This is a genomic window from Pseudoalteromonas sp. PPB1 (assembly GCF_015356275.1).
GTDB lineage: Bacteria > Pseudomonadota > Gammaproteobacteria > Enterobacterales > Alteromonadaceae > Pseudoalteromonas > Pseudoalteromonas rubra_D.
Map to the genome: position 1 here is coordinate 57,672 of NZ_JACEQV010000001.1, position 230,686 is coordinate 288,357.

The following is a 230,686-nucleotide window of genomic DNA, read 5'->3' on the forward strand; positions in this document are numbered from 1 at the left end:
TGAATACAGATTGCGGCCCATGGAGCCAACGTAGAGATTGCCGTCCTGGTCCAGTTGCGCCGGAGCAATAATGGGTCCTTTGGAGGTAAACAGCCAGTCCTGAACTTTTCTCAGGGAGTCACTGCTCTGCTTAGGTCTGTGGCGGAGTTTGTAGAACTGATGATTCACCGAACCAAAATATATATGGTCATCATCCGCAACACTTTCTACCAGCGGTCGCGCGGTTACCTTGGCAGGAATATCATCGCGCCCACTATTATTGGTTTGCGGCTCATACACCCATAACTTTTCAAACTCATCGTTAAAAGCACTGTAACCTGCGAGCCCAGTGTCTTCACCAACATAGAGGTAACCGTTGTCACTCATAACTATCTGACCTTCAAGCAGGTCAGGCTGGCCGCTGCTGCCTGTGGAATCCACCATCAGCCTGCTTTGCACTAACTTACCGTCTTTGAATACCCCGTTGGTCGCAATAACGTGCAAGCCGCCATGTAAGAACCCTTCCTCGACTTTTTTATCGATCTTAGCTGTAATATGAGTGTTGTTGATAACCTGATAGTTGCTGGCAGCAAAGACCTCTCCGGTTGCACGATTACGAACCTTTATCAGGCTCTCGGCACCACCTAAAAACAACCCTGTAATAGCCAGATTACATTGCGTTGCGGAGCACGCAGAGATGGTCGCTGATTGCAGTATCGGTGCCATATGAGCAATGGTGATCTGTTGGCCCGCAGTACACCCATCCATGTTGTTACATGCGATCAATTCGTACGTAAACTGACCTTGATTTAAGTACACTACCGAATACTGATTTGACGTTATCTCAGCGGATAGCTTATTTGGTGCATGGTTTTTGTCACTCGGTAACCCGGGCCACATGTTCATCTTATAATACTCTGTGACACCATCTGCATTGTCAGGCCAGCTGAGAGTGTAGCGGCCATCAACTTGTCGCGTGTGATCATTAAAACGCGGCGGTACAGGATCTGGCGTGCGATGAACAATTGTACGCGTCTCTGTTTGTGGGTCGCCGTAGACCTTATTCGGATTATTGGGATAAAAGTTAACCGGTGTTACTTTAAATGTCAGTTCTTTATCATGTAATGCGGGGGTTGTAAAAAAGGTATAGCTTTTCTCAATGCCAGTGGCACTTAAGGTTATCTCCTCCTCTGGGGTGTCCTTGTCACCAAGGTAAACTCTTACTATCAACAGCTTGGTAGCCTCAAAGCCCTTCATAGTGAGCTGTTCGCCCCCTTCAACTCTGTCCGAACTGAGTGTCAGTCCTGCGGGTTTTGTTGGCATTTCATATTCAACAGCAATATTACCCAGCTTATTGATTACAGACTCACCGGTATTGTCTGTCAGTGTCAGTTGAATTTCTTGCTCGCCAACGGCGTTTGCTGGCCAGGAAAGTATGACTTCCTGCGCCTCACCTTGATCGGTCGCCTGTGGCAGTGTCATTGGCAATGCAGGGCTCACAGTCACAGCTTGGGCAACCTGGTTGCTGGTAAGCCTGAGATCAGTTAATTGACTTGAATCGGGAGAGAAAGCGGCAACTTTAATTTTAGCCGTGACAATATCACCAACGCGGATGGGGCTAGTGTCTCCAGCGGGCACTTGAGATATAGCAAAGGAGAAGCGCTCTTTAAAGATGAGTAAATGGTTAGCTGGCGTGCTCAACCCAACGTCATGGATATCTTTTGCAAGCACAGACACATACCATTCGTTTGAGTTGGTCAGGCCAGCAACACTCTGGTAAGAAAAGTCAACTGTACACTCACCTGTACCCGGAGCATTAGAAAAGTCACAGTGTTTTATTTGTTTTGCGCAAGCGCTGACCGATGGCTCATTACTCCCTTTTGAGTTTAAGCAGATCTTCACCTGCTTTAAACCACTGGCATCACTGGCAGATGCAATTACCCTGATAGTTTTATCTTTAGCCACTATGTCCGGTAAATCATTCAAGCTGACACTGGGCGCATAATTGAAGCTCACTTTAGCTTGCTTGGATACCGAAGCGTTCTGCTTATCACTCACACTAACAGTAATAGGAAACTCATTGCTGCCCTGGCCTGGCGTAGCAGAGATTGGTACGTTGGTACAGGTAATCTCGCTCTCTGAAGTAGTACAGTGACTGCTGTCTTTATATCCAATTCCGTTAATTTTAAACGTGTCTAAATCCATTTGATTGTAAGACTTATTATCTTCATCAGTGATAGAAAATGACACGAGGGCATCATCACCGGGCAACAAGACATGATTGTTTGCTATGGTGATATCAGAAATAACCGGAGGAGTGTTGGGTTCTAATATGGAAAAAGTGACGTCTTTTGCTGCTGTATTTCCGTATTTATCTGTCGCTATTGCAGTCCAGGTATGGCTCCCCACAGGCAGTGAGTTAGCGCGATAGCTAAAACGGCAACTTAAGGACGATGTGCCATTGTTATCGCAATCATTTAAAAGATTCTTCCCTTTTTTTATCTCGACCTTAGTTAAATCACTGCCCTTATCATTGGCGGTAAAACTGATAGAAACCGCCCTATTTCGATAAATATCTTCGTGGGCTATGTTTTTAAAAGTAGGCGTTGTTTTTTTGACGTAAGTGACCTTCATGTAGCATTTATGCTCTCTTTCAGTCTTATCGTCGCCTTCTTGAACCGATTCTGAAAATGACTTAGCCGTTAAGTTAAGAGTAAAAGTGCCAAATGCAGGCAAGCTTTTTAATGTAAGATAAGGTAAAACATCCCCATAATCATTAATTTCGGTCTCTCCATCTCCCCAGTAATTACGTGACAAAGCCGTGCTGCCACTTTTTACTTCAACAATGCCCTCAAATTCAGCTGCATGACCATCATAACTTTGAAACTCCCTGAAGATCATATTAGTAAGGTCAATCCTGTAGGGCTCACGGTTACCCGACTCAAATGACAAATTAGTGACATCGGTACATGTACCCGCTAAAGCGGACGCAGACATGCCACTCAGCAATGCGAACGCTAACCAGGTGCAGGCTTTAGTCATCATCGTTTTTCCCATGTTATAGCGCTCCTCTCCATAGCACGGTCATCGGCTTTGATTCACTCAACGCGCTGAGTGACAACACACCAACACTGCGAGACTGTTGTTGCACAGACCCAGAAGTCGGGATGGCTACACCCAGCACCTGATCCTGGTCTTTAACCAGGAACAGCTCAGAAAGGCCCTGAATGTTCTTCTTATTGAGAAATAAAGTCGGGGTGTTAATAACGGGCTGCTCGATATGCTCAGTCAGCGTAAAGCTCTGTGGCTGAGGGGCTAACCCCTGTTGGTCAAAAATTTTCACTTTACCGCTTTGGTAAAATGCATAGACGCCCGCTGCTTTTTGCTCTCCTGACAGTGAATCCATAAATTTGGCTGAGTAGTCACCATCATTATTAACAATGACCGGACTGGTCAGCAAAGCATCATCTTCATAAGCTGAACACTTTAGGAGCTGTTTATCTGATAAACGAACCTGACAGATCCGCCCCTGGTTGTTCGAATTGGTTTCATTAAAATACAAGTAATGCTCGGTGATGGTCGGTGCACTATTTACCACCCCATCCAATGTTAAAGACCACTCCTGATGCCATGAAACGGGGCTATCCAGCTCTTTGTGTGCTCTAAAGAAATATAGTTTCCCATCATGCGTAGAGAAAAAAAGATGGTGCTCGTTCTGAAAGATTGTACGCTCAATAATATCCAGATTTAGATCAAACAAAGGCTGTTTGTATTCACTTTGGATTCTCTTGCTTAAAAACGGGTTCTCTCTGAGCGTCGCGATATTAATCGATGTAGATTCACTTGCTCCGTTAAACCCATAGGCCGTCAAAGTAACGCTAGAGTTACTATGCACGTAAAACGTGCGTGTGCCTTTGGTGAAAGACGACGCTTGAAATGCGTTGCTGACGCCATTTTGGCTATAATGAATCACCGCATTTGTTGCACCAGAAAGTTGCCAGCCAACCCTAATCGTACTGCCAGCCATGACTGCACTATCACCCTCGGTGTACAAAGCTTTAATTGCTAACCCACCTTCCACCTTGGTGTTATCTGGACTATCTGATGAGCAACCATAGCGATGGCAGGCCACGACTCTAAAACTGCCGGTACCATGATATCGGTAATAACTGGCTGTTGTGCTTGGCACCACAACCTGCCAGGTTTGACCATCGAATTTGAGTATCTGATAGTACTTTGCTTGTCGTGAAGGGGTCCAGGCAAGATTGGTATACTCTCCATCTACTTGGCTGGAAAGTTTGACCACCGTGTCAGGGCGTAGCTTTATTGGCCTAAAGATCCTGACATTTCCCACCATAACTGGCTTATACGCTTGCTCAAACCCTTCGCTGGCATTTGAACAAAGCGGATAGAATATACACATACTGATCAATGCGCACAGAGGAGACAATTTCTTCCCTCCCTGAAAGAAAAACTTCACGATAGATATCCCTTAACGATAAAATTCAAGGCCCGGTTAATGCTAAAATCAGCAACTGTATTGACCTCAACCTATACATAAAATGTGTCAGGTTTAGAGACAGAGGCCAACATAATGCCCATCTGCCGATGTACAACCTACTAACAATATTCAATAGGCCAGAAAATGGTGGCATATTGTATTGTTCACCCCGTATTCAGGTCAATCAAAAAGGAACATCTGTCTTTGCGCTAGCAATTAATTTATCACAAAGTCTTAAAGCTCATATTAATAACGATTATGTCTCTTACCTATCCGCTGGCAAGATTCGCGAAATCCTTACTATCAATGAATCATTTCATAACCTGAAAAAAAGTTGCACATTATTATTTTTTTCATTGCAATCTGAGTTACAAATTACCCATTGCAGGAAATAGCAATAGGCGTCCGGGCTGGTGTCTTTTAGATCATACGTAAAATAGCATCAACCCCACCCGGCTTTACCTTTAAAACAATAATCAAAGGAACTAACAATATGGAATTTTTTTCCCGCTACATCACTGGTGATGACCTCAGGAAGTTGAGAAAAAATAAAGGTGTGACAACACAAGCAATGGCGACTCAGCTTGGCGTGTGTCGTAAAACATATGAAAATTGGGAGCGCGATGTGGGTCAACCAAAACTCAACCAATTTTTTGCCATGGTCACTTTCTGCTCTGTCGACGTCTCAGATTTTCTGACTAAGATACGTCAGCACGGCCAGGCCTGATATTCTGCCCTCAGAGCACTCTGCGCGAGTAGCTCTGAGGATTTTTAATTGTACTCATCCCCTCATTAAGCCTGCGCCAGCGGCTCTGGTAACTCATTCAACCAGCGCACTTCCCTGATCCAACTTGTCATGGTAGGAAAGCCCTTATCCGGACAGGTCATATCCCAGGCCGTCAGCAGCGGATCGCCAAATATTCCACCCTTTTCGAAGTTTTCTTTCAGTGCCTGATTCATTCCCTGATAACTGTTTTCCGGAAACACCAGATCTATGGGCAGCCCAAGGTGCCAAATCGCGGCAACGGACCAGGCAGTTGCGGCCATTTCTTCGCCTTCCATCGCTTGTTTTTCGCGCCCATTTTTAAGCCCGTTTTTATAAACGTCTTCATGCAGCTGAGGCCTAAAAATCGGCTCACATACCGCAATGTGCCCTGCTTCATGCAATATGTCTCCAGGACAAACCAGCTTATCTATGTCTATGTGGAGCACGCCATGCACAATTTGCAGGCCCGGCAGAAACATCTTACCTTCCACGGGGCAAAGCGCATGGGGCAAGTTAATATCGCTCAGAAAGTTACAAATGATTTGAGTATCTTGATCCATGATCGGCTCCTTGCACTGAGTCCGGAATGATCCAGTTCAGTCTTTTATCGATATTTGCGAGTCTAGCGTTTTTCACACTGCTTAGATATTACATAAGCTTACTGCATGAGTGCCCATTACGCCGCCATTGAGGGTCACATTTTTAGATAAAAATCACGACACAGATCAATAAACGTTGCGCTGTATGCGCCATCCTGCGTTCTCACACACAAGGCTTCCTGAACCAGACCAGTCTGTGCTCGTTGCCATTCCAGCATCAGCCTGCTAACGGGCTTGCCAGGCGTCATCGTGACATCACAGCGACGAGCAAGGTACAAGCCATGCTGCTGTGCCAGTGCGATAAACGCAAGTCCTTCCTTAGCCGGTAAAATGACCGCAAGCCGACCTTGTGCGTGACTGTGCAGCTTAAACGCCTCAATCAAGTGCAAAAAACTCAGACTGTCAGTATGGCGGGCGGTATTTCGGGCAACATTCGGCCCTTTTAAGCTGTGATTAAAATACGGTGGATTGCTGATCACCAAATCATAGGGCTGATCTGCAGTAAATGTCTGAATGGGAGTCTGGTGCACCCGAATACCCTGCCAGGGGCTGGCATGGACGTTGTCTCGGGCATCCAGACAGGCCTGCGCATCAATCTCAACCGCATCGATCATCAGTGATGGAGCGCGCTGCTTGCACATCAGGCTCAGTAACCCGGTACCAGCACCGATGTCCAGCATGCGTTGTGTGCCCGTCACGCAAACCCAGGCGCCGAATAACACCCCATCGGTCGATACCTTCATTGCACTACGCGATTGTGCCACCGTAAATTGCTTAAATGCAAAGCCTGCCATTTTGCTCCTTTGAGAAACCCAGATTGCCAAGTATAATTCCGCTATTGTCCTTTATTTGTGATGCACTATGCAATTTACTGAATTCGATCTCGACGGCACGCTACTGACTGCCATAAAAAAAATGGGCTTTGAGCAGGCCACCAGCATTCAACAGCTGGCCATTCCGGAGGCTCTGATGGGCCGTGATATACTGGCGTCTGCGCCAACGGGCACAGGTAAAACAGCAGCCTTCCTGATCCCGGCAATTCAGTATTTGATGGATTTTCCGCGTCGCGATCCCGGCTTTGCCCGTGTACTTATCATGACGCCCACCCGTGAGCTAGCCTATCAGGTGTTTGAGCAATGCGAAGCACTGGCAGCAGGCACGCACCTGAAAATCGGTGTGGTAACCGGTGGTATTAACTATGGTAGTCACAAAGAAATCTTCGAAAAGAACAACGACATTCTGATAGCCACACCGGGCCGTCTGATGGAATATCTTGAGACCGAAAACTTCCATGCCGACAATGTTGAGCTGCTGATCCTCGATGAAGCCGACCGCATGCTAGACCTGGGCTTTAAAAAAGAAATGCTTAAGATCTGCAACGAAGCAAAGAACCGCCGTCAGTGTTTCCTGTTTTCTGCCACGCTGGAAGGTGACAGCGTCGAGCTGTTTGCCGAGCGTATCTTAAAAGATCCGGCACTACTTGAGGCCGAGTCATCACGTAAAGAAAAGGGCAAAATCCACCAGTGGATCCACCTGGCAGATGACTATCAGCACAAGCTGGCCATTCTCGCTAACCTGCTACAAAGCGAAGAAGTGACCAAGGCCATCGTGTTTGTGAAGACCCGTGAGCGTTTGGAAAAATTGGTTGGCGAGCTGTATACCCAGGACATTAAGACCACCTGGTTGCGCGGAGAAATGCCCCAGGACAAGCGCATGGCCGCCATGGCCAGCTTCCACAGTGGTCGCACCCGCATCCTGATCGCCACCGATGTGGCGGCGCGTGGTATCGACGTCGCGGATATCAGCCATGTGATTAACTTTGATATGCCGCGTACTGCCGACATTTATGTACACCGTATTGGCCGTACCGGTCGTGCCGGTAAAAAAGGCACCGCCATTTCACTGGTTGAAGCCCATGATGCCGAGATCCTGGGTAAAGTTGAGCGCTACACGGAGCAAAAGTTGAAACGCCGTGTGGTTGAGGGGCTGGAGCCGAAACACAAAGAAGCCAAGTTACCGAAAAAGAAAAAAGATCCAGTCAAAATCAAAGCGAAGAAAAAAGCCGCTAAGGCCAAAACAAAAAAGAAAAAGTAACCCATAAGCGAAAGGGCGTCTGAGACGTCCTTTTTCTTTTTGCTCAGGCCTCACCCTTTATATTCAGGCCCCTTTTCTCACATGGAGCAAGCAGTTACACTTGCGTATAAACATGCTCTATCGCAGGAAGCCCAATGCTCACACCCGACCAAGTTACCGCCCTGGAAGTCTATCTGGCCCATTTGCGTCTTAATATCGATCCCGCATTAGCACAGAAATACCCGACCTTTGCAGGCAAACCCTACCCACTGGGACGGTGCAAAGAAGTCCGTAATGCCATTCATGATGCTCTCAAAGTGGCTCTGGCCAAACCGCAGGTCGACGTGGCACTACAACCGCTTAAAGCGCTGCTGGACAGTGGCCTGACGCTCGAACCGGTATGGGGATCTCTGCGGGATGAATACTTTCAGAATGCGCTGGTGGTTGGGCCCTGGTACATAGATGCAGCCAATGACACCGTCAATCCCAATAAACCGCGGGCGGAGATCCGCTTACTCGCAGAATCTGGGTTTGGTGCCATCACCAGCTTTGAGCAGTTCGTTAAAATCGCTCGAAGCTACTGGGAGGTCGATATATATCGCAATGATATTTTTCCGGCGCTGGCCCCTTTTATCCCTTTAGTATGTGTGAACAAAGCCGGTGTTAGCTGGTTTGCCGCCGCCAACGACGATATGATACTTGTTGCTCAGGGCAGTGCCTTTGAGCTGGTAGAGCAAGTGCTGCCCTCTTTGCCCTCCCCTCCTGACGAATTAACTGAGAAATGGCACCGTGCCGCACTTCGCGTTGATATGCCCAGTCCGTTATTGAAAACACAGGCACGGGATGCAACAGCCATGTGCCGACATTATCGCAACGAAGGTAAACATCAGGATATCGGCTTTCGCGATGAAGTGGTGCTTGCTTATCTCAGCCTGCCGGTGAACGTGTAAGCGGCGAAGCTCCTCTGGACAATAAAACGGTCGCAATCAGAGCGACCAACACCACTGGCATACTCCACACATTTAACGCCTGCCAACCCGCGGTGGCTTCCAAAAACCCGGCGCTGAGTGATGATGCCACCACCATGCTGAAGACCAAAAACTCGTTGCAGGCTTGTGTTTTGGCGCGCTCCTGCGGCGCATAAGTCTGACTCACCAGTTGTGTGGCGCTGATAAACATAAAGTTCCAGCCCACGCCAAGCGCAAATAAAGCCAACAAAAAGTGCCAGTGCGTCAACCCCAGCAGGTTAATCCCGGCGCAGATCAGATACAGCACACAGCCCGCAAGGATCATGACTCGCGCACCAAAGCGCTCAATGAGCTTGCCGGTAAAGAAAGATGGCAGAAACATCCCCAGTACATGCCATTCAATGACCAGTGCGGAGTCTGCCAGGTCAAATCCATGGCGATGCATGGCCAATGGCGTCGCAGTCATCAAAAAGTTCATGACGGAATAACTGATCATGGCCACCAGCACCGCCAGCTGAAACTGCTTCTGTGCCATAATTTCTTTCAATGTCCGGGCCGTGCCTGGGAGGAGTGTGTGTCGACCTCAGTAAAGCGCACGCCCTGCAACAATAGCAAAGCCAGAATGTACAACCCACTGAGTGCCACAAAGGAATTGGCATAATTCAATGCCGGATACACCTCGTTCACCCAGACGGCCAGGTTCGGCCCTAAAACCGCTGCGACAACACCACTGGCCATGATGATCGAAATGGCGTGGCGGGCTTATCACTGGCTTCTATGGCCGCAAATCGATACAAGGTGGCAAAGCCGATCCCTATCCCTATTAAAGTGGTCGCCACACAAAAAAGTGCAAAGTCGCTTTCTCTGAGCGCCCAGACCCCCAGCAAAGTACCACTAATACCAATCAGATTGCCTAATGAGAACCCCAGTTTGCGTCCGGTTTTCGCCATAATCAGCGACGCCGGAATGGTCGCCATTAATAGCCCAGCCATCTGCATTGCCACCGGCAAAGTGGTCAGCGCCGCCGACGGGCTCAACAACTGACCCACCAATGCGGAAATGGTCACAAGCAGGATGTTCCCTGTTGTGATCAGGCCCTGACAACAGGCCAGCAGCAAGACATTTTTATTCAATGAGACATACTCCAAAGATGAGAGACACGGTGTTTATACACCAAAGCAGAGGGGATCACTCCCACTCAGGCGAGTTTGTTCTGGGTTCAGCAGGCTTACTCAAACGACATTGATTCGCCTGCTCATAACAGCGTTGGATACACTGCGTTTGCAGTGGATCTGCGCTGATATAATCTTCCTGGCAATGTTGTAAGCAGGCGCGTTCATTGTGCTCACACTCTACCTGCACACCGCCAACACGCGTATTGAGCTGGCCCTGACACCCTGCCACCATCCCTATTGCAGCAAGCATACCTAAGCCTCTGATTATCCTTATCCTGCTCATCGTCTCAGACTCCGAACTAGTTTTGCTCTGCGCGCAAAAATACCGGCTCACTGGCTTTTTGCGTTGCTTCTTCGCTGTAGTAATAACCTGCAACATCAAACGCCTTCAGTGCCTCCGGTGATTCCACCTGATTGTCAAGAATATACCGAGCCATCATGCCACGGGCTTTTTTGGCATAGAAACTAATGACCTTGAACTGACCATTTTTACAGTCTTTGAACACAGGCGAAATAATCTCTGCTTTGAGTGCCTTTTTATCTACCGCTTTGAAATATTCATTGGACGCCAGATTAATCAGTACCTCACTATCGGAGGCTTCCAGCGCTTCGTTGAGCTTGTCGGCAATGATCCTGCCCCAAAATTCATAGAGGTTTTTACCGCGCGGATTATCCAGCTTAGTGCCCATTTCCAGACGATACGCCTGCATCAGGTCCAATGGCTTCAGTACCCCATAAAGGCCAGACAGAATACGCAAATGTTGCTGCGCATAATCCAATGTGGCGTCGTCCATACTCGATGCATCCAGACCAGTGTACACATCACCATTAAAGGCCAGCACAGCCTGTTTAGCATTATCAGAGGTGAAAGGTTGTGACCACTCGGCGAAGCGCGCGGCATTGAGGCCCGCCAGCTTGTCACTGATCTTCATTAAGGTGCCAATCTGTTGCGGCGACAAGTCACGACACACGCTGATCAATTCTTCACTGTGCGTGAGCAACTCGGGCTGGGTAAAACGCGCGGTGTGCGCCGGGGTATCATAATCGAGATTTTTTGCCGGGGAAACGAGAGTGATCATGGCCTGCCTATTGACTTAACTATTGATAAATGTCAATTTCAACACTATCCCCCGGTGAGCGCAAGCGCAATATTTTTCGGGGGCTCGACACTGCTTGCCCAGTTGCTGGCAGACCAGCCTGTTTGCAGTTCGTCACGCAGACCCCCGACTGACGAAGTGCGCCCCCGCATCACGCATTCGGACTTTCTCGTGGCACGACCTCGCAGATAAGGACATATGACCTATTCACACAGGTCACGGTAATGCAACATAGGGACAGTAGACTTTTTGACACGCTGCAATGAATTGGAATGAGGACAGCATGACTTCAGCATTAGATAGGCTAAAACAGCATTCATCTATCGTCGCCGACACCGGAGATATCGAGGCAATCCGTAAACACCAACCGGAAGATGCCACCACTAACCCGTCTCTGCTATTAAAAGCAGCCGAGATGCCTGCTTATCAGGATTACCTGAAAGCAGCCTGGGACTACGCTAAGAGCCAGCATGACGATGCGGCACAACAACTGGAACTGGCTTGTGATTACTTTGCCGTTCTGCTTGGTAAAGAGATTGCTAACATTGTACCGGGTTATATCTCAACCGAAGTCGATGCACGCTTATCGTTCGATACCGAAGCGACCATTGCTAAAGCGCAGCAGTTACTGGCGCTGTATGAGCAACTGGGTGTCAGCAAAGACAAAATTTTAATCAAAATCGCGTCTACCTGGGAAGGCATTAAAGCCGCAGAAGCTCTGGAAAAGCAAGGCGTTAAATGTAACCTGACTTTGCTATTCAGCCAGGCTCAGGCACGCGCATGTGCTGACGCAAATGTATTCCTGATCTCACCCTTTGTAGGTCGGATCCTTGACTGGCACGTGGCCAATGGTCTGGAAAAGCCGACTGATCCACTGCAAGACCCGGGTGTGCAGTCAGTACGCAGCATTTACGAATTCTACAAACGCCACGGTTATAACACCGTTGTGATGGGTGCCAGCTTCCGTAACACAGGCGAAATCGTAGCCCTGACAGGTTGTGACAAGCTGACTATCAGCCCTGCTTTGCTAGAGGAACTGGGTGAATTGCCAGCCACTGAAGCGTACCTGCTAGACAACAACTACGAAGTTGTGGCTAAACCTGCTCCGCTGAGCGAAAGCGAATTCCGCTGGTTACACAACCAGGATGCCATGGCCACCGAAAAGCTGGCTGAAGGTATTCGTGCATTTGCAGCTGCCCAGGAAACGCTGGAAACTCGCTTTAAGGCGCTGTAAGCAGACACTGCACTAAGCATATTGATTAAAAAACGCCACCTGATGTGGCGTTTTTTTGTGCCCTGAAATTGATGACCCAATTCATCCACCTCCCCGCTCGCAGCACTCTGTTCTTCTGGCCTCGGCAAAACTTGAAGCAAATTTGAGCTTCATCAAACTGTCACCTGCTTTTAACCTAACGGACACATTTTTATTTTACTTTTCTCCTGTCTGTGGTATACCAGCATTACTTGAAGTGTGTTTTTCATTCAAATTGAGTAATGCGTAAACACAAATCTTTGAGGTTAGTACATCAATAGGAGAAATTCATGGATAGCCTAGACGATTTTATTTCAACACTAGAAAGTCCTGCACCAAAGAAAAGAACCTCATCTAAAGGCAAAAAAAGAAAGTGGCGCGAAATTGAAGCGCTGAAGGACAAACAACGCCTGCGTAAGGAATTGGAAGAACTGGACATATTCGCAGACAGCATCGATCTGGACGAGCTTGACTTTATTTAACTGAAAAGGCGCATTGAGCGCCTTTTTTGTTTTTTAAATCTAAACTCAGACTTGCCAGTTGATGGGCGTTTTGTCCATGCTTTGCAATAGCGTGTTGGTTTGCGAAAAGTGCTGACAACCGAAAAAGCCGCGGTGTGCTGAAAGCGGAGAAGGGTGTGGTGCGTGCAATACGTGATGACGTTGTGTGTCGATCGCTTTGCCCTTCTTTTGTGCATGTGCACCCCAGAGCAGGAAGATCATGCCCTCAGTGCGCTGATTGAGCTGCTCGATCACGGCATCGGTAAAGCGTTCCCAACCGAGGTGTTTGTGGGAGTGTGCTTGTCCCTGCTCGACTGTTAACACAGTATTGAGTAGCAGTACGCCTTGCTCAGCCCAGGGTAGCAGATAGCCATGATTGGGGACCTGGAAACCCGCGATGTCCTGTTCCAATTCTTTATACATGTTGGCCAATGACGGGGGCACCTTAACACCTGGCAGTACAGAGAAACACAGTCCGTGTGCCTGGTTTGGTCCATGGTAGGGATCCTGTCCCAGGATCACAACCTTGACCTGATCGAACGGCGTGGCCTTGAATGCCTCAAACACCAAATCCTCAGGAGGATAGACGGTAACGTCCTGCGCCCGACGCTCGGCGACATAGTTCAGGGTGTCCTGAAAATACGTTTGTTGTTTTTCGTGCCCGAGCACGTCATTCCAGGTTGTCATATTTATTTCCCGGCTAGTTTAAGTTGCTGATAGTAAGTTCGCGAAGCATCCAGTTTATCACATAACTGAGTTAACCCTTCAAGCACACGGGTCGTATAACGGTGTAGCAGATCCGCATTCACCTCAATGTATTGTTCATGTTTGGCTGCCGGGATTTCTGGCCACTTATGCCAGTCTATGGTGGGCTGGACTTGTTTAGATTTTTCCTGCGGGATCACTATTACCTGCGGGTGTTTCAGGAGCACATTTTCGATACTGATCTGCGGATAGGATGTCGTTGCATCGGCAAACACATTACTGGCCCCACACACCTCAAGCGTCTGATGGATCCAGGTGGTGCCATTGACCGTCATCATCGGAGCTGGCCATAGCTGATAAAACACGGACAAAGGCGCTGCAGAACGATACTCCTTGTGCAGTTCAGCCATACCTTGCTCAAACTGCCGGGCTACTTGCTCAGCCTTCTCTTCCAGCCCGGTTAACTGGCCCAGCCAGCGCAGAGAATGCGGGATCTGTTGCAAGGCTTTGGTTTCGCTGTACACCACGTTCACACCTAGCTGCTCAAGCTTATCCAGCTCTGTTTGTTGATTGCCACCCTGCCAGGCAATCACGAGATCGGGCGACAAGGCCAGTAACTTTTCCAGCGCAATACCATGATAACCCCCAATACGGGGAATTTGGTTGGCCTCAGCCGGGAAGTCCGCATACTCTACGGTCCCAACAATCCGCTCGCCAGCCCCTATAGCATATAAGTTCTCGACAATATGCGGTGCCAGAGCCACGATCCGTTTAGCCGGCTGTTCAGAGGCCTGAGCTACACAGACCTGACTTGCAGTCAGACAAACCAGCATACCCAGCCAGATATTCAGGACTGCTTTCATCAGAAATCGAACCCTTTTTGCGCTTTGATCCCCGCTTCAAACGCGTGTTTCACGTTACGTACTTCACTGACCGTATCGGCCAACTCTGTCAGACGACGATGTGCCCCACGACCCGTAATGATCACCGACTGCATCGCTGGGCGATTTTCCAACGCCGTAATCACTTCATCCAGATCAAGATAGTCGTAGCTGACCATATAAGTGAGTTCATCCAGCAAGACCAGATCGATACTGTCATCCTGCAGCCACAGCTTTGCCTGTTGCCAGGTAGCCTGCGCCGCCTGGGTATCTGTCTCGCGGTTTTGTGTCTCCCAGGTGAAGCCCGTTTTCATCACAGCAAACGGCACACCCGCACGTTCCAGCAAATTACGCTCACCACATTCCCACATGCCTTTAATAAACTGTACCACGGCAGCATTCATGCCATGGCCCACACACCGTGCAATCGTGCCAAAGCCTGAGGTAGACTTACCTTTGCCATTGCCAGTGATCACCTGCAAGATGCCTTTTTCTTCCTGTGCCTGCTCGATTTTGGCATCGACCTGCTCTTTCACTTTTTGCTGTCTTGCCTTATGTTTATCCTGATTATGTTCGCTCATGCTGTCCTCTGTTCACTAATTGCCAGAATTTTATCTATGTCTAAATGGGTTTCGCACATATCTGCCAGCCGTTCCAATTGCTGCTCACGGTGTTCTGCCAGGTTAAATCCACTACCACTGTAGCAGCCATCACTGGCCCAGCTCAGCACACTGGTCAGTCCCTCGGGACTATCAAACAGTCCGTGCAGATAGGTGCCGGCCAGCTGGTTATCCTCACTGATAAAACCATCAACTTGCCACCCTGATGGGTGCGCGTCAAACTGTAAAAAAGGTCGCGCTAAGGCTACCCCCTGGGTGATCCCACAATGGATCTCATAACCGCTCAAATGGGTCTGCTGACCGTTCAACAAACAGCTTGCCTGCACCTGAGTCAGGGTTTTATTTGTTGTCAGTTGGGTCTCAAAATCTGCCATCGCCAGGCCTGGAATACTACCCTGTGTTGACTCAACCTGCTGAGGGTCACAAATGGTATTCCCCAGCATCTGATATCCTCCACAGATCCCCAGTACTTTACCGCCGTAACGTAGATGGCGTCGCAACTCACTGTCCCACCCTTCTGCGCGCAAAAAAGCCAGGTCGTTAAGCACATTCTTACTGCCCGGGATGATCACTAAGTCAGCTGCACCTATGGTTTCGGTGTGGCGCACATAACGCAGATCAACTTTGGGATCTAACCGCAAAGTATCAAAATCGGTGTGATTGCTAATATGTGGCAGCAGCAATACGGCCACTTTAATTTCGGGGTTATTCATGCGATTTGCTATCGTCACGGCATCTTCCGCATCCAATGCCAGGTCGTGCAAGTAAGGCAATACACCCAGCACAGGTTTACCGGTATGCTGCTCCAGCCAGTCCAGCCCGCTCTGTAGCAGCTCGATATCGCCCCGAAACCGGTTGATCACGAAGCCTTTCACTAAAGATTGCTCGTAGTCGCTGAGCAGCGCCAGGGTCCCAACCAGGTGAGCAAACACACCGCCTTTGTCGATGTCGGCAATGATGATCACCGGGCAATCAACCTCACAGGCAAACCCCATGTTAGCAATGTCGTTCTCTCGCAGATTAATTTCCGCCGGGCTGCCGGCCCCTTCGACCACGCAAAGGCCATACTGTTCACTGAGCCTGTGATGTGAGGTCAGTACCGCCTGCATCGCGACTTTTTTGTAGTCATGATACCCTGCGGCTTCCATATTACTGAGCGCACGGCCATGCACAATGACCTGGGCACCCGTATCTGAATTCGGTTTGAGTAAAATCGGGTTTAGATCTGTGCTCAAGGGTACTTTTGCAGCCATGGCCTGTAATGCCTGAGCCCGGCCTATTTCTCCGCCATCTGGGGTAACTGCACTATTGAGCGCCATATTCTGCGGTTTGAACGGTACGACCTCAATACCACGGCGCTGCAATGCCCGACACAAGCCCGCCACTAACGTGCTTTTTCCGGCATCTGACGTTGTTCCCTGCACCATTAACGTGTTCATACTCAATTGTCTCCTTTTAGCGTCAGTGGCAAACCCGCCATCACAAAATCGACTCTGTCTGCCAAAGCGGCGATGTCCTGGTGCAACCAGCCGGATTCGTCAACAAAGCGGCGACTGAGTTCACCAAGCGGCACTATGCCGTGGCCCACCTCATTACTGATCAGGATCACCCGAGCACGAGTGGCACGCAGAGCACTCAGCAGCGCCGCGCGCTGGTGTTGAAATGCTGAGTCAGAGTAGTCACATAATGCCGTGGTTAACCACAAGGTGAGACAATCAATCACCACACAATCATCGGACGCAAGGCTGGCTAACACTTGATCCAGCGCCCAGGCCTCTTCTATAAGCTGCCAGTATGCCGGGCGCGATGCCTGATGATGGGCGATCCGCGAAACCATCTCCTCATCCTCGGGTCGTGCAGTCGCGAGATAAATTAACCGGGCCACTTTACCGTCGCTGAACCAGCGCTCGGCTCTTTGCTCACCTAACCGACTCTTTCCAGAGCGCGCACCACCCAGAATAAATTCGACCCGACCCGTCATATCCAGACCACCAGACAAAATAAATACACCGTGACTTCCGCCAGTTGCTGTGCCGCGCCCAGACAGTCTCCCGTATAACCGCCGAGCTGGCGTTTAAACCAGTAAGCGCAGCCTGTACGGCATAACCACAGTGCGACAAACAGCGCAACGCTCTGCCATAGAGTAAACAGTCCGGCAAACCAGCTCACTATTAATAAAACTAAGCCACAGCTATAAAGTAACTGCTTACTTTTTGTAGAAAGAAACTGGGCAACAGGCTTAACTTTACTTTGCGCATCTGCCTGAACATAGTCCAGTTTACCAATGATACTGGTGGCCATAACCCGGCTCAGACCATGGCCAAGCAGGATAGCTGCACATACATAAGCAAGTTGCTCACTTAAGGAGAGTAAAGCCTGAAACTTGGTAAGCAGTAGCAGAACCAATGCCGCCGCACCATAGGTGCCCAGTCGGCTGTCTTTCATAATGGTCAGCTTATCGGCCACACTCCAGCCACCGCCAAAGCCATCCCAGACATCCGCGAAGCCATCCTCATGAAATGCACCCGTTATGATCAGCCCGGCACTCAGCGTTATTATTACCGCAATGCCAGCTGGCAACATAAAGGCTAGCACACCATAGAGAAAGGCTAACAGGGCACCCAAGAGCACACCAACCCAGGCAAAGTAGCCGCTGGCCTGGTTGATATCCTGATCGCTGACCTCGCCCGACACTTTAAAGGGAATACGGGTCAGAAAGATCACCGCCAGCTTGAATTGCCTTAGCTCACTCATGGGTGTCTACCACCTGAGTGACAGCCGCCGACTCAAAGCTGGCCATCTGATAGTAAAATGCCAGCGCACTTTGGCACAGGGGCAATGCCATTGCCGCACCGGATCCCTCACCCAGGCGCATGTTCAGATCCAACAATGGCTCGGCATTTAGCTCATTCAGCATGCGCCGGTGTCCCTGCTCACCTGAGCAATGGGCAAACACCATATAATCCTGACTGGCAGGTTCAATGCGACACGCCAGCATAGCCGCGGCTGTTGCAATAAAGCCGTCAACCAGAATGACCTTTTGTACACGGGCAATTTCCAGCATAGCACCAACCATTTGACAGATCTCAAACCCGCCCAGGCGACGCAACACCTCTCGTGGATCATGAAGGGCGTCACCATGTAACAGCAGAGCCTGATCAATCAGTTGTTGTTTTTTCTCCACCACTTCTGCACTAACGCCGGTGCCACGCCCAACCGTTTCAGCGCCAGTCAACCCACTCAGAGCCGAGAAAATGGCCGCAGCGGCCGTGGTGTTGCCGATCCCCATTTCGCCCAACGCAAACACGTTTGACCCCGAGTCCAGTGCCGCCTGTACAGCTTCCTGACCGTACAATAGGCCTTGATCAAGCTGTGCTTTGCTCAGAGCGGGCTCAATATGTAATGGCCGGGTAATGTGGCCAAGGCGCTGTGATACAACACCCAAAATCGGAGCTGGCGGTATCAAAATACCACAGTCAATCACACTCAGTTGCCAGCCAAGCTGAGTACACAAGACATTAATGGCTGCGCCACCCGTGGCAAAATTGGCTACCATCTGACCGGTCACCTCGCTGGGTGCAATGGAAACACCTTCGGCAGCAATGCCATGATCGCCGGCAAATATCAGCATCTGCGGCCGCACAATGGCGGGTTTTTCGGCTTCAAGTTGGGCGCGACTCATGCCCTGACTCAAAATGCTCACTAGCTGATGTGCCAATGTCTCAAGCTTACCCAGCGCGCCCTGAGGTTTGGTCTTCATATCTATGGTGTGCTGAATATAAGCGTCATGCTGGCGATTGAGTGGTGGGATCATAAAGTCTCCTGTTAGGTCAGATGCTGGCAGCGCGCTTTTTGGCGATTAGCAGCGATAAGAAAAACACACTGCCGATGGCGGAGGTGATCACCCCAATCGGAAGCTCCTGATTGTCTATCAGGGTACGGGCCAGCACATCAACCCACAGCATCATGAGCCCACCTGATAAAGCGGTTGCCAACATACCCAGTGTACGAACCTGCGAAATAAAAAAGCGCACAATATGGGGGATCATCAAGCCAACAAACCCAACTCCACCGCAGGCAGCGACAATCACGGCGGTCAGCATAGATGCCAGGAGCAACATGCCCAGTCTTAGCCTGTGTACATTCACACCTAAGGTTACTGCGCTCTCATCACCAACTAACAACGCATTCAGGCTTCGGCGCATCAGTAACATCACTGTACAGCCTATCGACACGACCAGAGCGGGTAACCACAGCCATTGCCAGTCTGCACGGCTGAAACTGCCCAGACTCCAGAATATAATGGCACTTATGGCCTGCGGGTCGCTCCAATAGAGCAGTAAGCTGGTAAAGGCAGAAAATAAAAAGGTCAGCGCGACACCTGACAACAACATGTTCTCGACCAGTGCTGTGCCTTTGTGAAACGCAATGAGCAACAACAGGCTCATAGCCACTGCGCTGCCAGCAAACGCCGCACCGGATAAGGCCAGTGCGCTTTGTACACCAAATAATACAACCAACAACACCACACCAAATGACGCCCCGGAGGAAATGCCAAATAAATACGGATCGGCGAGCGGGTTGCGGGTCACGGTTTGCAAAATAAGCCCGGCAATGGCCAGCCCGGCCCCCGCAAAAAAAGCCAGCAAGGTACGTGGTAATCGCAGTTCAACCACAATCTTTTGATTCAGCACACTGTTGTCATAACTGCTTAAAGCCTGCCAGACCTCACTCCAGCTAAGTGACACTGCCCCGACAGACAGTGCAGTGAGCATGCTGGCCAAACAGGCACAGAGCAACCCGGGTATAAGCAAGGCCTTCATTATTGATACCCGTAGTGATAACGAATGTGTGGCACACCCGACGCATTGCGATCCGGCCCGGGGACTGTCTCAACGTCAGCACAGACGCCAAAAACATCACTCAGTAAGCCCGGCGTTATCACCTCTAACGGGGTTCCCTGAGCAAGCAAGTGACCTTGCTCCAGTACCAGCAACTCATCGCTGAGTGCCGCTGCAAGATTGAGATCATGAAATGAAGCAATAACGGTCACCCCCATGGCCTTAGCCAGCTCCATGATCTGGATCTGATACTTCACATCCAGATGACTGGTGGGCTCATCCATGATCAGCAGTTCAGGCTGCTGTACCATGGCTCTGGCGATCATCGCCCGTTGCTTTTCACCGCCCGACAGAGCATCAAATTGCTGTTGTGCTTTGTGGCTCAGGCCGACCCGCTCAAGGGCTTCCAGGATCAGTTGCTTATCCCTTGTATTAACAGCTGAAAACAGCGTTTTATGCGGCGTCACGCCCATGGCAACTACCTCGAACAGCGCCAGGTTGAACTGGCTGGGGATCTCCTGCAATACCACCGCCACCTGGCGCGCATAGGCACGGCGAGGATAATCGGATAAAGATTTGCCGGCATAGCGTATCTCCCCCTCGCTAGGATGCCAGTAGCGATACAGGCAACGTAATAAACTGGACTTCCCTGCCCCATTCGGCCCAATCAGACCAATAAACTGGCCACGTTGAATGGCAAAATTAAGTGCTGTCAGAATAGGTTTGTCACCCAATGTCAGATTCAGGTTATGCACGGAGATTTGTGGTGAAGTCATACCGCCTCAAATGCAGGCAGCAGCGCAGAGCCAGCCATTCGCGTTGTCACGACTGACGTTCTGAACTGACTTAAGTGCGCCCGCTTAAGTGTAGGTATTGGCCTTGGTATCTGGCTTCAGACTCTCAGTCTATTACAGTTGCGGGGACAGCTGAGGATTTACACCTCATTCCCAATGACTGCCAATACAATACGATGCTAAATTTAGGCCTTATTATGAAGTCCAGACGTCTAAAACACAACTTTCGGCCAGGCTTGACCGGTCTCATCAAAGAAGACCGATACTTTAACCATTTTGGCGTATCCGATCTCTGCACGAGACAAGTGACTATCAAACTCAGCAGGTAAACCCAGCCAGATGGCCAGTAATTGCTTAATAACGCCCGCATGAGTGACAATCGCCACAGGCTCACATGAGGGGCTTGCGGTGAACTGCTGCCACCAATCATATAAACGTAGATGGAATGCCGACATGGACTCCCCATTTGGCGGGGTGTGCTGCCAGGGACTTTGCCAAAAGTCGCCGATGCCAGGTGCTCGTGCTGACTGCCAGAGCGTGTCGTAGCGTTCACCATCCCAGTCACCAAAATGCATTTCACTGAGTCGAGGTTCTATCTGCAGTGGCAAACCGGTGGTTTCACAAAACGTACGAGCGACCGCCTGGCATCGCTGCAATGGAGAGGCAATCACCTGTGCAATCCCATCACACACCTCGAGTTGGGCATGCACTTGTTCATTGCCCGACGCGCTTGCAGACATATCAGTACTTCCGAGCAAACGGCCGGTTTCCCGGGGTTCGCCGTGGCGAATAAAATACAGGGTTCGTTGCATTAAGCTAGGGCACTGTTATTCGGGGTCCGAAACGTAAAAACGCAAGCCAGGGCTTGCGTTTTCGATGATGTCAGTGGATTAGAGAATTTGGTTTTCCTTCCACATTTGCTCTTTTGCGAGACGCTTCTTACGTTTGTCGCACGGGTCATCACAATCACAGATCTTGTCGATACCCATAGAGCCCAGACCGCCACAACTGCTGGCCATTGATTTCTTTTGTACTATGACCCCGACTGCCATCGCAACGGCGATCAATAACAACAACCCAAAGGTAAGTAAAAATAGTGACATTTCAGGCCTCTTTTGCATATCCATCCGCTATCGCGGACTGGTGACGGTTAATTGTGCTCATTATATAACTAAACGCACCTAAGTTAAAACGTTCGCGATGCAGATCTCATTATAAATAAGGTATGAACGCACTGCTGGGGTAAACCTCCAGGCCTTCATCACTTTTGCTGATCAAATAGACTGGCAGGTTATGTAACTCCGCGTATGCTCTCGCCCGTTCAGTCCCCATCACAGTTAGGGCCGTAGCAAGACCATCGGCTGTCATCGCAGATGGGTGCAATACTGTTACAGATACCAGGTCGTGTTTAACAGGCTTACCCGTGCCCGGGTCAATCAGATGGGTGAAGGTCTCGCCATCCATTTCATAGAAAATACGATAGTCGCCTGAAGTTGCAACACTGTTCTTACCTGGCTCAATCACTTTATGGATTTGTCGTTGCCCAACCGGTGCATCCGGCTTTTCAATGGCAATACGCCAGGGCTCATCCTCAGGTTTAGTGCCCGACAATCTCAGCTCACCACCAATTTCAACCATATAGTTACTGATCCCGTGCGACTCGATCAGTTCTGCCACTTTATCTATGCCATAACCTTTTGCCGTGGCAGAGAAAGACAATTCCAGATGATCCAACGTTTTGGCCAAACCTGCTTCTGTCAGAGTCAGTTTATCGAGGCCAATTTGCTCACGCATTTGCGCCAGCTGCTGCTCAGAAGGTCGCTTGGTCGGACGCTTGTCTGGGCCAAACCCCCACAAATCAATTAAAGGTCCCATGGTGACATCCAGTGTCTGAGTTGACAAACCCAGTCGGATTGACTCAGCGATCACCTTCCTGAAATCATCACTGATCGGCATGACCTGGTTGGCAGCCAGACGATTAAACTGGTTGATCTCTGAATCCGGAATATAGGTCGACATAGATTGATTCACCGCTTTAAGCGCGGCCTCAACCTCAGTATGTAACTGCTCTTTAGTCAGTGTGCTTTGCTGTGGAAAAGCCTTGATGTTATAGGTTGTGCCCATCGTACTGCCCTGTAGCACAATAGGCTCAGCTGATTTGCTTGCCTGGCCACACGCCACAAGCAGCATACTTAATAAGAAAATGAAACAGAACTGGCTCTGTCTTAGCATCAGTGTCATCCCTTGTGTTTCATACCAATTTCACTTAATACCTGTTCAATTTGACGGAGCAAATATGACGCTAACTATGTTAAAAATTTCTCATTTAGAACCTTTACCTAAGGTATAAGTTCGCAAATTTTTTCCTTGTTATCGAACATATTTTCTCGCCTCAAAATAGAGCACTTAATTAAGCAAATTGGTATCGTTTGCCAGTAACCCCCGCTCTGTACGGAGCATTACCCATAAAAAAAGCCCCTCAGCATGACTGCTAAGGGGCTTCTATTTTATCTTAAAAACCACTTTAAGATCATAAGTATTTCAGCTTAACCACCGAAGTCATCAAGCAGGATGTTTTCATCTTCAACACCCAGGTCTTTCAGCATGTTGATAACCGCCGCGTTCATCATCGGAGGTCCACACATGTAGAATTCACAGTCTTCTGGTGCTTCATGATCTTTCAGATAGTTTTCATAAAGTACGTTGTGGATGAAGCCTGTGTAGCCTTCCCAGTTGTCCTCTGGCTGAGGATCGGAAAGTGCAACATGCCACTGGAAGTTATCGTTTTCAGCCTGCAGGCCGTCAAAGTCTTCCACGTAGAACATTTCACGCTTAGAACGTGCACCGTACCAGAATGACATCTTACGATCAGAGTTAAGACGCTTAAGCTGGTCGAAAATGTGTGAACGCATAGGCGCCATACCAGCACCACCACCAACGAAGACCATTTCTGCATCTGTGTCTTTAGCGAAGAACTCACCGAACGGACCAGAAATTGTGACTTTGTCGCCTTCTTTCAGAGACCAGATGTACGATGACATCTTACCACAAGGCAGGCTCAGGTTATTAGGCGGCGGCGTCGCAATACGTACGTTCAGCATGATGATGCCGTACTCTTCTGGGTAGTTCGCCATTGAGTATGCACGGATTGTTTCGTCGTCAACTTTAGACTCCAGGTTAAAGAAGCCAAAGCGCTCCCAGTCCGGACGATATTCATCAGGAATATCAAAGTCTGCGTACTTAACATGGTGTGCAGGCGCTTCAATCTGGATGTAACCACCCGCGCGGAAAGGTACAACCTCACCGTCAGGGATACCCAGTTTAAGCTCCTTGATGAAGGTTGCTTTGTTATCGTTAGAGATAACCGTACATTCCCACTTCTTCACACCGAAGATTGAGTCTTCAACTTCAATCTCCATATCTGTTTTCACTGCAACCTGACACGCCAGACGACAGCCTTCACGGGCTTCACCTTTGGTGATGTGATCAAGTTCAGTTGGCAAAATGTCACCACCACCAGAGTGTACGTGGACGCGACACTGGCCGCATGAACCACCACCACCACAGGCAGATGAAATGAAGATGCCAGCATCAGCCAGTGAGCTTAGTAGCTTACCGCCTGGTGCAGATTTAATTGCTTTTTCAGGATCGCCATTAATGCCGATCATGATGTCACCGCTAGGTACCAGCTTAGATTTCGCTGCAATGATGATAAGTACCAACACCACAACGATAGCGATGAACATACTTACACCTAATACAATAGTTTCCATCGTATAGTTTCCTCGCTACCTTAAAGTGAAATACCAGAGAATGACAGGAAGCCGAAGCCCATCAGACCTACAGTGATAAAGGTAATACCCAGACCACGCAGACCATCAGGAATATCAGCGTACTTCATTTTCTCGCGAAGACCTGCTAGCAATACGATAGCAAGTGCCCAGCCCACACCAGAACCTAAGCCAAAGATCACTGACTCACCGAAGTTCAGGTTACGCTCAACCATGAAGGATACCGCACCAAAGATTGCACAGTTAACTGTGATCAGTGGCAGGAAGATACCCAGAGCGTTGTAAAGTGCCGGGAAGAACTTGTCCAGAGTCATCTCAAGGATCTGTACAAGTGCCGCGATTACACCGATAAATGTCAGGAACTTCAGGAAGCTTAAATCAGCTTCAGGGAAACCTAACCACTCAAGTGCGCCCGGTGCCAAAATAGCGTGATAAACCACGTTGTTGACTGGTACAGCAACGCCCAGTACGAAGATTACCGCAACACCCAGACCGAATGAGGTAGTGACTTTCTTAGATACAGCCAGGAAAGTACACATCCCCAGGAAGAAAGATAGCGCTAAGTTTTCAACGAAAACCGCTTTTACAAATAAACTCAGATAATGTTCCATCTCTCTCCCCTTATGCCTTAGCTTCTACTTGGTCTTTCTTCCAAGTACGCAGTACCCAGATGAAGATACCTACTAAGAAGAACGAGCTAAATGGCATAACCAACAGACCCATAGGCTGGTACCAACCGCCGTTAGAGATTAGCGGCAGAATTTCAACACCGAACAGTGCACCGGCACCGAACAGTTCACGTACGAAGCCAATTGCGATCAGTACAACTGAGTAGCCCAAACCGTTACCGATACCATCCAGGAATGACATCAGAGGTGGCGACTTCATTGCGTATGCTTCGGCACGACCCATTACGATACAGTTGGTAATGATCAGACCAACGAATACCGTCAGTTCTTTCGCCGTGGCATAAACAAATGCCTGTAGCACCTGGTCTACAACGATAACCAGAGACGCGATGATGGTCATCTGAACAATGATCCGTACACTTGACGGAATGTGGTTACGGATCATAGAGATGAACAAGCTTGAGAACGCAGTTACCACAGTCAATGCAATTGACATGATCAATGCGTTTTTCAGGCTTGAAGTTACTGCCAGCGCAGAACAGATACCCAGTACTTGCAGTGCAATTGGGTTATTTGCAAAGACAGGTCCAAACAGGACTTGCTTCATTTCTTTTGAGTTAGCCATTAGTTCAATGCCCCTTCACGTACTTTCGCAAGGAATGGACCAAACGCATCGTCGCCTGTCCAGAACGTAAATGTATTTTCAACACCGTTAGACGTTAACGTTGCACCAGACAGACCATCTACTTTATGCACATCACTACCCGCAGTGCCTTTTACTACGTCGATTGGTAGCTTTTTGCCCTGCCAAGTTGCAGTCCATCTTGGGTTTTGGATTTCGCCACCCAGACCCGCAGTTTCAGTGTGCTGGTAGAATTTGATTGCCTGAATGGTTTCACCGTCCAGGTCCAATGCTACGAAGCCGTACATGATACCCCAAAGACCGTAACCCTGAATTGGCAGGATCACAGACTCAAATTTACCATTGCTGTTCTTAGCAAGGTAAACCGGAGACTCAGTCGTCATACGCTGAACGCCCGCAACGTCTTTTGCTTTTGGCAAAGCAACACTGCGCGCCGCATCGAACTTAGTCATAGTGAAATCGAATGAGTTAGGATCTGTGTCTACAAACTCACCGGTCTTCATATCTACAACGCGTGCGTCAATCACTTGATTGTAGGTTTCTGACACGTTCTCAACGTTCTCAACGCCAGCAGCCGCCAAAATGTTGCGCTGCACGTCTTCGATTTTGTTTGCCTGTTGTAGTGGGCGAAGCTGTACTGCCGCAAAAGATACGACAACCGCACACACTAAACATAAGCCAACAACAACGCCTAGCGTTTTGCCGATAGATTCATTGTTACTAGACACGTGCTAATCTCCTCTTCACATTAGACTGCACAACCATGTGGTCGAAAAGTGGTGCGAACAGGTTTGCGAATAGAATTGCTAACATCATACCTTCTGGGTATGCCGGGTTAACAACACGGATAAGTACAACCATTACACCAATCAATGCACCATATGCCCACTTACCTTTGTCTGTGAAAGACGCAGATACCGGGTCGGTTGCCATGAAGAACATACCGAATGCAAAACCACCCAGTACTAAGTGCCAGTGCCAAGGCATAGCGAATACAGTGTTAGTTTCTGAACCGATCATGTTCAGCAGCATAGACATCACTACCATACCCAGGAAAGTACCCAGGACGATGCGCCACGATGCGATACGAACGTAAATCAGGAACAAACCACCAATCATGATAGCCAGTGTAGAGGTTTCACCTACTGAACCTTGAATAAAGCCGTAGAATGCGTTCCACCACAGTACCATGTTGTCATAATCAAGCGCGCCTGTTGCAGCCTGACCCAGGTAAGTTGCACCTGAGAAAGAGTCTACCGCTGTCCACACAGTGTCACCTGAGATGTCACCTGGGTATGCGAAGAACAGGAATGCACGACCAGCCAGTGCCGGGTTCAGGAAGTTACGGCCTGTACCACCGAAGACTTCTTTTGCTACCACAACACCGAAGGTGATACCCAGCGCAACTTGCCAAAGCGGAATCGTTGCAGGCAAGATCAGGGCAAACAGTACTGATGTTACGAAGAAACCTTCATTTACTTCGTGCTTACGCACTGAAGCAAATAACACTTCCCAGAAACCACCAACAATAAACACTGTCGCGTAAATCGGCAGGAAGAAACAGGCCCCGTAGAACATCTTTGCGCCCCAGCCAGAATCGGCTGTTAGCTCACCGCCAAACAGCTGGAATAATGCTGCCTGCCAAGTGTTTGCGATTTCAAAACCATTGCCAATCGCAATCGCAGCCTGATGGCCAATGTTGAACATACCGAAGAACATAGCTGGGAATGTCGCCATCCAAACTAAGATCATGATACGTTTCAGGTCGATATTATCACGTACGTGAGTGCCGCCTTTGTTGACATAACCTGGCGTGTAGAAAACAGTTGCTACTGCTTCGTACAGGGCATACCACTTCTCGTGTTTACCGCCAGGTTCAAAGTGAGGTTCAATGTCTTCTAAAAATTTCTTTAAGGCCATTTTAACCTTCCTTCTCGATTGTAGTCAGGCAATCACGCAAGATTAATCCATAGTCGTATTTGCCTGGACAAACGAAAGTACACAACGCCAGATCTTCTTCATCCAGCTCTAGCGCACCCAGTGAAATCGCGCTGTCCAAATCACCAGAGATCAGGTCACGCAACAACAGAGTTGGCAGGATATCAAGCGGCATTACACGCTCATAGTTACCAATTGGCACCATCGCACGCTTTGAGCCACCGGTAGAGGTGGTCATCTTGAACAGACGACTTGGCGCAAAGTGAGAGATGAAAGTACGCGTTACAGAGAACTTAGTACTACCTGGTGCGATCCAGCCAAACAGCTCTTTCTCGCGACCTTCAGACAGCACAGAAACCTGTACATGATAACGACCCAGGTAAGCATGAGGACCAGCGGCTGTTTTACCAGCTAACACAGAGCCAGAAATGACCCGGTTTTCACCATCTTCAGTTTCACCTGCAACTAAATCGGTTAACGACGCACCAACTTGAGTTTTAACAAGACGTGGGTTCTTCACGCTCGGACCGGCTAAAGCAACAACACGGTCTGAGTAGATTTCACCACTTAGGAATAGCTTACCGAAAGCAATTACGTCCTGGTAACCCAGGTGCCATACTTGCTTGTTTGGACCGACAGCATCGAGATTGTGGATGTGTGTACCAACCAGACCAGCAGGGTGAACACCCGCAAACTCATGTACTTCTACCTGAGAAAGCGAAGAGCTCGGCACCTTACTGCCTGATTGCTTACAAACAAACACTTTACCGTCAGTCAGTCGCGAAACCACAGCCAGACCAGCTTCAAACGCTTCCACGTTTTCAGCGATCACAACGGCAGGATCCGCAGCTAGAGGGTTAGTGTCGATTGCGGTAACAAAGATCGAGCTTGGCGACGCGCTAGGTACGGCTACACGACTGAAAGGACGTGCACGCAACGCTGGCCATTGACCCGATTCGATCAGCACTTCTTTCACTTTTTCACGATCCAGGTTGCCGAGTTCAGCAGCCGGGAACTTTTCAAAAGTGATTTGCTCATCGCCCTGTACTTCAATCACAACGGACTGAAGAACACGCTTGGCTCCACGGTTGATTTCTTTTACTACACCAGAGGCTGGCGCAGTAAACTTGACGCCAGGATTCTTTTTGTCTTCAAAAAGAACTTGGCCTTTCTTGACTTGGTCATCCACACGAACTCGCATGGTTGGACGCATACCAATAAACTCTTCACCCAACACAGCTACTCGTTTGACAGCAGAACCATCATGAATAACTTGCTGTGGTGCGCCCTCTATGGGTAAGTCCAGACCTTTTTTTATGTTGATCATACGCACTTGCATTACATTAACGGAAAGAAATTGATAAATCTTTACTTACCACGGCACTATTCTCTGAGTTGTATTGGAGTCAAAGAGCTGGCACAACATACACAAAGTCGGGCCAACCTGTCCGCAACGGGAAACGAGCACCGTGGTATATAGTCCTTACATATTTCCGCAATTTTAACATTAATCGTACTGACTATGCGAGTGGAAATATGAAAATAATACGACTTAACAATGGATTTAGTTCATCAGGTGTCACTGCAAGAATCTAAATATAGACCAAAGTGGTATTGATGAGAAATTGACAGTACTGCTGGGGGGAATATTCTTAATGAAGGGTACGCAATGAAACGGGCGAAATCAGCGATTTCGCCCGTCTGACGGCTAGATTAGGTGGTTAATCTCAACCGCCGTATTCACGTCTGCATCATAGTCAACTGACTCGATGCCAAAACCAAATAGCTTCAGGAATTCATTGTGATAACCGACGTAATCAGTCAGCTCATCGATACTGTCTGTGTCGACTTTATCCCAGATCACTTTAATGCGCGCCTGAACTCCGTCTTCCAGTTCTTTGTAGTTCTGGAACAGGTGACCACCGTCATCAAAGCGTGGGGTATCTCCGTATAGGTTTTCACTGAATAACCCCTGGATCTGTTCAATTGTCCCTTCATAGGTACCGTCTTCTTTGGTCACTTTGAACAAAGTAGAGATATACAGGGGCATAATTGGGATAGCAGAGCTTGCCTGAGTCACGACCGCATTCAATGAAGCAACATAGGCTTCACCGTTTAAGTGCGCAGTTGACGCTTTAATTGCATCTGTCGCGCGATCCAGGTCTTCTTTGGCTTTGCCTATGGTCGCATGACCATAGATTGGCCAGGTCAGCTCTTTACCGATATAAGTATATGCCGTCGTTTTGAATCCTTCAGCAAGCACATCCGCTTCTTTCAGTGCCTCCAGCCACAACTCCCAATCTTCACCGCCCATCACTTTCACGGTATTGGCGATTTCTTCTTCATTGGCCGCTTCAACGGTCACTTCATCAATGATCCGCTTAGACGTATTCAGATTCTTGGTTGTGATGGTTTGACCAATTGGCTTTAGCACCGATGAAAAGGTCTCGCCCGATTTAGGATCAGTACGACGCGGTGATGCCAGACTGTAGATGATCAAATCAACTTTGCCCATTTCAGCCTTGATGGTCTCAATCGCTTTGGCTTTAAGCTCATCCGAGAATGCATCACCATTGATGTTTTTTGACCACAGGCCAGCCTCATCGGCAGCCTGCTGAAATGCAGCGGTATTATACCAACCCGCTGACGCCGGCTTTTTCTCTGTACCTTCTTTTTCGAAGAAGATACCCAGTGTTTTTGCACCAGCGCCAAAAGCAGCGGTGATACGAGAAGCCAGGCCATAACCGGTGGAAGCACCGATCACCAGGACATTTTTAGGACCATTATTTATTGGGCCCTGAGCCTTAACATAAGCAATTTGTTCTTTTACGTGCTCAGCACAGCCCACCGGGTGAGCATTGGTACAGATAAAACCACGGATCTTAGGTTTGATGACCATGTCTATTCCTACATATTCTGTATTATGAAAACTGCGTTAGTTTAAATGCAGATCCTGCAAACACAGGTCTGATCACTCACTATCAAATTTCGAGCCGCCCAGACAACTCGGTGAATCAGGGACTTCGCCATGCTGTTCGGCATATTCTTCCGGGGTATAAGTGTGAATGGCTAGCGCATGAATATGATGTGCCAACTCCTCCTTTAATACCTCATTAATCAAGCGATGGCGTTGTAGTAAACGCTGTCCCGCGAATTTTTCGCTGACAGCAATCACTTTGAAATGTGACTCGCTACCCCGGCTGTGCATATGACTTTCGTTAATAACATTGAGATGTTTGCACGCGATGGCGTCTGCAAGCTTACTGTAGATTTGTTGTTGCATTGACATAACTCACTCCCGATGCGGAGAAAATTTAGCGCATACTATACGCACTTATGCACCATTAACCAACTGTTCTGAATGTCAGGTTGATCCGTCCCTGAGTGACGCGCGCTTGTTTCGGCAGTGCATGCTGATAGTCATGCTGACTGCGCCCCGTCATCAGTAACCCACTTCCCGTCGGCAAAGGCAGAGTCAGGGTTTCCTGAGTCTGTTTATGGCGAATTTTGAAATTGCGCGTCGCCCCCAGCGACATAGAGAAAATCGTCGGATTCAGTCCAAGCTCGGCTTCATCGTCACTGTGCCAGCCCATGCTGTCCTGCCCATCCCGATACCAGTTAACAAGCAGTGCATTAAAGTCGTGACCAAACTGGCGACTCAGGCGTGCGCGCATGGCGCTGAGTACATCCGGCCATGGGGCATTCTCAAGCACAGTGCCCGAATAACCATATGACACAGACTTATCAGCAATAAAACACTGTAATCTGGGGATCGGTGTAGTTCGACCAAACAAGGTAATGGTGGGCTGTTGCCAATCCAAGGAGGATGCCAAGTGGGTATAAAGCGCAAGGCTTTTTTCAAAGCTCAGACAAGCTGGCAGATATTCAAAACCCGGCGGCAATTGTGGTGTTTGCCCGGGCAAACATTCTTTGTTCAGTCTCGACATGCTATATTACGTGTTCTGTTAGTTCTGCTGCGCTTTGCTAGTGTGCAAGGTGATAGCACCAACCTTGAGTGAGATTCACCCCATCATGATCACCGACGCTGTATTGGCTGGCACGGCTCTGACCCTGCATCGTTTTCCCCTTGAGCAAAAAAACCGTAGTCTGCAAGCCTGGGATGCGGCCGACGAATATCTACTGGATCATATTACCACAGCCTATCCGGATGCACGCGATATCCTAATCTTGAATGATGCCTTTGGCGCATTAAGCTGTACGCTGGCTGCACGGCTAAAAGATCACGCGCAGTGGCATATTACCCAAGTAAGTGATTCATTTGTGGCGCAACAAGCAACCCGCCACAATCTGGCAGAAAACCAGCTGGATTGGGTACTGGATGAAACCAAGCTCACTCAACAAGACAGTCTGGCAACCTTACCGACACAGTGCGATCTGATCCTCATAAAAGTGCCCAAAAATGCCGGGTTGCTGCAACATCAATTATCCCAACTCAGCCACCTGGCTGCAGGTATCCCTATTGTAGCAGCGGGCAAAGCCAAAGAGATCCATACCTCGACACTCAAGAGTTTCAGCCACTTTATGCAACCGCCGACCACCAGCCTGGCAGTTAAAAAGTCCCGATTGATCTTTTGTACCACCACAGGTAAACCCGTTGCAGATAAATTTCCGGTCAGCTGGGCGCTGGAAAACACCCCTTTCACAATACATAACCATGCCAATGTATTCTCTCGTGACTCTCTGGATATCGGCGCCCGATTCTTTATGAACTATCTGCCGGCAGGTAAAAAGCCATTGCGGGTGATAGATCTAGGCTGCGGAAACGGTGTAATTGGCTTGCAAACACTGGCGCGGATGCCAAATGCACAGGTAACATTTGTCGATGAATCAGCGATGGCCGTTGCCAGTGCTCGCGAAAACGTCACTCACAACCTCTCTGACAGAGTCGATGACTGCCAGTTTATTCAAAATGATTGTCTCAGCGACTTTTCTCCCAACACCGCTGATCTGGTATTATGCAACCCGCCGTTTCATCAGGCACAGGCCATTACCGATCACATTGCCTGGCAAATGTTCTTACAAGCTAAGCACACCCTGAGAAATGGCGGGGAGTTGCGGATCATTGGTAATCGCCACCTTGATTATCTTGATAAGTTGCAGCGCCTGTTCGGGAATTGTAAGGTGATAGGCAATAATAAAAAGTTTACCGTATTAAGTTCTATTAAAAGGAGCTAATCATGCGCTTAGCATTTTCTGCATCTCTCTTTGGTGCAGCCCTCAGTTTACTCGCAGGGTGCAGCAGTGCACCTAAAACAGTGATCCTCAACCCCAGCTATCAGGGTGGTAATATCAGTCAGTTGTCGCAAACCCTGGCGATTAAGGTGATCGATAACCGGACAACCAAGTTCACCATTAAAGTACTGGAACAGGAACCAGCAGTTTATCTGCCAAATGCAGATCTACCAGTCACCTTAAACAAATTACTGACACAGGCGCTTGAGGCCAACGGGGTGACACTGTCACCACAGAGCGATACACAGCTGACCCTGCGTATTCGCACCTTTATTGCCAAAGTCGATGAGACGCTCAGTCGCCACGAAAGTACAGCACATGCCGAATTTGTTGTAGAGATAAGTAAAGGACAACGCACATTTTCCAAACCCTTCACTGGTGAAGCAACATTCAGTAAGCCTCTAAAACATGACCAATCTCAGGTAGAGGGGCAGTTAAACCGCCTTGCTGAGCAGGTAGTCACTCGCATGCTGTCGGACAAAGAATTGATCAACTTTTTGCAACAATAAAAGGTTAAGTTATGCTTCGTATCCTGTTCCTGTTGACATTGCTACTGACCAGTAGTTTCTCATTTGCAAACAATAAAGAAGGACGCTTTGTCCAAAAAGATAACCTGTTTCCCAAAGTTCAGCTTAACACCTCGATGGGCAAAGTGATCGTAGAACTGGATCGCTCACGTGCGCCTATTACGGTCAATAACTTTCTCACTTATGTGATCAATGGTGACTATAAAGGGTCAGTCTTTCACCGGGTAGAGCGGGACGAGGCTAATGAGCGTGATTTCGTGATCCAGGGTGGTGGCTATGATAAAGACTATGATGGCATGTTCGAGCGCCCGGCAATCTTTAACGAAAGCGGCAACGGCCTGAAAAACAATATGTACACCATTGCCATGGCTTATCAGGACAATAAACCGCACTCAGGTACCCGTCAGTTCTTTTTCAATATGGATGACAATGACCACCTCAACCCTGGGCGTGGCTGGGGCTTTGCGGTATTTGGTAGTGTCGCGGATGGCTTCGATACACTGGACAAAATCATGCAAGTCGAAACAGACTACAACAAAAAACTGGGTTATACCTTTATACCCAAAAAACCTGTGATCATCCACAGCATTGAAATGCTGCCGGAAGAGACCTTCGAGTAATCGCTTGTCAGCATCGCCCCGCCTCATAACGGGGCGATGCTGCATTGGAAAACACTATGATCATTTCATCCAGCCTGCGTGATTATGTAAGTTACTATCGCGACAGACGTCTGCTCACTGTCTTTGCTTTTGGGGTCAGTCAGGGCTTCCCCTGGGTTTTAATTGGCTCAGTGATGTCCGCCTGGCTCAAAGACGAAGGGCTTAGCCGCAGTATGATAGGGTTATTTGGCATTGTATTCAGTGCCTACACCATTAACTTCTTATGGTCCCCACTACTGGATCGGGTTCGTCTGCCATTACTGACCCAATGGCTGGGGCAGAGACGCAGCTGGATCGCTGCCGGACAACTGATTGTTGCACTGTCAGCACTGGCTTTAAGTCAGGTTGACCTCAAAACCGATCTTTATCAAGCCGCATTATTGTGTTTCATTATTGCTCTGAGCGCGGCTACCCATGATATTGCAATAGACGCCTACCGGATTGACATCCTGCCACCAGAAGAAAGTGAAAAGTCCACCGCGGCCGCTGCAATGGCAACATCAGGATGGTGGAGTGGCTATGCCCTGCTTGGAGCCATCCCGTTTTTTGCGGCAGATTTACCGGGTGTCAGCTGGCCTGAGATATATACATTGCTCGCAGCCATCATGCTGGCACTATTTGTGGTCACGCTCAGTGCCCATGAACCTCAGTCTCACCGGGAGCACACACAGCAACAACTACAAGCGCAATATCAGTCACGACTTGGCGGGCTGGAACACAATCGACTGCAGCGCATTCTGGCCTGGTTGGCTGTCACCCTGGTTGAGCCGTTTCGCAGCTTCTTTAGCCGCAATGGAGTCAAAACGGCCCTGGCCCTGTTGGCCTTTATTTTTCTGTTTAAAATTGGTGAGGCCTTTTTGGCACGCATGTCTATCGTGTTCTACAAAGAGATTGGCTTTAGCAACAGCCAGATAGCTCAGTATTCAAAACTGGGAACCGGCCTTATCACAATTATCTTTGCGTTTCTGGGCAGCATCTTCAATCACAAATACGGCATCGTAAAAGGCCTGTTTATCAGTGGTGTTGCCATGGCAGCATCTAATTTGATGTTTTCCTGGATAGCCGTTGCAGGCCCCAAGGAGCACCTGTATGCCCTCGCTATTGTCATAGATGGATTTACCCAGGCCTGGTCGCTGGTCGCTATGGTGGCCTTCATTTCGATGTTATGTGATCGTGCTTTTAGTGCAACCCATTATGCATTGCTCGCCTCACTCGGTAGCCTAGGTCGTACGGTGCTCTCCAGCTACAGTGGAGTCGTAATTGATGACTGGTTAGGGGGTAACTGGGCGGTATTTTTCGCGCTGACAGCATTGATGGTAGTGCCTTCATTGATATTCTTATACGTAATCCGTCATAAGCTTTATCAAATTGAGCAGAATTATCACAATCAGGGAAAATAATGGTAAGAAAAAAGCGTGGTATATCTGGTCCATGCTAAAAGATAGAGGTGCTGTTCCTTGCACCTTCACTTATACCGGCAATGCCAGCGGGTTACATCTGCTCTTCTTTGATCAGAGCCAGACCTTCATATGGGTCGACTTCCAGCGCTTCACAGTAACGCAGAAATTCAATCACATCTAAACGACGTTCCTGATTCTCAATTTTGCCAATGAAAGAATGTGGTGTACCTAACACCTGGGCCAGACTGCGCATTGTATGACCTTTCTCGTGACGCTTTGATTTAAGCCACTTAGTCAACTTACTGTTTTCCTCAGAAGAAACCGTTTTCCCCATCATAATAAAACATCTCCTACTCGATGATTAATTAATGCTGCCGTACGAAATTTGCCCGTCTCGACCGACAGCTTGTTTTATAACAGGACACATAATCTGGGCATAAAACACCCAATTTGCCTGCCCTGTTCCTATGTACCAAATTAGGTATAGACGATCTTTTCTCTAACACCTAATTAAATTTGCAACTTTCTTACCTAAAATAGAGAGGTAAGATTACTGTGACACTTTAACAAAAATTTTATATCTTGTACCAGTATACGAAATAATTTATTTTTTCTTTAAAAAATAGTGGTTTAGCGCTAATCTGTCATAAAGTAACAAATTTTGGGAGAATTTTTGATGATCCGGCTCATATTTTTGCTACCCATTTTGCTCTGTTTGGGTTGGTATTACTTTTTACGTGTAAATGGCGTGCCACTCAAACAAGGCAAACGCGGATTCATCTATATTCTCGCTTTTTCCACTCTGGTACTGGGATTTTTTGTTCTGATGATCCACCTTACCAACCCAGGATAGCCAGCGCCGTGCTGGCTTAAACACCAGCATTTTGCTCTCACACGGGCACTTTATCAAACTGTGCAGAAAAAAGATGGTCGCTTTTGGTCTAATTTTAGATACAAAAAGGCCATGCTTGTGCATGGCCTTTGAGAATAGAAGTGATACATCAGGATGACTTTATACGCTGAAGCTCGCACCACAACCGCACGTAGTGGTTGCGTTAGGATTACTGACAAAAAAGCGTGCTCCTTCCAGACCCTCAGTGTAATCAACCTCACCATCAACCAGATACTGAATGCTCATTGGATCAACGACCATGGACACCCCGTTTTTCTCAATTTCCAGGTCACCCGGATTGGTTTTTTCGTCAAAGGTAAATCCGTACTGAAACCCAGAACACCCACCGCCGGTCACATACACTCGCAGCTTAAGGTTAGGGTTTTCTTCTTCTGAGATAAGTTCTTTCACACGACTTGCTGCCGCGTCGGAAAATTTAATTGGTATCTGATCAGACATGTGTATTCGACCCCTGTACATTTAATAGCGGAATTATCTAATACCTGACTATTTTAATCAAGTATAGACTGGCACTCATCCGGCAACGAGATCCATCTTCTCTATCCTGCGTTAACTAGTCGTTTGATTTACTTAATTACAAGGACTTAGATTATTTGATACACTTATCCACCAAGTGTACTATGCTACTTCTGCTGTCTTCCCGGAAATCAAGCACCACAGCGCTGACTTTAGCGAGTGTTCGGGCATTATGAAAAACCTCAGGATTGAGCTAGTACAGGCAGCTAGGCAGGACAACTGCACTCGCAACAAATCAGATTCTCAACAGGCCAATATTGTATGTCGTTCGATAATGTACGCCGTCGCTTAGCGAAACCCAAAACTTCCATCCAGCTTTGCTTACTGGGAATTGGTGCCGGCTTAATTGCAGCAATATTGATCATCTTGTTTCGTCTCACCATCATGCTGGTGCAAAGCACTTTTTTAGACAGTCCCGATGACTTCACCACCTTGCCGGAACATCAGCGCGTGTTGCTGCCGGTTGGTGCCGCGTTACTGATCGCCCTGTTTGCCAGCCTGACCGGGTTTAAACACTATCGCCTCGGCATCCCGTTTGTGATCTATCGTATCAAACAGCATTATGGACAAATGCCCATCTGGAACTCCGTCAATCAATTTTTCGGGGGTGCTGTGGCACTCATCAGTGGCTTTTCAGTCGGACGCGAAGGTCCGTCCGTACACATGGGTGCGACGGGTGCCAGTATTCTGGCCGAGCGCCTGCACTTGCCAATGAACGCTGCCCGGACATTGGCCGGATGCGGTGTTGCAGCGGGCATTGCAGCTTCGTTTAATACCCCTCTGGCCGCCGTCATCTTTGTTATGGAAGTGGTACTGCGGGAATACAAAATTCACATCTTCGTGCCAATTATGCTCGCAGCAGTGACCGGTGCGCTGGCAACGCAATACGTGTTTGGTCACGATCTGGAGTTATCACTCATCAGCGTCTCGGCATTGTCATTCTGGCATTATCCATTTTTGATTCTGTGTGGTTTTGTGCTGGGTGCCATTGCTTTTGCATTTAATCAGAACCTGATGATGATCATTAAAACCTTTAAGCCCATTAGCATGTTTCCTCGCCTGATGCTGGCCGGGTTGTTGGCCGGACTGATAGGCTACCTGGTGCCGGAAGCCATGGGCTCGGGAATGAGCGCCATCAAAATAGCTGTTGAAACACCCGGCGAGTTACAACTACTGACCACCATTTTGATAGCCAAGCTACTGGCAACCATCTTTGCCATTGGCCTGGGGATCCCCGGCGGGATCATTGGCCCGGTCATCGGACTGGGAGTCTTAATTGGTACCTTGATGGCGTATTTTGCTCAGTATATTTCTCCTGACGTCAGTGTCGCTGGGACCTACGGCGTTCTGGGCATGGCCGGGTTGCTGGCAGCAACACTGCATGCTCCCCTGGCGGCCCTCACCGCAGTCATGGAGCTGACCTCCAGCCCTCAGATTGTCGTGCCCGCCATGATTGTAATTTCCTGCGCTTATGTCACTGCATTACAAGTCTTTGGGAATCGTTCAATTTTCTTGCAACAACTGGATTTCCAGGAGCTCCCCTATCAGGTTTCCCCAGCCAAAGAAGCACTGCAAAAGGTCGGGATTATGGAGGAAATGGACGAGGGCTTTAAACTCCTCTATTCGGATGACAAAGACCAAATAAAAGAAACCTTGTCGGCCATCGACAGTCAGACGCCACTAATAGTGTACGACGAGGAGCATGGTTATCGACTGGCAGAATATGATCTCAGCCTGATTTCAGAGCAGAGCATGACCATCACTTATATCGAACTGCAAGGGCTGAGCACACAAGCTACGCTGGCTGACGCATTTGATATCCTCAAAGACAAGCGCTCTGGCGCCGTCTATGTGTATAATCAAAAAAATAACGAACAAATTATGGGCCTGCTCCGGTGGGATCAGATCCGCCATATTCTTACTATGAGAAACAGCTTGCTGTAATTGTGATTTTAGACAACCCAGAGGTTTTATGACGACGATACTTGTGTACAAAGCGCTACACATCTTTTTTATGGTTGCCTGGTTTGCCGGGATATTCTATCTGCCAAGGCTGTTTGTTTATCATGCGATGACTGACGAAAAGCCCTGCTCCGCGATGCTTAAAATCATGGAGCGACGCCTGCTCTATTTTGTCACACCTTTTGCGATACTCACCGCAGTATTTGGCGTATTACTCATCACCAGTTATGGTCGAGAGTGGTTTCGTGCCAACCTGTGGCTGCACTACAAATTAATACCGGTCATCATGCTCTATTTGTATCACGCTTATTGCTTCAAGCTGCTGGCAGATTTTAAACATGACCGCAATCAACGCAGTGACCGATTCTATCGCATCTTTAACGAGTTTCCGGTGATATTACTGCTGATCATCATCCTGCTCGCCATCTTGAAACCAGTTTTCTGATATCAGTCTGTGACGGCGACTTAGCCGTCATTTTCCACGCCTAAAAAACAGAATTGTGCTATTATGTCGCTCCAGTTACTCAACGCAGCGTGCCTGATGCGCCCTGTTTTGCGAGCTCGGTTAGGAGTGCTCCCCGCCTCCTGTTGTCAATCTGTGATTAGGAATCGCCGCATGTTAAGTTTCCAAGGTGAAAACATCCTCTCCGTCAACGAACTCGACAGAGAAGCCATTGAGCTGATTTTCAATGTTGCTAAGAAAATGGAACCCTACGCTAAAAAGTACAAACGCACCAATGTGCTCGAAGGTGCTGTCTTAGCCAATCTGTTTTTTGAACCCAGTACCCGAACGCGTGTCAGTTTCGGAACCGCTTTTAATCTGCTGGGTGGTACGGTCCGTGAGACCACAGGTATGCAAAGTTCCGCTTTAGCAAAAGGGGAATCCCTGTATGACACCGCCCGCGTGATCTCCGCTTATGCTGATGCCGTCGCAATGCGCCATCCGGATGCTGGCTCAGTTGCGGAATTTGCCACAGGCTCAGACGTCCCGGTGATCAACGGCGGAGATGGACCAAATGAACACCCAACCCAGGCATTGCTGGATCTGTTAACCATAGAGCGTGAACTGGGCCGCTTCGAACGCGGCATTGACGGGATGCACATCGCCCTGGTTGGTGACCTGAAATATGGCCGTACCGTTCACTCACTGTCTAAATTGCTATGCCACTATAAAAATGTACGCTTTTCTATGGTCGCCCCGGACGGCTTGCAAATGCCGGACTATATTCTGGATGCCGTCAGCAACGCAGGTCACCACATTGAACTGGTCTCAAAAATGGAAGGCAACCTGGCAGCAGACATCGTCTATCAAACCCGCATTCAGGAAGAACGCTTCCCGTCACAGGAAGAAGCCAATAAATATCGCGGTGGTTTTCGTATCAGCCAGGCCATTTACGATGCACACTGTAAGCCAGAGTCCGTATTGATGCACCCGCTGCCCCGTGATAGCCGTGGCGATGCCAATGAACTGGATAACGACTTAAATAATAATGACAACCTGGCCATCTTCCGTCAGGTTCAAAACGGCGTGTTGATCCGTATGGCGTTGTTTGCACTAACACTGGGCGTTGCCGACAAGGTTGAGCAATACGAAGTAGACGTGCCCTGGTTCAGTCGCAAACGCGAAGCCTAATCTACTAAATTCGTTTCATGACCTGAGGTATCGAGTTTCATTACCGATACCTTATGTACATAACAAAGGACACATTATGACAATCAGTCAAGACCTCTTCTCTCGTGCCCAGGAATCTATCCCGGGTGGCGTCAACTCACCGGTCCGCGCGTTTAACGGCGTCGGTGGCACGCCGCTGTTCATTAACAAAGCAGAAGGCCCACACACATTTGATGCCGATGGTAAACGCTATATCGATTATGTTGGCTCCTGGGGTCCGATGATCCTCGGCCATAACCATCCTCAAATTAAGCAGGCTGTGCTGGATGCGGTAGAAAATGGTCTGAGCTATGGTGCGCCGACTGAGAGCGAAATTCTGATGGCTGAAAAAGTCAAAGCACTGGTTCCTTCTATCGACAAAGTGCGTATGGTCAGCTCAGGGACCGAAGCCACCATGAGTGCGATCCGCCTGGCACGTGGCTACACAGGCAGAGATAAAATCCTGAAGTTTGAAGGCTGCTACCATGGTCATGCCGATTCATTGCTGGTTAAAGCAGGCTCTGGTGCGCTGACTATGGGTGTACCAAACTCACCGGGCATTCCGGCAGACTTTGCGAAACACACACTCACCGTGTCATTTAATAATCTGGACGAAGTGAAAGCCATTTTTGCCCAATACCCGGACCAGATTGCCTGTATTATCGTCGAGCCAGTAGCTGGCAACATGAACTGTATCCCACCAGTTGAAGGTTTCCTGGAGGGTCTGCGCGAGATCTGTGATACACATCAGTCCGTGCTTATTTTCGATGAAGTCATGACAGGCTTCCGAGTGGCATTGGGTGGCGCTCAGGCCTATTACAATATCGAGCCGGACCTGACCTGCCTGGGTAAGGTTATTGGTGGCGGTATGCCTGTGGGTGCCTTTGGTGGTAAACGTGCCATTATGGACTACATTGCACCGGTAGGCCCGGTTTATCAGGCAGGCACCCTGTCTGGTAACCCTATCGCTATGGCGGCTGGCCTCAAGGCACTTGAGCTATTGTCAGAGCCTGGTCTGCACGATGCACTTGAAAGTAAGAGTAAGCAACTGTGTGATGGATTCCAGCGTGCTGCAGATGACGCTGGCATTGCACTGACTACCAACTATGCCGGTGGCATGTTCGGTTTCTTCTTCACCGATGCCGAGCGTGTTGATACCTATCAGCAAGCAACAGAGTGCGACCTGGAACGCTTCAAACGCTTTTTCCACCTGATGCTGGAAGAAGGCGTGTATCTGGCACCATCCGCATTCGAAGCCGGATTTGTCAGCACCATGCACAGTGATGCAGACATTGCTGAAACAATCAAAGCGGCTGAGCGCGCATTTGCTAAGCTGGTAGCTTAAACAAACTCGCTCAGTTCAGTGATATGAAAAAGCCCTGCGGGGCTTTTTTTGTTTTTGGCAGTAAAAACTTTCAGGGCTTTGAACTATTCTTTGTTTATACCCGGTCTCTTACTAATGACTTATAAACAAAGATAAAATTATGACAGGACTCAGATCAGCCGCTAGCCCCGCGATTGCCTTTATGGCACAGCTAAAATATAAAACCAAAATCAGCCTGGTATTTGGTATTCTTTTAGTACCCCTCAGCCTGAGCTTATTTTTTCTTAACTCAACCCTGACTCAGTCAATTCAGGTGAGTCAGCAACAGCGTGCAGGCTTACAATTTTATCCGCCCATTTTAGAAAACCTGTTAAACCAACAAGCCCAGCGCAATACTCAGGTTTTGGCACGCAGTCCATTTGCTAAAGGCGTTAAGCCAGGTGACGAGCTGGAGCATTTGTCCATCGCTTCGAAGCTCGCGATAGACAATGATTTAAGCCGCTCTTATCTCAACCGCTCTTTAGTGGAATCACTGCCTAATGTGATCACTCAGGTGAATGGCATCGCTGAGCAGGCAAATAAGATCATCAGCAGCGGCCGTTTCACCCCCGATACCTTCATCGCGTTGTCAAATCTGAATAAAGTACTTCCGCTGGTAAAAATGCAACTGAACAACAAGCTGGAAGTTGCAACGGCCAACAACAAACAAGTTACCAAGCGACTTCAGGATAAAATTACAGCGTTAAACCGCGCACTGGATAACTATCACCGCACCATCAACGATAAACTGCTTGAGCCCGACGACATCGAACTGACCAGTGGGGCCTTCAGCAGCGTGCATCGCGATGTACTTACCCAGCTGACTGGCCTGATTAATGCAGCCACACCCACTCTGAAAACCTTGCTCGATGAAAAGCTCACCAATGAACGGCGGATCCGAAATCTGGTCGCTCTGGCATCCATACTCAGCTTGCTGCTCGCTTTGTATCTGATGTTGGGTTTCTATTTTGCAGTTGTCGACACCATTGCGGAATTTTCAACCTCAGCACAACAGGCATCAGGTGGTGATTTAACAGCACGCGCCCAACCGCGTGGCAAAGATGAGCTCAGCGACATCTTGCGCCAGTATAACGCTGTGCTGGATGCCTTTGTCCATTTATTGGGCAATGTCAGAACCACTTCAACCGATTTATATGGCGCCACAGATAAACTGCGCCAGATAAGCCAGGACACCCGAGAGGATGTGGCACAGCAGCAAGCTAAAATCCAGACCGTGCATCAGGCACTCAGTGAAATGGCCAATGCCGCCGATGCTGTTGAAACCTCCGCACACCATGCCACAGAACTGGCTGCCACCGCAGCGCAACAAGTCAAACAAGGGAGTGAAAATACCACCCGACTGGCAGAGCATATGACAGTGTTACAACGTGAGTTCGAAGAGAGCCGCATTGCACTGGATAAGCTTGCGCAAGACAGCCAGGACATCAGTAAAGTCAGTCTGGGGATCAGTGAAATTGCCGAACAAACCAATTTGCTGGCGCTCAATGCGGCTATTGAGGCTGCCCGGGCCGGTGAACAGGGCCGGGGTTTCGCGGTTGTTGCGGATGAAGTGCGTACGCTTGCGCAAAGAACGCAGCAACAGACCGAAGAGATCCACTCTATTATCCACTCACTACAACAAGCTTCTAACGACACCCAGAAGAAAATGCTCAGTAGTGTTGAAAAGATGGAGCAAGGCGTCAGCGCAGCCACTGAGACTAACCAGGTGCTCAGCGCCGCTGAGCAAAGTATGGCTGACATCGACCAACAAGGTCATGTGATCAGCGATCAAGTAAAACGTCAGGCAGTTGCCACGCAACAGGCGCTGGTGGAGTCGAGCGAAATAAGTCACCTGGCCGATCACACCCTAAGCTCAGCAGAGGCCACTCGGGGCGATGCTCAACAACTCAGCGATATGGCAGCAACCTTAAAGCAACTCATCGCTAAATTCAGAACTTAACTGACTGCGCGCCGGCCTGTGGCTCAGCCACATCCCGGCCGGGGGTTAAACTCCTCAATGCGAATAGGCAGCTGAATCGTTGGCCCACAATGCGGCGCAGCCTGCTCACCCGTTTGTTCGTTCACAAATGCCCAGCGGACGCCCGCGGGTCGCTGATCTGCAATCGCCTGTGGATTCAAAGGTTTTAAATAACGGATATAGAGCTCCAGCGCGCCGCGCCCGCCTGTCAATTTTGCAGGCTTATTGTCGTCCCGGCCAATCCAGGTGACCGTCACTGTATTATGATCAAACCCGGCAAACCAGCTGTCTCTCAATTCATTACTTGTGCCCGTTTTTCCCGCCAACTGAATAGAGGGAAAATGCTGAGTTAGTCGCTTAGCGGTGCCGCTCTTGGTGACTCGCTTCAGCCCATAACGCGTCATGTACATGGCTTCCGGAGAAAACCGAGATTGCTTAGCAACACGATGCTGATACAAACGCTTACCTGTGGTATTGGTAATAGCCGAAATGCTCGTCAGTGGCGCATATTGGCCATTGGCAGCCAATGTGGTGTACATCTGAGCCACATCAAAACTCGATAACTCCACAGCCCCTAACAACATAGAGGGATACAAAGGAATATCACTGTCGACACCTAGCTGTCCTATGGTTTGAGCAACAGAGTCGACACCAACATCCAGACCCAGGTTAACCGCTGGAATATTGATGCTCTCACTGAACGCACGATACAAAGGTACCGATCCCCGGAATCGATGGTCAAAGTTTTCCGGTTGCCAGGTTTTCCCCGCCGCATTGGTCACCTGTAATGGGGCATCCTCCAGCAAAGTGCCCAGGTTATAGCCTGGCTGCTCAAGTGCTGACAAGTATATCGCAGGCTTTACCAGAGAGCCCACATTACGACGTGTGTCCAGCACCCGATTAAACCCGGAATAACGAAGCTGACGCCCCGCCACCAGAGCCGATACGCCGCTTTTTTCGGTGTTCACAGAAATCATCCCCACTTCCAACTGAGCGGTCGAAAAGCGTCGTTCCAGGTAAGGCAAACCTTCACTGACCGCCTCTTCCATGGCGGATTGCTTCTGCAAGTCAAAATACGTAAATATCCTAATCCCCGCATTCACGACATTTTCATCTGGCAACAATTGCTGAAGTTCACGATTCACCAACTCCAGATAACCCGGGTAAGTTTGCATCAGACTTTCTTTCAGAGGCTGAATGGCAACAGGCCGCTCTAACGCCTGACGGTACTCATTGGTGGTGATAAGACCATTTTCCGCCATCAACCTGAGCACCAGGTCGCGTCGCTCCATGGTTCGCTCCGGATATCGACGCGGGTTGTAATAAGACGGGCCTTTCACCATAGCAACCAGCATGGCTATCTGATCAAACTCCAGCTCATCAACGGGTTTAGCAAAGTAGAACTCCGCTGCCAGACCCATGCCATGGACGCCCTGGTTGTAAGCCTGGCCGAGGTAGACTTCGTTGAGATAAGCCTCAAGAATTTCATCTTTGCTGTAACGGAAATCAAGAATGAGGGCGATAAAAGCTTCATTGATCTTGCGCAGCAAAGAGCGTTCCCGGGTTAAATAAAAGTTCTTTGCCAGCTGCTGGGTCAGTGTGCTCCCCCCCTGCACTGTGCGTCCCGCACGAATATTGTGGTACAAAGCACGCATAATGGACCACACAGACACCCCGTGATGCTCATAAAAAGCCCGATCTTCAACCACCAGCAAGGTGTTTTTAAGAATATCCGGTATTTTGTCCAGTGGCACAAATTCCCGATCCTGACGACTTTCATTGCCTATCCGGGCAATTTGTACCGGCTCAAGCCTGGCACTCTCAACTCGCCGCCCCTGATCATTCACAATGCTGGCCAGCTTTTTGCCTGCAAAATTGAGAGTAAAGATACGCGCCTGCTCAACCCCGTCATAAAACTCAAAGGAGCGGCGATACACGGTAATCGTACGACCCTGCACTACAAACTGGCCCGTATGTTTAATGCGGTTTACCCGAGAGTAATTGAGCCGCTCAAGTTCCCAGATCACTTCCTGCTCAGCCAGATATTGATCCGGATAAAACGACATAGCGCGGGCATACACCTGCACAGGTAACTGCCACTTGTTCCCTTCAAACTGTCGGCTGACTTTGGCATCGAGATAAACCACATACCCTGCAACCGCAAATACCATGGCCAGACTTAGCTTCCAGCACAACGACCACAGCGTGCTCAGTGTCCGGTTACGCAATGCCCGTAAGCGTTGCTTAAATGAGGAAGTGGAGTTAGCGGTCTTTTTCTTGCCTGATTTGGCCGGTGATTTACGGGTGGACTTGCGAGGTTTGCCTGCTGCTTTTTTGTTGTCTGCCATTGACCGTGGAATGCTTACTGAGAGTGAATAGATGCTAGATTATCTCAGATTAACTGCCGCTTAAACCAAAAAGCGCGATAAGCCGCGCTTTTTGGTGAATTCTTGCTTACTTATTGCGAATGGTCACAAATTCAGGATACGCATCTATGCCGCAATCGTGCTGGTCCATACCACTGAGTTCTTCTTCTTCACCTACCCGGATCCCCATCAAGGTTTTGATGATCCCCCAGACGATGTAAGACGCAATAAACACAAAACCCAGTATGGTCACCAGCCCGATGGCCTGAGTCATAAAGCTGGCATCACTGTTCGAGAAAGGCACCATCATAATGCCCAACGCCCCACACACACCATGCACGGAAATAGCACCAACCGGATCATCAATACGCAGTTTATCCAGTGCGACTATGCTGAATACCACCAAAGAACCACCCAGCATCCCCAGAATACAAGCCAGCATTGGCGTGGGTGACGCAGGCTCTGCGGTAATGGTCACCAGACCAGCCAGTGCACCGTTCAGGATCATGGTCAGGTCCGCTTTTTTCCACATCAGCTTACACACCACCAGTGCTGCAATCGCACCCGCTGCTGCCGCGGCATTGGTATTTACCATGATCTGACTGACAGCGATGGCATTGCTTTTGTCTGCAAGAAATAGCTGAGATCCACCGTTAAATCCAAACCATCCCATCCATAAAATAAAGGTTCCCAGTGTCGCCAGAGGCAGGTTTGAACCAGGGATAGGATAGATTTCACCGTTTCTTCCATACTTGCCCTTACGTGCACCGAGTAACAAAACGCCAGCCAGGGCGGCAGCGGCACCTGCACCATGCACTATCGCAGAGCCTGCAAAGTCGACGAAGCCCAACTCAGACAAGAATCCAGCGCCCCAGGTCCAATAGCCTTCAATAGGATAAATCAACCCAGTCAGGACCACAGTAAACAACAAGAATGCCCAGAGCTTCATGCGCTCTGCAACCGCTCCGGAGACAATAGACATAGCGGTTGCCACAAACACAACCTGAAAAAAGAAATCTGATTCCAGTGCATGGTCAGCATCGTCGGCAGCACTGCCAATAAGCGCACCAAAGTTAGGCACTACCCCACCTTCAACGTTATCCACGTACATGATGTTATATCCAACCAATAGAAACATCGTACAGGCGATGGCATACAGGGCGACATTTTTAGTGAGAATTTCGGTGGTGTTCTTTGAGCGTACCAGCCCCGCTTCAAGCATCGCGAAGCCAGCGGCCATCCACATCACCAGAATACCAGACACCAGAAAGTAAAAGGTGTTCAGAGAGAATTGTAATTCAATTACCGTATTTTCCATTAGTTCACCCCTTAAATCGCTTCTTCGTCGAGTTCACCGGTACGGATCCGGACAATTTGCTCAAGGTCATAGACAAATATTTTGCCGTCGCCAATTTTGCCAGTACTGGCAATCTCAGTAATCGCCTCCACGACACGCTGGGTATTTTCACTGCGGGTCGCTATTTCAAGCTTTATTTTGGGAATAAAGTCGACCTGATATTCAGCTCCACGATATAGCTCGGTATGACCCCTCTGACGACCAAAACCCTTCACATCGACCACAGTCATGCCCTCGATACCCAGCTCAGCCAGGGCTTCGCGGACTTCATCCAGCTTAAACGGTTTAATTATTGCGCTTATCATTTTCATTATTTGCCCCCCCAGGGCAGATGATCCTGTCGGGGGAGGTAATCCAACCTTTGTGCCAATAATAAAAGTAATTATTTTACAATGTGTTAGGTTGATTCAGAGATATAGAATGAATACCAAACGCACCGTGCTGGTGCGCCTGTTTATTGTCTGACTTGAAATGGTGCAATATCGGGTGGGGTAATCTGAAGATTAGCTTTCACTGACCATTACGCAATTGCGCTGAGCTTCTTTAGCACGATACAAAGCGCTGTCTGCCGCACGCATGACGTCACTGAGGGTCGCTTTATCGCACCGGGCAATGCCCACACTAAGTGTGCAGTGTAATGCCTGCTCCTGGATCATAAATTGGGTGTTAGCAAAGCGTTCTTTGAAGTCCTGGCAACTATTTTTAGCCACAGTCAGGTCATTACCGGGCATTAACACGGCAAATTCCTCCCCTCCGACACGTGCCACCAGACAATGATTGAAAGAGCTATTGAGCAGCTCAGCAACCTGAGACAGGACTTTGTCCCCTCCAAGGTGACCGTACTGATCATTGATTGCCTTAAAGTGGTCCAGATCCAGTAACGCCAGTGTGAACTGATCCGGCTTATTCTTGAGCACTTTATCCATATGCTGGCAAAAATATCGACGATTATAAAGACCAGTCAGAAAATCTCTGTGTGCGTACTCTTTAATGTCTGCAATCAGGTTCAACTGATCCATGGTTTGCATCACCCGACAATGAAATTCTTCATTCATAAAGGGTTTCGTCAAAAAGTCATTGGCGCCATATTTGATGAACTTAGCAGACAAACCGTGACTGCCAGCACCTGACAGGCCAATAATAGCCAAATCATCACGCCCGCGGCTGTTGCGCACAGCTTTAACCAGTTCAAAGCCATCCATGGTGGGCATCGCATAATCTGTCAGCAATAATTTAATGTCCGACTTGGCATTGAGCATATTCAAAGCTTGCTCACCATCTTGCGCCTCAAACACCGTAAACAGCTGCTTTTCCAGCATCTGTCTCATCACAGCCCGGCTGATCATTGAATCATCAGCGATCAGTGCCTGACACCCTTCGTTGCGCAATAAACGTGATACGAGTTTAATGGCATAGAGATAAGAATCCCGATTGTCCTTAATCACATAATCAACGACGCCCATCTCAAGCATTTGCTGACGGCTATATTCATCAATTTTAGACGTCAATACCACAGTGGGTACGTTGCGGCTTAGCGTAAGCTGCACGACCTCTCCATCGGGGGCGTCTGGTAAGGTCAGATCGACCAAAGCCAGAGTGTAATGTTGGCTCTCGAGTAATGCCTGGGTCTCTTTCAGAGACCAGGCATAATCAATTTCCACATCCAGGTGTTGTGATGCAAGGTGGCGAAGGATTTGTTGCACTACCTTACTGTCTTCGACGACTAATACTCTTTGCATTACGATGCTCTACTAAAACTACGAGAAAAGGGAAGAGATACAAGAATTTAACAGCGCTAAATACTTTCATACTACAGACATAAGGATTAAATATACGCGATTTCTGTGACAAAAAAAACTCACCGGCCAATAAAATTGTAAACAAACCGCAACAAAAGCCCGCCTAAACTTGGCTTCACCGGGCCATTTAAAACACAAAAAACAAACCAAAAACACCATAAAAATTAACATGCTTTGCGCATAGCCTATTTTTTGGCTATTAGTCTCAAGTTTTTTGAATTCTGTCCTGGATGCGTCTTAAATAAGCAGATCGATTTCACCCAAAAAATAAAAACATGTTGTTGAAGCCATTACTGTTCGCTCTTTCTGCGACTTTTATTACCACACTCCCTCACACGGCATCGGCACAAGCCGATACTCAGGGTCAATTAACCCAGCAAATTGATGCTCAGGTCATCACCGAACACAAAGGAACCTTTAACGGGGAGCGGATCGCCTACACAGCCACCACAGGTACTCAGCCAGTATGGGATAAAGCAGGCCACCCGATAGCGACACTCCACTATACCTACTATAAAAAGAACAAAGTCAAAGATCCCGCCACCCGTCCACTGCTGATCTCATTTAACGGTGGTCCGGGCTCAGCGTCTGTATGGATGCACATTGCGTACACAGGGCCTCGGGTGCTGAAGATTGACGACGAAGGTTACCCAATGCAGCCCTATGGCTTAAAAGATAATCCGGATTCTGTACTGGATGTCGCTGATATTCTGTTCGTCAATCCAGTCAACACAGGTTACTCTCGCGTTCTGCCAGAGCAAGATGGCTCAATGGCTGACAAGCAAACTCTGCAATCGCGCTTTTTCGGTGTCAATGCTGATATCAAATATCTGGCTGGGTGGCTCAATACCTTTATCAATCGACATGGCCGTGCACTGTCACCGAAATTTTTGATTGGTGAGAGCTACGGCACAACTCGCGTTTCTGGCCTGGCCCATGAGCTGCAAAACAAGCAGTGGTTATTCTTAAACGGCGTGGTGCTGGTTTCTCCAACGGATATTGGCATTAAGCGTCAGGGACCGGTAAAAAGTGCCAACCGTCTTCCCTATTTCGCAGCAACCGCCTGGTATCACAAGGCGCTCCCCGATGCTTTGCAAAATCAAGATTTATTGAGTGTACTTGAGCAGGTGGAAGCCTACACCTTAGACCATTATCTGCCTGCATTGGCCAAAGGCGCTATGTTAAGTGAGCAAGAGCGCCTGGCAGTAGCAAAGCAAGTCGCACACTTCAGCGGACTATCGGAACAGTTTGTACTACAAAATAACCTCGACATACCCAACCACGCTTTCTGGAAAGAGCTGTTACGCGAGCGTGGTTATACCGTCGGCCGTCTTGACTCCCGCTATCTGGGCATTGATAAACGAGACGCCGGTGAAGGTCCCGACTATTGGCCTGAACTGGATGCCTGGCTGCATGCCTTTACGCCGGCAATTAATCATTACTTCCGCCACGAGCTGAACTATAAAACGGATATCAAATACAATATGTTTGGCGATGTAAGGCCCTGGGATCGCAGCAAAAACGAGGTGGGTGAGCAACTGCGTTTGTCAATGGCCAAAAACCCTTACCTGAACGTGATGGTGCAATCAGGTTACTATGACGGTGCCACCAACTACTTTGACGGTAAGTATAACCTCTGGCACCTCGACCCCAGTGGTAAAATGCAGGACCGGTTGCGTTTTAAAGGCTACCGCTCTGGCCACATGATGTATCTGCGCCGCCCGGACCTCACCCTGGCCAATCAGGATCTGCGAGCATTCATTACTGACGCATTAAAGTACAATCAACCTGCTAAATACTGATCTCACACAAGTCTCTCACGGCGCTGCAATGCAGTGCGTTTCTTGTCTCGTAATGACCATTGTGATTACTTCACACACTATGCTTAAAAGTTAGGTATACTCAAAACAACAATTGACGATGTCCATCTTTTTTATTCCGCTTACCCAGCAATAAGTTAACGACAATTCACAGGGGCGCGGAGTATATAATGGACCCGAAGTAACAATTTTGAGGAAACCTCATGAGCGAACATTTTCGCGTCGTGTTTTCCGGCTTTAAGCCCGACACTGACAGCCAGGCAGCCACAGAGCAACTCGCTGCCAAGTTAAAAGTACCGACGCAGAAAGTCGTCGACTTCACTGCCGGTAAACCTTTATTTGGCCCAGGTGATAAGCAAAAGTGCCTAAAGCAGGCCAAATTACTCGCCGTATACGGGATCCAGAGTAAACTGCAATCACAGGCCTCAGCCCCCGCAGAAAACATTCAAAATGCAGCTAATGAACGTGTATTTGATGCTCTGGATTACATCACCAGCAGTCTCATCCGTATCGAAGAAAAGCTCGATGAACTGGAGCAACGCATCGATGGCAAGCAAGTTCAGGATGAACAGCATGAAGAGGATGAGTGGGAAGATGAAGCTTTATTTAGTGAACTGGAACTCGACAATGAGCCCCCCAAACGCTCTAAGAAGCTGCTGTATATTCTCCTGTCATTATTAGTGTTGTTACTGATTGTGTTGGGGCTCAGTCTGGCTTTCCCTGAATTGGTACCTATGTAATGAAAGCAGCCTCACTTGAAAATGAAAAAATTGCATCATCAAGGAAAGATATCAGGAAAAGCATTAGGAAATTGCGTAACAGCCTAACTGAACAACAACAAATAGAGGCAAGTAAAAAACTAACTATTAATTTTTTTCAACATACAAAACCCACTAAAAACGCCCGCATCGGGGTCTACCTCGAGAACGATGGCGAACTAAGAACTAACGTTTTAATTCAATCACTTTGGTCCAAAGGCGTGGACCTTTATTTGCCTGTAATACACCCCTTCAGCGGCGTTACTTTGCTCTTTCAGAAGTATGAAAAAAACTCACCCATGAAGCAGAATCGCTATGCTATCTTAGAGCCAGAATTGAATTGTAGCCAAATTTGTCCACTGGCGCAGCTAGACTACTTGCTGCTCCCTTTGGTGGCATTTGACGATTCAGGGAACCGCCTTGGTATGGGCGGTGGCTATTATGATCGTACGCTGGCGCGTTATTACCGTGAGAACTGGCAACAGCCTAAATTGATTGGTCTGGCTCATGAATGTCAGAAAGTTTCAGCACTACCAACCGAAGCCTGGGATGTGCCTTTACCAACCATAATCACGCCACAGCACTGCTATCAGTGGCAAAACGGGTAATAACGCGTTGTCACTGTAAACAAGCCTTGAGCACCTGATCATAATTTCAGTCATTGATGGCATATGACATATTTTTTTTGTGCTTTGAGCGTATAATTGCGAACCAATAATCAACTAAAACAGTGATCGCGTTATGACTCAAGATGAAATGAAAAAAGCAGCTGCCTGGGCGGCATTACAATATGTAGAAGCCGGTACAGTCGTTGGTGTAGGTACAGGTTCCACCGTCAATCACTTTATAGACGCACTAGGAAGTGTCAAAGACACCATAAAAGGAGCAGTTTCAAGTTCAGAGGCTTCTACGGAAAAGCTCAAAGCACTGGGCATCGACGTGTTCGAACTCAACGACGTCTCTGAACTGGATATATATGTGGATGGCGCAGATGAAATTAATGCTCACAATCAGATGATCAAAGGCGGTGGCGCAGCTCTGACACGCGAAAAGATTGTCGCTGCTGTTGCCCGCAAGTTTATCTGTATCGTCGACAACACCAAACATGTAGACGTATTGGGACAATTCCCGTTACCCGTTGAAGTGATCCCAATGGCACGCAGCTATGTTGCCCGCGAATTACTTAAGCTCGGTGGCGATCCCGTCTATCGTCAGGGTGTGGTAACGGATAACGGCAATGTGATTTTGGATGTGCATGGGCTGTCCATTACACAAGCAACTGAACTGGAAGAGAAAATTAATCAAATCGTCGGTGTTGTTACCAATGGCCTGTTTGCTCAGCGCGGTGCCGACATCGTCATCACTGGTACCTCAGAGGGGCCACAAATTAAGTAACAGGAATGAGTCATGAGTAAGGTATCCTTGTCTAAGGACAAAATTCGCATTTTATTGTTGGAAGGCGTACATCAGAGCGCAGTTGAAACGCTCAAACGCAACGGTTATAGCAATATCGAGTACGTGAAGACATCGCTGCCTGAAAATGAACTGATTGAGCGGATCAAAAATGTCCACTTTGTGGGGATCCGCTCGCGCACTCACCTTAATGAAAGGGTGTTAGAAGCGGCTGAAAAGCTCGTCGCGATTGGCTGTTTCTGTATTGGTACTAATCAAGTCGATCTCAGTGCAGCTAAAAAGCGCGGCATTGCCGTCTTTAATGCCCCGTTTTCTAATACTCGCTCAGTGGCGGAACTGGTTTTGGGTGAAATCCTGCTATTGTTGCGTGGCATTCCAAAACGCAACGCCATGGCACATCGAGGTGAATGGTTTAAATCGGCCATCGGCTCTTTTGAAGCCCGCGGTAAAACGCTGGGGATCATCGGATATGGTCACATAGGCACTCAGCTGGGGATCATGGCTGAAAACATCGGCATGAAAGTCGAGTTTTACGACATTGAAGACAAACTGACCCTGGGTAATGCACAACAGGTCCAGAGCTTAACCCAGCTGCTTCAACGTGCCGATGTAGTTAGCCTGCATGTCCCAGAAACGCCACAAACTAAAAACCTAATCGGTATGGCCGAGCTGGAAGTGATGAAGCAAGGCGCGATTCTGATCAATGCATCTCGCGGTACAGTGGTAGACATCGATGCACTGGCCGAGGCACTTAGCGCCGGAAAACTGTCTGGTGCTGCTATCGACGTATTCCCGGTCGAGCCCAAGTCTAATGAGGAAGAGTTTGTCTCCCCACTGCGTCAATTCGACAATGTGATCTTAACGCCACATGTCGGTGGTTCTACGCAGGAAGCACAGGAAAACATTGGCATTGAAGTCGCGGGTAAACTCACTAAGTACTCAGACAATGGCTCCACCGTCACCGCAGTCAACTTCCCGGAAGTGTCACTGCCTGAGCTATCAAACCGCAGTCGTCTGCTCCATGTGCACGAGAACCGCCCAGGCGTCCTGACACAAATTAACCAGGCGTTTGCACAACATGGCATCAACATTGCCGCGCAGTATCTGCAAACGGATGACAGCATTGGCTACGTGGTCATCGATGTTGACAGCGACCACTCTGAAGTTGCATTAAAAGAGCTAAGCGCAGTAGAAGGTACTATCCGCGCCCGGATCCTGCACTAATAAACCGCATATGCCGCAGACACAAAAAAGCCTGTCACAAGACAGGCTTTTTTAGTTTCAATTGCGGTGCAATTTATTGCACTGCAATGTGGCAATTATGCCATGAAATCAACACCTTCTTTGATGTCTTTTTCAAGAGTCGCAAGCATGTCGTCTTTTGCTTGTTGCTCAAACGCGCTCAGCTCGCCGTAAGGTAGCAGCTCTTCTACGCCGTTTTTGCCAAGACGAACTGGTTGTGCGAAGAAAGTTGCATCACCAGTGTTGCCTTCAACGTAAGCGTACTCAACCACGTTTTCACCTTGCAGACCTTTAACCAGTGAGAAGCAGAAACGCGCTGCCGCTGCGCCCATAGACAGAGTTGCAGAACCGCCACCCGCCTTCGCTTCAACCACTTCAGTACCCGCATTCTGGATACGTTTAGTCAATGCAGCTACTTCTTCGTCAGAGAACTCAACGCCCTCAACCTGAGAAAGCAGAGGCAGGATAGTTGTACCTGAGTGACCACCGATCACAGGTACTTTAACGTCGTTTACGTTCAGACCTTTCAGCTCAGCGATGAAAGTCTCTGCACGGATCACGTCCAGTGTTGTTACACCGAAAACGCGAGCTGGATCGTAAGTACCCGCTTTTTTGAATACTTCAGCAACGATTGGCACAGTGCCATTCACAGGGTTAGTGATCACACCAACCAGAGCTTTAGGACAGTTTTTAACGATGCCTTCAGACAGAGTCTTGATGATGCCCGCGTTTACATTGAACAGATCAGCACGATCCATACCTGGCTTACGTGGCATACCTGCAGGGATCAATACGATGTCTGCATCAACCAGCGCTGCATCCAGGTCGTCTTTACCAAAACCAGCGACTGTTACCGCTGTTGGGATGTGAGACAGATCAACCGCTACGCCAGGTACTACTGGCGCTACGTCATATAGCGCAAGCTCAGAACCAGCAGGCAAACCGTTTTTAAGCAAAAGAGACAATGCTTGACCGATACCGCCAGCGGCACCTAATACAGCAACTTTCATTGGAATTCTCCATAATTTGAAGGTGGAATTAAATGTGCTGTAAAGATAATGAAAAGCGCCGCCAAAAACAAATTTATACGCGCAATTTTCGTCTTTTTTTCGACTATAGTTGTAAAGTTCGCGACAAATTCTGCTACTAATGGTTTACGCATGCGCTGCGTTTCTAATATCGATAATCTACACCGCTTGAAGAATCTTCTTGTCCTGAAATTTGGGTAACAGACTGGTTTTGTGTAAAATCCTAACAGTCGAGTCACAAAGAAGTATTAAGTATGCAGCCGCAGGAAAAACAAGAAGCCCTCGTTAAAGCCTTTAAGGCCCTGTTAAAAGAAGAAAATTTTGGTTCTCAAGGTGAAATTGTTGATGCCCTCAAAGAGCAGGGATTTGACAATATCAGCCAAAGTAAAGTCTCTCGTATGCTAAGTAAGTTCGGTGCCGTCCGGACCCGCAATGCCAAACAGGAAATGGTGTATTGTTTGCCCGCCGAGATGGGCGTACCAACGGCAAAAAGCCCGTTACGCCAGCTGGTCATTGACATAGTGCACAACGAGATGATGATCATCATACGCACCAGCCCGGGCGCCGCCCAGCTGATTGCACGCTTATTGGATTCTTTGGGATCTGCCGACGGTGTATTAGGGACCATCGCTGGCGATGACACCATTTTTATCGCACCCGCCAAAGTGTCTGAAATCGACGCGACGCTGGAGCGTGTCAAAACACTGTTTGACAACGTCTAATAACGATTATGATTGCGCCATTTGTTGCAAGAACTGTAACGATGGCGCAAAAAATGCGGCCCCCATATCGCCTTGTGAATAATCCAGTAACGGATCATAATCCCCATCACCAGACAATCCAAAGCGACTATGTAATAGCTGCTCAAACGCGTTGCCTTTTGCAGCGCAGCTGAGCCATAGGCTGCCTTGCTCATAAACATCCCCATAGGGCATACTCTGATTCAATAACAATGGCCTGCCTTCACTGTCTTTTATTTCATTCAATCGAGCATGATTGTATGGTGGCGCATCATCAATCAACTCGTTGTCCAGCCGGGTGCGCCCCATCAGTTGCTCCTGATCTGACAAAGGTAACGCCTGCCAGCGGGCCAAATCGAACTGAGTCCGCAAAATATGGATATAACTGCCCTGATCATCCAGGCCTCCAGAGTTATTCACTAAGGCTACCTGACGTTTAAACCGCCCGTGAGGTATATCGGCACCATAAACAAACCCATTAAAATCTCGACCATCGAGAAAACGAAAAGCGCGTACCTGCGCAACCAGTTCAACACACCCGGACAACATGTGAAGCACACTCTGGGCAAACAGGTGATTCACGTCTTCCCGATCTGAGCGGATCACATAAAGCAAATCAAAAGGCTGACTGTTACACAAATGCTCACTGCTTTTAATCAGGGGAAAACTTTTCAACTGAGGGGGAATGAACTCGGGATAAATATGGGGCCAATATTGCGCCCCAACAGCCACAAAGCTGCTGAGCATGGCCTCTGAAAAGCGGTCGCTAAGTTCGTCCTGTAGTCTGCCAGACTGACTGAGTGCCGAGCGCACCGCCTCATCCTGACCATCCAGTACATTAAAAAATAAGTGCAAACCATGCAGATTTGCCTCGGCACATACCCCTGATTGTGCTTGCGCCATCACCCCATCCTATCATTATATCAACACGCGAAAATCTGACATAATATCAATCCGCATAATTAAGTAGCTCGTCTTGAGACGGAAAAATCTCGGTGATAACCAGGCAAAAATTTCTCATTTAGCTGCTCTAAATGAGAAATTTTTTACACAGTCAGCGGCTGATTTAACCCCTCACAGTGGTTGTGCATAAGTGCTGATTTCTATATGCGCCAACAATACTGCACCTGAGCGGTACGGTTGTGCCAGTTTGTTATTAGACACTTCCTGCCGCCGCCCAGCTCATCGCACTAATCCAAAACGCTTTAAACTAATGTAACGAATTGTTATGCATTAAGAAAAGAAGTTTATCGCATGGGGCTTAATTTTCAAACTTACCGGCCGACTTAGATCCAGTGGTTTATCTGATGGCATAGCAACCTCCAACATTTGGCCTTCCAGCTCGATGGCATATAAATACTCAGTGCCAACAAAGCGGTGTTGTGCCACATCAACTTGTCCCTGCTCGGTATTAAACAGCTCAATGTGACTGGGCCTAAGGTAAATCTGCCCTTCCCGTGCCGGGCTCTCAATATCAATCAGAGACTCTACCGAACCAAACGCGGTTTCAACCTGCGCACCATTGTGACGCTGTGCCGAAACGTACGCACCCTGTCCCAAAAACTCAGCAACCTGGCGACTGCTCGGATGCTGAAAGAGTTCTTTGGGTGTGCCTAACTGGGCGATCTGCCCCTGGTGCATGATAGCGAGCCGATCGGCAAAGGCAAACGCTTCATCTTTTGAATGACTGACGAAGATAGCGGATACCTGCTGATCCTTAATAATATCGCGAATATCTTTGATCAGCTGAAAGCGCACCTGTGCATCAATATTCGAAAAGGGTTCGTCCAACAATAACAAGTTCGGGTGATATGCCAGCGCTCTGGCAATGGCCACACGCTGCTGCTGACCACCAGATAATTCATGAGGAAAGCGCTCAGCATAGCCTTCAAGGTGGACCAGCTCTAACATGTGCGCCACGCGATTTTGTCGTTCTGTCTTGCTCAGCTTATTCAAACCAAAAGCAATATTCTGTGCCACCGTCAGGTGAGGAAATAACGCATAGTCCTGAAACATCATGCCTATATTACGGTGCTGAGGAGCGACAAAGTGCCGCTCACTGCTGACACTTTTACCATTGATTCGGATTTCACCCTGTTGAGGGTGCAACAGGCCTGCAATCGCTTTCAGGGTGGTGGTTTTGCCGCAGCCACTGGCGCCAAGCAAACATACTATTTCATTCTCATCCACAGTTAAATCAAGCTGCTGGATTACAGGATGGCCGTCATAGTGATAGTTTAACGATTGAATTTCTAAACTTGGCATTAGTTATGTTGCTCCATTGAGCGGTTGACCCAATATAACGGGATAAGCCCGACCAGGACGATAAACAGCGCTGAAATCGAAGCCAGCTCCAACTGCTCATCACTGACATACTGATAAACATGGGTAGCCAGGGTCTCAAAATTAAAGGGACGCAATAACAGCGCCGCAGGCAGTTCTTTCATACATTCGATAAAGACCAGTAAGCCAGCCGTCAGCAAGCCTCGCTTGAGCAGGGGCATATGAACCTGAGTCAGGGTCTGAAAGCGCCCCTTTCCGAGTGACAAACTGGCCATGTCGATACTTGGGCTGATCCGTACAAAGCTGGATTCAACCGCGCCATGTGCAATGGCATAGAAGCGCACCACATAAGCAAAAATCATCGCGAACAAGGTACCACTCAGTAACAGTCCTGGCTCAAAACCACTGCCATCCAGCCAATCATTGAGTTTGGTATCCATCAGTGTCAACGGTAGCAAGACCGCAATGGCCAATACAGTACCTGGCAGGGCATAACCTGTACTGGCAAAACGTCCTGGCAGGTTGGTGAACTTACCCGGCTCAATGCGCTGATAGTACACCACCAGTAAACTGATAAACATGGCAATTACACTTACATACAAACTGATCTGTAAGCTTTGCAGCGCATAGGTAAAGAACTCAGCATTCCAAGCCTGTTCGAAATAATGAAAAGCATAATTGAGTAGTATTCCGACCGGAACAAAAAACGCGATGCCAAGGATAAGCATGCAAAACCCCCAGGCCAGCCATCCTTGGTAACCCGTCAGGTCATATAAGTGATTGTCGTTAACACCAGACTGACGCTCATGCACCACCTGAGTTTTACGGCTCATGCGTTCAAGTAACAAGGCAACAAATAAAAACAGCAGCATAATACCCGAAATTTTGGCCGCCGCTGTCAGGGAATAATACCCCAGCCAGGTGTCATACACTGCCGTCGTCAGGGTACTGACCGCAAAATAATGGACTGTGGCAAAGTCTGCCATAGTTTCCATACTGATCAGCGCAAGTGCTGCGACAATCGCACCACGAGACAAGGGCAGGCTGACCTTAAAGAAACTTTGCGCCGGACTCATGCCCATCAGCTGGCTTGCCTGAACCAGTTTAAAAGACTGTTCTCGCAATGCAGTTTTAAAAATCAAATAGAGATAGGGATAGAGCACCAGTGCTATCATTACAATCGCACCGGGCAAAGTTCGCAGGTCGATAAACCAGTAATCATCCGGTCCCTGCCAGCCAAATTGCTGCCGTAGCCAAATTTGAACCGGGCCCGCATAATCCAACAGGTCGGTATAAACGTATGCGATAATATAAGCAGGCAGTGCAAGAGGTAACATCAACGCCCATTCAAACACCCGCTTACCGGGAAAACGACAATAGGCTGTTAACCACCCCAAAGGCAGGGCTATTAAGGCGCTGAGCACCACAACGCCGGCGATCAGCACCAGGGTGTTACGGGTGTAGTCCCATAACACACTCTGCCATAGATGGCTGAATACTTCCGATTCGCCTTGCAGCGCCTCGAAAATCAAAAATGCCAGCGGGATTGACAGTGCAATGCCTATCAACCACGCCATGCTCTGCCACGAGGACAGACTTTGTTTTAATTGCATTTACAGGTCAAATTTTACCTCATCGATGAGCTTAAGCGCCATCGGACGGTATTTACTGATCTCGGACAAAGGTAGGCTGTCTTCCTTAAAAGTGCCCCAGGATGCCACTAATTTCGACAATTCGACGCCCGGTTTAACCGGATATTCCATATTCATCGAGGCGTACATGTTCTGTGCTTTATTGTCGGTCATAAACTCGATCAGTTTCAAGGCATTTTCTTTGTTTTTCGAGTACTTGGTCATCACGACACCCGAAACATTCAGATGTGAACCCCGATCACTCTGGTTTGGAAAGTTAATGTAGACGGCATCTGCCCAGGCTCTTTGCTTATTGTCTTCAAGCATTTTGCCGAAGTAATAGCTGTTGCCCAGCGCCAGATCACACAAACCTTCTTTTACGGCTTTTACCTGAGCGCGATCATTACCTTGTGGCTTACGTGCCAGGTTTGCTTTAACCCCTTGCAGCCAGGTTTTGGTTTCAGCCTCGCCATGGTGTGCAATCATAGAAGCGACCAGACCCAAGTTGTATGGGTGTTTGCCCGAACGTGTACAAATCTTACCTTTGTATTTAGGGTTAGCCAGCTCTTCGTAGCTCAGGCTCGTCAACTTGCCCGCTCTGTCTTTAGAAGAATAGACATTACGTACGCGTTTGGTCAGCGCGACCCAGTGACCATCCGGATCGCGAAAGCTGGCCGGGATATTTTTATCAATTTTGTCACTTTCAATGGCATTGGTCAGTCCCATTTCCTCTAACTGGATCATGGCGCTAAAGTTTGATGTCAGAACCAGATCGGCGCGACCGTGTTTGCCTTCGCGTTTAACCCGCTCAATCAAACCTTTTTTCGCGAATACAACATTGGTCTTAATGCCGGTCTGTTTAGTAAAGTCATCCAGGATCGGCTGGATCAAGAAAGGCTGACGATAGGAATAGATGTTCACTTCATCCGCAGCGACAGCAGATAAACTGGTTACAGCAGCAAGCAGTGTTGCGATTGCACTTTTCATATAAGCTCCAAATAATAACAATAACTATTCTCAGGCTATGGTAACCCGGATCCCGACAAAATACAGCCGATAGTTCAACATATTGCAATTTTATTAAATAGCGACATCCGGACATTTAGTTGTGAGAGATCTCTCACTAAGCATGTCGCAATCTATGAAGATACCGCTGACTTTATCAGCAAAATATAAAAAGGTCTTTGTTAGATAACAAGTTTTTTTACAGCCAATGCCTTTACCCGAAATTCAAAGCGTTTTTTCGTGCTGTCATCTCACCCAGACTCCCATATACTTTAGTCATCTCAAGGGGAGAGCACAAAGCAACATGGAAACGGATTGAGTTGCTTATCAGGGAGTTTGTGCGGTAGGAGTGTCAGGAACTAGGATTAGGCTTCGGACAACAGGAAATGCCGATTAAGTAAGGACGTTGATGCACAGGTGGATGGTGCATTGGAATACAGGGAGATAGGAACAAGTCAGGATGACGACACAAAGGATGGTTAGCATGGACTAATTCAGCAACTGGGACTGCTGATTGCTTAAAGGACAGTACAGGATGTACATCTCGCAGAATGACAACGCAAGGCGAGACATGGACGAGCATGTAAGGAGTTGATCTCATCAACATAGCAGGATGCTATTTAGAAGATTCCGTCAAGCGCGGCCCGCAAGGGTCGCGCTCTTCTTATTTTGACTGACTGTCACTTCGCGTGCTTTATTGACTCAAGAAAGCTTACTTTTTTTCCCTTTCAGATAGGCATCTCGAAAATCCACAAAATGCTGAGTCAGGTACTCTGCGGCCTGCGCCTCGCCATTTTCAGCCAACACCACACAAGCGACTTCTGCGGTGCCGAGTTGATGAGCGTGCGGAGCCACTCTCAGTTTGTAATCCGATAAGCTTTCAGGCGTTACCGACAACACCGGAAATTGATCCAGATAAGGGCTTTTACGAAACATCTTTTTCGCTTCACGCCAGGTACCATCCAGGAAAATAAAGAGCGGTTTTTTACCACTTTGCCGAGTTACACTCTGCACTACGCGTTCCGGTTCCACATTTTCGGCAGGAAAGACCACGACTGGCTGATAAGCCGGATCCTCTAGTAAAGTCAGCAAGCCTGGCTCAGGATCAGTGCGGTCCCAGCGAAATGCATGATTATCCGGTACAATATCCGCGATAAGTCGGCCTGTATTAGACGGCTTAAAGCTCTCATTATGGTACATAAGCAGGCACACTGCGCTATCACACTCGGCGACCTGAACACCCGCACAAATACACAGAGATTCAGCCAGTAAACACCGTTCACAACGAGGTAGTTTTGACCCCCGAGCCTTGAATTCCCGCCGTGCGGATGCGATTTGTTGGGCTCGTAATGCCAGTACCGAGTTTTCCACGCCCACGCAGCTCCCGTTTTGCATAAAAATGCCAATATTAGCAAAAAGCACGTCTCAATAGAACTGCTCGTAGCCTTAGTCTATTTTTTAGTAACAGACTTAACTATAATTGCGCGCTTCAATAATCTCGAAATGGAATCGAAATAATATGAAAAAACTAATTTTGCCCGCGCTTTTGTGCTTACCTTTATTCGCAAATGCGACAGCTTACACACAAGTTGCAACAATTAAAGATATGACCGTTAGTCACAACACAGTGCGTGTTAAGTTATCTGTAATGAACGAACTTTCTGAATGCTCATCTTCTCCCACCAGCGCCAAATGGTATCACTTAGATCTAGCTAAGGAAGGCAGCCAGCATATTTACTCCTCTTTACTGGCAGCTAAATTCGCGAAGCAAAAACTGTTCATGGAACTGAGCGGTTGCTTCACTCAGAATGCAAGCAGCAAGTACCCGAGAGTTACGCAGGTTTATATGTGCGATACCATGTGGTGTCAATAAAGAGAAACAACATGATCATTTCCTCTTCAGCACGTTTGAAATACCGCCTCATGACTCAGGATGATGGTGATCTACTCATCGACCTGGACAGTGACCCGGCGGTAATGCGCTACTTAACCAATGGTAAACCAACTTCCCGTGAACAAATTGAGCAATTCTATCTGCCACGTTTGGCCAAGTTTACTAATCCAGAGCAGGGTTGGGGCCTATGGCATTGTAGCTTGATAGACGATGAAACTTTTCTGGGCTGGGTATTGATCCGGCCCATGTATTTCTTTAACGGTGAAATGGACGAGCGAGATCTCGAAATAGGCTGGCGCTTCAAACAAATTGCCTGGGGGAAAGGCTATGCAACCGAAGCTGCCAGACACATCGCCAAGCACCTTGCTGAACAAGATAAAATGGATTATCTGAGCGCTGAGGCACTCAAAGGGAACCTGGGTTCAATTAACATCATGAAAAAACTATCCATGACCTTCTTGCGAGAAGGCATTCATGAAGGTCCTGAAGGACCTATGGATGTGGTGTATTATCGAAAATCGGTATAACGATAAAGCGGGTAAATATACCCGCCTTATATCCGATTAAACCATCAGGAAAATCACCAGGAACAAACCTAACAGTAAGCGATAGATCACAAATGGCAGCATCCCCATCCGTTCTATCACTTTCAAGAAGAAGTGAATACACGTATAAGCTGCGATAAAGGACAACGCAGCTCCAGTAATTATGGCGCTCCAGTCGATCAACTCATCTCCCGTGGCCAATTTCAATGTGTAATACCCACCCGCTGCAGCAATGATTGGAATAGACATTAAAAAAGAGAAGCGGGCCGCACTTTGCTTATTCAGCCCCAACATCATGCCTGCCGTCATGGTGATCCCTGAACGCGACGTGCCCGGTAACAAAGCTGCTACGACCTGGGCAAAGCCAATGATCAAGGCGCTGCGCCAGTTCAGTTGATAAATGGTTTTGGTCTGTTTTGCAGTGGCATCAGCATACCAAAGTAACAAGCCAAAAATGACCGTCGTTGCCGCGATAACCCAGGCGCTTCGGGAAAAGTCTTCGACCAGATCTTTGGCCAAAACCCAATAACAAGACCCGGGATCGTTGCCACGATAATCCACCAACCAAGGCGACTATCATCCGTCGAACCTTGCTTGCCGAAAGATTTAAACCAGGCGCCCAGTATGTCGGCAACTTCTTTGCGAAAATAAATGAGCACAGCAGCCAATGAGCCAACGTGCACGGCGACATCAAATGCCAACCCCTGATCTTGCCAGCCGAATATCTGAGACGGCAATATCAAATGTGCTGAGCTGGAAATCGGCAGAAATTCGGTTAATCCCTGGATCAATGCCAGGACAATAATTTCGATGATACTCATGGTAAAGAAAACTCCACTTTCCATAGTTTTTGCGCTTGGTTGTCATAAGCTTGCCAGATCTCGACCATGCGACAGCCCAGCGCGGGATGAATAAAATCTGGGGCTATTTCAGCGAGAGGCCGGAGCACAAAGGCGTTCTTAGTGACCTCATCACGTGGTAGCTGAGCAGGAGAATCACAAATCACATCGTCGTAGAACAGGATATCCAGATCCAGAGTTCTGGGGCTGAATTTCTTGTCCTGAGGCGTTCTGCCGTTATCGCGCTCTATTTGTTTTAACAAAATGCATAAGTCTGGCAGCGACATGTCGGTATGCGTCGCAAACACAGAGTTATAGAAGTTCTTACCGTTAAACCCCACAGGCTCACTTTCATACACATCCGAATGGACATAATCCGGAAAATGCTTAATGAGCGTTGTCAGACCCTGACGGAAATGACGGTCGCGATCAACATTGGACCCTATACTGATAAACACATGCGCCATACTATCGGTTCCGCGTGATTTCCAGACCAACAGTTTGTGCCTGAGGAACAGCTGCCGGCTTGCTGACCCGAATAGTGATAGCCTCAATAGCAAACTCTTGTAGGATAATGGCTGCCAATTGCTCGACCAGCGTCTCAAGAAGTTCAACCCGACTCGCCTCAGTATGAGCAATCACCCGCTCACTGACTTTGGCATAATCTACGGCCAACGTAATGTCATCCTGTCGCGCAGCCGCAGAGATATCAGTCTTCATCGCTATATCAAAGAAAAGGCTTTGTTTACTTTCTTTTTCAAAGTCGTAAACTCCTATTATGGTCTCGACGTGTAATTGCGAGATATAGACCGTGTCCATGTAAACTCCTGACATGACTGATTCGGATCGGCTTTTTCACGTACTCAGCCGCCTTAAAATAAAGCGACGATGATAGCCCAAATAACGGCAAGAAAAAATAAGGAAGCTTGTGATAGTCAGTTTAATATGTATTTGTGCTTATTTATTTGGTTCAATCTCTTCCGCGATTTTGATTTCCAGGCTGTTTTCATTGCCCGATCCCCGCTTTTCTGGTTCAAATAACCCTGGCGCAACCAATGTGCTACGGCTTGGCGGTAAACTTCCTGCCGCTCTGGTCCTGGTATTTGATATTCTCAAAGGGACTATCCCAGTGTGGGGAGCCTATTTTCTGGGCATTGAACCCATCTGGCTGGGCATTGTCGCAGTGTGTGCCTGTCTGGGCCATATTTACCCGGTATTTTTCCATTTTAACGGTGGTAAAGCGGTTGCGACAGCGTTTGGGGCACTACTGCCAATCGGACTATCACTTGGGGGGATGCTGATCGGTACCTGGCTGCTCGTGTTGGCACTAACACGTTACTCGTCACTCGCAGCGATTGTAACCGTATTAGCCGCGCCGGCATACACCTGGCTCATAAAACCTATGTACACATTGCCCGTGTGCTTTTTGACTTTACTGATAATATTTCGCCACAGAGCCAACATTCGTCGGCTCCTGAGTGGGACCGAGCCTAAGCTCGGTAAGAAAAACGTCGACTAACGTCAGACCATTACAGTGGCGGTAAGCTATCCAGTGGCCAACGTGGCTGAGTTTTCATACTTAACTCAGCAGTTTGCCCCGCTTTAAGACGCTGCATGCCTGCATAAGCGATCATCGCACCATTATCAGTACAAAACTCAGTACGAGGGTAATACACTTTGCCTTTCATCCCCTGCATCATACGTTCAAGCTTAGTGCGCAGCTCAGTATTCGCACTTACACCGCCAGCAATGATTAAGCGATTAATGCCAGTTTCTTTCAGGGCGCGTTTACACTTAATCGCCAATGTATCAACTACGGCCGTCTGAAATGCATGGGCAATATCAGCTTTGGTTTGCTCGTCATCCCCTGCCGACTTAATGGTATTCGCCGCTGCGGTTTTCAGACCACTAAAGCTAAAGTCCAGGCCAGGGCGGTCTGTCATAGGCCTTGGGAACACAAACCGGCCAGCCACGCCCTGTGTTGCTAACTTAGCCAGCATGGGACCACCCGGATAGTCTAACCCTAAGAGTTTCGCCGTTTTATCAAAGGCCTCACCAGCGGCATCATCCACCGACTCACCGAGTACTTCGTATTCACCGATGCCTGCCACTTTCACCATCATAGTGTGGCCACCAGATACCAGTAAAGCAACAAATGGAAACTCTGGCATGTCATCTTCCAGCATAGGCGCTAGCAAATGCCCTTCCATGTGATGCACAGCAACGGCGGGAATATTCCAACCAAACGCCAGTGAGCGGCCAATGGAAGTGCCCACAAGCAAAGCCCCCACCAAGCCAGGTCCTGCTGTGTAAGCAATGCCATCGAGCGACTCAGGGCCACAGCCGGCCTGTTTAAAAGCGGCTTCAATTAAAGGAATGGTTTTGCGAACGTGATCTCTCGATGCCAGTTCCGGTACTACGCCACCATAATCCGCGTGAACTTTTACCTGACTGTACAACTGATGCGCCAAAAGTCCCTGCTCATCATCATAGATGGCAATCCCCGTCTCATCGCAAGAAGATTCGATACCTAGAATTCGCAATGTTGATTCTCCACTACTAAAAATTTGGACAAATGATTCAAGCGTCGATTGCCAAACCAATGTTTGTCTGGCCGTCGCTCAATGCCAATGCCTTAAGCGTTTTAACCGACTGATTATCAATCCTCGGCATTTGTGCAACACAATCGATGAGTTCACCAAGCACGTCGATTTCGTATTGCATCAATGGATGCTCTCTCACATGTTGATTATTCGGCTCAATGTCTTCTGCCATCAGTAAGAATTCAATGTATCTGGCCACGGTTGCTTGAGATATTTTAGCCACATTGACAAACTCACTTTCATCTTTACTCATTACACCCTGAATAAAGCCGAGTAACGCCGTAGCCACGTCGATTGCGGCATAGGTGCCGAACATGTCGAAGTCTTTTAGCTCCGGAACATTAGGCTCAATTTTTTCAATTTGTTTTTCTAAGCTGATTTTACTTTTCGGCAGCAACACTTTTTCCCAGCAAACATTCAGTGCACTGCGCAGGGTCGTCTCATCCCCAAACCCGGTCGCTTCACTGAACAAACCATAATTTGGCAGCATACGTTCTAATATCGCAGCCGCAAGCACCGCTTTTTGTAAATAATTTAGCTCTCTGATGCGCTGAAAGTTATTTGCCTTCGTCATAGCTTTTTCCACAGTGCCAGCAATATTGAAACCCCGAACCATTGTGTTCAGAACAGCTGCTGCACTGCCAATCTTCCGATAAATTAGTTTGCTGATAGTTTACCAAGATTTCTTCTGCCTCGGGTACTTTTATCGCACAGACAAATATTTTTATTGTATTTTGCGCAAAGGGCATTTCTCCCAGAGCAGCTGCCAGTGCCTCTCCTTCGACGTGGGTTTTAAGTCGGGCCTGTGCCAGCAACCCCAGTACAATGTGGGCTTCCAATGGGTTATCCGTGCGATATACGCACGTCCAGTCAAACATTGTATTACTCATCACTGGACTCCAAAATTTTGCTATGATAATCACTATTGTAGCGTGCTTAGACGGAGTACAAAAATGACGCTCACCACACCAGGATTGTTGTTCCCTGCAATCTCTTTGTTATTACTTGCCTACACCAATCGATTCTTAGTTTTGGCGCAACTGATCAGAGAATTAAACGCCAGAGAAGGTGACCAACTCAGACCATTGGTTGTCGCCCAAATCGACAACCTCAAAAAGCGTATCAAGCTTATCCGCCTGATGCAGGTATGGGGCGTCATCGCCTTTTTACTCTGTACTATGTCCATGTTTGCCCTGTTCATTGAAGTAGCACTTTTAGGGGTCATTTTGTTTGGCGCTAGCCTCTGCTGCCTGGCACTTTCTTTGCTACTTTCACTCTATGAGATACACATTTCTTGTGATGCCATAGAGATTGAACTCAACAATATTGAAAAAAAGCCAATACAAGATTAAGCAACTCACTTTTTTGCTGGCTATACTAACAGGGAACAGGCACTAAGCAGAGGTTCTATGTGAGCAGCTTTCTCTTTACAAATGAGCCGCTTAAGGATGAGGAGCAAATTACAGTGGATAATGCCCACTGGGATATCCTGGTGGTTGATGATGAAGAGGATATCCATCAGGTAACCAAATTGGTGTTATCTGATTTTAGGTTTGAACAAAAACCCTTGCGTTTTCACCATGCCTACTCTGCAAAGCAGGCAATGGATATCCTAAATTCCGAAGAGTCCATATCTGTTGGGCTGATCGACGTTGTTATGGAAAGCAACCACGCAGGGCTCGATCTCATTAAGTTCATTCGCAACGACATGGCCAATCATGACATTCGCCTGATTTTGCGCACCGGTCAGCCCGGAGAAGCGCCAGAAGAATCAGTTATTCGTGATTATGATATCAATGATTACAAAAATAAAACCGAGCTCACCGCAGTAAAGTTAAAGACCTTGCTCTACTCTGCACTGCGTTCCCACCGCGATATTCAGACTATAGAGCGCCACAAGCGGGGACTTGAGCGAATTATTGATGCCTCTTCGAGCTTTCTAAAATGTAATAATGTTCAGGACTTTGCCTCGACTATTCTGTCCCATGTTGCCGATGTGATGGGTCTCACTGATTCCGATATTTATTGTGCAGCTGCGGTGAATAAACAAAATGGCGCAGGAGCTGAATTTCAGCTACTGGCCGCGTCTGGCGCAGGGATCGAGCCGGAACAAACCGCATTGCCGGATAAAGTAAAAAGTCGCTTTATAGAAACACACAATCGTAAAACGTCCAGTAAGTCCGACCACGAGTATGTCGGTTATTTTACCAGCCAGGCAGGCCTCGAGACCATGTTATACGTAAGTAAAAAAGGCCTGTTACAACCTACAGATTGTCAGTTGCTGGCCTTCTTTGCTAACAACATTGCGCTAGCATACGACAATCTGAACCTCAGAGAAACGGTAAAAGAATCACAAAAAGAGTTGTCCTATATACTCGGAGAAGCTGTAGAGAAACGCTCTAAAGAAACAGGGTCACATGTTAAGCGCGTGGCACATTACAGTTTATTACTGGCTAAATTAGTCGGATTGAACGATTATAGAGCCGAAATTATTAAACTAGCGTCACCGTTGCACGACATTGGCAAAATTAGCATCCCAGATGTCATTCTCAATAAACCAGGAAAACTGAATGACGATGAATGGGCAATAATGAAGACTCATGCCCAGCAGGGTTATGAAATACTAAAAAACTCAACAAATGATATTTTGCAATGCGGCGCAATTATCGCACACCAACACCATGAAAAGTGGGACGGTAGTGGGTACCCGCAAGGGCTCAGAGGTGAACAAATAGACATTGCCGGAAGAATTACAGCACTCGCTGATGTGTTCGATGCATTGGGCAGTGTTCGCTGTTACAAGCCGGTTTGGACACTTGAAAAAATTCTAACAGAGATAAAATCCCAGCGAGGCCAACAATTTGATCCCAAACTGGTTGATCTGTTTGTAGAAAATCTGGAACAATTCATCGCAATACGCGATCAGTACCCAGACTAAATTTTGTAAGCGAAATGTAAAAAATTCACTTGGATGTTTCTCTAAACTGTATTAGTATTAGGGAATCAACGTTGTCATTGCATTTTTGTTGAAATAAAAGGAATTTCACATGAGATTTGAACAACTCGAGCAATTCGTTGCTTTAGGCAATTTACGCCACTTTAGGCAAGCCGCAGAACAAACCAATATCAGTACTTCCGCACTCACCAGAAGCATTCAGACACTGGAAGATGAAATTGGCTGTGAACTTGTCAAACGATCTACCCGCTCCGTCAAACTGACCGAACAGGGCGAACTTTTTCTGAATTATTGTAAGTCGACCTTATCGGAATTAGACATAACCAGAAACACTATCAAACAAAGCTTGTTTGGTCGTGACCAACAACGTGTTGTTGTTGGTTACACCGCACAGGCCAGTAGCATAGTGCCAACGTCATGTGGACAGTTTTTGGCGGATTTCCCTAACGTCAAAGTTGAGATGCAACTTTTGAATGAACACGATCTACTTCGCAAGCTACAGCTTGGTGAAATTGACATCAGTGTTTACCTAGAGTCTGCAACCAGCTTAGTGAGTGATATCCATCTGCCTGACCAACTTGTTTTGTTTGTTGCTAAACAACATCCACTCGCGACACAAGACAGTATTCGTCGCAGTGAGCTTGCTCAGTACCCAATGTACGGCTGTTTCTCTCAGTCTAAACAGGTGCAGAACATGCTAAATGAGGCGGTTGAAGGGCTTAACAAATCAACCAATGTCAAAATTGGTAATATCAGCCAGGTGATTGACGGACTGAAGAATAGCCAGAGCTTTGCCATTGCAAGCATTGAACATTCTAAGGTCATCGCGCAAGACCCGGAACTGATCTTACTGAAGACTAACAAGGACGCTAGTCATGAGCAAATTGTCGTGCAGACCAGTCACCAACTTGGCAGTGGTTCACACGTCAGTAACTTGTTGTCATTAATTGAACAAACAGCACAGAAAAACGCCGTTGCTACAGCGGTGAATAGTTAACGATTAGCTAACTAGGTTTCTTATACTGTTTGGTTAAATGGGAGTTTAGAGCGAGTTTTAGGTATTCTATTCGGGTGTTTAGTATAAACCCGCGGTAATGGAGTCAAAAAATTCGCTCACCCTCACTCGCTTCCTTTCAAAAATAACCCCTCACGAGCCTCTGGGCTATTGACTGGGGATCCCCTCAAATACCAACAACCACTCCGACAAACATCGCCAGACCAACGTAATTATTGCTCAAAAATGCCTGAAAACACTTTTCTCTGCTTCTGTCATTGATCTGCCATTGCAGCCTAACCAGCCACCCCCCGGCAACCACAAAGCCACACCAGAACCACACAGACAAAGTGACCTGGGTTGCAACCCAAGCCATACAGCCCAAAAATGCCAGATTAAGGGCAGCAATAACGTGTCTGTCCCAACGACCGAACAAGATGGCGGTTGATTTAATACCGACGACAAGGTCATCGTCCTTATCCACCATGGCATATTTAGTGTCGTAAGCAACCGTCCAGAGCAAGTTAGCAATAAATAACACCCAGGCAATAGCAGGAACCGTTTCCTGAACAGCCATAAACGCCATGGGTATTCCCCAGCTAAACGCGGCGCCAAGAACAACCTGAGGTAGATTGGTATAGCGCTTCATGAAAGGGTAAACACTGGCCAGCACGAGCGCGCCAAATGACAATAAGATGGTTTGCCAGTTCAGCATCAATACCAGCGCAAAAGAGGCACCGATCAATAATAAAAACAAAGAAAGCGCTTCACCTTCACTGACTGCGCCTCTGGCAAGTGGCCGTTGAGCCGTTCTTTTGACTGCACCATCGACCTTACGATCTGCAAAGTCATTAATCACACAACCTGCACTACGCATCATAAACGTGCCGAGAGCAAAAATGAGTAACAAATGCCACTGAGGAACACCACCAGACGCTATCCACAAACTCCAAAGCGTTGGCCACATCAGTAGTAAAGTACCAATGGGCTTTTCAACACGCATTAGCTGCTTGTATTCGTTTACGTGGTCTGCTCGCAGCCGCGATAGCTTCATACCTTAACTCCATTCAGGAAGATTTCGCACACCAGTACCTTGCAAGTTTGACGCGTAAAAACGCTCCGTCTTGCAAAGCAAGGATCACTGTATAGTCTCTCTTTGGTCGGGAAAAATGAGGGGAGCAGCTTTTGCTCCAGTGTCGCAACCTCAATATCGCCTCTTTGCCACGCCTGTTGGTCAAACAAGCGTTCACCTAACGGGGTAGTGCCAATGTTATCTAACCCCAGTGCATTGGCACTATCAGGTATCCAGCTCTGGCCGTAAACCACAGGAATATCATCACAATATAGCACCACTTCGCGACACAAGGCGCTGTCGCAGTTCAGAATCGCTTGTACTTCCCCATCAAGCTGGCGCACCTGCTCACTGAGTACCTCAACGTGCAGTATTCGACACTGTGAGCGCAGTAAGGCTGTCAGAGAGCCAGTTTCGCATAACAATGCGCGCAGGGCGTCCGGGATGTCCTTATGCCGGGTAAGCGGTTCCCAGCTTGATTGCAATAAATTTGGCAGATTAAACAAGTCAGTAATTCAATTCAGGAAATAACCGCGCCATAATAGCAAAGCTTACTCCGGCAAAAAAGTTTACCTTTCCCTTACTCACTGCTGTTCATAATCTGATTTTACGTATAAACTAATCCTATTGTTGGTATTTAGTTAAGTATTTTCAGGCTATTATGAATCGGATCTGTATCGCGTTGATGGCGTTTTTGCTTGTTTGTGTGAGTACAAACTCACGCGCTGAATCAACCGTTGGCTACTTTGGATTTGAGCCTGACATCATTACCAACTATATCGGGCAGTCCAATAAAAAACTCGGCTACGTCCGGGTGACGGTAGATTTAATGCTTGATGATGTCAGCAACATCGCCGTTGTTGAGCACCACACTCCCCTACTAAGAGATGCCATAGTGCAAATCCTGAGTAAAGAACCAGAAGAAACTATCAAATCATTGACAGGGCGTGAAGAAATACGCCAACGTTGTGCAGAAAAGCTGAAAACACTCCTCAAAGAAGAAACCGGACAAGAAATCATCCGCGAAGTGCTGTTCACCAAGTATTTGTACCACTAAAGTCGCGAGGTTATTCGCCTCGCGTTAAACCTGGCCAGAATCGCGAACACGCAACAGCGTTGCGACCCCCATACCAGCCAATAAGCCAAACAAGTGTGCCCAGTTCGCCATATTGACAAATAATACGTCCATAAAGCCCAACACCATCCAAATTAACATAAAGCCAACGACAGGGGTTCCTATCAAAGGAGGAGACTGTGGATGTTTAACAGAATGGATCCAGCAAAAGCCCAACAAGGCATAAACCACACCACTGAGACCGCCAAAGTTTGCATCGGCTAACAAATACTGCATCCAGTTGCTCAGCAATGCACCAGCCACAAAGACAGTCCAGAGCACCCAATTACCCAGGCGACGCTCAATCATATTACCCAGATAAATCCACCAGGACAGATTAAAAACCAAATGTAGCAGGCCAAAATGCAAAAAAGCTGGGGTGATCCAGCGCCAGGGGCTATGAGGGTCAAACTGCAAAGTGTCAAACACCGGCTCAACGCCATACACAAAGAAGCTCATGAATATCCCCAAAGAGAGGATAAAAACGGCTTTGAGCATCCAGCTTAGCTGGGTAAAACGCTGCCACAAGTTCAGTTTGGTGCCCTGATATACAAGCGGAGATTCTTTTGGTGCAAGTTGCCAGGACGCAGCCAGGTATTTATCCTGATAGGGATCTGCGACAAATTCCTGCCAGATCTCACTGGCCTGAGACCAGTGTTGCTCAGCAACCCACACAGAAGCCTGCTGCCCATCTTCACTGGTCACCCGGCACTCGATATGATGCGTTTTCAGATAGTCCGCAACTCCCTGAACCGCGCGTGGGTTATTGTGGGAGCCTAACAGTTTCATTTTGCTACACTATCCGGAAGTTCTTGCGCCCACTGTGTGAAACCGCCATCCATGCTGTATACCTCTTCAAACCCTTGTTCAACCAAGTAATTTGCAGCACCTTGAGAGCTGATCCCGTGATAGCAAACCACGATAATTGGGTGCTCGAACTCTTTTTCCTGTAAAAAATGTCCCAGGTTATCATTCGACAAATGTTCCGCCCCCGGAATGTGTCCTTGTGCAAACGAGTTAGCATCACGGATATCAGCAATAACCAGCTCAGATTGCGCCAACATTTCTTTGGTTTGGGCGACTGAAATATGTTTAAAACTCATAGTACTCTCTAATTAATAAGCAGACACAAAAAACACCTCGTTAGCGGTCACGGACCCGAGGTGTTTTAAAACAGGCTCATGTAGACCTTAGTCCCAGTTTAAGATCACTTTACCCGATTGACCAGAGATCATCGTATCAAAGCCTTGCTGGAACTCATCAACGTGAAACTGATGAGTGATGATCGGGTCTAAATTCAGACCGGACTGGATCAGACTCGCCATTTTATACCAAGTTTCAAACATCTCGCGACCATAAATACCTTTGATCACCAACCCTTTGAAAATCACCTGGTTCCAGTCAACAGCCATATCGCTCGGTGGAATACCCAGCATGGCAATTTTACCACCATGGTTCATGTTGTTCAGCATGCTATTGAACGCCACAGGCACACCCGACATTTCCAGGCCGATATCAAACCCTTCTGTCATGCCTAACTCTGCCATCACGTCTTCAAGTTGCTCTTCGGCCACATTTACAGCCCGGGTTGCACCCATTTTACGAGCCAGCTCCAGACGATATTCATTTACGTCCGTGATCACAACATGGCGTGCACCCACATGTTTTGCAACAGCGGCGGCCATAATTCCGATTGGACCTGCACCGGTGATCAGCACATCTTCACCCACCAGGTCAAAAGACAAGGCAGTGTGTACAGCATTACCGAATGGGTCAAAGATAGATGCCAGTTCATCGGAGATGTTATCAGGGATCTTAAACGCATTGTATGCAGGGATAACCAGATATTCTGCAAACGACCCCTCACGATTGACGCCCACACCTATGGTGTTACGGCACAAATGTACACGACCGGCACGACAGTTTCGACAATGACCACAAGTAATGTGACCTTCACCTGATACACGGTCGCCAATCTCAAAGCCACGTACTTCCTGGCCCATGTCTACGACTTCACCTACGTATTCATGTCCAACAACCATAGGGGTTGGAATGGTGTTTTGCGCCCATTCATCCCATTTATAAATGTGTACATCAGTACCGCAAATGGCGGTTTTACGGATTTTGATCAGCAGATCGTTATGCCCAACTTCCGGTTTGGGCGCATCCGTCATCCAAATCCCTTCTTCTGCTTTTAACTTGGATAGTGCTTTCATGTGTTTTCACTCATTAGAAACACGCAAGCCATCAGCTTGCGTTAAAAATCGCTCACAGCACAGGCTGTGGGGCAGTGATTAAATCACGCCCAGTTCTTTACCAATGCGAATGAAGGCGTCAATCGCCTTGTCCAGCTGCTCTGTGGTGTGCGCCGCAGAGATCTGAGTACGGATACGTGCCTGACCTTTAGGCACAACCGGGTATGAGAAGCCAATCACGTAAATGCCTTCGGCTAATAAGCGATCCGCCATATCAGAGGCCACTTTCGCATCGCCCAGCATGACAGGAATAATCGCATGATCTTTACCAGCACAGGTAAAGCCTGCCGCTTCCATTTTACTGCGGAAGTGTGCAGCATTTTCCCATAGCTTGTTACGCAGTGCCTCACCTTCTTTCATCATGTCCAGCACTTTGATTGACGCAGTCACAATAGACGGGGCCAGTGAGTTTGAGAACAAATAAGGGCGCGAGCGCTGACGCAGCCACTCAACAATTTCTTTTTTACCTGAGGTATAACCGCCTGATGCACCACCCAGCGCTTTACCTAAAGTACCCGTAATGATGTCAACGCGATCCATCACGCCACAGTACTCTGGCGTACCACGGCCATTTTCGCCCACAAAACCAACTGCGTGCGAATCATCAACCATAACCAACGCATCGTATTTGTCTGCCAGATCGCACAGCTCAGACAGGTTACAAATCACCCCGTCCATTGAGAACACACCATCGGTCGCAATCAATTTAGTTTTCACGCCTGCTTCATCAGCGGCAATCAGCTGCTTCTCAAGATCTGCCATGTCATTATTGGCATAACGGAAACGTTTCGCTTTACACAGGCGCACACCATCAATGATAGAGGCATGATTCAGTGAATCCGAAATAATGGCATCTTCAGGGCCTAAAATGGTTTCGAACAGACCTGCATTGGCATCAAAACAAGAAGAGTACAAGATGGTATCTTCAGTTTGCAGGAACTCACTGACTTTAGCTTCCAGTGTTTTATGGATATCCTGAGTACCACAGATAAAGCGTACAGACGCAACACCAAACCCATGCTCATCTAGACCACCCTGAGCAGCCGCTATCAAATCCGGGTGATTAGCCAGGCCAAGATAGTTATTGGCACAGAAGTTAATAACACTTTCGCCAGTTGATACTGCAATTTCTGCTTGCTGCTGAGAAGTGATCACACGTTCTTTCTTGTATAAACCCTCAGCTTTTACTTCTTCAATCTGTTGCTGAAGCTGGCTGAAAAATGCCGCTGCTCTCATCGGGAGTCTCCATTAGTTGCACGGGGTGTGTGCCCCTGGCACACACTAAAATGCCGATATCCTTTATGCTCAATATCGGCTGTGTCATAAAATTCGTTGCTTATATTTTAAAAGGTTCGCACCTTAAATGCACGGATTGTGATTATCTTGTTCGCAGACGCTTTGTAAACGCTTATGAGATAAACGGAGGCAGATCAAGTGCCTGATATAATGATCCACACACATAGTCTGCTGAATCACGCACTTGTTCACTGAAAGTCTGCCCCGACTCAACCAGTATTTTAGTACTAACTCCCGCAGCCAATGCCGCCTGAATATCCGACCCCTTATCACCCACCATAATACTTTGTTTCGGGTCAATGTTATGCTCCGCAATGGCTTCTAAAAGCATACCGGGGTTCGGTTTACGGCACGCACACTCACGCTGATAAGGCGGCTGCGCTTTATGCGGGTGGTGGGGGCAAAAATAGACGCCATCAATGGTGATACCATGAGCCTTGAACTGCTGACACATCCACTCTGTCAGTCGCGCAAACTGAGCTTCGTCATAGTACCCCCGGCCAATACCGGACTGGTTTGTCACCACGATCAGTTTATAGCCCAACACCTGGAACTGATGGCAGGCCTCAAACACGCCATCGATAAACTCAAAGTCTTCAATTTTATGCACATAGGCATGATCCTGATTGATCACCCCATCTCTGTCCAGAAATACGGCTTTATGTGTCATATTTGTTCCTGCTTTACTACCTGGTCAAACATCTGTGCTACCCGCTCAATCGAAATTTGACTCATCAAATCACTGCCCTTCACGCGTGTTCCCCACTTAAGTTGCTGAGCACTTTTACCCTTTTGCGCCATCAGGTTGTCATGATAGACGTCTACCACATATTCCTGATACAAATACGGACCCGTGCGCTTGGGGTTAGAATGCGCATACAAACCTATAACCGGGGTGCCAACGGTCACCGCCATATGGGCTGGCCCAGTATCCGGTGCCAGAACCAGCTGTGCCTGCGCTAGCACACACAGCAAGGTTTTTAATTTGGTTTTACCAACCAGGTTAGTAATATCACACTGCGCATGCGCAATGATGGCTTCACTCAGATTGCGCTCCAATTCGGTTGGGCCTCCTGTCAGGACCACACTAAAGCCTTGTCCCGCAGCATGTTCAGCCAGCGCAGCATAGCGCTCAGGTAGCCAGTTTCGCTCCGCCTTGCTGGCAGCGGGAGAAATCACAAAGATACGTGTCAGTCCGGCAAGTAAAACTTCCGCTTCACGTTTATCTTCATCGCTAACGGGCATGTCCCAACTCGGCGTGTCACACTCAGCGCCTATCGCTCGGGCAAAGTTCTGGAACCCTTCCAGCACATGCGGCTCCTGCTGTGGACCAATGCGTTGATTAATAACCAGCGAGTGAAGTTCCTTAGAACGCCCTTTGTCAAACCCAACTTTGACTTTAGCCGGGATACAACGTGCTGCAAGGTTAGCGCGAAACGCCACTTGCATATGCAAAAGCACATCAAACTTGTGCCCTTTAAAGTGTGCTTTAAGCTGCTTAAATGCCGCTTTACCTTGTTTCTTGTCAAAGATAACAAACTCAACCCCAGGCAAGCCGGCTAACAGCATGGCTTCAACCTTGCCTATAACCCAGGTGATTTTCGCCTGTGGGTGCGCACGCTGGATCGCTTGTACGGCCGCTACGGCATGACACACGTCACCGATGGCCGAAAGCCGGAGAATACAAATGGAAGAAATTGCCTGAGACACACATTTCGCCTGTAACTGAAAATAAGCACCCGATCTTAAATAAAACCCACTATTTTGCAACCTATGAGATTCTCCCAGACAACAAAAGCCGTTACACTGAGCGTTTATCAATTCAGTCCTGCTATTAATCGGCCATGCTAAAAATAGAACAACATCACAATCACTACTTGTTGCGAACTAACCATACCCCAGATACTTTATCTCTGGACTGGTTCGACATGGCATTCTGGCAGCAGAAAAATGCCGTTGTGACCTCGAAACAAGGTCGCGCAGCAGCCTGGTTCGTACGCTATACCGACCAGGATGTTGCCGTTCTAAAGCACTACTGGCGTGGCGGGTTAATTGGTAAGTTACTCAAAGATCAATACGTGTTTACAGGTCTTAAGCACACCCGGGTATACCTTGAGCTGCACCTGCTAAACCAACTCGCCGACTTGGACTTACCAGTCCCCACTCCTTTAGGCGCCAAAGTAACCGTATCAGCGGGGATTTATCGCGCTGATATCCTGACGCATGCCATCTCTGGCGCACAAAGCCTGTGTGAACGACTGCAGTCGGCGCCACTCAGTGCACAAGGCTGGCAGCAGGTTGCCTCCACGCTGGCACGCTTTCATCACGCTGGCGCCTATCATGATGATTTGAACTGCAACAATATTCTGTTCGATGATTGCGGAGAAGTGTACCTCATTGATTTCGATAAAGGCGCGCTCAAAACGCCTGCAAAAGAATGGCAAATGGCGAATATTGACCGACTCGCGCGTTCACTTAAAAAAGAAGCCAGCCGCTCTGCGCAGTTCTTTTGTTCGCCACAAGACTGGCAGAGTTTTATCGATGTCTATCAAAGTGAAATGAAAAAAAAGCCGGTGTGAAACCGGCTTCTTAATCGTCAGACGTCGCTATTATGTCTCTCTTGCTTTCGCAATGATATTAGAGGTTGAGCAACCATCCAGAAACGCTAACACTTCTACCTGGCCACCCATAGCAAGGACATGATCTGCTCCTGCTATCTCTGATACCTGGTAATCACCACCTTTGACCAGTATATGTGGACTGATCTGTTCTATCAGTTTAGCCGGTGTGTCACCCTCACTCTCTTTACCAAATGGGATCACCCAGTCAACAGAAGCCAGTGCAGACAAGACCATGGCCCGCTCGTTCAGTGGATTAATTGGACGCTCAGGACCTTTCAAACGAGAAATGGAGTCATCGTTATTCAACCCGACTACTAACCGGTCTCCTCTGGCTTTGGCTTGTGCCAGATAGCGAACATGACCTGCATGCAGAATGTCAAAGCAGCCATTGGTGAACACAATGGTTTCACCATTTTGTTTGGCAAACTCAATGTGTTTTAGTACTTCTTCATACGGGGTTTGGTAGTGTTCACCAGTCTGACGCAAATATTGCCCCAGTTTCCGGCTCAGCTCTTCTGGTGTCACGGTAGCCGCGCCCAGTTTAGCCACCGCAATTCCCGCAGCCAGGTTTGCCAGCTCCACCGCTTCACTTGGCGATAACCCTGCGCCCAACATAGTGGTTAATGTCGCAATAACGGTATCACCCGCACCGGTAACATCACTGACTTCCCGGACCTGCGCAGCGAAGTCATGTTTCTCGTCTTGGGTGATCAGTGACATGCCCTGCTCAGAGCGAGTCAGCAGCATAGCACCAATGCCAGCCTGCTTTATCAATGCACGGGCACTCATCGTCAATGCTTCTTCACAGCTGGAATCACCGCCGGCCAGGCGGAATTCATTGAGGTTTGGCGTAATATAATCGGCGCCCCGATAACGGGTCAAATCAGACGACTTCGGGTCAATCAGGACCGTTTTGCCCGCGCTCTTTGCCACACTAATCATCTCTTCGATGCAACTTAAAGCGCCTTTGTTATAGTCTGAAAACAGAACAAAATCATAGTCATTGACGACTTGTTCCAATCGGGTTAACAACAATTTGCTGTGAGACTGCACAAAGGGCTCTTCCAGGTCTAGTCGCACGACTTGCTGGTGACGACTGATAACGCGCATTTTTGCAATCGTCGGCAACTCAGCAACGCTGACAAGTTGTGAAGCGATTTGTTCTTTTGCCAGAATAGACTCTAGCTGACGGCCATTGTCATCTTCGCCAATCAGACCCAGTAACCCGACCTGACCATCCAGATGCGCTATGTTCTTCGCTACGTTTGCCGCACCACCCGCTTTATCTTCAAGGCTGCTTACCTTGACGACGGGAACAGGCGCTTCTGGTGAAATACGACCTGTATCACCATGCCAGTAGCGATCCAGCATGACATCACCAACCACCAGGACCTTCGCCTGATTCAAGTTTCTCAGCGCGCTCAGGTTCATGCCGACTGCTCCGCAATGACCATGTCTACCGCCTCACATAACCAGTGCCCGATAAACATATGGGCTTCCTGGATCCGTGCGGTCTCATCAAAGTCGATGATAATTGGCAACTTAGCGATGTCTTTCACTGTACCACCCGTACGCCCAGTCAACGCCACGGTGAATGCACCAATCTCATTAGCAGCCTGTAATGCCAGGTTAATATTCTCACTGGTTCCTGACGTGGTCAGGCCAATCACCAAGTCTTGTGGTTTACATAACGCTTGCACCTGACGTTCGAAAACCGAATTGAAATGGTAGTCATTGCTGTGTGCCGTTAAAATCGATGTATCAGTCGTCAAAGCAATCGACGCCAGTGGACCACGTTCGAGCTTGTAGCGAACCACAAACTCAGCTGCCAAATGCTGAGCATCGGCCGCACTGCCACCATTACCAAACCAAATCACCTTGCCACCCGCATCCAGGGTCGCTTTGCAGGCAGCCAGTAATTCCACAGACTGGGTATGATAATCAGCCATTTTTGCGAACAACGCCATATGTCGCTCTAAGCTGGCCTGATAGCTTTGTTTGATGTGATCATTGATTGACATAGTGATCCTTAATAAATAATGCGACTCTGTAATCGATACAAAGTCAAAACTAACCCGTGTTAAATTAATTGGTGACGCTGTGCGCCAGACTACCAGTATACATTGACAGACAACCAAGTGTAGCTTTCGCCAAAGACATCTTTGCCATAGGTCAGCGATGTCTCTACTTGCTTGTCATAAATACGTCGGGTATTAGCTAGCTGAAGCTGTCGGGCTTGCTCATAGTTTCGAGTATTCACTACATCGAACGTCACAAAGTGATTGCTATTTTTAACCGTGGATAGCTCCAAACGCCACATTGAGTCCAGATTTTCTCGATAAGTTAGCTCGACAAGGTGACCCTGGCTGGGAACGCCATCTTGAAATATACGCTGATTCGCAACAGCATGCCCCACTACAAACCCATCTCTCGTGTTGCCATTCTTCGGAAAAATGTAGTTCTTGTACCATAAGCTGTGCATATTGGAGTATTCATACCTGAATGTCAGGCTGCGAGTAAGTGCAGGCAGGTAGAATCCAAAATTGGACGCAATATTACCAAACTGATAGTTCTTGTGCTCTTTTGTATCTTCTCCACCGTATTCAAGGTACCATTCAATCGGCATCAACCAATTCGTTTTGAACACCGATGTAATACTTGCCCACTGATCTCCAAGCTCTTCGTCGGAACTACCAACCAGGCCTACGTTATCGTTACCGGCCGGGTCAAAATAGGCTTTTACCACGTCTTTGATTCCAACCTCTCGTGGGCCTCCACCAAACTGCATGATTCGGTTAATACCAATTTTCCAATTATCCAACGGCTCGAAGCTAATATGCGTACCCGCCAGCTTAGGAGTACCGTCATGCAGTGTGTCTTGATAAAGAATACCTTCTTCTACATGTTCCAACTCAGAATAGAAAAGCTCAAAGTCAAAGTTCCACCAGTTTTCCAATGGCAGATTCAAACCCACTGATGCAGATAGTGGCGCTTGTGCATTATTTGAATAGACCTGAGCACCATGTTTGAACGGCGAAAACCAATGCTCTTTATAGCCCAAAGTAAGTTGTAAGTTATCTCCACCCAAGGCGTAGAACGTATTATAAGGCACCACTTTGCCCGCATCGACGCGATATTCAGCACCAAGCTGAACCAGGCTTGTGTCACTACCACGCCATATCCCATCAAATGACAATTCAGCATATTCGCTACTAGAATTTCCACGGTCATTCGCAAGCTGCTGCACGTCGCCGGAGTCAACCCGTAACTTAATTCCGCGACGTGTGATTGCGTCTCTTTCCAGGTAGGGTGCCAATCGTGTTTTGATGCTTTGATGTAATGCTGGATCAACACGCTCAAGTTCAGATAAAGTCTTATTAACTTCAGTGATACGATAGGGCTTAGACATTGGCGTCGTACCGATCAAAGCAAACATCTGATCAATCTGGTATTCCAGGATGTTGTCTTTACCCAAAGGTAAAAAAGCGGTTGGCATAGCGACGGCCTGCGCTGCGCCCAGCAGACACAAAGTAGAAAACGTGATATTACGAAAGGACAACTTAAAACCTTTAAAATTGGAAATTTTGCCAGATCCTAGCAAATTCCCGTCCGCTGAGCACCTCAACAACTGTGATAATTTGTATGCGTGTTATCGCTTTTTCAGGCTGACAAGTTAAAATAGGCGTTTTTTATACTGTTGGCTGTCATGATTAGACATTTATATTCCCTGGTGCTACTGATTTTATGTCCATTCATCGTGCTGTATCTGTACCTTATCAGAGGAAAAAAGAACCCGCTGTATAAAGCGCATTTTTGCGAACGATTTGGCTTTACTCCCTCAATCCGCACAAAGCATGCCGTGGTCATTCACTGCGCTTCCGTCGGGGAAGTACTGGCCGCAGCGCCCCTTATAAAAGCGCTGTTAGAAGAACACCCTGAAGCACCTTTTGTACTTACCTGTAACACCCCCACAGGTCGCGAACAGCTTAATCAGCTGTTTGACAACAGTGCACATGACATCACGATTTGCTACTTACCTGTCGATTTTGCCTTTGCAGCCCGGCGCTTCGTCAGACGAATTAAGCCCAGAATCTTATTAGTACTGGAAACTGAGCTGTGGCCGAACCTATTTTATTACGCCAACAAGGCACATTGCCCGGTCGCCGTCATCAATGCCCGCCTGTCTGAAAAATCTTTGATGGGATATCAAAAAGTGGCGTCTCTGAGCCGTTTTTTGATGGCTCAAATCAGTATGCTGGCGAGCCATAATCAGGAAGATGCCGAGCGTTTTATTAAGCTGGGACTGACGCCAGACAAAGTCACAGTAACGGGCTCAATTAAATTTGATATCGCCCTGGATAACGCTCAGCAGGACAAGATTGAGGCCATAAAAACACAGCTCGGCGCACGACCAGTGTGGGTTGCAGGCTCTACCCACCCCGCGGAGCATGAACAGGTTTTAACAGCCCACCAGCAACTATTGACCCACCAGAGCGATGCTCTGTTGATCATAGCGCCCAGACACCCTGAGCAGTTCGATAAAGTTGCCACTTTAATTGAAACACGAGCACTCAGCTACAGTCGTCGCAGCCAGAATTACACGCCGTCATCACAAGTCTTGCTGGCAGACACACTGGGCGAACTAAAGTTGTTATACGGGTGTGGGCAAGTTGCCTACATTGGCGGCAGTCTGATTGAGCGAGGCGGCCATAACCCACTTGAAGCGGCGGCCTGTTCGGTCGGTGTACTGACTGGACCACACACCTATAACTTTGCCCATATTTATCCTGAACTGTTTGCGCTGAAAGGTGCCATTGAAGTAGCGGATCAGCAAGCGCTGGCCGATACTTTGCTGGTTTACTTGCGCTCACAGCAAAGTGCAATGGAATTGGGCAAACATGCAAAAGCGTGTCTGACACGCAATCAGGGCGCCATTGCACGCAGTATTACTATGATCAACTCTCTTTTGGGAAAATAAATGCACCATATTGCCGTCAAAGCGATGCAAAACTGGGTCAGCTCAGTCATTGTAAAATACAACTTCTGCCCGTTTGCCCGCAAAGAAGTGGAACAAAACGCAATCCACTACCGAGTTTGCGCGTCACAAAAACCCGAAGATGCCGTGATGGATATGCTAGATGAATGTCAGGCACTGACTGAGAACCCGGCGCGGGAAACCAGCTTGCTCATTTTTACTGAGGGTTTTACCGATTTTGATGCATTTTTAGATTTGGTAGACCTGGCAAACGCACTGTTAGTTGCCCAAGGCTATGAAGGCACCTTCCAGCTCGCCAACTTCCACCCGGATTATGTTTTTGCAGAGTCAGAGCAAGATGATCCGGCCAACTACACAAACCGAGCCCCTTATCCGGCTTTACATGTGATCCGCGAAGCCAGTATGGCTGAGGCACTGGAAAGCTATGATGATCCAGAGTCTATTCCGGATAACAACATCAGGCTTGCACGCCGAAAAGGTGCGGCTTTCTGGCAACAACTGTTACGTCAATGCCATCAAACAGATTAACAGTCAGGGCGGAGAATTCCGCCCTGAATGCTATTTTTTAACCCACTTTCCATCGACTTTTACGAAGTGGCCCGGCGCCGTTTTCGCAAATGTTTTCTTGGCAGCCATGGCTTCAACCTGACTCAGGCTGATGCCATTTTTCTTAGCAAGTTGCTGGTACTTCGCCTTGCGTTTACTGTTTACTTCTTTCACCAGCTTTTTCACTTCACTACTACCCTTGATCACGCCCAAATAACCCGCTGCGGTCTCCCCCACTAAGCCCTGTGACTTAGCATCGTCCAGAGTAATGGCAAATACCGAAAAGCTCATACAAGCGGCGGCAATCGTGGTCAGTAACTTAGATGCGTTCATGATCTGGCTCCTTAGAATAATTCACTGTCATCGCTGAACAGATCGTCCAGCTCTTTGTCGACTTTAACACGGATCTCGTGGTCAACTTTGACGTTTAAGTTGATGGTGATAGGCTCTTTGGTCTCTACCTGCACTTTATGCGTACAAGCCGACACCAAAAAAGCAAACACCAAAGTTAGCATCCATTTCATGCTGAGTTGCTCCTATTGGTTTAACGCTTTTTCCACTGCCTGAGTAATTTCATCACTCAGACGCAACGCCCTGAACAGGGTATAAATATTCTCACTGTGCGTATAATTAAAATTCACAGGTTGTTGTTTCTGTTTGTTTTCGCCAGCAATTTTTACAGCCAACTCCAATTGGCCATCTTGTGACATATTCACATCGGCACTTAATGTTTCAATACTTAACTCGTCCAACATATCGAATACAGGCTGCAACTCCGGACGCTGAGACTTTAACGCATTAAATGAAGCATTGTCCTCTACTTTCAACATACTATCTACTATGTTACTCAGGTACCCATCGCGGATCTCTGCCTGCCCATTGTGAATAAACACAGGTAGTCTGCCTGAAACCTGGCCATAAAGCTCAACTCCGGCCTCACGGCCAGCTTCAGAGATCAGCATCAAATCCAGATCGCTGGCCGTCACTAAAACTTCCTGATCCTGCTTGTCGAGTAAAACCTGCTCAGCCGCGAGCTGGCCACTGAAAATATTGGCGCTAAATTGACGCAACACAAGCAAGTTGTTGTCTGAAGTTATCTGACCTCGCACGTCTGTCAACACTGGCCCTGACCGTACCTCAGTAATACTCAGTGGTGCGGGCTCTATCATAAGCTCCCCCGCATGCCACTTGCCCTTCAGTGGCAATTCAAGTCCAGATACGTAGTGATGATCATACAAAAACGAGGCATCACCGACACCTATTTCGAAGTCAAAAACCTGACGCGACAATTCACCTGAAATACTGGCACTGATCAGGCCCTCTTCTATTTTAAGTTTAGGCACAACCTGGCTGGCCACAGACTGAATCGCCCCCAGGCCATGCTCACCCAGTGTCAGAGTAAACGGCATTAACCCGGCTTCAAGACGATGTGTCAGTTGTAGTTCTAGACTGTCGTGCGTCAGCTTGTGAGTAAGCGCCAACTGCTCTACACCTTTGATGTCGCCTTCGCTGTTTAGTTCTACATCTCTAAGCACCAGCTGAGGATGTGCCACCAGCTCAATGGTCGAGTTACCCTTGAGTTTACCAACAGGTCCCTCAGGTCGAAGCATACCGCTAAAGCCAAGCTGTTGATGTAACTCTTTGCCCCGTACATTCTCGCGCTTGAACGAGCCAACCCGAATATCCGCGTTTACGTTAGCCGCCAGCGAGGCATCAATATCACCATGGCCAGACACGCTCAGATTGCGTCCCTGAACCCCATCAATCTGATATCGCTCTGCCTCAGCGTCAAGCTGCCATTGCAATTGTTCAAACGGTGTCTGTTGCGTTTTAATATGACGCTCGCTCATCGCGAATAGGGCTTGGGCCGACACAGAGGTAGTTAACTTGTCTAGCATCATTACTTCCGTCACGACAGACTGAGCCTGTGGTTTTGCTGTGATGTTGAGCATCAGTTGTTCGTTCACTTTGCCCTGCAATGAGAAATCACTGCGCATGCTCAATGCCTGCCAGTTGATGGGGAGCTCCTCAGGTGCCTGCGCAAGCTCAAAAGTCACGATGCCCTGACTTTCCAGTTGTGTCCCTGCGAGCAGAAAGTCGACTTGCGCATCCAGCAACTGAAATGCCTCACTGTGATGCGACACCATCAGTTTGCCCTGCATCTGCTGCTCAGGCAGCTGATAGACAAACTCACTCAAGGTGACTGTGCTAACGTGCGCAACATCCTGTACACTCAAAGCAGGTAGTGTAAGAGTCTGTGCGTTGATTATCACTGGCTCTGATATACGCGCTTGCCAACGTCCGGACCAAATGCTGTTTTTCCAGTCTTGTGGCAGCTCAGCCAGCAACGCCTGGCACTCAGCGACGGCCAAATCAACAGGCAGCTGACGCAAATCCAGCGTTGCGCGCTCGTCTGTAAAGTCCCATTGCCCGGTAGCCACCCCATTGACCTGAATCTCGGGCTGGCATTGAGGTAGGGCATAGTTCAATGTGCTCTGTAACTGGAGATCAGCGTTGATAACTTGACCGTTGAACTCGGCTTCAATTTTGCCAGTCAGTGCCGACACGCTCACAGGGAGTTTCGCCTCACGCAAAAACCTCTGTACAGCGGGACTGGATAACCTCAGTGCCGCATGTAGCTTTGTATCACTCAGGGCAAGGTCGGCTTGCATATCCCCGTCAATGGTAAAGGCGAAATCACCTGTTTGCTTCACGCTTAAATTCAGTGACTCAGGTAATAATGGACTGGATACGGTGAGCTTCTCAACCTCAACTGTGGGCATACCTTCAGGTAAATCAAGCTGTAACGGGGTAGGAGAATAAGTCACCTGGGTGTTGTCATCAGTCTGGGTTTGCTGATGAATCACCCTCATGTTCCCCACCAGAAAATGGTCGCCATCAAAGGTGGCGTTACTGAGTTCAACAGATACGGCTTCACTGCGCCAGCACATGCGCTCTACTGCAAGCCTGTCCCAACTGTCTACTGACCAGTCCAGACACTCAAGCAACCCCTGCTCCTCGGTCAGTATCTGTTTACCAATCGTGAGCGTCAGTGGCACGCGAAAATAATAAACAGTGATCCCAATTGTAAACAGGGCAAATAACAGAATAAGAAAAAAGCGCCGCATCGGTACCTGGTATTCAGTGAAAACTGGCTTAAGTGTAAGGGATCTTGCTAACGATGTAATGTTTGCCCAGGTAAGAAGATGTTAAGTTCGCAAAAATCTCTTACAAATAGGTCATTACTTCGTCCTCTAACGGCTTTACAGCTTACCTTTGCGCTTGAGCTCTTCGAGTCGTTCACGCTCTGCAAGGATCATTTTAATCATATTAACGCGAATATCAGCTTCGAGTTGCTTATACTCTGAAAGCTGCTGCTCCAGCAGTGCAATTTCATCCACTTTAGTACTGTCACGATATTGTTTTAAGCCAATATGCTCAACAATCGCCCCATCCGATGAGGCTTCTGCTTCTGCATGTTCCTGCACCTGAAGGTGGCGCTGCTGCACAGATTGCATTAGCTTGTTGAGCTGAACCTGTAGCTTACGGATAAATGCCTGGATCTGCGCCATGGCTTTCTCCAGCTCCTCATAATCCTCTTTAAATACCGGATTGTCTTCTTTGTACTGACCCGCCTCGTCATCCAGCTCTTGTGACAGCAAGGGGGGAACGGTATCAACCTCGTCGCGGTTTTGTGTATCCACATTTACCTTAACATCAGCCACTTTGCCGCTGTTATTACGCACTTGCGCATGCGATATTGGCTTGCCTGGCGAAGCGCTACCTGGATGTGCTTGTATGTCCATACTCACTCCTTGATTGTCATTATTGGTCTGCAGGCACCGTTCTGCGCCCGGAAGTACCTCTAATTCAACCATTGTATCGGTATTTACATAGAAAACTTGAGGAGAGAAAGTATACGGGATGAATAATACCAAACCATGAACATGGTGATGTAACAGACAACAAAAAAGCCACCGAAGTGACCTTTTTCAAAAGTTATAATGTTCTCAATTAACTCACGTTCTTACGTGCGTTACGGAACATGCGCATCCAAGGGCTGTCCTCTTCCACTCTTGTCATGGGTATCGCTGCCAAGAGTTCGCTTTCTTCAAGCAATAAAAAAGGCCATCGAAGTGACCCTTTTCAAAAGTTAAAATGCTCTCAATTAGCTCACGTTCTTACGTGCGTTACGGAACATGCGCATCCAAGGGCTGTCCTCTTTCCACTCATCCGGGTGCCAAGAGTTCGCTACTGCACGGAATACACGCTCTGGGTGTGGCATCATGACTGTTGCACGACCATCAGTTGATGTAATACCAGTGATCCCTTCTGGTGAGCCATTCGGGTTGTTCGGGTATTGCGTAGTCGGCTTACCAAAGTTATCCACGTACTGAACGGCTACAGTGCCAGACTCAAGTGCTGCTTTCACTGCTGCGTCGTTGGCAAACTCAGCATGGCCTTCACCGTGTGAGACTGCGATTGGCATACGAGAACCAGCCATGCCCTGGAAGAATACCGACGGGCTTTCTTGAACTTCTACAAGGCTGAAACGTGCTTCAAAACGCTCTGACTTGTTGGTTACAAAACGTGGCCAGTGCTCAGTACCTGGGATAAGCTCTTTCAGAGTTGATAACATCTGACAACCGTTACACACACCTAAACTGAACGTGTCTTGACGTTCAAAGAAGGTTTGGAACTGATCGCGTGCCATGTCATTGAATAGAATTGACTTAGCCCAGCCTTCACCCGCACCCAGTACGTCACCGTAAGAGAAACCACCACATGCTACAAGGCCTTTAAACTCTTCTAGTGTTAAGCGACCTTCAAGGATGTCACTCATGTGTACGTCTACTGCTGCAAAACCTGCACGGTTAAATGCGGCGGCCATTTCAACGTGTGAGTTAACGCCTTGCTCACGCAAGATAGCCATCTTAGGCTTAGCACCTGTTGCAATGTAAGGTGCAGCAACGTCTTCATTTAAATCAAAGCTTAGTTTCACGTTAAGACCTGGGTCTTTTTCGTCAAACTTGGCATCAAATTCTTGCTTAGCACACTCTGGGTTGTCACGAAGTGCCTGCATCTTATATGTGGTTTCAGCCCAAATAGTACGTAGTTCAGTACGTGTATTTGCCAGTACTGCTTCACCGCCACGGTTGAAGATTACTTTGTCTTCCGTGTTTAGTGCACCGATAGTGTGGCTGATTGTTGCAAGGCCATTGTCAGCAAGAATTGCTTCAACCGCAGCCAGGTCATCGTTACGAACCTGAATAACGGCACCCAGCTCTTCGTTGTAAAGTACTTCGATGTCAGAACCAACTAAGCTATCAAGGTTTACCGTGACACCGGTGCGACCTGCGAATGCCATTTCAGCAACGGTTGTGAATAGACCACCGTCTGAACGGTCGTGGTAAGCCAGTAGCTTCTCATCCGCTACAAGAGCTTGCATCGCGTTGTAGAAACCTTTTAATAGCTCAGGGCTATCTACGTCAGGCGTCTTATCACCAAGCTGCTTGTAAACCTGTGCAAGGCTTGATGCACCCAGTCGGTTTTGACCTGCACCTAAATCAACTAAGATCAGGCTTGATTCGCCTTTATCAGTGCGAAGCTGAGGCGTTACCGTTTTACGAATGTCTTCAACACGGCCAAACGCAGTGATGATCAGAGAAAGTGGTGCTGTTACCGCTTTGTCCTCACCCTCGTCTTGCCAGGTGGTTTTCATCGACATTGAGTCTTTACCAACCGGAATAGTTAGACCCAGCGCCGGACATAGCTCTTCACCTACTGCTTTAACCGCTTCGTAAAGACCTGCGTCTTCACCTGGGTGACCTGCAGCTGCCATCCAGTTTGCAGATAGCTTGATATTTTCAAGACCACCAATGTTTGCGCCAGCAATGTTAGTGAGCGCTTCTGCTACTGCCAAACGTGCAGAAGCACCGTAGTTTAGAAGTGCCGCAGGTGTGCGTTCACCCATTGACATTGCTTCACCGTGGTAAGTGTCAAACGCAGCTGCTGTCACAGCACAGTTTGCTACCGGTACCTGCCAGGGGCCAACCATTTGGTCACGTGCTACCAGACCTGTCACCGTACGGTCACCAATCGTGATAAGGAATGTTTTCTCAGCGATAGTAGGTAGACGAAGTAAACGCTTAGCCGCTTCTTCTACATCGATGCTGTCAGTGTTAAGGGCTTCACCTTCGACTTTCTTCGACTCTACGTCACGGTGCATCTTAGGAGCTTTGCCAAGTAGTACTTCAAGCGGCAGGTCTACTGGATTATTGTCGAAATGACTATCCGCAACAGTTAAGTGACGCTCTTCCGTTGCCTCACCGATAACTGCGTATTGTGCACGTTCACGCTGACAGATTGCTTCAAAGCGGTCAAAGTCTTCAGCAGCTACGGCCAGTACATAACGTTCTTGAGATTCGTTACACCAGATCTCGTGTGGTGCCATGCCTGGCTCATCGTTCGGGATGTTACGTAGCTGGAATTTACCACCACGACCACCGTCATCTACCAGCTCAGGGAATGCATTAGAAAGACCACCTGCGCCCACATCGTGGATAAACGCGATAGGGTTTTCGTCACCCAGCTGCCAACATTTGTCGATCACTTCCTGACAACGACGTTCCATTTCTGGGTTTTCACGCTGTACAGACGCAAAATCCAGTTCTTCATTTGACTGGCCAGATGCCATTGATGATGCAGCACCACCACCCAGACCGATGTTCATCGCCGGACCACCCAGTGCAACTAGCTTAGCACCGACAGGGATTTCACCTTTTTGTACGTGCTCAGTACGGATGTTACCCAGACCCCCTGCCAGCATGATTGGCTTGTGGTAACCACGTACTTCTTCACCATTGTGGCTGTTCACTTTTTCTTCGTAAGTACGGAAGTAACCAAGCAGATTAGGACGACCAAATTCGTTATTGAACGCCGCGCCACCCAGAGGACCATCGATCATGATATCGAGTGCATTAACAATGCGACCGGGTTTGCCGAAGTTGCTTTCCCACGGCTGCTCGAAGCCAGGGATTCGCAAGTTAGATACCGTAAAACCGACCAGGCCCGCTTTTGGCTTAGAACCACGGCCTGTCGCACCTTCGTCGCGAATTTCACCACCAGAGCCCGTTGATGCACCAGAGAAAGGGGCAATCGCGGTTGGGTGGTTGTGGGTTTCAACCTTCATCAGGATTTCAATGTTTTCCTGATTGTAGCTGTACTCACCGTCTTTATTTGGGAAGAAACGACCCGCTTTTGATCCTTTCATTACCGCAGCGTTATCTTTATACGCAGACAGTACATTTTCAGGGTGCGTTTCGTATGTATTTTTGATCATTTTGAACAGCGACTTAGGCTGCTGTTCACCGTCGATTGTCCAATCGGCGTTGAAAATTTTATGACGACAGTGCTCAGAGTTCGCCTGTGCGAACATGAACAGCTCGATGTCGTTCGGGTTACGCCCTAGTTTTTGGAAATTCTCTACCAGGTAATCAATTTCGTCATCCGCCAGAGCAAAGCCTTGTTCAACGTTTGCAGTAGCAAGTGCTTCACGGCCACCGCCAAGAATGTCAACTGAAGACATTGGGCGAGGCTCTTCAACGCGGAATAACTGACCGGCATCTTCCAGTGAACTGTGTACTGACTCTGTCATGCGATCATGTAAAAGTTTGGCTACCTCATCGATCTGCTCTGCACTCAGTGCGCCCTCGACATAGTAAGCAATACCACGCTCAACGCGGTGTACTTTATCCAAGCCACAATTATTGGCGATGTCAGTGGCTTTCGATGCCCAAGGCGAAATCGTACCAATTCGCGGTGTGACTAAAATCAGGGTTCCTTCAGGCGCATGTTCGGCAATGGTCGGGCCGTACTTTAAAAGCTTGCTCAGCTTGTCCAGTTCAGACTCAGAAAGTTCCGCTGTCAGATCAGCAAAATGCATGAACTCAGCATACACACCAGTCACTGGTAATTGCGCATCGTTACAGCTTTTAAGGATTTTTTGAACTTTGAAATCAGAAAGTGCAGGTGCACCACGTAGGATCAACATAGGTATTTTCATCCGGGGTTAAGGATTGAACGATATTTTGGGCCGCTATTATAGTCGATTTGCCCTCCTTATTTAACTCAAATTTAGCAATTATCGAAAAAAAGCCCCTTCACAAAAGCGCCGTTAATTGCGAGCATGGAGCGGTCTGTCACTCTCATTTGACCAAGGAGCCAAAAGTCACTTATGCGTTTGCTTTCCTCTGTGCTGGTACTGTGCTGTTTATTGCTAATGAGCAGCTGTGAAAAAATGCCCGCCACTCAATTACAACAGATCAAAGCGCAGGAAGTGATCCGCATTGGCACCCTGGTGGGACCCGCGACCTTTTATCAGGGCATTGGTGGTGAACAGGGGTTTGAGTACGAACTGGCTGAGCAGTTTGCCAATGAGCTCGGCGTTGAGTTGCAAATGGTGCCTTTTTTCAGCCTGAAAAAACTGTTCGAACGCCTGCAAAGTGGCGATCTGGATATGGCTGCGGCGGGACTTAGCTACCACCCTCAGCGTGCTGTCCATTTTCGTTTTGGCCCCAGCTATCGGGAGATAAGCCAAAAATTGGTCTTTAAACAAGGCAATACCCGACCACGCAACTTTGCCCAGTTAACTGGGCCTGTCACCGTTTTAGCGGACAGCCATCATGTGATCTCTTTGCAGGCGGCACAAAAGCAGTACCCTGAGCTTAGCTGGCATGAAGTCGATGACCGGGATCAGGAAGAGCTATTGCAGGGGATCATCGACGGTGACATACAATACACAGTTGTCGACTCGCACTCGCTAGCCCTGTTCCGACGTTACCACCCCAATGTCAGCATTGCATTTTCCGTCACTCAGGCCGATCCGGTTTCCTGGGTGCTGCGCAACGAAAAAGACGACTCTTTATACGCACTGCTGCCGCCATTTTTTGCCAAGATGCAACAATCTCAGCAACTGGCCGCACTCGAAGAGAAGTACTTTGGTCATGTCAGGCGCTTTAATTACGTCAACACTCTGGCTTTTGTCGAAGCGAGTAAAACCACGCTGCCTAAATATCAGGACTGGTTTATGCAATACGCTGAGCAGCACCAGCTGGACTGGCGCTTACTCGCCGCACTGAGCTATCAGGAATCGATGTGGAATCCCAGAGCCAAATCGCCCACCGGTGTACGCGGGATCATGATGCTCACACAGCGCACAGCCAAACAAGTTGGCGTAACGCACAGACTCAAACCAGAACAAAATATTCGCGGTGGCGCCCGCTACTTACGAAAACTCATTAATCGCATCCCCAAACAGATCGGTGCACCAGACAGAACCTGGTTTGCGCTTGCAGCGTATAACGTTGGGTGGGGTCACGTGAATGATGCACGCAAACTCACGATGCGTCAGGGGGGCAATCCAACTAGCTGGGCAGAGGTGAAAAAACGACTACCACTGCTGACTAAAAAGCGCTACTATCGAGAGACAAAATATGGATATGCGCGCGGCGATGTGGCAGTAACCTATGTAGATAATATTCGCCGGTACTACGACGCCCTGATCTGGTTGGACGAAAATGGGGCCCTTCAAGTCAATACAGACTCAGAGCAACCAACCCAATGATCGACAAGGCGCTATGGTAAGTATCCGGTACGCTATTCAGAGTATGTCATCAAGTTGACACACGAATACGCTATAGCTGTCGCGCGTAGTTGTTCTCTCACTAAAAATGGAGGTTACGATGCTAAGAAGACGTCGAACTCATCAGTTTAAACGTAACACGCGCAACACGAATCCAAATCGTCGCCGTATTATGTTACGCAACATCAACCGTAAGATATTATTACGCCGCCGCATCTATGCACTGATCCAGATAGCGGCAGACGAAAGAGCGGCTCAATCCTGAGCTGCTTGGTCGTTTGACCCCGCTTGCCTGGCTTTTTTCTGCGCCTTGATCTCTTTGCGCCGACGCCGAAAAAATGCTGATAACTTCTCGCCACATTGCTCGGCTAATACCCCGCCGGTCACCTCAACTTGGTGATTCAGTTTCGGCTCCTGCAGCAAATTCATGATTGACCCCGCAGCCCCCGTTTTCGCATCCGAGGCACCAAACACCACCCGTTTAATTCGGCTATGTACCAGCAAGCCAGCACACATAGGACATGGCTCCAGCGTGACATATAAAGTGCAATCTACCAGACGATAATTTTCGATGCGCTGACCTGCATCCCGGATCGCCAGCATTTCCGCATGGGCCGACGGATCGTGACAACAAATAGAGCGGTTCCAGCCCGCGCCAACCAGCTCACCGTCTTTTACCACAACGGCACCAACCGGGATCTCATCTTCCTGCTCGGCCTTGTCGGCATACTCCAATGCACGCTGCATCCAATAAAGATCTTGCTGTTGTTCGTCCACCTAAATGCTCCTGGGTACAAAATGGGGGATATTCTAGCGTATTGTCGCGAACTGCGCACTGTGACAGTTATATTGCTAAAATTAGCAAATTGCCATGGCTCAATGACATCAATTTAAGCTATAATTCGCCGCTTTTTTTATTTGACGAGCTCAACACACACGGGTAAAACATGAAATTTCCGGGCCGCAGAAGACATAAACATTATTTTCCAGTCGAAGATAAAGACCCTATAATTAACCAGTTACATGTCGTTGATCGACTTAAACGCAACTACATTTGTGGGATAGACCAAATTGTAGTAGACATCGAAGCTAAGGTCGATCAGGCCTTCCTGGATGAGTTTGGGTTGCAACGCGGTATGTCTCAAGTGATAGACAATGATGTCACCAATGCGCTTTACGATCGCCTGAAACGTGATGACATGATTGACTATGAATTTGCTGGCGGCACCATTGGCAACACCATGCACAACTATTCAGTGCTGGCTGATAGCCGCTCGGTGTTACTGGGCGTCATGAGCGAAAACATCCAAATAGGCAGTTATGCCTATAAGTTTTTGTGCAATACCTCCAGCCGGGTCGATCTCGATTATCTGCAACCCGTTCCGGGTCCCATCGGCCGCTGCTTTACACTGATTGACGACAGTGGCGAGCGGACCTTCGCCATCAGTGCCGGCATGATGAACCACCTTAAACCTGAGTCTATTGACAAGTCATTGATTGAACACGCCTCAGCATTAGTGATCAGTGCTTATCTGATGCGTACTTCAGGTGAAGAAACTATGACTCAGGCCACCATGCAGGCAGTGAAATATGCCAACGATGCCGGTGTGCCAGTGGTATTAACACTGGGCACTAAGTTCCTGATTGAGCAAGATCCGACCTGGTGGGCAGAGTTCGTTGAAAAACACGTCGACATTCTGGCCATGAATGAGGAAGAAGGCGAAGCCATCACTGGTTTTGACGACCCGTTGCTGGCCGCTGACAAAGCGCTGGACTGGGTTGATTTAGTGATCTGTACAGCCGGACCTAAGGGCCTGTTTATGGCCGGTTACGTGGATGATGAGAAGAAACGCGAAACCGAGTACCCGCTGCTGCCAGGCGCTATCCCTGAATTCAACCAGTATGAATTCTCCCGGGCAATGCGCCGCAGTGCGTGTAAACAGCCAATCAAGGCGTACAGCCATACCGCCCCTTACATGGGTGGCCCGGATACCATTAAAAATACCAATGGTGCCGGAGATTGTGCATTGGCGGCAGTCTTACACGACCTGTCGGCGAACGTCTATCACAAGCTCAACGTGCCAAATTCAGCCAAACATGAGCAGCACGCCATTACCTATTCTTCACTGGCACAGATCAGCAAATATGCTAACCGCGCCAGCTATGAGGTATTAGTACAGCACTCACCACGCCTGTCGCGTGGCTTGCCAGAGCGCGAAGACTCGCTCGAACAAACTTACTGGGACCAGTAAGCAAAAACGGGAGCCATGGCTCCCGTTTTTTGTGTCTCACTGTCACCTAAAATAATGCGGTGCCCAGCTTTTCAGCCAGTAACTCAAGCGCCGCAATACCCGCAACGGAATTACCGACTTTATCGAGCCCCGGTGACCATACCGCCACCGTAAAGCGACCCGGTGCGACGGCAATGATGGTGCCCGACACCCCGGATTTGCCCGGCATCCCCACCCGATAAGCAAAGTCTCCGGCAGCATCATACAAACCACTGGTAAACAGCAAAGAATTAAGCTGCTGGGTTTGACGTGTACTTAGCACCTGCTGACCACTTTGCTGACATACTCCGCCCGTTGACAGATAAGAAAATGCCCGTGCTAGTTCGCAGACATTGAGCTCAATGGCACAAAAATTAAAATACGACCACAGCACCTCTTCCACCTGATTGTCAAAGTTACCAAATGATTTCATCAGGTAGGCCATGGCGGCATTGCGATAACGATGATCATACTCGGATTGCGCTACCAACTTATTAATAGCCACTTTTGGATTCGCTGTATGACTACGGTAACTTTCCAGCATAGTGTGGATAGGCGCACTCAGGCGGCTGAACAAGGCATCACAGGTAACAATGGCTCCGGCATTAATAAAGGGATTACGGGGAGTGCCATTTTCAAACTCAAGCTGAGTGAGGGAGTTAAATGCGGTGCCCGACGGCTCTTTACCCACCCGCTGCCACAACTCATCCCCATAACGCTGTAACGCCAGCGTCAAGGTCATGACCTTAGAGACAGATTGAATGGTAAAACGGCTATCACAGTGGCCGGCACTGAAGGTCTGTCCGTCGGCAGTGTGCAGTGCAATGGCAAATTGCCCCAGTGGCTGCTCAGCCAGCGCAGGAATATAATCAGCGACCTTTCCCTGGTGGGACAAGGGCTGAACCTGCTGTGCAACGTGTTGCAAAATAGCCTGATAATCGGGCGAGGCTGTTGTCATAAAAACGGTCATCATCTCAAAAAGCACAATAGCGCGAGTGTAACAGATCTGTGGCCACAAAAAAGCCGCACAGAACAGTGTCTGTGCGGCTTTTTCTTGATACCAGTTGGCCCGGCTTACTTGGTAAACAGCTCTTTGATATTGGCCAAATCTGATTTACCAGCGATCAGCTCATCCGGCGTTAAACCTGATAATTCGTGCGGGAACACCAGCCATTCGTCCGACTCGTGAATAAAGTAATCCGGCGTCATAGGAACTTTTTTATTGGTCGGCTTGTAATATGGACAGGCGACACGAATGTCTTTTGGCAGGTTCAGACGCATCAGCTCTTCGAGTTTTTCACGTAGTGCATAAATACTGCGGCCCGAGTCAAACACATCATCCACAATCAGCAACGAGTCACCCGCATTAGCGTTTTCAACAATATAGTGTAAGCCGTGTACCTTGATCTCTTTCGACTGCTTGCCAATGCCATAGTAAGACGAGGTGCGCACGGCGATATGATCGGTTTCTATGCCTTTGTAATCATAATATTCCTGAACTGCAATCCCGATAGGCGCGCCACCGCGCCAAATGCCGATAATAAAGTCAGGACGAAATCCATCTTCATAAACCTGAGCGGCCAGTCGAAATGAATCTTCAAGTAATTGTTGCGCCGTGATATAGCACTTGTCAGACATACAAACCCCGTGTCATTGAGCAAAGAACACCGCGCAAACCTGTGTTTTTAAAGTGCCGCTACAGACACCACAGCAATCAGCACGGCTGAGAATAACGTATAACCGAGTATTTTAGCTGAGTCGAAAAAAAATTGCTTGCGCTAGCGCAGTTTTTTTACAGGATGATGAATCTGAGAAAGGCTTGTTTTCCCCACTTACCGGGTTTATAACTCTATTCAAATATACTGAAGGAAACACTCATGAGCCAACTAACCCAGTTCAGACTGCTGGCCGACTATAACCAATGGATGAATCAAAAAATTTATCAGGCAGCTACGCGCCTGAGCGAAGAGGCATTAAAACAAGAGCGAGGCGCTTTTTTCGGCTCAATATTTGGCACATTAAACCACCTTGTGGTGGCAGACATTATCTGGCTAAAACGGTTTGCTTCAAACCAGGCGGGCTCCAGCGCTCTGCAATCCATATTGGAACAGCCCAATCCCACCAGCCTGGCCCAGTGCCTTTTTCAAGACCTCTCGCACCTGACTACACATCGTCAATGGCTCGACAAACAAATTTTGTGTTTTATTGATGAGCTGCAGGAGTCCGATTTGGGTACCATCCTGACTTACCGCAATACTAAAGGTATCGGCTTCAGCAAACCTCTAAGTAGCCTGCTGATGCACTTTTTTAACCACCAGACTCATCACAGAGGACAAGTTACAACTCTGTTTTCTCAACTGGACGAAGACATAGGTGATACAGACCTATTACTGCTCTTTGACGATGTCAACATCTAGGTATACCAGACCTTGTCCTGACAACTTCAAACCACTTTACCCTGTTTGATTCGCTATTTTGGGTGTCCATCTGCCAAATCGGTGCTATCCAGACTGAACGGCAAGACCACGACTTCTTTATGACATTGCCGTCAAGTTATTACATTTAGATACATGAATAAAACTAATGTAATTTTGGAATTAATACATTGTGTTTAAATTCCACAAAATGTACCCTAATCAGGTTCTCTGTGACACTACAAAATCAATAAGGAAAATGAATGAAACATACCCTACTGGTAGCGGCAATTACGGTGGCCCCATTTGCCGCAAACGCTGCTAAAACAATTTCTTCCGGCTCCTATGGCCACACTCAAGAACAAGGCAAAATCGCTGCAATTTCTGCACTTGAGCGACAAGCAAATGGTAACCCACTGTCCAACGTGCGCACCAGTTGCCGCTCAACTAATTATCCACTCCCCTGGTATTGTACTGCTACCGCACAAGTTGCAACGCTCTCTTTTGGCAGTGACAGCTATGAAATGTGTGGCCGCTCACACAGTAAAAGCGATACGGACGCCCGGTTCGAAGCCGCAATTGGTCGAAAATTTTGTGACAGCAACAAGCAATCAACTTATCGCTCAAATTTTGCAGTCAATGAAAGTAGCTTTGCCGGCAGTGCGTGTGATTACACGTCACCGAAAGGACGATTGTTCAACAGTATCTGGTTACTGGACAACGCTGATAAATCAGGTGACAACTCAATTTTAGGCTGGGCCTATCACGAATCACAAAAAGACGTTCACAACACCCATTCAATTTGTGACGAGAGTGTCTTTGCCAGATTTAAGTGGAAGAAAAAGTTCTACAGCTGGGAATGGGTAAAACGTTCAGAAATGAGCATCAGCCGCCCAGCCCTGTACGATCAGGATGTGATTGGACGAGCTGCAACACTTGTACACGAAGCCAGGCATATGGACAAATCACATGGTAGCGCCGGCGGTGCGTGCAGCGGCTCAAGCTGTGACCCCAACTGGAGCTATAACGGCTCAAATACTTATGAAGCTTTATGGTTATGGTGGTTTGCGGTCAATGCTAACGATGCAACCCCGGCAATGCGGGCCAGTGCTGAGCAACAGGCAAACTACACAATCAATCGCCGCTTCGTTACACCGCCATCGTATCATGCAGACAAAGATGCTGAAATCATCAATAAATCAACGGCATCTGGTTTAAGTCGCCCTATAGAACCATCAAACACAGTAACCTTCACCGCAGCAGGCGGGGTAGAATCAACGGTGCGCTCACAAGCAACATCTGGCTTTGTGAATAAATATGGTAAACAACCAACTAAAGTTGAATGCCGTCACAATCCACATAACATGGGACCTCCTCCGTGGATCTGTGTCGCGACAGGCCCTAAATAACGCTCGTTTTAACATTCAGCCCCTGCAAAGGGGCTTTAAAAGGTATCGTATGAAGTACTCCTATTTTCTGTTTGTGGTCACAGCATTAGGCCTGCCATTTTGCGCAACCGCTAGCAGTAAAACCGCCGCTGAAGATTTACTTAAACCTTTAACGTGCGAAGTAACAGAGGCGAATATTACTTGCTCGGTGGCGCTGTTCAAATTAAATGCCATGGCGTTAAAGCATGTCCCGCTGACTGCATCAAGATCTATCGAACTGTCCAACACATTGCAGTTGAGTGCAATTGAACACCTGGTATCGGGCAATATTCGCCAAGTCCCGGGATCCGTCGTTAGCTTTGAAACTCTCGATATAACGGGTGAAGGCCATGCCATGCAACATGCACTGGCATTTAAAGAAATGCGCTTTTCACATAAACCACCGAGCAACACCCAGTTCTATGCCAGACACTATAATAGTCCGCTGCCGACTTCCCCTGAAAACCTGCGACAACTTGCAGCACTGGACATGAGCATTGAAGAATTAAACTGGCAAATTAACACACCGAAAAGCAATGTCCATGTGACAGCAACGGGCGCTAAGCAAAATGCGAAACAGGTCAGCAAACCCGGCAGCTATCAAAATGTGACTATTAAGCCGAATTCCAGCTGGCATATAACGCCCGGAGCTTTTCACCTGATGTCACTCAACGCAGGTGAAAACTCTAAAATTGTAATAGAAAGCAACCCTGAAAACACAAACAACACCGTACTTTACGTTCATGGCGACCTGGAGACTCTGCCAGTTATCGATAATCGCACGCATGGCGCACTGGCAGTCATATATCTGGGTTCAACTGACATCAAGCTCTCTCACACCTTTGACGGCGTGTGGTTTTCACCAGATGCCAACCTCACTTTGACAACCTTGCCTGATAATAAGCTACAGGTCGGTCAGTTCAGAGCCAAAAGCATCCAGGTAGAAGCAGGGGTACATATTCAACATTACCCGTTCGATCTGTTCAGCCTGATCCCTGCCGAGCTTGTTGCTGAAGCAGAAGACTTGAATCCTCAGTCTCAACTCAGTGCAATAAATTACAGCAGCGTTCAACTAGAGCAAATGATTGAGGCCCACTTCAACAACTTATTTGGTATGGGAGAAGACGCAAATCAACAGTATGCTAAATCTCTGGAGACCCTGCGCAAAAACGCCCATCTCGTTGTGCCTGAACTGTTCAAAATCTATGATGATACTGCACTTACAGTTGAAGGTCAGATGCGGCGCTGGTCTGCGGTGCATATATTGAGTGAACTGAACAGCCCACTGGCTAATGACAAACTATATGAGATTGCGATCTCCAAACCAGACTACACATTTGCACCAAAAATCTCTTCTGATCACAGTCATGGTCCTTCCTACGAATCTCGTGAATTGAGTATTCGCGCCGCGGCTATGGATGGTATTGCAAACCTGGCTGCACTGGGCTACACGCAAAGTGACGAAACATTAGCAAATTACATACTCGGGCCGGAAGATAAAGAGCCTATGACGCTAAGATATGCCATCAAAGGCTATTTGAAAGGCAATGACACCGAGGTGCGACGTGAGCAATTGCTACGGCACCTGGGCTCGGAGTATAGGGCTTTTATACAAGGAGAATAACCCCCTTTCAAGATTGTCAGGACTGCCCTAAGCAGTCCTGAGCTTATCAGTCACAGCCTTTTTGAATACTGGATGTCCAAACCTTCACTATAAAGTCGTTATAGTCGCGGTCGTTTTGATCTTCCCAGTACTGCTTATCTCCATAAACACGATAATTGGTGGTCAGCTGGTTAGAATTGCCATTAATGGATAACACATAGTCATAACTGGCCCCTTCAATGACATCATAACTGCCTGCGCCACCGTATTCGTCCAGCAATTTCACATAGCTACCATTCACCCGGATACCCCAGTCATTATTGTAGCCTGCGCTTTCGCTGACAAACTGATAATGAATACGGGTGTAGTTATCCGGCGTACAAGCCGGGTCGTTGTCTTCTATGGTGCCCGACACAGACGCGGAACCACTGGTGTATGTTGCCCCCTCAACCACTAAGGTCAGCGCCTCGCTGTCTTCATGGTTGGCATCATCCAGGGTGGCAATATTAATGGTCGCACTGGTTTCGCCCGCAGCAATCGTGACGCTGGCAGATGGCGAGGTGTAATCGCCGGCAGAGGTAGTGTCATCCAGCACACTGACGTCGAGCGTCACATCCTGATAATAGGCATTACTTAAAGCTACTTGATATTCGAGCTGCCCCCCTTCCGATACCGTATCCGTGATTGCTTCGACCGTGAAGGTCGGTTCAGGATCAGTTTCACAACTGGGTGTGGTGTAACAAGCCACAGCCTGATCGGTATTGACTGCCAAATCATTGAGCCGCACGGGCACCGTAGCCAGTAAACAGGTGTTACCCGACTGAGGGTTGAGTTTGTATAGCTTGGAGCGATTCACATGCCCATAGTCGTTGATCAAGGTACGGCTGACAACCACTTCACCGGCCTGATTTAACGCAGCCCCTGTGGCTGCGGTCAGGCTATGGTTCGCCAGTTTAGTGGCCTCGAAGGTGGTTTTATCTATCTGATAAACACTGCGACTGGTGATCAAATACCAGTTGCCATTTTGGATCACTAAGTCGCCACGAAACTTGCCTTTGAGCGAGCCCAGTGCACCCAGCTCTGTCGCTTCACCCGTGTTTTTATTTATTTCATAGAGCTTTTTAAAATCGGTGCCCAGCAGCGCATCGCGCTCGGGATCATACACCATACTCAGCACCTGAGAGGTTCTGCCCACCAGCGTGTGCGTATCGGTAGCAAAATCATAGTATGCCAGGCGCAAATATTTAAAGCGCTTGCCCTCTATTGGAAGGTGCGTTAACTGCTCTGCACTGAGGTTAAGGTGACTCACGTCAACCTGATATTCAAACGGTCTGGGCGCTGACACATAATACATACGTTTGCTGGCCGGGTCATAAGCCAATGCTGATGCACTAAATTCCGCCAGCGTTTGTGCATAGGCACTGTTATCTTGTTCGTTCAGACCAAATAAAATCCCCACATCGCCACGACCCGCATTAATGCCATATAGCTGGCCACTACAAGTGTTCGCGTAAGAAACAGAAGACGCCACCAGGGCAATCAAAGAAAGTGATGTTTTTAGCATGGTAATAAACTCGTTCGGTTCATCCAAATTCAGGCTAATACAACACAAAGTAATGACACATCTACCTCCGCTGTATGATGCGATTTCCTATTCCATTAGGAGTGAGTGCTTCCATTATTATCTTTGCAATCTGAGGCCATGATGCGCGTCAAAACACAAAAAATCAACAAAAAAATAAGAACAATGGATTAATTTAGTACCATAAAAACACCATAATCAGATTTTCTGAACAATCTCAGTACAATACAAGCCGCTTGATTTTTAGTCAGCGCGTACCTATTAAGAAGATTAATTAAGCAAAAGGAATAACGCTGATGAACAACGACGACCTGACCCTGATACAGATAATACTAAAAGCAGGGCTGATTCTCACAATGAGTGTGCTCAGCCTCTGGTGTCTGATCAGGATAGTGAAATGGGCCAAAGGGATGCCCAAAGCCGCTTATCTGGTGATGGCAATCTTTCCATTGCTGTCTTTGTTTCCTATTCCACCGCCCGTATTTAAAAATGTGGCAAAGGCGAAACAAGAGCAGCGTAAGCGTAAAGAAGTGCCCGGTGACCCGCCAGAATAACCATCTTTAAGATAGCCCCCTCTTACAACACCAGCAGGCCTATTCAATTCCCCATGCTATGCATTCAGCCCCTGCATCCATAACTGGCTCAGCAGGGCAAGAGATACGCCTGACGGCGCAGTCGATTCCTCACGGTGTCCGGAAAACAGCTGCTGCGCTAATTGCCGACCAGCAACCTGGGCCATTGTCACTTTTTCAATCCGCAGCTGATAAAACCTGCCGAGTACCACGCTGAGATCGTGCTGCTGTGACATCAGGCAGCTCAACAACCAGGCATCTTCCAGTGCCTGACACGCCCCTTGCCCTGAAGTCGGTAATGCAGCGTGCGCCGCATCACCTATTACAACGACATTGCCTTTATGCCAGTATGGAAGTGGATCTAAATCATGCACAAAAATAGCCCTGACAGATCCCGGCTCAGCATGCCTCAAAACAGATTGAACCGCTTCAGTCCATCCGCCAAATCGCTGCTTTAACTCGCACAGCCAGTCGCGCTGACTACAACTTTTATCGAGCGGTGTGCGCCACGCCCCTGCCCAATAACACGTTTGAGGCTTTACGGGCACAATGCCGAAACGTTCACCAGGATAACGGAAGTCGCCAATACTGTTTGGTAAGATGCCAGGCTCAAGCTGACTGATCCCTATCACATTGATAAATCCCTGGTAGCACGGTGAAACTGGCGAAGTAAATAGCGCCTCACGCGCCACCGAATGCATTCTCCCATCAGCACCAACGACTAAATCATATGTCTGCCTGAGCTTATCTATATCCTGCTCAGTCACTGTGGTTGCAAATGCAATAGATACCCCCTGCGCGCTTAGTGCGTCACCCAATACGTGGATCAAATCACGGCGCAATATGGTCACGGTCGCGTGACCACTGAGCCGATTTAGCTCATCAATATCCAGCGCATTTTGCCGGTTGCCACTGCGGTCATACTGACACACAAACTCGGGTGTTCCACCGGCTCGAATGATGTCCGATGCTAACCCCATTTGCTCTAACACAAACATCGCGTTAGGCCACAACGTGACGCCAGCTCCCATCACCCTGTGCGCGGCTGCACGCTCGTACACCTGCACCTCATGCCCTTGTTTGCTTGCCAGCAGAGCCAGTGCCATACCAGCAACGCCAGCCCCTATAATCGCAATTCGCTTTTTCTGCATTATTCACTCCATTCAATATCTTGAGTGCAGTGTGACAAAGCAGCTAAATGGGATAAATATGATAAAATGGCTTTATAAATCCCATTTTATGAGATAGTAAATGATCGAAAGGACTGATATTCAGTGGCTATTGAGCTTTGCCGCAGTCTATGAAAAGTTAAGCTTTAAGCAGGCTGCACAACATCGCCAGCTGCCCACATCCAATATCAGCCGCCATGTGGCCCAGCTGGAGCAACACTTAAACACCCGGCTGCTGGAGCGAACAACACGAAAAATGCGCCCGACAGCGGCAGGCAAACAACTTTATCTGACACTTAAGCCGCTCATTCAAACAATGGATGATGCACTGACAGAGGTGTCTCAGCACCATGACGCGTTGTCTGGCCACCTCAATCTGGTCATGCCAGATTTGCCTGTACTGGCAACGCTTATTGCCAATTTCTGCCACCAACACCCTGATATACAACTCAGTTGTGATACACAATTAAACCCCACTGAAGGCATGCTGGAGGGATTAGATTTGGTGGTGCGCTTTGGCCGGGGCACACTGGAAGACTCGGGCTGGGTAGCGCAAGCCCTTCTGCATCTGCCCAGCTGTGTTGTGGGTGCACCTGAGCTGCTGCACCGTCATGCACATGTGCATTCGCTGGATACACTCAGTAAAGTGCCCTGTATTACCAGCCTGACCGCGCTACAGGGCACCCCGTGGCGATTCAAACACAATAGAACCTTGCATGTGCAATCCAGTTATAAAGTGAATAGTGGCCACATGGCCAAAGCTGCCGCAATCCAGGGACTGGGCTTTGCCATTTTACCGCGACATATGTGCCAGACAGAGCTGGAGGCAGGCACTTTAGTGGAGCTCACGTTAGACCATGAGCCGGAAGATCTGGTGTTATATGCATTTTACTCAGGTCGTAAATACCCGCAGAAAAAAGTCACTGCGCTCCTATCACACCTTAAAACAGGGTTAAGTGAGCTAATGGATACACCGGCAAAGTAAACATATTCAAATCAACAACGGTCAGACGGGGCTCAAATACACATCTTTCAAGGAGCATGCACGAGGGACTGAACCTGATAGCCCTGATCCGCGAAGAAAAGGCCAGTGCCACCCATAACTACCGCGCGTTGCCTGGATATGCCCAGAAAGCTCCTTATCTCTCAAGCCCCCACTCAGTTGTATACTTTGTTTTTCATCAACATATAAGCTTCAACAAACGCTGGCTTACCTTCCCATACGCGGCTCTCAAAGCAAATGTATGATTTTCTCGCAGTGACGTTAGCCGTTTTACATTGAGTTTACCTGGGTTGATTTAATCTGTGACTCAACAGCGAACAACCACCCAATTCAAGGAAACACCATGCGTACAAAGACTATCAAGCCAAAACAAGGCGCACTGACAACATTGATCTCCGCGGCCCTATTCAGCCTGGCATCACATACGGTGACAGCGTCTGACGTAACAGTTACCAAAAACATGGCGCCAATCGCAGCGCACACGGCCTCACACACGCTCGATACACACATAGAGCACTTACTCGCAGAGCACCACTTACCGGGTTTAGTGCTGATGGTGAAACACCAAAATAAACTGGTACATTACAATGCGTACGGCAAAGTAAACGTCAAGAAATCCAAACCAATGACAAAAGATGCGCTGTTCCGTATTTTTTCAATGAGTAAACCCATCACTTCAGTGGCTTTATTACAGTTAGTAGACAGAGGTCAGATCACTTTAACGGATGATATTCGCAAATTTTTACCTGAGCTGGATGTGCTCGAAGTTGATGGACAACCACATACGGTCACCATCCATCACTTGCTCTCGCATACCGCCGGATTTGGTTATGGCGGTGGGCTAAAAAGCTGGGTTGATATTCGCTACTTATTGGCTAACCCACTGAGCCGCGGCAATACCCTGGACGAGATGATTGATGACCTGTCTGGCATAGACCTTAAGTTTACGCCGGGGGAACGCTTTGAGTATTCGATTGCCAGCGATATTCAAGGTGCCATTATCGAAAAAGTGTCAGGCCTGCCTTTAGATACCTATCTGACACGTTATCTTTTTGAGCCACTCAACATGCAAGACACCCATTTCTCGGTACCAAAGGGCAGCGAGCACCGGCTGGTTGATATGTATGAGTATGACGCGACGACCTTTGAAGAAGCCTACGTATTCAACAAAGACAAAATTCTCTTTAGTGAAAAAGGCGCAGATAGCGACTATTTAAACAAACCGGTGTTACTTTCGGGTGGTGGCGGGCTTATCTCAACTGCACAAGATTACAGTAACTTCGTTTCTATGCTTTCGAATCAGGGGAAATTTAATGGCCAGACCCTGTTATCAGAGCACTTGGTTGACACTATGCTCAGTTCGAAAACGCAGGGGCTGGACACGCACTTTATGCCACGGGTATACAAAGGCGTGGGTTTTGGTTACGGTGTGGGAGTTAAAGAAGCTACCGACGATCTTCGTCAGGAAGGCACCTTCTTTTGGGGTGGTATGGGCGGTACAATATTCTGGAGCGACCCAAAATCTCAGCTTGAAGTGGTCGCGATGATGCAGGTAGAAGATGGCTGGGTGGCACTCGAAAAGTGGTTAATCCCCCACATTTATACCCTTATTGACGCACCTCATTTGCGTGCTCAAAACGCTAATACCGAGTTATAAAGTGAATTAAACATGGCGCATATTCTGGTAGTTGAAGATGATATGGATATTGCACAAGGCATTGCTGAGTTCTTGGAACCCAAAGGACATGAACTCGACTTTGCCTACACAGGTAAACAAGCCCTCGTTTTACTAGAGCAAAACCGTTATCAACTCGTTTTGTTAGATATCAACTTACCATTTGTGAATGGTTACGATGTCTGCCGTCAGTTGTCAGACAACGCACTGGGCCAGCATTTAGCCAAAATTCCGGTGATCATGATGTCTTCTCGTAGCCACGAGCAAGACATCCTGCAAGGCTTTGCCAGTGGTGCCTGGGATTACTTAAAAAAGCCCTTCTCTTTTGCCGAGCTGACTGCCCGGATCGACGTTGGATTAATGAAATCAATGCCACCAACCACGCCAACCGATGTCATTACCTTTGACAACGTGACACTCGACCCGGAGACATTGCTGCTCACCTATCAGAACACAAGTCTGCAGCTACATAATATCGGTTATGAGATATTAAAATTGCTTATTTCTCAGGCTCCAGGCGTGGTAAAGACACAAACGCTCCATGCCCATTTATGGCCAGATGAAACGCCAGACAGCGACCCGCTCAGAGCACACATATACAAACTGAGAAAACAACTCAAAGCTCACTTCGATGAAGATTTTATCGAGACGATCAAAGGAGTCGGATACAAATTTACCCTGGCCAGGAATCATGTTGTTTAATTCATCAAGTCAACCCACCTTACTCTCACGTGTCAGGCAACACAGCTTATGGCTCGCATTAACGCTGTTCTTGCTCTTTTCAGGTATGACCCTGTTTATTGTCTTTGCTTTGGAAGATGCCGTTTTTAAAGATCAACTTAAGCAGACCTATCACGTGATCCAGCAAGGTGGATCATTACCCGCTAACATGACCTTAGTCACACAGACCGATACCTTCACTCTGTCTGACAGTGAGCAGCTTAAATACTTTGAGTTTGACGCGCACTTTGGAGAATTTAACCAGGGTGATCAGCATTTTCATTTTATGAAAACCGATCTTGGCGTCCTGCTCCTCAATAGCTCAGAGTTGGGGATCATATCCCGCGCCATCGATGATATTTTGGTAATTTTATTGTTGATGTTGCTGCCCACATTACTTCTGACCTACTGGTTTTCTAATAAGCTCTCTGCAAAAGCACTGCAGCCATTTAGCAAAATCCACCATGCCATTGCTTCTGAGCACTTGCACATCAATGAGTTCAAAGCCGCACTGTGCGACATTGAAGAACAAGATATTCAAGTCATTGCAAAAAAATTAGTGACTGCACTGGAACAAAAAACACACCTGTTGCAGCAGCAAATTGCCTTTAATCAAGGTATGGCCCATGAGATAAGAACGCCCTTGCAAGTGATGTCGCACTCGATGGAGCTGATCAGTGCCTCAACACCCGAAATAGCCTCACTAAAGTCATATCATCGTCTCGACAAGGCCATTGCGAGAATGCACCGGATCAGCAGTGCATTGCTGTGGCTTACATCAGATGCAGAAGAGCAACATACCACACAGGTCCGCCATATACTCGACACCGTTCTATCGGAGTCTCAGGCACTGATAGCCCTGCATCAAATTGATGTGCGAATTAATGAGCCAGATCCGCTCAATGCACTCAAATTGCCAGTCCCTGAGACCGTTTTAGAACTGGTTATATTGAATCTATTAACCAATGTGATCCATCATTGCCAAACATCAGAGGCCGATAAATACTGGCAGATTAGCATCAGCCCATCCCAGATCCGTTTCTGCAATCCCACGGTGCAAACGCCGGATGAAACATCGACTCATGAAAACTTTGGTCTGGGACTGCAGTTAGTAACCGCGTTGATGGATAAATTTAATGTGGGCTTTGAAGCCCAACACAACAACCAGGTATTTAGCGTTTCACTGAGTATTAAGAAACCTGGCCCCTGAACGTTTGGCGCGAAGGCTCTATATCCAGATATTTTAAAAACCGGCAGAGCCGCCCTTCGCATGCATCGGCAATCCTCTCCTTGCAGTGCGCACTGAGCCCTTGCGGTAATGCGATACCCTTGTCTCCCATTGTGTAGGCATCAAACACGCCATTTTCTCCTTGATAGACAATGGAGAAATTCAAGGCAATTGCACTCCCACCCAGATACCTCTCACCCCAGCTAGGTACAGATATAACCATGTCACCATTCATGTTGTAGTTGCCTGACATCTGTATCACCTTTTGCCGCAGTGACTCCCCATTTTCTCCGGCATAAGATGACGGCATATAATAATTGACCACATAGAAATCGTAACCTGCAGCAATCAGTGAATTGTGACTATCAATGAATGATGCTCGGTAAATGGGCTCATCTGCGGCTGAGATATGGTATTCAAGCGCAGGAAAACAGCCCTTTAGCTCGATATCATGATCCCAAAAGTAGCTACACCCAGCCAAAACAGTGCCCGCCATGGTCAGACATACCAATTTTAGTGGTGCCTTTAACCTCTGCATAATCGCCTCACTGTGTCCTGTTCACAGCAATATTTTTGAACATACAGCTATTTTAATCAAACACTTATACCAATTTGCTTAATTAAGTGTTCTATTTTGAGGCGAGAAAATATAGTCGATAACTAGGCAAAAATTTTGCTATTTAGTTGTTCTAAATGAGAAATTTTTAACGCTGTTAGCGTCATATTTGCTCCTTCAAATAGACCAGGTATTAAGTGAAATTGGTATTAAATAGAGTCTTTCGAACAAAAAAGAATAAGAGACAACGACTTTGAAATACCTGGGTATGTGAAGATGGATCCTAAATCGGGTAATGAGGTCAATGTCAGCGAGTGTGAGTAAAGAGGAAACAAGCAGGCATAATAAGCATTATGCCTGCTAATAGATTAAGATTCGTCTGATAACTGCTCGTTGTCTTGCGAGTCTGTGGCATCCTGGCCATTGAATTCAATTTCAAACCCATCGACCCGTTGCAAGCCTCTGGGCAACTTATTACCGCGACGACCTCGTTCACCATAGTAGTGCTCCAGATCGCCAGGTTTAAGCGTAAGTTTTCGCTTACCAGCATGTAAGGTCACGGCACAGCCATCAGGTATTGCTGCAAGCACTTTTACAAACTCCTCACGGGCCTGCACTTTGGCACTCGGGATAGAGATGATCTTATTGCCTTTACCTTTGGCCAACTTGGGCAGGTCGCGCAATGGGAAGATCAACATCCGGCCTTCGTTAGAGATCGCCATACAACGATCGGTAGCCACATCGCCTACGGTGATGGGTGCCATCAGCTCTGCCCCTTTCGGGATGCTGACCAGGGCCTTACCGTTTTTGTTTTTACTGACCAGGTCGTTAAACTCAGCAATAAAACCATAACCCCCATCAGTCGCCATCAGGTAGAGCGACTGCTCTTCTCCCATCACTACATGTTCAAAATTAGTCCCCGCAGCCAGATTAAAGCGACCTGTCATCGGCTCCCCCTGGCTACGAGCGGATGGTAGGCTATGCGCATCGGTAGCAAATGCCCGGCCGGAGCTGTCGAGGAACACCGCAGGCTGATTACTACGACCTTTCGCAGACGCTTTATAGCTGTCCCCGGCGCGATAATTAAGCCCTTCAGCATCAATGTCGTGACCTTTAGCAACCCGGGCCCAGCCTTTTTCAGACAGCACCACAGTGACTGATTCCGACGGGATCAGATCTTTCTCACTTAGAGCTTTAGCTTCAAGGCGCTCAACAACTGGTGAACGACGCTCATCGCCGTACAACTCGGCGGCTTCACGAATTTCTTTTTTCAGCAACGTCGACATTCTGCGCTCTGAGCCCAGTGTCTGCTCCAACTTGTCACGCTCAGCACTCAGTTCATCCTGCTCGCCGCGGATCTTCATTTCTTCAAGCTTCGCCAGGTGACGCAGCTTTAAGTCTAAAATGGCTTCAGCCTGTTTGTCCGACAGCCCAAAGCGGTTCATTAACTCTTCTTTTGGCTTGTCTTCGGTACGAATGATCTCAATCACTTCGTCGATATTCAAAAAGGCAATCATTAAACCTTCAAGAATATGCAAGCGTGCCAGCACCTTATCGAGGCGATGCTGCAAGCGACGACGCACCGTATCACGACGGAACACCAGCCACTCGGCCAGGATAGTGCGCAAATCTTTGACCTGAGGACGACCATCCAGGCCAATCATGTTGAGGTTAACCCGGTAGTTCTTTTCCAGATCTGTGGTGGCAAACAGGTGCGCCATCAGCGGCTCAACTTTGACGCGATTTGAACGCGGTACCACCACAATACGGGTGGGGTTTTCATGGTCTGATTCATCGCGCAAATCGGCGACCATGGGCAGCTTTTTGGCAGTCATCTGTGCTGCAATCTGCTCCAGCACTTTGCCACCAGACACCTGATGCGGCAGCGCAGTGATCACCACTTCGCCCTGATCTTCTTCATACACCGCACGCATTTTGATGGAACCACGTCCAGTGGTGTAAATCTTCTGGATCTCCGCTTTCGGTGTGATGATTTCAGCTTCGGTCGGATAATCTGGCGCCTGGACCATCTCCAGTACTTCTTCCAGAGTGGTTTTTGGCTTATCCAGCAAAGTACAGCAGGCTTCGGCCAGCTCGCGCACATTGTGTGGTGGAATGTCTGTGGCCATGCCCACGGCAATCCCGGTAACACCGTTGAGCAGAATGTGCGGCAACCGTGCCGGCAACACCATAGGCTCGTTCATGGTGCCGTCAAAGTTCGGGATCCAGTCAACTGTGCCCTGTCCAAGCTCTTTCAATAACACTTCTGAGAACTTCGACAAACGCGCTTCAGTGTAACGCATTGCCGCAAACGATTTAGGGTCGTCAGCAGCACCCCAGTTACCCTGACCATCGATCAGTGGATAACGGTAAGAGAACGGCTGCGCCATTAACACCATGGCTTCGTAACAGGCACTGTCACCGTGTGGGTGGTATTTACCCAACACGTCACCCACAGTACGGGCAGATTTTTTATACTTAGCCGCGGCCGACAGGCCCAGCTCACTCATGGCATACACAATACGCCTTTGTACTGGCTTAAGACCGTCGCCAATATGCGGCAAGGCCCGGTCCATGATCACATACATGGAGTAATTGAGATAGGCGTCTTCTGTGAAGCGGCCCATCGCCAGTTGTTCAATCCCCTGCAAGGACAGGGTTTGCGGATCTGTCATGATACACCTTATTGTTTGTTGTACCGCACACGAGTTATCGCGTTGGCGTAATCATCCGAATTCAATTCTTAGCAGCAAGCTTAGACTTCTGCTTTATCACCATGTTGTTCCAGCCAGCTCTTTCTGTCGCCGGCACGCTTCTTCGCCAGTAGCATGTCCATCACTTCGAGCGTCTCTTCGGGCTCATCCAGGGTCAGTTGCACCAGACGGCGGGTATTTGGATCCATGGTGGTTTCGCGCAGCTGCATCGGGTTCATTTCACCCAATCCTTTAAAGCGCTGAACATTGACTTTACCGCGCTTTTTCTCTGCTTCAATGCGATCTAATATGCCGCGCTTTTCATCTTCGTCCAGCGCATAGAACACCTCTTTACCAACATCGATACGGAACAGCGGTGGCATGGCCACATACACATGACCACGACGTACCAGTTCTGGAAAGTGCTTAACAAACAAGGCACACAACAAGGTGGCAATATGGAGTCCGTCGGAGTCAGCATCGGCCAGAATACACACTTTGCCGTAGCGCAGCGCTGACAGGTCTTCGGAATCCGGGTCTATGCCCAAAGCCACAGAGATGTCGTGAACTTCCTGTGAAGCCAAAATCTGCCCGGAATCGACTTCCCAGGTATTCAGGATTTTACCCCGCAACGGCATGATGGCCTGAAACTCACGATCGCGCGCTTGTTTGGCTGAACCGCCCGCCGAGTCCCCTTCCACCAGAAACAGCTCAGAGCGCTCGGTTTCTGAGCCAGAACAGTCGGTCAGTTTACCGGGTAATGCCGGGCCACTGGTGACCTTTTTACGCACCACTTTTTTAGCTGCTCGCATACGTTTCTGCGCATTGCTGATACACAACTCAGCCAGGGCTTCGGCGGTGTCTGTGTGCTCATTTAGCCACAGACTGAAGGCATCTTTTACAATGCCCGAAACAAACGTAGCGCAAGAGCGTGATGATAGTTTTTCTTTGGTTTGACCGGCAAATTGCGGATCCTGCATTTTCACCGATAATACATAGCTGCACTTGTCCCACACATCGTCTGGAGTCAATTTCACGCCGCGTGGTAACAGGTTACGGAATTCACAAAACTCACGCATGGCTTCCAGCAGGCCCTGACGCAGGCCGTTGACGTGTGTTCCACCTTGCGCAGTTGGGATCAGGTTCACATAGCTTTCGGTAATAGACTCGCCGCCCTCAGGCAACCAGTGTAATGCCCAGTCAACCCCTTCGGTTGAACCGCTGAAACTGCCCACAAACGGGCTTTGCGGCAAGGTCTCATACCCTTTCGCACTGTCTTTTAAGTAATCTTCCAGACCCGACTCGTAGCACCACTCCTGCGTTTCTTTGGTTTGTTTATTGATAAAACGAATACGCAGGCCAGGACATAATACCGCTTTGGCTTTCAGCAGATAATTGAGCTTGCTGAGTGAGAAGTTAGCAGAATCAAAATAGCTGGCGTCAGGCCAAAACTGGACTGAAGTGCCGGTATTGCGTTTCCCAACTGTGCCTGTGACTTCTAAATCTTCGACTTTGTCGCCGTGCTCAAAGGCCATCTGATACACCTGAGCATCGCGCTTAACCGTGATCTCAACCCGGGTCGATAAGGCATTCACTACCGAGATACCTACCCCGTGCAGACCCCCGGAAAATTGATAGTTTTTATTGGAGAATTTACCACCAGCGTGCAGTTTGGTCAGGATCAGCTCGACCCCCGGGATCCCTTCTTCAGGGTGGATATCCACGGGCATGCCGCGGCCATCGTCGATCACCTGCAGCGAGTTATCTTCATGCAAGATCACATCGATCTTACTGGCATGACCGGCCAGGGCTTCATCGACACTGTTGTCTATCACTTCCTGACCCAGGTGGTTCGGTCGTGTGGTGTCGGTATACATGCCAGGTCGGCGTTTCACCGGCTCCAGGCCATTCAACACCTCAATGGCTTCGGCATTATAATTCTGCTGACTCATAATTGGATCTGATTTTCTTCGCTTGTGTTGGTGATGTTAAGAAACCTGACTAGGGTCTCAAAGTAACGCTCAAAACCCATAAAACTATGGTCCCCGCCAAATTCAATGTGGCCGGGGCTGGCGCTGAAGTAGTTCACCGCCTCTTGATAGGGTAACACTTCATCGCCGCTTTGTTGTAGCAATAAAATATTTTCTGGTGAGTGCAGAGACTCAACGTAGAGCTGACGCAAAGTTTCAACATGCTGGTGCGTCAGCGTGTAATGCTGTTGTTGGTAAGGATTATACTGAGGACCGAGATAATCATGCAACAATTCAAATGGTCTTACCGCCGGGTTCACAACCACAGCGCGCAAACCGTGCTGCTGCGCCAGATAGGTGGCGTAATACCCGCCCAGGGAGCTACCGATCAGCGCGGTGTCTGCATCTATTAATTGCTCAAGCTGCACAATAGCAACCGCCGGATCGTAGTGCAAACGCGGCGTCAGATAGCAACAGGGAAACGCTTGCTGCGCAAGCCACTGCCTTAACTGTTGCGCTTTGAAGGACTGCTCTGAGCTATTAAAGCCATGAATATAAATTAGTTTGTGAGCCATTTGACCTCAGTATGCAACCCCTGTGCTGTCCAGTGAACTAGGCGGTAAGCAGGGCCTGTGTTGTGCTGCTGCCAGTCACTTGTATGCTTAGCGAACTGGATAGAAGTCGCCGGCGTGGCGTAGACAGGTAAAGAACGAAACGACTGGCTATACGCATTATGTACATGACCATGAATAAGCGCCTCAACACGTTGGCTGTTGACCAACGTATTCAGCAGTTGAGGCCCATTTTCCAGCATATGCTTGTCAAGATAACCGTCAATCGGCAGTGGGTGATGATGACAAAAGGTCAAAACAGCGTGATCACCGTCACTTAATTGTCGCTGCAACTCCGTCAGGTGTTCAGCCTCACACCAACCTGCAGGCGTTGGCCCCTTGCTATTGAGCAACATAATATCACCCAGTTCACATTGTAAAAGCTTGGCAGCACTGATCTGCCCTTCACTGATCTGTGTCAGCAAAGTCAGATCATCGTGATTCCCCGGTACCCAAAACAACGGACATTCAAGCGCCGATTGCGCCACCAGCTCAGCGAATAATGCATACGAGGCCGCACTGTGGTCCTGAGTTAAGTCACCGCCAAATACCACTCCATCCAGTTGCTCCTGCGCCAAAGCATTGAGCACCCTGATGAAGTGTTTCGCCGTATTGACTTCAAAATAGCATCCATCGCGGCTGCTAAACAGGTGGCTGTCTGTGATATGTGCCAGACGTAACTCTGCCCCGTAAAACTGATGACGTTGTTCAAACCAAGCCATTATTGACATCCCAGTTGAGTGGTATCCGGCCACTTTCGAGACACGCCATCAGCCAGTCCGCTAAAAACGCATTGAGCTGGTATTTTTCATCTTTATGATGCATATCCGGATTAGGGTAGCGATAAGATGGCTTAATGCGCTGGTGAAAATCGTGATGGATCACCTCTGCCACTTTGGCATCGTGGTAAAGGCGCACAGACAACACAAAATCATCCAGATGGGCGCTGATCTGTTGTTTCTGAACCACCGCAATATCCGTGGTATAGCGAGCAATACCATCAATGCGGATCTGATAACTTGCGGCCCCAAGGTGCAACTCCCGACTATTTCCGACGGTTTCTTCAGGCAGCAGTTTCAGTGCCCGCAAATAATTGCGCTCACACAGGGTAATGTATTTCGGTAAAGACTGGATGTATTCTTTTTGCATAACCGCTGATCAAACGACCTCACTTTATACCGGCTGAGATTGCCACTGCGCCAACATCTTGGGTTTGTGTAACGCCAACCATTGTAGACTAATCACAGTGGCAGCGTTATCAATTTCCTCACTTTCCAGTCTCGCCATAGCATCGCTAAAGGGTATCACATGCACTTTGATGTCTTCCCCTTCTTCTGGTAAACCATAAATGCCCCCCGCCTGGCTCAAATCAGCCTTAGCTAGGTACAAATACAAACGCTCCGTCGTGCCGCCCGGACTGGACAGGTAAGATGTCATGTAATGCAGCTCATCTAACTCAAGTCCAGCTTCTTCCATCGCTTCTTTGCGCACCACCCCTTTATAATCCAGACTGCCCTCAGCCATACCTGCAATGCATTCGAGTAACCATGGAGAGTCTTTAGTTGCCAGTGCTCCAATGCGGATCTGCTCGATAAGTAATACCTGATCCGTCACAGGGTCATAAGGCAACACCGCCACGGCATGACCGCGCTCTAGTATCTCACGGTGGATAGTCTGGGACTGACCACCGGCAAATAACGCATGTTTAAAGCTATACAGGTCAATTTTAAAGAATTCGTCATAACACCGCTTAGGCGCTTCTAATGCGACGTCCTGATGATTAAATTGTGCAATTGGTTTCATGTTTCATCTCATTTTTTTCTTGATCGGGGTTTAATTTTTAACCCTGAACCCCCATCATAGGTATTCTCGAATTTTATCTTATTTTACTGCTCGTTACCTGCCAGAAGTCTCAGGTGGCACAGTATTATATTCTGTTACACTTGTTCTGACCGATTTACTATTTTCCTTATATGGGAATTGACTAAAACAAGGTAACATGCCGACAACGAAAAATTGTCTAAGGACTGAGCAAACAATGAAAAAAAGCATTCTATCTCTGTTTATCGGTGTTGCCTGCGCCCTGTCCAGCACAGCTTCACAGGCAGAAGATCTGTTGCAAGTGTACGAAATTGCCACCGCTAACGATCCAACGGTATTAAAAGCTAAGGCCCAAGCCGACGCACAAAAATATGCCCAAGATTCCGCGTTAGGCGATCTGTTGCCTTCATTGGGTTTTTCAATGAGCTACACCGATAACGATGGTGAGTCTACATTACCCGGTCAAAACGATGCATCAGGCTACACCGTAGTGGATACTTGGAGTGATTCAATCACGCGTAGTATCACTCTGAACCAGACTATTTTTAGTATGGCCACTTGGCAGAATCTGACCATTGCCGAGAAACAGGCGATGCAGGCGCTGACCAGCTACGAGCAGCAGCAACAAGACCTGATTGTGCGTGTTGCGCAAGGCTACTTTGATGTACTGAGTGCACTGGACAACCTGGAATTTGTACAGGCTGAAAAACGCGCCATCGAGCGTCAGCTAGAGCAAACCAAGCAACGCTATGAAGTAGGTCTGACCGCCATCACAGACGTACACGAAGCTCAGGCTCAGTTCGACCAATCTGTGGCCAACGAAATTGTTGCTCAAAACACCGTTGAAACGGCTCGCGAAACCCTGCGTACCATCACAGGTAAGTACCATGCCAAACTGGATAAGCTAAATACTGACAGCTTCTCTACCGTGAAGCCAAACAGACAGTCCAACGACTTCATTACCTTAGCTAAAGAACAAAACCTGTCATTACAGGTCGCTAAATCGGCGCTGGATATTGCACAGGATCAAATCGACCTGGCGCAAGCAGGTCACTATCCAACGCTGAGTTTACAAGCGTCGTATTCTGACTCTTTGGGTAACACGGAAGGCGCTGAACTGTCACCTCGTACAGATGGCACCAGCATCGGCCTGAGTTTCAATGTGCCCATCTATTCGGGTGGCAAAACAGTCGCAGCAACCGACCAGGCACGCGCCTTGTACGTAGCAGCCAGTGAAGATCTGGAAGCCTCTATGCGTAACGTTACACGCTCGGTGATCACCTCATATAACCAGGTGATGTCTGACGTAGCAACCTATCGCGCACTGGAGCAAGCGGTTGTCTCAGCAGAAAGTGCATTACAGGCGACAGAAGCGGGCTTTGAAGTAGGTACTCGTACTATTGTTGACGTACTGGTAAGCACCCGTAACCTATATAGCGCTAAGCGTAATCTAGCTAACTTGCGTTATCAGTATGTGTTATCAACACTGAAGCTGAAACAAGCGGCTGGTACACTGAATCGCAGCGATTTAGAGGCCATCAACAAAGGCTTAGTCGCAGGCTAACCCAAATTTCGCTCGAGCAAAAAACCGGTGCAAGCCGGTTTTTTTCTGTCTGCGATTTACCCTGCCAGATAGGTCGCATCAGGTCCGCGCTCATCATCACTCTCTTGAGCTGTTCAGCCGATATCGCTAAACTAACCGTTTGAAGTTTGAAAGAGAGTGCACCTTTGGTTAACAACCCCACCTTTAAGCTGGCATTTTTAGCCCCAAAATTCTGGCCAACCTGGCTGAGTGTGTTTTTTCTGTATGCTCTATCCTGGCTACCGCAAGGTATTCAGTTGTGGCTGGGAAAAATGCTCGGTCGCCTGGTGCACCGCCTGTTAAAAAAGCGTCGCCGTATTGCGGATGTCAATTTACGCTTATGTTTTCCTACTATGGATGCGCAACAGCGTGCTGATATGGTACTGAAAAATATGGAAAACACGGGTATCGCTACCTTCGAAACCTCAATGGCCTGGTGGTGGCCCCAATGGCGACTAAATCGGGTCGTCGGCTCAATAAAGGGAATAGAACACGTTGAGCAAGCACAAGCCAATGGCAAAGGTGTTCTGTTGCTAGTCCCACATATGCTACACCTGGAAATGCTGGGCAGAGTGCTGGGTATTGCACAGCCGGGGATCGGTTTTTACCGCCCACACAACAATCCACTGATGGAGTACTTTATGACCAAAGGTCGCTTGCGCTCCAATGAGTACCTGATTGGCAAGCGCGATGTCAAAGGTTTATTACAGGCGCTGAAAAACAAAAAAATGTGCTACTACCTGCCTGATCAAGACTATGGTCGCAATCGCTGCGAATTTGCGCCTTTCTTTGCCGTGCCCGACGCTGCCTCTACAACAGGAACACTGCTCTTTGCAGGAAGCAAAAATTGTGAGACATTAAGCTTACATGGCGTTCGTGATGAGCAGGGTAAATACCACATAGAAATCCAACCTGCGCTAATTGACTTCCCAAGTGACGACCCGCTTACCGACGTCACCCGGGTCAATCAGCGTATGGAGCAGGCCATTAATGAGGCCCCGGAACAATACATGTGGCTACACCGACGCTTTAAAACACGTCCGGATGAAAATGCGCCATCGTATTATGAGTAACCGTTAGCATAAAGTGTGTCGTGACAGTATGGCTAAAAAACGTTCAAAACGCTTATCAAATCTGTGGTTCTGGACCAAACACCTATCGTTAGGCGTGTTGTTGGTGTGGGCCGCCTTTTACTTTTTGTATGGCAATGTCCCGTCAATGGAATTTCGTGACACTACCAATGCCGCCGCACGCGGATTTACCCAGTTTTACGAAGGGTTTAAACGCAATTTTAATGAGCGCAATACAGAGCGTGAAAAATACGTACTGGACTTGGGCAAACCGACTTACCCATTGGATGATGCAATTGCGCAGCGTGGCCTGGTAGTCAAACCAGCACCACAGCGTTGGACCGGAGAGATCCAACCGCGTCGCTTTGATAGTGGCGATACCCTGCGTGGCGTGCTGACCAACTATGCCAAACAAGAAGACATCGAGCTGTTCTGGTACCTGGACAAAGATTATGTGGTGAAACACAATTTCCGTGTCGATACCAACTTTGTTTCGACCCTGTATCAGGTCGGCACCGCCATTAACGATGATTTTGAGTTTGAAGTATTCACTTTCTTTTGTCACCGCCAGCGCGCCGCCATCATCACCCAAAAGCCCTCTCGCTTTGTGCGTGAAAACTGCCGTCGGTTAACCAAATAAGCTTTCTGGCCGGAGAAAAGTCTCTTCTCCGGCTACGATTAACCCAACAGGCGCTGCCAGGCGACCTTCACAGCATCGACCCACTCAGCCACCTCATGCATGGCCACACCGCGACCGCCTGCGTTAAGGCTATGCAGGTGATAACGATCGCGGAACTCACAATATGCCTCAGTCAGGGCCGACTGGGTGGCATTGTCAATCACTCCGGCATGATGGGCCATTTCAAAAATCCGAATATTATCGGGGAATCGTGCCAGCTCCGGATGGGCATGCGCATAGTTGAGCACCAGGTACTGCGCAATAAACTCGATGTCCGTCATCCCGCCAACCCCCTGCTTTAAATCAAACTCCACCTCAGTGCTCTTGTCCAGATGCCCGCGCATCTTTTCGCGCATCTCAACAATGTCTTTGCTCAGTGTGCTGTTATCGCGATGCTGACACAGTATCTCGTGGCGGATCTCATTAAACCGCGTGACCAGTTCGGGCTCGCCCAGCACCATACGCGAGCGCACCAGTGCCTGATGCTCCCAGGTCCAGGCTTGCTCTTGCTGATATTGATAAAAACTCTCGATGTTAATCGCCAGCAGGCCCGAGTTCCCTTCCGGTCTCAAGCGGGTGTCCAGTTCATACAAAATGCCGGAATTAGTACGGGTATTGAACAGGTGCATTAAGCGCTGCGCCAGTTTCAAATAAAACTGACGTGATGAAATCGATTTGTCCCCGGTGGTGACACTGTTACCATCGCGATTATGCACAAACACCAGATCGAGATCTGAGTTGTATCCCAGCTCCAGCCCACCCGCTTTACCATAGGCCACCACGGCAAAACCTTTGTGCTCTGCATCAGCCCCTTCGGGTACCCCATAACGGCTCACCATTTGTTGCCAGGCGATATCCACCGCTTTGGCGATAATGGCTTCGGACAGTGCAGTCAGGTGATCGCTGACTTTCATGATATCCAGCACCCCAGTGGCATCTGCAGCGGCAATCCGTAATGCCTGAGTTTGCTTAAACTGACGCAGCGCTTCCATTTGTAATTCGAGATCTTCACTGTCGATACGTAAAAAGTACTGCTGAACTTCACTATAATAGGCGCTCAGCGGCAGCGGCCGGTACAATACCGCCGGATCGATCAACTCATCGAGCAAGATTGGATAGCGTGCTACCTGCTCAGCTATCCAGACACTGTGCGCACATAGCTTAATCAATTGCTGTAATGCCCCACGATTTTCAAACAGTAATTCCAGGTAAGCCGTGCGCGAGGCGATTTTCAGGATCACCTGTAACACCCTGTCGAGTATTCCAGCCACCGGGGCTCGGGTTATTTCGCTGAGCAAAGCCGGCATCAGTTTATCCAGCACATCTCTGCCGCGCGTGCCCATTTGCGTTTTACTCAATCCGAGGTGAAATTGCTCCAGGGACTGCTGCCAGGCTGCACTGACAGCCTCTGGTAACGGCGATTCCAGATAGCTGATATCGCGTTGCTCCCAGGCAGAGACATATTCCGGTGCCAGCGCCTCGCCAAGCTCAGGCTCTTCCCCTATAACCTGAGTAAACTCGGCCCGTACCGCAACCTGGGCCTGCTCGAGCATAGCCAATACGTCGCTATACTGAGTGCACTCCATCAGTACCGCCAAACGCTGCTGACCTAGCTCATCATCCGGCAGAGTCTGTGTCTGACAGTCATCAAACGCCTGTAAATATTGTTCTGTACGGCGCAGTAACAGATATTGCTGAGACAGCACTTCACCGACTTCCGGTGGGATCAAGGACAAGTGCTGAAGCTGCTCTAATGCTGACAATAGTGATGGGGTTTGCAATTGGGGTTCGCGACCGCCACGGATCATTTGCAGTGCCTGAACAATAAACTCCACTTCGCGGATCCCGCCCGCGCCGAGCTTAATGTTATTCGTCAGCCCTTTACGCCGAACCTCCTGAGCAATCATGTGCTTCATTTTGCGCAAGGACTCAATCACCGAGAAGTCAATATAACGACGAAACACAAAAGGGCGGATCAGGGTTTTAAACTCATCCCAGTACGGGTTTTCTTCACCAAGCAGACGCGCCTTGAGCATCGCATAGCGCTCCCACTCCCTACCCTGATCCTGATAGTAATCTTCCATGGCAGCAAAGCTCATAACCAAAGGGCCACTGTCGCCAAAAGGCCGCAGGCGCATATCAACACGAAACACTTGCCCATCGGCGGTACATTGATCGAGCGCAGCAATGAGTTTTTGCGCCACTTTTGTATAAAACACCTGTGCCTCAATACTGCGGCGTCCACCTTCAGTCGATTTGGCAAGCGGATAGGTAAAAATCAGGTCAATATCCGAAGAAAAATTCAGTTCACCACCACCCAACTTACCCATCCCCAACACCAGCATAGGCACAGGCGTTTGATGTTCATCGCACACCTGACCATTGCTTTTGGCAACACCGGCTTGTGCCCAACGGTTTGCCCAATCGATCAGCGTTTCACTGAGCCGTGACTGGTAGGCAATACTGTCAGCGATTGAATTCCCCTCCACCAGGTCAAGCCACATCAGCTTAAGCCAGTAGCGCTGACGGTATTCACGCAGTTGCCTGAAGCAGCTGGCTTCATCCAGTTCCGCGAGCGGTTCCGTGAGTGGTGCCGGGCAGGCTCTTTGTTGCATTTGTTCGTGATCCAGCAACCACTCAATCCAGTCTGGATGACGCTGCAATATACGATACGCAAAATCACTCAATCCAAGTAGCCTGAGCACGGCTGGGTTGCTTGTGTGTTGGGCAAACAGTGCCTGACAGCGTTCCTCTGCCAGCTCCCCAAGAGCCTGGGGCAAGCCACCGAAATCCATAGAAAAATCTCCAGTGCAATTGCAAAAAGCGGTGTTATAGTAAACTTAATTGCCATCACCATACACTTAGCATGAGTTATTTGTCTTTAGCCAATATCAACTTTTTCGCCATCTTAGTCAGTTTTATTGTTATTTGCCTGTTCACCATTGCGCTGCGTTTGTACGTGCAGTTCAGCGCCAGACAAATGCTGGAAGATGAACTGGCCAAGCGAGACAACTTTGCATTGGGGATCAGCTATGCCACACACCTGGCCGTACTGGTGTTCTGCTGTGCTTACGTTTTCAATGACACCGGCATGATGGTGTTGCAGGCCGAATCATTGCGCAGCGGCATTATTCTGCTGCTGATCCTGGTGTTTATTTATTTTGGCCAGCACATTCATCGCAAGTGGATCCTCCATCGCTTCAACGAGGAACAGGCAATCCTAAAACAGAACGTCTGTGCTGCGGTAGTCGACTCCGGCATGCTGGTCGGCAACACCATTTTGGTGCTCGGACTGTATCATTGGATCCACCCTCAGGGCTTTGGTAACTTACTGGTGGTCACCCTCAGCTTTTTGGTGGTGCAGTTAATGTGCGCGTTGGACAGTAAAATCCGTGAATGGCGCTTTGCCCGCTACAATCAGGGCGCATCCTTACAGCAAAATTTCAATCTGGCTAACACCTCGATTGGGATCCGCTATGCGGGTAAGAGCATTGGCCTGGCATTGGCCATTTATGCGGGTCTGCACAGTGCCCCTTATCATGGTGCCAAAGTGGTAGAAAACCTCTTTGTAATTGTCATGCACTGTGGCGTAATGTGGCTGTTACTATACGGTATCAGCCATTTGTTATTGCAGCTGGCGTTGCCCAGAGTGGACATTGGGCTGGAAGTCGACCATCAGGATAATATCGGTATTGCCTGTCTGGAGTTTGCTGTTTTCTGCGCAATAGGCTATTTACTTATTAACATGTTCTCAATGTAACCAGGCTTGTTAGTGCGTTTAAACCTAGAAAACTTCTTGCTGGTCGACAGCAACTGGGAATTCAGCAGAGAGTTTGCTGCACACCTCAAGGCGCAACATCCTGATGCGCCCAGTGAGCTGCTGATTGCCGGTGACAATACCAAGCAAATGCTGAAAATGATGTTTCAGGAGCAAGTCAAAGACTATTGCTACTGTGACTTTGCGAATGAAATCAGCGTTTCGGAACTGGCGTCCTATCTGCATGAGCATCACAAAGTGAAAGGGGTGTTAATTTATGCACTCGACTATCATCTGGCCGACGAGACTCAGCGTTTTATCTTTAACTCGCTTCACCGTCAGCGTATTACGGTTGAACAAAGCGACCGGGGATACGTCTATCATCCACTTCGTGATCCCTTTAACAACAACCACCTGACCTGCCACTCAACCGTCTCTGCGACGACCCAGGATTCCGTGCTCGACTTCAGCCAACATCATACGGACAAAGCCGAATAGGTGCTGGACTCACTGTACATAACCCCTTACCATTACGGCTATTTAACAGCGGAATAGTCCACCATGCGCATACCTCATATTTACCAGCCTTCCGACCTTGTTATTGGCGAAGCAATTGACCTTGGCGATGATGCCGCCGGGCACGTTGCCCGTGTACTGCGTATGGGTGAAGGTGACAAACTCAGCTTGTTCAATGGCCAGGGCGGCGAGTATCTGGCAACCATCAGCGAAGTCAGTAAAAAGAAAGTTCGGGTAATGCCTGAGCAATTCATTGATAAGCACGTTGAGTCACCACTGTCCATTCATCTCGGTCAGGGCATTTCTCGCGGCGACAAAATGGACTTTACCATTCAGAAATCAGTGGAGTTGGGGATCACTGAGATCACCCCCTTATTCACTACCCGCTGCGGTGTTAAACTCAGTGGCGAACGGTTGGCAAAGAAACATCAGCAATGGCAGAAAATCGCCATCGCAGCCGCGGAACAGTCTGGACGAAATACCATAACCACCATTCATCCGCCGATTTCAATTGATGACTGGCTGGCACAGGCGAGTGACGCTTTAAAGCTGACACTGCACCCCAGAGCCGAACACTCCATTAAAACCCTGCCTGCCCCTGAGCATGGTATCCGTTTCCTAGTTGGTCCTGAAGGCGGCTTTACCGACGAAGAAATGGCTGCCACAGCCCAGCAAGGCTTCATCGATATTCGCCTCGGCCCGCGCGTATTGCGCACAGAAACCGCAGCGCTGACCGTACTCAGCGCATTACAGCTTGAGTTCGGCGACCTGGCCCTTTAAAAAGTCAGTTTCGCCCTTATATCCTAATCAGACACTTAGCAGTTGAATTGATTAACTTTACATAAGGTAACCCCAATGGCAGCGAAACTCGGGATCATCTCAGATCCAATCAGTGGCTTTAATATCAAAAAAGATACTGGCTTCGCCATGATGCTGGCAGCACAGGCACGTGGTTATGAGCTTTACTACATGGAAATGCAGGATCTGTATTTGTATCAGGGTGAAGCCCGGGCAACCGCCGCTAAGGCTACCGTGTTTGACGATGAACAGCACTGGTATGAACTGGCAGACAAAGATGATATCGCACTGAGCGATCTGGACGTAATTTTAATGCGCAAAGATCCCCCGTTTGATACCGAATACATTTACGCGACCTACATGCTGGAGCGCGCTGAACAAGCCGGTACATTGGTGATCAACAAACCGCAAAGTCTGCGCGATGCCAATGAAAAGCTATTTACCGCCTGGTTCAGCGAGCATACACCAGATACCTTAGTGACACGCTCTGCATCTCAGATCCGTGAGTTTTTGACCAAACACGGAGATATCATTCTTAAGCCGCTGGATGGCATGGGTGGCGCCTCGATTTTCCGGGTACGTCATGATGACCCGAACATAGGCGTGATCTGTGAAACCCTCACCGAACATGGCAGTCGCTTTGCGATGGCGCAAAATTACGTGCCAGCCATTAAAGACGGCGACAAACGCGTTCTGGTGGTCGACGGAGAAGTCATGCCCTACTGCCTTGCCCGCATCCCACAAGGGGGCGAAACGCGTGGTAACCTCGCCGCAGGCGGTCGTGGCGAAGCACGTCCTATCAGCGATAGCGACCGAAAAATTGCAGAAGCGGTTGCCCCTGTCCTGAAAGAAAAAGGGCTGATTTTTGTCGGTCTGGACATCATTGGTGACAAGCTCACCGAGATTAATGTCACAGCGCCAACCTGTGTTAAAGAAATTGAGGCGGCGTATGATATTTCGATTATGGATAAGTTTTTTGATGCCATTGCAGCAAAACTCGACCATACTAAAGGGTAATTAAAAGGGGGTCTCGCTATGCAATCACTCGCAAATCATTTTTTGGTCGCTATGCCAAATTTGCAAGATCCCTTCTTTAAGCACACAGTCACCTATATTTGTGAGCACAACGAAGAAGGCGCAATGGGCCTGGTCGTCAATCACCCCATTAACGTGACTGTGGGTGAACTGCTTGATCAGATAGAAATTGATAACGATAAATCCAGTAACGCGGCAAGCCAGTCTGTGTTTGCCGGTGGACCAGTACATACTGACCGCGGCTTTGTATTACATACACCCAAACCCGGTTACGCGTCTAGCCGGGAACTCAGTTCAGACATGATGATCACCACTTCCAAAGATGTGCTGGCCTCACTGACCTCACATAACTGTCCGGATGCCTTTATCATTACTCTGGGCTATTCAGGGTGGGAACAGGGACAGCTGGAAAAAGAGATCCTGGAAAACTCCTGGCTGATCATTGAAGCCGATCCGGCCATTATTTTTAATACGCCCCCAGAAAAACGCTGGGAAAAAGCAGTCGAAATGCTCGGTATCGATGCCGGGCAACTGAGCACCGAGGCGGGACACGCCTAAAACAGACCACCCCAGTTAATAGCCTGTCGCCCTTACATTTGTTGGCGACAAGCTGTATGCACTTGAGAATACACCATGAGTAATAACGATAAAACAGCACCCGGACAGCGTACGGTCATAGGCTTTGATTTTGGTACCCGAAGCATCGGCCTGGCAGTCGGTCAGGAAATAACAGGCACCGCCAGCAGTCTGGGGGCAGTCAAAGCCCGTGACGGAATTCCCGACTGGCAGGATATCGCCCCGTATATCGAACAGTGGAAACCCGATCTGCTGGTTGTTGGTTTGCCATTAAATATGGATGGCACTAATCAGGATCTGACCTTTCGCGCTAAAAAGTTTGCCAACCGGCTGCACAACCAGTTTCGCTTACCTGTCGAGACTCAGGATGAGCGCCTGACCACGGCAGATGCCAAAGCCCGGCTGTTTGAACAAGGGGGTTATCGCTCGCTGGCAAAAGACAAGATTGATGGCATGTCAGCCATAATCATTCTGGAGAGTTTTTTTGAGGCGCAATGGGGTTAAGTACCCGATAGCGTTGCAGATCAGGGATAAATCCGGCCTGCTGATAGGCCTGACGGATCCGACCTTGTGACCTGAGTTGCTTTAAGCCACTTTGCAGTGCCTTAAATGCACGCTCTCCGTCAGGGTGAAGCCGCGACACCACAAAGTGGCGGCTACCATCAAACTGCACCACTAAATTGGGATGGGCCACCAAAAGAATATCATCCAGCCTGAACTCATTATTCAGGCTTGGCATTAACGGCATCAACATAAAATCCACCCACTGGCGATTAACCATTTGTGCTTGTGACGCCCAGACAGGCTCATTCATCAAATGCTTAAGGCCCAGGTTGTTCAAGGTTTGCCAGTCTGTTCGCCAGCGACTGGTAGACACGGCACTCAACTCACGTAATTCGTTTAACTGAGTGATCCGTGCCACTGCCAAATTCTCGGGGGCATAAAAAATCCCGGCAAAATACTCCCCCCGGCGGATCACTGCATCGCTGATAAACAGTTTATCCACTTTTGCCTTCGCATCATCCAACCAATAACTATCAAAACTGAGCAGCAACTTACCCTGCTCCAGCAAATTAGAATGGCGAAAGCTCACATTGCCCGGCCGATAGATGAATGACTTTTTAAATCCGCCCAGTGCCAGCGCCTGTTGCACCAACACCATATCAACAACGTCTCTGCGCACATAATTGCCCGAAAACTGGGAAACTTCGAGCGGGGCGCGGCCATTCAAAAAGCGCAGATAATCGGCATACACGTCATCGCGGATATACATATCCACCACATTGTGAGCGGCAGATTGCTCAGCAACACGTTCACTCGCCGTTGCCGGAAATAAAGCGGCTAAGCAACACAGGGCCAATATGGCCCCGTGCCTGGCCCAATCAGCGCTTTTTATCGTCCAGGCCGTCAACGGTCACCCCTTGCAAGAAGCCCGCTCCTTTTTGCTCATTGTTTTGCAGTTTAATCATCAGGCGCAGGTCATTCGGTGAATCAGCATGATGCAGGGCATCCGCGTAGTTGATCCTTTGCTGCTTATACAAATCGAACAGCGCCTGGTCAAAGGTTTGCATCCCCATTTCCTTCGACTTAGACATAGTTTCTTTAATTGAGCCAATGTCACCTTTCTTAATCAGCTCAGCCACCATAGGTGAATTGAGCAACACCTCAATGGCCGCTACACGCCCTTCCCCTTTTGCTGATGGAACCAGTTGTTGCGCGACAATGGCCCTGAGGTTAAGCGCCAAGTCGTACTTTAGCTTATCGTGCTTCTCTTTTGGTACCAGGTGCATAATACGGTCGATGGCCTGGTTGGCATTATTGGCGTGTAACGTTGCAACACACAGGTGGCCGGTTTCAGCAAAACTCAACGCATATTCCATGGTCTCACGAGAGCGTATCTCACCAATCAGAATCACATCCGGCGCCTGACGCAGCGAGCTTTTCAGTGCCGACTCAAAGCTCTCCGTATCCAGCCCGACTTCACGCTGAGTAATAATGCTCTTGCGGTGCTGATGCACAAATTCAATGGGATCTTCGATAGTCAGTATATGACCGCGTTGATTACGATTGCGATAGCCCAGTAAGGCTGCCAGAGACGTCGACTTACCGGTGCCGGTACCGCCGACAAATAGCACCAGGCCACGCTTAGACATGATCACATCAGTCAGCACCGAAGGCAGGCCTAAGTCAGTCACCTCAGGAATATCCGTGACAATGCGCCGGATCACCATACCGGCGCAATCGCGTTGCCAAAAAGCAGAAACCCGGAAACGACCTATTTCATTGGCCACCGCAAAATTGCACTCTTTCTCACCATGAAACTGCTGTTTTTGTTTCTCGCTCATGGCTGATTCGACCATGGCCAATGCCGCCTCAGCATCCAATTGGTCATCATCCAGTGCACGCAGCTCACCATCGATTTTGGCGCTCACGGGCAGACCGGCGGATACAAACAGATCCGATGCCCCTTTGTCTTTCATCGTTTGCAGATAATGTACAAGCTCCATCATAGCCTCCCGGGATTAATAGGTGGTGCCAAACTGGCTCTTATCATGGGCTTTCGCCTGGGCATCCTGATTGGTGATCAGGCCGCGGTTAACCAGGTTAGTCAGACACTGGTCCATGGTCTGCATACCGTGCATCGCACCGGTTTGTATAGACGAGTACATTTGCGCAATTTTATCTTCGCGAATGAGGTTACGAATAGCCGGGATCCCCATCATGATCTCATGTGCAGCGACCCGACCACCGCCCACTTTTTTCACCAGCGTTTGTGAAATAACGGCTTGCAGGGACTCAGATAACATAGAACGCACCATGTCTTTTTCCTCACCCGGGAAAACGTCAATGATACGGTCAATGGTTTTAGGCGCCGAGGTGGTGTGCAAAGTACCAAACACCAGGTGACCTGTTTCAGCCGCAGTCATGGCCAATCGGATGGTTTCCAAATCACGCAATTCACCGACCAGAATGACATCCGGGTCTTCACGCAACGCACTGCGCAACGCGGCGTTAAAACTGTGTGTGTCACGATGCACTTCACGCTGATTGATCAGGCTTAATTTGTTATCGTGAACAAATTCAATGGGGTCTTCAATAGTCAGAATGTGATGATGCTTGTTACTGTTGATGTAATCCACCATGGCAGCCAGCGTCGTCGATTTACCCGACCCGGTTGGGCCCGTAACCAGTACCAAACCACGCGGGCAATCCGAAATCTTCCGGAAAATCTCCGGTGCGCCCAGGTCTTCCAGAGTCAGCACTGAGCTGGGAATGGTCCTGAACACCGCCGCCGGACCACGGCTGGCGTTAAAAGCATTAACACGAAAACGAGCCAGGTTAGGCACTTCAAATGAGAAATCTACCTCAAGATTTTGCTCATAGTCCTTACGCTGGTTATCATTCATAATATCGTAAACGAGGCTGTTAACGTCCTTCGCTTCCAGTGCAGGAATGTTTACCCGACGCACATCGCCATCAACCCGGATCATCGGTGAAACTCCCGATGAAAGGTGTAAATCCGATGCTTTGTGTTGCACACTAAAGGCCAATAATTCAGTAATATCCATTTCAGACTCCACAACGAGCAAATAATAATATGGTTACAATAGCAGAACGGCTGAACAACGCCTATGATCGCATAGCAAAAGCACAGCAAAAGTGTGCCACAGACCACGAGGTCGCATTACTGGCCGTATCGAAAACCAAACCTGTCGAACTCATTGAACAAGCCTATGCGGCAGGTCAGCGCTTATTTGGTGAATCCTATGTCCAGGAAGCCGTCGATAAAGTTCGCCACTTTCAACAGCAAAAAGACATTGAATGGCATTTCATCGGCCCCATCCAATCTAATAAGTCGCGCCAGATCGCCGAACATTTCTCCTGGGTGCAAAGTGTCGACCGCCTGAAAATTGCACGTCGTTTGAATGAACAAAGACCTACTAACCTGATGCCGATCAAAGTGTTAATTCAGGTGAATATCAGTAACGACGAACAAAAATCCGGATGCGCGCTGGATGAACTGGACGAATTGGCCGCATACATTGATGGCGCGCGTCAGCTTGAACTGCGTGGGTTGATGACAATTACAGCGCAAACTGAGGACGTACAACAGCAATTGCAATATTTTAGCCAAATGAAGGCTTGCTTTGATAAACTAAAGGCTCAATATCAACAGCTGGATACCTTGTCGATGGGTATGAGTGGCGATCTGGAAATGGCCATTCAAGGTGGCGCGACCATGGTGCGTATCGGCACGGATATTTTTGGTAAACGACAATAAGGTGACACACTCCTAATGGCTAATAAAACGATCGCATTTATCGGCACTGGTAATATGAGCTATGCCATCATTGGTGGCATGATCAAAAACGGATTTGCCCCACACAGTATCATTGCAACCAACCGCAACGCTGACAAGCTGGCTAAGGCTCACGCCGATTTCGGGGTGCGTACCGAACAGGATAATCTCAAAGCGGTTGAGCAAGCCGATGTCGTGGTACTGTCTGTGAAGCCGCAAATGATGGCCGAACTATGCCAGACGTTTGTGGATGGTGGACTGGATCTCAGCAACAAACTATTTGTTTCTGTCGCTGCAGGGATAACCGTTAAGCGCCTGCGCGAAATGCTGGCAGAAGATGTCAAACTGGTGCGTTGTATGCCCAATACTCCGTCCTTACTGGGACGTGGTGTTTCGGGTCTGTTTGCCGCGGATATCAACGATGAGGAAAAAGCCTATATCGAACAGGTCTTTTCATCAACGGGCATTGCCATCTGGCTGGAGCAAGAATCACAAATCAACGATGTCATTGCCGTTACGGGCTCCTCACCCGCCTATTTCTTCCTGTTTATGGAAGCCATTGAAGAAAAAGCCATTGCACTGGGCTTTTCACCAGAGCAGGCACGCGCACTAGTGCAGCAAACCGCACTGGGTGCCGCAGAAATGGCCCTGTCTCAGCAAGACATCAGCATTGCGCAATTACGTGCTAACGTCACCTCAAAAGGCGGCACGACCCACGAAGCTGTTGAACATTTGAAAGCAAACCAGTTACCGCAAACCGTGGCCGATGCCATGGACGCCTGCATTGCGCGGGCCGAGGAAATGGAACAACAAATCTAGAGGACATACAATGAACGCCATGCATTTTTTGGTAGGGATTATTTTTGACCTGTTTTTGATGGTCGTACTGTTGCGTTTTTGGCTGCAATTGGTCAAAGCAGATTTTTATAACCCGCTGAGCCAGGCCGTAATTAAAGCAACATCGTTTGCCGTGAACCCGCTCCGTAAGCTTATTCCCGGACTGGGCGGTTTAGATCTGGCGTCTTTGGTTGTAGCGCTGTTGGTTGGTTTTGCCAAGGTGTCCGTATTGATGCTTATGCTGGGCGGATACTGGGACCCAATGGGTGCTGCTATTGATGGTGCGTTAACCGTGGCCAAAGAAGCCTTTTCATTAGTATTCTGGGTGTTAGTTATCCGCGCTATTCTCAGCTGGGTGGCTCAGGGCTACAACCCAATCGCTGCGGTCTTTGATCAGCTCACTGAACCTATGCTACGTCCAATTCGTAAAATAATTCCGCCACTGGGTGGTCTGGATTTATCGATCCTGGTCGTTCTGATTGGTATGCAGTTCTTACAAATTTTAATGATGGATCTGCTACGTTAAGCACTCGGAGTCGTCACAATGAAAACCTTATTTACACTGATTTCAATACTGGCCGTGCTACTATTAGCACAACCAGCGCATGCCACCAATGAACAAGGTGGGCAATATAAACAACTGGGTGACTGGCAGGTCCATTACATCGCCTTTCCGTCGACCTTTATTCAGCCTAACATTGCCAGTGCTTATGGTTTAACCCGTAGCAACAGCAAGGCCATTATCAACATTTCAGTGCTGGCTGATGATGCCAACAACACCGCACAACGCGCCACCTTAACAGGCCAGGCGCGCAACCTGATAGGCAATAAAACCACTTTGACTTTTAAAGAAGTGGTGGAAGGTGACGCCGTTTATTACCTGGCGCAGATGGATGTTGACCACGAAGACACCTATCGCTTTGAAGTCACAATCCGTCAGGGGAATACCCGACACGTGCTTAAATTTCAGCAAAAGTTTTATGTAGATTAATATGACCAGACAAATTGTTCTTGCCACCGGCAATCAGGGTAAAGTAGCCGAGCTTGGCAGCATGCTTAAAGACCTGAATATCGAAATCCTGCCACAAAGCCAGTTCAACGTGAGCGAAGTGGCAGAAACGGGCACTACTTTTGTAGAAAATGCCATCATCAAAGCGCGTCACGCCGCTAAAGTCACAGGATTACCCGCCATTGCGGATGACTCGGGTCTGGAAGTCGATGCCCTGCAAGGGGCACCGGGTGTGTATTCTGCCCGTTATGCCGGTGCGGATGCCAGCGATCAGGATAACATCGAAAAATTGCTTGCGGCGATGAGCGGCGAAACACTGCGCACAGCACGCTTCTGGTGCGTACTCGTCTATATGCGCCATGCCGATGATCCTACCCCGGTCATTTGCCAGGCCAGCTGGGAAGGTCGCATCACTGAAGATCAGCAAGGTTTACAAGGCTTTGGCTACGACCCCGTATTCTGGGTTGAAGCAGCTCAATGCACTTCAGCACAATTGGGCAAAGCGCAGAAAAATGCCCTTAGCCATCGCGGCCAGGCATTGCAGCAGCTGCTGGCACACTTTGAAGGCCAGCTGTGAATCTCCCTCCGTTAAGTTTATACATTCACGTCCCCTGGTGCGTGCAAAAATGCCCATATTGCGACTTTAACAGTCATGGCCAGAAAGGCGAGATCCCTGAACAGGAATATATTCAGCATCTGCTCGCAGATTTACGTGCCGACCTGCACCTTGTACAGGGGCGCAAACTGCATAGCATTTTTATTGGCGGGGGCACGCCCAGCCTGCTCAGTGGCGAAGCATACACCCACCTGTTGGGCGAAATCGAAGCACTGATTGGCTTTAGTGATGACATAGAGATCACACTTGAAGCGAATCCTGGGACGGTAGAAACCGACCGCTTTAAACACTATGTTGCAGCCGGTATCAACCGTATCTCAATCGGTGTACAAAGCCTGCAGGCGGATAAGCTCAAAGCACTGGGGCGCATTCATGGCGAGCAGGAAGCTCGCCACGCCGCCTTAGAAGCGCACGACGCGGGTCTTAATAGCTTTAATATGGACTTGATGCACGGCTTACCAAACCAATCCGTTGCTGACGCCTTGAGCGACCTGCAGCAAGTCATTGACCTCAATCCCCCGCATTTATCTTGGTATCAACTCACAATTGAGCCAAACACACAGTTTGCGTCTAAGCCACCTAAGCTGCCACAGGACGAAATTTTGTGGGATATTCAGGAGCAAGGGCAAGCTTTGTTGGCCAAACATGGCTATCAGCAATACGAGATCTCAGGCTATGCTAAAGCTGGTTATCAGTGTAAGCATAACCTGAATTACTGGCAATTCGGCGACTATCTGGGGATTGGCTGTGGTGCACATGGCAAAATCACTCAACCCAATAGTAACCAGATACTGCGTACCGTAAAAGTTAAGCACCCCCGTGGCTACATGGATCTTAGCAAGTCGTATTTATACGACAGCTGGCAGGTAGAGCCAGCCGATCGGCCATTTGAGTTTTTTATGAATTGTTTCCGCTTACATGCGCCTTGTGCTAAACAGGATTTTTGCGATTATACCGGCTTAACACTCAGCGATATTGAGCCCGCGATTAACCGGGCACTTGAACAAGGGTTGTTGATTGACCAGGGAGATTCATGGTTGGTAACAATTAAGGGCCACAGATATTTGAATGACCTGCTAGAATTGTTCGTCTGATACCTGTTCATAGGATAAGATTGAACAGGTGAATTCGCCCAATAGATGAAAGACATCTTTCGCGATACAGTTTTGTTGGTAACATTGCACCAACACCCGAATCCAATGGAATAAAATAAAAAAGGTAACCCATGCGTAAAATGACACTCCTTGCCGCAGCCGTGGCAGCAGCGCTTCTATCTGGTTGTCAGCAAACAGCAGAGCAACCAACCAACTCCGCTAAAGCGGAAACAACACAACAAGTAGTCCAGAGTGAAGTCGAGAAGGCCAATGCCTTTTTCGATGAAGTCTTCATGCGCGGCGTAATGCGCAGCCCGGTTTATCAAACTTACCTGGGCATCAAACAAGACTATGACAAATGGGACGATGACTCAGAAGCGCGTCGGCTCGAAGATCTGGAGCTAACGAAGAAAGACCTGGTTGCCCTGCAAGCCATTGATCGCAGCAAACTGGATGGCCAAACTCAGGTCAGCTACGACCTGTTCAAGCAAAACCTTGAAAATGAAATCGCCGACTTCCAATGGCGCTTCCACAACTACCCAGTTAACCAGATGTATGGTACGCACTCAATGCTACCGGCATTTTTGATCAACCAACATCAGATCACAGACGTAAAAGACGCCAAAGCGTATATTTCACGCCTGAACGGCATTCCTGCTGTCTTTGAGCAGTTGATCGTAAACCTTGAAGTTCGCGCTGACAAAGGGATCATCGCGCCTAAGTTTGTTTTCCCACATGTCATTGATTCAAGCAAAAACATCATTAAGGGTGCCCCGTTTGTTGACGGTGAAGATTCAACCTTACTGGCTGACTTTAAACGCAAAGTAGAAAAGCTGGAAATTGCAGACAACGAAAAGCAAGCGCTGATCGCTGAAGCAACTGACGCATTAAAAGCAGCCGTGAAGCCAGCTTACAGCAAACTGATCAGTTACCTGCAACAACTTGAAAAGCGCGCTGACACCCGTGACGGTGCCTGGAAGTTCCCTGATGGTGAGAAATACTTCAACAACGCACTGGCACGTACTACGACCACAGACTTAACTGCCGCAGAGATCCACAAAATCGGCTTGTCTGAGGTTGCACGTATCCATGATGAAATGCGTGAAATCAAAGAAAAAGTTGGCTTCAAGGGCGATCTGAAAGCCTTTATGGAATTCATGCGCACCGACAAGCAGTTCTACCTGCCAAATAGTGAAGAAGGGAAAGCCAAATACCTGGCCGATGCCACGGCGATGATCGACAACATGAAAGATCGCCTGGACGAGCTGTTCATCGTGAAGCCTAAGGCCGACATGATCGTTAAGCGCGTTGAAGCCTTCCGTGAAAAATCAGCGGGTAAAGCTTTCTATCAACAGCCTTCTCCGGACGGTTCACGCCCGGGTATCTACTACGCAAACTTGTATGACATGGAAGCCATGCCAACCTATCAGATGGAAGCGCTGGCTTACCACGAAGGTGTACCTGGTCACCACATGCAAATCGCCATTGCGATGGAACTGGAAAACATGCCTAAGTTCCGTAAGTTCGGTCGCTACACCGCTTACACTGAAGGCTGGGGACTATACTCTGAGCTGGTACCAAAAGAAATGGGCCTGTATGAAGACCCGTATTCTGACTTCGGTCGACTGGCCATGGAACTGTGGCGTGCCTGCCGCCTGGTGGTAGACACAGGTATCCACGCAATGAAGTGGACTCGCCAGGAAGGGATTGATTACTACGTGAACAACACGCCAAACGCGAAATCAGACGCAGTTAAAATGGTAGAACGTCACATCGTGATCCCATCTCAGGCAACAGCCTATAAGATTGGTATGCTGAAAATTGTTGAACTTCGTGAAGCGGCCAGAAAAGAACTGGGCGATAAGTTCGATATCCGTCAGTTCCACGACGTAGTACTGAAAAACGGCCCGGTACCACTGAATGTACTGGAGCAGTTCGTCAACGAGTGGGTTGCCAGCAAAAAAGCGTAACCTGCCCCGATGACCCGTTACTCTGGCGACACCAGCTTAAATTGTGTGTTCGCCAGAATGATGTGTAAACAAGCCCCGCCATGTGCGGGGCTTTGTATTTTAATCTCCCCGCCCAGCTTTTGCGTCACCAGGTTATAAATAATACTGAGACCCAGCCCGGTCCCGCCCGAATGTCGTTTCGACGTCACAAAGGGCTCAAAGATCACAGGCAGCAGTTCTTTGTCTATGCCCTGCCCGTCGTCTTTAAAATAAAAATGCACATAGTCATTCACTATGTGCGCCGACACAATGATGGTCAACGGTCTGTCTGGGTGTTTGCCGTGCAAAATACTGTTATTCAGACTGTAACTGATAATCTGATTGAACACATTGGGGTAACTACTGAGGATCAGGTTATCCGGTATTTCGACCTCAATTTTGTATTCATCCTCCGATAAATCACTGCGATAGCAATCAAACACGCCTTCTACCAGGGTTTTCAGATCAAACTCCATTTCCGTATCATAATGCTGCTGCGCCGATACTTTTTTGAAGTCATCAATCAGAGATGCCGTGCGGTGTAAGTTATTTTCGAGCAAAAACAACGCCGATTCGGCCTCTCCGATGAGGTTGGTCAGGGTCTGTTTTTTCAGCTGCCCACTGTCCAGATCACGGCGCATGCTCTCCACCTGTTCTTTGAGATGCGACTGGCTGGTAATGGCAATACCCAGCGGTGTATTCAGCTCATGGGCAAAGCCACTCACCATGTTACTCAGACTGGCCATTTTAGCCTCTTCGATCAGCCGCTGCTGAGCCGCGCTGAGTCGTGCCATCAGTGTCTCAATAAAGTCCAGCAGCTCGTCCAGGTGGTGACCAATCTGGGCAATTTCGTCTTCGCTATTCAGATTAACCCGCAAAGAAAAGTCTTCATGCTTAGCCACTCTGACCAGTACCCGACCGATCGCCATCACCTGCTCGGACACCCGGCTATTGAGATAGTACAGCAGTAACAAGCTAAAACCACTGCTTAACACGATCGATAATAAGCTGATCAGGATCAGCTGTTGCTGCTCTTCCTGATAAGCGCTGAAGAGTTGCTTGGCCACTATGGTAAAGTGGCCGCGAATAGCCAACTTCAACTCGCCCAGCTCACCACGCACTCCCTGGTTGTGGTCCAGCCCCTGCTTTTGCAACACATTGGTATAAACGATGAAGCCGTTCTGATATTGCTCAAGCGTCATTAAATAGGCATCAGCACGCGCCGGAAATTGCGCCCGGATGCGGTTCTTGGCTTGCTGGATCAAATCACCATGCTGATTCAGGTAGCTTCTGTCCAGCCTCAGCAAAAAATCTTTTTCCCGCCGCCTCAGCTCCAGCAGCAGAATTTCTAATTGCGGATCTTGTGCTTCTTTGGCCAGTGCCTGCAGGGCATGCGCTTTACTGCGGAACTCACCATAAACGCCATCGTCTTTGTCGTAACCCAATAATGCCTGCATGGAGGCCAACTGTTCATACAACTCAGCAAAGCGGTTAACCTGCTCATCCAGTTTAAACATCAGCTCAAGATGCTGATGATCGGTGACCAGTAACGCAACTAACTCGTTAAAGCTATCGCGGTATGCATAGCGATAATCATCAATGGACAGCAGTGAGGCTTTTTGTCTTTCAATCACAAACCGCTCTTCCTGATCCAACAAGCGCTGGATCTGGGTTTGTAATTTGAACAGATGATCATTGAGCTGCTTGCTGTGGTCCAGCTCCCGATAAAGAAACCAACTCACCGTCGCAATGATCACCGCCGCACCAACTGCGGCCACTTTAAATAACAAAAGTGACTGTTTTAGCTGCACAAATAAGTTCCCGACTTGCCCCGTTCTTCCTAAGCTTAGACAACATCGGCGGGTTCGGCGAGCCCAGCCAGCGACTTTGCCTCATTCCCCTTTTTGGTTTCATATGTACCCACTTAATATACACCTCAAACTTATTGTCCACAGCCCGGTTTTCCATTTATTGCAATGCCGTCTAGACTTTAAGACTGTGGCTTATGCAAATCTGATGTTGTCTGGGCTGTCGTTACCATAAGTGAAGGTATGAGCAACTTGAGTAAACCCGAAAGTCCACCATCCCCAGGTCGACGTACCTTTATACGCCAAAGCACCGCACTACTACCGCTAGTCAGTGCGTGGCCACAAACAGTAATAGCACAACCTCAAACCTGTACTGGCGCTCGCTACAAACTGATATTTGCTTCGCCCTATAACAGCGAACTCTGGCTCTCATCACCTCATATGCATCAGCAACTCAAACACAACATTGAAGACTTTTCTAACGGTAAGATTTGTGTCGAAATCCGCGATAAAGGCAGCCAGGGGGTCGGTCATGACCTGGCGGTACAAGTTTCGCGAGGCGTGATCCAGGGGGCGCTGCTGAGTGTGTCTAATCTCTCTCCCATAGTGCCTAAACTGGATATCTTGAACATTCCATTTTGGGCCGCTGAATCTCAGGCTTACCTGAATCTGATCACTTCCGATTTGTGGCAGCAGCAGGTGACCGAGCAGATCCGCGCCCAGGGCGATGTCGCGATCCTGCTGTATCATTTACCAGGCGCCAGAACACTGACCTCCACCCGTCAGTATGGCAAGCTGCTGAAAACACCCAGTGATATCATTGATGTGGTTTTTCGCGTGCCCGTCAGCCAGGTGCTGAGACAATTTTATCAGCTGTGTGGTACCACTCCCGTCCAAGTCGCCTGGCACAAAGCGGCGATGCTGGCCGCCAACAAACGCTTTGATGCCCTCGACCCATCTGTGACAGGCTTATATGACGGACCCAATGGCCTGAATCAACATATCGGGGCCGTCTCTTTAATCAATTCAGTTCAGGATGGCTGGGTGTCAGTGATCAATCAAAGGTGGCTTAAATCCTTACCGCGCAAGCTGCGTATTGCCGTCTGGGAAGGGGCAGAAAAAACCTTTGTGCAGCATTTATCTATGGCCCGTCAGGCTGCACTGTACTGCCAGCGCGGCCTGCTCAGAAATGGTGCCACGATTTATTATCCAAGCGCCGATGAGATGGCCAGCTGGCAAGAGATTGGCGGTTATCAGCGCAGAGAATGGCACGCGACTAAGGTGGCATTGTTAGGGAAACTCAGCGCCTTTGATGCTTTTGTGGCAGCCACTCAGGTCAACAATGGGCTGACTTTCCCAACTTAATGCAGTTAATTATGCTGTTGCATGTGCGCGTTGAACTGTCGCAACGCCGGCTTTTTCATCAGGCTATAGCACACAGGCAATACCAATAACGCTAACACCAACGCACTCAACATGCCACCCACCATAGGCGCGGCAATCCGGCTCATAATTTCAGACCCCGTGCCCGTACCATATAAGATGGGCAGTAAGCCGATAATGATCGTCGATACTGTCATCATCACAGGTCGAACCCGCAGCGCAGCCCCTTGCAGCAAAGCGTCGATATACTGCGACTCACTGACAGGCGCCTGGCGTGATTGCGCCTCACTTTGTAAGTCTTTAAAAGCTTGTTCCAGATATACCAGCATGATCACCCCTATTTCAACCGCGACACCGGCCAGTGCAATAAAGCCGACACCAACGGCAACGGAGAAGTTAAAGCCTTGCAAGTACATTAACCACAAGCCCCCGATGGTAGCCATGGGCAAAGTCAGCAGGATCAACGCTACCTCTCCAAATCGACGGAAATTGAGGTACAAGAGCAACATGATGATCGCTAATGTCAGCGGCAGTACATAGCTGAGCTTTTCCTGTGCGCGGATCATATACTCATACTGGCCAGCCCAGTTCAGTGAGTACCCGGCTGGTAAATCCAGTTCCTCGGCGACCACACTGCGTGCCTGTTCAACATAACTGCCCAAGTCAACCCCATCGATATCAACAAAGGTCCAGCCATTGATCCTGGCATTTTCACTTTTGATCCCCGGCGCACCGCTTTCTACGTACACATCCGCGACATCACCAAGGGCGATCCGCTGCCCTATGGGCGTCACGATAGGCAAACGAGCCAGCTGTTCAGGCGAGCTGCGGTAATCCTGTGGATAGCGCAGATTAACCGGATATCGCTCTTGTCCTTCCACAGTTTGTGTGACATTCATGCCGCCAATTGCGGTGGCCACAACCTGCTGTACGTCAGCAATATTAAGTCCAAAGCGGCTAGCCTGCTCGCGACGAATATCCACTTTGATATAGCGCCCACCAGCAACGCGCTCTGAATACACCGAAGCGGTGCCAGGCACTGTTTTAAGAATGCTTTCAAGACGCTGGCCCAGTGATTCAATCACAGCCAGATCCGGACCTGCAATCTTGACCCCCACCGGCGTTTTGATCCCCGTTGCCAGCATGTCGATACGGGTTTTGATTGGCATCACCCAGGCATTGCTGACACCAGGCAGTTTTACCAGGCGGTCCAGCTCTGCTTTAAGCTTGTCGGTCGTCATCCCCGCTCGCCATTCGCTACGTGGCTTAAGCTGAATAAAGGTCTCAATCATAGTCAATGGCGCCGGATCGGTGGCCGACTCAGCACGCCCGACTTTACCAAATACATTCTCCACTTCCGGCACCGTGGCAATAAGCTTATCTGTTTGCTGTAACAGCTCACGCGCTTTGCCGATAGAAATACCCGGATACGTGGTTGGCATATACATGAGGTCGCCCTCATCCAGCGGCGGAATAAACTCGCTGCCAATTTTATTCAGCGGGTAGAACCCTGCCACGGTCAGCGCCACTGCCGCTAACAAAGTGGTTTTAGGAAAACGCATAACCTGACGAAGCAACGGCATATACGCGGCAATCAGCAAGCGGTTAAGCGGGTTTTTGCGCTCAGGTGTGACTTTCCCCCGGATGAAATAACCCATCAGCACCGGCACCAGAGTAATGGCCAGTCCGGCCGCAGCTGCCATGGCATAGGTTTTGGTATACGCCAAAGGTGCAAACATGCGCCCCTCCTGCGCCTCAAGAATAAACACCGGCAAGAACGATACGGTGATGATAAGCAAGCTGAAGAACAAGGCAGGCCCGACTTCAGTCGCCGCTTTTGCCACTATTTGCCAGCGATTGTCATCGGTTAACGGGGTCTTTTCCATATGCTTGTGGAGGTTTTCTATCATCACAATGGCGCCATCCGTCATCGCACCAATGGCAATGGCAATCCCGCCAAGCGACATGATGTTGGCGTTGATCCCCTGAAAGTACATCACGATAAAGGCCACCAATATCCCCAGCGGTAAGGTGATCACGGCCACCAGCGAAGAGCGTAAATGGAACAGGAAGGCCACACAAATCACAGCTACGACCAGCAACTCTTCAAGCAATTTCTGCCATAAATTATCCACTGCCCGCTCAATCAGCTGACTGCGATCATACACAGTAACGACCTCAACCCCCTCAGGTAAGGACGCTTGCAACTCAGCGAGCCGGGTCTTCACGCCAGCAATGGTTTGCTGAGCATTTTCGCCAAAGCGCATCACCACGACGCCACCGACTACTTCGCCTTCGCCATTGAGTTCGGCAATGCCCCGGCGCATTTGCGGACCGAGCGTGATCTGTGCCACATCTCCCATGGTCAGTGCGGTCCCTTGTTCATTGAGGCCAAGAGGGATCTGAGCAATATCAGTCACGGAGCGAATGTATCCGGTAGCCGTGACCATATATTCGGCTTCCGCCATTTCAATCACAGACGCCCCGGTTTCCTGGTTGCCCCGCTGCAGTGCCTGCTGAATATGGCTCAAAGGCAACCCATAGGCACGCAGTTTATCCGGGTCAACTTGTACCTGATATTGCTTTACCATGCCGCCCACCGACGCGACTTCGGATACCCCAGGCACCGTTTGTAACTCGTATTTCAAAAACCAGTCCTGGAGGCTGCGCAGCTGACTGATGTCATGCTGACCCGAGCGGTCGGTCAGGGCATAAATATACACCCAGCCTACGCCGGTCGCGTCCGGCCCAAGTTGTGGCTTGGCAGTTGATGGCAATAAGTTGGCTGCCTGACTAAGGTATTCCAATACCCGACTGCGCGCCCAGTAGAGATCGGTGTCGTCATCGAAAATCACATACACATAAGAATCACCATAAAAGGAGTAACCCCGCACTGTGGTTGCGCCGGGCACCGACAACATGGCGGTGGTGAGCGGAAAAGTCACCTGATCCTGAACCACCTGTGGCGATTGACCCGGATAACTGGTTTTTACGATCACCTGCACATCCGACAGATCCGGAATGGCATCAACCGGCGTTTGCTTAACGGCAAATAAACCGCCTGCCACCAGCATCAAAGTACTCAGCAGGACCAGCACACGATTGTGCAAAGACCAGGTTATGACTGCTGCTATCATGATTGTCCTCCTGGCTTAATGGTGTGCATGATCAGACATAGCCGGGGCTTGCTCACCGTGCTGCATCTCGGTTACAACAAAGTCATCCCCCACCTCAAAGGTAAAGGTTATCTGATCACCAACGTTAAACGCATTCAAGTCGATATCCTCGGCTATGACGAAGTCCATCGTGGCGGCTGCTCGACCCCATTTTTCAATGGCACCGCGATGGATAGTGGCGATGCGAGACGCGATGTCTATTGCCTTGATGTGGCCCCCCACGGTTGCCGTTGGTAAGGTCGGTTCAGCCATTATATGAATGGTAGTGATTTCATACCCAGCATCCGTTTTGGTCACCTCAAAATGCAGCGACTGTCCGGTTTTAAGCGCACTGCTATCGAGCTTATCAGCCAGCTGAAAGTCCATGGTCATTTCTGGCCATTCCCACTCGGGCACGGCATCATGGGTAATATTGATCACGTTTGACTGCGCCTCATAGTGATTCACCGTACCGGCCATCCAGACCTGAGTTGGTTTTGCATCAGCACTCATACGCTTGAAATCAGAGCTTTTGCTGGACTCTGAATCAATCAGAAACTGAGCCGATGTAACGACCCGATCATCCTGTTGCAACCCCTCCAGGATCTCAATCTGTTCGAGACCGACCCGACCCAGGGTCACTGCGACGGACTTAAAGCGTCCCTCGCCCAGCGCAACAACCACCCTGTCCTGCTTACCGGTGCGGATCACCGCCTCACTCGGCACCAACATGGTGTCTGCTTTGCTGCCCGCCTGGATCTGCACCTGAGCAAACATATTGGGTTTCAGCTCCCGTGCAGCATTGTCGAACTTGAGCCGCACCCGCAGCGTTCGGGTCGTTTCATTCAACGTCGGATAAACATAGTCTACGCTGCCCTGCCAACGCTTACCGGGTAAATAATCCAGTGTCATCACAACCGGCTGGCCAGCCTTAACCAGCGCAGTATCCCGCTCGAACACTTCGGCTTCCACCCAAACCTGATCCAGCTGAGCAATGCTCATCAGGGTATTGCCCGGGTTAACGTAAAAACCTTCACGGATCTTCAGATCGGCGACTACACCGCTCTGGCGGGCATAAAAAGTAATGGTCTGGCGTACCTGACGCCGCGCTTCTAAACTGCGAATAAAGTCAGCCGACAATTGCAATGCCATTAAACGCTCCCGTGCTGCTTTGATCAGCGCGGCATTGTTGCGGTTCAGGGCGATCAGAAACTCTTCCTGAGCATTTACCAGCTGCGGTGAATAGAGCGAGTACAGAGGCTGCCCCTGCTCCACCGGCTCTCCGGCGGCTTTGATGTATAAGGTTTCTACCCAACCATCAACGCGCGGATGAATGTGCACCAGCTTATCTTCATCATATTGTATGTAACCGACTGTCGAGATCATCCTATGCAGCGGACCTGTCTCCACGAGAGCCGTTCTCACCCCCAGGTTATTCACCACTTCAGGTGAGATAGTGACCGCCCCGGCCTCTTGCGTCTCACTCTCTGCATAGACAGGCACCAAATCCATGCCCATCGGCGATTTACCGGGCTTATCACGGCGGTAATTACTATCCATTGGTGCGACCCAGTAGAGTGGCTGCTTACTGTTATCTTCGCCTTGCGGCGTGCCAGACGGAGCTGTGCTCATCGTCATCACAACATAGCTCAGTGCGCCCCCAGATAGTCCAGCCAGCAAGAGTTTAAGTGTGTTATTCATGTGCAGCTCCTGGCTGGTAAGTCGTGAGGTAATAGTTCAATCGAGCAACGGCTTTCAGCGCATCTACGTCAATTTGTTTTGCGGCCACTCTGGCATTCAACTGAGCGATCCGAGCGCGCACCACTTCGGCAAAATCGCCACTGTCATTGGTGTAGGCCGTCAGAGCGGCTTCGGCTTGCTCGTAGGTTTGCTGTAACAGTTGCTCCCGGTACAAAACCTGACGCTCAGACAGGCGCCTCAGCTGGCTCGCTTCTTTTTCAACCTGACCTGACAAGTCTCTGAGCAGCAACAGCTTGTCCGTTTTGATCGCTTCCTGATCAGCCTGTGAGGCACTCAGCCATTGGTCCTGACGATTAGCAGTAAACAAAGGCACATCAACGCTCACTCCCACTGAGAAAAAGTCCGCCCGACTGCTGCCATCAGGCATATCACTGCGATGACCATAACTGGCGTTCACGCCCCACTGCGGTTTATATTGCTGACGGGCAATCGCGACGCCTTTTGCAGCGACCTCAATACGCACGTCCTGCGCCAGCACCACAGGGTGACTGGTTAGCCGGTTTAGCAACCGCTGCATATCTGGCTTGCCTTGTTCAAACAACGTTGGAACCGCAACCTGAAGTGATGGAAGCCCCTCTGCTAAGCGGGTATCAGACCAGGCCGTTTGTATCTGGCCGCTTTGTAGCCAGGACATTAGCTGAGCACGTGCGGCGTCGCGTTTTTGATATTCGACATTGAGACGGTCATCCAACTGCACCAGCTCCAGCTGAGCGCGGATCACATCCTGCTGACGGGTACGCCCCACGGCATTGGCATAGCTGGCCTTACTCACATCAACCAGTTGCTCAAAAAGTACTTTGTCCTGCTCAATCAAAGCGATGATGCGTTCTGCCAGGTACGTATCGAGCCATAATTGACTCACCTGAGCGCGGATCTGCGCAGTACGGTCGGCTCGCAGCAAGGCATATTTGCTACTGGCAATCATCAGCTGCTGACGTTTCAATGCCAGCTCGTCACCCCGACCAAACTGCTGACTCACGCCCACTTTGAGCTGCGTCATTGCTTCACGGTCATGCTGCCAGCCATCTACAGGCAGATTCATCATAGATAAAGCCACTTTGGGGTCCGGCAAGGTACCGGCAGCAACGCTTTGCGCTTGTGTTGCGCGTTGCTGGTAATGCTGCTTTTGTAATATCGGATCCTGTTTCGTTGCCAGCTCAATTGCTTTTTGCAATGACAGTCGTTCTGACGCCTGTACGGCAGTGACACTCAATGTCAGTGCACTCAACAGTGCCAAACTGGCTACCTGGATAATAAGAGGTTGCATCAAAACTGCTCCTTATAGGTATTCACCTGCGCATAGATCTGGTGACTGCCGTCTTTCATCAAAAGCAGAACCTGATAGGGCATGAAGCGGCCGCCCACCTCCATACCCGGCGATCCCAGCGGCATCGCTGGCACAGAAAGACCGATAGCGTCCTTCTGGGGATTGGCTAAAAATTGTTGAATAAACCTGGCCGGGACATGCCCTTCAAATACCCAGCCATCGTGACTGACAGCGGTGTGGCATGAACGATAACGCGCAGCTATCCCATACTGTGACTTAATTGCACTGAGCGATGCCAGTTCCTGCCCTTGTGTGTTTACACCTTGCTCAAGCAGGTGCGACAGCCATTTTTTACAACAGCCACAGGTTGGCGTTTTATACACAGTTAAAGCCTGCTTCGGGCTGATCTGAGCGTCACTACTCGGGCTCAGCAACCAAAACAAACAGGCACTTAGAAATAGGAAATATTTTTTGGTAATAAAAGACACACTTGCCTCCGTCTCCTTCTGGCCCACAGCAGCTCGATATGGCTTGTTCGGGTCAGAATCAATGTAAACATCACACTGCAAAATGCAGTGAAATCATCAAAAGAAGTTGGATAAACAGGCTCAGATGCCGAATTTCAGACGCACTTCACCTGGGTCAGGCAAAAATGGGGGGACGATAAAGAGATCGAGCGACAGCAACCGGGGGTTGGTTTTCCTGCCACAAAGCAGCCGTATAACTAAGGTCTGTTGCCAAAGAGAATTCAGCCACAGGCAACAGTTGGGCGCTACCGCAAGCATGAGTCAGACATACACACTCACTGTCATCGTCGCAGCAATCCATTTCGTGCTGCGAATGGCTCATCATATTTGACTCACTGTGCGACATAAGGTGATTGTCCATTGACGCATGCTGATGTGTCATCATGGTCCCTGGCATGTCGTGGCCCTGCATATGTGCTTCACACGCCACCACAGCATTCGCCATGCCTTGCACAACAAAGGCAAACAAAGCGAGTATCATCAGTAATGTTGCGGTGAATTTATTCATAAGGCCCTCAGGGTAACGGGTCAGATTCTCACATAAACAATAAAAAAAGAAAAGCATCGCATAATAATAGCGATAAATTGCCTATACTAATTGTGACGGTGGTTTTTGGGTAGTCAGTTTGTGTGGTTGGGTAGTCAATTTGTGTGGATAGTACAAAGCCTTCTTTTTTTACTTGTCGTTGTGCAGCTTTTCTCGCCCGTCAGGGCACAGCAAATCAGCAAAGACGCGACGCCCCCGGAACTTCATATCACCCTCCCTGTCCGCCAGGTTAAGCTGCAAAAGTACATCAGTGAGCTGCTGCATGTCTCGCTGGCAGACCTTGGCTATAACCTGACACTCACCATGACCCCTAACCCTTTATATAAACGTGAATCCAGATTACTAAACAGTGGCCAAATCACCATGATAATGCGGCTGGCAACACCGCAACGCGATGCCACATTTCACAAAATTAATGTGCCACTGACACAAAGTTTGATTGGCAAAAGACTGCTATTGATCCATCAGAGAACCCAGGCACGCTTTGATGCCGTGCAATCACTGGACTCTTTTCGGGACAGTAAATTAGTCGGCGTTTTTGCGCCCGGCTGGTATGACACGCAGATCTGGCAGGCCAATCAGCTGCCTTATATTGAAAGTGCCAGCGACCACGGCACGATAGTGCGTATGCTCACAGGCGGCAATCGGGGGTTTGATTACTTCTCGCGAGGCATCAATGAAATAGATGATTACCCACTGAGCGATGGTTTGATCATCGAGCCTAATCTGGTACTCAGCTACCCGCTGGATTTTCATTTTTATCTGCACCCACAAAACAAAGCCCATATTTCCATTCTCACCCGAGCACTGGAACGTGCGCAAAGGAATGGATTGCAAACCCGCCTAATGCGCAAGCATTTTGGTTACTTACAACAACGCCACCGGTTGTCGGAACGACGCGTTATTCACCTCACACTACCCGCCGCTGCTCAGGCCATACAGCTGCCTCTGCCAGCACACTAAGCTTTTAAGCTATCTACATTAAGTGCTGTAAACTACACCTAACTCATTGAATAAATTATTTGCGTTATCTCAGGGTAATTCTCAAATAGCTAAGCTAAAATAGCGTTAAATTTTATTTGGAGTATCTTTTCAATGAGTATTCATGTAATCAAACACCCACTTGTACAGCATAAACTTGGCCTGATGCGCGAGCACGGGATCAGCACAAAAAGCTTTCGCGAGTTATGTCAGGAAGTGGGCACTTTGCTGACCTATGAGGCAACCAAAGACATCCCATTAGAAGATATTACCATCAAAGGCTGGCAGGGTGATGACCTCACCGTGCAGCACATCAAAGGCAAGAAAATCACCGTTGTGCCTATCCTGCGCGCAGGACTGGGGATGATGGAAGGCGTGATGCAGTTGATACCAAGTGCTAAGGTCAGTGTGGTCGGGCTGCAACGCAACGAAGAAACACTTGAGCCTGTGCCCTACTTTGAAAAGCTCGTTGGTAACATTGAAGAGCGCATGGGCCTGGTGATTGACCCTATGCTGGCCACCGGTGGCTCAATGATTGCCACAATCGACATGTTAAAGAAAGCGGGCTGTAAAGAGATCAAAGTGATTGTGCTGGTCGCCGCGCCTGAAGGGGTGGAAAAAACTCTGGCAGCACACCCTGATGTCGAGATTTTTACCGCCTCGTTGGACAGTCACCTGAATGAAAAAGGTTACATAGTGCCAGGGCTGGGCGACGCCGGTGACAAAATTTTTGGCACTGTGTAGGACGCCCTGAATGTCCAACACCTCCCTTAATTCTCTGACATCGCTCAAGACCATACTGAGCGGTGCTCAGATGCTCTTTGTTGCCTTTGGAGCACTCGTGCTGGTGCCTCTGCTGACTGGCCTGGACCCCAATGTCGCGCTGTTTACAGCAGGCCTCGGTACTTTGGTGTTTCAGTTTGTCACCCGCGGACAAGTGCCGGTCTTTCTGGCGTCTTCCTTTGCGTTTATCGCCCCAATCATTGCCAGCGTGCAGGTGTGGGGGATCCCCGCCACTATGGGTGGGCTCATGGCAGCCGGGTTTGCCTATATCCTGCTGAGCTTGCTGGTACGCTTTAAAGGTGCCGATATACTGCATAAGATCTTACCCCCCGTGGTGGTTGGCCCGGTCATTATGGTCATCGGACTGGCCCTTGCACCTGTTGCGGTGAACATGGCCATGGGTAAAAGTGGTGACGGCAGTGCTCAGCTGGTTGCCTACGATCAGGCATTGATCATTTCATTGTCCTCACTGATAGTCACCTTAATCGTGGCAGTGACAGCCAAAGGGATTTTCCGCCTGATCCCCATTCTGGCGGGTATCATCACAGGTTACGGCTTATCTCTGGCATTTGGCATCGTACAATTTGATGCGGTGCACAATGCCAGCTGGCTGGCCGTCCCTGCCTTTGTCTGGCCAGAGTTTTACTGGCCGGCCATCCTGTTCATGGTGCCTGTGGCTATTGCCCCGGCCATTGAACATATCGGCGATATGATGGCGATCAGTAACGTCACAGGTAAAGATTACCTCGAAAAACCCGGCCTGCACCGCACTTTGCTGGGAGATGGCCTGGCAACCTCAACAGCTTCTTTGTTTGGCGGCCCACCCAATACCACCTACTCAGAAGTAACCGGTGCCGTTATGCTGACCCGCAACTTCAGCCCTCAGGTAATGACCTGGACAGCGGTGATAGCCATCGTGCTGGCATTTGTCGGTAAGATGGGCGCTGGCTTGCAAACCATTCCAACGCCGGTGATGGGTGGGATCATGACGCTGTTATTTGGCTCAATCGCGGTCGTCGGTTTAAACACTTTAGTGAAATCAGAAACCGACCTCAGTGCCCCCCGTAACCTCAGCATCATTGCACTGATATTGGTATTTGGTATTGGTGGAATGCAACTGGGTGGTACAGAGTTTAGTCTACAAGGGGTAAGCCTTTGCGCCATTTTGGGCATTGTGCTTAATTTGTTACTACCCAACCCTAAACAAGAAGCCTAACTTAAGTTGATAAAAAGGCTCAGCATATTGTAATAGTCTACAGTGCTGAGCATTTTTAAATAAAGAAATAAAATAAATAGCTATCTATTCACCCAATATGCTGTATAGTAAGTGACAGCTCAAACAGCTGAGCTATTAATGAATATTTAGTACAAGCTTTCCCAGTTTCTTTTCGATTTACTTCGTCATATTTACCCTGCGATATCTTTTCCTTCATTACAGATTTAGTAGCTTCAATTTAAATTTTTTCGATTATATCGAGGTATATATGTCTAATAAAACAACTGGTTCAGTAAAATGGTTTAACGAATCTAAAGGCTTTGGCTTTATCACACCAGACAATGGCGGCACAGATGTTTTTGTACACTTCCGCGCAATTGAAGGTGATGGTTTTAAGACTCTGGTTGAAGGACAAAAAGTTGCTTTCAATTCAGAACAGGGTGCCAAAGGCCCACAAGCTGCCAACGTCACCGCAGCTTAATCTAATAATAAAGAGATATGGTGTGTAAGACGCATATCTCTTTATTGACCCCCAGAAAAATAAATCAAAAAGTTTTTACCTATTTCTGAACCCCCCATATAGAAAACCGGCATACAAAGTTAATCGTTATTACAGCATTATCAATTTGACAGGCCCGTATTTCTCATAAAACCCATCTATCAAATTGAGAGTAGCATGCGAAAATCATCAAAAAAGACAGCGAGTAAAGGACGAAAAGTAAGTTTTGAAGAAAAACTTGAAAGAATGGTGAATGAATACCGCCAGGAAAAAGAGAGCCTTGAATTATTAAGTACAGAGACATCTGAATATCAAAGTCAGCTTGAGAAGTGTAATCGGCTTTTTGCCAATGTAGAGCGCTTTGTTGGCCGAAATCGCTAACTTACTTGCTCTTGATTAGGCTTTACTACGCACTGAAGTTTGAGCTTAGATGAAAATGGAGAGCATTCTGAGCCTGCCACTGACTAGCCAAAGGATTTTCTGACCCGCTCTTCAAACTCCATTTCTTGATCACGAAATGACTTAAGTAGCTTATAACTGAGCGGTAGCCGCCGATGTGGCCGTGTCGTTTTTACCTTGCGATAACTCGGATGTTTGGAGAGATCAATCACCCCCATGGACCAACGCGAAAAGTTACGCTTTGGCAGGTCGTTAATGATCAACGCGACCACTTCGGTATGCCTTGGGTCTTGTTGAATATTCTTATACAAACGCTCAACATGATCTCTTTCACCTTCAATCACTTGCATGAAGTGATGTCCATCATAAAGTAACATGCCGGAAATGCCATTGAGCTGATTAGTCGATTTGCAAAAACGATTTAACTCAACCAACTGCTCATCAGACAGAGGTGCCGTTACAGTACTGACATAAATAAGCTCTATCAAGGCCATGGAAACCCCCTTGTTCACCCTGAAGATAAGCATAGTCGAACGCAGTTATTGCGCAAAACCAATCAATGGAACAAAAGGGCCGGCCTGAACACCTTATATGTATCAATAATGTAAACGCCAATTGGCCGGACACGGCTGCCAGGACGCTATAGGCCCAATCCGCCAGCCTGCTTAATTTGCGCTTGCGATGAATATACGTTGTGGAGCTGTGGGGAGGACAACGGGGCCAGGTTCACCCGGCCTCGTCAGTATAGAAAGGCGTGCTCAGCGTGCTAAATTAAAAACTCGCAATCAGTCTGTCTGCTAACACAAAATACTGATTAAGGTGCTTTTTAGTCTGCTCTTTACGGTTTCTTTCTGAATTAAGGTGGATGTTTTCTACCACAACCGCAAGATCATCTGCGAGCTTTTTGTTGTCGCCGATAAGGTTAAATGTGAAAAATTCAACGCTTTTCTCAAGCGTATACGTGATCACGTGGATCTGCTGTAACTCAGCTTCGTCCAGATCTCGTTTGCTTCTAATTTCTGAGGTTTTTTCAATGAAAATCTTTCTTGCATCTTCGATGGAAGTCACGTCTGCCACTTTAAGGTGTTGAATAGATTTTTCGCCCGATTCATCACTCGCTTGTACCGTTGTTGAAAAAACAGCAGCCATAAGTAATACAATTAAAGTTCTCATTTTATCTCTCTATTGTTGAAGTATAAGGGTCAATAGGGCGGTTTTTAATTGTTGGGTACTGATAAAACCGGCAACTGGAGGTGTATTTTAACAATCCCTGAGCCTCTTTAAAAGTTGTCGGGATTGCACCTGATAGCCAGCGCGCGTTGCGATATTAAAACGTCACAGGCCAAAAACCGCTTTGCTCTGATCTTACTAGACGTTCAATACTGGAAAAAATTTATCATTTTCTCGAAAATCGCCGATTATTGGATTTGAGCCCGCCTCAGATAAAGGTTTAAGCTCACCTTGCTGACATAATGATCTGAGTGAAAACAGCATTGGTAACTGCTGGCTAAGGTACACGTTCAGCGAGCAAAGAGGAGATTGAATTAACCCACCATACGCTCAAGTCCAAACACTGCTTCGAACTTCAGCATGGTTCTTTGAATCTCAGCTATAAAAAACCCAGCTAAAAAGCTGGGTTATAAAAAGTGGGTCCTGTGGGCGGACTCTTAACTTGCATCAGTGCCACGCCCGGCGTGGGGCTCAAGTTCGACACCACACTCGGCTAAACATCAAAATTCAGGTATAAAAAAACCCAGCTAAAAAGCTGGGTTATAAAAAGTGGGTCCAGTGGGCGGACTCTTAACTTGCATTAGTGCCACGCCCGGCGTGGGGCTCAAGCTCGACACCACACTCGGCTAAACATCAAAATTCAGGTATAAAAAAACCCAGCTAAAAAGCTGGGTTATAAAAAGTGGTACCAGTGGGCGGACTTGAACCGCCACGCCCGAAGGCAACGGATTTTGAATCCGTCATGTCTACCAATTCCATCACACTGGCATAATTTTTCTTTAATCTTCTAACCAAGAGAAAATAAAGAAAAACCACTTTGAGCTTAGGCTTTGTTTTATATGCCTTCGTCTCTATGCCCAGCATTATACAAATTGGCGGGAGGGTAGCAAGCATTTTTTACAAAACGTCGTTTAAGTGCTTGGTAAATGAACAGTCGCTTAAAACTAGTCGGGTTTTTTAGTGTTAGATTAAAAATCAGGTAGAATAAGTCATATTTCGGCTTTAATGAGTGAACTAAATGGCTTCGTTTCCCCGTGCGGGCTTAACCCGTCGTCTTGCATCTCTGATCTATGATGGTCTGGTTGTGATTGCATTTGCAATGCTCTCTATGGTGGTTTTTTTATTGATAATTGAAGGCTTTATCTCTTTGGGCTGGATCTCACAAGGAAACCATGAAGACGTGTCAGCGCTGATCCAAGCCTCTCCTCTGTTGTCATTTTTCCGCGGATTTGTGCTGATTGCTGTATCTGTGCTGTTTTTTGCTTACTTTTGGGTTAAAAGCGGCCAAACCATCGGCATGCGCGCCTGGCGACTGAAAGTACAAACGCCAGATGGTGAGCTACTCGGCTGGCCAAGAGCCTGTGCACGGGCCTTATGCGCATTGCTGGGGCTAGGTAACCTGCTGGTATTGGTCGACTTTAAACACAAACGCGCTCTGCAAGATATGATTTGTGGCACTGAAGTCGTGGTGCTGAGCAAAGAAGAGAACAAACGCATTTACGACAGCCTGGATTAAGAAGGTCATAGCATTGCAACAAAAAAGCCTGACTCAGTCAGGCTTTTTTGTTTTCATCCTCTTTCTTACCCGCGTTGGCGGTTAAGAAGATAAAACGCCGTTGCGGTAAATAAGACGCTAGGCATCACAGCCCCTACGACCGGCGGGATCTGATACACCATAACGATTGGACCGAAAATTTCGTTGCTCAGGTGGAAGATAAGCCCGGTGATCACCCCCATGATAATACGCGCGCCCATGCTCACAGAACGTAGTGGCCCAAAGATAAAAGACAGAGCTACCAGCAGCATTACTGCAATCGTGACCGGTTGCATCACTTTGCGCCACAGCGCCAGTTCATAGTTACTGGTGTCCTGCTCATTTTGCTTCAGATACTGCAAATACGACCACAACCCAGAGAAAGACAATGCGTCTGGTTCTACCGAAGCCACGTCCAGTCGGTCCAGCGTCAGCTGTGATGCATAATTAAGTGTCTGAGCGTATTGCGTAGTGATCTGTTGCTCTTCAATGGTCACTTCCTCAATGGCTTTAAGCTGCCAACCATCATCAGTTGCAGTACCGGACTTAGCGCGGGTGATTTTCAGCAGGTTAAGATCATCATCGAAATGATAAATATTGATATTTTGCAGATTGCCGGATTTTTCGATGTTAGCAATATTAATAAAATTACTGCCATCTTTGGCCCACACGCCCTGCTGCGCCTCAAACACCTCACCACCATTAATTGCCTGATTACGCAGTTGTTTAGCCGTTTTTTCGGCCTGTGGCGCGCCCCACTCACCCAATGCCATCATGCATAATGCCAGCACAATTGCCGATTTCATCACCGACCCAATGATCTGTAATCGCGACATCCCCGCAGCCTGCATCACCACTAATTCGCTGCTCGAAGCCAAAGCCCCAAGCCCGGTCAGGCCACCAATCAGAGCCGCCATTGGAAAGAACACCACAATATCACTGGGCATGCTGTACAGCGTGAACAACAACGCATCCATGACATCATAGGTGCCACGACCCACAGAGCGTAACTGCTCAATAAATTTAATTAAGGTATTGATCCCCACAAACACCAACAAGGCAAAGCCTGTGGTTTGTAAAATGCTGCGCCCGAGATACCAATCCAGGGTTTTCATCATTGCTGTGGCTCCCGTTTTAACAGCATAGCGCGCACCCAAACACCAAAAGGCCGCCCTTTGGCTATCAGGTAAGCACCAATAAATAACACACACAAGTGGATCCACCACAAGCCAACCGAGGTTGGTACCTTACCTTCGGCGACCAGATATTTACCCGCATTGAGCATGATAAAGTAACCCAGATAGATACAAATCGCCGGAACCAGTTTGGCAAACTTACCCTGTCTGGGGTTCACCACACTCAGCGGAACCGCCAGTAAGGTCAGCAAAATAATAGAAATTGGCACAGATAAACGTAGCTGGAACTGGGCAATGGCCTCGGGTGTGCCCATTTGCAGCAGGCTGGACGAGGGCAAGTCTTCAAGCTTACGACGTCGCTGTTCAATTTCCTGCTCACGGATCTGCACCTGGTAGCTGCTAAACTCAGTTTTGTTCAGAGCCTGACTGAAACCGTCGGTTTCGAATCGTTTACCCTCACTGAGCACCAGCTGCTGCTCACCAGTTCCCTCTTCAACAACCCGGCCATTCTGAGCAAACACGATACGTGCAGCCTGATTTGAATCGCGATCGGGTAACTGAGCAACAAACACTCGATTTAGCTCTTTGCCCTGATCACTGGTGTTGTGGACAAATACCACCGCCTTTTCATTGCCCGTTTGCTGGAAGCGCCCGGCCCGGATCTGACTGAGCCCGGATTCTGCATTGGCTTGTTCGCGCAGCTGATTTTCTTTTTCACCTGCCCAGGGCGCCAGATATAAGCTCAGCACTGCAGCCATCAACGCAATCACAAAACTGGATACCAAAGTCACGCGCACGACATACCATTCACTGACGCCGCACGCTTTAAGCACCGTCATTTCGCTGTCAGCATAGATCCGGCTATAGGCGAGGATAATGCCCAAAAATAAGCTTAATGGCAGGATATATACCGCCAGCTTAGGTAAGTTTAGGGCCAGAAAAGACATAACAAGTTTTCCCGGAATGCTGCCACCTGAGGCCTCAGCCAATATCCGGACAAACTTCTGCGAGATGAAGATGGTCATAAGGGTCATAAAAACGGCGACCTGAGATTTTAATATCTCAGCAGTCAGATATCGAAAAATAAGCAATGTCCGCCCCTATAAAACGTCTCATTTCACTGGAATAGTAGGAAATTTTGAGTAAACTGGTTATTTTAATCACTTTATTATATGCCATCGGATCCAAATATCCTACTAAAGCAACAGGCTAAAGCGCCAAATGCACGCGTCAGTTAGCCGTTTTTTAGTTCAGCACCTAGAAATGGAGTGGCTGAGGCATAAAAAGTTCAAAAAAGACAGCACATTGACTCAGGAGTCGCAATGGAATTCAGCGTAAAAAGTGGTAGCCCAGAAAAACAACGCAGTGCGTGTATTGTTGTCGGCGTATACGAACCACGCCGCCTTTCACCCGTAGGGGAGCAGCTGGATAAAATCAGCGAAGGGTATATTTCTAATCTGCTGCGCCGCGGAGACCTAGAAGGTAAACCCGGCCAGGTGCTTTTACTTCACCATGTACCAAACGTATTGAGTGAACGTGTGCTACTTGTGGGCTGTGGTAAAGAGCGTGAGCTAGACGACAAACAATACAAACAGATCATCGCCAAAACCATCAGCACCTTAAATGACACAGGTTCAATGGAAGCCGTTTGCTTTCTGACTGAACAGCACGTTAAAGGACGCGATACTTACTGGAAAGTTCGCCAGGCCGTCGAAACCACTCAGGACAGCCTATACACCTTTAACCAGCTGAAAAGCAAAAAGAGCGAAGCACGTCGTCCACTACGTAAAATTGTTTTCAACGTACCAACACGCCGTGAATTGCCGATTGGTGAGAGCGCCATCGAGCATGGACTGGCCATCGCAGCCGGTGCCACTTTATGTAAAGACGTGGCAAACATGCCGCCAAACATTTGCAATCCTCGCTACTTAGGTGAGCAGGCTCAGGCATTAGCCGATGAATTCGACAACGTCACGGTTAATCTAGTTGGCGAAAAGGAAATGGAAGAGCTGGGTATGCACTCATATCTGGCAGTTGGTCGCGGTAGTGACAATGAATCCGTGATGTCGGTGATCCATTATAACGGCGCTCCACAAAAGCAAGCGCCTATCGTGTTCGTCGGTAAAGGCCTAACGTTTGATTCAGGCGGTATTTCTATTAAGCCAGGCGAAGGCATGGACGAGATGAAATACGACATGGGTGGCGCCGCCGGTGTACTGGGTCTGATGCGTGCCGTCGTGCAAATGCAACTGCCTCTGAACGTCATCGGCGTGCTGGCTGGCTGTGAAAACATGCCGAGCAGCAATGCTTATCGCCCGGGTGACATCCTGACCACTATGTCTGGCCAGACGGTGGAAGTACTCAATACCGATGCAGAAGGCCGACTGGTCCTGTGTGATGCATTAACCTATGTTGAAGCGTTTGAACCAGAAGTGGTCGTTGACGTGGCAACCCTGACCGGTGCCTGTATTATCGCCCTGGGTCATCATGCAACCGGTTTGTTGTCGAACCACAACCCGCTGGCACATGACTTACTTAAAGCGTCTGAGCAAAGTGGCGACCGCGCGTGGCAACTGCCACTATGGGATGATTATCAGGAACAGCTGAAAAGCCCGTTTGCCGACTTCACCAACCTGGGTGGTCGCCCTGCCGGGACGATTACCGCAGCCTGCTTCTTGTCTAAATTCACCAAGAAGTACAACTGGGCACACCTGGACATCGCAGGGACAGCTTGGCGCAGTGGTGCCAATAAAGGTGCAACCGGTCGCCCGGTCCCTATGTTAATGCAATACCTGCTTAACCGCGTGGACGTGACTGAGCAACCTCAGGACTAATTCATGCTGTGACAGCCGATGTCGCGCACCACGTTGATTGATGATAGCCGTATTCTGTGTCAGAATGCGGCTTTATTTTGAACGCCGTGTCATTTAAAGGCTTTCCCCTTGTGACAGGGCGTTTCGCTAGCTAGAAAACCACATGTCATGACCATCAACGCACGCTTTTTTGTATTAAAGCAGGACAATGAGCCGGGCAAGCCAGTGCCGGCTCATTTTGATCTCGCCGCACGCAGCGCCGCAAAGCTGTACCGCGCCGGACAACGTGTCTTTATTTACGTAGACAGCGTTGAAGATGCCCATGCGGTTGACGAGCACTTGTGGTGTTTTGAGGCCGACAGTTTTGTGCCTCACAACCTGCAAGGCGAAGGCCCCAAAGGGGGCGCACCGGTCGAGATCGGCCAGATGCCACCAGTTGGCAGACGCACCATTTTAATTAATCTGGCACAACAGCTGCCGGATTTTGTGCGCCGATTCGACAAGATCTACGATTTTGTGCCGGTTGAAAGCAATGCCAAACACGCGGCACGCCAGCGGTTCATGCAACTGCGTCAGCTCGGCGCTGAAATTTCAACCAAAGAAATTGACAACTAAAGTATTTTTTAAGGTTCTGTGTAATGGATAAAACCTATAATCCGCAAGATATCGAACAGTCTTTGTACCAAGGCTGGGAAGAGAATGGCTACTTTAAGCCATCAGGTCAGGGCGATGCCTATTCGATCATGATCCCACCACCGAATGTCACGGGTAGCCTGCACATGGGCCACGCCTTCCAGGACACCATCATGGACACCCTGATCCGCTACCAGCGTATGCAGGGCAAAAATACTTTATGGCAGGTGGGAACAGACCACGCTGGTATCGCAACCCAAATGGTTGTTGAGCGTAAACTGGCCGCTGAAGAAAGCAAAACCCGTCACGACCTGGGCCGCGAAGAGTTTATCAACCGTATCTGGCAGTGGAAAAACGAGTCAGGTGGCACCATCACCAAGCAGCTTCGTCGCCTGGGTGCATCGGTAGACTGGGATCGTGAGCGCTTTACTATGGACGACGGCCTGTCCGAAGCAGTTAAAGAAGTCTTTGTTCGTTTATATAAAGACGATCTGATCTACCGCGGTAAGCGCCTGGTTAACTGGGATCCGAAACTGCACACCGCGATTTCTGATCTGGAAGTAGAAAACAAAGACAAGCAGGGCCACATGTGGAACCTGCGTTACCCGCTGGCTGATGGTGTTAAAACCAAAGACGGCAAAGACTACATTGTAGTGGCAACAACGCGTCCGGAAACCATGCTGGGCGACACCGGTGTGGCAGTCAACCCGGATGATGAGCGTTATCAGGACCTGATCGGCAAAGAAATCTTATTGCCAATCGTCAATCGTCGTATCCCAATCGTTGCCGACGAACACGCAGACATGGAAAAAGGCACAGGCTGTGTGAAGATCACACCAGCGCACGACTTCAACGATAACGAAGTCGGTAAGCGTCATCAGCTGCCCATGATCAACGTCTTCAACAAAGATGCGGCGATTTTGAGTGAAGGCGAAACCTTCACTTTTGATGGTAAGCCACTGGAGCTGGATGCACCATTACCTGAGCGCTTCCATGGCCTTGACCGTTTCGATGCCCGCAAACTGATTGTTGATGAGTTTGAACAAGCTGGCCTACTGGAAAAAATCGACGACCACAGCCTGACGGTTCCTTACGGCGACCGCTCTGGTGTGGTCATTGAGCCACTGCTGACTGACCAATGGTATGTACGCGTTGCGCCACTGGCTGAGCCGGCAATCAAAGCCGTAGAAGACGGTGACATTCAGTTCGTGCCTAAACAGTACGAAAACATGTACTTCTCCTGGATGCGCGATATTCAGGACTGGTGTATTTCTCGTCAGCTATGGTGGGGACACCGTATCCCGGCCTGGTATGACAACGAAGGCAATGTTTACGTTGGTCGCGATGAAGCCGAAGTACGCCGCGACAACAACCTGGCAGACGATGTCGTTCTGAGCCAGGATGATGATGTACTGGATACCTGGTTCTCTTCTGCGCTGTGGACCTTCTCAACCCAAGGCTGGCCAGAAAATACTGACGACCTGAAGATGTTCCACCCGTCAGACACGCTGGTGACTGGTTTCGACATCATTTTCTTCTGGGTTGCCCGTATGATCATGATGACACTGCACTTTGTGAAAGACGACCAAGGCAAACCTCAGGTGCCATTTAAAACCGTTTACGTGACCGGTCTGATCCGTGACGAAAATGGCGACAAGATGTCTAAGTCAAAAGGTAATGTACTGGACCCGCTGGACATGATCGATGGTATTGATCTGGAAAGCCTGGTTCAGAAGCGTACCGGCAACATGATGCAGCCGCAGCTGGCCGCAAAGATTGAAAAAAACACGCGTAAGACTTTTGCTGATGGCATTGAAGCACACGGCACCGATGCGCTGCGCTTTACCCTGGCTGCTATGGCCTCAACCGGTCGTGATATCAACTGGGATATGAACCGCCTGGAAGGGTATCGTAACTTCTGTAACAAGCTGTGGAACGCCAGCCGTTACGTGCTGATGAACACCGAAGAGCAGGATTGTGGTTTCAATGGTGGCGAAATGCAGGTGTCTCTGGCGGATCGCTGGATTTTGGGTCAGTTCCAGAACACAGTGAAAACCTTCACTGAACACCTGGACAACTACCGCTTTGACCTGGCTGCGAACACCATCTACGAGTTCACCTGGAACCAGTTCTGTGACTGGTACCTGGAGCTGACGAAGCCAATTCTGTTCAAGGGCAACGAAGCCCAGCAACGTGGTACACGTCACACCCTGATCACGGTTCTGGAAGGCCTGCTTCGTCTGATGCACCCGCTGATGCCTTACATCACAGAAACTATCTGGCAGCGTGTTGCACCACTGGCTGGTATCGAAGCAAACACCATCATGTTGCAGCGCTTCCCGCAGTTTGATGCCGAACAGGTAGATACACAAGCAATGGAAGACCTGGAGTGGGTTAAACAGTTCATTCTGGCTATCCGTAACATTCGCGGTGAGATGGACATCAGTCCAAGTAAACCGCTTAGCGTGTTACTGGCCAACGTATCTGAGCAGGATCAACGCCGTCTTGACGACAACCAGGCATTCCTGAGCTCACTGGCTAAACTGGAAGACATCAAGGTATTGGCAAGCAAAGACGAGGCCCCGGCATCCGCTACCGCCTTTATTGGTGACCTTGAGATCATGATCCCTATGGCAGGTCTGATTGATGTCGAAGCCGAAATGGCCCGTATCGCCAAACAGCTGGAAAAGGCAGAAAAAGGCCTGGCACAGGTTGAGAAAAAGCTGGCAAACGAGAAGTTCGTCAACAACGCTCCTGCGGCAGTACTTGATAAAGAAAAAGCCAAACTGGCCGAGTACAGCGACGCCAAAGCCAAGCTGCTTGAGCAAAAAGCCAAAATCGAAAGCCTGTAAGTTTTTAGCCTGAGTCGGGTATCTGGCTCAGGATTAACTACCAAAAAGAAGCCGCTTAGCGGCTTCTTTTGTTTTCATTCATCGTCCTAAAGCCGAAAGCCACAAACACCTCCCTCTGCGTTAGTCATATCTTCGGATCATTTTAACTTTTTACATCGATGCTGTGCTTAAAGCCGGCAACTGCCCTAAATACAGTGGACTTCCCGGCATGGAAAAATGTCTTATCTCAAAAATATCGAGAATAAAGTAGGAAGTAACACACGAATCCTAAAGCATTGGTTAGCGATGCATACTCCTGATAAAGCAATAAAACCTTTCTGTGCAGAAAATTAACGCATTATTTATATCAAACACAGTCTAAACAGCACCACAAAAGTTAACCCACTAACAACATGAATAACCTTGCATTTTCAAATGTGACAATATAGGGTACACAAAACAACAGGTACAAATGTAAATAAGAAGAAACTAATTTATGATAAGAACTAAGCTCACAATACTGGCAGCCTGTATTGCTGCTACCCACAGCTTAGCCGTCTCGGCTAACGACTATCCACTAATGCCTGGCGATCCGCTGGTCTCTCATCAGTGGCATTTGCAAAATACAGGTCAGGCAGCATTCTCTGACAGAGGTGGTAAAGCCGGTGAAGACATGAACTTGTCACTGACCCATGCGCTGGGCATTTTGGGCACAGGTGTGACAGCCGCGGTGATCGATGGCGCCGTAGAGCTAACCCACCCGGATCTGCGCGACAACGTGCGCCCTGGTTCATGGAACTTTACCACTGATACACCGGATCTGGTCCCTGGTGGCCCCACAGATCGTCACGGCACGTCGGTTGCCGGGATCATTGCTGCCAGTGCCTTTAACGGCATTGGTGGACGAGGCATCGCACCACGCGCCGGTATTGTGGGCTTTAATCTGATCTCATCAGGCAACTACAATACCGCCAACTGGTTACAATCGCACGGCATGTACTCAGATGGCTATAATAAACACTCTTTTGATTTTCCAAGAATTTTTAACCAAAGCTATGGCCGCACTATGTCTGCACCAGACAGCTTTGACTACACAGTCGATCCCTGGCTGAAAACCTATGAAGATGCCCAGGAAGAGATCACTCGTACCACCCATGGTGGACGTGGTGCCCTGTTCGTCAAATCTGCGGGTAATGGCTACGCCAGACAAACTTTTACAGATCCTCGTTTTGGCTCCGGCTATCTGCGCTTTGAAAACAACAACCATGGCCTGCCTTTACAGAACGTCAACCTGGAGCAAATGGATACCTCATTTTGGAATATGGTTGTGTCGGCCTACAACGCCGATGGCCAATTGTCTTCATACTCCACCGTTGGTTCAGCAGTATTCGTATCAGCCACGGGCGGTCAATATGGTGTCTATACCCCGGCAATGGTCACGACCGATCTGACCGGCTGTGATGCTGGCTACAACCCGGCTTATGGTCGCAATGACTTACATGGTGGCCATCCATTGGATCCGAACTGTGATTATGGCGCGCGCTTCAACGGGACGTCTTCGGCAGCCCCAAGTGCCGCGGGTGCCATTGCCCTGATCATGTCTGCCAACCCGGCATTGAGCTGGCAAGATGTGCGTCACATACTGGCCAGCACCGCCAGACAAATCGATCCGGATAACGCCGGTGTGGCACTGTCGTTTGAAACTGCGCAAGGTGACACGGTCAGCTATCAGGCCATTGACGCCTGGCAAACCAACGCCGCAGGCTATGCCTTCCATAACTTCTATGGCTTCGGTGCAGTAGACGTGGATGCAGCCGTCAACATGGCGCGCTTCTATGACCAACAACTGGGTCAGTTCACACAAACTGAACGCTTTGCAGTGACAGCCAACAGTGCTATTCCAGATGGCGATATCAACGGTGTATCAAGCACTTATCAGTCAACAGAAGTGATGACAGTCGATGCCATTCAGGTACGTGTTAACATCGACCACACCAGCACAAGAGATTTAGCCATTGAACTGATTTCTCCATCAGGTACACGCAGTGTGATCATGACACCACGCACAGGCACCATCCTGGGACAAAACGGCATGGAAAATACACAAATGCTGACACATCACTTCTATGGTGAGCAGGCACAAGGTGAATGGACCCTGCGTGTCATCGATACAGCAGCTCAGGACGAATTCTATGTTTTCGACCCGCGTGCAGCTGGTGCACCCAACGTCAACATGGTGCACAGAAACAATTCAGACAATGGCCTGCTGAAGTCGTGGGACATTCGCTTCATCGGTCGTAAATAAGGAGTACTGACATGAAAAAATACTTACTCACCACCGCATTACTTGCCTGCGGAATTTCAACTGCCAGTGCATCCAGTAACGAAGTGTATGAAGCACAACCGCTCAGTGCGACACTCAGCCATAGCGTGACGCTCAATGGAAAAAGTTATTTGTCTGCCAGTGAGCACCTGCTAACAGGTGTAGCAATCACAGATGCGAAAACCGGCACCACCTACATTTTAACTGGTGAAGTGGTTGCAGAGCTGGAGCCGCTCATCAATGCACAGGAATTTGCTGCGGCACATAACCTGGAACTGGTTTATGTCCGGGCCAATCGTGCCATCTTCGCAGCACAACCTGGTACAGAGCTGAATGCCTTTAAAGCCCATATCGAGGGCCTGGCAGGGGTGACCAGCACCCAATTTGGTATTGATATCGAGGGCCTGGAGTCAGAGTAGCGGGTATACAAACCCAGCACTCAGGTGCTGGGTAGCTCTTCTGAGCAGCCATAGTCTCAGCGCATGTTCACCACATGCGCCTATCCCAATCACTTAACTTTTTGTTCGCCCAGCCAGTTAATTCGATACAGGTCTCGCCTTCTGTCCAGATAGTTTCTGACGGAGCCCTCGTGACGCAACTCGTGTAACTTCTCCAGATCCAAATCGACTATCAGAGTCATCTCTGTGTTGGGGGTGGTTTCGGCCATAGTGGCATCGTGAGGAAATGCAAAATCTGAGGGCGAGAACACCGCAGACTGAGCGTACTGGATATCTGCGCCATCGACCTTAGGTAAGTTACCCACACTGCCTGCCGTCACCACATAGCATTCGTTCTCTATGGCGCGGGCTTGGGCACAACAGCGTACCCGCAAATAAGCATTTTTGGTATCTGTCCAGAATGGGACAAACAAGATCTGCATGCCCTGCTCTGAGAGTAACCGCCCCAGTTCAGGGAATTCCACGTCATAACAAATGAGGATGCCAATTTTGCCAAAATCGGTGTCAAACACGTTCAGACTGTCGCCACCTTGCATGATCCAGGCACTTTTTTCATAGGGAGTCGGGTGGATCTTGGTTTGCGATTCAATGGTGCCATCACGACGGCAGAAATAGGACACATTGTAGAGGGCTTTGTCTTCAATCACGGGAATGGAGCCGGCGATGATATTGATGTTATAACTCACTGCCAGATGCGAAATAGCCTCCACCACTTCTGTCGAGAACTCAGCCAGCGCTTTGATTGAATCCAGTGAATTTTCGTGTGCTTCAATACCCATCAGGGGCGCATTAAACAGCTCAGGTAACAACGCCAGATCACATTGGTAATCAGCCAGTGCATCGATAAAAAACTCCACATGCTGTGTCAGCTCTTCCACAGAATGCAATGGCCGCATTTGCCACTGCACACAGCCGACCCGGGCCGACTTCTTCACCGCACCAAACAGCGGCACTTCATTGCGTTCGTAGTAAAGATTGGTCCATTCCAGTAAAGTGGCGTAGCCTTTCGATTCTTTGTCTTCGGGGAGGTATTTATTAAGCACCCGTTTAACCTCAAAATCGTTGGACAGTTGAAAGCTCAAAATGGGGTCGTAAATTTCTTTCTTTTTGACCAGTTCAATATATTTCTGTGGTGACATCTCACTGGCATGGTGCTGATAGTTGGGAATACGGCCGCCTGCCACAATCGACTTAAGATTGAGACTCTGGCAGAGCTCTTTTCTGGCTTCATATAACCGCCGCCCCAGGCGCATCCCCTGATAATCGGGATGCACAAAGACTTCTGCGCCGTACAACACGTCGCCGAGTGGGTCATGGGTGGTCAGATAGGCATCGCCGGTGATCTCCTCATAGGTGTGATGATCGCCAAACTTGTCGTAATCCACAATCAATGAGAACGCAGCTGCGACGACTTTACCATGATCCTCAATACAGATCTGGCCTTCGGGAAAACTAGAGAGCTGAGCCTTAAACTGCTTTTCTGAAGGTGCCCCGCCTAAGTCAGGGTAAACAATGGCCATGACTTCTTTAAGATCTGCGTAGTCACCTGCCTCCAGGCTGCGCAGATTGAGTTTATGTTCAAAGTTCTCCGTTAAATTACCGTCGCTCATTGTGGCTCCTGCTTTGCAATATTCACTGTTTACGGTGTTATACGACCACCTTAGTTAAAGATAGTCGCTGCAAAATAAGCGCACAAATTAGCGTAGCAAAGTTAGGCATGAGGGTGTTCTGGTTTACTCAGCGCGGGCCAGCCAGCTCATGACATTCAGCAAAAACCCCTCATTGTACTCAGCACCGGCAGAAGTCAGACCATATTTTTTACCAGTTTTGCTATCAACCTGAGATGAGAACATCATGCCTTCTGCAAATACCGCAACGCGGCCTTTCCCAAGCTCGAATACGGCGCCCTGGCTCCAGCCAGCGACATCCACACGAGGACTGTCGGCTGTGATCTGAAAGGGGATCTCTGGTGTCACCGCTATCTTCCCTGAGCCAAGCGTCAGTAACGAAACAGCACCTAGTGGTACTTTGAATGCCGACCCGCCAAAAGAACGCACCCGCTCGATTTGACCTGTTGATTGCTCTACCGCGGCTGATGCAGCCCCGCCAACCGCACTGGTAACGCCAAACCCGGTCATAGACACCGCGCCGGGCAAAGTTCTCAGTGCGGGCACCACGGCTAGTGTGATGACGTGTTGTGCGAGGGTATTATCAGCGGTACTAAACTGCGCTTCACCCACATGACCATGACTGAATTCAACGCCCAGTGCTGTTGTCAGGTTATCGATCACGCGGGGAAACGGCGTATGATCCGCCACTAAAAACAGCGATCCGCCCTGCTCTATCCAGCCGATAACGGCGCTCACCTCTTGCGCTGTAAACGCCTTACCAAAGGGGGGGCTCCAGTCTGTGCGGTGACGGTCCAGCGCATTGGCTATCACAAGAATATCGGCCTGGTTTAAGTGTGCTGTGCTGAATGGCTGACTGCTGGCTTTCACAGTATAGCCATCACTTTGCAATACCTGAGTGAAGGCACGATAGCGGCCATGCATAGTCAGAAAGTTATGGTGTGCCTCATCAAACAACACCAATGGGCTGTTATCTGCTGAGAAACGCCGTTCAGTATTTTGGGGTGTGAAGTCCGGATCGCCCTGCTGGGTGCTGTCAGTACAGGCAATCAAGCCTGACCCGACGCTCACGGAGAGCATGCCCGCAGTCAGCGCTTTGGCTAGCCAATTCATTGTGTGCTGTCCTTACTTTTCCATCATGCATTGGCAAGTATTAGCAAAGATCCGACGACTTACCAGAAAAGAACAGCCAGAGCCTCTGCTCGCTTAACACGTCAGGCGAGCAGATAAGTTAACTCAATGACCGCAACGGTTATCGAATCCCGATACTCTCACGGATCTTGGCCATTTGCTCTTGCAGGCTGTGCTGAATGTCACGTACCTGCTGGTTAGAGCCATTCACCTGCTGCTTCATCGTGGCCATTGCGCTACTGAAGTTATCAACCAATGTACTTTGCTGCTGCGCCAGTTCCATGGCATGTTCAGCGACCTGACTGGCACTTTGCGCGCGCTCTGCGACGCCTTCAGAGTTGCCCTTTAACTCCTGAGCATGCTCTGTCTGTTGCTGTGCTTCATCAGCCAGTGCGCTGATCTGTGAAGACACTTTGCTTGAGTTATCACTGAGAATATTCAGTTGTTCATTGATGTCAGAGAGTGAATCCTGCGTTTGTTGCGCCAGCTTACGCACCTCATCGGCCACCACAGCAAACCCGCGCCCATGCTCACCCGCACGCGCTGATTCAATGGCGGCGTTCAGTGCCAGCAAATTGGTTTGTTCTGCAATGGTGCGGATCATTTCGATCACTTTGCCCACATCGGCAACGCCATTGAGTAGCTCATTAAGGCTGGACAAGCCTTGCTCTACCCGTTGTTGTGTGCTGGAACTTGCGCTTAGCATCGATTCAGCGTAACCGACACTTTGTTTCATCGCAGAGAAGGTTTCACCCGCATTATCTGATACCTGTTGGTTGATTTCGCTGGCTTCCAGACCCAGCGCTTTAATCTCATCCAGCTGGTCCTGGTTCTGCTCTACTTGTGTTGAGGTGGTCTCAGCCAGTTCGCTGATACTGGCCAGGTTGGTGTTCATATCCTGCATAAAGTCATTGATCACCGCCAGCATTTGTTCGCGCTCCTCAGCTTCACCGCGCTGACGTTCAATCAGTTGGTTAAAGTAACTGGCGATTTCACCGATTTCGGTATTGGCATTCTGACTGTCGATGTTTTTCAACTCATTGCTCTCTATCAGGAACGCAAAGCCATTACGTAACTGACGCAGTGGCGTCAATACCTGGCTAAACTGGACGATGTAAACAGCAATGGCCAACAGTACCAGCAAGCCGATCGCCACGCCAAAGATAGTAAACACGTTTTTCTTCAGTGAATTCTGCTCGGCTTGTAGTGCCACTTCAGCACTCAGCACCAGTGCCGAAATATCCTTAATATCACCTCTTAACTGCGCCATACCCTGCTGACGCTGCTCGGCCTGGGCCAGGGTATTTTCCAGATCGCGACTAAACCGCTTAGGCCAGCTGATCAGCTCGGCCTTAATCTCTAAAGCCAAATCTTCAGCTTCCGCGCCCAAAAACAGCTCATCTTCATCAATTTCACTCATTACGCCCAGATTGCCAAGGCGATCGATTTGTTGCGCCAGCTCCTGAAGACGACGCACACTGTTCATCAGGTTCTGACGTGTTTGCTGTTCAAAATGGATCACGAGCTGGTAGGTGTAAATGCTCAGGTTGGTCACTTCACCATAATAGTCTGAAGCCAGTGCATAGTAACGCGGTGCAAGCGGATGTTCAGGGGCTTTGGCGGTATAACTCATTAATGATGACGCCGAGCCTGACATCTGCCTGATGGCATTGTCCAGTAATGCCATTTCATTGCCCGACAGCTTGCCCAACGCGCGATACTTGCCATTGATGTCCGCATCGAGTGCATCAAGCTGACTGGTCATATCGCTGGCGAGGGTTGAAGGCAACGCTGTCAATTGCTGTTGTTTAAGTTGCGCTATTTGTCCGCTGGCTTTACTGAGCTCCTGGCTGTCGCCACTGCTCAGATAGTCTTCGATTGTACCGGCTAAATCGATCAGTATGGTGTTTTTCAGCGTAACATAGGCGTTGTTTTGTTTGTCTAATTCACTAAAGACCTGACTGGCCCAAAACAAAGTGGCAGCAAGCACGATACTGGCCAGGGCCAGTAACACGGCAAGCAGCCGGGTAAAGGTAGAAACACGCATAGATACTACAGCCATATTGATTCAAATTCGGGCGTAGACTATTAATGTTTTATGACAATTTGATGTAGATTGCTCAGAAAGTAGCCAGGCGATTTTAAAAACATACTTTTGGCGTAGGAGAACTCTCTACCTTTTACAGGAACTTTACTTCATACAGATGACAGCCTGCTCAGAATGGTCAATTTCAAACTCTACTTTTGCTTTAAAAGTCCATTTTTAGCACAAAACGGGGGGTAGCTTCTTCTATTTTCAGCTCGTTTTTTTAGCCACACATAAGCAAAAGGTTGTCCGGCTAACACCCGGGTGACCGGGCTGATTGCAATCAATGAGCGAAAGGCCGACTCCCCGTGTTAACGTTAAATAGTTCCCGCATTCAATGCATAATGACTGAGGGAGATTGCTGTTGAAGAGCTACAACACACTTGCCGTGTTGCCGTTAAATAGTTCCCGCATCAAGTGCGGGATGACTGAGAGGGTTGCAGGAAGTGAGCAAAAAGCACTTACCGTGCGGCCATTGAGTAGTTTACATATTCATATGTTGGTGGCTGCACTCATTGCAATAAACAACTGAAGGAAAGTGCAATCAATGAGTAAAAGACTGACTCTCCGTGTGGCCGTTAAGCAGTGCCCGCATCCAATGCGGGGCAACTGAAAGACACGAAAGTGGCGCGTAAATAGCGCTACTTCATCGCGGCTTTGACATAGACATCAAAACGATTCTTTTTGGTCTCTATCTGCATACTGGGTTTTTGCTCGTTTAGGAAAGGCGCATAATCCGGGCGTTTAACCACAACCCGCTTGGTGGTCAGTGCATAAGCGAATGGCAATAAAGCATCGGCGTCATCATCTCCCCCTACCAGGGACTGGAACACCCGCATTTCTTTTTTAACCTGAGCTGATTTCTCACGATGCGGAAACATGGGGTCCAGATAAACAACGTCCGGGTTTAACGCACTTTGCGCTAACAAGTCATGGCTGGAGCCAAAGATCATCCGCATATTTTGCTGCATCCAGCTGCCGATTTCACTATCCTGATAGGCGCGCTCCAGACCGTCAAACAGCAAGGCAGCCACCACCGGATGGCGTTCGTGCAATATCACTTCACACCCCAACGCAGCCAGCACAAACGCATCGCGTCCCAGCCCAGCGGTTGCATCAAGTACCACTGGGGTTGCACCTTTATTCAGCCCCACCGCCTTAGCAATGGCCTGCCCTTTACCACCGCCAAACTTACGACGATGTGCACTGGCGCCGGTGACAAAGTCTACCTTTATACCACCGAGCTTTGGCTCATCCAATTTTAGCAACTGCAAACCCGCTTCATCATAAGTCAGACGAAAATTGGGATTGGCCTGCTGCCAGTCGTGCAGCGCAAACTGCTGCTCTATACGCTCAAGATAAGGTCGGTTTTCGGCAAAAGGGGTGTGGATGATCAACAGCAGGCTCCGCAAATAGTAACGCAGAGATTATATCTGGATCATCCCGGTTATGAAATCTTTGTGTCTGTGCCTGAACTGATTAGAACAGTTCAATGTCGGTCTGGGCGGGCACATCTTCCTCGCTCCAGGGTTTGGCCATCTGGTTAAGGCTCTGGATCAGTTCATGGCGTACTTCTGTGATTTCTCCCAGCTTGTAGCGGATAATCGAAAAGTCGTCATTGATCAGTGAAAAGTGCTCATACAACTGCTTTACTTCGGCTTGTTTGCCATTGCCCTGTCCGTCACTCACATAGTCAGAAAACTGGCTTAGTTTGTCATTATACGCCGTGGCCACCTCACCCAGCTGATCGCTCAGCTCTTCAAATGCCAGACCAATTTGCTCCACTTTAGTGAGGGCGACTTCGCTGACCTCCATATCTTTGATTTTGGCATTGGTGGCTTCCAGTATATGCGGCAGCAGATCTTTGTAACGTCCGTACAAGCCCACATCATCGGTTGGCATGTTTTTGATCAGCAGTGAGACTTTGGGATAGTTAATAATGGTACGACGGCCAAAATCGACAAACCGGTCGCCATCACGGTGTTTTTCGAGCAGCTCCTGCTCCAAAGGCTGAATAGCACCTTCCTGAGAATAAAACACTTCACTGTCGTGGTACCAAAATGCGACGGCAACTTGCAGCTGCAAAGGCACAAAAAACTCAAAGAAATACTCCGACAGCGTATTCAGGTCATGGGCATGATAAGACTGGCCAACATACCGCATAATGCGGCCCATATCACCCGAATCCGACATAGCAATTTCGGCCGTGATTTGCGCTTTCTGAACATCCTGCTTCAGCTTAAGTGACTGGCGGCGATACTCATCGAGTACTTTAATACGGGCCAGCATTTCATCGCTGTCGAAAGGTTTGACAATGTAGTCGGCACCACCGGCGTTATAGCCTCGCATGCGCTCAGAGGTAGCACTTTTGGAAGATAAGAACATCACCGGGATATCACACAACTGAGGGTTGGCTTTGAGTCGCTCACACACCTCAAACCCCGAAGGACCAGGCATTTCAATATCGAGTAAAATAATATCCGGGCGCTGCTGTGCTGCCATTTCCAGCCCTTCTTCGCCACTGTAGGCATGGATGACTTTGCAGCTGTGCAGTAAAGATTGTTCAACAATGTGATGTACCAGTTTATCGTCGTCAATGGCCAGTACTAGATTGCTCATGCAGCATTCCCTACAAGGTTTGTTCTTTAGAACAGCATAGCGTGAACTGTCTAATTTGCGAATGGAAAACACCACACAAAGTACTTATGTGGTGTTTTTGAGTCGGCGCTGGTGGCACGCGGGGAACAGATGTTCAAAACGCCACCAGCATAAGGGCGATTATGCCGCTTTTTCGATACCACTGTGACGCAGCAGTGCGTCTACACTTGGCTCACGACCACGGAAACGGGTAAACAAAGCCATTGGCTCCTCTGAGCCGCCCTTCTCCAGAATATGCTGCATAAAGTCCGCACCAGTCTGGCGATTGAAAATCCCCTCTTCTTCAAACCGGGAGAATGCATCCGCTGAGAGTACTTCTGCCCACTTATAGGAGTAGTAACCTGCGCTGTAACCACCAGCAAAAATATGGCTAAAGCTGTGCTGGAAGCGATTAAACTCCGGCGCTTTTACAACCGCTGTTTTTTCGCGAACGGCGTTCAGTGTTTGCTGGATCTGACACGGTTTATCTGCATCAAAATCGCTGTGAATATGGAAATCAAACAAAGAGAACTCCAGCTGACGCAGCATCTGCATCGCGGACTGGAAGTTTTTCGCTGCCAGCAGTTTGTCGAGCAATGCTTTAGGTAACGGCTCGCCAGTCTCATGGTGGCCAGAAATAAAGGCCAGCGCCTCTTCCTCATAGCACCAGTTTTCCAGGAACTGGCTTGGCAATTCTACCGCGTCCCAGGCAACCCCGTTGATACCTGCAACCGGTGCAGCATCGACCTGAGTCAGCATATGGTGAATACCATGACCAAACTCATGGAATAACGTCGTGACTTCGTAGTGCGTGAACAACGCTGGTTTATCGCCTACCGCTTTGTTGAAGTTACACACCAGATAAGCAACCGGTGTTTGCAACTCACCGCTGGCACGTACCTTACGGCCCATGCAGTCGTCCATCCAGGCGCCGCCGCGCTTATGTTCGCGGGCATACAGGTCCAGATAGAAATGGCCGCGCAAAGTATCTTGTGCATCATGAATAGCGAAAAAACGCACATCCGGATGATAAGTATCGAAATCCTGAACCTCTGTGACTTTAATACCGAACAGACGGTTAACGGTTTCAAACAAGCCTTTGAGTACGGTATCTGCCGGGAAGTAAGGACGTAATAGCTCATCAGAGATGGCATATTTGGCCTGTTTTAGCTTTTCGCCATAATAACCGTAGTCCCACGCCGCCAACTCATTGGCACCATGCTCTTTTTCTGCAAATGCTTTAAGCTCGGCCAGCTCTTTCTCTGCCTGTGGCTTGGCATGCACCGCCAGGTCATTTAAAAAGGCAAATACTTGCTCAGGTGACTGCGCCATTTTAGTGGCCAGTGATTTATCTGCATAACTGTCAAAGCCCAGCAACTGCGCCAGTTCATAACGCAAAGCCAGCTCTTCACGCATGATCTCTGAGTTATCGAACTCTCCGGCATTCGGGCCCTGATCTGACGCACGCGTCACAAAAGCACGGTACATGTCTTCTCGCAGCGATCGGTTGTCCGCATAGGTCATTACTGGCAGGTATGACGGAATATCCAAGGTAAATACCCAACCTTCCAGTTCTTTACTTTGCGCCGTGTGTGCCGCCAGTGCCAATGCTGATTCAGGTAAGCCAGACAATTCGGCTTTATCAGTCACATGCTTGGTCCAGGCTTGAGTGGCGTCCATCACATTGTTACCAAACTTGGCTGCCAGCTCAGATAATCGAGCACTGATCTCGCCGTAACGCTTTTGCTGCTCAGGGGCCAGGGCAATGCCCGACAACTGAAAGTCGCGCAGTGCATTGTTGATGGTTTTTTGCTGTGCCGTGCTCAGCGCTGCAAAGCTGTCGGACTCTTTCAGAGATTTATAGGCTTCGTAGAGTCCCTGATGCTGTCCGGCATAGGTGCTGTAATCTGAGATCAACGGCAGACAGGCATCATAGGCCTGACGCAAAGCATCGTTGTTGACAACCGAGTGCATGTGCGACACCGGCGACCACATACGAGATAGTTTGTCATCGGCCTCTTCGAGCGGCAAGACCAGGTTTTCCCAGCTATATGAATCGTTTTTGAGCACCCCCTCTATGGTGTCACGACAGTGCACGATTGCCTGCTTAAGTGCCTCTACAACATGTTCTGGTTTAATTTGTGAAAACGGTGGCAAGCCTTCCATGCCAATTAACGGGTTAGTCATAACGCCTCTCAGTAGATCTTTGCTTATCTCATGTATTTGGGGTGTTTCCTGACAAAAAACAAGGCTCCCCGGTCAATCCAGAAAAATTAATCAGGGCCATCCTAAGGCGTCACACTCTCTGTTCACGTGCAACATCACCATGCCATCGGAAAAAGCGATGGCTATCATCGGAAAAATTCATCCCACCAGACTTTGCCCCGGCAGATATAGTGTTAAGCTAGGGCCATTTATCAGCATTTATAGAGATTAAAGCATGGCACAACATTTTGATTATATCGCCATTGGTGGCGGAAGTGGTGGTATTGCCTCGGCCAACCGAGCAGCAATGCGTGGCGCAAAAGTCGCCCTTATCGAAGCTAAGCACATGGGTGGCACCTGTGTAAACGTGGGCTGCGTGCCCAAAAAAGTCATGTGGCATGGCGCACAAGTGGCCGAAGCCATTAAACTATATGCACCGGATTATGGCTTTGATGTAGAGGTGAAAGACTTTGACTGGGGCAAACTGGTTGAAAGCCGCGAAGCCTACATTGGCCGCATCCACCAGGGTTATAACAAATACCTGGCCAGCAATGGTGTCACTGTGATCAATGGCTTTGCCAAATTCGTTGATAACAATACGGTTGAAGTCAATGGCGAACACTACACCGCCGACCACATCTGTATCGCCGTAGGCGGTCGCCCGTCTATTCCGAATATTCCGGGCGCAGAGCTGGGCATTGATTCTAATGACTTCTTTGAGCTTAAGGCACAGCCTAAGAGCGTGGCCGTGATTGGCGCAGGCTATATTGCCGTTGAGCTGGCGGGCGTATTACACAGCCTGGGTACAGACACACACCTGTTCGTACGTAAACATGCCCCGCTGCGCAACTTTGACCCTATCCTGATTGACACCCTCACCGAGGTAATGGACAAAGAAGGGCCAACCCTGCACACCCACAGCACCCCTAAGTCGCTGAGCAAGAACGACGACGGCAGCGTCACTTTACACCTGGAAAACGGCGAGTCACATACAGTTGAGCAAGTGATCTGGGCCATTGGTCGTGAACCAGTGACTGATAAAATCAACCTGGCTGCCACCGATGTGGCCATCACAAACGGCGGCTACGTAAAAGTAGACGAATACCAGAACACCTCAGTGTCTGGCATTTATGCCCTGGGTGACATCATGGAAGGCGGCATTGAACTGACGCCGGTGGCAGTGAAAGCCGGTCGTATGCTGGCCGAGCGCCTGTTTAACCCGGAAATGCCTGACGCTAAAATGGACTATAACCTGGTCCCGACTGTGGTCTTCAGTCACCCGCCCATCGGCACTATCGGCCTGACCGAACCAGAAGCTGTTGCGCAGTACGGTGAAGACAACATCAAGGTCTACACCTCAACCTTTGCGGCCATGTATACAGCTGTGACCCAGCACCGCCAGCCTTGTAAAATGAAACTGGTGTGTGCTGGTGAGGACGAAAAAATCGTTGGCCTGCACGGCATCGGCTTCGCGGTTGATGAAATGATCCAGGGCTTTGGTGTTGCCATGAAGATGGGCGCAACCAAAGCCGACTTTGATTCGGTTGTAGCTATCCACCCGACGGGATCTGAAGAGTTTGTGACGATGAGATAATGCTCAGCGTTAGTCAGTAAAGTAAAAGCGCGAGTCTGATACATCAGCTCGCGTTTTTTAACGGCTGTGAAACGATGGAGAAAAATTAGCCCTACACGACAGCCATGAATGAATGAATGAATGGAACGCAACGGTGCTTTATGCACATTTTCCTCTTAGCGAGATTCTGCCTTACTGGTTTTAACCATATCACGGTACTGACTCGGCGTTTTTCCGGTATACTTTTTAAACACCTGGTTAAAACTAGATTTTGAATTAAATCCGCAATCGTAGGCAATATTAATTAACCTGTCACTTTTAGGTCTTTTTCCCAGTTCCTCAATCACCGCATCCACCCTTAATTGGTTTACCAGCTCATAGAACCCGCCTGAAGTATGCAGAGCCAACACATCAGAAAGCTGGTGCCTGCTTATATTCAGTTTTTCTGCCAGTTGAATTTGGCTGAAATCAGGGTGTAAATGAAGTTTGTTCGTCCTGAGTTCTTGCTCGACCAACATCAAAAGGCCTTTCTGTTGTGTTGATACTTCAGGTTTGATTTGCTCTGTAGAGTCTTTATCAGTTATGCCCTCCTTTACGAGTGCACGATTAAAGCCAGCAGGCCTCCCATAGCAAATCAACAAATAACTGATAGAAAATATGCCCACCACAGTAGACAGATAACTCAACGCAATCAGCTTATCTGATTTTTCAAGTTCCATAATGACTGCTGTCACTGAGACGATAAAAACACTCGCCATCATCAGGTAACAAATCACAGTAACGGTAAGCAACCAACACAACTGGCGAAAAATACTGCTACCGCGTTGTTGCCACCAAAACATAAAAATTTGCCAGCTACCATAGGCCAGATAAAGACAAAAGTGCCCTGCGGTTAACAGAGATATCATGGAAAACCGCTCAGAAAAGGATCTGCTTGATACTGTTTGTAAGTTAAAAGCTTGCTCAGCCAGAAAATCACTTTGCTCATACAATGAGATTGAACCGAAATACCCGACCCACACAAGAAAAGGTAATAAGTGAATTACATCTTTTTCATCAAACCGATGCGCTGAATTTGTCATTGTCATAACAAACGCCATAAAAATGGGGCCCAACAACAAATAACTGTTTAAGCGCTCCCACATCGTTATGAGCAACATATCAGGTTCAAAAAGACCACTGTCTACATAGAAGCCAACACACATGTTGGTTGAAATTAGCAGTATAAAAGCAGCAAGCATTCTGCCCGGGCCAGAAAACCTCAAGAGATACAAGGATTGAATACAGGCTTGAATACAGCCCAAGGCAACGATATTACTAAAACTGAACATCAAGACTCCCTTGTATTCAAAAACACGTCCAATCTGGCCTCTTTGCACCTTGCAAAGAAAAATAAAAAACAGATAAATCAAAAAGATAAAAATAAACGGTCCATACTGGCCAGTATCACCGAAAAGCGCCTGGCACGAGCTTAACATACAAAACCACACCAACAAATCAGAGGTTAAGTATGCAGTCAAAGATAGAGTTATTATTAAATTACATTGTTATCGTAATCGCAGTGGCTTATGGCGCTGTGGTATTTATAAGCCTTAATTTTAAACTTACTCCAGAGCAGATGAGTAACCCGGGAATGGTTATCGCATTTTTAATCTCCTGCACGTTCAACATTGCAAGATTAAAAGAAAAAACAACAAGCTTTAGAATTCACCTTACAGCTCTGTTCGCGAACATACTCACGTTTAGTTACGCAGCAGCGTTCGCGGTGCAAGATCCATGGGTAGCGAAAGTCGTCACAACTATTTTAATGGGGTTAATACTGGCGTTTTCGTTATCTGGCACAATTCAGTTGAAAAAAGACGCTGCCAATCAAAAGGCATATAGTACCCAGCACTGAAGGGACGCAAGCACAGACAAGCAGAGGCGGATATTCACCTCTGCTTGTTAAAACCCCCATAGCTTTTTAATAGCTGAGTTATCAAAACCACTCGTAATAAAAAACACTTATTCATTAAAAGGAAAGTCATGAATAAAACTCCAACAAGCGTTTCACTTGCAACAATACAAAATGGCGTCGCCCGCTCTGATGGTAAACTCTCAGCAACAAAAGATGTCTTGATTTTCGAGCCGTTGAATAAAAAGTTTGGGTTAGGACCGTATTATATTGAGCGAAGTGCCATATCCAAAATAGAGAGGTGTTATGGTAAAGGCGTAGGAATCTTACCTGTAACGACTGACGCAATTGGCCAGACGTCAGATTACGACTTCTGTTCAGAACATAACCCACTCTAACGTCTGTTTGTATTGAGTTTAATTACTGCGAAGACTTCACTTTTCCTTTCTCCGCAACAGAAATACGGTTTTCAATATGAAATGCGCTGTACTGATTCAGATCCTGAACGTAGACCGCACCGGACTCTTTACCGCTAGCGTCATGATGTGGAGTGGCTATCACAGCTTTACCGTCGGAGAGGCCGACATTCCAGCCGAGTTGATCGCCTGGCTGCGCATTGTTAGCAACCACTTTGGATGAATAGTGCCAGCCATCGGCGCGCTTTTTATAGACATATAATGCGCCGGTGTCTTTGCCTTGTGCGTCATGGTTCATCGCGCTGATAATCGCCGTATCACCACTGAGTGCCACGCCGCGGCCAAAGCGATCATCGGCTGCGCCATCAGGAGAAGTGAGTTTTTGCGCCTCGGTCCAGCGTGTGCCGTTGCGCTCAAAAATATAGGCAGAGCCGGCATCCACGCCCAGACCCTCTACGTCATCCCGCCTCGCAGAAATCAGCGCCGTATCTCCTGAAATTGCGACCCTGACGCCAAAGATATCTGTGTCACCACCATCAGACGCCATCAACTTGGCCTGCTGATGCCATTGCTCCCCGTCTTGCACGTAAATGTATACAGCTCCGGCGTTTTCTGCCGTTTTGTCATGCAAGTCAGCGCCAACGACTATGGTATTGCCATCAACCGCGACGTCGATGCCAAACAGATCGCCTGCCGCGCCATCACTGGCCATGATTTTGCTCTGATACCGCCAGGTATCACCAGAGCGGGTATAAATATACGCAGCACCGGCATCGTTCGCCTTTGCATCGTTACGTGGGGCGCCGATCACCAGCACTTTATCGGTAAATGCCACACTCTGACCAAAAGCATCGCCCGGTTTGGCATCTGGCGCGGTAAAAATCTCAGTTTGTGTCCATGTGTCTGCTTTTCGCGCAAAGGCCACCACCGCACCGGCGTCTTTGCCTTTGTCATCTCGTCTCATACCGCCGAGCATGGCAATGTCGTTCTTTAAGACCACCTTACCACCCAGCGTGTCATCAGCAGACAGAGGCTTTGCAACCAGCTTAGCTTGTTGCTGCCAGCCCTTCTCCCCTAATACGTAGACATAGCCCACGCCACCATCTTCAACCCCATTGATATCCGCTTTGTGCGCGCCCACCACAACCGTGTTGCCGTCAATCGCTGCACCATAGCCAAAATAGTCTTCCGCCTTGCCATCATTGGCAAGTAATCTGTCTGGCGCCGCAAAGCTATGACCAGCCAGTGCTGTTAGCATGGCACACAGGGTATATTTCATGGTTGATTGTAATATCACTCGTTCCTTCCTCTTCCTTTCCAGTTAATCTTGTATAACTTGTCTGATTTTTGATTATTTTTCAATAGTCTAAATTTCTGTTTAAGACACGTTCAGCCAGTGGGAAAGATAACTTTTCATACCAGTTATCCCCTGGGCAGTATTGGCACTCCATAATCCCTGCAAACTTCTCAGCTACCCTATCATCGGAACTATTCAAAACAAAAAATCTAAGGATTTCATAATGAACACCAAGTTAAATGCGCTCTGTCTGGCGGTTGCGCTGGGTGCCTCGGGGCAGGCAATGGCAGCCTGTAGCGGGCTGGCGGGCGGCGCTTCTGCTTACCTGGACGGCGAAACATTAAAAGTTAAGGGCTCACGCCACAGCGAACAGTTCACCCTCAGTAAATCAGGCGATACCCTGACCGTAACCCGTAAAGTGGGTAACAGTAGCAGCTGTGAGACCTTCTTTATGAGCCAGATCAGTGCGCTTGAAGCGCGCCTGGGCAATGGGGCCGATTCGTTCAATGCCAGCAGCATTGCGGTATCACAAACCCTGTACGGGCAATATGGTAACGACACCCTGATCTCGGGTAATCAGAACGATCGGCTCTATGGTGGCCGGGGCAACGATACCTTAAAGGGCAACAGTGGTAATGACCAGCTGTTCGGTGAAGATGGCAGCGACACACTGCACGGCGGCTGGGGAAATGATCAGCTCAAGGGCGGCAGCCACCATGACAAGTTGTTTGGTGACTACAATGACGACACCTTATGGGGTGATGATGGCGGCGACTTGCTGATGGGTGGTCAGGGGACCGATGTACTTTACGGAGGCAATGACAACGACTATCTGGGCGGTGGCTGTCGACTGGCCAATGCTAACAATGGCTATATTTATGAGCAGAGTAACTGTAACAGCAATCGCGATGGCAACGATAAACTCTACGGCGGCGCGGGTCATGATGTACTCAGCGGCGACAACGGTCATGACACCCTATATGGCGAAGATGGCAATGACTACCTGACCGGCAATGGCGGCCGCGAAGATCGCTTACATGGCGGCAATGGTAACGATGCCTTGTTCGAAAATGGCGATGGTAATCCAAACAGCCTGCGCTGGCACAAAGCCTGGGGTAACAATGGTGACGATATTCTCTTTACCAATGGCGAAAACTCCAACCAGGAAGGCGGTAAAGACAATGATGTGATCATCACTTCTTCGAGTGGCTATGAAGCAAAAATTCATGGCGGAAAAAGTGCCGACTTCATCTGGACTGCCGACGCTGCGCCTCAGGGCACCTGTGGTAAAGGCGATGACAAGGGCATGGTATTTCTGAACAGCTGTGAAGGCACCACCTGGGTCAAAGACTACCAGGGTCTGTTGTCTAAGGTGGATAACAGAAGTAACTTCAATAACCCGTATTACGAGGCGGCCAACGCGGTAGTTGAAATGTCTGGTGAATACTCTGGCTATAACAATGGCTGGCGTAGCCTGGGTGTCCGCCCGACTCCGTTATACGACATTGTATCCGGTGCCGTCTTTGCGCGCTGGCTGAGCGACCAATCGACTCTGCCGTATTCTTACTATGAGTGGCGGGTTGATTATAATGTCGGGAATTCTGGCATTTACGGCACTTACTTTAACTGCATGGAAAACAACGTCGCCTATATGTGCCGACATATAATTCAGCAAACTGAGACCTGTTATAACAGCAGTGGTGACTCCATTAGCTGTAGTTAACTCGAATTACAGCCTGACAAGGAAGTTGGGAGCATACTGCCTATCAAACGCCTTTTCTGGTTACACTCCTCTGGTCACAGTAGAACAATTAAGGTACAAATAAAACCACTTCACGACCTGACAACACCTGGATGTTATTATGGCTTTACTGCTTTACCTCGCCGCCACATTGCTCGTTTTAGTTTCGCTGGCGCATTCTTACCTCGGTGAGCGCTTTATTCTGATGCGGCTGTTTAAGCGAGATAACCTGCCCAAACTATTTGGCAGTAGCGATTTTACCATCCGAACGCTGCGATTTGCCTGGCACCTGACTTCCATTGCCTGGCTGGGGTTTGCCGCACTTTTGATTGCGCTGGCATCACCTGGATCCACCTCGGCTACGCTGCTGCACATCACCGCACTGACATTTGCGCTACACAGTTTACTGGCTTTGGGTCTATCAAAGGGAAGGCACTGGTCATGGATATTATTTGCTGTGGTGAGTGTGTTGCTTGCTGTGGCCGCGATGTAGCTGGCCTCAGCCCCGACTCCCGTGGTGCTTTCATCTCCGCCAAGCTATTCAACACCCCGCAAATGATATAATATAACAGTTTATTCAAGGCGCTCAGCGGCTCGTATGATCAGCCTGCGCAAGCGCTTGCGTTAATCATCAAGGTGAGGAAACCATGAGAAACCTGTCTGAAAGGTTAGATAAATACGCCATCGGCTTGTCTGCGATGTGCGTCGTTCATTGCTTGTTTGTGCCCCTGCTGGTTGCCCTGCTGCCAGCGTTCGGTGCGACCTTCTTTTCAGATGAGGCATTTCATCGCTGGTTACTTGTTGGTGTGCTGGTGACCAGCAGCAGCGCATTATTTCTGGGGTGTAAAAAGCACAACCAGTGGCGTATTTTGGGCTACGGCACCGCAGGCATCGGCGTGTTATTCTTCGCCGCATTTTTTGCCCATGACTTAATGGCAGAGGAAGGGGAAAAGCTGTTGACCATTTTGGGCAGCGTGTTGCTGGTGATCAGCCATTATAAAAACTTTAATCTGTGTCAGACCGGGCGTTGCCACTAATTCCACCCTGCAAGGCCGCCTTTACAATCAATGTGCGGCCAAAACCTGTGTGACAAGCTCATCCAGTTTGCCTGGGTCACTCCCCGGTCCGACGACCAGCAATTTACTCCCCGTAACCGGCTCGCCCTTAAACGGCCGTATCGACACAGCCCTATCCGGACATCGCTCAAAGTAAGTATAATCAGAACTTGTGCCAATACGAGTACAGCCTTTCACGCGCAAAATGCTCTCGGGTATTCGCGCACACAAAGCCTCAATGCAGGTTTCATCAGGTAAAGCAGGTAACGCCACAGAGCAGGACGCCCAGTGTGATTTTTGATGCTCGAATGCATCGACATTACCCGACACAGGTGACAGCTCCGGCAGCTGCCAAAGCGCAAGCTCATTGACCCCCTGAATTGTCGCGTTTGGGTTCACCTGGTGAAGTTCATCCTTAACACTCTGTATGCGCGCGTCGGATAAGCCGGTGGTATGTGTGAGCACAATGAGCGAAGAGACCTGCACCTGATTGGCTTCCAGCGCATTGTGCTCACCTCGGCACTGCCAGCTTTTGGCATCGACCACCGCGATCTGTACCGGGGGCTTGAAGCGTTCGTCCAGCCCCACACCAAGAAACCCCATTAAACGACAGGCATCGGATGTGCCATTCGCTTCAATCAAGGTGATCCCTCGCTTGCGCTGTGGAATACGATTAATGCTGTCGCGCAGCGCCGTGATGCCGCTGCAACAAATACAGCTGCCATCGAGCGGTTTTAACGCCCCTTCGCTGAGCTGTTCGGCCAGTTGCCTGGCATCCAGCTCGGCATGTTCATAATCATTCAGGATCACATAGGGGTCCCAGTCGGCTTGCTGAGCCTCAAGCAGCAGACGTTTTAACAGCGTGGTTTTACCCGCACCCAAAAAGCCAACCAGTACAAGGATTGGTTCCATACTTACATTGCTCTCCTGCCAACTTACAAACACTCATGACCTGATAGTCATCTGACGATAACCCAGTGCAGTCAAATAGTAACACACTGTGACTTTACCACTCAGTCAATAAAATCCAGCGTGAGCAACAAGCGCGCTTCTCCCGCTGCGGGGGCAGGTGAACGGTGCACCAGGGCGCCCTCTTCATTGCCAAGCCAGCCTGATCCTTTCAATAGCGCAACATCACCTGTATTAAGTTGCTGAATGTCGGATTCAGATGCGTAGATTCCGGATTCCTGGTCCTCTTTACCTTTGCTACCGGCACCAAGCTTGCTGCGATCGACTGTGTCGTGAGGCAACCACTGAGAGGCCACACCACCCAGCGTACTCACCAACCTACAAGGTATGTGATCGACATGGAACTTAGGACACATGGCTTTATTGAGTATCGTGAGCCTGAGTCCGGCGCGCTTTAGCTCAAACAAAGTACAAAACATATCCACCAGCATCGCCAGGTGCTCAGTCAGCGCGGGCTTATCAACAAGCAACGCCGAGGCGGCGTGTAATTCACCTATCGTTTGCTCGGGAGTCGCCGCAATCGACAGCTGCAACTCACTGGTATTGCTGAGTAAATTCGTCACTTCTGAATTAAGCGCCTGAGTCAGCGTGCATTGCCAGACACTCAGGTTAATATCTTCGCGATAGATATCCGTCAGAACGTTCGGCTCAGGGGATATGGCAGCATACCGATTGGCAGGGATCATTGAATTGTCATTGGTGGCTAAAGCACGGGTCATGGTCTTCTCCTACATCTGCACCGAGTTGTGCGGCATTCACAACAAAAGATACAGTATAACATATCAGAGAATTTCAAACAGAGTAAGGACTGCCCGCAGGCAGCCCTTCAATTGCGGGTTTTATGGTGCAACATTGAGTCCGCGACGCTTAAGCAGCGCTTCGGTGGTTGGCTCTGCACCACGGAACGCTTTATAAGACTCCATCAGGTCACGAGAGTTGCCCACTTCGAGAATGTTCTTGCGATAGTGCGTACCAATCTTACGGTTTAGTCCGCCCTGAGACTGCACATAAGCAAAGGCATCCGCCGCCAGAATCTCACTCCACATATAGGCATAGTAACCCGCTGAATAGCCGCCACCCATTGAGTGCGCAAAATAAGCCGATTTGTATCTGGGTGGTACATAGTCGATGTTCACGCCATGCTTGCTCAATGCAGCTTGCTCGAATTCAACCAGATCTTGCAACGGCGCATTAGCTGCCAGTGCATGCCACTCCATATCCAGCAACGCAGCCGCCACATATTCCAGCGTGTCAAAACCCATATTGAAACTGCGGCTGGCAATAACCTTTTCTAGCAATGCCTTCGGAATGGCTGCTCCGGTTTGATAATGCTTAGCGTAGTTCTTAATGACTTCCGGGTGGATAGCCCAGTCTTCTTCAAAAGTTGACGGGAACTCAACAAAATCACGAGACACAGACGTCCCCGACAGCGTCGGATATTTAACCTGAGACAACATACCGTGTAGGCCGTGACCCAGTTCGTGGAACATAGTGGTAGTTTCAGAATAGCTCAGCAGGGTCGGCTGACCTTCGGGGGCTTTTTCAATGTTCATCACATTCACCACCACCGGGCGCTTCTGGTCAAGGCCTGATTGCTTCACAAACGAACTCATCCAGGCACCACCGCGCTTACCTTCACGGGCAAAATAGTCGGCCATAAAAATAGCCAGGCTGGTACCGTCCGCATCAAACACTTCATAGGCTTTCACATCCGGGTGATAGACCGGAATATCGGTGCGTGGCTTAAAGGTCACGCCATACAGGCGCTCCATAGTGAAGAACAAGCCGTCTTCCAGAACCCGATCAAACTCAAAATAAGCTTTCACCTCAGATTCATCCAGGTCGAACTTATCCTGACGGACTAGATCGGCATAGTACAACCAGTCCCAGGCAGCCAGTTCAAAGTCGCCACCCGTGGCGCGAATTTTGTCTTTGATGGCCTGCGCTTCCGCTTCAACCTTTTTCAGCAAAGCTGGTACCATGCTGGCAAACATGTCGTACACCGCAGTTGGTGTTTTAGCCATTTGTGCATCCAGACCATAGTGAGCCCAACTCTGATAGCCCAATAAAGCTGCCTTTTTCGCTCTCAGCTGTGCCAGTTGTGCAACAATTTCACGATTGTTATTCTCACCAGCTAAGCCGCGTTCAGCAGAAGCACGCCATACTTGCTCACGCAACTGACGGTCTTTCAGCTTAGCCAAAATAGGCTGGCGCGTGGTATTCGTAATTTTGATCAAGTACTGACCCGGATGCCCGGCTTGTTCAGCCGCTTGTGCCAGCTGCGCAATATATGCGTCTGTGAGGCCAGCCAGTTTTGCTTTGTCTTTAACCAACACCACGTTGCTCTTTGACATGGCAAGTAAGTGCTGCGAGAACTGCGTCGTCAGTGAAGACAAAGCCGCGTTAATTTCACGGATCTCTTTTTGTTGCGACTCAGTCAGCTTGGCGCCTGCTCTGACAAAATTTTTATAATAGACTTCAGTCAGGCGCTTTTCTTCTGCACTCAGGTTAAGCGCATTGAGCTGGCCGTACACCTCTGCCACTCGCTTATAAAGTGCTTTGTTCAGATAAATATTATCGTAGTGGCCCGCCAGCTTAGGTGCCATTTCAGACTGGATCTCACGACGCTTCGCGTTTGAGTCGGTACCTGATAAGTTGAAAAACACGTCCTGCGTGCGCTTTAGTAACTCACCACTTCGCTCTAATGCAACAATGGTATTACTAAAACTGGCAGAGTCTGTCTGGCTAATGATGGCATTCACTTCGGCCATCTGCTCAGCCATGCCTTGCTCAAAGGCCGGCATAAAGTGTGCGTCATCAATGCGGTTAAAGTCGGGTGATTGATATTGCAAGGTGCTTGCTACCAGTAATGGATTGCCCTCAGTTACCGTCGCAGACGCCGCCGTTTTTTGCAAGCCTGACGTACGATCCCCGCCCGTGCAGGCCGTCACAAGTAAGGCAGAACTCACTGCCAGTGCAAGTAACTTTTTCATCGTCGATTCTCTCATCTGTAAAATAGAACGGATATGTTATAATATAACAAAACAATCAACAATCTTTGTTGCGCTAAACAGACCCATATGTGAGTTGGGTACGCAAAGAAAAGCACGCGCAATGTTGATTGGGCCTGCGTCGTGGCCCATAGAAACGGCCTTTAGTTTTGTTTATCTCTACAATTAATCAGGATATCAATGGCACGCTTAATTAAACACGCCACCTTAGTGAATGAAGGTAAGCTTTACGTTTCTGATCTCAGAATTGAAAACCAGTACATTGCCGAAATTGGCCCGGATTTATCGGCCAAGCCCAATGAAACAGTCATCGATGCCCAGGGCATGTGGCTGATGCCCGGCATGATAGATGATCAAGTACACTTCAGAGAGCCCGGCCTGACCCACAAAGGCTCAATAGCCAGTGAATCGGCCGCAGCCGCAGCCGGCGGGATCACCAGTTTTATGGAAATGCCCAATGTTTCCCCTTCCACCACCACCCGACAAGCACTGGCAGACAAACAAGCCATTGCACAACGAGATTCCGTTGCAAACTATGCATTTTACCTCGGCGCCACGCCTGATAATTTAGATGAGATCAAAGCCGTTGATCCACGCCAGGTATGTGGTGTAAAAGTATTTATGGGCGCATCTACTGGCGATTTACTGGTGGAGCACCCCGCAGCCCTGGACGCAATTTTCAGAGAATGCCCCACCCTTATCGCCACACACTGTGAACAAGGTTCGGTGATCCAGCAAAATAATGCACGCATTGAGCAGCAATATGGCACACCGCAAATCATCCACCACCCAATGATCCGTGATGATGAAGCCTGCTATCAGTCGTCTTCTTATGCCGTTGCGCTGGCAAAAAAATACCGTACCCAGCTACACGTCCTGCACTTAACCACGGCAAAAGAGCTGAACTTATTCAGCACGGCACCTTTGGCAGAAAAGCACATCACAGCCGAGGCCTGTGTTCATCATTTATGGTTTAACGAACAAGATTATCCGGCCCTGGGCAACCTCATCAAATGTAACCCGGCCATAAAAGCTGAATCGGACCGGCTCGCGTTGTTAAAGGCCCTGCATGACGGCCGCATTGATATCATTGCCACCGATCACGCCCCGCATACCTGGCAAGAGAAAAACGTGCCCTATCCGCAAGCGCCGGCAGGTCTGCCACTGGTTGAACATGCCTTACTGACCCTGATGGAGCAGGTTAAACGTGGTGCAATGACGCTTGAGCAGGTGGTGGAGAAAACAGCACATAATGTTGCAACCCGCTTTGCCATTGATAAACGGGGTTTCCTCAGAGAAGGGTATTTTGCCGATCTGGTGCTGGTTGATCCAAATCATGCAACTCACGTACAACACGAACAAACCCGTTACCTGTGTAAGTGGAGTCCGTTTCATAACACCACTTTCTCACATCAGATCCGTGCGACCTTTGTTAATGGTGCAATGGTGTTTGATGGTGACAAGGTCAATACCGAGCACAATGCCGCGCAGGCGTTACGTTTTAACCGTTAAGTGAGACTCATAAATAATGATGCAACTCCCCGATATTGCGACCCATTTTGAGCCAGACAGCCAGAGCCCGTTGAAGTGGGTTGGGATGGAAAAAATCGCACTACCCATGCAGGTGCGCTGCGATCAGACCAGCGTCAACATTAACACTCTGATGGACGTTTTTGTCAGCCTGGACACTGGCGCAAAAGGCATTCATATGTCACGCCTTTACCTGCTTGCCAACGAGGCATTAGTAGGGACTGAACTCACGTTCGCACAGCTGGACAAAGTACTCAAAGGGATAGTGGCGTCTCAGCAGGGTCTCAGTCAGTCTGCCAAGTTGGTGTTGAAGTTTGAGCTGCCACTGAACAGACCAGCTTTGAAAAGCAGCTACAGCGGCTACAATGCCTATCCGATAGAATTGCACTGTGAGCACCTTGACGGCAAAACCCACTGTAAACTTATCAGTACCCTTACCTACAGCAGTACCTGCCCTTGTTCAGCGGCTTTGTCTCGCCAGTTACTGAGCGACACGGTCGAGCAACAGTTTGCCGATCAGGACAACATAGACAAAGCGCAGTTACTGGCATGGCTCAAAGGGCCACAGGGGTCGGTCGCCACACCACACAGTCAACGCTCTTTTGCCTACATTGAAGCCGATCTCGCAGGCGGTCACTTACCCGATCTGGCGCACTGGCTTGCGCTGTTTGAAGAAACACTGGCAACGCCAGTTCAAACGGCGGTTAAGCGCGAAGATGAGCAGGCGTTTGCTGCACTGAATGCGAAAAACTTGATGTTTTGTGAAGACGCCGCACGGCGTATTAAAGCAACACTGGAATCAATCACAGAAGTCACAGACTACCAGTTTAAAGTTGAGCACCAGGAAAGCCTGCATGCACACAATGCTGTGGTTTACGACCGTAAATCTTAAGGCACTAGCACACCCACGTAACGAATTACGTGGGTGTTTATCGCTACTGGATGCGGGTAAACGTCATTTCCCAGTTGGTTTCCCAATGCTCACCACCATCTTTAGAAAATGCCTGTGCCCAGGTTGGTTGTTCCGGGTTGGTGGCATCCCAAATAAAGCGTACCTTGATGGCCTGACCATGATACTCCTCGTCGGCATAAAAACGCCCTATGCCATCGGTGAACGCGCCCACCACCGGTGTATCCAGCATGCCAGGATTACGCCCATCCAGCCACCAGATAGACCACAGGCCGGTGCTTGCATTGAATGAACGGATTGCCTTGGCTCTGACAGATCCCTCTGGAAAATGCAGGTGGTTATCTTCTACATTGCCAAATCCACCGAGTGTGTGGAGTGTTGATGACTCCCCTTTAAACTCAATCCACTCATCTCCCCCATTCAGTATGTCTTTTAAACGGCGGTGCTGAACTGACCACTGGCCAACCATAAAATCGAAATCGCCGGGTGCGCCAGGTGCATTGCTTTCAAGCATAATAATCCCTTGTTTTATTATCATTATCGAGCGTTACTCTAGCACTTGGACTGTATAAGTAAACAGTACTTTTACGACGAAATCTCGACATTTTCAGACAAGGTATGAGTCGGTTTTAGCCCGGTAGACGAGGTCAGTAAACGACTCATAAACCAAATAAACACCTCGCTTTGGCCGCTTAACTCACATTCCCCGTCACACAAACTTTGCAGTAGCATCCGCACATCCAAACGCGTCAATGCAGCCAGCGCATTGCTATTAAGGCAATGTATGCGGCACACCGCTAACCCAGCCTTTGTCGCCTCATTCGTGGTCACGGCATCTTGCGACAAAGTCAAAGTATACCTGCTGTCTGGCGTGCTCAATTCAAGCTGTAACTCAGGGACTTTGCCTGACTGCGTTTCTCGCCACTTTTCCAGGTAAGCGGCAAAGGAGCACCACCAGTCATTCAGTCGCGTTGTTTCGAACCAGGGTTTTGGTTGTACCGCCGCAGCGCTGGCAAATACCGCCTCTACCTCCTGCACGGCTTCGCGCAGCGCCACCAGTGTGACATCCACATCTTGTTTAGTATGTGCCGCAGAGCAGATAAACCTTAAGCGGCCACGCCCCGTTTCAACAATCGGATAAGTCACCGCTGAGGCCTGAATACCTTTTTCATACAAGCGCTGTACAATCGCATACAGCTTGTCTTTATCAGCAAAATGCGGCGTGACAATCGGCCCGTCTCCACTGCCTAAATCAAAGCCGGCGGCACTGAATTGAGCCCGCATGTAGCGGGCATTCTCCCATAGCCGTTCACGCAGCGAATCATCCTGGCTGATGCGCTGCAGTGCAGTGAGTGCCGCTGCAATGTCAGCCGGGCTTACTGAAGCCTGAAAGATATAGGCTCTGGCAGACGCCTTGAGTAAATCAACATACTCAGCTCGGGCGGCCACTACACCGCCCAGACTGCCCAATGACTTACTCAGTGTGGTCATGATGAAGTCAACCTCTTCGCTGACCCCCTGTGCCGCACAGATCCCCGCGCCATGCTTCCCGTAAAACCCAAAGGAATGGGCTTCATCAACCAGTATTAAAGCCTGATAACGCTTAGCGGTGCGTACAATTTCTGCCACAGGTGCCGCGCCTTCCCCCATGCTGTACACACCCTCGATAATCACTAACACAGTGCGATAGGGAGAAGTTTCGCTATCCAGCACACAGGCCAGATCATCCACATCGTTGTGCTTAAAGGTGCGTACTTTGGCGCCGCACAAGCGTGCGCCATCAACAATAGAGGCATGACAAAGTTGATCGATCACCACCACATCGTTTTCGCCCAGCAAGCCCGCTACGGCACCAACATTGGCGGTATACCCGGTGGGAAATAAACAAGCGGCAGATTTGCCCACCAGCGCAGCAAATTGTTGTTCAAATGCCAGATGCAGATCAGTTAACCCGGACGCAGCCGCCGAAGTGCCCATGCCGGTGCCAAACTCAGTGACGGCCTGACATGCGGCATCAACTACCTCTGCATCCCGGTTCAGGCCAAGGTATAAATTCGTGGTCCAGATAATCGCCTCTCGTGCATCGCTATGATGTGCATCTGCGACCGTACCACGAGTGCCACTTCCAGAGCGCAGCACTTTGCTGTAGGGGTTAGCTCGACGCTTGTTGACCAGTTGCGTGGCTGCCTGTACCACATTACTTTTATCGCCAGCCGACCAGGACGGCGCCTTGGCCACAGCAAACGTGGGATGGCTGGCGCGTAATTGAAATTGCAAGTCAGCCAAAGTGTCACGCAATGGTTGCTGAATCTGCAATACCTCACAACCATTTGACGCCTTTAGGTGCTGAGCCAGACGCTGAGGCGTATTGAATTGATAAATTGCCTGCACCGGGCAGCGCAATTCAAGCAGGTTGCTCAGACGGTTGCTCAGCTCCAGCGAGGTTAATGAATCCAGACCCGCCTGCTCAAAAGTCTGCGATTGCACAGCATGAGCGCTGTGGCCCAGCAGAGTACTTAACTCGTCACAGATCACGGCAATCAGTGCCTGCTCCGAGTCGGCAACTCTGGCGGATCGCCGTGGCTCTGGCTCTGCCGACAGCTCAGGTAAGCTGTTGCGATCTAACTTACCGTTGGGCAGGTACGGCAAGGCCGTCAGAAAACATACGCTTTGAGGCACCATGTGCTTTGGCAAATGCCGCGCCACGTAAGATAAAATCACATCTGTACTTACAACTTCTCCCTCATCGCAGACAACACAGGCCTGTAACCTGGCCTGCACATATCCTCGCTGTAACACATTCACAGCGGCGGCGGCAATACCCGGCATAGTGTTCAGAATCGCTTCGATTTCCTCCAGCTCGATGCGAAAACCGCGAATTTTGACCTGCTGATCGACACGGGAGATAAAGCGCAATTCTCCGCTTTCTGTCCACTGACACACATCGCCGGTTTTGTACAAACGTGGCTCCACAATGCCACTATCCGGCGCTGGTGTGATAAAACGCGTCGCTGTGCGTGAGTCGTCAAACAGATACCCGGCAGCCAGTTTGTCACCCGCCAGATACAACTCACCCGCTTCACCTTTGGAAACAGGCTGCAACGCATCATCAAGCACATAAGCACGGGTGTTAACGACAGGCTGCCCAATGGGGATTTCTGCCATGTCCGGATGCAATTGTACAGCCGTTGAAAATACCGTGTCTTCTGTTGGCCCATAAACATTGATAACACGCAGAGTAGGCTGCTGCGCATAGACTTGTTTTACCAATGCGGGTTTAAGTACTTCACCACCAAAAATTAAGCACCGCAGTGTGTCTGGGAAGGTATAGCCACTGAGTAAGGCCCGCAGGGCTGAGGGCACACCGATGCAGGTTCGAACCCGGCCAGCACTCGGTAAATCTGGCAGTGCCAGAATATTTTTCGCCAGGATCACGGTCCCCCCCAGCAATAAGGTGCCTAAGATCTCCATCACTGAGGGATCGAAGCACACCGACGTCGCCGCCAGTACACCACTCAGCTCCTCTTCGTTTAACAGCGTGCCCATGGCCTGTGTCATGGCAAGCACGTTACTCTGTGTGACTGCCACACCTTTTGGCTCACCGGTCGACCCTGAGGTATAAATCACATACGCGAGGGCCTGCGACTCCAGTTCAGGAGATGGCAGAGAGGGCAACTCATCACCGATGTCAGCCAGCGAAATTTGTCCAGGCATACTCTGGCATAATTCAGCCGACGTGTTGCTATCAACGATAACTGCGGCAGCCTTACTATGTGCTAGCATATAGTCAATTCGGGTACGCGGATAACTCGGATCCAACGGCACATAAGCACACCCGGCTCTCAACACCCCGAGCAAAGCAGCCACCAGCTCCCAGCTACGCTCCATACACACACCGACTAATGCACCGGGCTCTATCTCATGGCTCACCAGCTTAGCCGCAATGGCCCCGGCACGCCCCCACAATACCTGATAGCTAATCTCCTTCGTCCCGTCAATCAGTGCGATTTTTTCTGGGTTACGCTGTACCAGGGCGGTCAATGTGGCGGCAATAGAATGCGTGATGCTTGATGTATCACACACTCTCAGCTCTTTTTCCCGATGTGTGTGCTGATCGGATGAAACTGAAGTGCCAGTTAAATGGTCCATACCTATTTCCTTTATTGTTATTGTCAACCTTGTCACTCTTCGAATTTAAGCGGAGTGATTTACGCAGCTTAACGATAGTATTGGTGTTTGATGTGACAATAGGCACTATAAAAGCGCCATTTTTATACACATAAATTCAACACAAACATTAACATTTACTTAATCAAGTAAGCCAGTAAACCCCCTGACCGGGTACGGACTTTTGTCTGCTTGTTTTTTACGTTCAACGGGGTATTGTGAAGAATTCATAAAAACGTATGGGAATGAGGATATGAGTATAGTTTTAACGACCCAGTGCCGAGATGATGTGGGGTTGATCGCCAAAGTAACCGGGCTGTGCTTTGAGCATAATCTGAATATCGTGCGCAACAATGAGTTTGTTGATAACGCAGGCGAGCGCTTTTTTATGCGCACAGAACTGACCGGGACAGTCAGTGAAGCATTTTTACCACAGCTTCGTAATGCACTCCCAGACGGTGCCCAGGTGCATTTACACGGTAATGAAAAAACCAAAGTAGTCCTGCTCGCAACCAAAGAAGCCCATTGCCTGGGTGGTATGCTACTGAAACAGTACGAAAATGCCTTTAATGTCGAAATCCAGGCGGTGATCGCTAACTACGATACGCTTAAGCCACTGGTGGAAGGCTTTGGCGTGCCTTTTCATCTGGTTTCCCATCAGGGCCTGACCCGGGAGCAACATGACGATGCCATGGCCAAAGTGATTGAGCACTATCAGCCCGACTTTATCGGTCTGGCTAAATATATGCGCGTCCTCAGCCCTGATTTTGTTGCGCGCTTTAGCAATCAAATCATTAATATTCACCACTCTTTTTTACCTGCGTTTATTGGCGCAAAGCCGTATCACCAGGCCTTTGAGCGAGGGGTAAAAATCATTGGTGCGACTGCACATTTCGTTAATGATGAGCTGGACGAGGGGCCAATCATTATGCAGGATGTCACCCAGGTGAGCCATGCAGATAGCGCAGAAGCCATGGCAAAAATGGGTCGGGATATTGAAAAAGTGGTATTTTGCAAGGCCATTCAGCTGGCAGCAGAACATAAGCTGTTTATCAACGGCAACAAAACCGTCGTGTTTGCCTAGCACACAATACAACGCCAGCATCCTGGGCTGGCGTTTGACACGCTCCTGGCTCGCAGCTAACTCGTACTTTCCACCGGTTCCAGTTGCAACTTAGCAGCAATTAGCACGGCCTGTGTCCGATTATAGACACCCAGTTTACGGAATATCGCGGTAATATGTGCCTTGACCGTCGCTTCTGAAATATTCAGTTCATAAGCGATTTGCTTGTTGAGTAAACCTTCATGCAGATATTGCAGAACCTTGTATTGCTGGGGTGTCAAAGAAGCAATTTGCTGTGCCAGCTGCTTGTCTTCGCCGTCGAGTTCGGCAATCTGATCTTTCAGGCTGGCAGGCAACCAGACATCCCCTTCGAGCACCTGATTCAGTGCTTCAACAATTTCTTGTGATGATGACGCCTTGGGAATAAAGCCCATGGCACCATAGCCCATCACTTTAGAGATCACATTCAGGTCTTCACTACCCGACACCACCACGATAGGCAAACTCGGGTAATCTTCACGGATCCGGATCAGGCCATATAAATCGCCATTGCCCGGCATATGTAAATCCAACAACAGCAGATCCAGCTCTTCCTGTTCGGATAATTGTTGCAAGGTTTGCTCAAAGTTCTCAGATTCGAAAATCTCTAACCCGTCAAACTGATTCTGTAGTGCCCCCTTTAATGCTTCGCGAAACAGAGGGTGATCGTCCGCAATTAAAAACTGGTTCATGCTTGGCTCCTAAAAAATCGGCTGTCATTTCGACAGCGATATAGTAGGTCAATATTTTGTCATAATTCAAGCGATTAACGCCCAATTAACGGTTTAGTCTGTTTTCGATCAATTCATCGACCACGCTAGGGTCGGCCAAAGTCGAAGTATCGCCCAATTGTTGATACTCATTCGCCGCTATCTTACGCAGAATACGACGCATGATTTTACCGGAACGCGTCTTAGGCAGACCCGGTGACCATTGGATCATATCCGGTGACGCAATCGGGCTAAGCTCTTTGCGTACCCAGTTGCGCACTTCCTTGGTCAGCTCGTCTGTGACGGCAACCCCTTCGTTTGGCGTCACGTATACATAAATGCCCTGACCCTTAATGTCATGGGGATAACCCACAACCGCCGCTTCTGCGACTGCTTCGTGTGCAACCAGGGCACTTTCAATCTCAGCGGTGCCCAGACGGTGACCTGACACATTGAGTACATCATCCACACGACCGGTGATCCAGTAATAGCCATCTTCATCGCGACGACAGCCATCGCCTGTGAAATACACGCCCGGATAGGCCGAGAAGTAAGTTTGTTCGAAACGTTCATGATCGCCATACACTGTGCGTGCCTGCGAAGGCCAGCTGTCCAGGATCACCAGATTCCCTTCCGTCGCACCTTGCAATGTATTGCCCTCTGCATCGAACAAGGCCGGCGCGATACCAAAGAATGGACGGGTCGCCGAACCCGGTTTCATATCCGTTGCGCCCGGCAGTGGCGTGATCATGATGCCACCAGTTTCAGTCTGCCACCAGGTATCCACGATGGGGCACTGGCTGTTACCAATCTTCTCGTAATACCAGCTCCAGGCTTCCGGGTTAATCGGCTCGCCTACTGATCCCATAATGCGCAAACTGGTGCGTTTTGAGCTGGCAATTGGCTCATCGCCTTTCGCCATTAAGGCACGGATAGCAGTCGGTGCTGTGTATAGGATAGTGACATTGTGCTTATCCACAACTTCACCGATGCGTCCTGAACTTGGGTAAGTCGGGACACCTTCAAAAATAACCTGAGTGCAGCCATTTACCAGCGGACCATAAGCCATATAACTGTGGCCGGTGATCCAACCTACATCGGCAGTACACCAGTAAACATCGTCGGCTTTAACATCAAACACATACTCGTGTGTCATGGATGAATAAACCAGATAGCCACCGGTCGTATGTACGACCCCTTTTGGCTGGCCGGTTGAACCAGACGTATAAAGGATGAACAGAGGATCTTCGGCATTCATTGGCTCAGGCTCACACTCACTGGCAACATCAACCACCAGTTCATGCCACCAGACATCGTGCGCTTGCCATTCCACCTCTCCACCGGTGAGCTGATGCACAACTACATGTTCAATGTTAACACCGTCCTGGCTGACCGCTTCATCCACATTTGCCTTAAGCGGTACACAATTACCACCACGACGGCCTTCATCTGATGTGATCACAACTTTCGCACCCGAGTCTTTGATCCGATCAGCAATCGCTGAAGGTGAAAAGCCACCAAACACAACCGAGTGAATAGCACCAATACGGGCACACGCCTGCATGGCGTAAATTGCCTGTGGCGTCATTGGCATATAGATGGCAACACGGTCACCTTTTTGGACACCCAGCTTCTTCAGGCCATTGGCCAATTTTGCCACTTCATCGTGCAGTTGCTGGAAGGTGATATGCTCACTTTGCGTTGGGTCGTCGCCTTCCCAGATCAGCGCGACTTTGTCTGCATTGTCTTTCAGGTGACGATCAATACAGTTGTAAGAGGCATTCAATACACCATCTTCGTACCATTTAATGCTGATATGGCCTTTGTCAAACGACGTATTCTTTACTTTGCTGTAAGGGGTAAACCAGTCAAGGCGCTTACCATGCTCCGCCCAAAACGCCTGAGGATCGTCAATGGATTCTTGGTATAGCTTTGTATATTGATCGTTATCTACCAGCGCTGCGTTCCTGATGGCTTCAGGAACCGGATAAATGCTCTGTGACATAGTCATCTCCATGTTGATTTTTGGCCAGACGGCGATGCACCAAGGATCGCCCACTCTTTTTATATTAAGTATTAGACCTTAGTTGTACTTGCACCTGTATTGCAAACATAGTAGACAAACCGGGCACTTCTGCAGATGTACGACAGGCGCAAGATACACAATGCAGAGTCGTTTCCCGCTGACATCCCACCTTAGTCGTATAGACCAAAGGTTAATTGAGTAAAAAGCCGTCATCAACAACATTGAAGAACACGAAGCACATTCGCTGACCTCACCCCGGGTTTGTCTGCGCAATCCGGAGCAATGTATACAGGAATTCAACTATGACAACAGCAAAGAAAAATAACTTAACGCTTAGTGCCCTGGCCGTGCAAACCGCGTTACTTGGCGGCCTGCTCACAGCCAGTGCCAATGCGGCTGAGCTGGGCAGTACTGAAGTAAAATATGGTGGATACATTAAGCTGGATGCTATCTGGAGTGACTTTTCCGATGGCAGTTTAGGCTCACAGCATATTGGCCGGGATTTCTATGTTCCTGGTACCACTCCTGTTAGTGGCGGCGAACCTAAAGATGCGGTATTTGATATGCATGCTCGTCAGTCGCGCTTCAACCTGTCTACAGATACCAAGCTGGATGATGGTAGCAGTATTAAAACAAAAATTGAGCTGGATTTTATCGCCTCAACCGGCGGCAACGAGCGTGTGACTAACTCTTACTCACCACGAATTCGTCAGGCGTATGTCACTTACAAAGGCTGGTTGTTTGGTCAGGCCTGGTCTAACTTCCAAAATGTTAGCGCCCTGCCTGAAACCCTGGACTTTGTCGGCCCGGCTGATGGCACCGTGTTTGTTCGCCAAGCTATGGCCAAATACACCATTGGTAACTGGTCTTTTTCAGCGGAAAACCCGGAAAGTACCATTACCTCTGAAGGTGGCGCGCGCGTGGTAACAGACGACGCCAGTATGCCTGATTTTACCGCACGATATACCTATAAAGCGGACTGGGGACACCTGGTGGTTGCCGCCTTAGGTCGCGAGTTGACCTATAAAGTCGCCACGGCAGATGAAAGCGAGACCTCATTCGGGATCAGCGCATCTGGTCGTATCAACTTTGGTAAGAACAACCTTAAGTTTATGCTGACACAAGGCCAGGGCCTGGGTCGTTATGTGGGCCTCAATGCAGCACATGGTGCGGTCTATGATGGCAAAGACCTGCATGCAATTGATTCGACCTCCGGATTTATTGCCTACCAGCATTACTGGAACCCACAGTGGCGTTCGACCTTCCTGTATTCTTTCTTGTCTGCGGATAATGACAAAGATCTGCTTGGTATCACCATAGATCCCACAGAGTCGACCACCAGCTATAGCGCGAATATCCTCTACTCACCGGTTAAAAAGCTGACCTTTGGTGCGGAATATAAAGTCGCAACACGTGAAACTGAAAGTGGCGCAGAAGGCGATCTGGACCGCCTGCAGTTCTCCGTAAAGTATGTTTTTTAATACCAATTTGCTTAATTAAGTGTTCTATTTTGAAGCGAGAAAATGGGGTCGATAGCAAGACAAAAATTTGTGAACTTATGTCTAAGGTATAAGGTTCTAAATGAGAAATTTTTAACGCCGTTAGCGTCCTATTTGATCCTTCAAATTGAACAGGTATTTAGCGAAATTGGTATAAACTCCCGCAACAAAAAGCCCGCATGATGCGGGCTTTTTATTTTTAAACTGTGTGTGCAGTGCTTACAAGGTTGCTTTTCGCTCGTTGTAATACTCAATCAGCTTATCGACAGCTTCCTGACAATACTCCCGTACGCCTGCAACCACCATGTGCTTTTCACCCTGACCAACCTGCTCATCACCATGGAACAGATTAAATCGCAGGACGATTTTGCCGCGTTTGCCTTCAAAGGAAAACTCAGGCTCCGCCGGTTCAAGAGTCACCGACTCAATGTCCAGCTTATCCAGGTGAATCGACATTGATTCGTAGATCACCATAGGACGCGCTGGGTTGATCATCACATCTTGTTTGCCCATCAATGGAATAATCACATGTGGGAAAGTCGTGCCCGAGAACTCAACATAGTTACGGATCAAGCTGCTGGTCAGGCTGTCACATTGTTTGATTTCACCACTGCGTTTCACCGACAGCATGACCTTATCTTCTGAGGTAATATCAAAAGCGTCACTCAACGGTGGAAACTGCAGACGACTGGTTTCATCCACCATGCCGACAAAATCAAAATGCATATTCTCACTCACACCGTAGCGTTCCAGGACTAGTGAGAACAGCAGATCACCCGGTACACAGAATTTTTTAGCATCCACATCGTGCAAAGGGTTAAAGTCATCCGCCACTTGTTTAGCGAACTGACTGGCCTGCTCGCGGCTAATTGCCACGCTATCCATTTCTTGCTGGTAATAAGGAGTTAGCATAATTCACTTCTGTATTGCGTTAAAACCGCACTATGTTAGCAGAATTATGACCCACAGAGGTCATATCTGTTTAAGTTTCCTTAAAAAGACGTTTTTATCTGTTAAAAGTTTAGTAATTGCAACAAGTTAACAAAATCAAAATAGAGCCATAAGGGGTTCATACCCCCACGTCAGCAACAACACCGCACTGAATACAACAAAGATACCATAAGCCAACAAACCACTGCGCATCGCCGGCGCTGCTGCAACTGGCTCAGTTGTCTTACCCGTGAGCAGCGGCTTAACGAGGTTTTTGCCTCTCAGACGATAGAGCACAATCGCACTAATATGCACGGCAATGGCAATCAGCAAAATGTCGATATTGGTATGATGAATATCACCCGCCAACTCAGCCCAACTATAAGGCACATATGAAACCAGTGGCCCTTCAACCAAAATATCGTCGGTCGTGAACAACCCAGAGATCAACTGCACCATGATCAACACAAAAAATGCCAGTACCATGAGGCTACCTGCCGGATTATGACCAACAAACGGGGCTGAAGATTTCAACGAAGCAAGCACGGCTTTTGGAGAGTGGAATAAGCTGCTGAGTTTTGCAGTCTGGCTCCCGATCAGGCCCCAAATCAAACGCGTCGCCATCAGTGCCAGTAACAGGTAGCCTGTTACAAAGTGGATTTCCAGCCAGCCTTCTTCGCCACTGAAATACAGCACCGCAATGCCAATGACCAGTAGCCAGTGAAAGCCACGTATGAATCCGTCCCAAACTTTAGTTGCCATGCTATTTACCCCGCGTGATATTGGTTACAACCCCCGAAGGGTATCACAGCCGGGAAAAATACGTGAATTCAGGGCGAAGATTTGCGCTCATCGCCCCGAACAGTGAGATTAATATGCAAGATTCTGAGGTTACAGGCACGCAGCCACAATGGCGCGTGATTTGCTCAGGTCAACCTGCTGATGCTCTCCCAGTGCAACCATGCCATGACGCTCCAGTTGAGCGACGATTTTATCCACCGCCTCTTCACCGACACCATAGTCACTGAGACGCGTTTTCATGCCCAACGACTGGAAGAAGGCTTCGGTTTTCTCAATCGCCTGATCAATCGCCTGTGCTTCGTCACTGATATCCAGGCCTAACACACGCTCTGCGTATTGCAGCAATTTGCCTTGTTTACTGTCACGTTGTTCATGCATTACACGTGGTAAAACAATGGCCAGAGTCTGAGCATGGTCCAATCCATAAACGGCTGTTAATTCATGGCCAATCATGTGAGTTGCCCAGTCATGCGGTACCCCTGAACCAATCAGCCCATTCAGAGCCATGGTCGCTGACCACATTACATTAGCGCGAACTTTGTAGTCCACCTTGTCTGAGAAGAGTTTCGGGCCGTCTTCCATCAAAGTCAGCAACAGACCTTCTGCAAAACGGTCTTGGACTTTCGCATCAATGGGGTAAGTCAGATACTGTTCCATCACATGTACAAACGGATCGACCACACCATTGATCAACTGACGCTCAGGCAGGGAGCTCATAACCGTGGGATCCAGCACCGCGAATTTAGGCTGTACCTGCGGTGAGGCAAACGGCAGTTTGTCGTTGGTTTCTTTGTTTGAGACCACACTGAAGCTGTTCGACTCAGAGCCCGTTGCAGGTAAGGTCAGCACGACGCCCAGATCCAGGGCCGATTCGATTTGCGCCCCTTTGGCCAGAATGTCCCAGGGCTCACCCTTAAACTCAGCCGCTGCCGCAATAAACTTACTGCCATCAATGACCGAGCCACCGCCAACAGCAAGCAAATAGGTATATCCTTGTTGACGAATGACCTCGACCGCCTGCATACAGGTCTGATAGCTGGGGTTTGGCTCAATACCACTGAACTCACCCCAGTGATGATTGGCCAGCGCATCACTTACCTGCTGGTATATGCCATTGCTTTTAATGCTGCCACCACCATAGATGACCAACACTTTCGCGTCAGCAGGAATACTGTCCGACATAGCGGCAATCTGACCTTCTCCAAAGAGGATCTGCGTTGGGTTATGAAAACTGAAATTCAGCATGCTTTGTTCCTGTTAGTTTGTGACTCGATATAAAACGACTCTCAGTCTAGCCTGACAGACTGTCATGATCATTAGTTCACTGGCAAATTAATTTTGCCATACTGCAACAATACTAATACCATATTAATCTTACTTGCACTGGAGAAACAAAAATGTGGCAAGGGCTGGATATCTTTCTCGCCGTCGTTGAGCAGGGCAGTTTCAGTAAAGCCGCTCAGGCACTGGATGTATCAACTTCACATGTGAGCCGCCAGATCCAACAACTGGAGCAGCGACTGGGCACTTTGTTGCTGCAACGCACCACACGCAGCATTAACCTGACCGATGCAGGCAAGCATTACGCAGCCAAACTCAAATTGATCCAGCAAGAACTCAGCGAAGCCAATGATCAGCTGCTGGGTGGCCAGCAAATACCGAAAGGACACATTCGCATTACCGGTGCCGGGGATTTCGTCGCCAATACGGTTGCGCCAGTGATTGCCGAGTTTTGCCTTCAGTATCCGGAAGTGACCGTTGAGATTGATTTCAACAACCGCAACGTTGATCTGGTTGAAGATGGCTTTGATCTGGCGATCCGCTTTGGCCGCATGCGTGACTCCAGTCTCATCGCCCGTAAGCTGACACCCCGACCCATGACCCTGGCTGCCAGCCCTCGTTATCTTGATGCTCACCCAGCCCCCACACATCCGCATGCGCTGGCTCAGCATAATTGCCTGCTAGCCGCAAATAATCGATGGCGTTTTATCATTGATGGCGAGATTGAAGAAGTCAAAATCAACGGCAACTGGCGGACGAATCACCCACATGCCCTGTTACAGGCCTGCCTGCAAGGACTGGGGATCTCTCATCTGGCACGCGACATTGTCGAGCCGCATCTCGCCTCAGGTGCACTGATCAGCCTGCTGGATGAGTTTCAGGTCACCGACAACGCCTCCTGGCTGGTTTATCCGCGTAAAGATCTCATGCCCTACCGCGTGCGCCTGCTTATCGACTTTCTCTTGGAGCGGTTTCAGTCCACATAGAAAAGCTTTGACTGAATAAAACTTGATCTATGTGGTCTGTTACTCTAAATTATATCGCACACGATATAATCTTGAGAGATTTTAAATGACAACACTATATGAGTTCAGTGCAAATACACTGCAAGGACAGCCGTTTGAGTTTAGCAGCCTGCAAGGCCGAGTCGTGCTGGTTGTTAATACTGCCAGCCAGTGCGGATTGACCCCCCAATATGAGGGACTTCAGGCGCTGCATGAGCAATATGGTTCGCAGGGTCTGAGCATCATTGGCTTTCCCTGTAACCAGTTTGGCCAGCAGGAGCCCGGCAGTGCCAGCGAGATTCAGCAAGGCTGCCTGATCAACTATGGCGTGGATTTTCAGATGATGGAAAAAATCGACGTGAATGGTGCACAGGCACACCCGTTGTATGCTTATCTTAAAGACGCTCTGCCCGGCCTGTTTGGTAATAAAATTAAGTGGAACTTTACTAAATTCCTGCTGGGTAAAGATGGCCAGCCATTAGCACGCTATGCGCCAACAACAAAACCTGAGAAAATAAGTAAAGACATCGAAAAAGCATTAAGCGCATAAAATGAAAGAGCAGCCCTCGGAACTACGTCTGGACAATCAATTGTGTTTTAGCCTGTATGCCGCATCGCGGCAGGTCACCCGGCTTTATCAACCGCTGTTGAAGGCACGCGGCCTGACGTATCCGCAATATATTGTACTGATGATCCTCTGGCAGCAGGATGGGTTACTGGTGGGAGAAATTGGCAAACGCGCGCAACTCAATAGCAATACACTTACGCCACTGCTTAAAAGGCTGGCCCAGCAAGCATTAGTCACGCGGGAGCGCTCAGAACGTGATGAGCGTCAGTGTCATATTTACCTCACAGAAAAAGGCAAAGCACTGGAGGCTGACTGTAGCTGCATTCCCCAACAAATGCTGGCACAAACCAAAATGCCACTGGCAGATCTGCAACAGCTCAAGGCACTCCTGGATGGCTTTTTAACGAGTCAGTTAGATGCTGATTAGCCATAAAAAAGGCTGAACCTCAGTTCAGCCTTCTATTCCAACCCGTTTCATTACCCCGTCAATCGGAAGGGCATAATGTGAGTTGTTCGCCGTTACCCTATGCTTGGGTATTCACGGTATGCTTTTTCCAGCTTCTTCGCTTGCTTCTTAGACACACCCAGGTGATTTAATGCCACCCGTAAACGCGCACGAGACAAGTCTGATCCCAGGATCTCCATGGCATCCACCACAGAGGTCGACGAGGTCTTGCCGGTAATGGCAACGAAGATTGGCTCCAGGAAGTCCTTGATCTTCAATTCGTGGAAGGTCGCTACAGACTTAGCCACGGCGAAAACTTCACTCTTGTTCCACTGACGCAGCTTGTCCAGTTCCCAGATAAAGAACTGCAGTGCCTGACGCACGGTGTCTTCTTCTGCTTTGCCCGCAGTTAATAGTGCCGGATCATACTCAGGGATCCCACCAACAAAGTGACCTGCCAGACCAACCAAATCAGACAAGGTATTAATGCGGGTTTTCGCTTCTGGCAGCACTCGCGCCAACATCTGGCCATTGAGCTTCCAGTCAACAAAGCGTTCAATCAGCTGTTCATCGCTGAGATCTTCACGGATCCACAGGCCATTTAGCCAGCTTAACTTATCGATATCAAATACCGGACCACCCAAAGACACGCGCTTCATGTCGAAGTGTTCAATCATTTCAGCCAGCGTAAACTTCTCACGCTCATCAGGCATAGACCAGCCCATACGGCCCAGATAGTTCAGGACCGCTTCTGGCAGGTAACCCATTTCTTTATAGTAGTTAATAGAAGTCGGGTTCTTGCGCTTAGACAACTTCGACTTGTCCGGGTTACGTAATAATGGCAGGTGGCCAAGAACAGGCGCTTGCCAGCCAAAGTCTTCGTACAGCTTGAGCAGTTTCGGCGCTGAATTGATCCACTCTTCACCACGGAAGATATGGCTGATCTGCATATGGTGATCGTCAACCACGTTGGCCAGGAAGTAAGTTGGGAAGCCATCCGCTTTCAGTAGCACCTGCATGTCGACATTTTCCCACGGGATCTCAATCTCACCACGCAGGTAGTCGTTAAATTTAAAGCTGCCTTCTTCTGGGATCATCATACGGATCACATAAGGTTTGCCCGCATCCAGGTTTGCCTGTACTTCTTCCTGAGTCAGTTTCAGACCACGGCCATCATACTTAGGACGTAAACCCTCGGCCATTTGCTGCTCACGCATTTCGTCGAGTTCTTCAGCCGTCGCAAAACAATAAAACGCCTTGCCTTCTTCCACCAGCTGATGAGCATATTTTTTATATAAGTCACTGCGTTCAGACTGACGGTAAGGACCAAAATCACCGCCGACATCCGGTCCGTGATCCCACTCCAGGCCAAGCCAACGCAGGCTGTCCATAATTGCTTGCTCTGACTCCGGGGTGCTTCTTTGCTGATCGGTATCTTCGATACGCAGAACAAATTCACCACCTTGCTGCTTGGCAAAACAATAGTTGAATAACGCAATATAGGCTGTGCCTAAGTGGGGATCGCCCGTCGGTGACGGTGCAACACGCGTGCGGATAGTCATGTTTTTTCTCTTAAATTGTGTCTAATGAGGTCATGGGGCTAATGCTAGCATAGCCCCTTGTACGGGCAAACCGCTGACAGCCAGTATGCCGGATGTCGAGATTAAGCGGCTTGCTCAAGCTTTTGTAAATAGTCAACAATGTCGTTCGATTCATATAGCCAGGTTACCTGGTTCTGCTCTTCAATTCTCAGGCAAGGTACTTTGATTCTGCCCCCCTGCTCTTGCAGCTCCTGACGATATGCCTGATTATTCTTGGCATCACGGGTTTCCAGTTTCAGGCCTTCCCGCTTGGCGGCACGACGCACCTTAACGCAGAATGGGCACCCTTTGAATTGATACAGTTTCAGTTTGGCGGTTTGCGCATCCAACTTGGCTTGCGCCTCTGCAGGGCGCTTTTTACTGCGCGGGGTAAAGATAAAATCAAACAGTAAAATCAGGCTGCCAAGCAGCATACGGATTAATTTCATTGTCATACTCCAGAATTCTTGTGGCGCGTAGAATACCACAGAATTGCCGGAAAATTGGCACCGAATGACTTAAAAAAGTTCAATATCTGAGGTCGTAACCTGTAAAGAGACGCCCTCCAGCGTGCCATAAAAAACGACCCGGTCCCGGCCATGTTGTTTGGCATGATACAGCGCCATATCGGCCTGGTTAACCAGCTCGGACACTTGCATCACATCCGTCACATCCGTAAAGCCAACACTCAGGGTCACCTGGCCCACCTGAGGAAATGTTACAGAACGGATCACGCCGCGTACGCGATCTAACAAAGATTGGGCTTCGCTATCATTGTGCGCCTGAAACAAGACTGCGAACTCTTCGCCTCCGTAGCGAAACACATAGTCCTCGGCTCGAAAATTCTCTTTCAGATGCTGAGCGGTCAATAAAATCACTTCATCCCCTATGACATGACCAAAGGAGTCATTGACGCGCTTAAAATGGTCTATGTCGAACAAGGCCAGATACCAGCGACGCGGATCCGGCTCTTCTCGGGGCTGCAAAAAGCCCTGGCCTGAGGCGATTTCGAGGACCTTCTCATCAAAGGTCTGGCGGTTGAGTAATTGAGATAAGGGGTCAATACGGGCCAGTGCCAGTGTATGTAGCTGATGAAAAAACACATTCATCAAATGTGCAGTCAGATTGCAACTAGCCGGGGTTAACGCCTCATAGATCCACAGCAATCCAATCACCTGGTCATCAAGCCGTAACGGCATACAGGTGTAGGATTTACTGATGAGCACAGGTTTGCCCATACACAGTTGGGCTTTCTCGAGCATCTCTTGCAATGCCATGGGTTCGCTGACATGTTGCTGATAAATCAGCTTTAGCGCTTCTTTGTTAGACAAGCTAGGGCGAATAAAAAAACTCAAGGGTTGTTCTGGCAGCAGCGACTGTAGAAAGTCGCAAAACTGCTGGTACAATGCCTGCTCTTCTTTCAGCTCTAACAAGCTAATGGTGTATTCGTGTCCGCAAGTGGAGGTAGTCACGTAATTGCCCGGTATTCAGACCCAACTTAAAGATTAGCGCTTATTTACCAGCTTTCAATCCAACCTTCAAAACGGACCTGACCTGAGCCCGCGAATAACAGACTCAGCCAGGTAGCAACGAGTAAAACTTAGAGTGAGCCGGCGTAGATATCCAGTAACACCAGGTCGTCACGATGTACCACTACATTAGACGCCGGATACCCCAAAACCAGGGGGATTTCACTGCTATGCAGACGTTTGATTTGGTCCATTTCCTGATGATCAAAAGCGACCAGCCCTTTGGCAAGCAGTTGATTGTCAAGGTCGCGTACTTCGATTACATCGCCCCGCGCAAACTCGCCGCCGATGGCCACAATGCCCTTCGCCAACAAGCTTGCCCCCTGATGCGCGATGGCAACCACCGCGCCGGGGTCACATTGTACATAACCCGTTGATTTAGGGCCTGACAAGAGCCATTTTTTACGCCCCTCAAGTGGCGCATCAAAGCGCACAAAGGTGGTGCTTTGTGCAGTACCCGCCATCACCTGTTCAATTACCTGAGGCTCAGCCCCTTTAGCAATGATGGTCTCAATCCCGGCCCGCTGTGCTGTACGTGCGGCTTCGAGCTTAGTATACATACCGCCAGTGCCCAGCTTACTGCCAGCCCCACCCGCCAGCGCCATCAGTGACTGATCAATAAACTCGACCTCAGAGATTAACGTGGCCTTGGGGTTGCTGCGAGGATCAGCCGTGAACAGTCCAGGCTGATCGGTCAGCAACATAAGCTTATCGGCGTTGGCCAGAATCGCCACCAGCGCAGATAAGTTGTCATTATCACCTACTTTTATTTCTGATGTGGCAACAGCATCATTCTCATTAACGATGGGGATCACCTGATGTTTCAGCAACTGGGTTATAGTATCGCGTGCATTCAGGTAGCGCTCCCGGTCTTCTACATCTGCGCGAGTGAGCAGTAGTTGTGCCACAGGCTGATCAAATAGCGCAAACAGAGACTGCCATAAGTGGATTAATTGACCCTGGCCAATGGCCGCCAGCATTTGTTTTTCTGCTATCGAAACGCCGACGCTGTGCTCAACCGCATCTCTGCCCGCAGCCACCGCCCCACTGGACACCAGCACGGGCAGATAACCCTGTTGTTTGAGTGCCATACACTGAGTGACAATATCGATCATACGTGGTTTATTGAGCTTATCTGTACCGGCAGTAAGCACACTGGTCCCCAATTTAATCACGATAACCTTACTTTTCTTCATTCCTCATTCCTTCACTGTATAAATGACAGGCATTGAGCTTTGTTATATCACGAAGAGGGGTGCAAAAAAATGGCACTGCAAAAAAGGGGTTGGATCAAAGAAACGCCCGCATTAACTTGCGTTGTCGAGCCAACTCGTTTAAAAAGCCTGTGACGAAAAGTAATGACAGGCTGGGATCATGAGCAAACCAAATAAAGAACTAAAAATGTTACCTTTACTCTTTGTAAGCATCGCTTTGTGTATTGGTGGCCACTTTATTTTGCAGCCTAACTATCAGGACAGTCATATTGCAGAATATGCCTTAGCAGCGCTGCCCTTTCTGATGTTTGCGATTGTCATTATTGCCATCAAGATCGCCATTAAAGCAGATAAAGAAGAATAAACCGGGGCAGCGGCACCATCACAACTTATGATAGCCAAACCACTGCGGGGCGATGGGCTGGGATTGACCGCTGGGCGTCAGCTGAACGTAGTGCTTTCCATCGATGAGATCTAACACCATACAGTCATCCACGGCATACAAATCATCTTTATGGCGCAATTCGGTATCAGGCAGTAATGTGTTGAGCGCACGGGCTTTGGCCGCTTGTGCTGTTGGGGCGACAAACAAGCCAAATTCATGCTGCTCAGCCAGACTGTCATGGCGATAGCCTCCCAGATTCACAAAATATAAATTGGGCTGTTCAAGGGGCGGCTCACTGACCAGGTCTAACTGGTAACCATCGATATGTTTGAGCGCCACATAGCTGTCCATGTGTACTTTGTCTTTGTCACCGACCCATTGCTGCTTTAGCGCACCAAATGTGTCTTCAATACATGTACCAACCACGAAACGAATATCATGCATTTCAATGTGACAGCCACTCAAACGGCCGCCCAGATAAACCATAAATAACTGCATTATTGACCCTATAAAATGAACATATACCAGTTTATGGTACCACAGTGGCTTTTCTGTCTCAGTTCGATGTCTTTTTAAGACAAAATGCGGTATTGGTTGCTAAACAAATAAAATAACACAAGGAAACTCCCGCCATGATCCGGTTTATTTGCCTGGCCCTGACTTTGTACAGTGGGATCAGCATGGCTCAGTTTACACTGATACACAATGTCAACGGTTATACCCCCACTCGCAGCGGCGAAATCAAGACCTTTGCAACCTTAGTGATTAAGGATGGTAAAGTCGTTCGGGTGGGCAACAAGCAGCTTACAGCCCAATACCCAAAAGCCAGCAAATTTGATGGCCAGGGGATGACTTTACTACCAGGGCTAATAGACGCGCATGGTCATATCATTGGCTTGGGCAATAACCTATCCCGGCTTGATATTCGTGAAGCCAATTCAGTCGAGCAGGTAGGTCAGCAACTTAAGGAATTTAGCACCCAAAACCCCAAAGGCTGGATCCTTGGGCGCGGCTGGGATCAAACACGCTGGACGCCTAATCGTTTTCCCACTGCGGCTGATCTGGACAAATTTGTCAAAGATCGACCTGTGGTCCTGACGCGGGTTGATGGACATGCAATTTGGGTCAATAGCATGGCAATGTCATTGGCGGGGATTGATGCACAAACGGCCTCTCCTGCTGGCGGTGAGATCCTTCGGCATTCTTCAGGCAATCCGACCGGTATTTTTATCGACAAAGCAGAGAACTTAGTAAAAAAACACATTCCACCCACGTCCACCGCACACCTTAATCAGGCTCTGAATAAAGCCGGTGATCATTTGCTCAGCCTGGGCATAACCAGTGCACATGATGCAGGTATCGATAAACAAACCTGGAAGCTTTACCAAAGCCGCTCACAGAGTCAGACCTTACCGCTGCGTATCTATGCCATGCTCAGCGCCGCAGATCCTCAGCTGGACAGTATGTTAAAAGCGGGTGTGTATAAAGATAAGCGCGATATGCTCTCTGTACGCAGTGTTAAAATTTACGCGGATGGTGCCTTGGGTAGCCGAGGTGCTGCACTACTGAAAGACTACAAAGACCGTCAGGGCTATCGAGGCCTGATGCTTGAGCAGCCGCAACACCTCGAACAATTGATAACACAGGCCGTTAAACATGGCTTTAGTGCGCACACGCATGCCATTGGCGACCGCGCCAATCGGCTGGTGCTGGACAGCTATGAAAACGTCTTTAAAACCACCGGTGGTAAATTATTGAGAAACAGAATAGAACATGCGCAAATTGTTGAGCCAGATGACATTCCAAGATTTAAGACCCTGGATATCATTCCCTCAATGCAACCTGTGCATGCCACCTCAGATATGCACATGGCTGAACAAAGGCTGACCGATGAGCAGTTAAAAGGGGCGTACGCCTGGCAAACCTTTTTACAACAGGGCAGCAAGGTTGCCGCTGGGTCGGACTTCCCGGTAGAGCTAGCCAACCCGTTTCATGGCCTGCATGCTGCAATCACTCGCATGAATGCGCAACAACACCCGCAGCAGGGTTGGCGAAATCATGAACGACTGACACGAACACAGGCTTTACAGGCGTTCACGTTAGACGCAGCCTATGCCGCTTTTCAGGAGTTTAAGCTGGGCAGTCTTGAACAGGGTAAATGGGCTGATTTTATCTTGCTAGATAAAGATTACTTTAAAGTGCCAGAGCAGGAGATCAGAGACATCCAGGTTAAACAGACTTGGATTGCGGGTCAGCTACGTTATTCACAAGATTAAGCTTGTATCAGACTGAAACTCAGAGCGGCGCGACAGCCGCTCGATATGCCCTGTCAGGAGGAAGTGTCTCTATCTGAGCGGTGTAGCTTAGCTAGGTGATAAATATTCACCAGCGCCAGTAATCCGTTGGTTAATGCAACGGGCCAGGCAGTGATCATTACCCCATAAATGGTGAAGCAAATACACCCTGCGAGGTTGAACCAACGTAACTTGACTACATTGGACATCATTAGAGAAACGACTAAAAAAGCGGACGCAACGTAACCTAAAAGTTCCCAAGTCATTTGTTCTCTCCTCGCAGTTGAGTTAGCATTATTCAGTGTAGACACCAAGACTCAGAATGCAGGATAATAGCACTTGTCTAAATTGGCGTTGGCTTGCATAAAGCACACTGTCGTCATGCAAGCAACATTGAATAAAAAGGCTAACTCACTAAACCCCATAGAAATTAGGACCTGAAATAAGCTCTAACACGGGAACGGGGTGAAAAGCATTTAGCCTCTCAATCGGGTGAGTTAGCATGAAACCGATGACACGCATGCTATCTTCATAACAAATTAATAAATAGGACAATTGTCCGAAGAGCCATCCAGATGTTTCAATATCATTTTTCAACCACTTTGGTGGAACAACTACTCAGCTTCGCTGGTAATAGTTTTCAGCACACAAAAAAAGAAGTGCTCATCCATCAGGATGAACCACTCACAAAGCTGATCCTGGTGAGAAGTGGTACGGTGTCTTTTAGTTACGATGTGGGTAATGGTCGGCGCCTGCTACTGGGCCAGCTAGACTGCAACAACACCTTAATAGGTGAGATTGAAGCATTGAATAATCAGCCATGTATATACACGGTCACCTGCCTGAATGACGTACAATATAACTTAATCGAGCTGAAGCATTGGCGGCAGCTTTTGCTCGAGCAGCCGGAGTTAAGCTTATACACGGCACAAACGATTGCGGCAAAATTCACAGAAAACCAAAAAATAAACCTCGACAAACTATTACTACCGCTAAGTTACAATATCGCCAAAGATTGCTTACTCAGAGCAGAGAACAACCATCCAGCTTTGTTGCGGGCCTATTCAACCGTTAGTGCTGAAGCAGAGCGCTTTGCGACTACAGAACGTGCCTATCGCCGTGTGGTTAGTGAACTTGTTGAAAAAGGGTTAATTGTGAGAACGTCGGAGGGTTTAAAGCCCGTAGACATGGCAAAATTACAGGAATTTATCGACGCATTTGCGCAAATTTAATTACTTATAATGCTTCACAATAGTGGATTATTAACAGAAGTAGCGTGATAACCTAAAAGTACATCAGTAGGTTATTATTTTATGTGAAATTTTGGATAAAGATCGAGCAGTTCACTTGACGAAAAATTAATGTGGGCTTATCCTCTAAACACTAATTTGCGTGCGGGGCAAGGCTCACTTACATCTGCAAAGCATTAGTGACTACTCTCAGTTTACTTGGATTTAAAGGAAAAGGTAAAAATCATGGGAAACAAACAATTCAAACTAACAAAACTTGCCCTGGCATTGGGCGTTACAGTTAGTTTAGCAGGCTGTTTTAGCGACAATGACAATAACGTTGATATCCAGCCGCCACCAACGGACACAGTTAAAGTTGTGACTCCTCCTACGGATCAGGTTGTTGAAAAACAAGCTGGTTCATTCACTATCGTTGTAGCTGACACGCAAGGTAACCCACTGGCGGATACTGTTACTGCAACTATTACTTTCCCTGATGGTTCAGAAGGTGTCTTGAATACAGCCGGTGCTGCACTTGGTGAAGACGACACATCTTCGCAAGCAAGCTCTTTCGGCTTTACTGTAGCCGAAGTACCAGCGGAAGGTGTTTCAGTTGACTTCGTCGTAACGGCAGAAGGCTTCCTATCAAATTCAGGCACTGTTGAACTAACTGCAGATGCTGCTGATGTCGCTGAGCTGGTACGTCTAACTCCTCGCTCACTTGAGCAAGCAGACGGCGCGGTACCAATCATCGCGACTTCTTCAGCTATTGGTGACCTTGCAGGTGAAGGTGTAACAGCTACATACACCGCTGAAGCAGGTTTAGCGATTGAAGGTGCTGATGCACTAACACTTGAAAAGAACCTAGACGCTGCAAAGAACGAAAAGAAAGCTGCTGGTGGTGTAACTGTAACTGTTAAGAACGGTACACAGTTCTTAGATGCAAATGACCAACCTCTGACTTCAGCTCCGACTGTGACTGTAGCTTACTTCGCTAACGAAGCACAGCGTAACGCTAACGAAACAGATGACGTTGCAGCAACTGAATCTGCGATTGATGCATTCCCTGGCGGCCTGGCGCTTACAGTAGCGCAGAATGAAACGACTAACATTGACGGTGCATTCTCTACAGGTGGTTTCGTTGCGATTGAAATGGTTGATGAAGAAGGCAACAAAGTTTCAAAATTTGGTGAAGGCAACTCAATTCAGGTTGCAATGAAAGTAGACAAAGCGACCAGCAACCCTTGTCCACAAGTATTCGACGGTGAAGGCACTGTTGCAGCAGCTGCGGAAGGTGACAACGGTCTGTTTGAAAACGGCGTATGTAAAACCAACCCTACACCTCGTCAAATCGCTGTAGATGATATCTTCCCTGTATGGAGCTACAACGAAGACGCTGGTGAGTGGTCTTTTGAAAGCTATGGCGTAGTTACAGCTGACGAAGATGAAAATGCTTCAACGTTCAACGTTGTTGTTGACGTAAACCACTTGTCTTACTGGAACCTGGATTTCTTCACTTATATCCTGAATGCAGAGAAGTGTGACAACCGTCGCGTAAACTTCAACATTGTTGATGCTAACGATCAGCCAAGCCAAGAATACGCAGACGTATTGGTTGAAGCGAACAGCTACCGTCTACTTATCGGCGCATACAACCGTTCTGACCTAACTAAAGGCACATTCAGAAACCCACCATCATTTGAAGTTAAACTGAAGATGATGAAAGACGGTGTAAATATTCTGGATAACGCAACTGACGGTGAAGGCAACGTGGTTGGCGGCGCTGCTGATGGTGAAGCAACAGGTGTTACTTTCTCTAACTTGTGTGACCTGAACAACGGTACATTGAAACTAACTACTTCAGCTGCTACAGAAATCACTAAGACACTGACTCCTCAGTTAGTTTGTTCTAACAACAGTGATGCTGACGTTCCAGCAACACCAGTTACAACACCAACTGTTGTTCAGCTGTTCCGTCAAAACCGTTTCGTTAAAACTTTCTACCCTTCAGGTGCGTTTGACGTAACACTGGAAGAAGGCGATACAGCTTACTCTGTACGCTTCAAAAACCCGAACAACAACACTTGGTTTACTCAAGACATTGCTGCTAACGCAACTGCTGCAACGCTTGATATCCCAGTAACGTGTACTATCACCGACCAACCTGCAACAGGTACCGGTGGTAACTAATCACTAAAGTAAACTGAATTAAAGCCGCGTTAAACGCGGCTTTTTTATTTGAGTGCCAAACAAAAACCACCACAGCACAATTTAGCAAATAGCTTTGAACAGTGAAATCTCGTGCCAATGATTGCATATGTTCGCTGGCCCCGGCGCTGACATAAAAAAACTCAGTGCTTATTAAATTTACGCAATACCTGACGACCCAGTACGATACAAACCCTCTCGATACCTGACCAACTAGCATACAGCCGGATCACACTATACCGCCCAGAGCTCGCCTGTTTTGTTGTATCTAAATCGAACTTTTAAAAACTCCCTACACTTAAGGAGCTCTGACGCACTATCACAGGCCTTGTATCATCCAGAACGACAAGCTAATGAGTTAACCTAGCTAGTAGTGAGTAGCATACGGGCCTCTTAAAGATATCATCCAGGTGTTTATACTTATTCAGCAGTGAAGGGCCTGAACTTGAGACAGGAACAAAGGAAATACGGCTATTTAACAGTTCTAAAAGAAACTTCAGACGCAATTCTTGGATGATTGACCACTGGAGTTGGCAGTCTGTTCATACAGATTGATGTTAGCACATGCTTACCTGATCACTTTTAAGCATCGCATTTCAAAACAGACAGACATATATAATGGCTTAACTTCTGACACAAAGGCCTGCTCTGAGCGAAGTATATTATACCAATTTCACTTAATACCTGGTCTATTTGAAGGAGCAAATATGACGCTAACAGCGTTAAAAATTTCTCATTTAGAACAACTAAATAGCAAAATTTTTGCCTAGTTATCGACTATATTTTCTCGCCTCAAAATAGAACACTTAATTAAGCAAATTGGTATTACTAATAAGAGGAAAGGTTTCAGAAAGGGCCAGACAGCTGCAGACTAAGACTAAGGGCAATACGCTAAAACTAGCTGTGAGACCAATGAGATTAAAAACCAGGAGTTATCGGAGGGCTGCACTATCAGCACTTTAAAAGCAGCCAATTAAATACATAAAGCCTGCTTCTTAAAAACAAAAGGAGCACCCATATGAACTGCTGAGTGCTCCGCTACGCTAGTAGTCGTTATAGTTCCAGGTCTTTTACGTCTGCCAGACCCTGATCTTCGCCTTCTTCAGGCTTGATGGTTGCCTGAAGCAACAGCATTTCACGCAACTTACCTTCAATCTCATCAGCAATGGCAGTGTTTTCTTTCAGGAACTTAATTGAGTTTGCTTTACCCTGGCCAATCTTATTGCCATTGTAGCTAAACCAAGCACCAGCTTTATCAACCAGTTTGTGCTTCACACCCAGGTCAATAAGTTCGCCCTGCTTCGACGTCCCTTCGCCGTACATGATGATAAATTCAGCTTGCTTAAATGGCGGCGCAACTTTGTTCTTAACAACCTTTACGCGGGTTTCGTTACCGATAACCTCATCACCCTCTTTAACAGAGCCAATACGACGAATATCCAAACGTACAGACGCGTAGAACTTAAGCGCGTTACCACCTGTTGTGGTTTCCGGGTTACCGAACATCACACCAATCTTCATACGGATCTGGTTGATGAAAATGCACAGTGTGTTCGAACGCTTAATATTGGCAGTCAGCTTGCGTAATGCCTGAGACATCAAACGAGCCTGCAAACCAACATGGGTATCACCCATTTCACCTTCAATTTCCGCTTTCGGTGTCAATGCAGCTACGGAGTCAACAACTACCACATCTACAGCACCTGAACGTACCAGCATGTCACAGATCTCTAGCGCCTGCTCACCCGTATCTGGCTGAGAGACCAGAAGGTCGTTGACATTCACGCCCAGCTTTTCTGCATAGACCGGGTCCAAGGCGTGCTCTGCATCAACGAAGGCACACGTTTTACCTTGTTTTTGCGCTTCTGCAATGGCTTGTAACGTCAGGGTTGTTTTACCTGATGACTCAGGCCCATAAATTTCGACAATACGACCAGTTGGCAAGCCACCGATACCCAAAGCAATATCCAGTCCCAAGGAGCCTGTAGAAACGGCTTCAATATCTAATGCCTGGCTATCGCCCAGCTTCATGATAGAGCCTTTACCAAATTGTCTCTCAATTTGAGACAATGCAGCGTCGAGCGCTTTTTGTTTGTTATCGTTCATTTGCTTCTCCAATCTAGCGTAATGACCACAAGTATACTGTATGGAATTACAGTATCAAGCTTAATTTAACCATTTAGCACAGAAATTATTTTTTCAATAGCAAATTCAATAGCTTGCACACGAACCTCCGCTCTATTCCCAGTAAATTGACAGACTTCACACAGTACTTTCCCCTGTAAATAGAAGCCAAACCACACTGTACCAACCGGCTTCTCTAATGAACCACCACCTGGTCCGGCAATGCCCGATACCGCAATGGCAACGTCTGCCCGGGCAGCATTCGCTGCCCCTTGCACCATTTCATGAACGGTTTGCTGACTAACCGCTCCAAACTCAGCCAGTGTTTTTTGCGCCACCCCCAACAACTGGGATTTTGCCTCATTGCTATACGTGACAAAACAACGCTCAATATAAGCGGATGACCCGGGCGTATCGGTCAACGCATAGCTAATGCCACCCCCAGTACATGATTCTGCGGTAGTGATTGTCAGCCCGTTATTAGTTAGAATAGCCCCCAATTGTGCCGCCAGGCTGGCTATCTCAGTATGAAGCTCCATACTCATTTCCTTTAGGTATAAGTAATGTCGTTAGATCTCTATTCCGAACATACTATAAAACAACAAACCCCTATGATGCAGCAGTATCTTAGGATCAAAGCGCAACACCCGGATATTCTGCTGTTTTATCGTATGGGTGACTTCTATGAGTTGTTCTTTGATGACGCCATTCGCGCTGCGCAGTTACTGGATATTTCACAGACGCACCGGGGTAAGGCTGGCGGTGCGCCAATTCCAATGGCGGGAGTCCCTTATCACGCAGTTGAGAATTATCTGGCTCGCCTGGTACAAATGGGCGAATCCGTGGCAATCTGCGAACAGGTTGGTGATCCAGCGACCAGTAAAGGACCCGTTGAACGTAAAGTCGTACGCATCGTCACGCCAGGCACAGTAACTGATGAAGCGCTGTTACAGGAGCGTCAGGACAACCTGCTTGCCGCCCTGTGGCAGGAAAAACAACACTATGGCGTGGCCTATTTAGACATTAACTCGGGGCGCTTTAACATCGTAGAATTGGCCACCGACGAAGCCCTTACGTCAACACTGCAAAGATTGCAGCCCGCGGAGCTGCTCTACCCCGAGTCATTCAGCAACTTGCTGGTACTTGAGCAAGTAAAAGGGGCAAGGCGTCGTCCGGATTGGGAGTTTGATCTGGATACGGCTACCCATTTGCTTTGCCAGCAATTTGGCACACAAGACCTGATAGGGTTTGGTGTCGCAGACGCCAAAGCAGGGTTAGTCGCTGCGGGTTGTGTCATGCAATATGTTAAGGACACTCAGCGCACTGCCCTGCCACATATCCGTGCCATCACCCTGGAAAAAAACGAACACGCCGTCATTCTGGATGCCGCCACGCGTAAAAACCTCGAACTGACCGTTAACTTGTCAGGCAGTATAGAGAACACCCTGGCACAAGTGCTGGATAAAACCGCCACGCCTATGGGCTCTCGATTACTGAAGCGCCGTATTCATACACCGGTACGCAACCGTGACGAGCTCAACGCACGGCTCAATGCCATTGCCAGCTTAATCGAATCACAGCTCCATATTGAGGTCTATGATGGGCTGCGCCAGATCGGTGATATTGAGCGGGTGGTCGCACGCCTGGCGTTATGTAATGCCCGACCCAGAGATTTAACACGACTGCGCAATGCGCTGCAGGCACTTCCCCCACTACATCAACTGTTAGGAGAGAGCAGCGACCCCAGGTTGCAGCAGATCTGTGCGCATTCACCAACTTTACCAAAGCTCCAGGAATTATTAGAGCGGGCTATCATTGATAACCCACCGGTGCTGATCCGCGATGGCGGCGTCATTGCCCCGGGTTACAATGCCGAGTTGGATGAATGGCGGGCCCTCAGTGAAGGGGCCACTGATGTACTGGACCAACTGGAAGAGCGCGAGCGAGAGCGCACCGGGATCAGCACACTCAAAATTGGCTACAACAAAGTGCATGGCTTTTATATTGAGATCAGCAAAGCTAACTCACATCTGGCACCGCCCGAATATATTCGCCGCCAGACGCTGAAAAACAATGAGCGCTATATCATTCCTGAACTCAAAGAGCATGAAGACAAGGTACTAGGCAGCCAGAGCAAAGCGCTGGCGCTCGAAAAGCAACTGTACGAAGAGCTCTTCACCTTGATAGCGCCCTACATCGAGCAGCTGCAAACCATGTCGGCAGCGCTGGCTGATCTCGACGTACTCAATACGCTGGCAGAACGCGCACAAACGCTGGATTACTGTCAACCTGAGCTGAGCAATGGCGATGAGATCCACATTGAAGCGGGTCGTCACCCTGTCGTTGAGCAGGTCAGTAAAGAACCCTTTATTGCCAACCCGGTTCGCCTCAATGCAGATCGTAAGATGTTGATCATCACGGGTCCCAATATGGGCGGTAAATCGACCTATATGCGCCAAACGGCTTTGATAGTGCTGATGGCACACATAGGTAGTTACGTGCCTGCCAGTGCTGCACAGATAGGCAAAGTGGATCGCATTTTTACACGGATTGGTGCCAGTGACGACCTGGCTTCTGGACGCTCAACCTTTATGGTCGAAATGACGGAAACAGCCACCATACTCAACAATGCGACAGCACAGTCTTTAGTCTTAATGGACGAGATTGGTCGGGGTACCAGTACCTATGATGGTTTGTCTTTGGCTTATGCCACTGCCGATTATCTAGCCGGAAAAATTGCAGCCAAAACCCTGTTCGCCACCCATTACTTCGAACTGACCGAGTTGGCAGAGCAACAGTCTGGCCTGGTTAATGTGCATCTGGATGCCATTGAACACAATGATACCATTGCCTTTAAACATACTGTGATGGAAGGGGCCGCCAGCAAGAGCTTTGGTTTACAAGTCGCCGGGCTCGCAGGAGTACCCAAAGCGGTGTTGGCCATGGCAAAACGTAAGCTGGCGTTGCTGGAACAACACCAGAGTGTAGTCGAAAACCCGCAGGCAGCCCCAGCAGCCCAGATGCAGCAAACTCTGCCTTTGGTCAGTGAACCGTCTGAAGTCGAACAAATGCTCGCAGAGCTTGACCCGGACGAGCTCTCGCCTCGTGCAGCACACGACTTGCTCTATCAGCTAAAAGCACTCCTTTAAGCATAAAAAAAGCGGCTCTCAAGCCGCTTTTTTCTATTCAAGTCAGAAGCTATGGTTGTACTGAATGCCCACAACCGTGGCATGACCTTTAGACTTAAAGCCCCACTCGCTACCCAGGCTATCTTTCTCAACAAAGGTCTGAGTTTTACCACGCAAAATACTCAAGCCAAAATCTACACTGGCAGTCTCACTCAGCTGATACTCTGCACCAAACGAGTACCAGGTCCGGTCAGTATCCGGGATTGAGATAGACATATGCGACTCATTGGCAGGTGAACTGTCATACGCCAGACCTGCACGCAACTTCAATGACGTACTCCATTGATAATCCCCACCAACAGAGAAGCGTAATGAGTTATCAAACAGCTCCTTTTTGTTAAACACCGGCGTACCTGCGACTTGAGCTTCAAGCTCCTGGAAGCTATTCCAGCCTGTCCAGAGTACACTGTAATGTAAGGTCATTGGCTCGGTCAGTTTATGTGTTCCTGAGATTTCGGCCATTGCAGGTAAGGTCAGCTCAAGTGTACCAGGCAACGCGACGCCATTGGTACCGCCAAATGACGCTGGCAACTGGTTGCTGAAATGGCCATCAAAGGTAATGTCCGTTTCACTGCGGTAGTGAAAACCAAGGCGATTGTCTTCATCAATCTGATAACTCAAACCCAGGTTCCAGCCATAACCACTGTCATCACCTTCTAGATTAACCACCTCTGTGCTGGCAGGCGCTTGTAAAGGGTTAGCACCCAAATGACGGATCACTTTGGCATCGGCATAGACATGGTTCAGACCCAATGCCAGTGTCCATTGTGGATCAATTTCATAGGCCACAGAGACACCAGTATTGATGGTCACAATTTCAGTCTCACCTGCTAACTGACCCGCAGCGTAATCCTTATCAAACTCAGTTGCCAAGCCAAATTGGGAGTACATACCTGCACCAACAGACCACTGGTCATTGAGGCGTGCTGTCATGAACACGGCTGGTACCACGGCACTGGGGGCAATGCTGTCATCATCAAGCAAGTTCGCCGGCAAACCATTATTGGTTGATGTGCCTTGCAAGCTTACATCCGGTTCTACATACATGGCCGCAGCACTCACCTGGATCCCTTGAAACTGACTCATTAATGCCGGGTTGCGTGCAACAACGGATGCATCATCAGCAGCGCTTGCTTCACCGGCGTAAGCACGACCTAATCCAGAAACGTTTTGTTCCGCCAACTGAAATGCAGCGGCCAGTGACTGTGAAGACACCACCATCAAACCTGTCGCCATTAATGCGCGTAGTACTGTGTTCATTCTCAACCTCAAATGTTATTCACAAGAATAAAAAATTGCTCACACAGTACAGAAAAGAAAAGCAAAAATCCGCAACTTAAGCACTTTTAGCAACTCAATCGAACAACTTTAAAGCATATTAAGCAAGTTATTTACAGATCAGATCAGATGAAAAGCAATTACTCTAACCTCACCTTCACACACCCAAATGATATTAATTCTCATTACTATTGAATCGAGATACTGATTCGCATATACTCTTAGCCACATTCACCGCCTTGCGATATTGAGGCACTTGTAGGGAGATTAGGTCTATGCTGGCAGTATTGATGATCGGTGCACTGACATTCTGTGGACTTAGCGTATTCAGCCTGTGCAAAGCTAACTACTGCGCTTGCAAGCGGGCCGGACAATGCGACAACCCACTCAACCATTACTGGCTGGCTGCGATACTGAGCGCCCTGCTGGCTTTGGTGTGCAGCTGCCTGGCATTACATACCGAAAAAGGCACGTTAGTGTGGATCCTGATGATGGCCAGCTGCCTGGCCGGCGCTTTGCTATCTGCGCAGTGGCAAAAACGCAAACTTAAGCAAGCAGATGATCTTTTAACAGACGGGATAAATTGATCTGATAGTCCAGTGGCCTGACTGTAGACGCGATTTTGATTTTGTCTTGCTCATTTAAATCAATGTCTTTGGCCGTAATATGGTGCATATGCTTAGTGTTGTAGAACACCCGCACTTTAGGTGCTGTCGGCGCACCACGATTCCCTTCTAAAACTAATGCCAGACGCTCATTGCTGAGTTTCACTATGGTACCTACCGGGTGCACACCAATGCATTTAATGAAGTGTTGTACCAGTACAGGGTCAAACTGTGCCTTATTGGCCAGTAAATAACGTAACGCAACCAAAGGTTCATCACCATCACGGTGAGGACGTTCCGCAGTCATGCCCTCGTACACATCCACAATGGCCATAATGCGTGCAGCTTTACTGATCTGCATGCCTTGCAAACGGCGCGGGTAACCGCTGCCATCGAGGCGCTCATGATGGCTGACTATCATATCCAGCATTAATGGTGTGATCCCCGGTGCATCGCGCGTCAGCCCCAAAGACTGTGCGACATGGCGTTGCATGGTTTTCATTTCTAACTTATTAAGTGGACCACTCTTATCGATAATGCCCTGGGGTATTTTGGTATGCCCGACATCATGAAGCATGGCACCAATGGCCATTTGTTCTATCACCTTTTTTCCCAGGCCAAGGTACTTTGCAAACACAGTCACCAAAATGGCGCAATTGATCATATGCCGCCAATTAAAGCCTTCTTTATCCTTAATCCGCGTTAAAATCGCCATCGCATTGGTGTTTCTCAGCACCGAACCAACAATTTCCTGACTGATGTCATTAATCAGCGTCATGTCAACTTGCATGCCAGCTGCCAGGTTGCCATACAGCATTTGCAATTGCTTATTGTGCTGTTCAAATTGCCTGGCTGCATTCGCAAATTCATCTTCCAGGCTAATGGTTTTCTCTTTAACGAGAGGAGGTTTGGTGGTTTTATCCGGCTTTTGCTGTATCGCCTGCTTTTCAGGTTCAGCCTCAGCCACTTCAGGTTTTGCCTGAGGTTGCTGGTATTTTTCAGGTACTGGAATATCACTTTGGGCAAAGTCAATATTCAGCTCAACCACCCCATTCGCAGCAAGACGTGCAATGATCGCATCATCCCGAACCATACCCCGAGATTTAATCTTAACTTCAGCGCCTGACTTTTGTTTATGAACGCTGTCCACAAACATGCCGGGTTTTAACTCTTCAATAGGGAGGGTGACTCGCATATCGCTCGCATGATGCCTGGCGGCAGTGTAAATTGCATTAATATGCATAGGCTAGACTTAATTGTCTAGTCATTGGAGTGAGTTTAAGAAAAAAGAATGAGAGATTATGAACAAAAGTGTCAGGTCAGAGCGGCCTTGGCACTGACCTGATGTCACAGCGCGGGGTTACTCCTGGAAATAGGTGCCCCAGCCATCGTACTCAACACCACAATGCGTGGCAATTTCAACCAGCTTAGTGACATCTTCCATAATCACTGCAGCATCCAGCTCAGCTTCAACGACAACATCAAAGCCCCAGATTTTACTGCCATCTTCCAGCTCAAGTTCTGCCGGATCTTCAACATCATAACCAAGCTTAAATGCAGCCAGTGCTGCCTGCTCCAGCTTTTCAAACTCTTCGCTGACAAAATGATGTTCTACCTCATACAAGGTATCTGGGTTTGATCCATCTTCTAACAACGAATCAACGATGTCTTCACTGATCTCTTGCCAATTTTCCACTTGCTGCTCTCACTTTTTCGTCTAAATGTGCAATATGTGCTGCCATTTTAGCATGGATCTGTTTGGCATGCTCACGCGCTGGTATGTCTTTATCCAGACTGATTGGTGCCAGAATATCTATGTATACCGTCCCATTATTCCAGCGATTGAGTTTAATCTGGCCAGCCGTACTGTTCATACAGACAGGGACAACGGGCACATCAGCACTCAGGGCTGTATGAAACGCACCGGTCTTAAACGGCAGTAAACCTCTGCCATAGCTACGCGTTCCTTCCGGGAACATCCACAATGACATCCCTCGTTGCTTAATTTTTGCAATGGATTTGTCCAGGGTGTTCACCGCTTTAGTACGATTCGCCCTGTCGATCAGGATATTACCGGATAACCAATATAATTGGCCGAAAAAAGGTACCCACTTCAGACTTTTCTTACCCATACTCACTGTATTGTGCGGCACCACAGCTGGTAAGGTAAATAAATCATAATTATTCTGGTGATTGGCAATGTACATTGCCGGGCCCAAATCTTTCGCACCGGGATCGATTGAGATCTCGAGCTTAACCCCGATCACACGCGACATCTTACCAAACCAGGAAGCGACCACGTGCACGTTATTAGCATGGAAAGGGCGGATCAGGCTCAATGTCAGGCCAGCCAGACAACTGAGGATGATAAACAGCGCCATTGCCAGAATTCGAACTACAGCTAACAAAATAGAGACTCCTATTATCAAGTCGGCGCATTATAATCAAATAGGCTTACACTTGTAAGCTCAATTTTGTTACAGCCATAAAAAATGCCGCTAACATGAGCGGCATCTTAAAATTTATTCACCTAGCTTAAGCGATTAGCTCATTGCTGCCTGTAACTTTTTCATCGCCGATTTTTCTAGCTGACGAACTCGCTCTGCTGAAACCTGATATTTATCCGCCAGGTCTTGTAAGGTGGCCTTATCTTCGGACAGCCAGCGTGCAGCAACAATATCCTGAGAACGTTCATCTAGCGTCTTCATTGCGGCGATGAGACGATTTTGAGACTGTTCCTGCCACTGCTCCTCTTCAATGACCTCTGCAACATCACTGCTTGCATCTGTCAGATATTGAACCGGAGAGAAACTGCTGCTTGGACTGTTATCATCGTCATCCGCAGTTAAGTCGAAGCCCATGTCCTGGCCGCTCATTCGTGATTCCATTTCACGTACTTCTTTTTCACTCACACCCAGCTCATTTGCAACTGTGGTGATCTCTTCCTGATTAAACCAACCCAGGCGTTTCTTATTTTTACGCAGGTTGAAGAATAGCTTACGTTGCGCTTTAGTCGTGGCAACTTTAACGATACGCCAGTTCTTTAACACGTATTCATGAATTTCGGCTTTGATCCAGTGTACTGCAAACGACACCAGGCGCACACCAACTGTCGGATCAAAACGCTTTACTGCTTTCATCAGACCAATATTGCCTTCCTGGATTAAATCTGCCTGTGGTAAACCATAACCAGAGTAACTTTTGGCAATATGTGCGACAAATCTCAAATGAGAGATAATGAGCTGCTTAGCTGCGTGCAAATCCCCATCCTCATGCAGGCGGGTTGCCAGCGCTTTTTCCTGCTCAGCGTCCAGCATCGGAATAGAACTTACCGATTGTAGGTAGCCCTCTATACTCGCGCTTTGTTGCCCAGCGGTCAGTGCCATCGCATATATGTCTTTACTCATTTTTCACCTCAGTGATAATTCGTTTTGCCAATTTTAGCACTCTTTACCTTAGAGTGCTAAATGCAATCTACTACTTTTTCCCCTAAAAGATCAAGCTTTTTATTATTACACTTTAATTAACAATTAAACCCTTGATTTTAAATGGGATTTTATTTTATGGAAAAGTACTTATGGTAAGCGGATATTCAGATAATGCCAGCTGCGATATCTGACAGTGCTAATTTGCCCTATGGAGAGTGCTAAGACATTCGCCCGTTAGCACTCTCTTGGCCAATAAAACGGCGGGCAGTTCTACACCTTGTCCGGCTCGATATCTTTGATGTACTTTCTTACCGATAAGAAAGACCCAACAAAGCCCAATGCCACGGCCAGCAATAGCAGACACAGCAACTCTGAACCAGAGAGCCCCTGCAGTACAAAGTTACTTTGATACACACCCACCACCAGGGCAACGGCTGACTCCAGCCACCAAAGCATCAACATGACACAAATAAAAGCAATCAAACCACCAATGATCCCATACCAGATCCCGGTCCATAAAAACGGCGTATGAATAAATGTATTGGTCGCCCCAACGAGCTTGAGCACCTGGATCTCTTCTTTCTTATCCATAATAGACAGGCGAATGGTGTTACCAATAATAAGAACTACTGCACTAAGCAGCAGTAAACCGATGGTGATCACACTTTCTTTAAGCAAGCTGAGCAAGGCATTCAGGCGTTCAAGCCATTCAATATCTAGTTTGCCAAACTCAATTTCCCTTTCCTGCTCGAGTTTATTTAGCAGAGCGTTAGCTGCCTGTGCGCTACGATGACGAACTGTCGGAGTCACCAGAACAACGCTGGGCAATGGGTTTTCTTCGAGATAATCCAACGCCTGACCAAACCCGGAAATGGATTTGAACTCTTCCAGCGCTTTATCCTTGCCAATAAAGCTGACAGTGTCAATTTCAGGGTAAAGTGCCAGTCGCTTTACCAAAGTCTGTGTTGCCTGCTCACTGACGCTATCTTTGACAAACAAAGAAATCTCAGCAGCTTCCTGAAAACCGCTACTGACTTTCTGCACATTCTTAACCACCACATAGAGTGTGGTGGGTAACGTAAGACTCAGACCCAACACCAAAATGGTCATCATCGACGCTAATGGGGTGCGCCACATTTCACCTAAGCTGTGTACGCCCTGACGCAGTATGGTAATAATGAAGAAGTAACACTTCAGGATCACCGATTTGCTTTGTTTGTCGTTTTGCGTACCGCGACCTTTAAACAATAGACTCATAGCGCGTCTCCCGGCAGCGAAGTGCCCAGCAGCGGATCCTGAATTAAACGGCCATGGTCCAGTGTCAGACTGCGGTATTTCATCCGTGCAATCAGACCAAGATCGTGTGTGGCAATCAGTACTGAGGTGCCATGACGGTTAAAGTCCTCAAACAATTTGAGTATTTCCATCGACAATTCCGGATCCAGGTTACCGGTTGGCTCATCTGCCAGTAATAAAGGGGGAGAATTGACAATTGCGCGGGCGATCCCCACGCGCTGCTGTTCACCGCCAGACAAAGTACTCGGCTGACACTTTACTTTGTCTAACAAACCGACCTTGTCGAGTGCCGCATGTACTCGCTTGGTCATATGTTTATGATGGGTACCCTCAATAACCAATGGCAATGCTACATTGTCAAAAACGTTATAGCGCTCCAGCAGGCGGTGATTTTGAAAAATAATGCCAATGTCGCGACGAATATACGGCACCTGGCTATTTTTAATTTGATTCAGATCGACACCATTGATGGCGACACGCCCGGCTGAGGGGCGTTCCATCAAGCTGATCAACTTCAGCAGGGTACTCTTACCCGCGCCACTGTGACCAGTCAGAAACGCCAGCTCACCTTTCGTAAGCTCAAAACTGACCTTTTCCAGCGCCCGATGTCCACCGGGGTAGGTTTTACTGACTTGCTCAAACTTGATCATTGCCTGCCCTGTATTATTTTACTGCTTCCACTTTACCCGATCCCGACAAGCGGGATCAGAGCAGCACCTGTCTGCCAGACTTAATTATCCTGACTGAACAGTGCTTCGATAAAGTCATCGCTCTTAAAGGTTCTCAGATCGTCAATACTTTCACCTACACCAATATAGCGGATAGGCATCTTGAATTGATCTGCAACCGCAAAGATCACCCCACCCTTGGCGGTACCATCCAGCTTAGTCAAGGTGATGCCAGTCAGACCCACAGCTTGATCAAATAGTTTCACCTGACTAATCGCATTTTGGCCCGTACCAGCGTCTATGGTAAGCATCACTTCATGTGGTGCATCCGGATCCAGCTTTTTCATAACGCGCGCTATTTTTTCAAGCTCCTGCATCAGGTTATCTTTATTCTGCAGTCGACCTGCCGTATCTGCTATCAAGACATCAACGTCTCGTGCCTGAGCTGCCTGAAAGGCATCAAATACAACTGATGCACTGTCTGCACCGGTATGCTGGGCAATGACCGGTATATCGTTACGCTCACCCCACACTTGCAGCTGCTCCACCGCCGCAGCACGGAAGGTATCACCTGCTGCCAGCATCACAGACTTGCCCTGAGCCTGGAACTGCTTCGCCATTTTACCGATTGTCGTAGTCTTACCAACCCCATTCACACCCACCATCAAAATGACAAATGGTTTTTTATTGGTCGGGATCTCAAGCGGCTTTTCTGCATCCTTCAGGATATCTGCCATTTCCTGCTTCATCAGGTCATACAGCGCTTCACCGTCTTTGAGCTGTTTGCGGTCCGCTGCATCAGTCAGGTTATCTATCAGCTTCATGGTTGTCTCGACACCAATGTCAGCTGTTAATAGCTGGGTTTCAAGATCTTCGAATAGCTCATCGTCAATCTTTTTACCACGGAAAATATTGGCAAAGCCGGAACCTATGTTGGTCTTAGTCTTCAGCAAGCCCTGCTTCAGACGAGCAAAAAAACCTTTCTTCTTCGGTTTTTCTTGTTCCTGAGCCTGACGCTCAGCTTCTTCACGCTCTGCCTGCTCTTTAGCTAAACGCTCAGCTTCTTCACGTTCTGCCTTTTCTTTGGCTAAACGCTCAGCTTCTTCACGCTCTGCCTGTTCTTTAGCTAAACGCTCAGCTTCTTCACGCTTTGCCTGTTCTTTAGCTAAACGCTCGGCTTCTTCACGCTCTGCCTGCTCTTTAGCTAATCGCTCGGCTTCTTCTCGCTGAGCCTGCTCTTCGGCCAAGCGAGCGGCTTCTCGTTCAGCTTCTTGCTGCTTTTTATCTGATTTTCCAAATCCTAACCAGGATAGAATTTTGTTCTTTTTACCCATAACTCGCTAAATACCGTTTTAGTGTGCAATCAAATTAGTGAGAACTTGTTTGCGCAGATACTCCAAATGCACTGGCCGCGCTCTGTAAGAAAACCTGACAGGCCAGGTAAATGGCTGATAACAAGCTCTATCATTACTGGGGCGACAGTGTAACATGTTCCAATAGGATGAAAAATCACAGCTTAGTGATATCTGCCTGATAAAAGCATGGCATCGCAATAAACCTTGCTATGCACCTCACCCGATGCGGTATACTGAACGCTATCTTTTGTGCTTAGTTGATAAAAAATGAGAAAGCAGCAGTCTAAAAAGCCGGTGTCAGGGCATATCCGATTGATCAGTGGGCGATTCCGAGGCCGCAAATTGCCCGTAAAAAACGTTGAAGGGCTCAGACCAACCACCGACCGAGTCAAAGAAACCGTATTTAACTGGCTGATGCAGGATGTCAGAGACGCCAAGGTCCTAGACTGCTTTGCGGGCTCTGGTAGCTTGGGCTTTGAGGCATTGTCACGGTTTGCTCACAGCGCCACCTTCTTCGAATTTGATAAGCAGGTTGCACAACAGCTGCAACACAACGCCGATACCCTCAAGGTTGACAATGCCAGGGTCGAACAGGGCGATACCCTGATTAAACTGGCTACCCCAGCGGCACAACCGTTTGAACTGGTATTTGTTGACCCACCGTTCAGACGCGACATGGTGCAATCCTGCTGTGCTTTGCTGGAAGCCAATCAGTGGCTAAGTGAAAATGCCCTCATTTATGTCGAGTTTGAGCGTGAGAGTACGCCCACATTTCCCGAGAACTGGGCCATTTTGAAAGAAAAACAAGCCGGACAGGTTTGTTGTCGTCTCTACCAACGCACTTAATCAATTCTGCATTTACACTAACTTGCTGAATTAATGGACAGTTTAGTATGAATGCTCATGTTGACCGCGACTTCGGGGCTGTGGCATGACAGCTGGTGCAATTTTAACTATAATTTGGTCTTTACATGCGGTGATGCTTCGGCTTACAATACCGCACCATTTTTGAACCAATTGACCGTTTTTTGGTCGGTTAGAGCAAAGCTCACTAATTAGGTAGGTGAATTTTTAATGCCAGTAATTAAAGTAAGAGAGAACGAACCGTTTGACGTAGCACTTCGTCGTTTCAAGCGTTCATGTGAAAAAGCAGGTATCCTTTCAGAAGTTCGTCGTCGCGAGCACTATGAAAAGCCAACAGCTGAGCGTAAGCGTAAGAAAGCGGCTGCTGTTAAGCGTCACATGAAAAAGCTTTCTCGCGAAAACGCACGTCGCGTTAAATTATACTAATCGCTGCGAGTCTTGCATATGAGCCTGTTAGCTACGTTAAAAGACGCGCAAAAAGCGGCAATGAAAGCCAAAGACAAACCTCGTCTTATTGCTATTCGTGCTGCCCTTGCTGAAGTTAAGCAACGAGAAATCGACAACCAGACCACACTGGACGACGCAGGTATTACCTCCGTTTTAGTGAAGCTGGTAAAGCAACGCCGCGATTCTTATACTCAGTATAAAGACGCTGGCCGCGAAGATTTAGCGGACGTAGAAGCGGGTGAGATCATAGTGCTTGAGTCCTTCTTACCTCAACCTTTGAGCGAAGAAGAGATATCAAGCTTGATCGAGTCTGCAATCGCCGATACCGGCGCCGCTGGTATGCAGGATATGGGCAAAGTAATGGGCGTGATCAAAGCAAAAGCTGAAGGTCGTGCCGATATGGGTAAAGTTTCAGGTTTAATTAAACAGAAACTTAGCGCATAAGCCCCGCATCAAGTATGATTATAAGTAAACCGAGCCTCGCGCTCGGTTTCTTCGTCTAAGCGATAGGGTAAAAATGGCAGGAAAAATCCCAAGACAATTTATCGACGACCTGTTGGCCAGAACCGACATCGTTGAATTAATCGATAACCGTATCGGTCTGAAAAAAGCCGGCAAAGATTATCAGGCCTGTTGCCCTTTTCATAACGAGAAAACCCCCTCTTTCACCGTCTCTCGTGATAAGCAGTTCTATCACTGTTTTGGCTGTGGTGCGAATGGCAATGCCATTTCATTTTTAATGGAATACGACAAGCTCGAATTCGTCGATGCCATTGAAGAATTAGCGGGTCAGTTCAGCCTGGAAATCCCCAGAGAACAAGGCCTGGGCGGACCACAAAGAAGCTTTGAAGAGAAAAAGTCCGATTACGATCTGATGCAGCAAACTGCGCGTTACTATCAGCAGCAGCTTAATCAACATCAGAAATCAGCGGAGGTTAAAGCCTACGTCACCGGGCGTGGCCTGTCACAGCAAACCATTGATAAATTTCAGATTGGCTTTGCACCGCCTGAGTGGGATCAGCTCATTCGCACCCTAGCGCGCAACCCGGCACAACGCCAGCAACTGGTTGAGTTAAAACTCGCAACAGAGAAATCACCTGGCCGCCAGTTCGACTTTTTCCGCGACCGGCTGA

215 protein-coding genes, 1 tRNA gene, 2 pseudogenes and 1 riboswitch (2 of these 219 only partly in view) are annotated in these 230,686 nt (G+C 48.6%); of the genes and pseudogenes, 93 read left to right on the forward strand and 125 right to left on the reverse strand.

Annotated features, from left to right (window positions below; genetic code table 11):
- Together IY568_RS00220 and IY568_RS00225 are read right to left on the reverse strand one after the other, a co-directional pair.
- Nucleotides 1–3,036, reverse strand: partial view of a SpvB/TcaC N-terminal domain-containing protein gene (locus IY568_RS00220; RefSeq protein ID WP_194866492.1) — the 5' portion only. The gene continues 8,031 nt to the left of window position 1, outside the view; the window shows 3,036 of its 11,067 coding nt (coding positions 1–3,036); it begins with the start codon at nt 3,034–3,036; its stop codon lies beyond the left edge, outside the window.
- 1 nt (nt 3,037) lies between these two features.
- Nucleotides 3,038–4,459: a hypothetical protein gene (locus tag IY568_RS00225; protein ID WP_194866493.1), complete on the reverse strand. Its 1,422-nt coding sequence runs from the start codon at nt 4,457–4,459 to the stop codon at nt 3,038–3,040.
- Nucleotides 4,460–4,973: 514 nt separating this feature from the next.
- Here IY568_RS00225 and IY568_RS00230 point away from each other — a divergent pair.
- Nucleotides 4,974–5,207: a helix-turn-helix domain-containing protein gene (locus IY568_RS00230; RefSeq protein ID WP_010382895.1), complete on the forward strand. Its 234-nt coding sequence runs from the start codon at nt 4,974–4,976 to the stop codon at nt 5,205–5,207.
- A 65-nt stretch (nt 5,208–5,272) separates the two neighbouring features.
- Here IY568_RS00230 and IY568_RS00235 read toward each other — a convergent pair whose 3' ends face one another.
- Together IY568_RS00235 and IY568_RS00240 are read right to left on the reverse strand one after the other, a co-directional pair.
- A complete protein-coding gene (locus IY568_RS00235) occupies nt 5,273–5,806 on the reverse strand; it encodes a hypothetical protein (RefSeq protein ID WP_125557963.1) in 534 nt (177 codons plus the stop codon).
- Nucleotides 5,807–5,940: 134 nt separating this feature from the next.
- Entirely contained in the window at nt 5,941–6,639 is a 699-nt protein-coding gene (locus IY568_RS00240; protein WP_194866494.1) for a tRNA1(Val) (adenine(37)-N6)-methyltransferase, read from the reverse strand.
- Between the two features lie 67 nt (nt 6,640–6,706).
- Here IY568_RS00240 and srmB point away from each other — a divergent pair, with 67 nt between their 5' ends.
- Both srmB and IY568_RS00250 read left to right on the forward strand, forming a co-directional pair.
- Nucleotides 6,707–7,939 carry an ATP-dependent RNA helicase SrmB gene (gene srmB, locus IY568_RS00245; RefSeq protein WP_010382902.1) on the forward strand — a complete coding sequence of 411 codons (1,233 nt, stop codon included), beginning with the start codon at nt 6,707–6,709 and terminating at the stop codon, nt 7,937–7,939.
- A 134-nt stretch (nt 7,940–8,073) separates the two neighbouring features.
- The gene (locus tag IY568_RS00250) at nt 8,074–8,868 is read left to right on the forward strand and encodes a hypothetical protein (RefSeq protein ID WP_194866495.1); all 795 of its coding nucleotides are present in this window, start codon (nt 8,074–8,076) and stop codon (nt 8,866–8,868) included.
- Here IY568_RS00250 and IY568_RS24585 read toward each other — a convergent pair.
- From IY568_RS24585 to yaaA, 5 genes are read right to left on the reverse strand one after another with little or no spacing between them, the layout of a single operon-like run.
- Nucleotides 8,846–9,421 carry an MFS transporter gene (locus tag IY568_RS24585; RefSeq protein WP_228553051.1) on the reverse strand — a complete coding sequence of 192 codons (576 nt, stop codon included), beginning with the start codon at nt 9,419–9,421 and terminating at the stop codon, nt 8,846–8,848. The two genes, IY568_RS00250 and IY568_RS24585, sit on opposite strands and share 23 nt — an antisense overlap.
- 8 nt (nt 9,422–9,429) lie before the next feature.
- On the reverse strand, nt 9,430–9,624 hold the full coding sequence (locus tag IY568_RS24590) for a hypothetical protein (RefSeq protein WP_228553052.1): 195 nt from the start codon (nt 9,622–9,624) through the stop codon (nt 9,430–9,432).
- Entirely contained in the window at nt 9,594–10,019 is a 426-nt protein-coding gene (locus tag IY568_RS24595; RefSeq protein WP_228553053.1) for a hypothetical protein, read from the reverse strand. Before IY568_RS24595 ends, IY568_RS24590 begins: the two co-directional genes overlap by 31 nt.
- A gap of 55 nt (nt 10,020–10,074) precedes the next feature.
- Entirely contained in the window at nt 10,075–10,311 is a 237-nt protein-coding gene (locus IY568_RS00260; RefSeq protein WP_125557975.1) for a hypothetical protein, read from the reverse strand.
- A gap of 49 nt (nt 10,312–10,360) precedes the next feature.
- A complete protein-coding gene (gene yaaA / locus IY568_RS00265; protein ID WP_194866496.1) occupies nt 10,361–11,140 on the reverse strand; it encodes a peroxide stress protein YaaA in 780 nt (259 codons plus the stop codon).
- Nucleotides 11,141–11,441: 301 nt separating this feature from the next.
- Here yaaA and tal point away from each other — a divergent pair, with 301 nt between their 5' ends.
- Together tal and IY568_RS00275 are read left to right on the forward strand one after the other, a co-directional pair.
- Nucleotides 11,442–12,392, forward strand: a complete 951-nt coding sequence (tal, locus tag IY568_RS00270) for a transaldolase (RefSeq protein WP_138536287.1) — start codon at nt 11,442–11,444, stop codon at nt 12,390–12,392.
- Between the two features lie 308 nt (nt 12,393–12,700).
- Complete coding sequence (locus tag IY568_RS00275; RefSeq protein ID WP_010382909.1) at nt 12,701–12,892, forward strand: DUF3545 family protein; 192 nt, start codon at nt 12,701–12,703, stop codon at nt 12,890–12,892.
- Nucleotides 12,893–12,937: 45 nt separating this feature from the next.
- Here IY568_RS00275 and ung read toward each other — a convergent pair whose 3' ends face one another.
- The 21 genes from ung to IY568_RS00380 form a co-directional block, all read right to left on the reverse strand.
- On the reverse strand, nt 12,938–13,597 hold the full coding sequence (gene ung, locus IY568_RS00280) for a uracil-DNA glycosylase (protein ID WP_194866497.1): 660 nt from the start codon (nt 13,595–13,597) through the stop codon (nt 12,938–12,940).
- 2 nt (nt 13,598–13,599) lie between these two features.
- Nucleotides 13,600–14,448, reverse strand: a complete 849-nt coding sequence (locus IY568_RS00285) for a cobalamin-binding protein (RefSeq protein WP_416365150.1) — start codon at nt 14,446–14,448, stop codon at nt 13,600–13,602.
- A gap of 29 nt (nt 14,449–14,477) precedes the next feature.
- Nucleotides 14,478–15,077, reverse strand: a complete 600-nt coding sequence (gene cobO / locus IY568_RS00290; RefSeq protein WP_194866499.1) for a cob(I)yrinic acid a,c-diamide adenosyltransferase — start codon at nt 15,075–15,077, stop codon at nt 14,478–14,480.
- Nucleotides 15,074–16,555 (reverse strand): cobyric acid synthase, encoded by a 1,482-nt coding sequence (locus IY568_RS00295; RefSeq protein WP_194866500.1) that lies wholly within the window; start codon nt 16,553–16,555, stop codon nt 15,074–15,076. The genes cobO and IY568_RS00295 overlap by 4 nt, the downstream gene beginning before the upstream one ends.
- Nucleotides 16,556–16,557: 2 nt before the next feature.
- Complete coding sequence (cobU, locus tag IY568_RS00300; RefSeq protein WP_194866672.1) at nt 16,558–17,097, reverse strand: bifunctional adenosylcobinamide kinase/adenosylcobinamide-phosphate guanylyltransferase; 540 nt, start codon at nt 17,095–17,097, stop codon at nt 16,558–16,560.
- Nucleotides 17,094–17,870, reverse strand: coding sequence for an adenosylcobinamide-GDP ribazoletransferase (locus tag IY568_RS00305; RefSeq protein ID WP_194866501.1), 777 nt, complete (start codon nt 17,868–17,870; stop codon nt 17,094–17,096). Before IY568_RS00305 ends, cobU begins: the two co-directional genes overlap by 4 nt.
- The gene (gene cobT, locus IY568_RS00310; RefSeq protein ID WP_194866502.1) at nt 17,863–18,930 is read right to left on the reverse strand and encodes a nicotinate-nucleotide--dimethylbenzimidazole phosphoribosyltransferase; all 1,068 of its coding nucleotides are present in this window, start codon (nt 18,928–18,930) and stop codon (nt 17,863–17,865) included. Before cobT ends, IY568_RS00305 begins: the two co-directional genes overlap by 8 nt.
- 16 nt (nt 18,931–18,946) lie before the next feature.
- Nucleotides 18,947–19,939 (reverse strand): FecCD family ABC transporter permease, encoded by a 993-nt coding sequence (locus tag IY568_RS00315; RefSeq protein ID WP_194866503.1) that lies wholly within the window; start codon nt 19,937–19,939, stop codon nt 18,947–18,949.
- A complete protein-coding gene (locus IY568_RS00320) occupies nt 19,939–20,733 on the reverse strand; it encodes an ABC transporter ATP-binding protein (RefSeq protein ID WP_194866504.1) in 795 nt (264 codons plus the stop codon). Before IY568_RS00320 ends, IY568_RS00315 begins: the two co-directional genes overlap by 1 nt.
- Nucleotides 20,734–20,814: 81 nt before the next feature.
- A riboswitch (cobalamin riboswitch) is annotated at nt 20,815–20,934 on the reverse strand.
- A gap of 29 nt (nt 20,935–20,963) precedes the next feature.
- A complete protein-coding gene (locus IY568_RS00325) occupies nt 20,964–21,563 on the reverse strand; it encodes a histidine phosphatase family protein (RefSeq protein WP_194866505.1) in 600 nt (199 codons plus the stop codon).
- A gap of 78 nt (nt 21,564–21,641) precedes the next feature.
- Nucleotides 21,642–21,854, reverse strand: a complete 213-nt coding sequence (gene nqrM, locus IY568_RS00330) for a (Na+)-NQR maturation NqrM (RefSeq protein WP_010382924.1) — start codon at nt 21,852–21,854, stop codon at nt 21,642–21,644.
- A gap of 109 nt (nt 21,855–21,963) precedes the next feature.
- Nucleotides 21,964–22,992, reverse strand: coding sequence for an FAD:protein FMN transferase (locus IY568_RS00335; RefSeq protein WP_194866506.1), 1,029 nt, complete (start codon nt 22,990–22,992; stop codon nt 21,964–21,966).
- A gap of 305 nt (nt 22,993–23,297) precedes the next feature.
- Nucleotides 23,298–24,524 carry an NADH:ubiquinone reductase (Na(+)-transporting) subunit F gene (gene nqrF / locus IY568_RS00340; protein WP_125558002.1) on the reverse strand — a complete coding sequence of 409 codons (1,227 nt, stop codon included), beginning with the start codon at nt 24,522–24,524 and terminating at the stop codon, nt 23,298–23,300.
- A gap of 20 nt (nt 24,525–24,544) precedes the next feature.
- Nucleotides 24,545–25,153 carry an NADH:ubiquinone reductase (Na(+)-transporting) subunit E gene (gene nqrE / locus IY568_RS00345; protein WP_010382927.1) on the reverse strand — a complete coding sequence of 203 codons (609 nt, stop codon included), beginning with the start codon at nt 25,151–25,153 and terminating at the stop codon, nt 24,545–24,547.
- 10 nt (nt 25,154–25,163) lie between these two features.
- Nucleotides 25,164–25,796 (reverse strand): NADH:ubiquinone reductase (Na(+)-transporting) subunit D, encoded by a 633-nt coding sequence (locus IY568_RS00350; protein WP_010382928.1) that lies wholly within the window; start codon nt 25,794–25,796, stop codon nt 25,164–25,166.
- Complete coding sequence (locus tag IY568_RS00355) at nt 25,796–26,542, reverse strand: Na(+)-translocating NADH-quinone reductase subunit C (RefSeq protein WP_010382929.1); 747 nt, start codon at nt 26,540–26,542, stop codon at nt 25,796–25,798. Before IY568_RS00355 ends, IY568_RS00350 begins: the two co-directional genes overlap by 1 nt.
- On the reverse strand, nt 26,535–27,734 hold the full coding sequence (locus IY568_RS00360) for an NADH:ubiquinone reductase (Na(+)-transporting) subunit B (protein ID WP_010382931.1): 1,200 nt from the start codon (nt 27,732–27,734) through the stop codon (nt 26,535–26,537). Before IY568_RS00360 ends, IY568_RS00355 begins: the two co-directional genes overlap by 8 nt.
- Nucleotide 27,735: 1 nt before the next feature.
- Nucleotides 27,736–29,079, reverse strand: coding sequence for a Na(+)-translocating NADH-quinone reductase subunit A (locus IY568_RS00365; protein ID WP_010382933.1), 1,344 nt, complete (start codon nt 29,077–29,079; stop codon nt 27,736–27,738).
- A 381-nt stretch (nt 29,080–29,460) separates the two neighbouring features.
- Entirely contained in the window at nt 29,461–30,651 is a 1,191-nt protein-coding gene (fabV, locus tag IY568_RS00370; RefSeq protein ID WP_194866507.1) for an enoyl-ACP reductase FabV, read from the reverse strand.
- A gap of 72 nt (nt 30,652–30,723) precedes the next feature.
- Complete coding sequence (locus IY568_RS00375) at nt 30,724–31,041, reverse strand: BolA family protein (RefSeq protein ID WP_010382937.1); 318 nt, start codon at nt 31,039–31,041, stop codon at nt 30,724–30,726.
- Between the two features lie 55 nt (nt 31,042–31,096).
- Nucleotides 31,097–31,699: an alpha-ketoglutarate-dependent dioxygenase AlkB family protein gene (locus IY568_RS00380; protein WP_194866508.1), complete on the reverse strand. Its 603-nt coding sequence runs from the start codon at nt 31,697–31,699 to the stop codon at nt 31,097–31,099.
- An 85-nt stretch (nt 31,700–31,784) separates the two neighbouring features.
- On the opposite strand from IY568_RS00380, the gene IY568_RS00385 reads away from it, so the two are divergent.
- From IY568_RS00385 to IY568_RS00400, 4 genes are read left to right on the forward strand one after another with little or no spacing between them, the layout of a single operon-like run.
- Nucleotides 31,785–32,948: a methyltransferase gene (locus IY568_RS00385; RefSeq protein WP_194866673.1), complete on the forward strand. Its 1,164-nt coding sequence runs from the start codon at nt 31,785–31,787 to the stop codon at nt 32,946–32,948.
- A gap of 2 nt (nt 32,949–32,950) precedes the next feature.
- On the forward strand, nt 32,951–33,514 hold the full coding sequence (locus tag IY568_RS00390) for a YajG family lipoprotein (RefSeq protein WP_125558008.1): 564 nt from the start codon (nt 32,951–32,953) through the stop codon (nt 33,512–33,514).
- An 11-nt stretch (nt 33,515–33,525) separates the two neighbouring features.
- Nucleotides 33,526–34,152, forward strand: a complete 627-nt coding sequence (locus tag IY568_RS00395; RefSeq protein ID WP_194866509.1) for a peptidylprolyl isomerase — start codon at nt 33,526–33,528, stop codon at nt 34,150–34,152.
- Nucleotides 34,153–34,208: 56 nt separating this feature from the next.
- On the forward strand, nt 34,209–35,591 hold the full coding sequence (locus tag IY568_RS00400; RefSeq protein ID WP_194866510.1) for an AmpG family muropeptide MFS transporter: 1,383 nt from the start codon (nt 34,209–34,211) through the stop codon (nt 35,589–35,591).
- Between the two features lie 91 nt (nt 35,592–35,682).
- On the opposite strand, the gene IY568_RS00405 is transcribed toward IY568_RS00400, so the two are convergent.
- Complete coding sequence (locus IY568_RS00405) at nt 35,683–35,928, reverse strand: helix-turn-helix domain-containing protein (RefSeq protein WP_010382949.1); 246 nt, start codon at nt 35,926–35,928, stop codon at nt 35,683–35,685.
- 339 nt (nt 35,929–36,267) lie between these two features.
- Here IY568_RS00405 and IY568_RS00410 point away from each other — a divergent pair, with 339 nt between their 5' ends.
- A complete protein-coding gene (locus IY568_RS00410) occupies nt 36,268–36,444 on the forward strand; it encodes a hypothetical protein (RefSeq protein WP_010382951.1) in 177 nt (58 codons plus the stop codon).
- A gap of 159 nt (nt 36,445–36,603) precedes the next feature.
- Here the strand turns inward: IY568_RS00410 and erpA are convergent, their stop codons facing one another.
- Nucleotides 36,604–36,942, reverse strand: coding sequence for an iron-sulfur cluster insertion protein ErpA (gene erpA, locus IY568_RS00415; RefSeq protein WP_010382953.1), 339 nt, complete (start codon nt 36,940–36,942; stop codon nt 36,604–36,606).
- A gap of 339 nt (nt 36,943–37,281) precedes the next feature.
- Here erpA and IY568_RS00420 point away from each other — a divergent pair, with 339 nt between their 5' ends.
- The 5 genes from IY568_RS00420 to IY568_RS00440 all read left to right on the forward strand — a co-directional run bounded on the left by IY568_RS00420 (nt 37,282) and on the right by IY568_RS00440 (nt 43,956).
- Complete coding sequence (locus IY568_RS00420) at nt 37,282–38,964, forward strand: chloride channel protein (protein ID WP_125558014.1); 1,683 nt, start codon at nt 37,282–37,284, stop codon at nt 38,962–38,964.
- A 28-nt stretch (nt 38,965–38,992) separates the two neighbouring features.
- Nucleotides 38,993–39,427 carry a CopD family protein gene (locus IY568_RS00425; RefSeq protein ID WP_010382958.1) on the forward strand — a complete coding sequence of 145 codons (435 nt, stop codon included), beginning with the start codon at nt 38,993–38,995 and terminating at the stop codon, nt 39,425–39,427.
- Nucleotides 39,428–39,598: 171 nt separating this feature from the next.
- Nucleotides 39,599–40,615 (forward strand): aspartate carbamoyltransferase, encoded by a 1,017-nt coding sequence (locus IY568_RS00430; RefSeq protein WP_138536259.1) that lies wholly within the window; start codon nt 39,599–39,601, stop codon nt 40,613–40,615.
- A gap of 76 nt (nt 40,616–40,691) precedes the next feature.
- Nucleotides 40,692–41,978: a glutamate-1-semialdehyde 2,1-aminomutase gene (gene hemL / locus IY568_RS00435; RefSeq protein WP_194866511.1), complete on the forward strand. Its 1,287-nt coding sequence runs from the start codon at nt 40,692–40,694 to the stop codon at nt 41,976–41,978.
- A 139-nt stretch (nt 41,979–42,117) separates the two neighbouring features.
- A complete protein-coding gene (locus tag IY568_RS00440; protein ID WP_194866512.1) occupies nt 42,118–43,956 on the forward strand; it encodes a methyl-accepting chemotaxis protein in 1,839 nt (612 codons plus the stop codon).
- A 23-nt stretch (nt 43,957–43,979) separates the two neighbouring features.
- Here the strand turns inward: IY568_RS00440 and mrcB are convergent, their stop codons facing one another.
- The 4 genes from mrcB to IY568_RS00460 form a co-directional block, all read right to left on the reverse strand.
- Nucleotides 43,980–46,322, reverse strand: coding sequence for a penicillin-binding protein 1B (mrcB, locus tag IY568_RS00445; RefSeq protein ID WP_194866513.1), 2,343 nt, complete (start codon nt 46,320–46,322; stop codon nt 43,980–43,982).
- Nucleotides 46,323–46,428: 106 nt separating this feature from the next.
- Nucleotides 46,429–47,658 carry an ammonium transporter gene (locus tag IY568_RS00450; RefSeq protein WP_049863929.1) on the reverse strand — a complete coding sequence of 410 codons (1,230 nt, stop codon included), beginning with the start codon at nt 47,656–47,658 and terminating at the stop codon, nt 46,429–46,431.
- Nucleotides 47,659–47,669: 11 nt separating this feature from the next.
- Nucleotides 47,670–48,008: a P-II family nitrogen regulator gene (locus tag IY568_RS00455; RefSeq protein WP_010382970.1), complete on the reverse strand. Its 339-nt coding sequence runs from the start codon at nt 48,006–48,008 to the stop codon at nt 47,670–47,672.
- Between the two features lie 192 nt (nt 48,009–48,200).
- Nucleotides 48,201–49,436 (reverse strand): diguanylate cyclase, encoded by a 1,236-nt coding sequence (locus IY568_RS00460; RefSeq protein ID WP_125558023.1) that lies wholly within the window; start codon nt 49,434–49,436, stop codon nt 48,201–48,203.
- Nucleotides 49,437–49,771: 335 nt separating this feature from the next.
- On the opposite strand from IY568_RS00460, the gene IY568_RS00465 reads away from it, so the two are divergent.
- The 5 genes from IY568_RS00465 to serA all read left to right on the forward strand — a co-directional run bounded on the left by IY568_RS00465 (nt 49,772) and on the right by serA (nt 54,711).
- Nucleotides 49,772–51,298 (forward strand): S10 family peptidase, encoded by a 1,527-nt coding sequence (locus tag IY568_RS00465; protein ID WP_194866514.1) that lies wholly within the window; start codon nt 49,772–49,774, stop codon nt 51,296–51,298.
- Between the two features lie 221 nt (nt 51,299–51,519).
- Entirely contained in the window at nt 51,520–52,056 is a 537-nt protein-coding gene (locus IY568_RS00470) for a hypothetical protein (RefSeq protein WP_194866515.1), read from the forward strand.
- Nucleotides 52,056–52,682 (forward strand): 5-formyltetrahydrofolate cyclo-ligase, encoded by a 627-nt coding sequence (locus IY568_RS00475; RefSeq protein ID WP_228553054.1) that lies wholly within the window; start codon nt 52,056–52,058, stop codon nt 52,680–52,682. The genes IY568_RS00470 and IY568_RS00475 overlap by 1 nt, the downstream gene beginning before the upstream one ends.
- A gap of 133 nt (nt 52,683–52,815) precedes the next feature.
- Nucleotides 52,816–53,469 carry a ribose-5-phosphate isomerase RpiA gene (gene rpiA / locus IY568_RS00480; protein ID WP_194866516.1) on the forward strand — a complete coding sequence of 218 codons (654 nt, stop codon included), beginning with the start codon at nt 52,816–52,818 and terminating at the stop codon, nt 53,467–53,469.
- Nucleotides 53,470–53,481: 12 nt separating this feature from the next.
- Nucleotides 53,482–54,711: a phosphoglycerate dehydrogenase gene (serA, locus tag IY568_RS00485; protein ID WP_194866517.1), complete on the forward strand. Its 1,230-nt coding sequence runs from the start codon at nt 53,482–53,484 to the stop codon at nt 54,709–54,711.
- A gap of 95 nt (nt 54,712–54,806) precedes the next feature.
- Here serA and mdh read toward each other — a convergent pair whose 3' ends face one another.
- Nucleotides 54,807–55,739 carry a malate dehydrogenase gene (mdh, locus tag IY568_RS00490; RefSeq protein WP_125558033.1) on the reverse strand — a complete coding sequence of 311 codons (933 nt, stop codon included), beginning with the start codon at nt 55,737–55,739 and terminating at the stop codon, nt 54,807–54,809.
- Between the two features lie 272 nt (nt 55,740–56,011).
- Here mdh and argR point away from each other — a divergent pair, with 272 nt between their 5' ends.
- Nucleotides 56,012–56,479, forward strand: coding sequence for a transcriptional regulator ArgR (gene argR, locus IY568_RS00495; protein ID WP_125558035.1), 468 nt, complete (start codon nt 56,012–56,014; stop codon nt 56,477–56,479).
- 6 nt (nt 56,480–56,485) lie between these two features.
- Here the strand turns inward: argR and IY568_RS00500 are convergent, their stop codons facing one another.
- The 5 genes from IY568_RS00500 to IY568_RS00520 form a co-directional block, all read right to left on the reverse strand.
- Entirely contained in the window at nt 56,486–57,400 is a 915-nt protein-coding gene (locus tag IY568_RS00500) for a Dyp-type peroxidase (RefSeq protein ID WP_125558037.1), read from the reverse strand.
- A 330-nt stretch (nt 57,401–57,730) separates the two neighbouring features.
- The gene (locus IY568_RS00505; protein WP_125558039.1) at nt 57,731–58,762 is read right to left on the reverse strand and encodes an ABC transporter ATP-binding protein; all 1,032 of its coding nucleotides are present in this window, start codon (nt 58,760–58,762) and stop codon (nt 57,731–57,733) included.
- A complete protein-coding gene (locus IY568_RS00510) occupies nt 58,762–60,393 on the reverse strand; it encodes an ABC transporter permease (protein ID WP_194866518.1) in 1,632 nt (543 codons plus the stop codon). Before IY568_RS00510 ends, IY568_RS00505 begins: the two co-directional genes overlap by 1 nt.
- The gene (locus IY568_RS00515; protein WP_125558043.1) at nt 60,394–61,398 is read right to left on the reverse strand and encodes a Fe(3+) ABC transporter substrate-binding protein; all 1,005 of its coding nucleotides are present in this window, start codon (nt 61,396–61,398) and stop codon (nt 60,394–60,396) included.
- A 720-nt stretch (nt 61,399–62,118) separates the two neighbouring features.
- Nucleotides 62,119–62,787, reverse strand: coding sequence for a tRNA-uridine aminocarboxypropyltransferase (locus IY568_RS00520; protein ID WP_323744708.1), 669 nt, complete (start codon nt 62,785–62,787; stop codon nt 62,119–62,121).
- Nucleotides 62,788–62,935: 148 nt separating this feature from the next.
- On the opposite strand from IY568_RS00520, the gene IY568_RS00525 reads away from it, so the two are divergent.
- Nucleotides 62,936–63,289 (forward strand): hypothetical protein, encoded by a 354-nt coding sequence (locus IY568_RS00525; protein WP_194866520.1) that lies wholly within the window; start codon nt 62,936–62,938, stop codon nt 63,287–63,289.
- Nucleotides 63,290–63,300: 11 nt separating this feature from the next.
- The gene (locus IY568_RS00530) at nt 63,301–63,837 is read left to right on the forward strand and encodes a GNAT family N-acetyltransferase (protein WP_194866521.1); all 537 of its coding nucleotides are present in this window, start codon (nt 63,301–63,303) and stop codon (nt 63,835–63,837) included.
- Between the two features lie 36 nt (nt 63,838–63,873).
- Here IY568_RS00530 and IY568_RS00535 read toward each other — a convergent pair.
- The 3 genes and pseudogenes from IY568_RS00535 to folB form a co-directional block, all read right to left on the reverse strand.
- Nucleotides 63,874–64,700, reverse strand: a pseudogene (locus IY568_RS00535) (undecaprenyl-diphosphate phosphatase).
- Nucleotides 64,673–65,161, reverse strand: a complete 489-nt coding sequence (gene folK, locus IY568_RS00540) for a 2-amino-4-hydroxy-6-hydroxymethyldihydropteridine diphosphokinase (protein WP_125558053.1) — start codon at nt 65,159–65,161, stop codon at nt 64,673–64,675. Before folK ends, IY568_RS00535 begins: the two are co-directional and overlap by 28 nt.
- 1 nt (nt 65,162) lies before the next feature.
- Nucleotides 65,163–65,513, reverse strand: coding sequence for a dihydroneopterin aldolase (gene folB / locus IY568_RS00545; RefSeq protein ID WP_010382997.1), 351 nt, complete (start codon nt 65,511–65,513; stop codon nt 65,163–65,165).
- Nucleotides 65,514–65,622: 109 nt separating this feature from the next.
- Between folB and plsY the strand changes: the two genes are divergently transcribed.
- On the forward strand, nt 65,623–66,213 hold the full coding sequence (plsY, locus tag IY568_RS00550; protein ID WP_138536234.1) for a glycerol-3-phosphate 1-O-acyltransferase PlsY: 591 nt from the start codon (nt 65,623–65,625) through the stop codon (nt 66,211–66,213).
- Nucleotides 66,214–66,223: 10 nt separating this feature from the next.
- On the opposite strand, the gene tsaD is transcribed toward plsY, so the two are convergent.
- Genes tsaD through IY568_RS00565 form a run of 3 tightly spaced genes read right to left on the reverse strand, consistent with a single transcriptional unit; the run spans nt 66,224 to nt 68,187 of the window.
- The gene (gene tsaD, locus IY568_RS00555; protein ID WP_010383001.1) at nt 66,224–67,237 is read right to left on the reverse strand and encodes a tRNA (adenosine(37)-N6)-threonylcarbamoyltransferase complex transferase subunit TsaD; all 1,014 of its coding nucleotides are present in this window, start codon (nt 67,235–67,237) and stop codon (nt 66,224–66,226) included.
- 37 nt (nt 67,238–67,274) lie between these two features.
- Nucleotides 67,275–67,871: a YjaG family protein gene (locus IY568_RS00560; RefSeq protein ID WP_125558055.1), complete on the reverse strand. Its 597-nt coding sequence runs from the start codon at nt 67,869–67,871 to the stop codon at nt 67,275–67,277.
- Nucleotides 67,855–68,187, reverse strand: coding sequence for a DUF2007 domain-containing protein (locus IY568_RS00565; protein WP_125558057.1), 333 nt, complete (start codon nt 68,185–68,187; stop codon nt 67,855–67,857). The genes IY568_RS00560 and IY568_RS00565 overlap by 17 nt, the downstream gene beginning before the upstream one ends.
- A 63-nt stretch (nt 68,188–68,250) precedes the next feature.
- Here IY568_RS00565 and IY568_RS00570 point away from each other — a divergent pair, with 63 nt between their 5' ends.
- From IY568_RS00570 to IY568_RS00580, 3 genes are all read left to right on the forward strand, one after another.
- Nucleotides 68,251–68,649: a DUF2721 domain-containing protein gene (locus tag IY568_RS00570; protein WP_010383007.1), complete on the forward strand. Its 399-nt coding sequence runs from the start codon at nt 68,251–68,253 to the stop codon at nt 68,647–68,649.
- A 59-nt stretch (nt 68,650–68,708) separates the two neighbouring features.
- Nucleotides 68,709–70,235 (forward strand): DUF3369 domain-containing protein, encoded by a 1,527-nt coding sequence (locus tag IY568_RS00575; RefSeq protein WP_125558059.1) that lies wholly within the window; start codon nt 68,709–68,711, stop codon nt 70,233–70,235.
- Between the two features lie 109 nt (nt 70,236–70,344).
- Complete coding sequence (locus tag IY568_RS00580) at nt 70,345–71,250, forward strand: LysR family transcriptional regulator (RefSeq protein ID WP_010383012.1); 906 nt, start codon at nt 70,345–70,347, stop codon at nt 71,248–71,250.
- A 184-nt stretch (nt 71,251–71,434) separates the two neighbouring features.
- On the opposite strand, the gene ubiA is transcribed toward IY568_RS00580, so the two are convergent.
- Both ubiA and IY568_RS00590 read right to left on the reverse strand, forming a co-directional pair.
- Complete coding sequence (ubiA, locus tag IY568_RS00585; protein WP_138536229.1) at nt 71,435–72,301, reverse strand: 4-hydroxybenzoate octaprenyltransferase; 867 nt, start codon at nt 72,299–72,301, stop codon at nt 71,435–71,437.
- Entirely contained in the window at nt 72,298–72,825 is a 528-nt protein-coding gene (locus IY568_RS00590) for a chorismate--pyruvate lyase family protein (RefSeq protein WP_164517479.1), read from the reverse strand. Before IY568_RS00590 ends, ubiA begins: the two co-directional genes overlap by 4 nt.
- A gap of 155 nt (nt 72,826–72,980) precedes the next feature.
- Here IY568_RS00590 and IY568_RS00595 point away from each other — a divergent pair, with 155 nt between their 5' ends.
- Nucleotides 72,981–73,376 carry a flagellar basal body-associated protein FliL gene (locus IY568_RS00595; RefSeq protein ID WP_049863946.1) on the forward strand — a complete coding sequence of 132 codons (396 nt, stop codon included), beginning with the start codon at nt 72,981–72,983 and terminating at the stop codon, nt 73,374–73,376.
- A gap of 24 nt (nt 73,377–73,400) precedes the next feature.
- Here the strand turns inward: IY568_RS00595 and glpG are convergent, their stop codons facing one another.
- The 6 genes from glpG to IY568_RS00625 form a co-directional block, all read right to left on the reverse strand.
- Nucleotides 73,401–74,222, reverse strand: coding sequence for a rhomboid family intramembrane serine protease GlpG (gene glpG / locus IY568_RS00600; protein ID WP_194866522.1), 822 nt, complete (start codon nt 74,220–74,222; stop codon nt 73,401–73,403).
- On the reverse strand, nt 74,219–74,536 hold the full coding sequence (glpE, locus tag IY568_RS00605; RefSeq protein ID WP_010383018.1) for a thiosulfate sulfurtransferase GlpE: 318 nt from the start codon (nt 74,534–74,536) through the stop codon (nt 74,219–74,221). Before glpE ends, glpG begins: the two co-directional genes overlap by 4 nt.
- Nucleotides 74,537–74,623: 87 nt before the next feature.
- The gene (gene tdh / locus IY568_RS00610) at nt 74,624–75,649 is read right to left on the reverse strand and encodes an L-threonine 3-dehydrogenase (RefSeq protein ID WP_125558066.1); all 1,026 of its coding nucleotides are present in this window, start codon (nt 75,647–75,649) and stop codon (nt 74,624–74,626) included.
- 78 nt (nt 75,650–75,727) lie between these two features.
- Nucleotides 75,728–76,924 carry a glycine C-acetyltransferase gene (locus IY568_RS00615; RefSeq protein ID WP_010383020.1) on the reverse strand — a complete coding sequence of 399 codons (1,197 nt, stop codon included), beginning with the start codon at nt 76,922–76,924 and terminating at the stop codon, nt 75,728–75,730.
- Nucleotides 76,925–77,096: 172 nt separating this feature from the next.
- A complete protein-coding gene (gene gmhB / locus IY568_RS00620; protein WP_125558070.1) occupies nt 77,097–77,654 on the reverse strand; it encodes a D-glycero-beta-D-manno-heptose 1,7-bisphosphate 7-phosphatase in 558 nt (185 codons plus the stop codon).
- Nucleotides 77,651–78,694, reverse strand: coding sequence for a glycosyltransferase family 9 protein (locus IY568_RS00625; protein ID WP_125558072.1), 1,044 nt, complete (start codon nt 78,692–78,694; stop codon nt 77,651–77,653). Before IY568_RS00625 ends, gmhB begins: the two co-directional genes overlap by 4 nt.
- 134 nt (nt 78,695–78,828) lie before the next feature.
- Here IY568_RS00625 and IY568_RS00630 point away from each other — a divergent pair, with 134 nt between their 5' ends.
- Nucleotides 78,829–79,563: a 3-deoxy-D-manno-octulosonic acid kinase gene (locus IY568_RS00630; RefSeq protein ID WP_194866523.1), complete on the forward strand. Its 735-nt coding sequence runs from the start codon at nt 78,829–78,831 to the stop codon at nt 79,561–79,563.
- A 30-nt stretch (nt 79,564–79,593) separates the two neighbouring features.
- Here IY568_RS00630 and hldE read toward each other — a convergent pair whose 3' ends face one another.
- The 3 genes from hldE to IY568_RS00645 form a co-directional block, all read right to left on the reverse strand.
- The gene (gene hldE, locus IY568_RS00635) at nt 79,594–81,036 is read right to left on the reverse strand and encodes a bifunctional D-glycero-beta-D-manno-heptose-7-phosphate kinase/D-glycero-beta-D-manno-heptose 1-phosphate adenylyltransferase HldE (protein ID WP_125558076.1); all 1,443 of its coding nucleotides are present in this window, start codon (nt 81,034–81,036) and stop codon (nt 79,594–79,596) included.
- Nucleotides 81,033–81,626 carry a D-sedoheptulose-7-phosphate isomerase gene (locus IY568_RS00640; RefSeq protein WP_194866524.1) on the reverse strand — a complete coding sequence of 198 codons (594 nt, stop codon included), beginning with the start codon at nt 81,624–81,626 and terminating at the stop codon, nt 81,033–81,035. Before IY568_RS00640 ends, hldE begins: the two co-directional genes overlap by 4 nt.
- Nucleotides 81,627–81,715: 89 nt before the next feature.
- A complete protein-coding gene (locus IY568_RS00645) occupies nt 81,716–83,164 on the reverse strand; it encodes a capsule assembly Wzi family protein (RefSeq protein WP_228553055.1) in 1,449 nt (482 codons plus the stop codon).
- A gap of 147 nt (nt 83,165–83,311) precedes the next feature.
- Here IY568_RS00645 and waaA point away from each other — a divergent pair, with 147 nt between their 5' ends.
- Nucleotides 83,312–84,583, forward strand: coding sequence for a lipid IV(A) 3-deoxy-D-manno-octulosonic acid transferase (waaA, locus tag IY568_RS00650; protein ID WP_194866525.1), 1,272 nt, complete (start codon nt 83,312–83,314; stop codon nt 84,581–84,583).
- Nucleotides 84,584–85,129 carry a DUF1415 domain-containing protein gene (locus tag IY568_RS00655; protein ID WP_138536209.1) on the forward strand — a complete coding sequence of 182 codons (546 nt, stop codon included), beginning with the start codon at nt 84,584–84,586 and terminating at the stop codon, nt 85,127–85,129. It begins immediately after the preceding gene.
- 30 nt (nt 85,130–85,159) lie between these two features.
- Here the strand turns inward: IY568_RS00655 and IY568_RS00660 are convergent, their stop codons facing one another.
- The 5 genes from IY568_RS00660 to purL all read right to left on the reverse strand — a co-directional run bounded on the left by IY568_RS00660 (nt 85,160) and on the right by purL (nt 93,200).
- A complete protein-coding gene (locus IY568_RS00660; RefSeq protein WP_010383031.1) occupies nt 85,160–85,480 on the reverse strand; it encodes a YdbL family protein in 321 nt (106 codons plus the stop codon).
- An 11-nt stretch (nt 85,481–85,491) separates the two neighbouring features.
- Nucleotides 85,492–85,671: a YnbE family lipoprotein gene (locus tag IY568_RS00665; protein WP_194866526.1), complete on the reverse strand. Its 180-nt coding sequence runs from the start codon at nt 85,669–85,671 to the stop codon at nt 85,492–85,494.
- Between the two features lie 12 nt (nt 85,672–85,683).
- Nucleotides 85,684–88,275 (reverse strand): intermembrane phospholipid transport protein YdbH family protein, encoded by a 2,592-nt coding sequence (locus IY568_RS00670; protein ID WP_194866527.1) that lies wholly within the window; start codon nt 88,273–88,275, stop codon nt 85,684–85,686.
- Nucleotides 88,276–88,410: 135 nt separating this feature from the next.
- Nucleotides 88,411–88,953, reverse strand: coding sequence for a hypothetical protein (locus IY568_RS00675; protein WP_194866528.1), 543 nt, complete (start codon nt 88,951–88,953; stop codon nt 88,411–88,413).
- Nucleotides 88,954–89,315: 362 nt separating this feature from the next.
- Nucleotides 89,316–93,200, reverse strand: a complete 3,885-nt coding sequence (purL, locus tag IY568_RS00680) for a phosphoribosylformylglycinamidine synthase (RefSeq protein ID WP_194866529.1) — start codon at nt 93,198–93,200, stop codon at nt 89,316–89,318.
- Nucleotides 93,201–93,383: 183 nt separating this feature from the next.
- Between purL and mltF the strand changes: the two genes are divergently transcribed.
- Together mltF and IY568_RS00690 are read left to right on the forward strand one after the other, a co-directional pair.
- Entirely contained in the window at nt 93,384–94,772 is a 1,389-nt protein-coding gene (gene mltF, locus IY568_RS00685) for a membrane-bound lytic murein transglycosylase MltF (protein WP_194866530.1), read from the forward strand.
- Between the two features lie 118 nt (nt 94,773–94,890).
- A complete protein-coding gene (locus tag IY568_RS00690; RefSeq protein WP_010383038.1) occupies nt 94,891–95,055 on the forward strand; it encodes a hypothetical protein in 165 nt (54 codons plus the stop codon).
- Here the strand turns inward: IY568_RS00690 and tadA are convergent.
- Nucleotides 95,046–95,567 carry a tRNA adenosine(34) deaminase TadA gene (tadA, locus tag IY568_RS00695; protein WP_194866531.1) on the reverse strand — a complete coding sequence of 174 codons (522 nt, stop codon included), beginning with the start codon at nt 95,565–95,567 and terminating at the stop codon, nt 95,046–95,048. The two genes, IY568_RS00690 and tadA, sit on opposite strands and share 10 nt — an antisense overlap.
- 170 nt (nt 95,568–95,737) lie before the next feature.
- Between tadA and IY568_RS00700 the strand changes: the two genes are divergently transcribed.
- Nucleotides 95,738–97,042, forward strand: coding sequence for an inosine/guanosine kinase (locus IY568_RS00700; protein WP_010383041.1), 1,305 nt, complete (start codon nt 95,738–95,740; stop codon nt 97,040–97,042).
- Between the two features lie 46 nt (nt 97,043–97,088).
- On the opposite strand, the gene glsB is transcribed toward IY568_RS00700, so the two are convergent.
- Together glsB and IY568_RS00710 are read right to left on the reverse strand one after the other, a co-directional pair.
- Nucleotides 97,089–98,018 carry a glutaminase B gene (gene glsB / locus IY568_RS00705; RefSeq protein ID WP_194866532.1) on the reverse strand — a complete coding sequence of 310 codons (930 nt, stop codon included), beginning with the start codon at nt 98,016–98,018 and terminating at the stop codon, nt 97,089–97,091.
- Nucleotides 98,019–98,134: 116 nt separating this feature from the next.
- On the reverse strand, nt 98,135–98,698 hold the full coding sequence (locus IY568_RS00710; protein WP_046003029.1) for a phosphoribosyltransferase: 564 nt from the start codon (nt 98,696–98,698) through the stop codon (nt 98,135–98,137).
- A gap of 239 nt (nt 98,699–98,937) precedes the next feature.
- Between IY568_RS00710 and IY568_RS00715 the strand changes: the two genes are divergently transcribed.
- The 3 genes from IY568_RS00715 to IY568_RS00725 all read left to right on the forward strand — a co-directional run bounded on the left by IY568_RS00715 (nt 98,938) and on the right by IY568_RS00725 (nt 102,525).
- Entirely contained in the window at nt 98,938–99,477 is a 540-nt protein-coding gene (locus tag IY568_RS00715; protein ID WP_194866533.1) for a DinB family protein, read from the forward strand.
- A gap of 260 nt (nt 99,478–99,737) precedes the next feature.
- Complete coding sequence (locus IY568_RS00720; RefSeq protein ID WP_194866534.1) at nt 99,738–100,883, forward strand: hypothetical protein; 1,146 nt, start codon at nt 99,738–99,740, stop codon at nt 100,881–100,883.
- 49 nt (nt 100,884–100,932) lie between these two features.
- The gene (locus IY568_RS00725) at nt 100,933–102,525 is read left to right on the forward strand and encodes a hypothetical protein (RefSeq protein ID WP_194866535.1); all 1,593 of its coding nucleotides are present in this window, start codon (nt 100,933–100,935) and stop codon (nt 102,523–102,525) included.
- Nucleotides 102,526–102,571: 46 nt separating this feature from the next.
- Here the strand turns inward: IY568_RS00725 and IY568_RS00730 are convergent, their stop codons facing one another.
- Nucleotides 102,572–104,068 carry a Calx-beta domain-containing protein gene (locus IY568_RS00730; RefSeq protein ID WP_125558101.1) on the reverse strand — a complete coding sequence of 499 codons (1,497 nt, stop codon included), beginning with the start codon at nt 104,066–104,068 and terminating at the stop codon, nt 102,572–102,574.
- A 314-nt stretch (nt 104,069–104,382) separates the two neighbouring features.
- Here IY568_RS00730 and IY568_RS00735 point away from each other — a divergent pair, with 314 nt between their 5' ends.
- A complete protein-coding gene (locus IY568_RS00735; protein WP_228553056.1) occupies nt 104,383–104,640 on the forward strand; it encodes a hypothetical protein in 258 nt (85 codons plus the stop codon).
- Nucleotides 104,641–104,696: 56 nt separating this feature from the next.
- Here IY568_RS00735 and IY568_RS00740 read toward each other — a convergent pair whose 3' ends face one another.
- Entirely contained in the window at nt 104,697–105,809 is a 1,113-nt protein-coding gene (locus IY568_RS00740; protein WP_194866536.1) for an FAD-dependent monooxygenase, read from the reverse strand.
- Nucleotides 105,810–105,909: 100 nt separating this feature from the next.
- Here IY568_RS00740 and IY568_RS00745 point away from each other — a divergent pair, with 100 nt between their 5' ends.
- The 4 genes from IY568_RS00745 (at nt 105,910) to IY568_RS00760 (ending at nt 110,435) form a co-directional block, all read left to right on the forward strand.
- Nucleotides 105,910–106,812 carry a LysR family transcriptional regulator gene (locus IY568_RS00745; RefSeq protein WP_194866537.1) on the forward strand — a complete coding sequence of 301 codons (903 nt, stop codon included), beginning with the start codon at nt 105,910–105,912 and terminating at the stop codon, nt 106,810–106,812.
- A gap of 361 nt (nt 106,813–107,173) precedes the next feature.
- Nucleotides 107,174–108,487, forward strand: a complete 1,314-nt coding sequence (locus IY568_RS00750; protein WP_194866538.1) for a serine hydrolase domain-containing protein — start codon at nt 107,174–107,176, stop codon at nt 108,485–108,487.
- A gap of 12 nt (nt 108,488–108,499) precedes the next feature.
- Nucleotides 108,500–109,207 (forward strand): response regulator transcription factor, encoded by a 708-nt coding sequence (locus tag IY568_RS00755; RefSeq protein ID WP_194866539.1) that lies wholly within the window; start codon nt 108,500–108,502, stop codon nt 109,205–109,207.
- Nucleotides 109,197–110,435 (forward strand): sensor histidine kinase, encoded by a 1,239-nt coding sequence (locus IY568_RS00760; protein WP_125558111.1) that lies wholly within the window; start codon nt 109,197–109,199, stop codon nt 110,433–110,435. Before IY568_RS00755 ends, IY568_RS00760 begins: the two co-directional genes overlap by 11 nt.
- Here the strand turns inward: IY568_RS00760 and IY568_RS00765 are convergent.
- The 7 genes from IY568_RS00765 to IY568_RS00795 form a co-directional block, all read right to left on the reverse strand.
- Entirely contained in the window at nt 110,416–110,991 is a 576-nt protein-coding gene (locus IY568_RS00765; protein WP_125558113.1) for a hypothetical protein, read from the reverse strand. The genes IY568_RS00760 and IY568_RS00765 overlap by 20 nt on opposite strands.
- 386 nt (nt 110,992–111,377) lie before the next feature.
- Entirely contained in the window at nt 111,378–113,684 is a 2,307-nt protein-coding gene (parC, locus tag IY568_RS00770; protein WP_125558115.1) for a DNA topoisomerase IV subunit A, read from the reverse strand.
- Nucleotides 113,685–113,764: 80 nt separating this feature from the next.
- Nucleotides 113,765–115,654, reverse strand: a complete 1,890-nt coding sequence (gene parE, locus IY568_RS00775) for a DNA topoisomerase IV subunit B (protein WP_010383065.1) — start codon at nt 115,652–115,654, stop codon at nt 113,765–113,767.
- A complete protein-coding gene (locus tag IY568_RS00780; protein ID WP_194866540.1) occupies nt 115,651–116,247 on the reverse strand; it encodes a YqiA/YcfP family alpha/beta fold hydrolase in 597 nt (198 codons plus the stop codon). The genes parE and IY568_RS00780 overlap by 4 nt, the downstream gene beginning before the upstream one ends.
- Nucleotides 116,232–117,005 carry a metallophosphoesterase gene (locus IY568_RS00785; protein ID WP_194866541.1) on the reverse strand — a complete coding sequence of 258 codons (774 nt, stop codon included), beginning with the start codon at nt 117,003–117,005 and terminating at the stop codon, nt 116,232–116,234. Before IY568_RS00785 ends, IY568_RS00780 begins: the two co-directional genes overlap by 16 nt.
- A complete protein-coding gene (locus tag IY568_RS00790) occupies nt 116,992–117,432 on the reverse strand; it encodes a DUF1249 domain-containing protein (protein ID WP_138536176.1) in 441 nt (146 codons plus the stop codon). The genes IY568_RS00785 and IY568_RS00790 overlap by 14 nt, the downstream gene beginning before the upstream one ends.
- A 24-nt stretch (nt 117,433–117,456) precedes the next feature.
- Entirely contained in the window at nt 117,457–118,086 is a 630-nt protein-coding gene (locus tag IY568_RS00795; RefSeq protein ID WP_194866542.1) for an NUDIX domain-containing protein, read from the reverse strand.
- Nucleotides 118,087–118,321: 235 nt separating this feature from the next.
- Here IY568_RS00795 and tolC point away from each other — a divergent pair, with 235 nt between their 5' ends.
- The 3 genes from tolC to IY568_RS00810 all read left to right on the forward strand — a co-directional run bounded on the left by tolC (nt 118,322) and on the right by IY568_RS00810 (nt 121,396).
- Nucleotides 118,322–119,668: an outer membrane channel protein TolC gene (gene tolC / locus IY568_RS00800; RefSeq protein WP_125558125.1), complete on the forward strand. Its 1,347-nt coding sequence runs from the start codon at nt 118,322–118,324 to the stop codon at nt 119,666–119,668.
- Nucleotides 119,669–119,832: 164 nt separating this feature from the next.
- On the forward strand, nt 119,833–120,759 hold the full coding sequence (lpxL, locus tag IY568_RS00805; protein WP_194866543.1) for an LpxL/LpxP family Kdo(2)-lipid IV(A) lauroyl/palmitoleoyl acyltransferase: 927 nt from the start codon (nt 119,833–119,835) through the stop codon (nt 120,757–120,759).
- A gap of 28 nt (nt 120,760–120,787) precedes the next feature.
- A complete protein-coding gene (locus IY568_RS00810) occupies nt 120,788–121,396 on the forward strand; it encodes a TcpQ domain-containing protein (RefSeq protein WP_125558129.1) in 609 nt (202 codons plus the stop codon).
- A gap of 38 nt (nt 121,397–121,434) precedes the next feature.
- Here the strand turns inward: IY568_RS00810 and glnE are convergent, their stop codons facing one another.
- Complete coding sequence (gene glnE, locus IY568_RS00815; protein ID WP_194866544.1) at nt 121,435–124,230, reverse strand: bifunctional [glutamate--ammonia ligase]-adenylyl-L-tyrosine phosphorylase/[glutamate--ammonia-ligase] adenylyltransferase; 2,796 nt, start codon at nt 124,228–124,230, stop codon at nt 121,435–121,437.
- Between the two features lie 71 nt (nt 124,231–124,301).
- Here glnE and IY568_RS00820 point away from each other — a divergent pair, with 71 nt between their 5' ends.
- From IY568_RS00820 to ruvX, 6 genes are all read left to right on the forward strand, one after another.
- Complete coding sequence (locus tag IY568_RS00820) at nt 124,302–125,195, forward strand: hypothetical protein (protein ID WP_194866545.1); 894 nt, start codon at nt 124,302–124,304, stop codon at nt 125,193–125,195.
- Between the two features lie 12 nt (nt 125,196–125,207).
- Entirely contained in the window at nt 125,208–125,690 is a 483-nt protein-coding gene (locus tag IY568_RS00825; protein WP_164517480.1) for a hypothetical protein, read from the forward strand.
- 63 nt (nt 125,691–125,753) lie between these two features.
- Nucleotides 125,754–126,488, forward strand: coding sequence for a 16S rRNA (uracil(1498)-N(3))-methyltransferase (gene rsmE / locus IY568_RS00830; protein WP_194866546.1), 735 nt, complete (start codon nt 125,754–125,756; stop codon nt 126,486–126,488).
- A 75-nt stretch (nt 126,489–126,563) separates the two neighbouring features.
- Nucleotides 126,564–127,523: a glutathione synthase gene (gene gshB / locus IY568_RS00835; RefSeq protein ID WP_010383079.1), complete on the forward strand. Its 960-nt coding sequence runs from the start codon at nt 126,564–126,566 to the stop codon at nt 127,521–127,523.
- Between the two features lie 18 nt (nt 127,524–127,541).
- Nucleotides 127,542–128,099, forward strand: coding sequence for a YqgE/AlgH family protein (locus IY568_RS00840; protein ID WP_010383081.1), 558 nt, complete (start codon nt 127,542–127,544; stop codon nt 128,097–128,099).
- A 75-nt stretch (nt 128,100–128,174) separates the two neighbouring features.
- Nucleotides 128,175–128,621: a Holliday junction resolvase RuvX gene (gene ruvX / locus IY568_RS00845; protein ID WP_010383082.1), complete on the forward strand. Its 447-nt coding sequence runs from the start codon at nt 128,175–128,177 to the stop codon at nt 128,619–128,621.
- On the opposite strand, the gene IY568_RS00850 is transcribed toward ruvX, so the two are convergent.
- The 3 genes from IY568_RS00850 to IY568_RS00860 are packed head-to-tail and all read right to left on the reverse strand — an operon-like array spanning nt 128,584 to nt 131,686.
- Entirely contained in the window at nt 128,584–129,528 is a 945-nt protein-coding gene (locus IY568_RS00850; RefSeq protein WP_228553057.1) for a hypothetical protein, read from the reverse strand. The two genes, ruvX and IY568_RS00850, sit on opposite strands and share 38 nt — an antisense overlap.
- Nucleotides 129,500–130,624 (reverse strand): PilT/PilU family type 4a pilus ATPase, encoded by a 1,125-nt coding sequence (locus IY568_RS00855; protein ID WP_125558625.1) that lies wholly within the window; start codon nt 130,622–130,624, stop codon nt 129,500–129,502. The genes IY568_RS00850 and IY568_RS00855 overlap by 29 nt, the downstream gene beginning before the upstream one ends.
- Nucleotides 130,625–130,639: 15 nt before the next feature.
- Complete coding sequence (locus tag IY568_RS00860; protein WP_010383085.1) at nt 130,640–131,686, reverse strand: type IV pilus twitching motility protein PilT; 1,047 nt, start codon at nt 131,684–131,686, stop codon at nt 130,640–130,642.
- Between the two features lie 29 nt (nt 131,687–131,715).
- Here IY568_RS00860 and IY568_RS00865 point away from each other — a divergent pair, with 29 nt between their 5' ends.
- The 7 genes from IY568_RS00865 to IY568_RS00895 all read left to right on the forward strand — a co-directional run bounded on the left by IY568_RS00865 (nt 131,716) and on the right by IY568_RS00895 (nt 137,943).
- Nucleotides 131,716–132,399: a YggS family pyridoxal phosphate-dependent enzyme gene (locus IY568_RS00865; protein ID WP_194866547.1), complete on the forward strand. Its 684-nt coding sequence runs from the start codon at nt 131,716–131,718 to the stop codon at nt 132,397–132,399.
- A 15-nt stretch (nt 132,400–132,414) separates the two neighbouring features.
- A complete protein-coding gene (proC, locus tag IY568_RS00870; RefSeq protein WP_125558143.1) occupies nt 132,415–133,236 on the forward strand; it encodes a pyrroline-5-carboxylate reductase in 822 nt (273 codons plus the stop codon).
- 10 nt (nt 133,237–133,246) lie between these two features.
- A complete protein-coding gene (locus tag IY568_RS00875; RefSeq protein WP_125558145.1) occupies nt 133,247–133,780 on the forward strand; it encodes a YggT family protein in 534 nt (177 codons plus the stop codon).
- Between the two features lie 18 nt (nt 133,781–133,798).
- Nucleotides 133,799–134,245, forward strand: a complete 447-nt coding sequence (locus IY568_RS00880) for a DUF4426 domain-containing protein (RefSeq protein WP_125558147.1) — start codon at nt 133,799–133,801, stop codon at nt 134,243–134,245.
- A 1-nt stretch (nt 134,246) separates the two neighbouring features.
- Complete coding sequence (gene rdgB, locus IY568_RS00885; protein WP_194866548.1) at nt 134,247–134,840, forward strand: RdgB/HAM1 family non-canonical purine NTP pyrophosphatase; 594 nt, start codon at nt 134,247–134,249, stop codon at nt 134,838–134,840.
- Nucleotides 134,837–135,973, forward strand: coding sequence for a radical SAM family heme chaperone HemW (gene hemW / locus IY568_RS00890; protein WP_125558151.1), 1,137 nt, complete (start codon nt 134,837–134,839; stop codon nt 135,971–135,973). The genes rdgB and hemW overlap by 4 nt, the downstream gene beginning before the upstream one ends.
- 131 nt (nt 135,974–136,104) lie before the next feature.
- Nucleotides 136,105–137,943 carry a DUF885 domain-containing protein gene (locus IY568_RS00895; RefSeq protein ID WP_138536162.1) on the forward strand — a complete coding sequence of 613 codons (1,839 nt, stop codon included), beginning with the start codon at nt 136,105–136,107 and terminating at the stop codon, nt 137,941–137,943.
- 17 nt (nt 137,944–137,960) lie between these two features.
- Here the strand turns inward: IY568_RS00895 and IY568_RS00900 are convergent, their stop codons facing one another.
- Nucleotides 137,961–139,772: a sensor histidine kinase gene (locus IY568_RS00900; RefSeq protein WP_138536160.1), complete on the reverse strand. Its 1,812-nt coding sequence runs from the start codon at nt 139,770–139,772 to the stop codon at nt 137,961–137,963.
- Nucleotides 139,773–140,012: 240 nt separating this feature from the next.
- Between IY568_RS00900 and IY568_RS00905 the strand changes: the two genes are divergently transcribed.
- Entirely contained in the window at nt 140,013–141,134 is a 1,122-nt protein-coding gene (locus tag IY568_RS00905; protein WP_194866549.1) for a TRAP transporter substrate-binding protein, read from the forward strand.
- Between the two features lie 5 nt (nt 141,135–141,139).
- Here the strand turns inward: IY568_RS00905 and IY568_RS00910 are convergent, their stop codons facing one another.
- The 5 genes from IY568_RS00910 to IY568_RS00930 form a co-directional block, all read right to left on the reverse strand.
- A complete protein-coding gene (locus tag IY568_RS00910; RefSeq protein ID WP_194866550.1) occupies nt 141,140–144,289 on the reverse strand; it encodes an efflux RND transporter permease subunit in 3,150 nt (1,049 codons plus the stop codon).
- Between the two features lie 15 nt (nt 144,290–144,304).
- The gene (locus IY568_RS00915; protein WP_194866551.1) at nt 144,305–146,008 is read right to left on the reverse strand and encodes an efflux RND transporter periplasmic adaptor subunit; all 1,704 of its coding nucleotides are present in this window, start codon (nt 146,006–146,008) and stop codon (nt 144,305–144,307) included.
- Nucleotides 146,001–147,335, reverse strand: coding sequence for a TolC family protein (locus IY568_RS00920; RefSeq protein ID WP_194866552.1), 1,335 nt, complete (start codon nt 147,333–147,335; stop codon nt 146,001–146,003). The genes IY568_RS00915 and IY568_RS00920 overlap by 8 nt, the downstream gene beginning before the upstream one ends.
- Nucleotides 147,335–147,823 (reverse strand): DUF411 domain-containing protein, encoded by a 489-nt coding sequence (locus IY568_RS00925; RefSeq protein ID WP_194866553.1) that lies wholly within the window; start codon nt 147,821–147,823, stop codon nt 147,335–147,337. Before IY568_RS00925 ends, IY568_RS00920 begins: the two co-directional genes overlap by 1 nt.
- Before the next feature lie 154 nt (nt 147,824–147,977).
- Nucleotides 147,978–148,370, reverse strand: a complete 393-nt coding sequence (locus IY568_RS00930) for a hypothetical protein (RefSeq protein ID WP_194866554.1) — start codon at nt 148,368–148,370, stop codon at nt 147,978–147,980.
- Between the two features lie 141 nt (nt 148,371–148,511).
- On the opposite strand from IY568_RS00930, the gene IY568_RS00935 reads away from it, so the two are divergent.
- The 5 genes from IY568_RS00935 (at nt 148,512) to IY568_RS00955 (ending at nt 152,269) form a co-directional block, all read left to right on the forward strand.
- Complete coding sequence (locus IY568_RS00935) at nt 148,512–149,372, forward strand: hypothetical protein (RefSeq protein WP_194866555.1); 861 nt, start codon at nt 148,512–148,514, stop codon at nt 149,370–149,372.
- Between the two features lie 132 nt (nt 149,373–149,504).
- Nucleotides 149,505–150,134 carry a uracil phosphoribosyltransferase gene (gene upp, locus IY568_RS00940; protein ID WP_010383109.1) on the forward strand — a complete coding sequence of 210 codons (630 nt, stop codon included), beginning with the start codon at nt 149,505–149,507 and terminating at the stop codon, nt 150,132–150,134.
- A 10-nt stretch (nt 150,135–150,144) separates the two neighbouring features.
- Entirely contained in the window at nt 150,145–151,389 is a 1,245-nt protein-coding gene (locus tag IY568_RS00945; RefSeq protein WP_194866556.1) for a uracil-xanthine permease family protein, read from the forward strand.
- A gap of 268 nt (nt 151,390–151,657) precedes the next feature.
- Nucleotides 151,658–151,870, forward strand: a complete 213-nt coding sequence (locus IY568_RS00950) for a cold-shock protein (RefSeq protein WP_125558174.1) — start codon at nt 151,658–151,660, stop codon at nt 151,868–151,870.
- 195 nt (nt 151,871–152,065) lie between these two features.
- Nucleotides 152,066–152,269 (forward strand): hypothetical protein, encoded by a 204-nt coding sequence (locus IY568_RS00955; protein ID WP_010383114.1) that lies wholly within the window; start codon nt 152,066–152,068, stop codon nt 152,267–152,269.
- A gap of 83 nt (nt 152,270–152,352) precedes the next feature.
- Here IY568_RS00955 and IY568_RS00960 read toward each other — a convergent pair whose 3' ends face one another.
- The 3 genes from IY568_RS00960 to IY568_RS00970 form a co-directional block, all read right to left on the reverse strand.
- Complete coding sequence (locus IY568_RS00960) at nt 152,353–152,781, reverse strand: BLUF domain-containing protein (protein WP_164517481.1); 429 nt, start codon at nt 152,779–152,781, stop codon at nt 152,353–152,355.
- 277 nt (nt 152,782–153,058) lie between these two features.
- Complete coding sequence (locus tag IY568_RS00965) at nt 153,059–153,460, reverse strand: DUF6746 family protein (RefSeq protein ID WP_021032861.1); 402 nt, start codon at nt 153,458–153,460, stop codon at nt 153,059–153,061.
- Nucleotides 153,461–154,200: 740 nt separating this feature from the next.
- Nucleotides 154,201–154,285, reverse strand: a tRNA-Leu gene (locus IY568_RS00970).
- 250 nt (nt 154,286–154,535) lie between these two features.
- Here IY568_RS00970 and IY568_RS00975 point away from each other — a divergent pair.
- A complete protein-coding gene (locus IY568_RS00975; protein WP_125558179.1) occupies nt 154,536–155,033 on the forward strand; it encodes an RDD family protein in 498 nt (165 codons plus the stop codon).
- A gap of 65 nt (nt 155,034–155,098) precedes the next feature.
- Here IY568_RS00975 and lptG read toward each other — a convergent pair whose 3' ends face one another.
- Both lptG and lptF read right to left on the reverse strand, forming a co-directional pair.
- On the reverse strand, nt 155,099–156,169 hold the full coding sequence (gene lptG, locus IY568_RS00980) for an LPS export ABC transporter permease LptG (protein ID WP_125558180.1): 1,071 nt from the start codon (nt 156,167–156,169) through the stop codon (nt 155,099–155,101).
- Nucleotides 156,166–157,278: an LPS export ABC transporter permease LptF gene (lptF, locus tag IY568_RS00985; protein ID WP_194866557.1), complete on the reverse strand. Its 1,113-nt coding sequence runs from the start codon at nt 157,276–157,278 to the stop codon at nt 156,166–156,168. The genes lptG and lptF overlap by 4 nt, the downstream gene beginning before the upstream one ends.
- Before the next feature lie 231 nt (nt 157,279–157,509).
- On the opposite strand from lptF, the gene pepA reads away from it, so the two are divergent.
- The 5 genes from pepA to IY568_RS01010 all read left to right on the forward strand — a co-directional run bounded on the left by pepA (nt 157,510) and on the right by IY568_RS01010 (nt 165,206).
- On the forward strand, nt 157,510–159,021 hold the full coding sequence (pepA, locus tag IY568_RS00990) for a leucyl aminopeptidase (RefSeq protein WP_010383127.1): 1,512 nt from the start codon (nt 157,510–157,512) through the stop codon (nt 159,019–159,021).
- Nucleotides 159,022–159,168: 147 nt separating this feature from the next.
- On the forward strand, nt 159,169–159,615 hold the full coding sequence (locus IY568_RS00995) for a DNA polymerase III subunit chi (protein WP_046004999.1): 447 nt from the start codon (nt 159,169–159,171) through the stop codon (nt 159,613–159,615).
- A 23-nt stretch (nt 159,616–159,638) separates the two neighbouring features.
- Complete coding sequence (locus IY568_RS01000) at nt 159,639–162,485, forward strand: valine--tRNA ligase (RefSeq protein ID WP_194866558.1); 2,847 nt, start codon at nt 159,639–159,641, stop codon at nt 162,483–162,485.
- A 475-nt stretch (nt 162,486–162,960) separates the two neighbouring features.
- Nucleotides 162,961–164,769, forward strand: coding sequence for a S8 family peptidase (locus IY568_RS01005; protein ID WP_194866559.1), 1,809 nt, complete (start codon nt 162,961–162,963; stop codon nt 164,767–164,769).
- 11 nt (nt 164,770–164,780) lie between these two features.
- On the forward strand, nt 164,781–165,206 hold the full coding sequence (locus IY568_RS01010) for a hypothetical protein (protein ID WP_010383134.1): 426 nt from the start codon (nt 164,781–164,783) through the stop codon (nt 165,204–165,206).
- A gap of 89 nt (nt 165,207–165,295) precedes the next feature.
- Here IY568_RS01010 and IY568_RS01015 read toward each other — a convergent pair whose 3' ends face one another.
- The 6 genes from IY568_RS01015 to prlC form a co-directional block, all read right to left on the reverse strand.
- A complete protein-coding gene (locus tag IY568_RS01015) occupies nt 165,296–166,855 on the reverse strand; it encodes a bifunctional GNAT family N-acetyltransferase/carbon-nitrogen hydrolase family protein (protein ID WP_194866560.1) in 1,560 nt (519 codons plus the stop codon).
- A 123-nt stretch (nt 166,856–166,978) separates the two neighbouring features.
- The gene (locus tag IY568_RS01020) at nt 166,979–167,986 is read right to left on the reverse strand and encodes a DUF4350 domain-containing protein (RefSeq protein WP_194866561.1); all 1,008 of its coding nucleotides are present in this window, start codon (nt 167,984–167,986) and stop codon (nt 166,979–166,981) included.
- Nucleotides 167,987–168,125: 139 nt separating this feature from the next.
- Complete coding sequence (locus IY568_RS01025; protein ID WP_049863609.1) at nt 168,126–170,051, reverse strand: methyl-accepting chemotaxis protein; 1,926 nt, start codon at nt 170,049–170,051, stop codon at nt 168,126–168,128.
- 680 nt (nt 170,052–170,731) lie between these two features.
- Nucleotides 170,732–171,487: a class I SAM-dependent methyltransferase gene (locus IY568_RS01030; RefSeq protein WP_125558195.1), complete on the reverse strand. Its 756-nt coding sequence runs from the start codon at nt 171,485–171,487 to the stop codon at nt 170,732–170,734.
- Between the two features lie 82 nt (nt 171,488–171,569).
- A complete protein-coding gene (locus IY568_RS01035; protein ID WP_194866562.1) occupies nt 171,570–172,709 on the reverse strand; it encodes a response regulator in 1,140 nt (379 codons plus the stop codon).
- A gap of 159 nt (nt 172,710–172,868) precedes the next feature.
- Nucleotides 172,869–174,914, reverse strand: a complete 2,046-nt coding sequence (gene prlC / locus IY568_RS01040) for an oligopeptidase A (RefSeq protein WP_125558199.1) — start codon at nt 174,912–174,914, stop codon at nt 172,869–172,871.
- Nucleotides 174,915–175,167: 253 nt separating this feature from the next.
- On the opposite strand from prlC, the gene gorA reads away from it, so the two are divergent.
- Nucleotides 175,168–176,526 carry a glutathione-disulfide reductase gene (gene gorA / locus IY568_RS01045; RefSeq protein WP_194866563.1) on the forward strand — a complete coding sequence of 453 codons (1,359 nt, stop codon included), beginning with the start codon at nt 175,168–175,170 and terminating at the stop codon, nt 176,524–176,526.
- A gap of 155 nt (nt 176,527–176,681) precedes the next feature.
- On the opposite strand, the gene IY568_RS01050 is transcribed toward gorA, so the two are convergent.
- Nucleotides 176,682–177,593: a helix-turn-helix domain-containing protein gene (locus IY568_RS01050; RefSeq protein ID WP_194866564.1), complete on the reverse strand. Its 912-nt coding sequence runs from the start codon at nt 177,591–177,593 to the stop codon at nt 176,682–176,684.
- A gap of 422 nt (nt 177,594–178,015) precedes the next feature.
- Between IY568_RS01050 and IY568_RS01055 the strand changes: the two genes are divergently transcribed.
- Nucleotides 178,016–178,402: a hypothetical protein gene (locus IY568_RS01055; RefSeq protein WP_194866565.1), complete on the forward strand. Its 387-nt coding sequence runs from the start codon at nt 178,016–178,018 to the stop codon at nt 178,400–178,402.
- Nucleotides 178,403–178,530: 128 nt separating this feature from the next.
- Nucleotides 178,531–178,797 carry a hypothetical protein gene (locus IY568_RS01060; RefSeq protein WP_194866566.1) on the forward strand — a complete coding sequence of 89 codons (267 nt, stop codon included), beginning with the start codon at nt 178,531–178,533 and terminating at the stop codon, nt 178,795–178,797.
- A gap of 22 nt (nt 178,798–178,819) precedes the next feature.
- Here IY568_RS01060 and IY568_RS01065 read toward each other — a convergent pair whose 3' ends face one another.
- The gene (locus tag IY568_RS01065) at nt 178,820–180,112 is read right to left on the reverse strand and encodes an FG-GAP repeat protein (protein WP_194866567.1); all 1,293 of its coding nucleotides are present in this window, start codon (nt 180,110–180,112) and stop codon (nt 178,820–178,822) included.
- Between the two features lie 223 nt (nt 180,113–180,335).
- Here IY568_RS01065 and IY568_RS01070 point away from each other — a divergent pair, with 223 nt between their 5' ends.
- From IY568_RS01070 to IY568_RS01080, 3 genes are all read left to right on the forward strand, one after another.
- The gene (locus IY568_RS01070; protein WP_194866568.1) at nt 180,336–181,835 is read left to right on the forward strand and encodes a calcium-binding protein; all 1,500 of its coding nucleotides are present in this window, start codon (nt 180,336–180,338) and stop codon (nt 181,833–181,835) included.
- A gap of 139 nt (nt 181,836–181,974) precedes the next feature.
- A complete protein-coding gene (locus IY568_RS01075) occupies nt 181,975–182,346 on the forward strand; it encodes a hypothetical protein (protein ID WP_194866569.1) in 372 nt (123 codons plus the stop codon).
- 154 nt (nt 182,347–182,500) lie between these two features.
- The gene (locus IY568_RS01080; RefSeq protein WP_058797198.1) at nt 182,501–182,890 is read left to right on the forward strand and encodes a MerC domain-containing protein; all 390 of its coding nucleotides are present in this window, start codon (nt 182,501–182,503) and stop codon (nt 182,888–182,890) included.
- A 27-nt stretch (nt 182,891–182,917) separates the two neighbouring features.
- Here the strand turns inward: IY568_RS01080 and IY568_RS01085 are convergent, their stop codons facing one another.
- The 3 genes from IY568_RS01085 to IY568_RS01095 form a co-directional block, all read right to left on the reverse strand.
- Complete coding sequence (locus tag IY568_RS01085) at nt 182,918–183,820, reverse strand: GTP-binding protein (RefSeq protein ID WP_194866570.1); 903 nt, start codon at nt 183,818–183,820, stop codon at nt 182,918–182,920.
- A 101-nt stretch (nt 183,821–183,921) separates the two neighbouring features.
- Complete coding sequence (locus IY568_RS01090; RefSeq protein WP_194866571.1) at nt 183,922–184,596, reverse strand: DUF1826 domain-containing protein; 675 nt, start codon at nt 184,594–184,596, stop codon at nt 183,922–183,924.
- 120 nt (nt 184,597–184,716) lie between these two features.
- On the reverse strand, nt 184,717–186,870 hold the full coding sequence (locus tag IY568_RS01095; RefSeq protein ID WP_194866572.1) for a M3 family metallopeptidase: 2,154 nt from the start codon (nt 186,868–186,870) through the stop codon (nt 184,717–184,719).
- 198 nt (nt 186,871–187,068) lie between these two features.
- Here IY568_RS01095 and IY568_RS01100 point away from each other — a divergent pair, with 198 nt between their 5' ends.
- Both IY568_RS01100 and folE2 read left to right on the forward strand, forming a co-directional pair.
- A complete protein-coding gene (locus IY568_RS01100) occupies nt 187,069–188,400 on the forward strand; it encodes a dihydroorotase (protein ID WP_194866573.1) in 1,332 nt (443 codons plus the stop codon).
- Between the two features lie 16 nt (nt 188,401–188,416).
- Nucleotides 188,417–189,310, forward strand: coding sequence for a GTP cyclohydrolase FolE2 (gene folE2, locus IY568_RS01105; RefSeq protein ID WP_194866574.1), 894 nt, complete (start codon nt 188,417–188,419; stop codon nt 189,308–189,310).
- A gap of 43 nt (nt 189,311–189,353) precedes the next feature.
- On the opposite strand, the gene IY568_RS01110 is transcribed toward folE2, so the two are convergent.
- Both IY568_RS01110 and IY568_RS01115 read right to left on the reverse strand, forming a co-directional pair.
- Entirely contained in the window at nt 189,354–189,842 is a 489-nt protein-coding gene (locus IY568_RS01110) for a DUF1579 domain-containing protein (protein ID WP_125558231.1), read from the reverse strand.
- Nucleotides 189,843–189,913: 71 nt separating this feature from the next.
- Nucleotides 189,914–193,477, reverse strand: a complete 3,564-nt coding sequence (locus tag IY568_RS01115; protein WP_194866575.1) for an amino acid adenylation domain-containing protein — start codon at nt 193,475–193,477, stop codon at nt 189,914–189,916.
- A 271-nt stretch (nt 193,478–193,748) separates the two neighbouring features.
- Between IY568_RS01115 and purU the strand changes: the two genes are divergently transcribed.
- Nucleotides 193,749–194,579: a formyltetrahydrofolate deformylase gene (gene purU, locus IY568_RS01120; RefSeq protein ID WP_194866576.1), complete on the forward strand. Its 831-nt coding sequence runs from the start codon at nt 193,749–193,751 to the stop codon at nt 194,577–194,579.
- 56 nt (nt 194,580–194,635) lie between these two features.
- Here purU and IY568_RS01125 read toward each other — a convergent pair whose 3' ends face one another.
- Both IY568_RS01125 and acs read right to left on the reverse strand, forming a co-directional pair.
- Entirely contained in the window at nt 194,636–195,289 is a 654-nt protein-coding gene (locus tag IY568_RS01125) for a response regulator transcription factor (RefSeq protein WP_138536096.1), read from the reverse strand.
- A gap of 85 nt (nt 195,290–195,374) precedes the next feature.
- The gene (gene acs, locus IY568_RS01130) at nt 195,375–197,312 is read right to left on the reverse strand and encodes an acetate--CoA ligase (protein WP_194866577.1); all 1,938 of its coding nucleotides are present in this window, start codon (nt 197,310–197,312) and stop codon (nt 195,375–195,377) included.
- A 323-nt stretch (nt 197,313–197,635) separates the two neighbouring features.
- On the opposite strand from acs, the gene IY568_RS01135 reads away from it, so the two are divergent.
- Nucleotides 197,636–198,814, forward strand: coding sequence for a DcaP family trimeric outer membrane transporter (locus IY568_RS01135; protein WP_125558241.1), 1,179 nt, complete (start codon nt 197,636–197,638; stop codon nt 198,812–198,814).
- Nucleotides 198,815–199,051: 237 nt separating this feature from the next.
- Here the strand turns inward: IY568_RS01135 and IY568_RS01140 are convergent, their stop codons facing one another.
- The 3 genes from IY568_RS01140 to IY568_RS01150 all read right to left on the reverse strand — a co-directional run bounded on the left by IY568_RS01140 (nt 199,052) and on the right by IY568_RS01150 (nt 201,808).
- Nucleotides 199,052–199,744, reverse strand: a complete 693-nt coding sequence (locus IY568_RS01140; RefSeq protein ID WP_010383189.1) for a DUF3581 family protein — start codon at nt 199,742–199,744, stop codon at nt 199,052–199,054.
- A 135-nt stretch (nt 199,745–199,879) separates the two neighbouring features.
- Nucleotides 199,880–200,524 carry a cytochrome b/b6 domain-containing protein gene (locus tag IY568_RS01145; RefSeq protein WP_138536092.1) on the reverse strand — a complete coding sequence of 215 codons (645 nt, stop codon included), beginning with the start codon at nt 200,522–200,524 and terminating at the stop codon, nt 199,880–199,882.
- A 129-nt stretch (nt 200,525–200,653) separates the two neighbouring features.
- Nucleotides 200,654–201,808, reverse strand: a complete 1,155-nt coding sequence (locus IY568_RS01150) for an iron-containing alcohol dehydrogenase (protein WP_125558245.1) — start codon at nt 201,806–201,808, stop codon at nt 200,654–200,656.
- Between the two features lie 152 nt (nt 201,809–201,960).
- On the opposite strand from IY568_RS01150, the gene IY568_RS01155 reads away from it, so the two are divergent.
- The 3 genes from IY568_RS01155 to IY568_RS01165 all read left to right on the forward strand — a co-directional run bounded on the left by IY568_RS01155 (nt 201,961) and on the right by IY568_RS01165 (nt 203,843).
- Nucleotides 201,961–202,830, forward strand: coding sequence for a LysR family transcriptional regulator (locus tag IY568_RS01155; protein WP_138536088.1), 870 nt, complete (start codon nt 201,961–201,963; stop codon nt 202,828–202,830).
- An 85-nt stretch (nt 202,831–202,915) separates the two neighbouring features.
- Nucleotides 202,916–203,398: a glutathione peroxidase gene (locus IY568_RS01160; protein WP_138536086.1), complete on the forward strand. Its 483-nt coding sequence runs from the start codon at nt 202,916–202,918 to the stop codon at nt 203,396–203,398.
- A gap of 1 nt (nt 203,399) precedes the next feature.
- The gene (locus IY568_RS01165) at nt 203,400–203,843 is read left to right on the forward strand and encodes a MarR family winged helix-turn-helix transcriptional regulator (protein ID WP_138536084.1); all 444 of its coding nucleotides are present in this window, start codon (nt 203,400–203,402) and stop codon (nt 203,841–203,843) included.
- A 92-nt stretch (nt 203,844–203,935) separates the two neighbouring features.
- Here IY568_RS01165 and gltX read toward each other — a convergent pair whose 3' ends face one another.
- The 4 genes from gltX to proB all read right to left on the reverse strand — a co-directional run bounded on the left by gltX (nt 203,936) and on the right by proB (nt 208,166).
- Nucleotides 203,936–205,423, reverse strand: a complete 1,488-nt coding sequence (gene gltX / locus IY568_RS01170; RefSeq protein ID WP_138536082.1) for a glutamate--tRNA ligase — start codon at nt 205,421–205,423, stop codon at nt 203,936–203,938.
- Between the two features lie 101 nt (nt 205,424–205,524).
- Entirely contained in the window at nt 205,525–205,890 is a 366-nt protein-coding gene (locus IY568_RS01175) for a glutaredoxin family protein (RefSeq protein ID WP_010383201.1), read from the reverse strand.
- A gap of 69 nt (nt 205,891–205,959) precedes the next feature.
- Nucleotides 205,960–206,913 carry a GGDEF domain-containing protein gene (locus IY568_RS25215; protein WP_194866578.1) on the reverse strand — a complete coding sequence of 318 codons (954 nt, stop codon included), beginning with the start codon at nt 206,911–206,913 and terminating at the stop codon, nt 205,960–205,962.
- 128 nt (nt 206,914–207,041) lie between these two features.
- Nucleotides 207,042–208,166 (reverse strand): glutamate 5-kinase, encoded by a 1,125-nt coding sequence (gene proB / locus IY568_RS01185; RefSeq protein ID WP_194866579.1) that lies wholly within the window; start codon nt 208,164–208,166, stop codon nt 207,042–207,044.
- Between the two features lie 178 nt (nt 208,167–208,344).
- On the opposite strand from proB, the gene IY568_RS01190 reads away from it, so the two are divergent.
- On the forward strand, nt 208,345–208,548 hold the full coding sequence (locus IY568_RS01190; RefSeq protein ID WP_138536078.1) for a hypothetical protein: 204 nt from the start codon (nt 208,345–208,347) through the stop codon (nt 208,546–208,548).
- An 18-nt stretch (nt 208,549–208,566) separates the two neighbouring features.
- On the opposite strand, the gene IY568_RS01195 is transcribed toward IY568_RS01190, so the two are convergent.
- Nucleotides 208,567–209,067 carry a DUF1543 domain-containing protein gene (locus tag IY568_RS01195; RefSeq protein WP_194866580.1) on the reverse strand — a complete coding sequence of 167 codons (501 nt, stop codon included), beginning with the start codon at nt 209,065–209,067 and terminating at the stop codon, nt 208,567–208,569.
- Nucleotides 209,068–209,201: 134 nt separating this feature from the next.
- On the opposite strand from IY568_RS01195, the gene IY568_RS01200 reads away from it, so the two are divergent.
- The gene (locus IY568_RS01200; RefSeq protein WP_194866581.1) at nt 209,202–210,845 is read left to right on the forward strand and encodes an amidohydrolase; all 1,644 of its coding nucleotides are present in this window, start codon (nt 209,202–209,204) and stop codon (nt 210,843–210,845) included.
- Nucleotides 210,846–210,898: 53 nt separating this feature from the next.
- Here IY568_RS01200 and IY568_RS01205 read toward each other — a convergent pair whose 3' ends face one another.
- Nucleotides 210,899–211,129: a YgjV family protein gene (locus IY568_RS01205; RefSeq protein WP_125558266.1), complete on the reverse strand. Its 231-nt coding sequence runs from the start codon at nt 211,127–211,129 to the stop codon at nt 210,899–210,901.
- A gap of 309 nt (nt 211,130–211,438) precedes the next feature.
- Here IY568_RS01205 and IY568_RS01210 point away from each other — a divergent pair, with 309 nt between their 5' ends.
- Together IY568_RS01210 and IY568_RS01215 are read left to right on the forward strand one after the other, a co-directional pair.
- Nucleotides 211,439–212,095, forward strand: a complete 657-nt coding sequence (locus IY568_RS01210; protein WP_125558268.1) for a Crp/Fnr family transcriptional regulator — start codon at nt 211,439–211,441, stop codon at nt 212,093–212,095.
- 243 nt (nt 212,096–212,338) lie between these two features.
- Nucleotides 212,339–214,282: a hypothetical protein gene (locus IY568_RS01215; RefSeq protein WP_194866582.1), complete on the forward strand. Its 1,944-nt coding sequence runs from the start codon at nt 212,339–212,341 to the stop codon at nt 214,280–214,282.
- Nucleotides 214,283–215,353: 1,071 nt separating this feature from the next.
- Here the strand turns inward: IY568_RS01215 and recA are convergent.
- Nucleotides 215,354–216,406 carry a recombinase RecA gene (recA, locus tag IY568_RS01220; protein ID WP_010383217.1) on the reverse strand — a complete coding sequence of 351 codons (1,053 nt, stop codon included), beginning with the start codon at nt 216,404–216,406 and terminating at the stop codon, nt 215,354–215,356.
- Between the two features lie 65 nt (nt 216,407–216,471).
- A complete protein-coding gene (locus tag IY568_RS01225) occupies nt 216,472–216,963 on the reverse strand; it encodes a CinA family protein (protein WP_125558274.1) in 492 nt (163 codons plus the stop codon).
- A 24-nt stretch (nt 216,964–216,987) separates the two neighbouring features.
- Between IY568_RS01225 and mutS the strand changes: the two genes are divergently transcribed.
- The gene (mutS, locus tag IY568_RS01230) at nt 216,988–219,573 is read left to right on the forward strand and encodes a DNA mismatch repair protein MutS (protein ID WP_194866583.1); all 2,586 of its coding nucleotides are present in this window, start codon (nt 216,988–216,990) and stop codon (nt 219,571–219,573) included.
- Between the two features lie 42 nt (nt 219,574–219,615).
- On the opposite strand, the gene IY568_RS01235 is transcribed toward mutS, so the two are convergent.
- A complete protein-coding gene (locus IY568_RS01235; RefSeq protein ID WP_194866584.1) occupies nt 219,616–220,872 on the reverse strand; it encodes an outer membrane protein transport protein in 1,257 nt (418 codons plus the stop codon).
- Between the two features lie 293 nt (nt 220,873–221,165).
- Here IY568_RS01235 and IY568_RS01240 point away from each other — a divergent pair, with 293 nt between their 5' ends.
- The gene (locus IY568_RS01240; RefSeq protein WP_010383225.1) at nt 221,166–221,477 is read left to right on the forward strand and encodes a hypothetical protein; all 312 of its coding nucleotides are present in this window, start codon (nt 221,166–221,168) and stop codon (nt 221,475–221,477) included.
- On the opposite strand, the gene IY568_RS01245 is transcribed toward IY568_RS01240, so the two are convergent.
- From IY568_RS01245 to ftsY, 7 genes and pseudogenes are all read right to left on the reverse strand, one after another.
- On the reverse strand, nt 221,437–222,690 hold the full coding sequence (locus IY568_RS01245; RefSeq protein WP_194866676.1) for an HD-GYP domain-containing protein: 1,254 nt from the start codon (nt 222,688–222,690) through the stop codon (nt 221,437–221,439). The two genes, IY568_RS01240 and IY568_RS01245, sit on opposite strands and share 41 nt — an antisense overlap.
- Before the next feature lie 165 nt (nt 222,691–222,855).
- Nucleotides 222,856–223,191, reverse strand: a complete 336-nt coding sequence (rraB, locus tag IY568_RS01250; protein ID WP_010383227.1) for a ribonuclease E inhibitor RraB — start codon at nt 223,189–223,191, stop codon at nt 222,856–222,858.
- Complete coding sequence (locus IY568_RS01255; RefSeq protein ID WP_164517483.1) at nt 223,166–223,903, reverse strand: 1-acylglycerol-3-phosphate O-acyltransferase; 738 nt, start codon at nt 223,901–223,903, stop codon at nt 223,166–223,168. Before IY568_RS01255 ends, rraB begins: the two co-directional genes overlap by 26 nt.
- A 135-nt stretch (nt 223,904–224,038) precedes the next feature.
- Nucleotides 224,039–224,902, reverse strand: a complete 864-nt coding sequence (gene rpoH / locus IY568_RS01260) for an RNA polymerase sigma factor RpoH (protein ID WP_010383230.1) — start codon at nt 224,900–224,902, stop codon at nt 224,039–224,041.
- A gap of 291 nt (nt 224,903–225,193) precedes the next feature.
- On the reverse strand, nt 225,194–226,180 hold the full coding sequence (gene ftsX / locus IY568_RS01265; protein ID WP_194866585.1) for a permease-like cell division protein FtsX: 987 nt from the start codon (nt 226,178–226,180) through the stop codon (nt 225,194–225,196).
- Complete coding sequence (gene ftsE / locus IY568_RS01270; RefSeq protein WP_194866586.1) at nt 226,177–226,869, reverse strand: cell division ATP-binding protein FtsE; 693 nt, start codon at nt 226,867–226,869, stop codon at nt 226,177–226,179. Before ftsE ends, ftsX begins: the two co-directional genes overlap by 4 nt.
- Nucleotides 226,870–226,949: 80 nt before the next feature.
- Nucleotides 226,950–228,161: pseudogene (gene ftsY / locus IY568_RS01275) on the reverse strand (signal recognition particle-docking protein FtsY); the annotation flags it as partial.
- A 348-nt stretch (nt 228,162–228,509) separates the two neighbouring features.
- On the opposite strand from ftsY, the gene rsmD reads away from it, so the two are divergent.
- The 4 genes from rsmD to dnaG all read left to right on the forward strand — a co-directional run.
- Nucleotides 228,510–229,088, forward strand: a complete 579-nt coding sequence (gene rsmD / locus IY568_RS01280; RefSeq protein WP_194866588.1) for a 16S rRNA (guanine(966)-N(2))-methyltransferase RsmD — start codon at nt 228,510–228,512, stop codon at nt 229,086–229,088.
- Between the two features lie 228 nt (nt 229,089–229,316).
- Nucleotides 229,317–229,532 carry a 30S ribosomal protein S21 gene (gene rpsU / locus IY568_RS01285; RefSeq protein ID WP_010362466.1) on the forward strand — a complete coding sequence of 72 codons (216 nt, stop codon included), beginning with the start codon at nt 229,317–229,319 and terminating at the stop codon, nt 229,530–229,532.
- 18 nt (nt 229,533–229,550) lie between these two features.
- On the forward strand, nt 229,551–229,997 hold the full coding sequence (locus IY568_RS01290; RefSeq protein WP_194866589.1) for a GatB/YqeY domain-containing protein: 447 nt from the start codon (nt 229,551–229,553) through the stop codon (nt 229,995–229,997).
- A gap of 73 nt (nt 229,998–230,070) precedes the next feature.
- A protein-coding gene (dnaG, locus tag IY568_RS01295) for a DNA primase (RefSeq protein ID WP_194866590.1) crosses the window boundary here: on the forward strand, nt 230,071–230,686 show its beginning. Its footprint extends 1,142 nt past the window's final position; the window shows 616 of its 1,758 coding nt (coding positions 1–616); its start codon is at nt 230,071–230,073; the stop codon falls past the right edge of the window.

What these genes read in the sequence shown, in the direction of transcription:
- IY568_RS00360 (WP_010382931.1), bottom strand. Translation starts at nt 27,734, where the DNA reads ATGGCCTTAAAGAAATTTTTAGAAGACATTGAACCTCACTTTGAACCT.
- IY568_RS01110 (WP_125558231.1), bottom strand. Translation starts at nt 189,842, where the DNA reads ATGCTTGAAAGCAATGCACCTGGCGCACCCGGCGATTTCGATTTTATG.
- upp (WP_010383109.1), top strand. Translation starts at nt 149,505, where the DNA reads ATGAGTATTCATGTAATCAAACACCCACTTGTACAGCATAAACTTGGC.
- rdgB (WP_194866548.1), top strand. Translation starts at nt 134,247, where the DNA reads ATGACCAGACAAATTGTTCTTGCCACCGGCAATCAGGGTAAAGTAGCC.
- acs (WP_194866577.1), bottom strand. Translation starts at nt 197,312, where the DNA reads ATGTCACAGAGCATTTATCCGGTTCCTGAAGCCATCAGGAACGCAGCG.
- gmhB (WP_125558070.1), bottom strand. Translation starts at nt 77,654, where the DNA reads ATGACACATAAAGCCGTATTTCTGGACAGAGATGGGGTGATCAATCAG.
- IY568_RS01055 (WP_194866565.1), top strand. Translation starts at nt 178,016, where the DNA reads ATGCAGTCAAAGATAGAGTTATTATTAAATTACATTGTTATCGTAATC.
- IY568_RS00820 (WP_194866545.1), top strand. Translation starts at nt 124,302, where the DNA reads ATGAGTTATTTGTCTTTAGCCAATATCAACTTTTTCGCCATCTTAGTC.
- ruvX (WP_010383082.1), top strand. Translation starts at nt 128,175, where the DNA reads ATGAGTAATAACGATAAAACAGCACCCGGACAGCGTACGGTCATAGGC.
- IY568_RS00410 (WP_010382951.1), top strand. Translation starts at nt 36,268, where the DNA reads ATGATCCGGCTCATATTTTTGCTACCCATTTTGCTCTGTTTGGGTTGG.
- IY568_RS01100 (WP_194866573.1), top strand. Translation starts at nt 187,069, where the DNA reads ATGGCACGCTTAATTAAACACGCCACCTTAGTGAATGAAGGTAAGCTT.
- glpE (WP_010383018.1), bottom strand. Translation starts at nt 74,536, where the DNA reads ATGAGTTTTAAACATATTTCAGTCGCCCAAACCAAAGAAATGTTGGCG.
- mrcB (WP_194866513.1), bottom strand. Translation starts at nt 46,322, where the DNA reads ATGGCAGACAACAAAAAAGCAGCAGGCAAACCTCGCAAGTCCACCCGT.
- IY568_RS00795 (WP_194866542.1), bottom strand. Translation starts at nt 118,086, where the DNA reads ATGAAACCAATTGCACAATTTAATCATCAGGACGTCGCATTAGAAGCG.
- hemL (WP_194866511.1), top strand. Translation starts at nt 40,692, where the DNA reads ATGACAATCAGTCAAGACCTCTTCTCTCGTGCCCAGGAATCTATCCCG.
- IY568_RS00810 (WP_125558129.1), top strand. Translation starts at nt 120,788, where the DNA reads ATGGCTAAAAAACGTTCAAAACGCTTATCAAATCTGTGGTTCTGGACC.
- IY568_RS00670 (WP_194866527.1), bottom strand. Translation starts at nt 88,275, where the DNA reads ATGCGGCGCTTTTTTCTTATTCTGTTATTTGCCCTGTTTACAATTGGG.
- recA (WP_010383217.1), bottom strand. Translation starts at nt 216,406, where the DNA reads ATGAACGATAACAAACAAAAAGCGCTCGACGCTGCATTGTCTCAAATT.
- rpiA (WP_194866516.1), top strand. Translation starts at nt 52,816, where the DNA reads ATGACTCAAGATGAAATGAAAAAAGCAGCTGCCTGGGCGGCATTACAA.
- nqrF (WP_125558002.1), bottom strand. Translation starts at nt 24,524, where the DNA reads ATGGAAACTATTGTATTAGGTGTAAGTATGTTCATCGCTATCGTTGTG.
- IY568_RS24590 (WP_228553052.1), bottom strand. Translation starts at nt 9,624, where the DNA reads ATGGCCAGTGGTGTTGTCGCAGCGGTTTTAGGGCCGAACCTGGCCGTC.
- IY568_RS00715 (WP_194866533.1), top strand. Translation starts at nt 98,938, where the DNA reads ATGAGCCAACTAACCCAGTTCAGACTGCTGGCCGACTATAACCAATGG.
- IY568_RS00660 (WP_010383031.1), bottom strand. Translation starts at nt 85,480, where the DNA reads ATGAACGCATCTAAGTTACTGACCACGATTGCCGCCGCTTGTATGAGC.
- mutS (WP_194866583.1), top strand. Translation starts at nt 216,988, where the DNA reads ATGTCGTTAGATCTCTATTCCGAACATACTATAAAACAACAAACCCCT.
- serA (WP_194866517.1), top strand. Translation starts at nt 53,482, where the DNA reads ATGAGTAAGGTATCCTTGTCTAAGGACAAAATTCGCATTTTATTGTTG.
- purL (WP_194866529.1), bottom strand. Translation starts at nt 93,200, where the DNA reads ATGTTGATCCTACGTGGTGCACCTGCACTTTCTGATTTCAAAGTTCAA.
- gorA (WP_194866563.1), top strand. Translation starts at nt 175,168, where the DNA reads ATGGCACAACATTTTGATTATATCGCCATTGGTGGCGGAAGTGGTGGT.
- IY568_RS00710 (WP_046003029.1), bottom strand. Translation starts at nt 98,698, where the DNA reads ATGTCTGACAAGTGCTATATCACGGCGCAACAATTACTTGAAGATTCA.
- IY568_RS00260 (WP_125557975.1), bottom strand. Translation starts at nt 10,311, where the DNA reads ATGCTTGCTGCAATAGGGATGGTGGCAGGGTGTCAGGGCCAGCTCAAT.
- IY568_RS00730 (WP_125558101.1), bottom strand. Translation starts at nt 104,068, where the DNA reads ATGCTAAAAACATCACTTTCTTTGATTGCCCTGGTGGCGTCTTCTGTT.
- IY568_RS00400 (WP_194866510.1), top strand. Translation starts at nt 34,209, where the DNA reads ATGATCATTTCATCCAGCCTGCGTGATTATGTAAGTTACTATCGCGAC.
- IY568_RS00880 (WP_125558147.1), top strand. Translation starts at nt 133,799, where the DNA reads ATGAAAACCTTATTTACACTGATTTCAATACTGGCCGTGCTACTATTA.
- tal (WP_138536287.1), top strand. Translation starts at nt 11,442, where the DNA reads ATGACTTCAGCATTAGATAGGCTAAAACAGCATTCATCTATCGTCGCC.
- IY568_RS01085 (WP_194866570.1), bottom strand. Translation starts at nt 183,820, where the DNA reads ATGGAACCAATCCTTGTACTGGTTGGCTTTTTGGGTGCGGGTAAAACC.
- IY568_RS00875 (WP_125558145.1), top strand. Translation starts at nt 133,247, where the DNA reads ATGAACGCCATGCATTTTTTGGTAGGGATTATTTTTGACCTGTTTTTG.
- cobT (WP_194866502.1), bottom strand. Translation starts at nt 18,930, where the DNA reads ATGATCCCACCACTCAATCGCCAGCATGACGCTTATATTCAGCACACC.
- glsB (WP_194866532.1), bottom strand. Translation starts at nt 98,018, where the DNA reads ATGACAACAGCCTCGCCCGATTATCAGGCTATTTTGCAACACGTTGCA.
- IY568_RS01140 (WP_010383189.1), bottom strand. Translation starts at nt 199,744, where the DNA reads ATGCTAACTCCTTATTACCAGCAAGAAATGGATAGCGTGGCAATTAGC.
- gshB (WP_010383079.1), top strand. Translation starts at nt 126,564, where the DNA reads ATGGCAGCGAAACTCGGGATCATCTCAGATCCAATCAGTGGCTTTAAT.
- IY568_RS01070 (WP_194866568.1), top strand. Translation starts at nt 180,336, where the DNA reads ATGAACACCAAGTTAAATGCGCTCTGTCTGGCGGTTGCGCTGGGTGCC.
- IY568_RS01165 (WP_138536084.1), top strand. Translation starts at nt 203,400, where the DNA reads ATGAAAGAGCAGCCCTCGGAACTACGTCTGGACAATCAATTGTGTTTT.
- waaA (WP_194866525.1), top strand. Translation starts at nt 83,312, where the DNA reads ATGATTAGACATTTATATTCCCTGGTGCTACTGATTTTATGTCCATTC.
- IY568_RS01020 (WP_194866561.1), bottom strand. Translation starts at nt 167,986, where the DNA reads ATGAATTGGCTAGCCAAAGCGCTGACTGCGGGCATGCTCTCCGTGAGC.
- proB (WP_194866579.1), bottom strand. Translation starts at nt 208,166, where the DNA reads ATGAAGAAAAGTAAGGTTATCGTGATTAAATTGGGGACCAGTGTGCTT.
- IY568_RS00765 (WP_125558113.1), bottom strand. Translation starts at nt 110,991, where the DNA reads ATGCAGAGGTTAAAGGCACCACTAAAATTGGTATGTCTGACCATGGCG.
- glpG (WP_194866522.1), bottom strand. Translation starts at nt 74,222, where the DNA reads ATGAAACTGTTAGGCTCCCACAATAACCCACGCGCGGTTCAGGGAGTT.
- IY568_RS00450 (WP_049863929.1), bottom strand. Translation starts at nt 47,658, where the DNA reads ATGGAAAATACGGTAATTGAATTACAATTCTCTCTGAACACCTTTTAC.
- IY568_RS00840 (WP_010383081.1), top strand. Translation starts at nt 127,542, where the DNA reads ATGCAATCACTCGCAAATCATTTTTTGGTCGCTATGCCAAATTTGCAA.
- glnE (WP_194866544.1), bottom strand. Translation starts at nt 124,230, where the DNA reads ATGGATTTCGGTGGCTTGCCCCAGGCTCTTGGGGAGCTGGCAGAGGAA.
- IY568_RS01240 (WP_010383225.1), top strand. Translation starts at nt 221,166, where the DNA reads ATGCTGGCAGTATTGATGATCGGTGCACTGACATTCTGTGGACTTAGC.
- prlC (WP_125558199.1), bottom strand. Translation starts at nt 174,914, where the DNA reads ATGACTAACCCGTTAATTGGCATGGAAGGCTTGCCACCGTTTTCACAA.
- IY568_RS00275 (WP_010382909.1), top strand. Translation starts at nt 12,701, where the DNA reads ATGGATAGCCTAGACGATTTTATTTCAACACTAGAAAGTCCTGCACCA.
- IY568_RS00975 (WP_125558179.1), top strand. Translation starts at nt 154,536, where the DNA reads ATGGCTTCGTTTCCCCGTGCGGGCTTAACCCGTCGTCTTGCATCTCTG.
- argR (WP_125558035.1), top strand. Translation starts at nt 56,012, where the DNA reads ATGCAGCCGCAGGAAAAACAAGAAGCCCTCGTTAAAGCCTTTAAGGCC.
- IY568_RS00785 (WP_194866541.1), bottom strand. Translation starts at nt 117,005, where the DNA reads ATGGCTTGGTTTGAACAACGTCATCAGTTTTACGGGGCAGAGTTACGT.
- IY568_RS00640 (WP_194866524.1), bottom strand. Translation starts at nt 81,626, where the DNA reads ATGTCAATCAATGATCACATCAAACAAAGCTATCAGGCCAGCTTAGAG.
- IY568_RS00595 (WP_049863946.1), top strand. Translation starts at nt 72,981, where the DNA reads ATGAATCGGATCTGTATCGCGTTGATGGCGTTTTTGCTTGTTTGTGTG.
- IY568_RS01075 (WP_194866569.1), top strand. Translation starts at nt 181,975, where the DNA reads ATGGCTTTACTGCTTTACCTCGCCGCCACATTGCTCGTTTTAGTTTCG.
- IY568_RS00790 (WP_138536176.1), bottom strand. Translation starts at nt 117,432, where the DNA reads ATGCAAAAAGAATACATCCAGTCTTTACCGAAATACATTACCCTGTGT.
- IY568_RS00235 (WP_125557963.1), bottom strand. Translation starts at nt 5,806, where the DNA reads ATGGATCAAGATACTCAAATCATTTGTAACTTTCTGAGCGATATTAAC.
- IY568_RS01225 (WP_125558274.1), bottom strand. Translation starts at nt 216,963, where the DNA reads ATGGAGCTTCATACTGAGATAGCCAGCCTGGCGGCACAATTGGGGGCT.
- rpoH (WP_010383230.1), bottom strand. Translation starts at nt 224,902, where the DNA reads ATGAGTAAAGACATATATGCGATGGCACTGACCGCTGGGCAACAAAGC.
- IY568_RS00700 (WP_010383041.1), top strand. Translation starts at nt 95,738, where the DNA reads ATGAAATTTCCGGGCCGCAGAAGACATAAACATTATTTTCCAGTCGAA.
- IY568_RS00570 (WP_010383007.1), top strand. Translation starts at nt 68,251, where the DNA reads ATGACGCTCACCACACCAGGATTGTTGTTCCCTGCAATCTCTTTGTTA.
- IY568_RS00325 (WP_194866505.1), bottom strand. Translation starts at nt 21,563, where the DNA reads ATGCAACGAACCCTGTATTTTATTCGCCACGGCGAACCCCGGGAAACC.
- IY568_RS01090 (WP_194866571.1), bottom strand. Translation starts at nt 184,596, where the DNA reads ATGACCCGTGCTTTAGCCACCAATGACAATTCAATGATCCCTGCCAAT.
- IY568_RS01210 (WP_125558268.1), top strand. Translation starts at nt 211,439, where the DNA reads ATGTTTCAATATCATTTTTCAACCACTTTGGTGGAACAACTACTCAGC.
- IY568_RS00510 (WP_194866518.1), bottom strand. Translation starts at nt 60,393, where the DNA reads ATGCAATTAAAACAAAGTCTGTCCTCGTGGCAGAGCATGGCGTGGTTG.
- IY568_RS00580 (WP_010383012.1), top strand. Translation starts at nt 70,345, where the DNA reads ATGAGATTTGAACAACTCGAGCAATTCGTTGCTTTAGGCAATTTACGC.
- IY568_RS00365 (WP_010382933.1), bottom strand. Translation starts at nt 29,079, where the DNA reads ATGATCAACATAAAAAAAGGTCTGGACTTACCCATAGAGGGCGCACCA.
- IY568_RS00420 (WP_125558014.1), top strand. Translation starts at nt 37,282, where the DNA reads ATGTCGTTCGATAATGTACGCCGTCGCTTAGCGAAACCCAAAACTTCC.
- IY568_RS01155 (WP_138536088.1), top strand. Translation starts at nt 201,961, where the DNA reads ATGTGGCAAGGGCTGGATATCTTTCTCGCCGTCGTTGAGCAGGGCAGT.
- srmB (WP_010382902.1), top strand. Translation starts at nt 6,707, where the DNA reads ATGCAATTTACTGAATTCGATCTCGACGGCACGCTACTGACTGCCATA.
- IY568_RS00250 (WP_194866495.1), top strand. Translation starts at nt 8,074, where the DNA reads ATGCTCACACCCGACCAAGTTACCGCCCTGGAAGTCTATCTGGCCCAT.
- IY568_RS01175 (WP_010383201.1), bottom strand. Translation starts at nt 205,890, where the DNA reads ATGAAATTAATCCGTATGCTGCTTGGCAGCCTGATTTTACTGTTTGAT.
- IY568_RS00995 (WP_046004999.1), top strand. Translation starts at nt 159,169, where the DNA reads ATGACCATCAACGCACGCTTTTTTGTATTAAAGCAGGACAATGAGCCG.
- IY568_RS00945 (WP_194866556.1), top strand. Translation starts at nt 150,145, where the DNA reads ATGTCCAACACCTCCCTTAATTCTCTGACATCGCTCAAGACCATACTG.
- IY568_RS00390 (WP_125558008.1), top strand. Translation starts at nt 32,951, where the DNA reads ATGCGCTTAGCATTTTCTGCATCTCTCTTTGGTGCAGCCCTCAGTTTA.
- rpsU (WP_010362466.1), top strand. Translation starts at nt 229,317, where the DNA reads ATGCCAGTAATTAAAGTAAGAGAGAACGAACCGTTTGACGTAGCACTT.
- IY568_RS00230 (WP_010382895.1), top strand. Translation starts at nt 4,974, where the DNA reads ATGGAATTTTTTTCCCGCTACATCACTGGTGATGACCTCAGGAAGTTG.
- IY568_RS01000 (WP_194866558.1), top strand. Translation starts at nt 159,639, where the DNA reads ATGGATAAAACCTATAATCCGCAAGATATCGAACAGTCTTTGTACCAA.
- IY568_RS00950 (WP_125558174.1), top strand. Translation starts at nt 151,658, where the DNA reads ATGTCTAATAAAACAACTGGTTCAGTAAAATGGTTTAACGAATCTAAA.
- yaaA (WP_194866496.1), bottom strand. Translation starts at nt 11,140, where the DNA reads ATGATCACTCTCGTTTCCCCGGCAAAAAATCTCGATTATGATACCCCG.
- IY568_RS01035 (WP_194866562.1), bottom strand. Translation starts at nt 172,709, where the DNA reads ATGAGCAATCTAGTACTGGCCATTGACGACGATAAACTGGTACATCAC.
- IY568_RS01200 (WP_194866581.1), top strand. Translation starts at nt 209,202, where the DNA reads ATGATCCGGTTTATTTGCCTGGCCCTGACTTTGTACAGTGGGATCAGC.
- IY568_RS00380 (WP_194866508.1), bottom strand. Translation starts at nt 31,699, where the DNA reads ATGTCGAGACTGAACAAAGAATGTTTGCCCGGGCAAACACCACAATTG.
- IY568_RS00295 (WP_194866500.1), bottom strand. Translation starts at nt 16,555, where the DNA reads ATGAACACGTTAATGGTGCAGGGAACAACGTCAGATGCCGGAAAAAGC.
- rsmE (WP_194866546.1), top strand. Translation starts at nt 125,754, where the DNA reads ATGCGCATACCTCATATTTACCAGCCTTCCGACCTTGTTATTGGCGAA.
- IY568_RS01160 (WP_138536086.1), top strand. Translation starts at nt 202,916, where the DNA reads ATGACAACACTATATGAGTTCAGTGCAAATACACTGCAAGGACAGCCG.
- mltF (WP_194866530.1), top strand. Translation starts at nt 93,384, where the DNA reads ATGCGTTTGCTTTCCTCTGTGCTGGTACTGTGCTGTTTATTGCTAATG.
- IY568_RS01005 (WP_194866559.1), top strand. Translation starts at nt 162,961, where the DNA reads ATGATAAGAACTAAGCTCACAATACTGGCAGCCTGTATTGCTGCTACC.
- IY568_RS01215 (WP_194866582.1), top strand. Translation starts at nt 212,339, where the DNA reads ATGGGAAACAAACAATTCAAACTAACAAAACTTGCCCTGGCATTGGGC.
- IY568_RS00385 (WP_194866673.1), top strand. Translation starts at nt 31,785, where the DNA reads ATGATCACCGACGCTGTATTGGCTGGCACGGCTCTGACCCTGCATCGT.
- IY568_RS00525 (WP_194866520.1), top strand. Translation starts at nt 62,936, where the DNA reads ATGAAAAAACTAATTTTGCCCGCGCTTTTGTGCTTACCTTTATTCGCA.
- ftsE (WP_194866586.1), bottom strand. Translation starts at nt 226,869, where the DNA reads ATGATCAAGTTTGAGCAAGTCAGTAAAACCTACCCCGGTGGACATCGG.
- IY568_RS00350 (WP_010382928.1), bottom strand. Translation starts at nt 25,796, where the DNA reads ATGGCTAACTCAAAAGAAATGAAGCAAGTCCTGTTTGGACCTGTCTTT.
- IY568_RS00315 (WP_194866503.1), bottom strand. Translation starts at nt 19,939, where the DNA reads ATGAAGGCCTTGCTTATACCCGGGTTGCTCTGTGCCTGTTTGGCCAGC.
- IY568_RS00470 (WP_194866515.1), top strand. Translation starts at nt 51,520, where the DNA reads ATGAGCGAACATTTTCGCGTCGTGTTTTCCGGCTTTAAGCCCGACACT.
- IY568_RS01010 (WP_010383134.1), top strand. Translation starts at nt 164,781, where the DNA reads ATGAAAAAATACTTACTCACCACCGCATTACTTGCCTGCGGAATTTCA.
- rsmD (WP_194866588.1), top strand. Translation starts at nt 228,510, where the DNA reads ATGAGAAAGCAGCAGTCTAAAAAGCCGGTGTCAGGGCATATCCGATTG.
- IY568_RS01125 (WP_138536096.1), bottom strand. Translation starts at nt 195,289, where the DNA reads ATGAACCAGTTTTTAATTGCGGACGATCACCCTCTGTTTCGCGAAGCA.
- tdh (WP_125558066.1), bottom strand. Translation starts at nt 75,649, where the DNA reads ATGAAAGCACTATCCAAGTTAAAAGCAGAAGAAGGGATTTGGATGACG.
- IY568_RS01025 (WP_049863609.1), bottom strand. Translation starts at nt 170,051, where the DNA reads ATGCGTGTTTCTACCTTTACCCGGCTGCTTGCCGTGTTACTGGCCCTG.
- ftsX (WP_194866585.1), bottom strand. Translation starts at nt 226,180, where the DNA reads ATGAGTCTATTGTTTAAAGGTCGCGGTACGCAAAACGACAAACAAAGC.
- IY568_RS01195 (WP_194866580.1), bottom strand. Translation starts at nt 209,067, where the DNA reads ATGCAGTTATTTATGGTTTATCTGGGCGGCCGTTTGAGTGGCTGTCAC.
- folE2 (WP_194866574.1), top strand. Translation starts at nt 188,417, where the DNA reads ATGATGCAACTCCCCGATATTGCGACCCATTTTGAGCCAGACAGCCAG.
- IY568_RS00755 (WP_194866539.1), top strand. Translation starts at nt 108,500, where the DNA reads ATGGCGCATATTCTGGTAGTTGAAGATGATATGGATATTGCACAAGGC.
- IY568_RS00335 (WP_194866506.1), bottom strand. Translation starts at nt 22,992, where the DNA reads ATGACACTGATGCTAAGACAGAGCCAGTTCTGTTTCATTTTCTTATTA.
- folB (WP_010382997.1), bottom strand. Translation starts at nt 65,513, where the DNA reads ATGGACACGGTCTATATCTCGCAATTACACGTCGAGACCATAATAGGA.
- cobO (WP_194866499.1), bottom strand. Translation starts at nt 15,077, where the DNA reads ATGAGCGAACATAATCAGGATAAACATAAGGCAAGACAGCAAAAAGTG.
- IY568_RS01015 (WP_194866560.1), bottom strand. Translation starts at nt 166,855, where the DNA reads ATGAGCGACGGTAATTTAACGGAGAACTTTGAACATAAACTCAATCTG.
- IY568_RS00920 (WP_194866552.1), bottom strand. Translation starts at nt 147,335, where the DNA reads ATGCAACCTCTTATTATCCAGGTAGCCAGTTTGGCACTGTTGAGTGCA.
- folK (WP_125558053.1), bottom strand. Translation starts at nt 65,161, where the DNA reads ATGGCGCATGTGTTTATCAGTATAGGGTCCAATGTTGATCGCGACCGT.
- IY568_RS00405 (WP_010382949.1), bottom strand. Translation starts at nt 35,928, where the DNA reads ATGATGGGGAAAACGGTTTCTTCTGAGGAAAACAGTAAGTTGACTAAG.
- IY568_RS01205 (WP_125558266.1), bottom strand. Translation starts at nt 211,129, where the DNA reads ATGACTTGGGAACTTTTAGGTTACGTTGCGTCCGCTTTTTTAGTCGTT.
- IY568_RS01235 (WP_194866584.1), bottom strand. Translation starts at nt 220,872, where the DNA reads ATGAACACAGTACTACGCGCATTAATGGCGACAGGTTTGATGGTGGTG.
- tolC (WP_125558125.1), top strand. Translation starts at nt 118,322, where the DNA reads ATGAAAAAAAGCATTCTATCTCTGTTTATCGGTGTTGCCTGCGCCCTG.
- lptG (WP_125558180.1), bottom strand. Translation starts at nt 156,169, where the DNA reads ATGATGAAAACCCTGGATTGGTATCTCGGGCGCAGCATTTTACAAACC.
- IY568_RS00690 (WP_010383038.1), top strand. Translation starts at nt 94,891, where the DNA reads ATGCTAAGAAGACGTCGAACTCATCAGTTTAAACGTAACACGCGCAAC.
- IY568_RS00855 (WP_125558625.1), bottom strand. Translation starts at nt 130,624, where the DNA reads ATGGAGCTTGTACATTATCTGCAAACGATGAAAGACAAAGGGGCATCG.
- hldE (WP_125558076.1), bottom strand. Translation starts at nt 81,036, where the DNA reads ATGAACCTGAGCGCGCTGAGAAACTTGAATCAGGCGAAGGTCCTGGTG.
- IY568_RS00440 (WP_194866512.1), top strand. Translation starts at nt 42,118, where the DNA reads ATGACAGGACTCAGATCAGCCGCTAGCCCCGCGATTGCCTTTATGGCA.
- IY568_RS01050 (WP_194866564.1), bottom strand. Translation starts at nt 177,593, where the DNA reads ATGACAATGACAAATTCAGCGCATCGGTTTGATGAAAAAGATGTAATT.
- IY568_RS01080 (WP_058797198.1), top strand. Translation starts at nt 182,501, where the DNA reads ATGAGAAACCTGTCTGAAAGGTTAGATAAATACGCCATCGGCTTGTCT.
- IY568_RS00460 (WP_125558023.1), bottom strand. Translation starts at nt 49,436, where the DNA reads ATGCAAAGAGTATTAGTCGTCGAAGACAGTAAGGTAGTGCAACAAATC.
- IY568_RS00565 (WP_125558057.1), bottom strand. Translation starts at nt 68,187, where the DNA reads ATGAGTAATACAATGTTTGACTGGACGTGCGTATATCGCACGGATAAC.
- IY568_RS00955 (WP_010383114.1), top strand. Translation starts at nt 152,066, where the DNA reads ATGCGAAAATCATCAAAAAAGACAGCGAGTAAAGGACGAAAAGTAAGT.
- IY568_RS01290 (WP_194866589.1), top strand. Translation starts at nt 229,551, where the DNA reads ATGAGCCTGTTAGCTACGTTAAAAGACGCGCAAAAAGCGGCAATGAAA.
- parC (WP_125558115.1), bottom strand. Translation starts at nt 113,684, where the DNA reads ATGACAGATCCGCAAACCCTGTCCTTGCAGGGGATTGAACAACTGGCG.
- mdh (WP_125558033.1), bottom strand. Translation starts at nt 55,739, where the DNA reads ATGAAAGTTGCTGTATTAGGTGCCGCTGGCGGTATCGGTCAAGCATTG.
- IY568_RS00760 (WP_125558111.1), top strand. Translation starts at nt 109,197, where the DNA reads ATGTTGTTTAATTCATCAAGTCAACCCACCTTACTCTCACGTGTCAGG.
- ung (WP_194866497.1), bottom strand. Translation starts at nt 13,597, where the DNA reads ATGACAACCTGGAATGACGTGCTCGGGCACGAAAAACAACAAACGTAT.
- IY568_RS00530 (WP_194866521.1), top strand. Translation starts at nt 63,301, where the DNA reads ATGATCATTTCCTCTTCAGCACGTTTGAAATACCGCCTCATGACTCAG.
- IY568_RS00750 (WP_194866538.1), top strand. Translation starts at nt 107,174, where the DNA reads ATGCGTACAAAGACTATCAAGCCAAAACAAGGCGCACTGACAACATTG.
- nqrE (WP_010382927.1), bottom strand. Translation starts at nt 25,153, where the DNA reads ATGGAACATTATCTGAGTTTATTTGTAAAAGCGGTTTTCGTTGAAAAC.
- IY568_RS00430 (WP_138536259.1), top strand. Translation starts at nt 39,599, where the DNA reads ATGTTAAGTTTCCAAGGTGAAAACATCCTCTCCGTCAACGAACTCGAC.
- purU (WP_194866576.1), top strand. Translation starts at nt 193,749, where the DNA reads ATGAGTATAGTTTTAACGACCCAGTGCCGAGATGATGTGGGGTTGATC.
- IY568_RS00725 (WP_194866535.1), top strand. Translation starts at nt 100,933, where the DNA reads ATGAAGTACTCCTATTTTCTGTTTGTGGTCACAGCATTAGGCCTGCCA.
- IY568_RS00465 (WP_194866514.1), top strand. Translation starts at nt 49,772, where the DNA reads ATGTTGTTGAAGCCATTACTGTTCGCTCTTTCTGCGACTTTTATTACC.
- ubiA (WP_138536229.1), bottom strand. Translation starts at nt 72,301, where the DNA reads ATGAAGCTATCGCGGCTGCGAGCAGACCACGTAAACGAATACAAGCAG.
- nqrM (WP_010382924.1), bottom strand. Translation starts at nt 21,854, where the DNA reads ATGTCACTATTTTTACTTACCTTTGGGTTGTTGTTATTGATCGCCGTT.
- IY568_RS00910 (WP_194866550.1), bottom strand. Translation starts at nt 144,289, where the DNA reads ATGATAGCAGCAGTCATAACCTGGTCTTTGCACAATCGTGTGCTGGTC.
- IY568_RS00305 (WP_194866501.1), bottom strand. Translation starts at nt 17,870, where the DNA reads ATGAGTGAGCTAAGGCAATTCAAGCTGGCGGTGATCTTTCTGACCCGT.
- IY568_RS00285 (WP_416365150.1), bottom strand. Translation starts at nt 14,448, where the DNA reads ATGCTGGTTTGTCTGACTGCAAGTCAGGTCTGTGTAGCTCAGGCCTCT.
- IY568_RS01115 (WP_194866575.1), bottom strand. Translation starts at nt 193,477, where the DNA reads ATGGACCATTTAACTGGCACTTCAGTTTCATCCGATCAGCACACACAT.
- IY568_RS00905 (WP_194866549.1), top strand. Translation starts at nt 140,013, where the DNA reads ATGAGCAACTTGAGTAAACCCGAAAGTCCACCATCCCCAGGTCGACGT.
- IY568_RS01095 (WP_194866572.1), bottom strand. Translation starts at nt 186,870, where the DNA reads ATGAAAAAGTTACTTGCACTGGCAGTGAGTTCTGCCTTACTTGTGACG.
- IY568_RS00615 (WP_010383020.1), bottom strand. Translation starts at nt 76,924, where the DNA reads ATGAGAGCAGCGGCATTTTTCAGCCAGCTTCAGCAACAGATTGAAGAA.
- IY568_RS24585 (WP_228553051.1), bottom strand. Translation starts at nt 9,421, where the DNA reads ATGGCACAGAAGCAGTTTCAGCTGGCGGTGCTGGTGGCCATGATCAGT.
- IY568_RS00515 (WP_125558043.1), bottom strand. Translation starts at nt 61,398, where the DNA reads ATGAAAAGTGCAATCGCAACACTGCTTGCTGCTGTAACCAGTTTATCT.
- IY568_RS00895 (WP_138536162.1), top strand. Translation starts at nt 136,105, where the DNA reads ATGCGTAAAATGACACTCCTTGCCGCAGCCGTGGCAGCAGCGCTTCTA.
- IY568_RS00915 (WP_194866551.1), bottom strand. Translation starts at nt 146,008, where the DNA reads ATGAATAACACACTTAAACTCTTGCTGGCTGGACTATCTGGGGGCGCA.
- IY568_RS00960 (WP_164517481.1), bottom strand. Translation starts at nt 152,781, where the DNA reads ATGGCCTTGATAGAGCTTATTTATGTCAGTACTGTAACGGCACCTCTG.
- IY568_RS00745 (WP_194866537.1), top strand. Translation starts at nt 105,910, where the DNA reads ATGATCGAAAGGACTGATATTCAGTGGCTATTGAGCTTTGCCGCAGTC.
- IY568_RS01245 (WP_194866676.1), bottom strand. Translation starts at nt 222,690, where the DNA reads ATGCGAGTCACCCTCCCTATTGAAGAGTTAAAACCCGGCATGTTTGTG.
- IY568_RS00240 (WP_194866494.1), bottom strand. Translation starts at nt 6,639, where the DNA reads ATGGCAGGCTTTGCATTTAAGCAATTTACGGTGGCACAATCGCGTAGT.
- IY568_RS00560 (WP_125558055.1), bottom strand. Translation starts at nt 67,871, where the DNA reads ATGACGAAGGCAAATAACTTTCAGCGCATCAGAGAGCTAAATTATTTA.
- IY568_RS00720 (WP_194866534.1), top strand. Translation starts at nt 99,738, where the DNA reads ATGAAACATACCCTACTGGTAGCGGCAATTACGGTGGCCCCATTTGCC.
- IY568_RS00630 (WP_194866523.1), top strand. Translation starts at nt 78,829, where the DNA reads ATGCTAAAAATAGAACAACATCACAATCACTACTTGTTGCGAACTAAC.
- IY568_RS01060 (WP_194866566.1), top strand. Translation starts at nt 178,531, where the DNA reads ATGAATAAAACTCCAACAAGCGTTTCACTTGCAACAATACAAAATGGC.
- IY568_RS00500 (WP_125558037.1), bottom strand. Translation starts at nt 57,400, where the DNA reads ATGGCGCAAGCACAATCAGGGGTATGTGCCGAGGCAAATCTGCATGGT.
- IY568_RS00505 (WP_125558039.1), bottom strand. Translation starts at nt 58,762, where the DNA reads ATGCCAAGTTTAGAAATTCAATCGTTAAACTATCACTATGACGGCCAT.
- IY568_RS00675 (WP_194866528.1), bottom strand. Translation starts at nt 88,953, where the DNA reads ATGGACATACAAGCACATCCAGGTAGCGCTTCGCCAGGCAAGCCAATA.
- parE (WP_010383065.1), bottom strand. Translation starts at nt 115,654, where the DNA reads ATGAGTCAGCAGAATTATAATGCCGAAGCCATTGAGGTGTTGAATGGC.
- IY568_RS00965 (WP_021032861.1), bottom strand. Translation starts at nt 153,460, where the DNA reads ATGAGAACTTTAATTGTATTACTTATGGCTGCTGTTTTTTCAACAACG.
- IY568_RS00455 (WP_010382970.1), bottom strand. Translation starts at nt 48,008, where the DNA reads ATGAAAATGATAAGCGCAATAATTAAACCGTTTAAGCTGGATGAAGTC.
- pepA (WP_010383127.1), top strand. Translation starts at nt 157,510, where the DNA reads ATGGAATTCAGCGTAAAAAGTGGTAGCCCAGAAAAACAACGCAGTGCG.
- gltX (WP_138536082.1), bottom strand. Translation starts at nt 205,423, where the DNA reads ATGACTATCCGCACGCGTGTTGCACCGTCACCGACGGGCGATCCCCAC.
- fabV (WP_194866507.1), bottom strand. Translation starts at nt 30,651, where the DNA reads ATGGTCATCAAACCTAAGATCCGTGGTTTTATCTGTACCAATGCTCAC.
- IY568_RS00320 (WP_194866504.1), bottom strand. Translation starts at nt 20,733, where the DNA reads ATGACTTCACCACAAATCTCCGTGCATAACCTGAATCTGACATTGGGT.
- cobU (WP_194866672.1), bottom strand. Translation starts at nt 17,097, where the DNA reads ATGACGGGTCGGGTCGAATTTATTCTGGGTGGTGCGCGCTCTGGAAAG.
- IY568_RS00425 (WP_010382958.1), top strand. Translation starts at nt 38,993, where the DNA reads ATGACGACGATACTTGTGTACAAAGCGCTACACATCTTTTTTATGGTT.
- IY568_RS00740 (WP_194866536.1), bottom strand. Translation starts at nt 105,809, where the DNA reads ATGCAGAAAAAGCGAATTGCGATTATAGGGGCTGGCGTTGCTGGTATG.
- IY568_RS01190 (WP_138536078.1), top strand. Translation starts at nt 208,345, where the DNA reads ATGAGCAAACCAAATAAAGAACTAAAAATGTTACCTTTACTCTTTGTA.
- IY568_RS00665 (WP_194866526.1), bottom strand. Translation starts at nt 85,671, where the DNA reads ATGAAATGGATGCTAACTTTGGTGTTTGCTTTTTTGGTGTCGGCTTGT.
- proC (WP_125558143.1), top strand. Translation starts at nt 132,415, where the DNA reads ATGGCTAATAAAACGATCGCATTTATCGGCACTGGTAATATGAGCTAT.
- IY568_RS00865 (WP_194866547.1), top strand. Translation starts at nt 131,716, where the DNA reads ATGGTTACAATAGCAGAACGGCTGAACAACGCCTATGATCGCATAGCA.
- IY568_RS01150 (WP_125558245.1), bottom strand. Translation starts at nt 201,808, where the DNA reads ATGCTGAATTTCAGTTTTCATAACCCAACGCAGATCCTCTTTGGAGAA.
- IY568_RS00780 (WP_194866540.1), bottom strand. Translation starts at nt 116,247, where the DNA reads ATGGCTCACAAACTAATTTATATTCATGGCTTTAATAGCTCAGAGCAG.
- IY568_RS00375 (WP_010382937.1), bottom strand. Translation starts at nt 31,041, where the DNA reads ATGTCAATGCAACAACAAATCTACAGTAAGCTTGCAGACGCCATCGCG.
- IY568_RS00735 (WP_228553056.1), top strand. Translation starts at nt 104,383, where the DNA reads ATGAACAACGACGACCTGACCCTGATACAGATAATACTAAAAGCAGGG.
- IY568_RS00395 (WP_194866509.1), top strand. Translation starts at nt 33,526, where the DNA reads ATGCTTCGTATCCTGTTCCTGTTGACATTGCTACTGACCAGTAGTTTC.
- IY568_RS00655 (WP_138536209.1), top strand. Translation starts at nt 84,584, where the DNA reads ATGCACCATATTGCCGTCAAAGCGATGCAAAACTGGGTCAGCTCAGTC.
- IY568_RS01145 (WP_138536092.1), bottom strand. Translation starts at nt 200,524, where the DNA reads ATGGCAACTAAAGTTTGGGACGGATTCATACGTGGCTTTCACTGGCTA.
- IY568_RS00475 (WP_228553054.1), top strand. Translation starts at nt 52,056, where the DNA reads ATGAAAGCAGCCTCACTTGAAAATGAAAAAATTGCATCATCAAGGAAA.
- IY568_RS01135 (WP_125558241.1), top strand. Translation starts at nt 197,636, where the DNA reads ATGACAACAGCAAAGAAAAATAACTTAACGCTTAGTGCCCTGGCCGTG.
- IY568_RS00930 (WP_194866554.1), bottom strand. Translation starts at nt 148,370, where the DNA reads ATGAATAAATTCACCGCAACATTACTGATGATACTCGCTTTGTTTGCC.
- erpA (WP_010382953.1), bottom strand. Translation starts at nt 36,942, where the DNA reads ATGTCTGATCAGATACCAATTAAATTTTCCGACGCGGCAGCAAGTCGT.
- IY568_RS00860 (WP_010383085.1), bottom strand. Translation starts at nt 131,686, where the DNA reads ATGGATATTACTGAATTATTGGCCTTTAGTGTGCAACACAAAGCATCG.